General features: G+C 65.0%; 199 protein-coding genes, 1 tRNA gene and 1 riboswitch (2 of these 201 running past the window's edge). Of the genes, 105 read left to right on the forward strand and 95 right to left on the reverse strand.

Annotated features, from left to right (window positions below; genetic code table 11):
* The 3 genes from AC51GT_RS14345 to AC51GT_RS14355 all read left to right on the forward strand — a co-directional run.
* On the forward strand, positions 1–6,527 hold the 3' portion of the coding sequence (locus AC51GT_RS14345) for an amino acid adenylation domain-containing protein (RefSeq protein ID WP_496329200.1). It extends 5,353 nt beyond the left edge of the window; the window shows 6,527 of its 11,880 coding nt (coding positions 5,354–11,880); its start codon lies beyond the left edge, outside the window; the stop codon is at positions 6,525–6,527.
* Between the two features lie 29 nt (positions 6,528–6,556).
* Positions 6,557–15,529 (forward strand): amino acid adenylation domain-containing protein, encoded by an 8,973-nt coding sequence (locus tag AC51GT_RS14350; RefSeq protein ID WP_496329201.1) that lies wholly within the window; start codon positions 6,557–6,559, stop codon positions 15,527–15,529.
* A gap of 157 nt (positions 15,530–15,686) precedes the next feature.
* Entirely contained in the window at positions 15,687–16,586 is a 900-nt protein-coding gene (locus AC51GT_RS14355) for an AMP-binding protein (protein ID WP_496322682.1), read from the forward strand.
* Here AC51GT_RS14355 and AC51GT_RS14360 read toward each other — a convergent pair.
* On the reverse strand, positions 16,564–18,468 hold the full coding sequence (locus tag AC51GT_RS14360) for a sigma factor-like helix-turn-helix DNA-binding protein (protein WP_496329202.1): 1,905 nt from the start codon (positions 18,466–18,468) through the stop codon (positions 16,564–16,566). The genes AC51GT_RS14355 and AC51GT_RS14360 overlap by 23 nt on opposite strands.
* Before the next feature lie 67 nt (positions 18,469–18,535).
* The gene (locus AC51GT_RS14365) at positions 18,536–19,690 is read right to left on the reverse strand and encodes an isochorismate synthase (protein WP_496329203.1); all 1,155 of its coding nucleotides are present in this window, start codon (positions 19,688–19,690) and stop codon (positions 18,536–18,538) included.
* Positions 19,691–19,911: 221 nt separating this feature from the next.
* Between AC51GT_RS14365 and AC51GT_RS14370 the strand changes: the two genes are divergently transcribed.
* Together AC51GT_RS14370 and AC51GT_RS14375 are read left to right on the forward strand one after the other, a co-directional pair.
* Positions 19,912–20,556, forward strand: a complete 645-nt coding sequence (locus AC51GT_RS14370; RefSeq protein WP_496329204.1) for an MSMEG_1061 family FMN-dependent PPOX-type flavoprotein — start codon at positions 19,912–19,914, stop codon at positions 20,554–20,556.
* Between the two features lie 50 nt (positions 20,557–20,606).
* The gene (locus AC51GT_RS14375; RefSeq protein WP_496322685.1) at positions 20,607–21,383 is read left to right on the forward strand and encodes an SDR family oxidoreductase; all 777 of its coding nucleotides are present in this window, start codon (positions 20,607–20,609) and stop codon (positions 21,381–21,383) included.
* A 97-nt stretch (positions 21,384–21,480) separates the two neighbouring features.
* Here the strand turns inward: AC51GT_RS14375 and AC51GT_RS14380 are convergent, their stop codons facing one another.
* Entirely contained in the window at positions 21,481–23,313 is a 1,833-nt protein-coding gene (locus tag AC51GT_RS14380; RefSeq protein ID WP_496322686.1) for an acyl-CoA dehydrogenase, read from the reverse strand.
* Between the two features lie 223 nt (positions 23,314–23,536).
* Between AC51GT_RS14380 and AC51GT_RS14385 the strand changes: the two genes are divergently transcribed.
* Positions 23,537–24,202: a GTP pyrophosphokinase gene (locus AC51GT_RS14385; protein ID WP_496329205.1), complete on the forward strand. Its 666-nt coding sequence runs from the start codon at positions 23,537–23,539 to the stop codon at positions 24,200–24,202.
* 7 nt (positions 24,203–24,209) lie between these two features.
* Here the strand turns inward: AC51GT_RS14385 and AC51GT_RS14390 are convergent, their stop codons facing one another.
* Positions 24,210–24,983: a deoxyribonuclease IV gene (locus tag AC51GT_RS14390; protein WP_496322688.1), complete on the reverse strand. Its 774-nt coding sequence runs from the start codon at positions 24,981–24,983 to the stop codon at positions 24,210–24,212.
* A 129-nt stretch (positions 24,984–25,112) separates the two neighbouring features.
* Here AC51GT_RS14390 and AC51GT_RS14395 point away from each other — a divergent pair, with 129 nt between their 5' ends.
* Positions 25,113–26,510: a WS/DGAT/MGAT family O-acyltransferase gene (locus AC51GT_RS14395; protein WP_496322689.1), complete on the forward strand. Its 1,398-nt coding sequence runs from the start codon at positions 25,113–25,115 to the stop codon at positions 26,508–26,510.
* Here the strand turns inward: AC51GT_RS14395 and AC51GT_RS14400 are convergent.
* Positions 26,507–27,406 (reverse strand): alpha/beta fold hydrolase, encoded by a 900-nt coding sequence (locus tag AC51GT_RS14400; RefSeq protein WP_496329206.1) that lies wholly within the window; start codon positions 27,404–27,406, stop codon positions 26,507–26,509. The genes AC51GT_RS14395 and AC51GT_RS14400 overlap by 4 nt on opposite strands.
* Positions 27,407–27,512: 106 nt before the next feature.
* On the opposite strand from AC51GT_RS14400, the gene AC51GT_RS14405 reads away from it, so the two are divergent.
* Positions 27,513–27,797: a hypothetical protein gene (locus AC51GT_RS14405; RefSeq protein WP_496329207.1), complete on the forward strand. Its 285-nt coding sequence runs from the start codon at positions 27,513–27,515 to the stop codon at positions 27,795–27,797.
* Between the two features lies 1 nt (position 27,798).
* Here AC51GT_RS14405 and AC51GT_RS14410 read toward each other — a convergent pair whose 3' ends face one another.
* Both AC51GT_RS14410 and AC51GT_RS14415 read right to left on the reverse strand, forming a co-directional pair.
* On the reverse strand, positions 27,799–28,914 hold the full coding sequence (locus AC51GT_RS14410) for a DNA adenine methylase (RefSeq protein ID WP_496329208.1): 1,116 nt from the start codon (positions 28,912–28,914) through the stop codon (positions 27,799–27,801).
* Between the two features lie 52 nt (positions 28,915–28,966).
* A complete protein-coding gene (locus AC51GT_RS14415; RefSeq protein WP_482136089.1) occupies positions 28,967–29,182 on the reverse strand; it encodes a hypothetical protein in 216 nt (71 codons plus the stop codon).
* 167 nt (positions 29,183–29,349) lie between these two features.
* Between AC51GT_RS14415 and AC51GT_RS14420 the strand changes: the two genes are divergently transcribed.
* Complete coding sequence (locus AC51GT_RS14420) at positions 29,350–30,438, forward strand: phosphatase PAP2 family protein (RefSeq protein ID WP_496322693.1); 1,089 nt, start codon at positions 29,350–29,352, stop codon at positions 30,436–30,438.
* 1 nt (position 30,439) lies between these two features.
* On the opposite strand, the gene AC51GT_RS14425 is transcribed toward AC51GT_RS14420, so the two are convergent.
* Positions 30,440–31,456, reverse strand: a complete 1,017-nt coding sequence (locus AC51GT_RS14425; RefSeq protein WP_496322694.1) for a DMT family transporter — start codon at positions 31,454–31,456, stop codon at positions 30,440–30,442.
* A gap of 115 nt (positions 31,457–31,571) precedes the next feature.
* On the opposite strand from AC51GT_RS14425, the gene AC51GT_RS14430 reads away from it, so the two are divergent.
* A complete protein-coding gene (locus AC51GT_RS14430) occupies positions 31,572–32,738 on the forward strand; it encodes an ATP-grasp domain-containing protein (RefSeq protein WP_496329356.1) in 1,167 nt (388 codons plus the stop codon).
* A 35-nt stretch (positions 32,739–32,773) separates the two neighbouring features.
* Here AC51GT_RS14430 and AC51GT_RS14435 read toward each other — a convergent pair whose 3' ends face one another.
* The 6 genes from AC51GT_RS14435 to AC51GT_RS14460 all read right to left on the reverse strand — a co-directional run bounded on the left by AC51GT_RS14435 (position 32,774) and on the right by AC51GT_RS14460 (position 37,272).
* Positions 32,774–33,607: an alpha/beta fold hydrolase gene (locus AC51GT_RS14435; protein ID WP_496329209.1), complete on the reverse strand. Its 834-nt coding sequence runs from the start codon at positions 33,605–33,607 to the stop codon at positions 32,774–32,776.
* Between the two features lie 20 nt (positions 33,608–33,627).
* Positions 33,628–34,440 (reverse strand): acyl-CoA thioesterase domain-containing protein, encoded by an 813-nt coding sequence (locus tag AC51GT_RS14440; protein WP_496329210.1) that lies wholly within the window; start codon positions 34,438–34,440, stop codon positions 33,628–33,630.
* Positions 34,430–35,680, reverse strand: a complete 1,251-nt coding sequence (locus AC51GT_RS14445) for an MFS transporter (protein WP_496329211.1) — start codon at positions 35,678–35,680, stop codon at positions 34,430–34,432. The genes AC51GT_RS14440 and AC51GT_RS14445 overlap by 11 nt, the downstream gene beginning before the upstream one ends.
* Positions 35,677–36,336, reverse strand: coding sequence for a GntR family transcriptional regulator (locus tag AC51GT_RS14450; protein ID WP_496329212.1), 660 nt, complete (start codon positions 36,334–36,336; stop codon positions 35,677–35,679). Before AC51GT_RS14450 ends, AC51GT_RS14445 begins: the two co-directional genes overlap by 4 nt.
* 73 nt (positions 36,337–36,409) lie before the next feature.
* Entirely contained in the window at positions 36,410–36,865 is a 456-nt protein-coding gene (locus AC51GT_RS14455; RefSeq protein ID WP_496329213.1) for a hypothetical protein, read from the reverse strand.
* Between the two features lie 53 nt (positions 36,866–36,918).
* The gene (locus AC51GT_RS14460) at positions 36,919–37,272 is read right to left on the reverse strand and encodes a hypothetical protein (RefSeq protein WP_496322700.1); all 354 of its coding nucleotides are present in this window, start codon (positions 37,270–37,272) and stop codon (positions 36,919–36,921) included.
* A 101-nt stretch (positions 37,273–37,373) separates the two neighbouring features.
* On the opposite strand from AC51GT_RS14460, the gene AC51GT_RS14465 reads away from it, so the two are divergent.
* Complete coding sequence (locus AC51GT_RS14465; protein WP_496322701.1) at positions 37,374–38,774, forward strand: YibE/F family protein; 1,401 nt, start codon at positions 37,374–37,376, stop codon at positions 38,772–38,774.
* A gap of 23 nt (positions 38,775–38,797) precedes the next feature.
* Here the strand turns inward: AC51GT_RS14465 and AC51GT_RS14470 are convergent, their stop codons facing one another.
* A complete protein-coding gene (locus tag AC51GT_RS14470; protein ID WP_496322702.1) occupies positions 38,798–39,790 on the reverse strand; it encodes a fumarylacetoacetate hydrolase family protein in 993 nt (330 codons plus the stop codon).
* A complete protein-coding gene (locus AC51GT_RS14475) occupies positions 39,787–40,782 on the reverse strand; it encodes an MBL fold metallo-hydrolase (protein WP_496329214.1) in 996 nt (331 codons plus the stop codon). Before AC51GT_RS14475 ends, AC51GT_RS14470 begins: the two co-directional genes overlap by 4 nt.
* 173 nt (positions 40,783–40,955) lie before the next feature.
* Between AC51GT_RS14475 and AC51GT_RS14480 the strand changes: the two genes are divergently transcribed.
* The gene (locus AC51GT_RS14480; RefSeq protein ID WP_496329215.1) at positions 40,956–41,531 is read left to right on the forward strand and encodes an HdeD family acid-resistance protein; all 576 of its coding nucleotides are present in this window, start codon (positions 40,956–40,958) and stop codon (positions 41,529–41,531) included.
* On the opposite strand, the gene AC51GT_RS14485 is transcribed toward AC51GT_RS14480, so the two are convergent.
* Both AC51GT_RS14485 and AC51GT_RS14490 read right to left on the reverse strand, forming a co-directional pair.
* Positions 41,525–42,334 (reverse strand): lytic transglycosylase domain-containing protein, encoded by an 810-nt coding sequence (locus AC51GT_RS14485; protein ID WP_496329216.1) that lies wholly within the window; start codon positions 42,332–42,334, stop codon positions 41,525–41,527. The genes AC51GT_RS14480 and AC51GT_RS14485 overlap by 7 nt on opposite strands.
* A gap of 224 nt (positions 42,335–42,558) precedes the next feature.
* The gene (locus AC51GT_RS14490) at positions 42,559–43,233 is read right to left on the reverse strand and encodes an acyl-CoA-like ligand-binding transcription factor (protein WP_496322706.1); all 675 of its coding nucleotides are present in this window, start codon (positions 43,231–43,233) and stop codon (positions 42,559–42,561) included.
* Positions 43,234–43,354: 121 nt separating this feature from the next.
* Here AC51GT_RS14490 and AC51GT_RS14495 point away from each other — a divergent pair, with 121 nt between their 5' ends.
* Together AC51GT_RS14495 and AC51GT_RS14500 are read left to right on the forward strand one after the other, a co-directional pair.
* Positions 43,355–44,302: an AAA family ATPase gene (locus AC51GT_RS14495; protein ID WP_496329217.1), complete on the forward strand. Its 948-nt coding sequence runs from the start codon at positions 43,355–43,357 to the stop codon at positions 44,300–44,302.
* 69 nt (positions 44,303–44,371) lie between these two features.
* Positions 44,372–45,292 (forward strand): vWA domain-containing protein, encoded by a 921-nt coding sequence (locus tag AC51GT_RS14500; protein ID WP_496322708.1) that lies wholly within the window; start codon positions 44,372–44,374, stop codon positions 45,290–45,292.
* Position 45,293: 1 nt separating this feature from the next.
* Here the strand turns inward: AC51GT_RS14500 and AC51GT_RS14505 are convergent, their stop codons facing one another.
* On the reverse strand, positions 45,294–46,130 hold the full coding sequence (locus AC51GT_RS14505; protein WP_496329218.1) for a DUF1542 domain-containing protein: 837 nt from the start codon (positions 46,128–46,130) through the stop codon (positions 45,294–45,296).
* A gap of 127 nt (positions 46,131–46,257) precedes the next feature.
* Here AC51GT_RS14505 and AC51GT_RS14510 point away from each other — a divergent pair, with 127 nt between their 5' ends.
* Complete coding sequence (locus AC51GT_RS14510; RefSeq protein ID WP_496322710.1) at positions 46,258–46,824, forward strand: DUF4334 domain-containing protein; 567 nt, start codon at positions 46,258–46,260, stop codon at positions 46,822–46,824.
* 6 nt (positions 46,825–46,830) lie between these two features.
* Here the strand turns inward: AC51GT_RS14510 and AC51GT_RS14515 are convergent, their stop codons facing one another.
* Positions 46,831–48,015, reverse strand: a complete 1,185-nt coding sequence (locus tag AC51GT_RS14515) for a glycoside hydrolase family 183 protein (RefSeq protein WP_496329219.1) — start codon at positions 48,013–48,015, stop codon at positions 46,831–46,833.
* 199 nt (positions 48,016–48,214) lie between these two features.
* On the opposite strand from AC51GT_RS14515, the gene AC51GT_RS14520 reads away from it, so the two are divergent.
* The gene (locus AC51GT_RS14520) at positions 48,215–48,856 is read left to right on the forward strand and encodes a nucleoside/nucleotide kinase family protein (RefSeq protein WP_496329220.1); all 642 of its coding nucleotides are present in this window, start codon (positions 48,215–48,217) and stop codon (positions 48,854–48,856) included.
* Here AC51GT_RS14520 and AC51GT_RS14525 read toward each other — a convergent pair.
* Positions 48,853–49,356 carry a hypothetical protein gene (locus tag AC51GT_RS14525; RefSeq protein ID WP_496322713.1) on the reverse strand — a complete coding sequence of 168 codons (504 nt, stop codon included), beginning with the start codon at positions 49,354–49,356 and terminating at the stop codon, positions 48,853–48,855. The genes AC51GT_RS14520 and AC51GT_RS14525 overlap by 4 nt on opposite strands.
* A gap of 214 nt (positions 49,357–49,570) precedes the next feature.
* Entirely contained in the window at positions 49,571–49,816 is a 246-nt protein-coding gene (locus AC51GT_RS14530; RefSeq protein ID WP_496322714.1) for a hypothetical protein, read from the reverse strand.
* A 410-nt stretch (positions 49,817–50,226) separates the two neighbouring features.
* Here AC51GT_RS14530 and AC51GT_RS14535 point away from each other — a divergent pair, with 410 nt between their 5' ends.
* Positions 50,227–50,751: a CarD family transcriptional regulator gene (locus AC51GT_RS14535; RefSeq protein ID WP_496322715.1), complete on the forward strand. Its 525-nt coding sequence runs from the start codon at positions 50,227–50,229 to the stop codon at positions 50,749–50,751.
* A 42-nt stretch (positions 50,752–50,793) separates the two neighbouring features.
* Here AC51GT_RS14535 and AC51GT_RS14540 read toward each other — a convergent pair.
* A tRNA-Gly gene (locus AC51GT_RS14540) sits at positions 50,794–50,867 on the reverse strand.
* Positions 50,868–50,949: 82 nt separating this feature from the next.
* Between AC51GT_RS14540 and AC51GT_RS14545 the strand changes: the two genes are divergently transcribed.
* Both AC51GT_RS14545 and AC51GT_RS14550 read left to right on the forward strand, forming a co-directional pair.
* Positions 50,950–51,570 (forward strand): class I SAM-dependent methyltransferase, encoded by a 621-nt coding sequence (locus AC51GT_RS14545; protein ID WP_496329221.1) that lies wholly within the window; start codon positions 50,950–50,952, stop codon positions 51,568–51,570.
* A gap of 52 nt (positions 51,571–51,622) precedes the next feature.
* Entirely contained in the window at positions 51,623–53,308 is a 1,686-nt protein-coding gene (locus AC51GT_RS14550; protein WP_496329222.1) for an HNH endonuclease signature motif containing protein, read from the forward strand.
* Here the strand turns inward: AC51GT_RS14550 and AC51GT_RS14555 are convergent.
* A complete protein-coding gene (locus AC51GT_RS14555; protein ID WP_496329223.1) occupies positions 53,305–54,204 on the reverse strand; it encodes a sigma-70 family RNA polymerase sigma factor in 900 nt (299 codons plus the stop codon). The two genes, AC51GT_RS14550 and AC51GT_RS14555, sit on opposite strands and share 4 nt — an antisense overlap.
* Before the next feature lie 96 nt (positions 54,205–54,300).
* Here AC51GT_RS14555 and AC51GT_RS14560 point away from each other — a divergent pair, with 96 nt between their 5' ends.
* Positions 54,301–54,762 carry a carboxymuconolactone decarboxylase family protein gene (locus AC51GT_RS14560; protein WP_496322719.1) on the forward strand — a complete coding sequence of 154 codons (462 nt, stop codon included), beginning with the start codon at positions 54,301–54,303 and terminating at the stop codon, positions 54,760–54,762.
* A gap of 25 nt (positions 54,763–54,787) precedes the next feature.
* The gene (gene dcd, locus AC51GT_RS14565) at positions 54,788–55,357 is read left to right on the forward strand and encodes a dCTP deaminase (protein WP_496329224.1); all 570 of its coding nucleotides are present in this window, start codon (positions 54,788–54,790) and stop codon (positions 55,355–55,357) included.
* Here dcd and AC51GT_RS14570 read toward each other — a convergent pair.
* A complete protein-coding gene (locus tag AC51GT_RS14570; protein ID WP_496329357.1) occupies positions 55,344–56,081 on the reverse strand; it encodes a MerR family transcriptional regulator in 738 nt (245 codons plus the stop codon). The genes dcd and AC51GT_RS14570 overlap by 14 nt on opposite strands.
* Before the next feature lie 288 nt (positions 56,082–56,369).
* Here AC51GT_RS14570 and AC51GT_RS14575 point away from each other — a divergent pair, with 288 nt between their 5' ends.
* The gene (locus tag AC51GT_RS14575; RefSeq protein WP_496322721.1) at positions 56,370–57,632 is read left to right on the forward strand and encodes a hypothetical protein; all 1,263 of its coding nucleotides are present in this window, start codon (positions 56,370–56,372) and stop codon (positions 57,630–57,632) included.
* A gap of 18 nt (positions 57,633–57,650) precedes the next feature.
* Here AC51GT_RS14575 and AC51GT_RS14580 read toward each other — a convergent pair whose 3' ends face one another.
* On the reverse strand, positions 57,651–58,259 hold the full coding sequence (locus tag AC51GT_RS14580) for a TetR/AcrR family transcriptional regulator (RefSeq protein WP_496329225.1): 609 nt from the start codon (positions 58,257–58,259) through the stop codon (positions 57,651–57,653).
* A 120-nt stretch (positions 58,260–58,379) separates the two neighbouring features.
* On the opposite strand from AC51GT_RS14580, the gene AC51GT_RS14585 reads away from it, so the two are divergent.
* On the forward strand, positions 58,380–59,999 hold the full coding sequence (locus tag AC51GT_RS14585; protein ID WP_496322723.1) for a DHA2 family efflux MFS transporter permease subunit: 1,620 nt from the start codon (positions 58,380–58,382) through the stop codon (positions 59,997–59,999).
* Positions 60,000–60,001: 2 nt separating this feature from the next.
* On the opposite strand, the gene AC51GT_RS14590 is transcribed toward AC51GT_RS14585, so the two are convergent.
* From AC51GT_RS14590 to AC51GT_RS14615, 6 genes are all read right to left on the reverse strand, one after another.
* Positions 60,002–61,513, reverse strand: a complete 1,512-nt coding sequence (locus AC51GT_RS14590) for a flavin-containing monooxygenase (RefSeq protein WP_496329226.1) — start codon at positions 61,511–61,513, stop codon at positions 60,002–60,004.
* A gap of 34 nt (positions 61,514–61,547) precedes the next feature.
* Positions 61,548–62,666 carry a PDR/VanB family oxidoreductase gene (locus tag AC51GT_RS14595; RefSeq protein WP_496329227.1) on the reverse strand — a complete coding sequence of 373 codons (1,119 nt, stop codon included), beginning with the start codon at positions 62,664–62,666 and terminating at the stop codon, positions 61,548–61,550.
* The gene (locus tag AC51GT_RS14600) at positions 62,663–63,538 is read right to left on the reverse strand and encodes a metal-dependent hydrolase (RefSeq protein WP_496329228.1); all 876 of its coding nucleotides are present in this window, start codon (positions 63,536–63,538) and stop codon (positions 62,663–62,665) included. Before AC51GT_RS14600 ends, AC51GT_RS14595 begins: the two co-directional genes overlap by 4 nt.
* A gap of 24 nt (positions 63,539–63,562) precedes the next feature.
* Positions 63,563–65,356, reverse strand: a complete 1,794-nt coding sequence (locus AC51GT_RS14605; RefSeq protein ID WP_496322727.1) for an SDR family oxidoreductase — start codon at positions 65,354–65,356, stop codon at positions 63,563–63,565.
* Positions 65,357–65,508: 152 nt separating this feature from the next.
* Complete coding sequence (locus tag AC51GT_RS14610) at positions 65,509–66,762, reverse strand: pyridoxal phosphate-dependent aminotransferase (protein ID WP_496322728.1); 1,254 nt, start codon at positions 66,760–66,762, stop codon at positions 65,509–65,511.
* A 232-nt stretch (positions 66,763–66,994) separates the two neighbouring features.
* The gene (locus tag AC51GT_RS14615) at positions 66,995–70,264 is read right to left on the reverse strand and encodes a (Fe-S)-binding protein (protein ID WP_496329229.1); all 3,270 of its coding nucleotides are present in this window, start codon (positions 70,262–70,264) and stop codon (positions 66,995–66,997) included.
* Between the two features lie 195 nt (positions 70,265–70,459).
* On the opposite strand from AC51GT_RS14615, the gene AC51GT_RS14620 reads away from it, so the two are divergent.
* A complete protein-coding gene (locus tag AC51GT_RS14620) occupies positions 70,460–71,077 on the forward strand; it encodes a SanA/YdcF family protein (RefSeq protein WP_496322730.1) in 618 nt (205 codons plus the stop codon).
* Here the strand turns inward: AC51GT_RS14620 and AC51GT_RS14625 are convergent.
* Entirely contained in the window at positions 71,007–72,269 is a 1,263-nt protein-coding gene (locus tag AC51GT_RS14625) for an acyltransferase (protein WP_496329230.1), read from the reverse strand. The genes AC51GT_RS14620 and AC51GT_RS14625 overlap by 71 nt on opposite strands.
* A 107-nt stretch (positions 72,270–72,376) precedes the next feature.
* Here AC51GT_RS14625 and AC51GT_RS14630 point away from each other — a divergent pair, with 107 nt between their 5' ends.
* The 7 genes from AC51GT_RS14630 (at position 72,377) to AC51GT_RS14660 (ending at position 80,664) form a co-directional block, all read left to right on the forward strand.
* The gene (locus AC51GT_RS14630) at positions 72,377–73,150 is read left to right on the forward strand and encodes a TSUP family transporter (RefSeq protein WP_496322732.1); all 774 of its coding nucleotides are present in this window, start codon (positions 72,377–72,379) and stop codon (positions 73,148–73,150) included.
* 113 nt (positions 73,151–73,263) lie between these two features.
* Positions 73,264–74,685, forward strand: coding sequence for an amidase (locus tag AC51GT_RS14635; RefSeq protein WP_496322733.1), 1,422 nt, complete (start codon positions 73,264–73,266; stop codon positions 74,683–74,685).
* Positions 74,686–74,810: 125 nt separating this feature from the next.
* A complete protein-coding gene (locus tag AC51GT_RS14640) occupies positions 74,811–76,427 on the forward strand; it encodes an ABC transporter substrate-binding protein (protein ID WP_496329231.1) in 1,617 nt (538 codons plus the stop codon).
* Between the two features lie 122 nt (positions 76,428–76,549).
* A complete protein-coding gene (locus AC51GT_RS14645; protein ID WP_496329232.1) occupies positions 76,550–77,506 on the forward strand; it encodes an ABC transporter permease in 957 nt (318 codons plus the stop codon).
* Entirely contained in the window at positions 77,499–78,581 is a 1,083-nt protein-coding gene (locus tag AC51GT_RS14650) for an ABC transporter permease (protein WP_496329358.1), read from the forward strand. Before AC51GT_RS14645 ends, AC51GT_RS14650 begins: the two co-directional genes overlap by 8 nt.
* Positions 78,578–79,675, forward strand: coding sequence for an ABC transporter ATP-binding protein (locus AC51GT_RS14655; protein WP_496329233.1), 1,098 nt, complete (start codon positions 78,578–78,580; stop codon positions 79,673–79,675). Before AC51GT_RS14650 ends, AC51GT_RS14655 begins: the two co-directional genes overlap by 4 nt.
* Positions 79,675–80,664 carry an ABC transporter ATP-binding protein gene (locus tag AC51GT_RS14660; RefSeq protein WP_496329234.1) on the forward strand — a complete coding sequence of 330 codons (990 nt, stop codon included), beginning with the start codon at positions 79,675–79,677 and terminating at the stop codon, positions 80,662–80,664. The genes AC51GT_RS14655 and AC51GT_RS14660 overlap by 1 nt, the downstream gene beginning before the upstream one ends.
* Positions 80,665–80,713: 49 nt before the next feature.
* On the opposite strand, the gene AC51GT_RS14665 is transcribed toward AC51GT_RS14660, so the two are convergent.
* Together AC51GT_RS14665 and AC51GT_RS14670 are read right to left on the reverse strand one after the other, a co-directional pair.
* A complete protein-coding gene (locus AC51GT_RS14665) occupies positions 80,714–82,867 on the reverse strand; it encodes an acyltransferase family protein (protein ID WP_496329235.1) in 2,154 nt (717 codons plus the stop codon).
* Complete coding sequence (locus tag AC51GT_RS14670) at positions 82,861–85,041, reverse strand: acyltransferase family protein (RefSeq protein WP_496329236.1); 2,181 nt, start codon at positions 85,039–85,041, stop codon at positions 82,861–82,863. The genes AC51GT_RS14665 and AC51GT_RS14670 overlap by 7 nt, the downstream gene beginning before the upstream one ends.
* 176 nt (positions 85,042–85,217) lie before the next feature.
* Between AC51GT_RS14670 and map the strand changes: the two genes are divergently transcribed.
* Positions 85,218–85,985 (forward strand): type I methionyl aminopeptidase, encoded by a 768-nt coding sequence (map, locus tag AC51GT_RS14675; RefSeq protein WP_496329237.1) that lies wholly within the window; start codon positions 85,218–85,220, stop codon positions 85,983–85,985.
* A gap of 99 nt (positions 85,986–86,084) precedes the next feature.
* Here the strand turns inward: map and AC51GT_RS14680 are convergent, their stop codons facing one another.
* Positions 86,085–86,960 (reverse strand): universal stress protein, encoded by an 876-nt coding sequence (locus AC51GT_RS14680; RefSeq protein WP_496329238.1) that lies wholly within the window; start codon positions 86,958–86,960, stop codon positions 86,085–86,087.
* A gap of 111 nt (positions 86,961–87,071) precedes the next feature.
* The gene (locus AC51GT_RS14685) at positions 87,072–88,538 is read right to left on the reverse strand and encodes an MFS transporter (RefSeq protein WP_496329239.1); all 1,467 of its coding nucleotides are present in this window, start codon (positions 88,536–88,538) and stop codon (positions 87,072–87,074) included.
* Between the two features lie 402 nt (positions 88,539–88,940).
* Between AC51GT_RS14685 and dnaK the strand changes: the two genes are divergently transcribed.
* The 5 genes from dnaK (at position 88,941) to AC51GT_RS14710 (ending at position 94,482) form a co-directional block, all read left to right on the forward strand.
* Positions 88,941–90,788: a molecular chaperone DnaK gene (gene dnaK, locus AC51GT_RS14690; RefSeq protein ID WP_496322744.1), complete on the forward strand. Its 1,848-nt coding sequence runs from the start codon at positions 88,941–88,943 to the stop codon at positions 90,786–90,788.
* On the forward strand, positions 90,785–91,432 hold the full coding sequence (gene grpE / locus AC51GT_RS14695) for a nucleotide exchange factor GrpE (protein WP_496322745.1): 648 nt from the start codon (positions 90,785–90,787) through the stop codon (positions 91,430–91,432). The genes dnaK and grpE overlap by 4 nt, the downstream gene beginning before the upstream one ends.
* A gap of 108 nt (positions 91,433–91,540) precedes the next feature.
* A complete protein-coding gene (gene dnaJ, locus AC51GT_RS14700) occupies positions 91,541–92,737 on the forward strand; it encodes a molecular chaperone DnaJ (RefSeq protein ID WP_496322746.1) in 1,197 nt (398 codons plus the stop codon).
* A 65-nt stretch (positions 92,738–92,802) separates the two neighbouring features.
* Positions 92,803–93,165, forward strand: a complete 363-nt coding sequence (locus AC51GT_RS14705; RefSeq protein WP_496323334.1) for a heat shock protein transcriptional repressor HspR — start codon at positions 92,803–92,805, stop codon at positions 93,163–93,165.
* A 111-nt stretch (positions 93,166–93,276) separates the two neighbouring features.
* A complete protein-coding gene (locus AC51GT_RS14710; protein ID WP_496329240.1) occupies positions 93,277–94,482 on the forward strand; it encodes a DUF7159 family protein in 1,206 nt (401 codons plus the stop codon).
* 1 nt (position 94,483) lies between these two features.
* Here the strand turns inward: AC51GT_RS14710 and AC51GT_RS14715 are convergent, their stop codons facing one another.
* Complete coding sequence (locus tag AC51GT_RS14715; RefSeq protein WP_496322748.1) at positions 94,484–95,638, reverse strand: FAD-binding oxidoreductase; 1,155 nt, start codon at positions 95,636–95,638, stop codon at positions 94,484–94,486.
* A 180-nt stretch (positions 95,639–95,818) separates the two neighbouring features.
* Between AC51GT_RS14715 and AC51GT_RS14720 the strand changes: the two genes are divergently transcribed.
* Positions 95,819–97,015, forward strand: coding sequence for an amidohydrolase family protein (locus AC51GT_RS14720; protein WP_496322749.1), 1,197 nt, complete (start codon positions 95,819–95,821; stop codon positions 97,013–97,015).
* 1 nt (position 97,016) lies between these two features.
* Here AC51GT_RS14720 and AC51GT_RS14725 read toward each other — a convergent pair whose 3' ends face one another.
* Positions 97,017–98,738, reverse strand: coding sequence for an NAD(P)/FAD-dependent oxidoreductase (locus AC51GT_RS14725; protein WP_496322750.1), 1,722 nt, complete (start codon positions 98,736–98,738; stop codon positions 97,017–97,019).
* An 85-nt stretch (positions 98,739–98,823) separates the two neighbouring features.
* Here AC51GT_RS14725 and AC51GT_RS14730 point away from each other — a divergent pair, with 85 nt between their 5' ends.
* The 9 genes from AC51GT_RS14730 to AC51GT_RS14770 all read left to right on the forward strand — a co-directional run bounded on the left by AC51GT_RS14730 (position 98,824) and on the right by AC51GT_RS14770 (position 107,002).
* A complete protein-coding gene (locus tag AC51GT_RS14730) occupies positions 98,824–99,195 on the forward strand; it encodes a hypothetical protein (protein ID WP_496329241.1) in 372 nt (123 codons plus the stop codon).
* A 40-nt stretch (positions 99,196–99,235) separates the two neighbouring features.
* Complete coding sequence (locus tag AC51GT_RS14735) at positions 99,236–99,994, forward strand: SDR family oxidoreductase (RefSeq protein WP_496329242.1); 759 nt, start codon at positions 99,236–99,238, stop codon at positions 99,992–99,994.
* A 151-nt stretch (positions 99,995–100,145) separates the two neighbouring features.
* A complete protein-coding gene (locus AC51GT_RS14740; RefSeq protein WP_496322753.1) occupies positions 100,146–100,535 on the forward strand; it encodes an SHOCT domain-containing protein in 390 nt (129 codons plus the stop codon).
* Positions 100,536–100,748: 213 nt separating this feature from the next.
* Positions 100,749–101,840 (forward strand): NAD(P)H-binding protein, encoded by a 1,092-nt coding sequence (locus AC51GT_RS14745; RefSeq protein ID WP_496329243.1) that lies wholly within the window; start codon positions 100,749–100,751, stop codon positions 101,838–101,840.
* Positions 101,837–102,541, forward strand: a complete 705-nt coding sequence (locus AC51GT_RS14750; RefSeq protein WP_496329244.1) for a CPBP family intramembrane glutamic endopeptidase — start codon at positions 101,837–101,839, stop codon at positions 102,539–102,541. The genes AC51GT_RS14745 and AC51GT_RS14750 overlap by 4 nt, the downstream gene beginning before the upstream one ends.
* Positions 102,542–102,587: 46 nt before the next feature.
* Positions 102,588–103,019, forward strand: a complete 432-nt coding sequence (locus tag AC51GT_RS14755) for a type II toxin-antitoxin system Rv0910 family toxin (RefSeq protein WP_496322756.1) — start codon at positions 102,588–102,590, stop codon at positions 103,017–103,019.
* A 136-nt stretch (positions 103,020–103,155) separates the two neighbouring features.
* Positions 103,156–103,461 carry a GlsB/YeaQ/YmgE family stress response membrane protein gene (locus AC51GT_RS14760; protein WP_496322757.1) on the forward strand — a complete coding sequence of 102 codons (306 nt, stop codon included), beginning with the start codon at positions 103,156–103,158 and terminating at the stop codon, positions 103,459–103,461.
* A gap of 10 nt (positions 103,462–103,471) precedes the next feature.
* The gene (locus tag AC51GT_RS14765) at positions 103,472–105,430 is read left to right on the forward strand and encodes a gamma-glutamyltransferase family protein (protein ID WP_496329245.1); all 1,959 of its coding nucleotides are present in this window, start codon (positions 103,472–103,474) and stop codon (positions 105,428–105,430) included.
* Positions 105,431–105,715: 285 nt separating this feature from the next.
* Positions 105,716–107,002, forward strand: coding sequence for an HNH endonuclease signature motif containing protein (locus tag AC51GT_RS14770; RefSeq protein WP_496329246.1), 1,287 nt, complete (start codon positions 105,716–105,718; stop codon positions 107,000–107,002).
* A 91-nt stretch (positions 107,003–107,093) separates the two neighbouring features.
* On the opposite strand, the gene AC51GT_RS14775 is transcribed toward AC51GT_RS14770, so the two are convergent.
* Positions 107,094–107,897 (reverse strand): FadR/GntR family transcriptional regulator, encoded by an 804-nt coding sequence (locus AC51GT_RS14775; RefSeq protein ID WP_496322760.1) that lies wholly within the window; start codon positions 107,895–107,897, stop codon positions 107,094–107,096.
* 94 nt (positions 107,898–107,991) lie between these two features.
* Between AC51GT_RS14775 and AC51GT_RS14780 the strand changes: the two genes are divergently transcribed.
* Genes AC51GT_RS14780 through AC51GT_RS14800 form a run of 5 tightly spaced genes read left to right on the forward strand, consistent with a single transcriptional unit; the run spans position 107,992 to position 113,242 of the window.
* On the forward strand, positions 107,992–109,140 hold the full coding sequence (locus tag AC51GT_RS14780; protein ID WP_496329247.1) for an acyl-CoA dehydrogenase family protein: 1,149 nt from the start codon (positions 107,992–107,994) through the stop codon (positions 109,138–109,140).
* Positions 109,137–110,108: an acyl-CoA dehydrogenase family protein gene (locus AC51GT_RS14785; RefSeq protein ID WP_496329248.1), complete on the forward strand. Its 972-nt coding sequence runs from the start codon at positions 109,137–109,139 to the stop codon at positions 110,106–110,108. The genes AC51GT_RS14780 and AC51GT_RS14785 overlap by 4 nt, the downstream gene beginning before the upstream one ends.
* A 31-nt stretch (positions 110,109–110,139) precedes the next feature.
* Complete coding sequence (locus tag AC51GT_RS14790) at positions 110,140–110,919, forward strand: enoyl-CoA hydratase/isomerase family protein (protein ID WP_496329249.1); 780 nt, start codon at positions 110,140–110,142, stop codon at positions 110,917–110,919.
* Entirely contained in the window at positions 110,919–112,133 is a 1,215-nt protein-coding gene (locus AC51GT_RS14795; RefSeq protein WP_496329250.1) for an acyl-CoA dehydrogenase family protein, read from the forward strand. The genes AC51GT_RS14790 and AC51GT_RS14795 overlap by 1 nt, the downstream gene beginning before the upstream one ends.
* On the forward strand, positions 112,133–113,242 hold the full coding sequence (locus tag AC51GT_RS14800; protein ID WP_496329251.1) for an acyl-CoA dehydrogenase family protein: 1,110 nt from the start codon (positions 112,133–112,135) through the stop codon (positions 113,240–113,242). The genes AC51GT_RS14795 and AC51GT_RS14800 overlap by 1 nt, the downstream gene beginning before the upstream one ends.
* Positions 113,243–113,293: 51 nt before the next feature.
* Here AC51GT_RS14800 and AC51GT_RS14805 read toward each other — a convergent pair whose 3' ends face one another.
* From AC51GT_RS14805 to AC51GT_RS14825, 5 genes are all read right to left on the reverse strand, one after another.
* Positions 113,294–115,012: a class I adenylate-forming enzyme family protein gene (locus tag AC51GT_RS14805; protein WP_496322766.1), complete on the reverse strand. Its 1,719-nt coding sequence runs from the start codon at positions 115,010–115,012 to the stop codon at positions 113,294–113,296.
* A 37-nt stretch (positions 115,013–115,049) separates the two neighbouring features.
* Positions 115,050–116,240, reverse strand: coding sequence for a MaoC family dehydratase (locus tag AC51GT_RS14810; protein ID WP_496322767.1), 1,191 nt, complete (start codon positions 116,238–116,240; stop codon positions 115,050–115,052).
* A 15-nt stretch (positions 116,241–116,255) separates the two neighbouring features.
* On the reverse strand, positions 116,256–117,239 hold the full coding sequence (gene acuI / locus AC51GT_RS14815; protein ID WP_496322768.1) for an acrylyl-CoA reductase (NADPH): 984 nt from the start codon (positions 117,237–117,239) through the stop codon (positions 116,256–116,258).
* 95 nt (positions 117,240–117,334) lie between these two features.
* Complete coding sequence (locus tag AC51GT_RS14820) at positions 117,335–118,090, reverse strand: SDR family NAD(P)-dependent oxidoreductase (protein WP_496322769.1); 756 nt, start codon at positions 118,088–118,090, stop codon at positions 117,335–117,337.
* A complete protein-coding gene (locus AC51GT_RS14825) occupies positions 118,087–119,610 on the reverse strand; it encodes a class I adenylate-forming enzyme family protein (RefSeq protein WP_496329252.1) in 1,524 nt (507 codons plus the stop codon). Before AC51GT_RS14825 ends, AC51GT_RS14820 begins: the two co-directional genes overlap by 4 nt.
* Before the next feature lie 73 nt (positions 119,611–119,683).
* On the opposite strand from AC51GT_RS14825, the gene AC51GT_RS14830 reads away from it, so the two are divergent.
* The 6 genes from AC51GT_RS14830 to AC51GT_RS14855 all read left to right on the forward strand — a co-directional run bounded on the left by AC51GT_RS14830 (position 119,684) and on the right by AC51GT_RS14855 (position 125,857).
* Entirely contained in the window at positions 119,684–120,841 is a 1,158-nt protein-coding gene (locus tag AC51GT_RS14830) for a CaiB/BaiF CoA transferase family protein (protein WP_496322771.1), read from the forward strand.
* Positions 120,841–122,103: an acetyl-CoA hydrolase/transferase family protein gene (locus AC51GT_RS14835; protein ID WP_496322772.1), complete on the forward strand. Its 1,263-nt coding sequence runs from the start codon at positions 120,841–120,843 to the stop codon at positions 122,101–122,103. Before AC51GT_RS14830 ends, AC51GT_RS14835 begins: the two co-directional genes overlap by 1 nt.
* Entirely contained in the window at positions 122,103–122,867 is a 765-nt protein-coding gene (locus AC51GT_RS14840) for an enoyl-CoA hydratase/isomerase family protein (RefSeq protein WP_496322773.1), read from the forward strand. Before AC51GT_RS14835 ends, AC51GT_RS14840 begins: the two co-directional genes overlap by 1 nt.
* A gap of 78 nt (positions 122,868–122,945) precedes the next feature.
* Complete coding sequence (locus tag AC51GT_RS14845) at positions 122,946–123,332, forward strand: TA system antitoxin ParD family protein (protein WP_496322774.1); 387 nt, start codon at positions 122,946–122,948, stop codon at positions 123,330–123,332.
* Positions 123,329–123,901 (forward strand): ATPase, encoded by a 573-nt coding sequence (locus tag AC51GT_RS14850; protein WP_496322775.1) that lies wholly within the window; start codon positions 123,329–123,331, stop codon positions 123,899–123,901. The genes AC51GT_RS14845 and AC51GT_RS14850 overlap by 4 nt, the downstream gene beginning before the upstream one ends.
* Positions 123,902–124,003: 102 nt before the next feature.
* Positions 124,004–125,857 carry an HNH endonuclease signature motif containing protein gene (locus AC51GT_RS14855; RefSeq protein ID WP_496322776.1) on the forward strand — a complete coding sequence of 618 codons (1,854 nt, stop codon included), beginning with the start codon at positions 124,004–124,006 and terminating at the stop codon, positions 125,855–125,857.
* A gap of 22 nt (positions 125,858–125,879) precedes the next feature.
* On the opposite strand, the gene AC51GT_RS14860 is transcribed toward AC51GT_RS14855, so the two are convergent.
* The 15 genes from AC51GT_RS14860 to AC51GT_RS14930 all read right to left on the reverse strand — a co-directional run bounded on the left by AC51GT_RS14860 (position 125,880) and on the right by AC51GT_RS14930 (position 142,208).
* Entirely contained in the window at positions 125,880–126,713 is an 834-nt protein-coding gene (locus tag AC51GT_RS14860; protein ID WP_496322777.1) for a TauD/TfdA dioxygenase family protein, read from the reverse strand.
* Positions 126,714–126,716: 3 nt separating this feature from the next.
* Positions 126,717–127,313 (reverse strand): carboxymuconolactone decarboxylase family protein, encoded by a 597-nt coding sequence (locus AC51GT_RS14865; RefSeq protein WP_496329253.1) that lies wholly within the window; start codon positions 127,311–127,313, stop codon positions 126,717–126,719.
* Positions 127,313–128,056 carry an SDR family NAD(P)-dependent oxidoreductase gene (locus AC51GT_RS14870; protein ID WP_496329254.1) on the reverse strand — a complete coding sequence of 248 codons (744 nt, stop codon included), beginning with the start codon at positions 128,054–128,056 and terminating at the stop codon, positions 127,313–127,315. Before AC51GT_RS14870 ends, AC51GT_RS14865 begins: the two co-directional genes overlap by 1 nt.
* Positions 128,053–128,886, reverse strand: coding sequence for a TauD/TfdA dioxygenase family protein (locus AC51GT_RS14875; protein WP_496322780.1), 834 nt, complete (start codon positions 128,884–128,886; stop codon positions 128,053–128,055). The genes AC51GT_RS14870 and AC51GT_RS14875 overlap by 4 nt, the downstream gene beginning before the upstream one ends.
* 43 nt (positions 128,887–128,929) lie before the next feature.
* The gene (locus AC51GT_RS14880; RefSeq protein ID WP_496322781.1) at positions 128,930–129,490 is read right to left on the reverse strand and encodes a nuclear transport factor 2 family protein; all 561 of its coding nucleotides are present in this window, start codon (positions 129,488–129,490) and stop codon (positions 128,930–128,932) included.
* Positions 129,491–129,521: 31 nt separating this feature from the next.
* Positions 129,522–130,382 (reverse strand): SDR family NAD(P)-dependent oxidoreductase, encoded by an 861-nt coding sequence (locus AC51GT_RS14885; protein ID WP_496329255.1) that lies wholly within the window; start codon positions 130,380–130,382, stop codon positions 129,522–129,524.
* 9 nt (positions 130,383–130,391) lie between these two features.
* Positions 130,392–130,928, reverse strand: coding sequence for a nuclear transport factor 2 family protein (locus AC51GT_RS14890; protein WP_496322783.1), 537 nt, complete (start codon positions 130,926–130,928; stop codon positions 130,392–130,394).
* A 2-nt stretch (positions 130,929–130,930) separates the two neighbouring features.
* Positions 130,931–132,367 (reverse strand): aldehyde dehydrogenase family protein, encoded by a 1,437-nt coding sequence (locus AC51GT_RS14895; RefSeq protein WP_496322784.1) that lies wholly within the window; start codon positions 132,365–132,367, stop codon positions 130,931–130,933.
* Between the two features lie 51 nt (positions 132,368–132,418).
* The gene (locus AC51GT_RS14900; RefSeq protein ID WP_496323335.1) at positions 132,419–134,125 is read right to left on the reverse strand and encodes a thiamine pyrophosphate-binding protein; all 1,707 of its coding nucleotides are present in this window, start codon (positions 134,123–134,125) and stop codon (positions 132,419–132,421) included.
* A complete protein-coding gene (locus AC51GT_RS14905) occupies positions 134,115–135,044 on the reverse strand; it encodes an SDR family NAD(P)-dependent oxidoreductase (RefSeq protein ID WP_496329256.1) in 930 nt (309 codons plus the stop codon). Before AC51GT_RS14905 ends, AC51GT_RS14900 begins: the two co-directional genes overlap by 11 nt.
* Entirely contained in the window at positions 135,041–136,876 is a 1,836-nt protein-coding gene (locus tag AC51GT_RS14910) for a flavin-containing monooxygenase (protein WP_496329257.1), read from the reverse strand. The genes AC51GT_RS14905 and AC51GT_RS14910 overlap by 4 nt, the downstream gene beginning before the upstream one ends.
* Before the next feature lie 54 nt (positions 136,877–136,930).
* Entirely contained in the window at positions 136,931–138,316 is a 1,386-nt protein-coding gene (locus AC51GT_RS14915) for an aromatic ring-hydroxylating oxygenase subunit alpha (RefSeq protein ID WP_496322787.1), read from the reverse strand.
* Between the two features lie 59 nt (positions 138,317–138,375).
* Positions 138,376–139,239 carry an SDR family NAD(P)-dependent oxidoreductase gene (locus AC51GT_RS14920; protein WP_496329258.1) on the reverse strand — a complete coding sequence of 288 codons (864 nt, stop codon included), beginning with the start codon at positions 139,237–139,239 and terminating at the stop codon, positions 138,376–138,378.
* An 8-nt stretch (positions 139,240–139,247) separates the two neighbouring features.
* Entirely contained in the window at positions 139,248–140,840 is a 1,593-nt protein-coding gene (locus AC51GT_RS14925) for an SMP-30/gluconolactonase/LRE family protein (protein ID WP_496329259.1), read from the reverse strand.
* A 240-nt stretch (positions 140,841–141,080) separates the two neighbouring features.
* A complete protein-coding gene (locus AC51GT_RS14930) occupies positions 141,081–142,208 on the reverse strand; it encodes an NDMA-dependent alcohol dehydrogenase (protein WP_496322790.1) in 1,128 nt (375 codons plus the stop codon).
* Between the two features lie 149 nt (positions 142,209–142,357).
* Here AC51GT_RS14930 and AC51GT_RS14935 point away from each other — a divergent pair, with 149 nt between their 5' ends.
* Together AC51GT_RS14935 and AC51GT_RS14940 are read left to right on the forward strand one after the other, a co-directional pair.
* A complete protein-coding gene (locus AC51GT_RS14935) occupies positions 142,358–143,356 on the forward strand; it encodes a hypothetical protein (RefSeq protein WP_496322791.1) in 999 nt (332 codons plus the stop codon).
* Between the two features lie 79 nt (positions 143,357–143,435).
* Positions 143,436–145,889, forward strand: a complete 2,454-nt coding sequence (locus tag AC51GT_RS14940; RefSeq protein ID WP_496322792.1) for a transglycosylase domain-containing protein — start codon at positions 143,436–143,438, stop codon at positions 145,887–145,889.
* Between the two features lie 195 nt (positions 145,890–146,084).
* On the opposite strand, the gene AC51GT_RS14945 is transcribed toward AC51GT_RS14940, so the two are convergent.
* Both AC51GT_RS14945 and AC51GT_RS14950 read right to left on the reverse strand, forming a co-directional pair.
* Complete coding sequence (locus AC51GT_RS14945) at positions 146,085–146,246, reverse strand: hypothetical protein (protein ID WP_496322794.1); 162 nt, start codon at positions 146,244–146,246, stop codon at positions 146,085–146,087.
* Between the two features lie 84 nt (positions 146,247–146,330).
* Positions 146,331–147,752 carry an MFS transporter gene (locus tag AC51GT_RS14950; protein WP_496329260.1) on the reverse strand — a complete coding sequence of 474 codons (1,422 nt, stop codon included), beginning with the start codon at positions 147,750–147,752 and terminating at the stop codon, positions 146,331–146,333.
* A 125-nt stretch (positions 147,753–147,877) separates the two neighbouring features.
* Between AC51GT_RS14950 and AC51GT_RS14955 the strand changes: the two genes are divergently transcribed.
* Positions 147,878–148,993 (forward strand): alpha/beta hydrolase, encoded by a 1,116-nt coding sequence (locus AC51GT_RS14955; protein ID WP_496322796.1) that lies wholly within the window; start codon positions 147,878–147,880, stop codon positions 148,991–148,993.
* An 88-nt stretch (positions 148,994–149,081) separates the two neighbouring features.
* Here AC51GT_RS14955 and AC51GT_RS14960 read toward each other — a convergent pair whose 3' ends face one another.
* On the reverse strand, positions 149,082–149,486 hold the full coding sequence (locus tag AC51GT_RS14960) for a YchJ family protein (RefSeq protein WP_496329261.1): 405 nt from the start codon (positions 149,484–149,486) through the stop codon (positions 149,082–149,084).
* 141 nt (positions 149,487–149,627) lie between these two features.
* On the opposite strand from AC51GT_RS14960, the gene AC51GT_RS14965 reads away from it, so the two are divergent.
* Positions 149,628–150,245, forward strand: a complete 618-nt coding sequence (locus AC51GT_RS14965) for a hypothetical protein (RefSeq protein ID WP_496329262.1) — start codon at positions 149,628–149,630, stop codon at positions 150,243–150,245.
* Here AC51GT_RS14965 and AC51GT_RS14970 read toward each other — a convergent pair.
* The 4 genes from AC51GT_RS14970 to AC51GT_RS14985 all read right to left on the reverse strand — a co-directional run bounded on the left by AC51GT_RS14970 (position 150,184) and on the right by AC51GT_RS14985 (position 154,091).
* On the reverse strand, positions 150,184–151,032 hold the full coding sequence (locus AC51GT_RS14970) for an MBL fold metallo-hydrolase (RefSeq protein WP_496329263.1): 849 nt from the start codon (positions 151,030–151,032) through the stop codon (positions 150,184–150,186). The two genes, AC51GT_RS14965 and AC51GT_RS14970, sit on opposite strands and share 62 nt — an antisense overlap.
* Before the next feature lie 63 nt (positions 151,033–151,095).
* Positions 151,096–152,289 (reverse strand): hemerythrin domain-containing protein, encoded by a 1,194-nt coding sequence (locus AC51GT_RS14975; protein ID WP_496329264.1) that lies wholly within the window; start codon positions 152,287–152,289, stop codon positions 151,096–151,098.
* A gap of 30 nt (positions 152,290–152,319) precedes the next feature.
* Positions 152,320–152,979 (reverse strand): TetR/AcrR family transcriptional regulator, encoded by a 660-nt coding sequence (locus AC51GT_RS14980; RefSeq protein WP_496329265.1) that lies wholly within the window; start codon positions 152,977–152,979, stop codon positions 152,320–152,322.
* A gap of 38 nt (positions 152,980–153,017) precedes the next feature.
* Positions 153,018–154,091 (reverse strand): MsnO8 family LLM class oxidoreductase, encoded by a 1,074-nt coding sequence (locus AC51GT_RS14985; RefSeq protein ID WP_496322802.1) that lies wholly within the window; start codon positions 154,089–154,091, stop codon positions 153,018–153,020.
* Positions 154,092–154,225: 134 nt separating this feature from the next.
* On the opposite strand from AC51GT_RS14985, the gene AC51GT_RS14990 reads away from it, so the two are divergent.
* The gene (locus tag AC51GT_RS14990; RefSeq protein WP_496329266.1) at positions 154,226–154,747 is read left to right on the forward strand and encodes a hypothetical protein; all 522 of its coding nucleotides are present in this window, start codon (positions 154,226–154,228) and stop codon (positions 154,745–154,747) included.
* Here the strand turns inward: AC51GT_RS14990 and AC51GT_RS14995 are convergent.
* Both AC51GT_RS14995 and AC51GT_RS15000 read right to left on the reverse strand, forming a co-directional pair.
* Entirely contained in the window at positions 154,696–155,250 is a 555-nt protein-coding gene (locus AC51GT_RS14995) for a hypothetical protein (RefSeq protein WP_496329267.1), read from the reverse strand. The genes AC51GT_RS14990 and AC51GT_RS14995 overlap by 52 nt on opposite strands.
* A 57-nt stretch (positions 155,251–155,307) precedes the next feature.
* Complete coding sequence (locus AC51GT_RS15000) at positions 155,308–156,327, reverse strand: LLM class flavin-dependent oxidoreductase (protein ID WP_496329268.1); 1,020 nt, start codon at positions 156,325–156,327, stop codon at positions 155,308–155,310.
* Positions 156,328–156,490: 163 nt separating this feature from the next.
* Between AC51GT_RS15000 and AC51GT_RS15005 the strand changes: the two genes are divergently transcribed.
* The 6 genes from AC51GT_RS15005 to AC51GT_RS15030 all read left to right on the forward strand — a co-directional run bounded on the left by AC51GT_RS15005 (position 156,491) and on the right by AC51GT_RS15030 (position 163,689).
* Positions 156,491–157,060, forward strand: a complete 570-nt coding sequence (locus tag AC51GT_RS15005) for a TIGR03086 family metal-binding protein (RefSeq protein WP_496329269.1) — start codon at positions 156,491–156,493, stop codon at positions 157,058–157,060.
* Positions 157,061–157,212: 152 nt separating this feature from the next.
* Complete coding sequence (locus AC51GT_RS15010; protein ID WP_496329270.1) at positions 157,213–157,680, forward strand: hypothetical protein; 468 nt, start codon at positions 157,213–157,215, stop codon at positions 157,678–157,680.
* A gap of 245 nt (positions 157,681–157,925) precedes the next feature.
* Positions 157,926–159,053: a PQQ-dependent sugar dehydrogenase gene (locus tag AC51GT_RS15015; protein WP_496329271.1), complete on the forward strand. Its 1,128-nt coding sequence runs from the start codon at positions 157,926–157,928 to the stop codon at positions 159,051–159,053.
* A gap of 122 nt (positions 159,054–159,175) precedes the next feature.
* Positions 159,176–161,728: an ATP-dependent chaperone ClpB gene (clpB, locus tag AC51GT_RS15020; protein ID WP_496329272.1), complete on the forward strand. Its 2,553-nt coding sequence runs from the start codon at positions 159,176–159,178 to the stop codon at positions 161,726–161,728.
* Between the two features lie 181 nt (positions 161,729–161,909).
* Positions 161,910–162,740: a DUF222 domain-containing protein gene (locus AC51GT_RS15025; RefSeq protein WP_496329273.1), complete on the forward strand. Its 831-nt coding sequence runs from the start codon at positions 161,910–161,912 to the stop codon at positions 162,738–162,740.
* Positions 162,709–163,689 (forward strand): HNH endonuclease signature motif containing protein, encoded by a 981-nt coding sequence (locus AC51GT_RS15030; RefSeq protein WP_496329274.1) that lies wholly within the window; start codon positions 162,709–162,711, stop codon positions 163,687–163,689. The genes AC51GT_RS15025 and AC51GT_RS15030 overlap by 32 nt, the downstream gene beginning before the upstream one ends.
* Here the strand turns inward: AC51GT_RS15030 and AC51GT_RS15035 are convergent, their stop codons facing one another.
* Positions 163,690–164,505 (reverse strand): MerR family transcriptional regulator, encoded by an 816-nt coding sequence (locus AC51GT_RS15035; RefSeq protein WP_496322811.1) that lies wholly within the window; start codon positions 164,503–164,505, stop codon positions 163,690–163,692.
* A gap of 130 nt (positions 164,506–164,635) precedes the next feature.
* Positions 164,636–166,177, reverse strand: a complete 1,542-nt coding sequence (locus AC51GT_RS15040) for an MFS transporter (RefSeq protein ID WP_496322812.1) — start codon at positions 166,175–166,177, stop codon at positions 164,636–164,638.
* 157 nt (positions 166,178–166,334) lie between these two features.
* On the opposite strand from AC51GT_RS15040, the gene AC51GT_RS15045 reads away from it, so the two are divergent.
* Positions 166,335–166,982: a TetR/AcrR family transcriptional regulator gene (locus AC51GT_RS15045; RefSeq protein WP_496322813.1), complete on the forward strand. Its 648-nt coding sequence runs from the start codon at positions 166,335–166,337 to the stop codon at positions 166,980–166,982.
* 155 nt (positions 166,983–167,137) lie between these two features.
* Positions 167,138–167,527 (forward strand): PPOX class F420-dependent oxidoreductase, encoded by a 390-nt coding sequence (locus AC51GT_RS15050; RefSeq protein WP_496322814.1) that lies wholly within the window; start codon positions 167,138–167,140, stop codon positions 167,525–167,527.
* 24 nt (positions 167,528–167,551) lie between these two features.
* On the opposite strand, the gene AC51GT_RS15055 is transcribed toward AC51GT_RS15050, so the two are convergent.
* From AC51GT_RS15055 to AC51GT_RS15075, 5 genes are read right to left on the reverse strand one after another with little or no spacing between them, the layout of a single operon-like run.
* Complete coding sequence (locus tag AC51GT_RS15055; protein ID WP_496329275.1) at positions 167,552–168,397, reverse strand: HpcH/HpaI aldolase/citrate lyase family protein; 846 nt, start codon at positions 168,395–168,397, stop codon at positions 167,552–167,554.
* A complete protein-coding gene (locus AC51GT_RS15060) occupies positions 168,394–169,557 on the reverse strand; it encodes an acyl-CoA dehydrogenase family protein (RefSeq protein ID WP_496329276.1) in 1,164 nt (387 codons plus the stop codon). Before AC51GT_RS15060 ends, AC51GT_RS15055 begins: the two co-directional genes overlap by 4 nt.
* A 28-nt stretch (positions 169,558–169,585) precedes the next feature.
* Positions 169,586–170,959, reverse strand: a complete 1,374-nt coding sequence (locus AC51GT_RS15065) for an MmgE/PrpD family protein (RefSeq protein ID WP_496329277.1) — start codon at positions 170,957–170,959, stop codon at positions 169,586–169,588.
* Positions 170,956–172,173, reverse strand: a complete 1,218-nt coding sequence (locus AC51GT_RS15070; RefSeq protein ID WP_496322818.1) for a CaiB/BaiF CoA transferase family protein — start codon at positions 172,171–172,173, stop codon at positions 170,956–170,958. Before AC51GT_RS15070 ends, AC51GT_RS15065 begins: the two co-directional genes overlap by 4 nt.
* Positions 172,170–172,727: a MaoC family dehydratase gene (locus tag AC51GT_RS15075; protein WP_496322819.1), complete on the reverse strand. Its 558-nt coding sequence runs from the start codon at positions 172,725–172,727 to the stop codon at positions 172,170–172,172. Before AC51GT_RS15075 ends, AC51GT_RS15070 begins: the two co-directional genes overlap by 4 nt.
* A 276-nt stretch (positions 172,728–173,003) precedes the next feature.
* On the opposite strand from AC51GT_RS15075, the gene AC51GT_RS15080 reads away from it, so the two are divergent.
* The 3 genes from AC51GT_RS15080 (at position 173,004) to AC51GT_RS15090 (ending at position 178,175) form a co-directional block, all read left to right on the forward strand.
* On the forward strand, positions 173,004–175,082 hold the full coding sequence (locus tag AC51GT_RS15080) for a hydantoinase/oxoprolinase family protein (protein ID WP_496329278.1): 2,079 nt from the start codon (positions 173,004–173,006) through the stop codon (positions 175,080–175,082).
* A gap of 1 nt (position 175,083) precedes the next feature.
* Complete coding sequence (locus tag AC51GT_RS15085; protein ID WP_496322821.1) at positions 175,084–176,904, forward strand: hydantoinase B/oxoprolinase family protein; 1,821 nt, start codon at positions 175,084–175,086, stop codon at positions 176,902–176,904.
* A gap of 77 nt (positions 176,905–176,981) precedes the next feature.
* Positions 176,982–178,175: an amidase gene (locus AC51GT_RS15090; protein ID WP_496329279.1), complete on the forward strand. Its 1,194-nt coding sequence runs from the start codon at positions 176,982–176,984 to the stop codon at positions 178,173–178,175.
* Positions 178,176–178,185: 10 nt separating this feature from the next.
* On the opposite strand, the gene AC51GT_RS15095 is transcribed toward AC51GT_RS15090, so the two are convergent.
* Positions 178,186–178,932: a FadR/GntR family transcriptional regulator gene (locus AC51GT_RS15095; RefSeq protein ID WP_496322823.1), complete on the reverse strand. Its 747-nt coding sequence runs from the start codon at positions 178,930–178,932 to the stop codon at positions 178,186–178,188.
* A gap of 191 nt (positions 178,933–179,123) precedes the next feature.
* On the opposite strand from AC51GT_RS15095, the gene AC51GT_RS15100 reads away from it, so the two are divergent.
* The 3 genes from AC51GT_RS15100 (at position 179,124) to AC51GT_RS15110 (ending at position 182,922) form a co-directional block, all read left to right on the forward strand.
* Positions 179,124–179,906 carry a GntR family transcriptional regulator gene (locus AC51GT_RS15100; protein WP_496329280.1) on the forward strand — a complete coding sequence of 261 codons (783 nt, stop codon included), beginning with the start codon at positions 179,124–179,126 and terminating at the stop codon, positions 179,904–179,906.
* Positions 179,907–180,056: 150 nt separating this feature from the next.
* Positions 180,057–181,448, forward strand: coding sequence for an MFS transporter (locus tag AC51GT_RS15105; RefSeq protein ID WP_496322825.1), 1,392 nt, complete (start codon positions 180,057–180,059; stop codon positions 181,446–181,448).
* Positions 181,449–181,644: 196 nt separating this feature from the next.
* The gene (locus tag AC51GT_RS15110; protein WP_496329281.1) at positions 181,645–182,922 is read left to right on the forward strand and encodes a M23 family metallopeptidase; all 1,278 of its coding nucleotides are present in this window, start codon (positions 181,645–181,647) and stop codon (positions 182,920–182,922) included.
* A 166-nt stretch (positions 182,923–183,088) separates the two neighbouring features.
* On the opposite strand, the gene AC51GT_RS15115 is transcribed toward AC51GT_RS15110, so the two are convergent.
* The 6 genes from AC51GT_RS15115 to AC51GT_RS15140 all read right to left on the reverse strand — a co-directional run bounded on the left by AC51GT_RS15115 (position 183,089) and on the right by AC51GT_RS15140 (position 192,578).
* Positions 183,089–184,261 (reverse strand): M20 family metallopeptidase, encoded by a 1,173-nt coding sequence (locus tag AC51GT_RS15115; RefSeq protein WP_496329282.1) that lies wholly within the window; start codon positions 184,259–184,261, stop codon positions 183,089–183,091.
* Entirely contained in the window at positions 184,258–185,493 is a 1,236-nt protein-coding gene (locus tag AC51GT_RS15120) for an aminotransferase-like domain-containing protein (protein WP_496329283.1), read from the reverse strand. Before AC51GT_RS15120 ends, AC51GT_RS15115 begins: the two co-directional genes overlap by 4 nt.
* 22 nt (positions 185,494–185,515) lie before the next feature.
* Positions 185,516–186,715 carry a M24 family metallopeptidase gene (locus tag AC51GT_RS15125; RefSeq protein WP_496329284.1) on the reverse strand — a complete coding sequence of 400 codons (1,200 nt, stop codon included), beginning with the start codon at positions 186,713–186,715 and terminating at the stop codon, positions 185,516–185,518.
* Between the two features lie 63 nt (positions 186,716–186,778).
* Complete coding sequence (locus tag AC51GT_RS15130) at positions 186,779–188,272, reverse strand: NAD-dependent succinate-semialdehyde dehydrogenase (protein WP_496329285.1); 1,494 nt, start codon at positions 188,270–188,272, stop codon at positions 186,779–186,781.
* Positions 188,251–191,307 carry an FAD-binding and (Fe-S)-binding domain-containing protein gene (locus AC51GT_RS15135; protein ID WP_496329286.1) on the reverse strand — a complete coding sequence of 1,019 codons (3,057 nt, stop codon included), beginning with the start codon at positions 191,305–191,307 and terminating at the stop codon, positions 188,251–188,253. The genes AC51GT_RS15130 and AC51GT_RS15135 overlap by 22 nt, the downstream gene beginning before the upstream one ends.
* Before the next feature lie 8 nt (positions 191,308–191,315).
* Positions 191,316–192,578: an aspartate aminotransferase family protein gene (locus tag AC51GT_RS15140; protein ID WP_496329287.1), complete on the reverse strand. Its 1,263-nt coding sequence runs from the start codon at positions 192,576–192,578 to the stop codon at positions 191,316–191,318.
* Positions 192,579–192,665: 87 nt separating this feature from the next.
* Here AC51GT_RS15140 and AC51GT_RS15145 point away from each other — a divergent pair, with 87 nt between their 5' ends.
* The 6 genes from AC51GT_RS15145 to AC51GT_RS15170 all read left to right on the forward strand — a co-directional run bounded on the left by AC51GT_RS15145 (position 192,666) and on the right by AC51GT_RS15170 (position 198,777).
* Entirely contained in the window at positions 192,666–193,682 is a 1,017-nt protein-coding gene (locus tag AC51GT_RS15145; protein WP_496329288.1) for a D-2-hydroxyacid dehydrogenase, read from the forward strand.
* Between the two features lie 181 nt (positions 193,683–193,863).
* Positions 193,864–194,340, forward strand: a complete 477-nt coding sequence (locus AC51GT_RS15150) for a hypothetical protein (RefSeq protein ID WP_496329289.1) — start codon at positions 193,864–193,866, stop codon at positions 194,338–194,340.
* 94 nt (positions 194,341–194,434) lie between these two features.
* The gene (locus AC51GT_RS15155) at positions 194,435–195,358 is read left to right on the forward strand and encodes a TtfA family protein (protein ID WP_496329290.1); all 924 of its coding nucleotides are present in this window, start codon (positions 194,435–194,437) and stop codon (positions 195,356–195,358) included.
* Complete coding sequence (gene pyrE, locus AC51GT_RS15160; protein WP_496322836.1) at positions 195,351–195,917, forward strand: orotate phosphoribosyltransferase; 567 nt, start codon at positions 195,351–195,353, stop codon at positions 195,915–195,917. The genes AC51GT_RS15155 and pyrE overlap by 8 nt, the downstream gene beginning before the upstream one ends.
* Positions 195,918–196,577 (forward strand): TrmH family RNA methyltransferase, encoded by a 660-nt coding sequence (locus AC51GT_RS15165; RefSeq protein WP_496329291.1) that lies wholly within the window; start codon positions 195,918–195,920, stop codon positions 196,575–196,577. It begins immediately after the preceding gene.
* Positions 196,578–196,977: 400 nt separating this feature from the next.
* A complete protein-coding gene (locus tag AC51GT_RS15170; RefSeq protein ID WP_496329292.1) occupies positions 196,978–198,777 on the forward strand; it encodes an alpha/beta hydrolase in 1,800 nt (599 codons plus the stop codon).
* Between the two features lie 30 nt (positions 198,778–198,807).
* Here AC51GT_RS15170 and AC51GT_RS15175 read toward each other — a convergent pair whose 3' ends face one another.
* Complete coding sequence (locus AC51GT_RS15175) at positions 198,808–199,524, reverse strand: DedA family protein (protein ID WP_496322839.1); 717 nt, start codon at positions 199,522–199,524, stop codon at positions 198,808–198,810.
* Between the two features lie 122 nt (positions 199,525–199,646).
* Between AC51GT_RS15175 and fbaA the strand changes: the two genes are divergently transcribed.
* On the forward strand, positions 199,647–200,684 hold the full coding sequence (fbaA, locus tag AC51GT_RS15180; RefSeq protein WP_496329293.1) for a class II fructose-bisphosphate aldolase: 1,038 nt from the start codon (positions 199,647–199,649) through the stop codon (positions 200,682–200,684).
* Between the two features lie 7 nt (positions 200,685–200,691).
* On the opposite strand, the gene AC51GT_RS15185 is transcribed toward fbaA, so the two are convergent.
* Together AC51GT_RS15185 and AC51GT_RS15190 are read right to left on the reverse strand one after the other, a co-directional pair.
* On the reverse strand, positions 200,692–201,285 hold the full coding sequence (locus AC51GT_RS15185) for a hypothetical protein (RefSeq protein WP_496329294.1): 594 nt from the start codon (positions 201,283–201,285) through the stop codon (positions 200,692–200,694).
* A 52-nt stretch (positions 201,286–201,337) separates the two neighbouring features.
* Positions 201,338–203,092, reverse strand: coding sequence for an Rv0361 family membrane protein (locus AC51GT_RS15190; RefSeq protein WP_496329295.1), 1,755 nt, complete (start codon positions 203,090–203,092; stop codon positions 201,338–201,340).
* A gap of 196 nt (positions 203,093–203,288) precedes the next feature.
* Here AC51GT_RS15190 and AC51GT_RS15195 point away from each other — a divergent pair, with 196 nt between their 5' ends.
* The 3 genes from AC51GT_RS15195 (at position 203,289) to AC51GT_RS15205 (ending at position 205,841) form a co-directional block, all read left to right on the forward strand.
* On the forward strand, positions 203,289–203,705 hold the full coding sequence (locus AC51GT_RS15195) for a DUF3151 domain-containing protein (RefSeq protein ID WP_496322843.1): 417 nt from the start codon (positions 203,289–203,291) through the stop codon (positions 203,703–203,705).
* Positions 203,668–204,834: an FUSC family protein gene (locus tag AC51GT_RS15200; protein ID WP_496329296.1), complete on the forward strand. Its 1,167-nt coding sequence runs from the start codon at positions 203,668–203,670 to the stop codon at positions 204,832–204,834. The genes AC51GT_RS15195 and AC51GT_RS15200 overlap by 38 nt, the downstream gene beginning before the upstream one ends.
* An 86-nt stretch (positions 204,835–204,920) precedes the next feature.
* Positions 204,921–205,841: a cation diffusion facilitator family transporter gene (locus AC51GT_RS15205; protein ID WP_496329297.1), complete on the forward strand. Its 921-nt coding sequence runs from the start codon at positions 204,921–204,923 to the stop codon at positions 205,839–205,841.
* Positions 205,842–205,925: 84 nt separating this feature from the next.
* Here the strand turns inward: AC51GT_RS15205 and AC51GT_RS15210 are convergent, their stop codons facing one another.
* Both AC51GT_RS15210 and AC51GT_RS15215 read right to left on the reverse strand, forming a co-directional pair.
* Entirely contained in the window at positions 205,926–206,714 is a 789-nt protein-coding gene (locus tag AC51GT_RS15210; protein WP_496329298.1) for a site-2 protease family protein, read from the reverse strand.
* The gene (locus AC51GT_RS15215) at positions 206,711–207,424 is read right to left on the reverse strand and encodes a hypothetical protein (protein WP_496329299.1); all 714 of its coding nucleotides are present in this window, start codon (positions 207,422–207,424) and stop codon (positions 206,711–206,713) included. The genes AC51GT_RS15210 and AC51GT_RS15215 overlap by 4 nt, the downstream gene beginning before the upstream one ends.
* 188 nt (positions 207,425–207,612) lie before the next feature.
* On the opposite strand from AC51GT_RS15215, the gene AC51GT_RS15220 reads away from it, so the two are divergent.
* The 5 genes from AC51GT_RS15220 to AC51GT_RS15240 all read left to right on the forward strand — a co-directional run bounded on the left by AC51GT_RS15220 (position 207,613) and on the right by AC51GT_RS15240 (position 213,122).
* Positions 207,613–208,899, forward strand: a complete 1,287-nt coding sequence (locus AC51GT_RS15220; protein WP_496322848.1) for an adenylosuccinate synthase — start codon at positions 207,613–207,615, stop codon at positions 208,897–208,899.
* 165 nt (positions 208,900–209,064) lie between these two features.
* Positions 209,065–210,672 (forward strand): adenylate/guanylate cyclase domain-containing protein, encoded by a 1,608-nt coding sequence (locus AC51GT_RS15225; protein ID WP_496329300.1) that lies wholly within the window; start codon positions 209,065–209,067, stop codon positions 210,670–210,672.
* Positions 210,669–211,025, forward strand: coding sequence for a UBP-type zinc finger domain-containing protein (locus tag AC51GT_RS15230; protein ID WP_496329301.1), 357 nt, complete (start codon positions 210,669–210,671; stop codon positions 211,023–211,025). The genes AC51GT_RS15225 and AC51GT_RS15230 overlap by 4 nt, the downstream gene beginning before the upstream one ends.
* 84 nt (positions 211,026–211,109) lie before the next feature.
* Positions 211,110–212,630, forward strand: a complete 1,521-nt coding sequence (purT, locus tag AC51GT_RS15235; RefSeq protein ID WP_496329302.1) for a formate-dependent phosphoribosylglycinamide formyltransferase — start codon at positions 211,110–211,112, stop codon at positions 212,628–212,630.
* A gap of 12 nt (positions 212,631–212,642) precedes the next feature.
* On the forward strand, positions 212,643–213,122 hold the full coding sequence (locus tag AC51GT_RS15240) for a DUF456 domain-containing protein (protein WP_496322852.1): 480 nt from the start codon (positions 212,643–212,645) through the stop codon (positions 213,120–213,122).
* 30 nt (positions 213,123–213,152) lie between these two features.
* Here AC51GT_RS15240 and AC51GT_RS15245 read toward each other — a convergent pair whose 3' ends face one another.
* From AC51GT_RS15245 to AC51GT_RS15255, 3 genes are read right to left on the reverse strand one after another with little or no spacing between them, the layout of a single operon-like run.
* Positions 213,153–213,965 (reverse strand): ABC transporter ATP-binding protein, encoded by an 813-nt coding sequence (locus tag AC51GT_RS15245; protein WP_496329303.1) that lies wholly within the window; start codon positions 213,963–213,965, stop codon positions 213,153–213,155.
* Positions 213,962–215,089 (reverse strand): FecCD family ABC transporter permease, encoded by a 1,128-nt coding sequence (locus tag AC51GT_RS15250; RefSeq protein WP_496329304.1) that lies wholly within the window; start codon positions 215,087–215,089, stop codon positions 213,962–213,964. The genes AC51GT_RS15245 and AC51GT_RS15250 overlap by 4 nt, the downstream gene beginning before the upstream one ends.
* On the reverse strand, positions 215,086–216,072 hold the full coding sequence (locus AC51GT_RS15255) for a FecCD family ABC transporter permease (RefSeq protein WP_496329359.1): 987 nt from the start codon (positions 216,070–216,072) through the stop codon (positions 215,086–215,088). The genes AC51GT_RS15250 and AC51GT_RS15255 overlap by 4 nt, the downstream gene beginning before the upstream one ends.
* A gap of 260 nt (positions 216,073–216,332) precedes the next feature.
* On the opposite strand from AC51GT_RS15255, the gene AC51GT_RS15260 reads away from it, so the two are divergent.
* Both AC51GT_RS15260 and AC51GT_RS15265 read left to right on the forward strand, forming a co-directional pair.
* Positions 216,333–216,803, forward strand: coding sequence for a hypothetical protein (locus AC51GT_RS15260; RefSeq protein WP_496329305.1), 471 nt, complete (start codon positions 216,333–216,335; stop codon positions 216,801–216,803).
* 149 nt (positions 216,804–216,952) lie between these two features.
* Entirely contained in the window at positions 216,953–217,696 is a 744-nt protein-coding gene (locus AC51GT_RS15265; protein WP_496329306.1) for a MerR family transcriptional regulator, read from the forward strand.
* A gap of 84 nt (positions 217,697–217,780) precedes the next feature.
* On the opposite strand, the gene AC51GT_RS15270 is transcribed toward AC51GT_RS15265, so the two are convergent.
* Positions 217,781–219,205 carry an FAD-dependent oxidoreductase gene (locus AC51GT_RS15270; protein WP_496329307.1) on the reverse strand — a complete coding sequence of 475 codons (1,425 nt, stop codon included), beginning with the start codon at positions 219,203–219,205 and terminating at the stop codon, positions 217,781–217,783.
* Between the two features lie 214 nt (positions 219,206–219,419).
* Between AC51GT_RS15270 and AC51GT_RS15275 the strand changes: the two genes are divergently transcribed.
* The 6 genes from AC51GT_RS15275 to AC51GT_RS15300 all read left to right on the forward strand — a co-directional run bounded on the left by AC51GT_RS15275 (position 219,420) and on the right by AC51GT_RS15300 (position 223,810).
* A complete protein-coding gene (locus AC51GT_RS15275) occupies positions 219,420–219,923 on the forward strand; it encodes an Rv0361 family membrane protein (protein WP_496329308.1) in 504 nt (167 codons plus the stop codon).
* Positions 219,920–220,333, forward strand: coding sequence for a rhodanese-like domain-containing protein (locus AC51GT_RS15280; protein ID WP_496322859.1), 414 nt, complete (start codon positions 219,920–219,922; stop codon positions 220,331–220,333). Before AC51GT_RS15275 ends, AC51GT_RS15280 begins: the two co-directional genes overlap by 4 nt.
* A 37-nt stretch (positions 220,334–220,370) precedes the next feature.
* Positions 220,371–221,579: an O-succinylhomoserine sulfhydrylase gene (locus AC51GT_RS15285; RefSeq protein ID WP_496322860.1), complete on the forward strand. Its 1,209-nt coding sequence runs from the start codon at positions 220,371–220,373 to the stop codon at positions 221,577–221,579.
* Positions 221,580–221,626: 47 nt separating this feature from the next.
* Positions 221,627–222,268 carry a DedA family protein gene (locus AC51GT_RS15290; protein ID WP_496329309.1) on the forward strand — a complete coding sequence of 214 codons (642 nt, stop codon included), beginning with the start codon at positions 221,627–221,629 and terminating at the stop codon, positions 222,266–222,268.
* Positions 222,269–222,335: 67 nt separating this feature from the next.
* A riboswitch (SAM riboswitch) is annotated at positions 222,336–222,451 on the forward strand.
* 31 nt (positions 222,452–222,482) lie between these two features.
* Complete coding sequence (locus tag AC51GT_RS15295; protein WP_496329310.1) at positions 222,483–223,310, forward strand: aminotransferase class V-fold PLP-dependent enzyme; 828 nt, start codon at positions 222,483–222,485, stop codon at positions 223,308–223,310.
* Complete coding sequence (locus AC51GT_RS15300; RefSeq protein WP_496329311.1) at positions 223,307–223,810, forward strand: hypothetical protein; 504 nt, start codon at positions 223,307–223,309, stop codon at positions 223,808–223,810. The genes AC51GT_RS15295 and AC51GT_RS15300 overlap by 4 nt, the downstream gene beginning before the upstream one ends.
* 49 nt (positions 223,811–223,859) lie before the next feature.
* Here the strand turns inward: AC51GT_RS15300 and alc are convergent, their stop codons facing one another.
* Positions 223,860–224,885, reverse strand: a complete 1,026-nt coding sequence (gene alc, locus AC51GT_RS15305) for an allantoicase (RefSeq protein WP_496329312.1) — start codon at positions 224,883–224,885, stop codon at positions 223,860–223,862.
* A 145-nt stretch (positions 224,886–225,030) separates the two neighbouring features.
* Between alc and AC51GT_RS15310 the strand changes: the two genes are divergently transcribed.
* The gene (locus AC51GT_RS15310; RefSeq protein WP_496329313.1) at positions 225,031–225,525 is read left to right on the forward strand and encodes a MarR family winged helix-turn-helix transcriptional regulator; all 495 of its coding nucleotides are present in this window, start codon (positions 225,031–225,033) and stop codon (positions 225,523–225,525) included.
* 67 nt (positions 225,526–225,592) lie between these two features.
* On the opposite strand, the gene AC51GT_RS15315 is transcribed toward AC51GT_RS15310, so the two are convergent.
* A complete protein-coding gene (locus AC51GT_RS15315) occupies positions 225,593–226,105 on the reverse strand; it encodes an inorganic diphosphatase (protein ID WP_496322867.1) in 513 nt (170 codons plus the stop codon).
* A gap of 126 nt (positions 226,106–226,231) precedes the next feature.
* Between AC51GT_RS15315 and dacB the strand changes: the two genes are divergently transcribed.
* The 3 genes from dacB to tilS are packed head-to-tail and all read left to right on the forward strand — an operon-like array spanning position 226,232 to position 229,565.
* Positions 226,232–227,605 (forward strand): D-alanyl-D-alanine carboxypeptidase/D-alanyl-D-alanine endopeptidase, encoded by a 1,374-nt coding sequence (gene dacB, locus AC51GT_RS15320; RefSeq protein WP_496329314.1) that lies wholly within the window; start codon positions 226,232–226,234, stop codon positions 227,603–227,605.
* On the forward strand, positions 227,602–228,618 hold the full coding sequence (locus AC51GT_RS15325) for a zinc-dependent metalloprotease (protein ID WP_496322869.1): 1,017 nt from the start codon (positions 227,602–227,604) through the stop codon (positions 228,616–228,618). The genes dacB and AC51GT_RS15325 overlap by 4 nt, the downstream gene beginning before the upstream one ends.
* Entirely contained in the window at positions 228,615–229,565 is a 951-nt protein-coding gene (gene tilS, locus AC51GT_RS15330; RefSeq protein WP_496329315.1) for a tRNA lysidine(34) synthetase TilS, read from the forward strand. The genes AC51GT_RS15325 and tilS overlap by 4 nt, the downstream gene beginning before the upstream one ends.
* 13 nt (positions 229,566–229,578) lie before the next feature.
* Here tilS and AC51GT_RS15335 read toward each other — a convergent pair whose 3' ends face one another.
* On the reverse strand, positions 229,579–230,190 hold the full coding sequence (locus tag AC51GT_RS15335) for a DUF8020 domain-containing protein (protein WP_496329316.1): 612 nt from the start codon (positions 230,188–230,190) through the stop codon (positions 229,579–229,581).
* Positions 230,191–230,481: 291 nt separating this feature from the next.
* Here AC51GT_RS15335 and hpt point away from each other — a divergent pair, with 291 nt between their 5' ends.
* On the forward strand, positions 230,482–230,686 hold the 5' portion of the coding sequence (hpt, locus tag AC51GT_RS15340; RefSeq protein ID WP_496322872.1) for a hypoxanthine phosphoribosyltransferase. 374 nt of this gene lie beyond the right edge of the window; the window shows 205 of its 579 coding nt (coding positions 1–205); the start codon lies at positions 230,482–230,484; its stop codon lies off the right edge, out of view.

Raw genomic sequence — 230,686 nt, forward strand, 5'->3', positions numbered from 1 at the left:
CGGCTGTGGCGGTGACGATGAATGCCTTCGGTGCCGGCGACGACGTGGTGCTGGGATCGCCGGTGGGCGGCCGGGGCGACGAGGACCTCGACGATCTGGTCGGCTACTTCGTCAACACGTTGCCGATGCGTCATCGACTGGACGGCAACCCGGCCTTGGCCGAGGTACTCGATCGGGTACGTGAGGTCGTGCTCGGTGGCTTCGCGAATCAGGATGTGCCGTTCGACCAGATCGTGAAGTACTCCGGCGTGACGCGCAGCAGCGCACACAACCCCCTGTTCCAGACGTTGGTGACCTATCGCGCCGCGGGCGTGGTCGGATCGAGTGCGGATTCGCTGGCGGCAGCAGGATTCGGTCCTTATGCCGAGCGGGTCGAGATCGGCACGGTCAAGTGTGACCTCGACATCGACATCGCAGACGGGGCCGACGGACTGAGCGGTGTCATCGCCTGTGCGGCAGCGCTGTTCGACGAGTCGACCGGCAGGCGATTGGCCGACGGTCTGTCGCGAGTCCTGGCCGCATTCGCCGGAGACCTGACCCGTCGTCTCTCGGACGTCGCGGTATTGAGCCCATCGGACCTCGAACACATCGAACGCTGGTCGCAAGGTCAGGCTGTCCCCGCCGATCGTGAGTCGACGCTTGATGTGCTGGTGGCCGAGATGGTCCGAACCCAGCCCGACGTGATCGCGGTCCGCGGTGATGGAAGGCAGCTGTCCTACCGCGAGCTCGGTGCGGCCACAACGCGTCTGGCGCGGCGCCTGAACGCCGCTGGGATCACCCCCGAAGACCGGGTGGCGGTGTTCGTTCCACGATCGATCGAGATGGTGACGGGATTTGTCGGCGCACTGGTCGCCGGAGCGACCGTGGTGCCGGTGGATTCGTCGTATCCCACCGAACGTATCCGGATGATTCTGGACGACTGCCGTCCGGCGACGGTGTTGACCACATCCGCGGTGGCCGAGAGAATCTCGGCGATCGCCGGACGACTCGGCGCCGATGTGATCTGTCTGGATGAACTCGACCAGAGTTCGTCGGAGACCACCGGTCTGGACGACGGACCATCGGTGCTCGGCTCGTCCAACGCGGCGTACGTCATCTACACGTCCGGGTCCACCGGTCGGCCCAAGGGCGTCGTCGTCGACCATGCGGCGATCATCAACCTGATCCGGTGGCGGCAGTCGGAGTTCCCCCTCGCCGTGGGTGAGAGCGTGTTGCAGAAGACGTCGGTGGGATTCGATCCGGCCATCCCGGAGATCCTGTGGCCCTTGGTCGTCGGGGGCACTGTGGTCCTGGCCGACGATGGTGGGGACAAAGACCTGACCTATCTCGGGCGCGAACTGGACTCCGGCGACATCACCTTTGTCGAACTCGTCCCGTCGGTGATCGCCGCGATGATCGAACAGGGCATCGACCTGTCCGGATCCGGACTGAAATACCTGTCCGCCGGTGGTGAAGCGTTGTCTGGGGCCCTGCGTGAGCGCATCGCACAGGCCTGGGATGTACCGGTCTGGAACACCTATGGTCCGGCCGAGGCCGCGGTGGAGGTCACCAGCTTCGGCGGCGAGACCGACAGCCGGGGCGCGATCCCGATCGGCTCGCCCGTCTGGAACACCCATGTGCTGGTGCTCGACGACCTCCTGAGACCGGCGGCCCCAGGGGTGACGGGCGAACTCTACGTGGGTGGAACCCAATTGGCCCGCGGCTATCTGGATCGCCCCGACCTGACCGCCGGACGATTCATCGCCTCGCCGGTCGGTGCCGGCGGCGAGAGGCTCTATCGCACCGGTGATCTCGTGCGATGGAACGAAACCGGGGATCTGGTCTTTGTCGGCCGGGCCGACGATCAGGTGAAGATCAACGGGTCCCGGGTCGAACTCGGTGACGTCGAGGGCGCGCTCGGATCCATTGCCGGCGTCGCGAACTGCGCGGTGACCGTACTGGACTCGCCGATAGGTGTATCCCGCCTGATCGCATACGTGACCCCGGACGGGCCGCGAACGGTCGACGACCTCGACCCGTCGGCGATCCGGACCGCACTGTTCGATCAGATTCCGGCGCAGATGGTTCCGTCCGCGGTGATCGTGGTGCAGAGTTTGCCGCGCACCGCAAACGGCAAGCTCGATCACAGTGCGCTACCCGCACCGGAGGAGTCCGCGGGCACCGGGCGACCTCCCGAGACCCCCACCGAACAACTGATCGCCACCGCGTTCGCCGATGTGCTGGGTCTGGACCGGGTGTCGGCCGACGATGACTTCTTCGGCCTGGGCGGCCATTCGCTGTTGGCGATGCGGGTGGTGTCACGGATCAACGGCGCGCTCGGGTCGGCGTTGTCGCTGCGTGATGTGTTCGACCGCCCGTCGGTGGCAGGGCTTGCCGGCGTGGCAGATTCGGCTGCCATCGGCACGAGTCGGGTTCGGCTCGCCGATGTGGTCTGTGGCGAGGTCGTGCCGGCGTCCTTCGGTCAGGAAGCGCTGTGGCTGATCGGGCAGGTGACCGGTGCGGGCTCGGTGTACACGATCCCGGTGGTCCTTCGGGTTGGTGCTGATTTCGACGAGACCGCATGGTCGGCGGCACTGACCGATGTGCTGATCCGACAGGACGCGCTGCGAACCCTGCTCGTCGATTCCGGCGACGGTGTGTTGGTGCAGCGGGTTGTCCCCGCCGACGACCTCGGTTCATGGTTCGGCGTTGAACGGCCGGCTCTCTCGGCTGCTGCCGCCGGGGCCGCGAGGAGCGCGGTTCACTCGCGGGTCGAATCGTGGGTGCAGCACCCGGTCGACGTGGGCCGGGACTTCCCGGTGCGTGCGGCGGTGTTCACAGATGTCGGTGTGGGGGCCTCGGATGGTGCTCGCGCTGTGCTCGTCGCACTGGCGATCCACCATGTCGCGGTCGACGAGTGGTCGCTGCCGGTGTTGCTGGCAGACCTGGGTGTTGCCTACGCGGCCCGACGCGGCGGCCAGGCCCCGGTCTGGGATCGCCCGGTGGTGTCATACGGGCGGTACGCGGTCTGGCAGCGGGAGTTGTTGGGCGACTTCGAAAAGCCGGGCTCGATCGGTCATGGGCAGTTGGCACACTGGCGCGATCATCTCGCCGGTGCGCCGGAGGTATCGATGGTGGCGACCGACCGGCCGCGTCCGGTGGTCGCGGAGTTTGCTGGATTCGCGCTCGAATTCGATGTCGAAGACACTGTCACGCAGCGTCTTCGGGAGCTGTGCGCATCGTCGGACGTGTCGATGTACATGGTGGTCCAGGCCGCTGTCGCGGTGATGATGTTCAGATTCGGCGCCGGTGACGACGTGGTGCTGGGGTCGCCGGTGGGTGGTCGTGGTGACGAGGATCTGGACGAGTCGGTCGGCTATTTTGTCAACACTCTGCCGCTGCGTCACCGACTGGACGGGAACCCGACCCTGGCCGAGGTACTGGCCCGGGTCCGGGAGGTGGTCCTGAGTGGGTTCGCGAATCAGGATGTGCCGTTCGGACAGATCGTGCAAGACTCCGGCGTGCGGCGGAGCAGCGCCCACAACCCGCTGTTCCAGACCCTCGTGACATATCGGGTTGCCGGAGTACTCGACACGAGTGTGGAGTCACTGGTGGCAGCGGGCTTCTCGCCATTCGGAGAAAGGGTGGGGATCGGCGCGGTCAAGAGCGACCTCGAGGTCGACATCGGGGAGACCGGTGACAGCCTCGTCGGCACCATCTCATGCGCGTCCTCGTTGTTCGACGAGGTCACCGCACAACGGTTGGCCGATGGGATCCGTCAGGTGCTGGCGGCTTTTGCCGGCGATGTGGATCGGCGGCTGTCGGATGTGGCGGTGGTCGGTTCGGCAGAGCTGGCGCGCATCGACGGCTGGTCGTGCGGTGAGGTGGTACCCCTTGATCGCGATGTGACCGTGGACGTGCTGCTGGTCGAGGCCGCGCGGTCGCACGCCGCAGTACCTGCGATTCGCGGTGGTGGGAAGCAGTTGTCCTATGCGGAGTTCGATGGTGCGGTGAACCGGCTGGCCCGGTTCCTGCTGGCGTGGGGTGTGACACCCCAGGCCCGGGTGGCCGTACTGCTGCATCGCTCCGTGAAACTCCCCTCGGTGCTGAGCGGAATCGTGCGTGCCGGTGCGACATTCGTTCCGATCGACCCGTCGAATCCGGCGGACCGGATCGAATACGTCCTCACCCAGAGTGGTTCGACCATCGTGATCGTCGAATCCGCCACGCGCGCAGCGCTGGACGGGGTCGCGATCGGAGACGGCGTCACGGTCATCGACCTCGGCAATTCGGACGTGCAGGTGCAACTCGCACAGTTCGGTAGTACTGCGATCGAGGAGGGAGAGCGTCCTCGCCGGATCCTGGGATCCGATGCGGCCTACGTCATCTACACGTCGGGATCGACCGGCCGGCCCAAGGGCGTGGTGATCGAACACCACGGGTTTGTGAACTTCCTGCGGTGGAAGCAGCAGGTCACCGGTATCGAACCCGATGAACGGGTGCTGCAGAAGACACCCATCTCCTTCGACGCCTCACTCTGGGAGTTCTTCGTTCCGTTGATGATCGGCGCGACGGTGGTGATGGCGGATCCGGATGGACATCGGGACCCGGCCTACCTGGCGCGGATCATCGCCGAAGAACAACTGACGACCATCGAGTTCGTCCCGTCGATGCTCGACGCCCTCCTCGAATACGGCGTCGATGACGTCGACATGTCGAGTCTGCGGCGGATTTTCTGCGGTGGTGAGGCACTTTCGGTGGCCACCGCGTCGGCGGCATTGGCGAGGTTCGGTGACATCCTGTTCAACCTCTACGGCCCCACCGAGACCACGGTGGGGATCACCTCGCAGAAGGTCAGTTCGGCGTTGCTCGAATCCGGGGCCCGTTTCGGCGGTGGATTGCCGATCGGCGTGCCCGCCCACAATTCACAGGCGCTGGTGCTCGACCGGTACCTCTCGCCGGTCCCGGTCGGTGTGGTCGGCGAGTTGTACCTCGGCGGTCCGCAGCTGGCCCGTGGTTACCATGGCCGAGCGGACCTGACCGCCGACGCGTTTGTGGCGAGCCCGATACCCGGCGCCGCGGGGGAGCGGATCTACCGGACCGGGGACTTGGTGCGGTGGAACAAGTTCGGGTCCTTGGAGTACCTGGGACGGGTGGACGATCAGATCAAGATCCGCGGATTCCGGGTCGAGGTCGACGAGATCAGAACAGTCCTCGAACAGCATCGGGGTATACGGTCGGCGGCCGTGGTGGCGCGCGACCGGACCGGCGTCACCTCGTCGGACCGCTACCTGGCCGCCTATTACTGTGTCGAGGCGTCCGGCGGACCCGAGTTCGCCGCCGCTGATCCGGCGGCAATCGAACGCACACTGCGCGCACATCTGTCGGCCCGGCTGCCCGACTACATGGTGCCATCGGCATACGTCGCGCTGGAGGTCATCCCGGTCACCGTGAACGGCAAGCTCGATGTGAAAGCGCTGCCGGAGCCCGGCACTTCGAACGAAGTCGGCACGGCGCCGACCACGGACCTGGAAAGGGCTGTGGCACAGGTGGTGCAAGAGATCCTGGGTCTTGATCCGGACCAGACGCTCTGGCTCGAAGACGACTTCTTCCGGCTGGGTGGGCATTCGCTGCTGGCCGCGCGGCTGGTCACGCGGCTGAACCGGGATCTGGGGAGTTCGCTGACCATGCAGAGTGTGTTCTCCGCGCCGTCGGTCGGGGCGTTGGCGCAGGCGCTCGATCCTGATCGCGGCGCCGGATCGGACACCGATCCGGTGCTCCTGCGCCTGGCCGACACCGATACCGGGCAGCAACCGGTGATCGCCGTACATGCGAGCTCAGGTTTCGGGACCGTCTACTCGACGCTGACGCCGTACGTCGAATCCGGTAGAGGCCTTGTCGCGCTGCAGGATCCGTCCCACGCGGGTGATCAGCAGGATTTCGGGACCCTCGACGAGCTGGTCGACTTCTACACCGCATCGGTACTGGCGGCCGCACCCCATGGGCCGTACCACCTGGTCGGCTGGTCGTACGGAGGCCACATCGCATTCGGTATCGCGCGTGAGCTCGAGGCGATGGGCAAAGAGGTTGCAACCGTGACGATCCTGGACACACCGCCGGTGACCGGGGCCGGCGTGATCGTATGGGACGACGAGGAACGGGAACACGAGGTGCGGACCTCGTTCGCACGCTTCGCCGAACTGCCCGATGTCACCGGACTGTCCCGGGAACGGATCCAGGAACTCAACGCCGCAACCACCGGTCCGCTCTCGAACCTCGGTGACCGCGAAGCATTTGCATTCATGGACTCGTTCGAGCGGTGCCTGCGGCTGATGGAGGCCCGGCCGACCAGGGGCGCACTCGGGGCCCGCGGTCTGCTTGTCCTGGGCCGGGAGCACGCCGACTCGGTGGGTCGGACCACAGAGCAGTGGCGCCGGCACTTCCACAACGGCGTCGAGGTCCGCTGTGTGGATGTCGACCACGAGGACATGGTCTCTGCCGCAGGTGTCTGCGAATGGGCGCCGTGGTGGGCGCAGCACCTTCGCTGAACTCGTAATTCGATCTAGGAGATCTGAACATGTCAACGTCGACAGTCACCGGAATCGAACTGTTCCGAGCTCAGCAGGGTGTGTGGTTCGCCCAGCAATTGATGCCCGGCAGCGCGGTGTTCAACATCGGTCAGGCGATGTGGTTGCACGGAGAGCTCGATGCGCGGGCACTCGAGAGCGCATGGCGGCAAACATGGAGGGACGCAGAAGTGTTGCGTTCGCAGTTTGTCGCCGACGGTGACAGCGTGGTGGCGTGTCCCGACGATCGGGAAGCGCCGTGGACCGTCATCGACCTGTCGTCCGATGCACCCGGCACCGAGACCGTCGCCGCCCGGGCCCGTCGTGCGATGGAGACGGAACTGGCGGTCTCCCGCGACCTGCACGGTGATGATCTGGTGGGCTCGACATTGTTCGATCTCGGTGAGAACCGGTGGGTTTGGTTCCTGCGTATCCATCACATCCTCATCGACGCCTATGGTCTGTCGCTGGTGTCGAAGCGCGTGGCACAGGTGTACACCGCACTGGTTTCCGGCAAGCCTGTCGCGGAGTCGTCGTTTGCCACTCTGGCGGCGGTCGCGGAGGCCGCCGGACGATCGGCCGATGCGGTGGCCGCCGACCGGGAATTCTGGTCGACGACAGTGCGTGGGCGCGGTGTGAGCCGGTCACTGGCCGGTGAATCGGTGGCGCTGGCACCGGTCAACCCCAGGTTGCCGTTGCACGCCCGACGAGTGGTGGCAGACGAGGTCATCGCCGACATCGAAAATCTCTGCAAGGCCACGGGTTCGACATGGGCGGAAGTGGCGATCCTCGGCTGGGCTGCCTATACCCGGCATCTGCTGGCATCCGATGAGGTGATCGTCGGTATGCCGATGATGGGGCGACGTGGTCCGGCCGCGCTGCGCACGCCGATGCTGGCCGCCAACATCCTGCCGCTGCATCTCCACCTCTCCGGCGGGGCAACCATCGCCGAGTCGGTGAAAGCGGTGGTGGCAGGTCTCAAGACGCTACGGGCCCACCAGGAGTACCGGGTCGAGGACATCGCCCGCGACAACGGGCTCGTCGGCACCGACATGCAACCGGTCGGTTCGCTCATCAACATCAAGGCCTTCGACTACCGATATGAATTCGGCGACCTCGAAGTCGTCCCGGAGAGCATCGCCACCGGACCGGTCACCGATGTGGCGTTGTCGGTGTACAACGACCCGATCCACGGCTTCGTGTTCGACTGTGACGCCAACCCGGACCTCTACACACAGGAAACACTCGAAGCCCTGCTCGACCGGTTTGCGGACTACTTCAGCCGGATCGCGGCTGCAGGCCCGCAGGCCCGAACCGGCGAAGTCACCACGGTCACGGAGGCGGAAACCCGTTGCATCGCAGACTGGTCCGGATCCGGCCATCTGCCGATGACCGAGCACCCGGCAGTTGCCGACCAGTTCGCCTCGCGCGCCGGCGAGCGCTCCGGGCGCACGGCACTGATCACCTGGGCCGGGAAGGTGACGTACTCCGAGCTGGCCCGCGACGTGGCCCGGCTGGCCAGGATGCTGTCAGCCGAAGGGGTCGGCCCGGAAAGCCGGATTGCGTTGTTGCTGAACCGCGGAACCGACCACGTCACCGCGATGCTGGGTGCACTGACCGTCGGAGCGGCGATTGTCCCGATCGACCCGGACTATCCTCGGGCCCGGATCGGGTACGTGCTCGATGATGCGCTGCCCGATCTGATCGTCACCAGCGGGTCGGCTGCGGCGCAGTGGGCAGACCTGCTCGGCTCCGTCAGTACCCGTGTCCTTGTGCTCGACGAGCCCGAAACACGCTCGCGCATAACGGAGTTCCCCGGTAGCAGGATCGAGGTGGGTGAACTGGGGCGGGCGGTACAAGCCGCCGACATGGCCTACCTCATCTACACATCCGGTTCGACCGGGCAGCCCAAAGGTGTTGCCGGTACCCACAGCGCGCTGGCACACCGGATCGGATGGGCGGCCACGGCCTGGGGTCCGGGCGATCCCGGCCGCCGCGATGTCAGGATCGCCAAGAGTTCGGCCGGTTTCATCGACGGCACCACGGAATTGCTTGCCGCGCTGGTTGCCGGGGCCACGGTGGTGCTGGCCGACGACCAGATCGCATCCGACCCACGGGCCCTCGCCGAGGCAGTGGACACCCATCGGGTCACCCAGCTCACCGCGGTGCCCTCTCTGTTGCGCTCGATGATCGATGTGGCCGCCGACAAGCTCGCCGGTGTCGAGCGCTGGATTTCGAGCGGTGAGGACCTACCGGAATCGCTGACCGCGGATCTTCTTCGGGTGGCGCCGGATTCGGTGGTCATCAACTCCTACGGGTCGTCTGAGGTGGCCGGCGATGTGGCCTACGCCGAACTCGGCGCGCCCGGGTCGGTGACGATCGGCAGGCCGGTCCCGAACACCACCATAGAAATCCTCGACCGCTGGCTGGCACCGGTACCCCCGGGCGCGGTCGGAGAGGTCTACGTCGGCGGCACCCAGGTGGCGCGCGGGTACTGGGGCCGTGCCGGGCTCAGTGCGGAGCGGTTTGTTGCCGCGCGCCAGGGCGCCCCCGGCGCCCGGATGTATCGCACCGGTGATCTCGCGCGCTGGACCACCGACGGCGACATCGTCTATCTGGGACGCGCCGATCATCAGGTGAAGATCCGTGGATTCCGGATCGAGCTCGGTGAGATCGAGTCGGTGCTGGGCGGACTCGACGGGGTGGCGACCGCAGTGGTCGTCGCACATCCCCAGAGCGACGGTGGACGTGTTCTGGTCGGATACGTCACCCCTGCCGGCGCCGGATATCTCGATCCCGCTGCGATGGTCACCGACCTGTCATCGGCCCTGCCGGCCCATCTGGTCCCGGCAGCGGTGGTGGTACTCGACGAGTTGCCGGTCACCACATCGGGCAAACTGGACCGGGCCGCATTGACGCGCCGCGACTTCCGGCCCCGGCACGCCGAGACCACCGCACCGTCGACGCCGACGGAAACGCGGTTGTCGGAATACTTCTCAGATGCCCTCGGCGTCGCGGAACCGGGAACCACCGAGAACTTCTTCGCCCTGGGCGGTCATTCACTGTCGGCAACCCGGGTGCTGGCGCGGATCGCGGGACAGACAGGTGTTGCGCTGTCGCTGCGGGATGTCTTCGACAACCCGACCATCGTGTCCCTGGCCGTCGTGGTCGACCGCAAGCGCAGTGCCGGGGGATTCGACGCCGCACCGCCGATCCTGCCCCGAGGGCAGTCGGCTCCGGCGCCGTTGTCGGCATCGCAGGCGCGACTGTGGTTCCTCCATGAGCTCGAAGGCCCGAGCCCGGTCTACAACATCGTGATCCCGCTCCGGGTGCACGGTCGGCTCGATGCCGATGCACTCCGGGCGGCCCTGCGCGCGTTGCTGTCCCGGCACGAACCGCTCCGCACCGTCTTCGTGGACACCCCGACGGGCCCGGTTCAGGACGTGCTCACCGTCGATGAGGCGGATCCGGGGGTGGAGTTCATCGACGGCGATGACGAGCAGGGTTTCGTGGATCGTTGCCGTGGACATCGGTTCGACCTCGGATCACAGATCCCCATCAGGATGTCGGTGCTCGAACGCGCCGACGGCGAATCGGTGTTGTGCATCGTCGTGCACCACAGTGCTTTCGATCAGTGGTCGGTGCCGATCCTGTTCACCGACCTCGACGGTGCCTACCGGCGGTTCCGGGGAGAGGCTGTCGGAGAACCCGCACAACTACCGGTGCACTACGCGGACTATGCCCACTGGCAGCAGACGATGCTCGGTGGGGCAGCGGGCGGTGGGGAACCCGCTGAGGTGATCCGGCGGCAACTCGACCACTGGGCCGCGCGACTGTCGGATCTTCCGGACGAACTGCCGATCCTCACCGACCGGCCGCGGTCGGCAGCGGCCGGCCAGGAGGGCTTCACCGTCAGCCGGGTTCTGGACCCGGGCGTGGTGCGCGCCATCAAGTCGGCCTGCCGCCGGTACGAGATCACCGAATACATGTTTGCGCAGACCGCGGTCGCGTTGGTGCTCGGCCACTTCGGCGCGGGCACCGATGTTCCCATCGGTACACCGGTCTCCGGGCGCGGACAACCGGGTATCGAGCATCTGATCGGCTTCTTCGTCAACACGCTTGTCGTCCGCACCGAACTCGACGGGGATCCCACCGTGGCAGAACTGTTGCAGCGGACGAAAACGCTGGTTCTCGATGCGTTCGACAACCAGGACGTGCCATTCGAAAGGGTGGTGGATCAACTCAAACCAGAGCGGATCGCCTCGCGACACCCCCTCTTCCAGACGATGGTCGTCTACCGGAACGCGCGTGGACTGCCCGCCGACATCGGTGACGTGCCGATCGAGCTGATCCACACGCCTGCCACCACTGCGAAGTTCGACCTCGAATTCGAACTGGTGGAACTCGATTCGGGTGCGTTGACCGCTGACGTCGTCTTTGCCGCGGACCTCTTCGATCGCATCACCGGCGAGCGCTACGTCGACGCGCTGACGCGGGCGCTGGAGCAGCTTGCCGGCGCGGCCGCCGAGCGGATCAGCGACCTCGACATCGCCGACCATCGTGAGCGTGTGATGGTGCAGAACTGGTCGCGTGCACCGCAAGTGGAGGTGCGCGCGCACACCATCGACGGGTTGTTCGCCGAGCAGGCCGCCGCGGCCCCCGATGCGGTGGCGCTGTCACAGGGCCAGGCCCGGTGGACGTATCGGGAGTTGGCGGAGGCCGGTAACCGCCTGGCCCGCCTGCTGATCGCCCGCGGCGTCGGGTCCGGGGACCGGGTGGCCGTACTCGCGCCACGGCGACCGGAATTGGTGGTCATGGTGCTGGCGACGCTGACGGCCGGCGCCGCGTATGTGCCCGTCGACCCGGGCTATCCCGCAGCCCGGATCGATCACCTGCTCACCGACAGCGACCCGTCGGTACTGCTGGTCTACGGCGAGGACGAGCGCCGGATCGTTGTCGATCACGCGGCACCGTGCATCGTCCTGACCGATGGCGCAGTGGCAGGACAACTTCAGATGCTGTCGGCCGCACCGGTTGCCGACGCCGATCGCCGTCGCCGGCATGTGAACACCGATCCGGCCCACATGATCTACACCTCCGGTTCCACCGGCACGCCCAAAGGTGTGGTGGTCCCGCACCGCAACGTGATCGCACTGCTCGACGCGACCGGCGACATGGCTTTCGGCGGGCAGGATGTCTGGACGCTGTTCCACTCCTACTCCTTCGACTTCTCTGTGTGGGAGATCTGGGGTGCGCTGTGCACCGGTGGACATCTTGTGGTTGTCGACCAGGGCACGTCTCGGGACCCGGCGGCGTTCGGCGATCTGGTGCGCCGGGAACAGGTGACCGTACTCAATCAGACGCCGTCGGCCTTCTACGCGTTTGCCGATGCCGAGTGCGAACGCGCCGGTGATACCTCACTTGCATTGCACACCATCATCTTCGGTGGTGAGGCACTCGACTTCCGCAAGCTTCGGAGATGGCACGAATCGCACCCGGAGAGCGCGGCGAACCTGATCAACATGTTCGGGATCACCGAGACCACGGTGCACACCACCGTCCATCGGCTCAGCGGCGACTCCGAGCACGGGGCCAGTGTCATCGGCCGACCGCTCGACAATCTGAACACGTACGTGCTCGATCACCGCATGGCCCCGGTGCCCCCGGGTGTTGTCGGTGAACTGTATGTCGCCGGTGATCAGGTGGCGCAGGGCTATTGGAATCGTCGCGGCCTGACCGCAACCCGGTTCGTGGCCAATCCGTTTGATGCCGATGGCAGTCGCCTGTACCGCACCGGCGACCTGATGCGGTGGAACTCCGGCGGACTACTCGAATACGCCTCGCGTGCGGACGAACAGGTCAAGATCCGTGGATTCCGAATCGAACTCCATGAAATCGTGGCGGCGCTCGAAGCGCATCCGATGGTGAAGTCGGCGGTGGTTGTTGTCGGCGAACGTGAACGCGGCGGGTCCTCGGCGGATGACGCGCCGGAGAAATACCTGGCCGCGTACTGGGTGGGTGTGGATCCGGGCCGAGAGGATCCGGCCGTCGACGTCGACAAGATGCTGCGCGAACACCTGGAGGCCTCGCTTCCGGCGCACATGGTGCCCGCTCACGTGATCGGTCTGGATGCGTTGCCGCTCACCACCAATGGAAAGCTCGATCGGCGGGCGCTGCCCAACCCGCAGGATGTGCTCCGGGTCGGTGCCGATGCGCGCGGACCGGAGGGGCCGATGGAGGTCGCTGTGGCAAGGGCTTTCGAAACGGTCCTCGGGCTCGACGCCGTGGCCGTGGACACCGACTTCTTCCATCTCGGCGGTGACAGCATCTCGGCGCTCGCGATCGTCCGGCATGCCCGGACCCACGGCGCGGTCACCAGCCTGCGGATGGTGTTCGATCACCGGACGGTCGAGGACATCGCGGTCCATGCCGACCCCGTCGACGGTGCCGGTACGGCAACGGATCGGGTTCGCCTGACGCACCGCCCGACGTCGCTGATGCCCATCATGCACCGGCAACTGGACTCCGGTTCCGGTGGTGCCGGAGATGATCACTCGGGGGTGCGGCAAACACTTCTGCTCACCGCACCAACCGATGTCGATCTCGTGCGGCTGCGTGAGGCACTGTCCGCGACCATCGCGATCCACGGTGCACTTTCGCTCCGCGTCACCCGCGATGACGAGGGTCCGGCGGTGCACGCGGGGGATCCGTACCCGGAACTGTGGGATATCAGAACCGTTGATGCCCGCGGACTTTCGCGCGACGAGTTCACCGACCTGATCCGGGCGGAAGAGGAGAAGGCGGCGCAGGAACTCGATCTGGGAGACGGAGCTCTGACCGCCATGGTCCACTTCGACCGTGGCGCGGGCGAAGGTGTGTTGGCCTGGGTGGTCAACCATTTTGCGGTCGACTTCGTGTCCTGGGAGATCCTGGTCGCCGACCTGGCGCAGATGTACGAACGCCCGGTGCTCGCAGATGAGGTCGACCTGTCGTATTTCGAGTGGATGGAGTATCTCAACATCGAATCGACACTCGATCAGTTCCGTCCCCAGTTGCCCTACTGGATCGAGTGCATCGGGGCAGTGGGTTCGAATGATGTGGTGACAGAACCGGAACGGATCGACCGGGTCGCACATACCGGGACGTTCGGTGAGGCGGCCTGCGCCGCGGTCGCCGGTGGTGTGGCCGGGCGCGACGGGTTCGTCAATTCGGTGCTCCTTGCGGGATTGTCACTGGCACTGGGGATCCGGCGTCAACGCGCCGGGCAGGAACCCCGGACCGGTCTTCTGGTCGATGTCGAGGGACATGGCCGGGTGAGCCGACCGGACGCGCCGGCCTCGGAGGGTGCGGTGGGGTGGTTCACCACCGTCAAGCCGATCGCGCTGCGGGTTCCGGACGAGGTGTCCGGGCGGTTGTTCGAGTCGCCGATCGTGGGACTCGATGCGCTCGATGCCGTCGACCGGGCCCTCGATCAGGTTCCCGACGACGGAATCGGCTACGGCATCCTCCGGTACCTGGACGGCCAGAGCCGGGAGGTGTTCGCCCAATTACCCACCGCCGAAGTCCAATTCAACTACGGCGGGATGACCACCGCGGCGGCACAAACCCGGGTGTGGACGACACCGCCCGGTCTCCCGCGACTGATCGCCACCGACCCGGCACGCCCGGCGCATCCGCTGGTGGTCAACATCGTGGGCCGTCGGTCCGCCGGCGGTACCGAGTTCCACTACTCGCTGGAATCCGATCGGCCGGAATACGGGCCCGTGCTGGCCGAGATCGCCGGACTCTGGGAACAGGCTGTCGTGACGCTGATCTCCGTGACTGATCGGCAGCGCCCGGCGGCCAGGGATGAAGCCTCGGTGACGGTGGTGCCGACGGCAAATCAGCATCGGCTCCGCGCCGGCGAGGTGGATGTCGCCGGATTCGCACTCACCGAGGTGATCGACCTCGCGCAGACCCCCGACCGCGGCCGACTCGAAGTGGCGCTGCTGGAGCAGATGGACCGATACGATTCGCTGCGCCAACGGGTCCGGGCCCGGGGTCGGGTGTTGCTCGCCGAGGTGCTGCCGGTTTCGGCCGCTGCCGTTGCCGATGCCATCTCCTTTCACACCCTCGACATGCCCGCCGAGGCGGCCATCGCCCACGTCGCGGATCAGATGTGTGGCGAACTCGATGCCGCGCAGGGTGTGATGTGCAGGGTGGCGGTGGTTGCCTCGTCTGCCGGAGATCACCTGGTGGTTGCGGTGCACGGGACGGCCGCCGACAACCGGTCGTTGCACACGCTGGCGACCGCACTTGCCGCCGGGCCGCGGGTGCTCGAGCCCGGCGATGCCGGGGTCTCGGTGGTGGACGTGGCGGCCGCGTTGAACGATCTGTCGCAGTCACAGCGGGCCGCCGACGCGATCGATGACCTGGGCGACCCCGGATCCGGCGCTGTGGACCTTTCGTCAGTTGGTACCGGCGACTGGGCGCAGACAGTTGCCCGTCAGGTGCCGATCAGTGCTGACGCCGCATCGGTGGAGGCGGCATTCCTGCAGGCCGCAGGCCGTGGTGGGTTCGCTGCGGCGGTCGACCTCGATGCCGATCTGCGACTGCTCGCCGGTGCGGACGAGCGGGAGGTCCGGGACGCGTTCGGCTGGTGGACATCAACCGGACCGGCCGCGTGTGACGGGGCGTCGGCGGACCCGGCAGTGCGTGCCTGGAACCCGCTGGCCCGCTTCGGAACACGTGAGGGCCGCAAGAAGGCGAAGCGATATGCGGTTTCGCCGATATTGCTCACCAGAAAATACGGGGTGAGTGCGCGGCCGAATATGCGCGAAAGTAATGAACTCTTTTACCGAATCGTGTTCAGCTACCGCCTCCGAGGAGAATCGGTTGACCTCATGATTTGTGGAGCTCAGGAGGATTTCGGTGATCAATTCTTGGATTCGTGGGCATCCGCCATCATAAACCGTGCATCCAATGTGCCCGGCACTGATCTTTGAGTTCACAAAATGGAGATAAAGCATTGCGGCAATTCAAATAGGGAGGCTGGCGCCCCAGATAAGATAAGGCTACCCTCATGAAGTTGGTGAGTGGCCCGTGTCCGGTTGGCACGACGCCGAGTGCGCCGACGCCATACCGACGGGAGGAAATTGCCGCATGCTCGCTGTTGCGCCGAATGCGATGTTCGATCACGTTGTATGTGCCGATCCGCAGCTGGAGGCCATGGTCTGCGGTGACGACGTGGTGGACTTCGAGCGGCTCGACGAATCCGTCGACTGGCTCTGTGAGGATCTGTCCGCGTGCGGCATGCGGTCGGGCCATCGGGTCGGGCTCTGTATCCGCGAGGGACGGCAGTTCGTGCTCGCTTTGCACGCCTTGATGCGCATGGACGCCGTGATCGTCCCGCTGAATCCTCTTGACGACGAAGCCCTTGTCGGCGTCCGCGATCTCGACCTCCACTACGTCGTGTCCCACGTGCTGGAAAACGACCTCGTCGAGGAGGTGGCCGCGCTGGTCGGTGAACGCGATTGCGCCCCGATGTTCAGCGTCGCCGATGAATTCACGCTGATCGGTGTCGGGGACGGGCCCATCGACCGAGCCGGCGGATTTGTCCTCGGCGGGGCCGATCGGTCTACGTGGAGCTGGCTCCGTTGTGTCGAAGCGGTCGACGAGGTCCGCAAGGGGCTCGATCTGGATTCGAAGGCTCAGGTGATGCTCTGCGGGAGTTGCGAGAGTGCGGCGGCAGTCATGGTGATCCTCGCCTGTGCCAGCGCCGGATCGTGCCTGCAGATCGCGTCGCCTGCGGTGGATGCGAACAACTGGCCGGCGATCGGCACCGGTCACACGTCGGTCCTTTTTGCGCCGTCTGCATCGGTGTGCTCATTCATCGAGCAAGCACCACAACAGCTTTGGCGCAGCCTTCGGGTGGCCCTGGCGTTGCGCGACGCGGTGCCGGAGGTGGTCGAACGCCGGTATGGCCTGGTTCGCCAGTGCGTCGGTAACGTTGCGATCTACGAGGCGGAGAACTGCCCGATCAGGTTGAGGTCGGTTTCGTAGTATCCGTGCCCGGAGGGCCGGTCGCGAGTTCCACCAGTTCGGCCAGAGCATCTTCTCGGCGGTGCCGCAGTGTGTCGATCACCGCCGCGATATCGGTGTCCTCCGGCAACCACAGCGCAGAGACCAGGATCTCTCGCAGCTGTGCAACGTCCGCGGGGGGCCGGTCCGATCGGCCGAGCATCGCCACGATCTGTTGTGCCGGTTCGGCTCCGGCCGGGGGCCGGTATGGCCGGACATCGAACTGCTGTGGCGCGAACTCCAGGAAGATCTCATCACCCTCGGTCAGGCCGAGGTCGTCGATGAACCGCTTGATGGTGCCCAACCGGGCCTGTACCGATACCCAGATGATCGATTGCGGACCAAGTCTCGACGGAAGCTGCAGAGGTTTACCCGGGCCGACCCCCAGATGCCCGGCCAGAGCGGACGGGATGTTGAACGCGGACCCCTTGACGTGCGCCTTGGACACAACCGAACGCCAGCGGACGATGTCGCCGTCGCGGTACAGATTTCGGGTCTTTGCCGGTGATTTCCGGTTCACGTAACGCTTTTCGCGCCGGGTGACGACATCATCGCGGGTGATGAACTCACCGGCCCCGGCGTATGCGCGGATGGATGATTCGGTGACGTTGTACTTGGCCATGATCCGGCTGATCAGATCTTCGATACCGATCTGCCCGCCGACCTCGTCGAGGATCGCGCCGATCTGCCGGTGGACGGGCAGATAGCGTTCACCGCCCCAGCGGACCAGCCCGTACGTGGTGCGATCGGTCTTCACGATCCGGTCATCGGTGGTGATGGCGTTGCGGATGCTCGACCGCGACCGCGGGGTATCGGCCATGGAATCGACGATCTCGTCGAAGGTCAGCGGGGTGCCCGCGATGGACAACGCGGCCGCGACCAGATCGCCGGTCGCAGTCGAGGCGGTCACCACATGATCGCCGATCAAGGCAAAACCGTTGCGCCCCAGCCAGCGGGCGGTGGTCTCGACACTGAGCATCAACGCCCCGGCCACCGGGGCCAGCGGTACCACCGACTCTGGGCCGGCGTATTCGTCGAGGATCTCCCGTACTCGCGTATTCGCGTCTTGCACACTGCCTTTGATGATCCAGTTGTCGGCGATATGGAGTTCGCCGGACCCGGCGCCGAGGATGCGCCACAGCGGGATATCCAGGGTGGGGAACTGCCGTCCCAGCGCGGGGATGTCCGCGATCACGTCGGAGACGTCGGCGATCGGATTGGCCCGCGCAGTCATCTCCGACAACAGCGGGCGCAGCGAGGTCGAGGCCTCGACCATCTCGGTCAACTGCAGCCGCAGGCTCCGGTCGAGCTGGTTCACCCGCTCGCGGGACAGGCCCAGCTGTGAGGCCAGGTGGGCCTGCGTGCGCGGCTGCGAGGTGACGATACGTTCGGCGAGGATGAGACGGTCGCGGTCGTCGAGCCCGTCGATGAATTCCCTCACGCGCCGGTCTTCGGTCAGTGGGATCGGCAGTGCGTCATCGGCGGACGGCGAATCGTCGGCAACCGCTGTGGTCGCGATGAGGTTCCGGACGATCTCGGCCACGGCGCCGCGGTCGAGACCAGGGGATTCGAGCAGCTGATTCACGGTTCGATCGAGCCGATGGCCCGTATGTGCCGCATGCGGGAAGTCGGCGGCGAGCTGATGATCCGGCCGGTCGGCGATGTATCGGGCAGCGACAAGGGTGCAGAATGCGTCGAAGTTTTCGCTGGTCAGGCTCTCCGCAGGCGACGTCCCGATCCACGCATTCGGGATCAGTTCGTTCTCCGACAGGATCGATGGACCCGATCGATAGTCATCGAGCCACGGCAGAAGCTCAACCCACCGGCGGTGTGCCAGCGGGCGAACTGCATTCGCGGCGGGCATCAAGACGACCTTTCGGGTGCAGCGGGTATATCGAGCAGCGTGGACAACTCAGCCGCGACACCGCAGTTTAACCGACACCCAACGCGGTGAGGATGGTGCGGAATTTGGCCGAGGTCTCGGCCAGTTCCTGATCCGGGTCGGAATCGGCGACGATACCGCCGCCCGCCGAGGCTCGGATGGTGCGCCGGTCCGCGTCGAGTTCGGCGCATCGGATGCTGACCAGCCACTCTCCGTTGCCGGTGGCGTCGCACCAGCCGACCGCACCGGCGTAGAAGCGTCGGTCCTCCTCGTTGCGGAGGATGTGGTCGCGGGATTGGGCGGTGGGTGTACCGCAGATGGCGGGGGTCGGGTGCAGGATGCGGGCCAGGTCCAGCGCCGTGATGGCCGGATCGCGGAGCCGACCGGAGATCTCCGTCCCCAGATGCCACATGGCCGGCGTCTTGGTGAGTGAGGGGGCGGTCGGCACGATGACGTCGCCGCACAGTGGGCGCAGCCGTTCGGCCAACGCCTCGACGACAAAGGCGTGCTCGTGTTGGTCTTTGGCCGATGCGGTCAGTCGCGCAGCCTGCTCTCGATCGGCAACCGGGTCGGCAGACCGCGGTGCCGAGCCGGCGAGCGGATGGCAGGTCACCGTCGAACCCGTTCGGCGGACAAGCACTTCCGGGCTCGACCCGATCAGCAGATGGCCGTCGAAATCGGGGCCGGCAGGTGAGAGATCGGCGAGGAAACCGTTGTGGGCGTGGTCTGCGTCGACCAGTCGGCCGAGTAGCGCGACGGGGTCGATCGGAGCGCTCGCCCGCAACATCAGTGTCCGGGCCAGAACCACCTTGGAGAGTTCGGTGGCCGGATCGGTCAGGGCGCGAAGGGCCAGGCGAACGCGCCGGACGTGTTCTTCGGGTGCCGGGATCGTCGTGACGATCTCCACCGGCGGCAGTACCCCGCCCGGCGACTGCCATTGCTGTGCGGTGTGGGTCACCTCGGCCGGGGCCAAGAGGGCGGCGGGCCGCTCGGTGTCGAAGGGGAGTGCGCCCACGATGTAGTTGTGGCCACCGCTTTCGAGTGCCTCGCGTGCCACCGCGATGCTGTCGAAGTGGGCGCTGACACCGGTCGCCTGCAGGTGATACCCCGGGCGCGAGAGGGTGAACGTCGGAGTGGTTCCTATCGTGGCGCTGATGATCGTGGCCTCCGGCTTCGAGCGTGTACCGGCGGATGTGGTGGACATGGTCTGACTAACCTCTCAACGCTTGTCGGCTGTGAACAGCCTAGTGCTTCCGACCTACCCCAGTAGAAATAGCCTATCCGAATGATGTAGTTCTTGATAGGTGTCCTTCCCGGCTCCCCCCAGGCCGCCCATTCGACGTCGGCTACTACTTCACGACTTCCGGCAGGCAGGATGACGAACCCCGCCGGCCTGCGGCTCGGGGCCTGGTGTCTGATGGGAGTGTGACGACGACCAACCCGGCATCGAGCCCAGACGACACCCATGCGATCACCACGCAGGCGGACCTCGAGCGGGTGCTCGGAGTCGCCCATCCAGACGTCCTGAACAAGCACACGTCGTCGCTGACCCCGTCGATCGTCGAGTATCTCCGGCATGCCAGGTTTTTCGTCCTGGCCACGGCGGATGCCGACGGCAACTGTGATTGCTCGCCGCGCGGTGACGTCGATTCGGCGGTACTCGTCCCCGACCCGCACACCCTGGTGCTGCCCGATCGGATGGGCAATCGGCGGGTCGATTCGTACCGCAACATCCTGGCGAATCCCCACGTCGGGGTGTTGTTCATGGTTCCCGGAATCGATGAGGTGATCCGGGTCAACGGCCGGGCGAGGTTGCGTACCGACCCGGATCTGCTGGACGCCATGGCGATCAAGGGCAAGTCGGCGACGCTCGCCGTTGTCATCGACATCGACGAGGTCTACGTCCATTGCGCCCGGGCGATCCTGCGGTCGGATCTGTGGAATCCCGAGCGATTCGCCGATCCGGACGTCGTGCCGACCGTTCGCGACATCTTGGCCGAGCAACACGCGATGCCGGTGCCTGCCGACGAGCCGCGCCGACAGGAGCCGTACCGCTCGCATCTGTACTGATCGGTGATCGACCCTTGAACCGAACAAGCGCTCGGTCATAGGGTGCGAGAATGGAAATCAACGGAGCAAGCGCAATTGTGACGGGTGGGGCATCGGGTATCGGTGCCGCAGTGGCGCGGCAACTCGCCGCTTTGGGGGCCAAGGTCGTGGTTGCCGATGTGCAGGCCGACAAGGGGGAGGCCCTGGCCAAAGAGATCGGTGGGGCCTTCGTCAACGTCGATGTCACCAAGACCGAGCAGATCGAGGCAGCGGTCAACAAGGCCCTCGAGCTCGGACCGCTACGGGCGCTGGTCAACTCGGCAGGCGTCGGTTCGGCGCAGCGCACCATCGGCCGGGACGGTGAGTTCTCCTCCGCCCACGATATCGATACCTTCCGGCGGGTCATCAACATCAACCTGATCGGCAGCTTCGACGCGACCCGGCTGGCAGCCACCGCGATGAGCCGCGGTGAGCCGACCGAGTCGGGCGAGAAGGGTGCGATCGTGTCGCTGGCCAGCGTCGCCGCATTCGACGGCCAGATCGGTCAGGCCGCCTACTCCGCATCCAAGGGCGGCATCGTCAGTCTGACCCTGACCGTCGCCCGCGATCTGGCGGCCGCCGGCATCCGCAACAACACCGTCGCCCCCGGCCTGATCGAGACCCCCATCTACGGAACGGGTCCCGAATCCGAGGCGTTCAAGGCCAAACTCGGTGAGAGCGTGCTGTACCCACGCCGTCTCGGTACCCCCGACGAACTCGCGTCGATGGTCATCGAACTGATCACGAACTCCTACATGAACGGCGAGGTCGTCCGCGTCGACGGCGGCGTGCGGCTCCCGCCCAAGTAACCCAAAAATCCGCGCCACGTACCTCCGTTCGCGCCTGTTGCAACAGGCGCGAATGTGAGGACGTGGCGCGGATTTTGCTGGGGGACTTGCGAAATGACTAGAACGAGGCTTCGTCGAGCTCCATGATGTCGTTGTCGACCTTCTCCACGATGCCGCGGACGGCGGTGAGCTCGGGCAGCATGTTCTTCGCGAAGAACGTCGCGACGGCCACCTTGCCGTTGTAGAAGGCGGTATCGGCCTCACTGGCACCGGCATCGAGCGCGGCCTGCGCCACCTCGGCCTGGCGCAGCAGCAGCCAGCCGATCATCAGGTCACCGACACTCATCAGGAAGCGCACGCTGCCCAGGCCGACCTTGTACAGCTCGGTCGGCTGCTCCTGGGCGTTCATCAGGAAGCCGGTCAGCGTCGCGGCCATCGCCTGGACGTCTTCGAGGGCCGTCTTGAGCAGGGCCTTCTCCGCCTTGAGGCGACCATCGCCCGAGTCCGACTCGATGAAGGCACTGATCTGGCCGGCGACGTGAGCCAGGGCTTGGCCCTTGTCACGAATGATCTTGCGGAAGAAGAAGTCCTGCGCCTGGATGGCGGTGGTGCCCTCGTACAGCGAGTCGATCTTGGCGTCGCGGATGTACTGCTCGATCGGGTAGTCCTGCAGGAAGCCCGAACCGCCGAGCGTCTGCAGTGAACCGATGAGCTGTTCCGAGGCCCGCTCGGAGCCGACACCCTTGACGATCGGCAGCAGCAGGTCGTTGACGCGGTAGGCCATGTCCTTGTCGGCGCCGGAGACGATCTGCGCGGAGGAGAGATCCTGGTGCGAGGCGGTGTACAGGTACACCGCGCGCAGGCCTTCGGTGTATGCCTTCTGGGTCATCAGCGACCGGCGTACGTCCGGGTGATGGGTGATCGTGACACGCGGGGCGGCCTTGTCGGTCATCTGCGTCATGTCGGCGCCCTGCACGCGCTCCTTGGCGTATTCGAGCGCATTGAGGTAACCGGTCGACAGCGTGGCGATCGCCTTGGTGCCCACCATCATCCGGGCGTGCTCGATGACGTCGAACATCTGCGCGATGCCGTCGTGGACCTCGCCGACGAGCCAGCCCTTGGCGGGGACGCCGTGCTGGCCGAAGGTCAGCTCACACGTGGACGAGACCTTGAGACCCATCTTGTGCTCGACGTTGGTGACGAATACGCCGTTGCGCTCGCCGAGTTCGCCCGTCTCGTGGTCGAAGTGGAACTTCGGTACGAAGAACAACGACAGGCCCTTGGTGCCCGGCCGTGCGCCCTCGGGGCGGGCCAGCACCAGGTGGATGATGTTCTCGGTCATGTCCTGATCGGCCGAGGTGATGAAGCGCTTCACACCGTCGATGTGCCAGGTGCCGTCTTCCTGCTTGATCGCCTTGGTGCGGGCGGCGCCCACATCGGAACCGGCGTCGGGCTCGGTCAGCACCATGGTGGCGCCCCAGCCGCGCTCGGCACTGATGACGGCCCACTTCTTCTGCTCGTCGGTGCCGTTGTTGTAGAAGATGTTGGAGAAGCCGGCGCCTGCGGCGTACATGAACGCGCCCGGGTTCGCGCCGAGGAGCAGTTCGCCGATCGCCCAGTACAGCGACCGGGGAGCAGGCAGGCCGCCCAGCTCCTCATCGATGCCGAGCTTGTCCCAGCCTGCGTCGGTCAGAGCCTTGTACGACTTCTTGAACGACTCGGGGACGGTGACGCTGTGGGTCTCCGGATCGAAGACGGGCGGGTTGCGGTCGGCGTCCGCGAAGGACTCGGCCAGCGGGCCCTGGGCGAGGACGTTCACCTCACGCAGCATGTCGATGGCGGTCTCTTTGTCGAGATCGCCGAAATCTCCGCTGCCGAGGACCTCTTCGAGCTTGAACATCTCGAAGAGGTTGAACTGGAGGTCGCGGAGATTGCTCTTGTAATGCCCCATTGCAGAATCCTTTGCAATCGTCGAACGGCTATTGATTGTGGCGAGTACTCGGTTGGTGGACTGCACAGTAAGTTACTCACCAGTAACAACTGTGAATATACATCCGCTTACCACGTCGCACAAACGCTCTGTACATCAACGAATGTGATGCGCAACATATCGGGGGTGCAGGCCGGGATGGCTCACCGGCGGCGTGGTCGGCAGGTCGGGCACCATGGATGTCATGTCTGACGCGGTGAAGAGCAGTGAAGGTGTGGGGACCGAGCTCCTCGAGATCGGTGATCGCCTGCAGAAGTTCATGCTGCCGTTCCAGTTCGCGATCAAGGAGATCGTCACCAAGCTGGAAATCCTGCGCGACGAGTTCGCCTACCTCAACGACTACAACCCGATCGAACACATCAGTGCGCGGGTCAAGACCCCCGAGAGTCTGCTCGCCAAGGCCCGGCGACGCGGCATCCCGATGGACCCCGGCTCCCTGCAGGGTCGGATCGACGACATCGCCGGCGTCCGGGTGTCGTGCACGTTCATCGCCGACGCCTATCGGCTCACCGAGCTGCTGTGTGCGCAACCCGACGTGAAAACCCTGCACACCAAGGACTACATCGCGCATCCCAAACCGAACGGGTACCGCGGACTGCACACCATCGTCGAGACGCCGGTGAACCTGAGCACCGGCCAGTTGCCGGTGAAGGTCGAACTACAGATCCGAACCATCGCGATGGACTTCTGGGCCAGCCTCGAGCACAAGATCTATTACAAATACGATCGCACCGTGCCCGCCCATCTCCTCGACGAGCTCGCCGAGGCCGCCGATACCGCCAACATCCTCGATCAGAGGATGCAGGCGATCCGGCGGGAGATCCACGGCAGCGGAAATCACGAGCTCTGACGCTGTGTCAGGCCAATGCCTCACGCAGATAGGTCAGATCGTCGGCGAGACCGTCCTCGGGTGTCTCGAGGATCACCGGGGCACCGGCTGCCTTCACCACCGCGACCAGGACATCGGGGTCGATGTGGCCGTCGGTGAGGTTGGCGTGACGGTCGCGGCCTGAGTCGAACTCGTCGCGTGAATTGTTCAGGTGGATCAGGTCGATCCGCCCGGTGATGGCCTTGACCCGCTCGACGATGTCGACGAGATCTTCGCCGCCCGCCCATGCATGGCAGGTGTCGAGGCAGAAGCCGGCGCTCTCGTAATCGCCGACCGCATCCCACAGCCGTTCGATGTTCTCCAGGGTGCGGGCCATCGCATGATCGCCGCCCGCGGTGTTCTCGATCAGGATCGGGACGGGAAATCCGCCCTTGTCGTTCGCCCGCTCGAATAGCTTGCGCCAGTTCTCGTATCCGTCCTTCGCGTCTTCGTCGTCCCGTAGATGTCCGCCGTGCACCACCAACCCGAACGCACCGAGTTCGGCGGCGGCGATGGCCTGGTTGATCACTGCCTGACGTGACGGCATCCGGAGCCGGTTGTTGAGGCTCGCGACGTTGATCATGTACGAGCTGTGGACCACCACATCGATCGGGGAGTTGCGGATTTGTTCTGCCAGCGGATGGGGTTTCGGCTTTTCCCAGCCCTGTGGATCGGTCACAAACATCTGTAGCAATTCGGCGCCGAGCTCCTCGGCGCGGCCGATTGGATCGCTGTCTTGTCGTACGTGGGCACCTATGCGCATGAGCACAGCTTAGGAGGCTCCGCCTGCGAGAGTGTTTCTCATCGCCGATCCTCGGATATTTGGCGACGATTAGGGGCAGAGTGGAGATCCGTAACACCCTGTCGGACGAACTGTTGTGGGGGAGTAAACGTGGAACGTTTGAGCGGTCTGGACGCCTCATTTCTCTATCTCGAATCACGATCGCAGTTGATGCACATCGTCGGGCTGATCGAACTCGACCCGGATACCGTCGAGGGCGGATATTCGTTCGAGAAGATGCGCGATGTACTCGACCGCCGGATCGCCGGACTCCCGACATTCCGTCGGAAGCTTCGGGATTCGATCCTGAACATCGATCACCCGGTGTGGGTGGAGGACCGGAATTTCGACATCGAAAGCCACGTCCACCGGGTGGCCGTCCCACCACCGGGCGGACGCCACGAACTGGCAGATTTCTGTGCGCACATCGCCGGGGTGCCGCTGGACCGCAGCAAACCGCTGTGGGAGATGTGGGTCATCGAGGGGCTCGCCGACGGCAAGATCGCGGTGCTGCTCCGGATGCACCACGCCAGCGTCGACGGGGTGAGCGCCGCGGACCTGCTGGCCAAGCTGTGCACCATCACTCCTGAGGAACCCGAGCTGGACGAGGAGGCCATGGCCTCCTCGGCCGGGGACGCCTCGCTCGCTGGGCTCGCGGTCGACGGTGCGCTCCAGGTGGCGCGCAGGCCGCTGAGCTTCGCGCGGCTGCTGCCCAAGACTGCGCAGGTGCCGTTCGACTGGATCTCACGAGCCCGCCGCAACGAGGCGATGCCGCTACCGTTCCGGGCGCCGCGCACGCCGTTCAACAAATCGATCACGGGCCATCGGAGCCTGGCCTACACACAGGTGTCCCTGTCGGACGTCAAACGCATCAAGGACCACTTCGGCGTCAAGATCAACGATGTCGTCCTGAGCGTCTGCGCGGGGGCGCTGCGAAGCTACCTCGACGATCTCGGGGAACTTCCCGACCAGCCGCTGGTCGCGATGGTCCCGGTGTCGGTCCACGGCGACAACGACGACGACCTGGTGACACAGGGCACCAACAAGGTCACCGGCATGTTCACCAAACTCGCCACCGACATCGCCGACCCGATCGAGCGCATCACGACCGTCGGTGAGCAGGTCCGCAAATCCAAGGAGCATCACGGCTCGATGGACTCGAACCTGTTCCGGGGCTGGGCGCAATTCGTGCCGCCGGCGACCATCGGTATGGCGATGCGGCTGTACGCATCACAGGAACTGGCCGATCGGCATCCGGTGATCTACAACCTGGTGATCTCCAATGTGGCCGGGCCCGATTTCCCGATGTACTACCTCGGCGCGAAGATCGAGGGGATGTACCCGCTCGGGCCGGTGTTCCACGGTGCAGGCATGAACATCACGGTGTTCTCCCTCGACGGGCAACTCAACGTCGGCGTCATCGCCTGCAAAGAACTCGTCCCCGATCCCTGGCCGTTGATGCAGGCCTTCGAAGACGAGGTCAAAGCGCTCCTGGCCGCCTGCGCCTAGGCGTCGCTCGCGGCGGGGACGAGCGCGACTTCCCGGGCTGCCTCCATGAAGACCGGGACGAACTCGTCGGCCTCGAGTACGCAGCAGGCATGACCGCCGTGGACCTCGAAGGCCTTGATGCCGGGGATGTTGTCGGCAAGCAGGCGTTGCCGCGATGGCGGGATCACCCGGTCCTTCGTCGAGATCAGGACAGCGCTGGGCACGTCGATCTCGGCCAGCCAGGGGCGGGAATCGAAGACGGACATGCCGTCGCCGAGCGGTCCGAGACGGGACAGGGGCGTCGCCAGGAACTGCCGCATGGCCCACAACGAGTCCGGGACCGATCGATCGTCGAGCTTGGCGGCATTCGGCCGTACGTGCGGCGGATGGATGATCTTCATGATCCGGCCGATGTTCGACATGTTGGTCTGACGCTTCGGGTCGTGGCTGCCGAAGAACGGGCCGGTGGAACACAGGATCAGCCCGTCTACGCGGCCCGGATGCCGGTGCCAGGCCAGCTGGGCCACACCGCCGCCCATCGAGAATCCGGCGGCGGTGAAGGTCTCGATACCCAGGACGTCGGCGAGCGCGACCACGTCGTCGGCGCAGTCGTCGAGGTCGAACGGCTTGTCGCGGATGCCGCGACCATGCCACCGCAGGTCGAGTGTGATCACGCGGAACTCCTTGTTGAGTTCGGGGATCAGCGGATACCAGCACAGCAGCCCGTTGGTCATCACCGAATGCAGCAGGAAGATCGTCGGTTTGTCCTTCGGCCCGGAGTCCGTCACGTACGTCGAACCCCGCCCGGGCAGGTAAACCATGTGACCGTCGGGGAGATCGCGGACGGGGTACTGGTTGAAGACCCTTTCTCCCCGGCGCAAGATCGCATCGCGTGCCCTCACCAAAACACTTTCCATCTGCTCGACGGTACTGGGGTATGAGTGATGCCGCCGTTCTTGTCGGCAGCGTACGATGACTAAATAGTGATGTGCATCACGGTTGGGGCAGGAGATGGGAGCTGTCATGCATTCGGGAACCTCACTACATGTCCGCAGGCTCGCGGTCTGGCCGGCTGGTTGGCTGGCCTACTTTGCCGGTCTTGCAGGGGCGGCGGCCGCGGCTCTGACGCTTCTCGCGTTGGCGAGCGAACACTATGTGGAAAGTGCTGTTGCCGGCGGCTGCCTGCTGGCCCTGGTCGTGTTGGCGATCGTGTCGATGCGCGCGATCCCGCGGATCTCCGACCAGCACACCCACGACGTCGAGGCCCGGCGCGACCACGCGGTGTACCGGGCGCGCTATCCGCTGTAGATCAGGACCGCTCCACGAGGTAGAGGTGCTCGGTGACGTGGGCACTCCTGCCCCGGAGATTGCGGCTGCCGCGGAATGTGTTGTACCGCTGCGTGAATTCGGTGACCGCCCCGATGGGTTCGAGCATCTCACGCATCTGTTCCGGGGCGATGAACCCCTCGTCGTTGAACGAGATCAGCAGATACCTCGCGTCCAGTCCGTCGATCAGTGACCGCAACAGCCCGGCGGCAACCGAACGCACGTTGTAGCCCGAGCGGTTCCAGTCGCCGGGGATGCCCGAGACCGGGCTCATGGCGGTGGGCACGCGATTGTCGGCGATCAGGTTGAGCATGAAGTAGTTCGAGCCGTAGGGGTGCTGGTTGTACGGCGGGTCCAGGTAGGCCACGTCGACGCCGCCGACCAATGCGGGCAATGCCGCTGCGTCGGTCTGCAGGACCCGGCGCTCGCAATGGTGGCTGCTCAGGACCGGTGGACGCAGGGTGATGGTTCCGGTGATGCGTCCCAGGGCGTCGGCGCCGCTGCCGCCGAATCGTCCGATCCCGGTCTCCCGGTCTTTGTAGAAGCCCTTGAACACGCCAGAGGTGTTGGCGTGGACCGATGCTGCCGACAGCAGTGGTCCGAGCAACAGGGTGCGCAACGGTTCGTCGAGCCCGTGGATGAGGTGGATGTAGGCGTCCAGGCGTCGAGCATTCTCGCTCGTGTAGAAGACCCGTTCGCCCGGTGCGATCCGGTTGTCGTCTGCGGGTGCGTAATGCTCGGCGATGAAACCGCTTGTCCGGTAGCCGGATTCGACGATCTGATTGATCTCGTCGACGGTCGCGGTGAGCAGTGCCGGGTCGATCTCGCAGGCGTTGGTGAGGTAGCACTCGCTGATCACCCGGGCGTAGCTCTCCAGATCGTTCGCGATGACCGATTTCGACCGGGCCTTCGCCAGCCGCGAGACCACCCCGCTTCCGGAGAACGCGTCGAGTGTCACGAGCTTCCTGCCGACCTGTTCCTGTACCTGCGCCAGCGCCTCGTCGATCAGGACCAGCAGTTGGCGTTTGTTACCGATGTAGGTGATCAGCTGTGAGGTGCGGTAGGTGGCTTCGGTGTCTTCCGCTTCGGCCGTGTCCACAACTGCAGAGCGTATCGAGGGCTGTTCGCACATCGAACAGGCGTCCGTCGGCTCAGTCGTCCAGACAGATCTCGGTCTCGATGGTGATGGGCACACCGGTCGCGATGAGCAGTCGGCAGGGCGCCTCGGAGTCGCGGTACAGGCTGAGCCACTGGTGACCGCGACTGCCATCGGCGTAGACGGCTTCCAAGGTCCGGTTCAGGCGTGCTTCGGCTTCGTTGTTGATGATGTAGCGCCGATCGCCATATCGCAGATACTTGTTGGGCACGTTGCCTCCGGATCGAGTCGGTTGCGTGTCCAATCAGTGTGACTCACGCCACTTCTGGTGTTGGTATTTTCGGGCCGAGCCGCCCAGGCGATAAATGTCTGTTTCCTGGCGGGAACGTTTTCGCGAATTCTTGGCCAACAGCAGGCCTTCGATGACAACGTGGCTTCATGAGCACGCAGGAGGCCGATCGGTCCGACGCGGCGATCGCCGGTCGTCCGGTCTCCGACCGGTCGTGGCGCACCCGCCTGGGAGACCTGAGACTGTGGCGGGCCGTCGCGCTCACCGCGTGGCTGGCGGTGGTGATCTGGCACCTCGCTTACCTCGGACTGGCCTTCGACCGGACGCGCCTGTTGCTGCTTCTGTGTGCCGGACTGGCGGCGGCGAGCATCGGACGTCGGCGGGTCATCACGGTGGTCATCGACTGGCTGCCGTTCGCGTTGATCCTGCTGCTGTACGACTTCACCCGCAATATCGCCCAGTGGATGGACATGCCCACCCAGTGGTCGCCGGCCGTCGACTTCGATCAGTGGATGTTCGGGGTGAACCCGACGGCATTCCTGCAGACCCACCTCAAGGCGGCCGAACCGCCCTGGTGGGAGGTGATCACCAGCGTTGTCTACATGTCGTACTTCATCGTCCCGTACGCGGCCGCGGCGTTGCTCTGGCTCCGCGACCGGCACGCCTGGCGGCGGTATGCGATCGGATTCCTGCTGACGACGTTCCTGGCGCTGGTCGGGTACACCCTGGTGCCCGCTGCGCCGCCGTGGGCCGCCGCGCAGTGTTCGGCCGCCGAGGTGACCGACAATCCGCGGCATCCGGACTGCATGGACCGCGCTCCCTATGAGGGCGGCGGGATGCTGGGCGAGGTGGCGCCCCGGCACGAGGGTGCAGAGCCGTACGTGGAGCGGATCTCGGCCAGGGGTTGGGACGTCCTGGACATCCACGCGGCGTCCGGGCTGCTGCGGCTCGGTCAGGCGAAGGCGAACCTGGTGGCCGCGATCCCGTCGCTACACGCCGGTCTGACGATGTTCCTGGCGCTGTTCATGTGGCCCAGGGTGGGGGCGTTGGCGCGAACGTTGTTCGTGGGCTACGCATTCGCGATGGCCTTCACGCTCGTCTACACCGCCGAGCATTACGTGCTCGACATCCTGCTCGGCTGGGGACTGGCGGCATTCGCGGTGGTGGTGGTCGGTCGGGGCGACAAGCTCTTGGCCGCCCGCCGGATGAGCAAGGACCAGGAGTTTCTCGGCATCTGACTCAGCCTTGGTCGCGTAAGGCGTCGGTGTTGCCCGGATCCGCTGCCGAGGGCGTGTTGTCAGAGCCGGCGCCCTTGGATACTCCGCGCTTGGAACGTCGCAGACTCCATCCGCCCGGGTCCGGTTCGGCTTCGCCGAAGTGGTCGGCGTCCACGGAGCTGTAGAGCGCCACCAGCATGGCCCCGACCACGGCGCCGATGAATCCGAGGAACGCCAGCCAGGCGAGTCCGGGTTTGGCGCTGTCGCCCAGGAAGATCACGCCGATGATCCCGGGGCCCGCGGTCTCGCCCACGACCAAAAGGGCGGTGACCCCGTTGACCTGTCCGAGTTGCAGGGCGACGGTCTGGACGTAGAAGCCCACCGCGCCGGCGACCGCGATCGTCCAGGCGGCCGGATCGGTGAGCAGGGTGACGATGTCGAACGGATCGACGCCGCGCAGGATGCGGACCGAGATCGCGATGATGCCGAACAGGAGGCCGGCAGCGGCGCCACCGACGATGGCCCCGCGTTTACCGAGGCGGTAGACCGCAAGCAACGCCACGATCGCCAGGATGCAGGTGGCGCCGAACAGGCCCCAGTGGAAGCTGATCTCCTCGCCACCACCGCTCGTGTGTGAAGACGACATGCCCAGCGCGCACAGCGAGAAGACGACAACGCACATGGCAACCCAGTCACGGCCGTGCAGACCGATCCCGAGGATCGCGGTACCGAGCAGGGCCGTCACGATCAGGTTGGCCGACACGATCGTCTGTGACAGGAACAGCGGGAGGAAACGGGCGGCCACCGCTCCGGCGCCGAACCCGATCACCACCAGTGATGTCCCGATGATGAACTCGCGTGTCTTGAAGGTGTCGAGGGTGGAGGTGACCGAGGGGCCGCCCTCACTGGTGAGCTGATCTTGCTTGTCGGCGTCGCGGGCCGCGACCGCCGCCTTGCGGGCGCCGAAGGCCCGCAATACGGTCGAGACGCCGTACGCCACGGCGGCAGCGCTCGCGAAGAGGACGCCGATCAGGAACATCCGGACACCTTCTTCCTCGCGCGCATGGTGGCATACACCAGGCAACTGTTATGCAGCGAATTTTAAGCTACCATGCTGCGAGTGCAGCCATTTCCCGGTTTTCCTGCGAGGTGTGATGTCCGACCGTAGCGGCAAAAAGGTCCTCATAACGTTCGGCCGGTCGTTTCTCACACTCGATCTCGCGAGGTTGATGAATGCTGGTGGACACGATGTGTACATCGCTGATTCGGTCCCGTTTCCAGTCAGTCGATTCTCCAATTCCGTGCAAAAAGTATTTCGCGTACCGCGGCCCAAATATGAGCCGAAAGAGTACATCGCGGAAATAGCGCGACTGGTCCGATCCGAATCCATCGACATGGTCATACCCATCCACGAGGAGACCGACATCCTGGCGATGGCGCGCGATCAGTTTCCGCCGGAATGCCGGCTGCTGCTCTCGGATTTCGAGACCGAGTTCCGGCTGCACAACAAGTTTGAATATCAGGTTCTGCTCGACGCGCTCGGTGTCCCCACGCTGAAGTACGCGCAGGTGCGATCCGTCGAAGAGTTCGAGGCGCTGGATTTCGACAAGCCCTTCGCACTGAAGCAGGTCTACTCGCGCGGTTCGCAGCAGGTGTACAAAGTGACCCCGGGGCAGATGCCGGAGGGTATCCAATTCGACCCGGCCAATCCGTGGCTGGCGCAGGAGTGGCTCAAAGGCAACAAATACTGCACGTATTCGGTATGTCATGAGGGGCGTATTCATGCTCACGCGATATATCCGGTTCGTTACGCAATTGACGGTCACTCGTGTCTTACGTTTGAGTCTGTTGAGCACGCCGGGATCACCGAATGGGTGACCAAAAGGGTGATAGAAACAAACTTCACCGGGCAAATCGGATTCGATTTCATCGAGGATCCGGGCGGTGGTTTGTACACCATCGAATGCAACCCGCGCTCCACCAGCGGGATCCTGATGTTCGAGGCGCACAACCGCGTCGACCTCGCGTTCTTCGGCGAGAACGAGGACGTCATCACGCCTGATCCCGATGTCCGGAAGATGGTCGGCGCGGGGATGCTGCTCTATGGGTGGCGCAAATCGGCGCTGGAAGGGAACACGCTGCGCGGCTTTGCGCGGGATTTCCGGAACACGGACGAGATCATCACCCGACGGGACGACATCGGGCCATTCCTCGGTGTTCCACTTGCCGTGGGCAACATCCTGCAGAACTCGGTTCGATACCGGGTGGGCCTGGCCGAGGGATTCATGCACGACCATGAGTGGGACGGCCAGCCGCTGTGAGGTGATGAAAGGGTGCGCCCGGGCCCGGACTGCACTCAGCGGTGGCGGGCGCAGAACTCGGTGATCCGTTCGACGCTGTCACCCGGGCCGGTGAAAAGCCCCCCGTGGCCGGCACCGTCGATCTGGGCGAACTGTGATCCCGGGATCAGGCGCGCGGTTGCCTCGTTCGGTTCCGGGGGAAAGAACAGGTCGTGCTCGAAGGCGAGGACCAGGGTGGGGACGACGATCGCGGCCAGATGCTCCGGCAAGGGCTCTGCGGCCTTGATCCAGTTGTATGAGGCATTGAGTTGTCCGGCAAAACCTTCCGGACTCGACCACCCGCCGTCGGAATCGGTGAGTGCCTGTCGCCAGCCGGCCACCGTGCGCGGATCCTGCAGGAGTGTGGTGTGCAGCGTGGTCATGAGCTGCTCGAAAACCAGTACCGCCCGCGGTATCTCACCGATCTGCTCGATGAGGGCCAGTTCCATCTCGCCGACGAGGGCGCCGATCGGACTCGGTTGTAGGCCGGCGAAAAATACTGCTGCGCTGACCAATTCGGGTCGAGTGCGCAGCATCATCTGAGTTGTGTAACAGCCCATCGAGAACCCGACAACCAGCGCCTGCGGGACGTCGAAGTGATCGAGGAGACCGCAGGCGTCCTCGGCGAGGTCGGCGACCGAATACGGCGCGGGTGGCGCGGACGAGGGCGACAGTCCCCTGGCGTGATAGGAGATCACGCTGAATCCGGCATCGACCAGCGAATCGGTGAGTCCGCAGATCTCCCACACCATCGACGGCATCCCGAGCCCACCGTTCAGCAGGACGGCCGGACCTTCACCGAGGCGCTTGCAACCCAGCACAACTCCGGTTTCCAGGGTCGCCATCTCCATGGGGGTCGCGCCTTTCGGTCCTACAGCAGTCCCTTGCGCACCGAGAAGTCGATCTGCGCCGCAGCATTGCTGACTGCGGTGACCATACCGGTTCCGAATGGCCCTTTTCGGTCATACAGCGTTGCGGTTCCGACGGAGATCCCGTCCGCCGTGATGTGGTTGTCGGCCTCGATCCCGAGTTCGTGACCCTCGGGGATGCGGGACAACGCCATCGTGAGGTCGCAGTTGATGTAACCGATGCCCTCGGTACCGAGATTGGTGACCAGACTTGTCGACTCGGCGCACTGGACCGCGTGGACGAGGCGTGAACACGGCTTTCCGGGCAGCACACCCATGCCGGTGCTCCAGGCCCGCTTCCGTTCGACGTTCTGATGCCCGCCGATGCTCTGGCTCCACTCGTTGCCGTCGGTGTGCACGTAGGGGTGACGGGGCTTGTTGTCGAATGCGTTGTCCGGCGGCGTGAACGTCGACTCCGGACGCCACTCGTTTCCGGGAGGCGGGGCCGACCGACGCAGGAACACGATGGATGCCCGGGCGACCATCACCTCGCCCTGCATCACCTCGGCGTCGGCGACGACGATCCGATGGCCGGACCGGACCTTCCGGGTGTTCACCACCGTGGGCTCGTTGCGTGCCGACTTGAACAGATCGATCGTCAACCGGGAGGGGACGAACTCGGGATCTGCGTAGTCGCGTTCGAGAGCGTGCGCGGCGGCGGCGCAGACCGCGGGACCGTTCAACGAGTTCGGTCCCCATGCGCTGCGCGCCCACGTGGTCGGGATCAGCGTGACGCCATCGGCGTCGAGGGTGAAGTAGCTCGGGTCAGACACCATTCGATAGTTCCAGACCTGCGGTGATCTTGTTGCCCTGGGTGTCGGGCGCGGTGGACGGCAGGTTCTTGCGGGACTGGCGCGTGATCACCGCCAGGGTGAGTGTTGCCGCGACCGCACCGAACCCGAACATCTGCGGATAGGTGACCGCCGGGAGGTATTCGTGCAGGTAGGCCAGGGTTGCGGGGATGGCGAACCCGAGGTAGGTCAGGGCGTAGTAGACCGCGGTGAGACCGGCGAGGTCGCGGGGGCCGGCGATGCGCTGCACCTCGGACAGTCCGGCGACCAGTGCGATGCCGTAGCCCGCACCCAGGATCACCGCCGCGACCAGCACCGCCCAGATGGTCAGCAGGGCCGAGGCCAGTGCGGCCGCGCCCATCCCGACGATCATCAGGAGCAGCGCCACCTGACTGGCCCGGGCCGAATCGGCCCGGTCGATCCGGCGGCCGGCGGATTGAATGGTGAAGCCGCAGGTCAATGTGACCGCCGAGATCAGTGCCGCGAACGCCATCGGGGCGGCATCGACCTCGGGGGCGATCAGGGTCGGCAGGATCGCCTGGCATCCGATGGCGGTACCGAACACCCAAGGCGCCAATGGGACCACGACCAGCAGGAATCGCCGATCGCGAAGGGACGGGATCCGCAGGTCATGCAACAGTCGCGTCTTCTGGGTCGCAAGGCGTCGAGTTTCCGGAACCGACCACAGCCAGGCCGCGGCGATCAGGCAGATCGCCGCGTTCGCCACGTATGACGACGCGTGCGGCCACGGACCCCATTGCGCCATCGTTCCGGCGAAGGCGGCGCCGATGCCGAAGCCCGCGGTCAGGCTCATCGCGGCTCGGCGGGCGCCGTTACCGGTGCCGGCGGGGTCGAACGGAGGACCGGAGAGCTCCTTGAGCCAGCTGGTGCCGACCGCCATCGCCAGTCCGATGGCGATGCCACTGAGGATGCGGCCGACGGCGAGCAGTGGGACGGAGTCCGACGCCACCGCCAGGACCAATGATCCGGCGGCGGCGATGAACGCGGCGGGGCGCATCAGCGGTCGGCGGCCGAACCGGTCGGAGAGCGGTCCGCCGATCAGCAACGCGGGCACCATGCCGACCACGTAGGCGAACAGCAGGACATCGACGGTCGGTCCGGCCATCCCGTACTCATGCTTGTAGAACACCAGCAGCGGCGTGAATTCGTTTCCGCCCCAGGCAATCGCGAACATTGCCGCGGCAACACCGCGCCAGTCCCTCATGCCGGTGTCCCATCGGAGGGCAGCGGCGTGCGGAGATTGTGGACCGCGTTCAGATGCGCGGCCAGTGACGTCGTGAATCCATCGGCGTCACCGGCTTCGACGAGTTCGGCGAGTTCGGTGTGCTGGGAGATGATCCGCTGCATCTGGGCGCGATCCCGTTGCACGGAGGTGCTCGTCATGCGCAGCTGACGATCCCGGAGGGTGTCGTAGAACCCTTCGAGCAGCGGATTGCCCGCGGCCTCGACGAACATCCGGTGGAAGGCGGCGTCGGCGATGGTGAACTCGTCGACCTCATCGGCGTCGGCGTGCGCGGCCTGCTTGCCGAGCGCGGCGCGGAGATCCGTCATCAGCGACGTGCGGTCGCGGGAGGCGAGCATCCGCACGGCGGCGGTCTCGACCACGAACCGTGCGGTGATCACGTGCTCGGCCTCGTCGGCGGGGACCGGCACGATCAGTGCGCCCCGTTTCGGATAGAGCTTCATCCAGCCCTCGGCCTCGAGGCGCAGGAAGGCTTCGCGGACCGGCGTGCGCGAGGTGCCGAGCATCGTGGCGATCTCGCCTTCGCTGATCAGCTCGCCGCCGGCCAGCGTCCCGGCCAGGATCTGGCCCTTCACCTGTTGATATGCGCGCTCAGAGGCGGACAACTCCTTGGACACAACTTGTATCTAAGCATGGCCGCCCACCCCGGCCCCCGTCGAGCGTGCCGAACCGCGGGGTGAGCGGGGGGTGTCAGCGAACTGCGGGTTTTGTGGTTTCTGCCTGATAGCGGATCGCGGCGTCGCGGAAGGACAGCGCTTTGCGGTGTTGACCGCCTGCTGTCAGGACGTCGGCGGTGCGTTCGCACAATTCGGCGGCCTGGTCGGTGCGTCCGAGTGCGTCCAACGTCCTGGCCATGTGTTCGACGACGTCGAGGGTGTCGGGGTCGGTCGGTCCGTGCGTGAAGGTGTACTTCGCGAGCAGATCGCGGCATTGCGGCTCGCAATCGGCCCACAGTCCCAGGCGCACCTGACAGCGGATGACGTCATGCAGATTCGAGAGGCACTTCAGCGAGTAGGGGCCTTCCCGGCGACACCGGATCTCTTTGAGCACCGAGAACTCCGCAAGCGCGTGTTCGTATTCGCCGGCTTCGAAAAGCTCGGTGGCCTCACGCTGCATTTCGTCGAGCACATGTCCACTCTGGCGCATCCGGTGTCCCGTCGCGGCGGGTTCACCGATTTCGGCGCAGAGATGGTGTCAGGTCAGCAGCGTGTGTTGCTGCCCTGTTCGAGGTAGACGTGTGAGAGCCAGCCCTGTTTGTCGGCGTCGGAGAACTGGACGTGGGTGAACTTCTTACCTGCACTGTTGATGATGTAGCAGTCGAAATCCAGGGAGACGCCTCCCGGGACCCGGGCCACTTCGCGGCAGGTGTTGTCCGGGCCGCTCCGCAATATCGCGTTGTTCGATTTGGCGGTGCTCGACCCGGTGTCCTTGTCGGACCAGGCTTGCGTACAGATCTGTGTGGGGGCGGCTTGCGCCGGGGCGGCGACTCCTCCGATGAGCCCGACCGTCACCACGGGGATTGCTGCCGCTGCCGCGGAGAATGAGCGTTTCATGGTGACCTCCTGTCCTTTCTTCAGCAGTTGAATTGCGTGCATTCCCACGGTAAACCCGATCGGGCGGGTCGTGGCCGGGCGCGACCACTAATGTGACCGGGGTGAGCCGACCCTCTCGTCGCGACGAGTCGCCCCGACACCACCACCATCAGCTGGGGCCGGTGGACCTGCACCCGAACGTGGCGAAGGTGGTCGTCGGGCTGCTGATCGCGTCCGCGGTCGCCGTCGTTCTCGGTCTGGTTCTGCTCTGGCCCGGCGATCGGGACCACGACATCCCGGTGAACTTCCAGGCCGTCGGTGGTGGTTCCATCCAGGTCGAATCCGGGCAGGTGGTGGCACAGGCAACGTCCGACTGCCTCAATCAGCAGGCCGGGCAGGTCTTCGCCGGTGATCCCGTGGTGCGGTCCGTCAAAGACGGCCCGTGCATCCAGAACACCGTACGGCTGACCTCGGGACCGAACGAGGGCGCCAACACCCTGATCGAGGTCCCCACGAACCGGGTTCAGGCCGGGATCGAGCAGGATTCCGCCAGTGATGAGCTCACGCCGGAGCAACTCGGGCAGCCGCTGCCCGGTCAGCCCGACCTGGAGGTCGGCGACAACATCAAGCTGTCGCGTTCGGCGGGCGTCGCCGGTGACAGCTACTCGTTCTTCGACTACGGTCGCTCGACATCGATCATCGTGTGGGCGTTGGTGTTTGTGTTCGCGATCGTTCTCGTGGCCTCCTGGCGAGGGCTGCGGTCGGTGATCGGTCTCGTCTTCGCCTTCGCGGTGCTCTTCGGCTTCACATTGCCCGCGATGCTGGACGGGAAATCGCCGGTGGCAGTGGCGATCGTGTCGTCGGCGGCGATTCTGTTCGTGGTCATCTACCTCGCACACGGGCTGAGCCTGCGGACCAGTGCGGCGTTACTCGGGACGCTGGCCTCACTGCTGATGGCGGGCTTCTTGTCCTGGCTGGCCATCGAGACCATGCACATCTCCGGCATCTCGCAGGAGCAGTCGACCAACCTGCAGATTTATAACAACGCCATCTCGGTGAACGGAATCCTGTTGGCCGGGTTCATCATCGGCGCACTCGGCGTGCTGAACGACGTGACCATCACCCAGGCGTCGGCGGTGTTCGAGCTCTCCGCGGCCGACGGTGGCAATCGCTTGCAGACCTTTGCCGCTGCGATGCGGGTGGGCCGCGACCACATCGCCAGCACCGTGTACACCCTGGTGTTCGCGTACGCGGGCAGCACACTTCCGCTCTTGCTTCTGTTTTCGGTGTCCGGTCAGACTCTCGGGACGCTGATGACCACCGAATTGGTGGCGATCGAACTCGCCCGGAGCTTTGTCGGTGGTATCGCCATTGCGCTGTCGGTTCCGCTGACCACCGCGGTTGCCGTGATGCTGTCCACCAGGCCACCGGTGGCGGGCGTCACCCGCGGCGGTGACAACAAGACCGAACCGGCAACGGAGGAGACCGAACCGGAACACGGGCGACACTGGATGCCCGAGTAGACACCTGCCGGACCGATCCCGCCTCAGCCGGGATCGGCCACCGTGTTGGTCACCGAACCGATCCCGTCGATCGTCAGGGTCACCTCATCGCCCGGACGGATCCAGCGGTCGAGTTCGAGACCACATCCCGACGGCAGGGTGCCGGAGGTGATCAGCTCACCGGAGTGCAGGTTCTCTGACTGGCTGGCCCACGCGACGACTTCGCCCGGGCTGTAACGCAATCCGTGAGTACCGGTGGACGACCACAGCTGCCCGTTGACGTGGACCGAAGCGGTCAGTCGATCGATCTGGGGCAAGATCTCGTCGGCGGTGACCACCACCGAGCCGATGGAACTGCCAAAGGTCTTCGCTTTCACAACCGGCCCGAACACGCCACGACGCTGTTCGTCCCACTGCATGTCACGTGCACTGAAATCGTTGAACACCACGAAGCCCCCGATGGCCGCAGCCCCGGTTCTGGGGGTGGCATCGCGCACCGGATGGGCGATGATCATGCCGAACTCGAGTTCGAAGTCGAGTTCCTCGGTGTAGCTCGGCCAAGGCATCGGTTCGCCGTCGCCGATGACCGACAGGTGGTTGCCGGTGTAGTAGACGGGGTGATCATAAAAAGCAGGACCAGGGCGTAGCAGCGGAAAAACCCTGTGCGTCAAGCGTTCATAGGTCCGGATGATGGGGCGGCTGGCAGGCAGATTGCGTTGGATGAGGCCATGGGCGGCCTTGATCCAGTGCTCTTCCCATCCGAGGGAACAGCGCAGCGAACTCGGGTAGTAAGGGATGGCCGGGGGCGGATCGGCGGCGATCCCGATCCCCGCATTCGCAGCCTGATCGACGGCATTGACGATCTTGGCGCGCGAGTGCTCACCGGAAGCCAAGAGCGCCAAAAGATTCGAGTGCAGGTATGAGAGTTCTCCGAGTTCGGTACGGGCGCCGATTGCGTCGCGAAGGCTGATCCACCGGTTCGACGGTTCGTGCAGGATCGCCAACGATGGGGGCCCGGGTAGGCGGCGGATCTTCATGACAGCATGCCGTGCTGGAGTTTGCCGGCGTCGGCAAAGGCGCGGGCCCGCCGGACGATGGTGGGCGGCGCCGGCTGTGCGCCGTCGAACAGTCGGTAGAGGGTACTGAGGTTCAGCACGATTCGTTCGGGCGAACCCCATGCCGAGAAGGGCGTGAACTCCGGGGTACGGACCAACTCGCGGGCCGCTGCCAACGGTGCCCGCCCGGCGGCATGGTTGTCGCGCGCGGCCTGCGAGAGCCACAACCAGTAGTCCCGCAACAACTCGATCTCGGCACGACCGCAGATCGGGCCGTGCCCGGGGACGTAGGTGGCACCGTCGAGTTGGAGGAGATGGTCGATTGCGGTTATCCAATTAACCAGTGGCCCATGCCAAATCACGGGGGTGGTACCGATGAACAGGAGGTCGCCGGTGAAAACGACGCCGGTGTCGCGGAGGTGGACGATGAGGTCGCCGGGTGTGTGCGCCGGGCCGAAGTTGCGGAGATGAGCGACACGGTCACCGATCTCGATGTCCTCGGTGTCGGAAAAGGTGTGGTCGGGCAGTCGGGGTAGACGCTTGGGGAGGTCGGCGCCGCCGGTCACCTGATGCATGTAACCGCCGAGATGACCGGCCGGCCCGGGTATCGACCGGGCCAGCCCACCGATTCTGGCGAACGTCGCCACCGTTCCCGGTGGTGTGTCATCCTTCATCGCCGCCAGCGCGGCCACCGATGTCGTGATGCGGGTGCTTTCGGGAAGTGTGTTGTTGCCCCACCAGTGGTCACCGTCGGAGTGGGTGTTCACCGCTTCGGTGATCGGGACGTCGCTGACCGAGGCCCAGGCTTCGGCGTTTTCCTGTGCGCGTCCCTGGTCCCAGACCGTGTCGATCACCATCGCTGCGTCATCGCCGACCACCAAGCCGGTGTTGGTCTGCCCCCATCCGCCGGGCAGATGCATGAAAGCGTATGTTCTGGCGTCGATTTGGGTCAGCTGGTCGTGCCGAGTGGGCATCGGTGTTCCTTGATAGAGGCCTTTCGATTCACTCTACCGAGCGGGGACTCGCTTTTGTTGGCTCTGGGGAGACTACGGATCGGGGGATGCCCCTGATGAACGCGACGGTCGGACGGCACAAACTTGCCTTGATTTGGTGTGTCACCAGGGGTTTCGCGGGGTAAGTTCCAGCCATGACGAACATTGTTGTCACCCAGTCGTTTCCCGATCAGCTGCGCAACGCGGTGCGGGCCGGACTCATCGCCAGCGCGGTCATCGGGATCATCATCGGTATCGTGGCCCTGATCTGGCCCGAGCCCACACTTGTCGTGGTTGCGGTTCTCTTCGGGATCACCCTGATCTTCACCGGCATCTACCGCCTGACCATGGCTTTCTCGGCAAAGCTGCTGCCCGCCGGGCTGCGGGTCTTCCTCGGGCTGATGGGCGCGATCATCCTGATCGCGGGCATCGTGTGTCTGTTCAACCCGGCCGAGTCGCTGGTCTTGCTGGCCATCGTGATCGGCATCTCGTGGATCGTCCAGGGCATCCAGGAGATCGCCGCGGGACTCGGCGGTGCCCTGTACGCGCCCAAATGGTTCCTGATCGGGTCCGGCGTGATCTCACTGATCGCCGGCATCGTGGTGCTGTTCCTGCCCGGGGCCGCGATCACCACGTTCCTGATCGTGGGTGCGATCCTGCTGATCGTCGTCAGCGTTGTCACGCTCCTGACGCTGCCGCGGGAGACGGTCACCCCGGCCGCGCGTCAGTAGCCCTCGGCCCAGCCACGCACCTTGGACACGTAGTCCATCGAGTTGTTGTAGCGCAGGACTGCTTTGACGACCTGATCCGGGTCACGGAGGTCGAGGCCGCCGTCGCAGAGGTATCGGCCGGTGGTCAGGGCCGCGTCGAAGAGGTTCTGGGGATCGGCGACACCGTCGCCGTTTCCGTCCGCGGCGTAGTGATGCCAGGTTTCCGGAAGGAACTGCATCGGGCCGACCGCGCGGTCGTAGTAGGGGTTTCCGTCGAGCTCGCCGCCGTCGGTGTCATGGATGACGTTGTTGCCGGCCAGGGTGCCATCGAGCAGCGGGCCCAGGATCGGTGACTCCAGGACGCCTGAGGGATCGGCTTTCCCGTTGTTCGCATGGGTCGATTCGACGCGCCCGATCCCGGCGATCAACTGCCACGAGACCCCGCAGCCGGGAAGTTCTTTCGCCAGCTTCGAACCGGCGGCGTGATACGCCTGGTAATTGATGCGGGGGATCTGGCCGCTGGTCACACTGGCCGGGACGGCTTCGGGTGCAGGTGCGGGGGCCGGTTCGGCATCGGCGCTGAGCTGTTCTACGGCCGGGATGGCCACAGGTGCCACGTCCTCGGTGGCCGCCGCCGATCTCACCGCGGCCGATGCGGCGCTGTCGGCCACCTGCTTCGTGGGTTCACCGGTGATCTGCTGACCGGCGTGGGCCCCGGCCACTGCGGTGACCAGCCCGACGGGCACAAGCGCGGCCAGAGCGTACGGCGAGCGCCACTTCGTCATCAGCGTCGACGTCTTCTTTGGTGCCGAATGCTTACCCAAGGCGGTGACCTCCTGTAGATGGGCGTTCGCCCGTTGAGTCCGCGCCGACGCTACATCAGATAGCCCTGCTTCGTTATCATTCCGTGATCGAAAATCCGGGGACGGCGTTGCCGGATCGAGACCTCGTCGCAGGTCAAAACTTTAGCAATGCGAAGAATGTGATCCCGGTCACTCTGTTGGCGTGTCGGCTGTCCCTGCGGATCAGGGGAAAGCGGATCTGCCGGTCACCACCCGGAGTGAATCGCGGGCTCTCGGGACATCCCGATCGACGCCTCGGTGGCCGGAAGGCGCGATGCGATCCATTCCGTGCCGGGGTCTTCGGGAACCAGCAGTTGGATCGTCGAATGAAGGCATTCGGGGAGTGTTGTCTCCGGGTGCGTTATCCAATACTCATGCGCGGCCATGATGGCCGCGGTTGTCGCGTGCGCGAAAGTCAGGGCGGCCATCTCGTCCGCGAGCCAGATGCCGCGGCGCGCGAGGAATGCGATCACCGACTCGTGGATCCGGTGGTACATCCGGGCGGCCTGGGTGTGGACCGATGGAACGGTGAGGACGAGTTGGGCGCGGTACCTCGCCCATCGCTCGTCGGCAGGGCGAAACATCAGGGCTGCAACGATTGCGGATTCGAGCACCTGACGTGGCGGATAAATGCCTTCGTCGGCGGCGAGGTACGCATTGAGCCGGTCGATCTCGGCATCCGATTCGAGCCAGAGCACATCGGCTTTGGTGGGGAAGTAGCGGAAGAATGTCCGGCGGCTGACGCCCACCGCGGCGGCGATGTCCTCGACGCTGGTGCGCTCGAAACCCTGACTGATGAACAGTTCCCGTGCGGCCGTGGCCAGTTTGCTCGCACTGGTGGTTGCGGGTCTGCCGCCCTTGTCGATCGTCGCGTGTTCCATGACATTCCCCCGGTCTGTATGGCTGTGTGCCATGGTCTCACCAACGTGGCGCGAAAGCGATGGCCGCCGGCTGCGTACAGCGTCCCTTGTCGTAGGTGCTCGTCGACCTTAGATTGATGGCATGACAAGAGCTCTCGTAGATGTGTCCGCAACCGCCGCGATCCGGGCCAGGATCGCCGAGCGGGTGGTGGGACGCGAGCGCGAGGTCGATCTGTTGCTGGCGGCGGTATCGGCCGGACGGGACCTGATGCTCGAAGGTCCGCCCGGGACATCGAAGTCGACACTGCTCGGCACCATCACCGCGGAGTGGGACATCCCGCTGGTGTTCGTGGAGGGCAACGCCGACCTGACCCCGAGTCGGCTTGTGGGACATCACAATCCTGCGCGGGTCCTTCGCGAGGACTATTCGGCGGACAACTTCGTCGAGGGGCCGTTGATCGAGGCGATGCGGACGGGCGGGTTCCTCTACATCGAGGAGTTCAACCGGGCCCCCGAGGACACGCTCAACACATTGCTCACGGCGATGGCGGAACGGGTGATCACGATCCCTCGGGTGGGCAGTGTGAAGGCGCTTCCCACGTTCCGGGTGGTGGCATCGATGAACCCGTACGACAACATCGGCACCACCCGGTTGTCAACGTCCGTGCATGACCGGATGTGCCGACTGGTGGTGACCTATCAGGACGCGGCAGCCGAACGTGAAATCGTCAAGCGCCGAACCGGCGTCGATTCGGCTCGGGTGGTGGCCGATGCCGTTGCGGTCACCAGGGCCACCCGCGAACGCGACGACATCCGTCAGGGGAGCAGTGTGCGCGGCGCCATCGACGTTGCGTTGCTGGCCGCGGAACTGGCTCAGATGCGTGGGATCACGCTGCCTGCGGCGGACTCGATCGAACCGCCGCGCGGCCTGCCGGAGGACTACACCAACACGATGCTCGACGCGATGCTGGTGGCGTTGTCGGGGCGAATCCACCTCGACGACACCGCCTTCGAGACGCCCGAAGCGGTGTTGCGCGAGATCTGGCAGGACCAATTCATCCTGATTCCGGCGGCCGCCGAGCCGGGTTGAAGAGCAGTCGCGGCCGATGGTCCCCTGTCGCGCCGGTCGAAGAGCGGCCACGGCAAGGATCGCGCGCACATGAAGCCGCTGCGTCGTAAACCCAAGGTTCTCGACGAAGAGCCCGCGCTGCTCAAACCTTCGGCCGGGGGTGGCGGATTCACGTTGATCCCCAAGGGAACCGAGCGCGGCAAGCCGATGCAGTTGCCCGGTTCGTCGGCGCCCGGTGCCACCGAGGACGAGGGCGATCTGGTGGACTCGCGTACCGATGCGGTCGTCGACGAGATCGGTCGGCGGCGGGCCCAACAGATCGCTCGGCGGTTGGCGTTGGCACAGCCGATGAGGCAGCGTCGCGCCCGTCGGGCCAGTGCCGGCACGCTGACCACGATGCGCTGGCGCGGCGGCACCGATGAGATCGATCTGGATGCGACGTTGGTTGCGATCGCGGGTAACCCGTTGCCCACCGACGACGACATCCTGGTTCGCGAACGGGTCCGCAACCGGCGTTCGATTGTTCTGGTTGTCGACATCTCGGGGTCCACGAAAGGCGAGCAGGTACGGACCGCGGCAGCGACGGTCGGTGCGATGGTCGGTGAACTCGCGCGGGATGACGTTGCGGTGGTGGCCTTTTGGTCGGATGCCGCGATCCTGGTCCGGCTGGGGGAGCGGGTCGGTGCCCAGACCGTGCTGGACCAGTTGCTGACGTTGCCGACCCAGGGGCTGACCAACGTCGCGTTTGCCCTCGAGGTCGCGGCGCAGGAACTGGCCGGGGTGCCGCCGGCGGATGCGCGGGTGCTGCTGCTCAGCGACTGCGTCCACAACGCGGGCCCTGACCCGCGGGGCGTCGCGGCGCGACTGCCGCGCCTGGACGTGCTGCTCGACACCTCAGGTGAAGACGATGTCGACCTGGGCCGTGACCTGGCGACGATCGGCCGGGGCCGATGCCGCCTGATCCGCGATCATCACGACGTGGCGCCGGCGTTGACGTCGATCTTCGGCTGACTCAGAAGCCGCCGAAGTCGCCACCACCGAAGTCTCCGCCACCGAAGTCTCCGCCACCGAAGTCTCCGCCACCGAGGTCACCACCCTGGTCACCACCGAAGTCTCCGCCTTGATCACCGCCGATATCCCCGCCTTGATCACCACCGACGTCACCTTCCCCTGAGTCGAGACCCTCTTGGTAGCCCTCGCCAGCACCGCTTTCGAAGGCGTTGGCGTCGTAGTTGACCCCGGCCATACCGGAGAACATCGCGTTGAACAGGAGTACTGAACCCAGGCCCCAGGCGCCGGCCACCAGTGCCGGCTTCCACCACGGCTCGGAGTACCACCCGGCGGGCACCGGACGTCCCGCGACACGTCCGCCCGGGTAGTAATTCGGCGTCTTGTCGGAGGGCTTCGGTGAGGCCGCGATGTGCCGGCCCTCGAACTCGATGTCGCGGTCCTCGCTGACGGCGCCCGAGGACTTCTGGCCCTCGAGTGTCGGGATCTCGGGTCCGGGATCCATGTCCATGGCCAGCCTTGCGGCGCGAACGTAGTAGAGGCCCTCCAAGGCGGTTTGCTTCGCGAGGAGTGCCTGTTTGGGGGTGGTGGCCTGCTCGATCTGGGAGCCGGCCGCGTTGAACCGTTCCGAGGCATCGGCCAGGGCCGATTTGGCCGGTTCGTTGGAGCCGATGAGGCTGTAGACCTGGCCGCCGAGTCTTTCGATGGCCTGGCGGGCATCGGCTTTGGCATCGGCCAGAGACGACTCTTCGTTGCGGCGGCGTACGGAACCCTGGTTACGGGTCACGGCAACGAAGCCCACGATCACAGCGATGACGGCGATGACCAGGAAGAGTTCCATGATCGCCCCTTTCGGTTCTCCGAATCGGACAAAATCCAGCGTACCCGGCGCTCTCCCGGCCACGTGCAGACAGCGACAATCGGCCGGAGGGGTTGGCCGAAGCGCTGCGGCTGGCTAGATTGTCGGAATGTCGATCGCAGAGAACGTCGTTGCCGACCAGCAGGCCACCACCGAGCAGGCCCAGGCCGTCTTCGACGAGGCCGCGCCTGTGGAACCGGACTTCATGATCGGAACCTGGCGCGGCGCGGAGGTGCGAACGGGTCACTGGATGGACGGGATGCTCGCCGCCAGCGGTTGGTGGGGCAAACAGTTCGTCGACGCCGAAACGGTGCATCCGTTGCTGTTCCCGACCGCCGACGGGCAGGCGCTGTGGGCGCTCGACCCGCGCCGCCTTCCGTTCAACTTGCTCAAACATGCGCCGTTGCCGTCGTTGGAGGGACGATCGCTGTCCGGCCTGGTGATCGCCTCGCGTCCGGTGATGGGGACCAAGAAACCCAAGGCGCGGCTGCGGACCACCGTGTACGGCGGTGTCGGTTCGGCGACGATGGTCTACGACGCGCATCCCATCAACGACGTTTTTCGCAAGATCAGCGACGACGTGGTGATCGGACTGATGGACCAGCGCGGGGCGCCGCCCTACTTCTTCTCCCTGCGGCGCGACGAGTCTCTGCCCGTGTTGGCACAAGGCCGTTAGCGCCGGTCAGATCTGGTCGAGATCGGTGCGCAGCAGCATCACGTTGTAGTGCTTCCACACCGATGCGGTGTAGTAGAGGTACTTCCCCGACGACAAGGGGTGGATGTAAGGCGCGTAGATGCCGCCGAGTCCCTTTGCCGGAGCCAGGAGTCTCGGTCCACTCCAAGGTCCTTCGGGCTTCTCGGCCGTCCGCATGACGAGCCCGCCGGCGCGATCGCTGGTGTGCAGCATCACGTACCGCTGGAGATGATCGTTCCAGGCCACCGACAGTTCGCTGATCGGTTGTGGTGCAACGCTTTGCAGATTCCCGAACGCCCTCGACCAGCGCTGGGCGGCGTTGTCGGTGTAGTACTCGTACTTGTTCACATCGAGGATGTCCTGCGGCAGAAACCTTGCGAGATAAGCGGAGCCGAGCCGGCCGTTGGGTGTCCCGTACTGGTAGATGTAACCGTCGTTGCCCTTGGTGTAGGCGTTCATCTGGAACTTGCTGTTGTCTTGGCGGACTTGCCCGATCCCGGGGATGGTGACGTCGGCGTTGACGCGAATGGTGTTGCCGTCGACGGCCCAGGTCTGACCGTTGTTGTGCGAGACCGCGATCGCCGAGAAGTTGGTGGCCCATTGCCCGGGATCGCCCCACGCCCGTACCGACATGTAGTTGATGTATTGGGTGTTCCCGATGGAGATCGCGGCCGTGGGGATGGTGGTGATCTCGATATGGTTCGCGCCGAGCGAGGGGATCAGTTCGCCCGCAACGGCGCTCGAGACCGTGATCCCGTCCGAGAGGTCTCTGTCATCGGAGCGGAGCAGGACGTTGTGTCGCCACTGCTGCCCGGCGATCGAGCAGTTCCCGAATGTGTCACCGAACGCCATCAGGATCTGTCCGGATCCGTTGTCCCAGCTGATCCCGAGGTCGGTGCCGGAGATGGCGAAGCGGTCGTATGTGTTGTTCTTGCTGCGGGGGCCGGTGACCCATTCGACGGCAGTCGTGTTGGGGTCGGCGACGACCGGGAGTGCGCCCTGCGGTCCCTTTGGTGGTTGCCCACCACTGCTGCCGAAGATGCTGCTTCCGCTGCTCCCACTACCGGCATTTCCACACGGCTGCGCCATGGCGGGGGACGCGAGTGCGACGAGTCCGCCGGCAACGAGTGCGACCACGGATGTGCCGATCGTGACCGAGCGGAATGCATGCATGAGGGCTCCTCGCGCCGGACGCAGATACGGAAGTGGCCAGTGTGCGTGCCGATTCTGGAGTTCTCAGTGTTGCAGAGTTCTGCGTCTTCTATGGCGCTTCTGCGGTGATAGGTGCTGGTTTTCCGTTGATCACCCAGTGTGAACGTCGACCGAGCGAATGCCCGATAATCGGCTTCGGTAATCGACGAGAGGTAGCGACGTGATCACTGAGCCCGGTGAACTGGTCGAACGTCTGGAGGCGCTCCGGCGACGAGACGACCGCGTACTCGTCGGTGTGACCGGCGCCCCCGGCAGCGGGAAGAGCACGGTATCGGCCGCGGTGGCGGACCGGTTGGGCGGCGAGGCGGTGGTCGTCCCGATGGACGGATTTCATCTTTCGAACTCCGAACTCGTCCGACTGGGTTCGGACGACCGCAAGGGCTCGATCGACACCTTCGACGGGTTCGGCTACCTCCACCTGATCAAACGCCTGCGCGCCGCCGACGAGCCGGTGGTCTATGCCCCCGACTACGTCCGCGGAGTCGAGGAGTCGATTGCGGGGTCCATCGCGGTCCCCGCTGCGGTTCCGGTGGTCATCACCGAGGGCAATTACCTGCTCGACTCCGACCCGCCGTGGAGGCAGTTGCGTTCGCTCCTCGACGAGATCTGGTTCGTCGAAGCGCCACGCGAGATCCGCATGGAGCGTTTGGTGCAGCGACACGTGAGCTTCGGAATGGATGAGGCCGCGGCGCGCGCCTGGGCCGCCGGCCCGGACGAGACCAACGCGGTGCGGATCGAAGCCTTCCGGGATCAGGCCGATCTGATCATCGACGTGATGCGTTTTGCCGAAGCGTTGGACTAACGCTCGATGGTGAAACCGACTCGGCGGAAGTACTCTTCGAAACCCTCGACGTGGTCGCCGAGGTGGTGGATGAGTTTTGCCGTGTCGTGTTCGTGCTGGGTGGTGACCAGGCCGCGGATCTCCATGGCCCAGGGCAGTACCGCGCGACCACCATCGGCGACCACATAGTTGAACCGGTCGACGAGTGCGCCGCACCAGAAGAAGTCGGCGAAACAAAGATTGACCGTCTTGTCGGAGAAGATCTTTGACCACTCGAAGATGCGGGCGTGGCTCGCGTCTCCGGCGTGTTCGAAGTCCAGCCCCATGCCCCAGGCGATCGTGATGTTGATGTTGGGCTTGTACGAGGCGGTCGCGTAGTGGCTGTTGACCTCGATGCGGTAACCGTCCGGAGTCGCTGCACCGTCGAACCAGTTGTGGTAACTCGGTCCCTGATGCTTGATCACCTGCCAGTCATCTGGACCCGAGCTCTGGATGATCTGGCGGAACTCCTCGAGATTCAATGCGCTTCCCTTCGTCTGTCGAAGGATAACCCGCCGACCGATGTCCAGGTCCGTGGACCAGTTTGCCTGTTGTACCTGCCGATCCTGCCGAGACGTGTGCGGCGACCGCCGGTGACAGTCGCCAAGGGTTGCAACTCCATTCAGCGGTGAGGTGGTCGAGGGTCTCGGCTCGGTCCGAATTGGTTGGGCGACAACCTAACGGCCGCCGGAAAGGCTAACGACTACGAAATCCGGGGCTGTCCAGGCCGCGGACCAGATCGCACGGCCACGGTGCGGAAGGGTTGTGACGCCCGAGGCAGTGTGCCCCGTACACCCCACCTTCGGGTTGGTGGGCCTTCAGCTTCCGCTTTGCAGCCTTCTCGGCTCGTACTGCGTCGGCGGAGCGGCCGGCGCGGACGGTTTGGTTCTGCCACCACGCACTGATCGAACTGTTCTTCTGGGTAACGAGCTCATCTGCCATGGTCGAGACTCTAGCCTCGCCGAACTCTGCCCCCAAAGACTGCGGCCGGAAAGGTCCTTCGGTGCCGTTTGCTCGACATCCTCTGCGAGGCTTCGGCATTCGCGGAATGTGGAGGTGATCTCGACGCATTGCGCTGTAGCGCTGGATATCGATGCGCGGCGAGCGCGGGTGCAGGAGCGTGAGCAAACTCACCCCGTCATTCCGTGATTGCAGGAGGATAATGGGACTGTCGGCTCGCGGGCTCCGATGTGCCCATCGATATGAGCGCAGTGTCCCGTGGTCGCGTTGCTTGGCCGAGCACCCGTTGTTCCGGTCATGCGATGTGATGACCGTCAAGCAGAGGGTGTGTGCGCCCTGGGTGCTGCTTGCGGTTGAGCGCGACGCCAGCACGTCAGAAGGATCACATCAGTATGCAGTTCTCAACCGGTCAAGTTGTTGTCCACCCGCACCACGGCCCCGCCACGGTCTCCGAGATCTACAGTCGCCCAATCCGTATGGTGCCGACGGAGTATCTGCGGCTCACCATTCATCATTCCGACCTCACCATTGACCTGCCGGCGCTGCAGGCCGAAGAGCTCGGCGTCCGGCCGCTGTGTGACGCCGCCGGACTCTCGCGACTGCTCGAGGTGCTGCGCGCGCCCACCGGTGACGAGCAGGACTCGTGGACGCGGCGGTTCAAAGAGAATCAAGAGAAGCTCCGACGCGGTGACCTCTTTGTCGCCGCAGAGGTCGTCCGGGATCTGGCCCGTCGCGAGCGCAAGAGTCATCTTTCGGTAGGCGAGAAGGCAATGCTCCGCTCGGCGCGCGGCCCGGTGGTCACCGAGCTGTCGTTGGTCTTGTCGATTCCCGAGGCGGAAGCCGAAAGCCTCATCGACGCCAATATCTTCGAATCCGAAGCGGTTCCTGAGCACCGGGTGTTCGCTGAGGCGAGCTGAGTCGCTGAGCTGACCGGGTCTGACCTGGCCTGGGAGTTCTGATGGAGCCGATGACGGGAATCGAACCCGCGTATGCAGCTTGGGAAGCTGCCGTTCTACCATTGAACTACATCGGCGTGCGGTTTTGGCCGCGAGAGCGATATTAACAGGCGTCTCGGGCAGCGCACGTGGCGCGCTCGGTTTTGGAACAATCCGAGTGTGACCCAGCCTGGATACGACGCACTTGCCGACCTGTACGCGCAGACCTTCCCGGATCCGTATGTGACATCACTTGAACGTCACGTGGTCGCCGCGTTTGCCGACCTGGTGCACGAAGGCCGCGTCCAGGGGGCCGTGCTCGACGTGGGCTGCGGGTTGGGTCAGGTCGCCGCGGACCTCGCGAGCCGGGGGTTGGACGTGATCGGTGTCGATCCGAGCCGGGAGATGCTGACGATCGCTCGTCGTTATCACCCCGACCTTCAGTTCGTTCAAGATGATGCGCGACTTGCGTCCACGGAGCTGGGCGGTGTCAAGATCGCCGCAATCATGGCGCGGTTCAGTCTGATTCACGTACCGCCCGCTGAGGTGCCGGATGTGTTGGCCCGGTGGGCGGTGAGGATGGATCCCGGGGCACTGGTTGCGGTCGCCGGCCAGACGACCGACACGGTCGGTGCGATCACGGAGTTCGATCACGCCGTTGCGCCGGCATGGCGTTGGCATCCGGACCGGCTCTCCCAGGCGCTGTCGGACGCCGGATTCGAGGAACTGTGGCGGACGATCAACCGCCCGGACACCCACCATCGCTTCCCCGCAGTGCACCTGGTCGCCCGGCTCCGTTGACGAAATTTGCTTTCGCCGGAGTTTGTCGGAGGCCTTCTGTAGTGTCGAATACATGTTCGATAGGGCGGGTGATGCAGCAGATAGGGCCGTAGATATCGGCTCGGGGTTTCTGCTGCGTCCGAACGAGATCCTCCGCGGCGCCGAGGGCACCCGGGCGATCGAGGCGCGGGTGGCGTGGAAGCGATATGAGACCGCGGCGGTGTTGCACCGGTTGTTGGTCGAACCGACCGCGGGTACCGAGGCGGAGATGCGGGTCTTCGATCCGTTCGCGCAGTGCGCGGCGAGGTTGTCTGCGGCGGAGGGCATCACCCAGCATGCTGCTGAGTTGCAGATCAAGCGTGGGGTGGCGCTGCGGGACCGTCTGCCAAAGGTCAACGCTGTGTTGAAGGCGGGACGCGTTGCCGCGGAGTATATTCCGGACATAATTACTCGGACCGAGCTGATCGACGGGTCGGTACATCGGGCCGAGATCGATCAGGCGATCGCCGAGGCGCTGCGACGGCGGGGGTCGTGGTCGAAGAGCCGGTTGCGGGACATGGTCGATACCATCATCTTTCGGCGTGATCCGGATCTGGTTCGCAAGGTTCGTGAGGACGCGAAGAACAATCGCGGGGTGTGGGCGAACAACGCCGACCATGGGATGGCGGTGATGGATGTGCATTCCTCCGCCGAGGAATTGGCGATGATCATGGCACGGCTGGAGAAGCTGGCGATGTCGACGTGTAGGGCCGATCCGCGGAAAAAGTCTGACCGACTGGCCGACGCCTTGTTTGCCACGGTGATGGGCCGCGAGTTCCGCTGCGAATGCCCGAACGACCCAAAACACCCCTGCACTGCCGAGATCGTCACCGTCCCTGCCGGTCAGGTCATTTCTGGTGTGGACGTGAAGATCGTGATGCACGTGATCACCGATCAGGCCACCGTCGACGGTCGTGCCGAGAATCCCGGGTTCATGGACGGACACGGTGTCATCTCCGGCGATCACGTTCGTGACATTGCTGCCCGCCCGGAAACGGTCCAGCGGCCCATGGGCAACAAACCTGCACCCGCTCCCGTGCAACCCGAGCCTCAACCCGAACCAGTGCAACCGGAACCTGAGCAGCCCGAGGAGACACCAGAACCGAAGCGGCCGAAGGTGTACATGCGCCGACCGCAGAACCCACCAGCCGAGGGCGGCATCGTCACAGCGCCTTTCCCGCAGGTGATTCCACTGCCGGCCACCCAACCCGGCGATCAGTACCGGCCGTCGGTCGTCCTCGACAGTTATCTCCGGATCCGGGATGTGTACTGCATGTGGCCCGGCTGTGAGCACAAAGCGTGGGGGGCGGACCTGGACCACACCTGCGAGTACAACCACAAAGACCCCGACACCGGTGGCTGCACTCATCCGTCAGAGATGAAGACGCTGTGCCGTTTTCACCATTTGCTCAAGACCTACAGCGACTGGCTTGACGACCAGTACCCCGACCCCGCGACCGGACGGCCCCGGCTGATCTTCACCACCCCGGAAGGTCACCACTACCACGGCCCGGGCTGGACCGGCGACGATTTGTTCCCGACGCTCAGGCTCATCGTCTTCGACAGCCAGCGTGGTTCGCCCCGGTCATCACCATCGCTGTCACCAACGCGCCTGCAATCACGGACTGCAGCCAAACACGCACGCCGTCAACAAGAACGTCGACGCAACCGCAGACTTCGAGAAGAACCGGAGAGGAAGACGCCGCGGGCTCCGTTCTAGTGGGATCCGGAAGAGCGACAGACGATGCCCGAGAAATCCATCCGGGCGATCCGCTGCGGGTCGGAGACGATGTTCATCGCGCGTACGCGGCCGTTGGCGACGGTGAACGATGCGATCGCGGACACCTCGTCGCCGGCGAACGAAAGTACGCCGAAACCGCCGTTCACGCGCACCAGTTGGCCGCGTGCGTTCGCGGCCCGGTAGAGGATCGCTCCGCGGGCAACCTTCTCCACACCGACCAACTCCATCGGGGCCTTGTCGGCTGCATGGTCGTTACGCAGGACGATGTCCGGGTCGAGGACGGCCATGAGCGCATCGAGGTCACCGCCCCGGGACGCCGCGAGAAACGTCTCGACCACCCGCCGCTGTTCCGAATGTTCCGGCGACCGCGGCGTGGCGCCCTGCACGCGAGCCCGCGCGCGGCTGGCGAGCTTCCTGGCTGCGCTGGGCGTCTTGTCGACGATCGGCGCGACCTCCTCGAACGGCATCGCAAACAGGTCATGCAGAACAAACGCCAACCGCTCACTCGGCGTCAGTGTCTCCAAGACGACAAGAAGAGCGACACTCACCGAATCGGCCAGCACGGCCTGGGCCTCAGGGTCCCCGGTCGGATCGAGCGGAGCCACAATCGGATCGGGTACGCGCACGATGTCCAGCGATTCCTCGCGGCGAGTCCGCCTCGACCTCAACATGTTCAGGCACACCCGCGACGTGACGGTGGTGAACCAGCCGCCGATATTGGCGATGTCATCGGTGTCGGCCGCCGCGACCTTCAGCCAGGTCTCCTGCACCGCGTCCTCGGCCTCGGGCAGCGACCCAAGCATCCGATAGGCGACTGCGCGTAGGTGTCCGCGATTGGCCTCGAACTCGGTGAGCAGAAAATCGTTGGTGTCCATCGGTCACATTTCCCTTCCCTCGGGTGTCAGAGCCATGAACCGCCCGACACCGCCGATGTGACATGCGCACCGGCCGGGCCGATCCGAGGAGCCGAAATGTCTGCACGTATGACCAACCCAGCCACCATCCTGCCGCAGGCAGCCAAGGCTGTTCCGCATCTGCTCGGTGCGATCGACCAAGGTGGCGTCTCCGCCACGTTGCGCGAACTCATCATGCTTCGCGCCAGCCAGATCAACGGCTGTGCGGCCTGTGTTTATGGCCACGTCGCAGCACTGCGTAAAGAAGGAGAATCCGATGAGCGCATCGACACGGTCGCGGTCTGGCGGGAATCGCCCTTCTTCACCGACGCCGAGCGGGCCGCCCTGAACCTGACCGAGGCAGCGACCCGGCTCGCCGATTCGCCTGGTAAGGCGGTTTCGGACGAGATCTGGGATGAAGCCGCGGACATCTTCGACGAGAAGGCGATGGCCGGCATCGTGCTGACGATCGCGACCATCAACCTCTTCAATCGCATCAATGTCACGATCGGCGAACCCGCGGGCACAACATGGAGCTGACGCCAGGAGCGGCTAATCTCGTCCTGTGCTGCTCTCCGACCGCGATATCCGTGCCCAGATAGCCGACGGCCGGTTGGCCATCGAACCGTTCGACCCGACGCTGGTACAGCCGTCCAGCATCGACGTCCGGCTCGATGGTCTCTTCCGGGTCTTCAACAACACCCGGTACACCCACATCGACCCGGCGCAACGGCAGGACGACCTGACGACGCTGGTCGAGCGAACCGAGGGTGAGCCGTTTGTGCTGCATCCCGGCGAGTTCGTCCTCGGGTCGACGCTCGAGGTCTGCACCCTGCCCGACGACCTCGCCGGTCGCCTCGAAGGCAAGTCGTCACTGGGTCGACTGGGCCTGCTGACCCACTCCACCGCGGGTTTCATAGACCCCGGCTTCACCGGGCACATCACGCTGGAGCTATCGAATGTGGCGAACCTGCCGATCACGCTGTGGCCGGGCATGAAGATCGGTCAGCTGTGTGTGCTCAAGCTGTCCAGTCCGGCCGAATCTCCTTACGGCAGTGCCGCCGCCGGATCCAAGTACCAGGGACAACGCGGCCCGACGCCGTCGAAGGCGTACCTCAACTTCACCCAGCAGTAGATCCCCGACCCGCGAGGTAGTCGTCGAGCTGCTGGGCCAGGTCGCGGTCCAGTGCGCGGTCGAGCGCATTGTGGGCGGAAATCGTTCCGGCCTGGCGCATTTCGCGCAGCAGTTCGACGGCCCACTCCGATTCGGAATCAGTCTTCGGAATCCATCCGTCGCCGTGTTGTTCGGCCATGACGGTTCGTCCGGCGGAGATCAGGGTCGAGGCGACCTGGGCCATGTCCGCCTCCACACGGCCGTGCACCTCGAGCAGCATCGCCAGGGACAGCCCCAGTTTTGTGAGCCTGCCGAAAGCCCGCACCGTTTCGCGGTCCAGCAGGGTATAGCCGTCGTCGGTGCGCTCGATGAGCCCGTACTCGATCAGCTTGTCGTAGTGAGTTGGGTTGCCGGAGTTGAGCAATGCCCTGAGAGCTTCGGCGGAGATGGCCTCGGTGTGCGCCTTGGACCACGGTTCGGTGATCACCTCACGGAGGCCGAGGACATCGGCCAGGTCGTCGCCGCGTTGCATCCCGTGCAGGAAGTCACCGATGTGCCGGATGGTGAATCCGCGCTGCAGAAGGTCGTTGATCACCTTCAGCCGGGCGAGGTGATTGTCGGAGTAGATCGCGACCCGGCCACGCCGGTCGGGCCGGGGGAGCAGCCCACGATCCTGATAGCCGCGGACATTGCGGGTGGTGGTTCCCGCGGCTCGCGCCAGGTCGTCGATCCGGTATTCGGTCATCCCATCGCCTTCGATCGGCTGCATGCTGGATTCGTTCAGGACAAGGTCGAGGGCTGAGTTTAGCGGAGCGAAACGCGGGGTGTTCGGGGCAATCGCCGACCGATGGCGGCGTCCGGTGCAACAATGTTCCGTGGTTCGAATGACTCGAGTCACACGGCAGATGCCGTCAGCTGATCTGACCACATAGCGCACAGTGGCCGGTCCCGAAGGCGACAGTGACAGTGACTCGGGGCAGAATGGCGACCGACAACGTTCGCAAAGGTGTGTCGGTCACGGCGGGGGGCAGTGGTGGATCACGATCCGGGAGAGGCGCTGGCACCTGGCCGGGTGGTCTGGCTGGACGCGGCGGTCTTCGCGGATATCCGGGAGATGCTGACCTCCACCCTGGGCGTACTCGGGCCGGCATTTGTGCTGATCGACCTCGACGACGGCGGTCTGCGCGGCGCGGCCGTGGATGCCGAGACCGGCCAATGCCTCATCGAACTCAACGACAACACCCTGCACTCGGCATCCTTCGATCGTGCGATGGCCGACCACCTGGTGCGCACCGGCAAGACCGCGATCCCCACAACCACCGAATGGGCCCGTGAGCTGGTCGGATTGATGGCGCAGGCGAGGGCGCTGCTGGGCAACTCCGAGGCCGTCTTCGTGATGGGCGAGCAGGACGTCGGCCTGCTCCGGGTCAACCGGGCAGATGTGGAAGAGGCCCTGAATCCGTCGGCGGTCCGGGCGACCAGTGTGGCCCGGTCGGTGTCGTTGGCGTCGCCGATCCCGATCAGTGCAGTGGTTGTGATGTCCCAACACGTCGAATGGCCGGGTCTGCTTGCCGAGCTGTCACAGGCTTTCGATGGACAGGTGCCGGTACTGCCGATGCTCACGACGCCGGAACCGGCCCGCGAGGGCAAGCATTCACATTCGGCAGCGCAGCGCGACCTCACCCCGGTCGCGGTGCCGCCCACGACTGCGGTGCCGCCCACGACCGCGGTCACAGCCCCGTCCCCGGTTTATGTTCCGAAAACGCGGAGCGAGCCCACACCGATGCCCGTGCAGGCGACGGAACCCGTGACGACCTCCGATCCGCTCCCGGACCCGCTGCCCGAACCCTTTCCCGGACCGGTCACCGAGCCGGCCCCGGTGTTCGATGCGCGGGCAGCGGAGCGTCGACGCAAACAGAATCGACTGGTGATGGCGGGCGCGGCAACAATCGCTGCGGTGATCGTGGCCGGCGGGATCACCGCGGCCGTCGGTCCGTGGCGGGAGGACACCACCGGCCTGGAATCCCAGCGCTACCTGACGCCACCGGCCACGAGCGAGAGCGCCACAACCACCACCAAGGCGCCGGCAACCACCTCGACGAAGCCGTCCACCCCGCGGTCGGCGTCCGTGGTCCCGCCGATCGACACGGCGGCCGCGCTCGGCCCGATCGTCGTCTACACCGCGCCGCCACCACCGCCGCCGCCGCCGACCACGCGGCGTGCCACCCCACCACGCCCGAGGCAGAACACGATTCCCAATCCGATCCCTGGGCAGCCCCCGATCGTGCTGCCCTGACGATTCTGGCCATTACGGCTAGGGCGCGACGCCCCGGCCGATCAGGTCAAGGGTCTGTTCGTAGACGAGGGGCCAATGCGAGTTGGTGCCGGCAGGCCCGCCGCCGTCGAACTCACGACTGTCGAGCTCGAGGCTGACGGCGCCGTGCACGCAGGCCCAGATCTGCAACGTCAGGATCATCGGATCGCCGGCCCGGATGGTCCCCGCGGCCTGGCCGTGCCGAACGATCTCGGTCAGCGCATACAGCGCGGTGTCCGCGAGATCACCTTCCGGCTTGCATTGGCCGGAGAACATCAGCCGGTACAGCGTGGGCGACTGCAGGGCGAAGTCGCGGTACGCGATCCCGGAATTGCGGAGCCGGGCTCGCGGGTCGGAATCGGCTGTACCGCCGACCATTGCGCGTAGCCGCGTGAACCCTTCGGTGACCACTGCGGTCATCAGGCCGGCCTTGCCGTCGAAATGGTTGTAGACGCCCATGGGTGCAACGCCGGCCTCGGTCGCCACCGCCCGAACCGTCAACCCTTTTTCGCCGTGTTCATCGAGGACGCGCAACGCCGCGGCGAGGAGCAATTTGCGCACGTCACCGGCCGGAGTTCTTGTTGCCGGTCCCGATGGTCTGACAGCCACGACGTCGATCCTTTCACAGCGGTTCTGGAAAAACCCTTGACACCTTTGTAGCACAGTGTTCTTCTTGAGTAGAACAGTGTCCTACAACAATAGATCAACCTTCTACTCGAGGAGCTTCCGATGAGTGACCGAACCTTGGTTGAGCCGGCGACCTCGCCGGCAACCGACAAGCGTTGGTGGGCACTTGTTGCCCTCTGTGGCGCGGTGCTGTTGGTGATGATCGACAACACGATCGTCAACGTGGCACTGCCGACCCTGAGCCGTGACCTCTCCGCCGACAACTCCGGTCTGCAGTGGGTCGTCGACGCGTACACGTTGACCTTTGCGGGTCTGCTGCTGACCGCGGGCCACTTCGCCGACCGCTTCGGCCGCCGTCGACTGCTGGTGATCGGTGTGCTCGGGTTTGCCGCGGTGTCGGTCGTTGCTGCCACATCGGAGACCCTGGGCCAGCTCATCGCCACCCGGGCCGGTCTCGGACTGTTCGCCGCGATGGTGTTCCCGGCGACATTGTCGCTGCTGATCGGACTGTTCCCCGACCTCAAGGAACGCGCGATCGCGGTCGGGATCTGGGCCGGTACCTCCGGCATCGCGGTGGCGATCGGGCCCGTGCTCGGTGGCTGGCTGCTCGAGCATTACTCCTGGTCCTCGGTCTTCTGGGTCAATCTGCCGATCGCGGCGGCGGTGCTCATCGGTGTCGCGCTCGCGGTGCCGAGCGGCGGCAAGGCGCAGCCGGGCCCCTTCGACGCAGTCGGCGCATTCACGTCCATCGCCGGTGTGTCGCTGCTGGTGTACACCGTCATCGAAGGGCCGAACCACGGCTGGGGGTCAGTCACCACGATTGTCGGATTCATCGGCGCGGCAGTCATTCTCGCGCTGTTCGTGCTCCGGGAGCTGCGGGCGACGCACCCGATCCTCAATGTCCGGCTCTTCGCCAACAGGCACTTCTCGGTCGCTTCGGGTCTGATCGCGGTGGCGTTCTTCAGCCTGTTCGGATTCATCTTCCTGATCACCCAGTACTTCCAGGCGGTCAAGGGATACGGCCCCCTGTCGGCCGGCCTTCACACACTGCCCTTCGCGGTGGTGATGGCGGTCTTCTCGCCGCTGGCAATGATCTTGGCGCGGCGCCTCGGTCCCGGCCGGGTCGCGGCGCTGGGCTCGGCCACGATGGCAGGCGGGTTTGCGCTGGTCCTACTGGCCGGTCGGGACGCGTCGTACTGGGGCCTGATCATCTGGTCGATGAGCTTGATGGCAATGGGACTCGCGCTGGTTCAGGGCCCGGCGACCAACATCATCACGAACTCCTTGTCACCGGAGCAGACTGGCGCCGGATCGGCGGTCAACGACGTGACGCGGGAGATCGGCGGAACACTCGGTGTGGCAGTTCTCGGCTCGATCCTCGCCTCGATGTACACCACCGAGATCGGAACACAACTCGACAATGTGGGTCTGCCGCCGGAAGCCGTTGACGCAGCGCAGAACTCGGTGATGGCCGGCGTTCAGGTGGCGTCGGAGGTAGGCGGGGCGCCAGGCAGGCAGATCCTGCTCACCGTCCAGGATGCGTTTGTCGACGGGCTGCACACATCGGTCATCGCAGCGATCGCCGCCGCCGGGCTCGCGGCACCGATCGCCTGGTTCACGCTGCGCGGCAAGCAACTCGGCGACGCCGTGGTGGCCGACGTCGTCCCGGACGAGGACGCAGTGGACGGGGAGACGGTGGCCGAGGATGCGGCGACCCGCTGAACTCAGGCCGAGTATTCGTAGCCGTGCTTGAGGGCCTTGCGCAGTGAGAGTGCCGACTCGATTCGGGTGGTCGGCCGGAGGTAGGGCGAATCGCCCTGGGCGTTGATGTAGTACGTATTCGACCCGGCGCAGCGCGGACTTGCAAAGACCGTGCTGCGCACCTTCTTGCGCATCTTCTCTACGAAGTCGGCGGTCTGCGTGTCGGTGACGCTGACCCGCGACGAACCCGACGCAACGGCCTTGGCGACCACCTGCACCGCATGGGTGACGCACAGGTCGATGGTGTCGAACCACGAGAACCCGATGACGCCGTACGGTCCCGGAGCGAGGAACAGGTTGGGGAAGCCCGGAACGGTGATGCCCTCGTAGGCGTGCATCCGTTCCGATTCCCAGGTCGTCGCCAGATCTTGGCCGTCGATCCCGCTGATCTGGTAGGGCAGGTCGAAGATCTTGAAGCCGGTCGCCAGGATCAGGGTGTCGATCTCCAGGTTGCGACTATCGGCGAATTCGATTCCGGTGCTGGTGATCCGGCTGATCGGTGCGGTCTCCAGATCGACGTTGTCCCGGTTGAACGTGGGGAAGTAGTCGTTGGAGAACGACGGACGCTTGCACGCGTAGCCGTAGTGCGGGGTGAGCTGCTCGCGTAGGTGTTCGTCCTTCACCTGGCCGCGCAGATGTCGCAGACACAACTTCTCGACGCCACGGGTGATGGCCGGTAGTTGTTTGTTGTAGACGACGCCGACCGTTTCGGCGATCTCGAAGGTGGAGTCGATCAGGAAGCGGGGCAGCAGTTGAAGTTTGGGAATGCGGCGGTAGATGCCCCGCACCAGTCCGGGGACGGGCGCGTTGGGCTTGGGCAGGACCCAGATCGCGGTCCGTTGCAGGACCGTCAGGTGCTCCACCTGCGGTGCGATGGTGGGGATGATCTGGATCCCGGTGGCGCCGGTGCCGATGACAGCGACCTTCTTGCCGGTCAGGTCGTAGTCGTGGTCCCACGACGCCGACCGCAGGACTTTGCCCGAGAAGCTCTCCAGGCCCGGTAGATCCGGGGTGGCCGGGGTCGACAGTGCGCCGTGGCAGGAGATCAGGAACCGCGCGGTGACCGTGTCGCCCGAAGCGGTGGTGATGGTCCACAGATCGGTGGACTCATCGAAGTCGGCTGCGGTGACCGGGGTTTCGAACCGGATATGCCGGCGGATGCCGTAGCGCTCGGCGATGTCGCGGGCGTACTGCAGCAGCTCGGCACCGGGGGCGAAGACCTGCGACCAGTCGGGATTCAGTGCGAACTTGTACGAGTAGGTGACCGAGGGTATGTCGACCTCGACACCGGGATACTGATTGGCGAGCCACGTGCCACCGACATCATTGTTGCGGTCGAAGATGACGTAGTCGTCGATACCGCGTTCCTGCAACTTGATCCCGGCCGCGAGGCCACCGAAACCGGCGCCGATGATTGCCACGGTGTGATCAGGTGCGGCGGTGTGATCAGGCTGTCGCCGTTCGGCTGATGCCATGGGGGTCTCCTGGGCTGGGATCGGGTCTGGACTTTTAGAGGTCGAGCCGAAGGTGCTCGCCTGCGGCGCGCGATACGCAGGTGAGCATCACGCCGGCATCGCGTTCGGGTTCGGTGAGGATGTTGTCGCGGTGCTCGACGGTGCCTTCGAGTACCCGCACCTTGCAGGTTCCGCAGAAGCCCTGCTGACATGAATAGGGGACCGACGGTAGCTCCCGGCGGATCGCGGCCAGAGCGGACTCCGTTGCACTGACCGGTATCCGGTGATCGCTCGAACGGAGACTGACCGTGAACGGCCTCCCGTCCTCCACCGGGGGCGGACTGAACCGCTCGAAATGGAGCTCGACGTCGCTGCGTCCGAGCAATTCGGTGCGGATCGCGTTGAGCATCGGCGGCGGACCGCAGCAGTACACGGCGGTTCCGGGCTCCATCGTCCCCAACAGGTCTGTGGCACCGGGTAGTCCGTGCCGGTCGTCGGTGCGGATCGTGACCCTGTCGCCGTACTCGGCGAGTTCCGAGAGGAAAGGCAGCGAATCGGCACTGCGGCCGGTGTAGACCATCGACCAATCCAGGCCGAGACGCTGTGCCGCGCCGAGCATCGGCAGAATCGGAGTGATCCCGATACCGCCGGCGATGAATCGCAGGTTCTTTGCCGGAGAACCATGGCCGGGTGCGGCAAGCGGAAATGCGTTGCGCGGACCCTTGATCCGGACAGTGCTGCCCACGCGCAGGGTGTCATGGACCTCGATCGACCCGCCACCGCCGTCCGGGATCCGCCGGACGGCGATGCGGTACCGATGGCGGTCGGCAGGGTCTCCACACAGGGAGTACTCCCGCATTCGGCCCGACGGCAAGAGCAGGTCCAGATGTGCCCCGGCGTACCAGGGCATCAGTTCACCGCCATCAGGTGCGGCCATGGTCAGCGCGACCACGTTGTTGTCGTGGGCGACGACCTCGCGACCGACGACCTCCAGGGTGGTGACCCCACCGGTCTGATCGGGGATGTTCAGGCGGGTGAACCTGCCCCACAACGGAAACCAGACCTTGCCGATGACGTCGGCAATCCGCATCGCGGGATCATGCCGGTATCGGCCCCGCAGATGTGGCGGCGCGGCGGTCATGGTGGTGGTGTGCTCGAGGTGATGCTGATTCATTTGTGCGCGGCCCTTGCTGCCGGCGACGACGCGAGGTAGGCGACGGCCTGTGCCGTGGATCCGACCTGCGTGGGGCGGAACGACGGTTTGAAGTAGGTGAAGGTGGCCAAGATGATCGACCGCACGGTGGGTAGCAGACCTCGGCGCGCGCCCCGGAAATATCCGACCATCGTCTTGGCGTAGCCGATCTTGCCGGTCGGATCATTGACGGCCAGGAACCGGGTGCCCCGGTGGATCACGAACAGCAGAGCAGGCAGCACGGCCAGCATCGCCCGGCCGCGCTTGAGGTAGCTGTCACCGAAGTAGGTGGCCACGTCATGGGCCACTTCGCGGTGCTCGACCTCCTCGGCGCCGTGCCAACGGAAGAGATCCGTCATCGCCGGGTCGGCGTTGCACTCGGTCCAGGTGTTGTTGAGGGAGAAGTCGCCCAGGATGGCGGTGTAGTGCTCGATGGCCGCGATCAACCAGAGCCGCTCGATCAGATGTTTGTGCCGCACATCGGCATCCGGGTGTCGGGATGGTCCGAGTACCTTGCGGAACACCCACTCCATCTGCCTCTGGAAGGGGGTGGGATCGAAGCCGCGCGCCTCCATGAATTCCCACAGCACCCGGTCGTGGGTCTCGGCGTGCATCGCCTCCTGGCCGATGAACCCGCGCATCGCCGCGGCGAGTTCCTCGTCCCTCACCAGCGGCAAGGCCTCGTTGTACGTCTGGACAAACCAGCGTTCCCCTTCGGGGAGCAGCAGGTTGAGCATGCTGACCACGTTGGACGGAACCGGATGATCCGGAATCCAGTGCAGCGGTGTGTCTGTCCAATCGAACTCGACGTTGCGAGCGTGGAGTTCGACCGGCCCCGTATCGAAGTTGTACATCTCGTCCTCCCGAAGATGTCGGCGCTAGAAGATCTTGGCGCGGGCGAGCCGGCGTGACAGCCCGGGAACAAAGCGGTAGATGCGGTAGCCGACCTTTGCTTCGATGGTCACCGGAACCACGGCCTTGTTGTCGGTGATGGCCCCGAGGATCGCGGCCGCGACGCGGTCGGGGGTGTAGCCACGCCGCTTGTAGCGTCCGCTCATCTTGTCTTGCCACTGCTTTTCGATATCGGCTGCAGCACCTGCGAATTCGGTGGTCGCGACGATGTTGGTGTCGACGATGCCCGGGCAGATCGCCGACACGCCGATGCGGTGCTCGGCCAGTTCGGCGCGCAGCGATTCGGAGAACATCAGGACCCCGGCTTTGGTGGCGGCATAGCCGCCCATGCTGTGCTGCGGGGTGAAGGCCGCAGCTGAGGCCAGGTTCACGATGTGTCCGCCGAGGCCGCGTTCGACCATCTTGCGACCGAAGACCCGGCTGCCGGTGATCACACCCATCAGGTTGATGTCGACCAGACGTCGGATCTGTTCGTCGGTGGCGTCGAGAACGTGCCCGGCGAAGCCGATTCCGGCATTGTTGATCATCACGTCCGCGATGCCGTGGGTCTTCGTGATCCGCTCGCCGAACTCGGTGAAGGCGTCGGTGTCGGCGACGTCGAGAGCATAGGCATGTGCGATGCCGCCGGTGGCGGCGATGTTTGCGGCGGTCTTCTGGGCGGCGTCGAGGTCGATGTCGGCCAGGACCACCTCGGCGCCGTTCTCGGCGAGGAGATAGGCGGTTTCGCGTCCGATGCCGCTGCCGGCCCCGGTGATGACTGCGAGTTTGCCGTTCATCGATCGATGGTCGCCCTGTTGGCGGGCTCGCGCGATGGCGGGCGACATCTCTGCTCCCCGGATCGATTCGATGAATTGCGTTGCGACGTCGGCCAGATATCCCGGATTGGTGTAGGGCAGCCAGTGTCCGGTGGGAGTGTCTTTGCGCCACAGCTGTTCTGCGAACTTGTGGGTGTTCGCGAAGATGGCCTTGCGTAGCGCGATGTCCCGGGTGTTGACCACCTCGAACACCGGAACCCTGGTGCTGCGTGGGTCGGGATTGGCGATCCGGTCACGGATGTTGGCGCGGTAGTAGCGCAGACCGGAGATGGCGTCGGCGCGGAATGTGGGTGCCAGGGTCATGTTCGCGGGATCGGTGCCCTCGATGCCGGCCAGGAACCGATGCCAGACCGGGGCGTGCAAACCGATGCCGAACAGTACCTTTGGCACCACCGGTAGCTGGAAGACGACGGTATATGCCGACGACAGGGCTTGGGACATGCCCTGTGCCAATGACTTCGGAGTCGGATGACTCAGGCGTTCGTGCGCCCACAGGCCGAGGTGGTCGAGGTTGGGGCCGGACACCGAGACGAACGATGCGATCCGCTCCTCGGCATCGGGCGTGGTGACGGCCTCCCAGGTCTGCACCGAACCCCAGTCGTGGGCGACAACGTGAACCGGGCGGTCGGGGCTCACCGCATCGATGACCGAAAAGAGGTCCGCGGCGAGTTCGGGTAGCCGATACGGCGCATCACCATCCGGGCGGTCACTCTCGCCGTACCCGCGGGTGTCGTAGGCGACCACGTGATAGCGCGATGCCAGCTCTGGCGCGACCTGCGTCCAGAGGAGATGGGTGTCGGGCCAGCCGTGCACCAGAACGACGGTCGGCCGGTCGAACGCGGACTCGCCGAGCTCGAAAACCGCCAGCCGGACACCGTCGCGGACAACATCTTGCCGGCGCCATGAGATCGGCGACGCGGACGTCTCATCATCGATAGCGGTCATCAACTCCCCTTTGAGTTCGCCGTGATGCATTAGACGTTACCAGCAGTCACATATAAATCAAGAGCCCGTGACCTGCAGAAACCCACCAGAAATAGCCATACCCACCAGTTGTGGCTGGTGGGTATGGCTGAACCGGGTGGGGCCTTGGCGGGCTACTGCTTGTAACTGGCCAGGAAGTTGCCCAGGCGGTCGATCGCGTCGACCAGGTCGCGGGACCAGGGCAGGGTGACGACCCGGAAGTGGTCCGGACTCGGCCAGTTGAAGCCCGTTCCCTGGACCACCAGGATCTTCTCGCGCAGGAGCAGATCGGTGACGAACTTCTCGTCGTCATGGATCTCGTGCACTTCCGGGTCGATCTTCGGGAACGCGTAGAGCGCGCCCATCGGCTTCACGCAACTGATGCCGGGGATCTCGTTGAGCTTCTCCCAGGTGACATTGCGCTGTTCGAGTAGCCGTCCGCCGGGAAGGACCAGCGCGTCGATGCTCTGGTAGCCACCGAGCGCCACCTGGATTGCATGCTGGCCGGGCACGTTCGCGCACAATCGGGTCGAGGCGAGCATCTTCATGCCGTCGACGAAGCCCTTTGCGTGATCCTTGGGCCCGGTGATGGCGACCCAGCCGGCGCGGTAACCACAGACGCGGTATGCCTTGGACAGCCCGTTGAAGGTGAGGCAGAGCAGGTCCGGCGCGAGCGAGGCGATATTGATGTGCTTGGCCTCGTCGTAGAGGATCTTGTCGTAGATCTCGTCGGCCAGGATCAGCAATGAGTGCTTGCGCGCCAACTCGACGATCTCGGTGAGGACCTCGTGCGAGTAGACCGCGCCCGTCGGGTTGTTGGGATTGATCACCAGAAGGGCCTTGGTGCGCGGGGTGATCTTCGATTCGATGTCAGCGATGTCGGGGTTCCAGCCGTTGGCCTCGTCGCACGCGTAGTGGACGGCCTTACCGCCGGACAGCGCGGTCATCGCGGTCCACAGCGGATAGTCCGGAGACGGGATCAGGACCTCGTCGCCGTCATCGAGCAGCGCCTGCATCGTCATGGTGATGAGCTCGGAGACACCGTTGCCCAGGATCACGTCGTCGACGTCGAAGAAGGGGAAGTCGGGCAGCAGCTCGTATCGGGTCACCACCGCCCGGCGCGCCGACAGGACGCCCAGGGAATCGCTGTAGCCCTGCGAGTAGGGGAGAGCGTGAATCATGTCGCGCATGATGACGTCAGGGGCCTCGAAGCCGAACTGGGCAGGGTTGCCGATGTTCAGTTTGAGGATCCGATGGCCCTCTGACTCGAGGCGGGCCGCGTGGGCGGTGACGGGTCCGCGGATTTCGTAGGCGACGTTGCGAAGCTTTGCCGATTGTTCGAGGGGTTTCAGGTCGCGGTAAACATGCGAAACGTGTGGTCTGCTCACGTCTCTCATGGTGCCAGTACCGGGCAAGTGGGTTTCGGCCTGAGAGGGGTATTGCCTCGAACTCGTCGAATTTCTGTCCTCTGAGCCCCGGAAATTGCGGTTGGAACGGGCCCAGATGTCCGATTTTTCGTATCGAAAACGGTCGCGACCGCCGATTTGGCGTTGAACCTCGCCAAGACCGGCGGCCGCGACCGCGTTCAATGTGATGTTTCTTTAATTTTTACCCGGTCGGTCAGCTCTTGCCCGGGCGCTTCTTGCCGGCCGCGATGCCGAAACCTTTGGCCTTGGCCGGTCCGGTTTCGCTGAGTGTCCGCGCCTCACCGTTGGTCGACGGGGTATCCGCCGGCGCGGCATCCTGAGTGGACTCGGCCGGAGTTGCCTCGGGCTCTGTCGCCTCGGGTTCGGTCGCCTCGGGTTCAGTTGCCTCGGGTTCGGTCGCCTCGGGCTCGGCTGGTGCCGGCGCTGCCGCGGCGGGCTTCGGCGCTCCGGGACGTTTTGCTCCCGGACGCTTGGCCTTGCCTCCGATGGCCAGACCCTTCACCGGAACAGTGGGTTCCTTCGGGGCCTCGCTCACCGATTCGGTGGCAACTTCTTCCGGTGCGGCCTCGGCAGGAGCCGATGCCTCGGCAGGTTCTGCTGCAGGCGCCGCCGCGGGCTTGGCTGCCCCTGGCTTCTTGGCTGCGCCGCCGGGCTTGGGTGCTCCCGGACGCTTGGCGCCGCCACCGATGGCCAGACCCTTCACGGGTGCGGCTGCCGGCTTGGCCTCTTCGGGTGCGGCCTCGGCTGCCGGTGCCTGGGCAGGTTCTGCTGCAGGCGCCGCCGCGGGCTTGGCTGCCCCCGGCTTCTTGGCTGCGCCGCCGGGCTTGGGTGCTCCCGGACGCTTGGCGCCGCCACCGATGGCCAGACCCTTGGCCGCCGGTGCCGCGGTTTCGGTTGCAGCGGACTCGGCTGCCGGCGCCTCGGTTTCAGCCTGCGCCGGTGCTGCTGCTGCCGGCTTTGCCCCACCTGGTTTGGGAGCTCCGCCTCCGGGCTTCTTCGCGCCGCCGCCGATACCGAGTCCACCCGGCTTCTTGGCCGCGCCGCCGGGCTTGGGTGCGCCGCCGGGCTTCTTGGCCCCGCCGCCGATACCCAATCCGCCGCCGATCTTGGGCCTTTCGGCCGTGTCGGTCGAAGCGGTGGCCGCGGCAGGTGCAGCTGCCTTGACCGGCTCCGGTGCCTTCTTCTCTTCCGGCTCGATCGTCGGAGCCGAGAGACCGAGCGACGCGGCTCCGAGGAACCGTCCACCACGCTTGATCTCGGGAGCACCACGCTTGACGGACTCGAGGATCAGCTGGGCGACGTCGACGACCTCGACCTTGCCCTCGTTCTCGGTACCCGACGTCTGGGCGGTGACACCGTCGGTCAGCATCACCTTGCAGAACGGGCAACCGGTGGCAACCTTTTTGGGGTTGGTGCCCAGGGCCTCGTCGACCCGATCGATGTTGATGCGCTTGCCGATGCTCTCTTCCATCCACATGCGGGCGCCACCGGCGCCACAGCACATCGACCGCTCGCCGTGGCGAGGCATCTCCCGGAGAGTTGCGCCCGAGGCGGCCATCAGCTCACGGGGAGCGTCGTAGACCTTGTTGTGGCGTCCCAGGAAGCAGGGGTCGTGGTAGGTGATGTCCTCGTTGACCTCGGCGACCGGGATCAGGCGCTTGTCGCGAACCAGCCGGTTCAGCAGCTGGGTGTGGTGCACGACCTCGTACTTGCCACCCACCTGCGGGTACTCGTTGCCCAGGGCGTTGAAGCAATGCGCACAGGTGACGACGATCTTCTTCTTCTGCTGCGGAGCAGTGGCGAAGAGCTCTCCGAGCATCTCGATGTTCTGCTGCGCCAGCATCTGGAACAGGAACTCGTTGCCCGCGCGGCGAGCGGAGTCACCGGTACAGGTCTCACCCTCGCCCAGGACCAGGAAGTCGACAGCCGCGATGTCGAGCAACTCGGCGACGGCCTTGGTCGTCTTCTTGGCGCGGTCCTCATAGGCGCCGGCACAGCCGACCCAGAAGAGGTATTCGAAACCTTCGAAGCTCTCGACGTCCTTGCCGAAGACCGGGATCTCGATGTCCATCTCGTCGATCCACTTGGTGCGGTCCTTGGAGTTCTGGCCCCAGGGATTGCCCTTGTTCTCGAGGTTCTTGAACAGTCCGGCGAGTTCGGTCGGGAAGTCCGACTCGATCAGCACCTGGTAGCGGCGCATGTCGATGATGTGGTCGACGTGCTCGATGTCGACGGGGCACTGTTCCACACAGGCACCACACTGGGTGCAACTCCACAGCGTCTCGGTGTCGATGACAGCGCCGGTTGCGCCTTCACTCTCGCCGACGAGCTTGCGCTCGGCCTCGAGGCGGGCGGACTCGGGAATCGCGTCGAGCTTGTCCTGGAGGACGTTGCCGTCGGCGTCGACCAGGCCCACCTCGTCGCCGCCCAGGTCTTTCTTACCGCCGGCCAACAGGTATGGCGCCTTTGCGTTGCCGTGGTCACGCAGCGACATGATGAGCAGCTTGGGCGAGAGCGGCTTTCCGGTGTTCCACGCGGGGCACTGGCTCTGGCAACGACCACACTCGGTACACGTGGTGAAGTCGAGCCAGCCCTTCCAGGAGAAGTCCTCGATCTTGCCGGCACCGAAGGCGTCGACGTCGGGGTCCGCGGTCTCCATGTCGAGGACCTTGCCCCCGGAGATCATCGGCTTGGCGGCACCGAGTGCGACGCCGCCGTCGTCCTCACGCTTGAAGTAGATGTTGAAGAACGCCGCGAAGCGGTGCCAGGCGACGCCCCAGGTGATGTTGCGTCCGACGGCAGCGAGCCAGATCATGCCGCTCATCAGCTTGATCAGGGCGAAGACCGAGACCATCACCGCGCTCGCGGGCAGGAGCTTGGCGACCTGCATGGTGAAGAAGTCCGAGCCGGCGTTGGCGTGTCCGTAGGTGGCGATCTTGCCGGCCTTGACGAAGATCATGCCCAGGCCCTCGAGCAGGACGACGATCTCGACGAAGTACGCGGCACTGAAGTTGGAGCCGCCGAACCGGGACAGGCGCTCGGGTACGCGCGGGTGATTGAGCTGCCGGATGATGATCAGCACGATGATGCCGATCACGGTGCCCAGGCCGAGGATCTCGTCGAGGAGATGCCAGGCGAAGGTGTCACCGAACAGCGGCCAGTGGAACTTCGGATCGAACGTCTGTCCGTAGGCCTCGAACCACAGCAGTGATCCGAGCAGGAACCCGATCATCACCAGCCAATGCGCCCAACCGACGGTCCGGAACTTGTTCATCCGGGTGTGGGCGATGAACTCGACCATCATCGTCTTGAAGCGCGGGATGAAGGGGCGCCAGCGATCCGGGGCCGGCTGACCCTTCATGATCGTTCGGAAGATGCGGCTGACTCCGCGAAGGAATAGGGCCCAACACACGAGGCTCAGGAGCGCCCCGATGGTTCCCAGGGTGATCGTCGTGGCATTCACGGCGTCTCGACCTTTCTATAACCGAACTTCCCGACTTCCGGTGTATGTATCCCGAAACAGAAGGCGGGCGTTCAACGGGCTGGCAGTACACAGCGCAGAGCACACGCAGTGTTCTCCGATATGTACGTTAAGGCTTTGCTTCTCAGCACTATTGCGCAGGTAGACCTAAGTTACTAATCGGTAAGGTTCATTGTGATGTCTGCCATAAATCGCGTCAGAATCCTTGCGTCGGTCGGAGTGGCCGCGGTCTCTGTCCAGTTTGTCATCGCGGTGGCCGCCACATGGATTTATGTGATGGCGTTCGACCGGGAGTTCGCGGTCACCGACGCGCCGTCGGCGCCGGTTGCTCTGGTCCTGGGGTCGAAAGTAGATGAGCAGGGTCCGGGGTCGTATGTGCGGGGGCGCCTCGACACCGCCCTCGAGTTGTATCGATCGGGACGTGTGGAGCGCGTTCTCAACTCCGGGAACGGTCGCCCCGAGGCGGGGGACGAACCGGCCGTGATGCGAGCCTACCTCGAAGAACGTGGCGTTCCGGCCGCCGCGATCATCGACGACCCGGAGGGTTACGACACCGCTGCCGGCTGCCGTCGGGCCCGGGACGTCTACGGCTTCGACGACGTCCTCGTCGTGACGCAGGATTTCCACCTCGGGCGCGCGATCGCGCTGTGCCGGAACGTCGGGGTGGATGCCCGCGGTGTCTACGCGGACTGTGATTGCGCGGTGTGGACGGTGGCCCGAAACGTCATTCGCGAGACTTTTCTGGCGCGGCCGCGAGCGTTGCTGACGGGTCTGACGACGTCGTCGGCGCGGTGATGCCCTGACCGGGCATCGGAAGACGCGGGCGCCCGGTCAGGTACGACGAACCGGGCAGGCGGCGCAGGATCTCCACCAGCAACAATGAACCGGCGATCGTGCCGATGTACGTCAGGACCGGTGCCCAGGGCGAACCCAGGGTGTTGATCCAGGATTGTCCGTTTTTCTGCGGGTGCAGGATCGCGAAGATGAGGATGGCGTGGCACAGGAACACGCTGAACGACCGGTTCGATGCGTACTTGACCACGCTGTCGAAAGTGGGCGTCCGTTCCCGGTAGGTGTCGGTCCAGTGCTGGCCCAGCGCGTACAGGCAGGCGATGGCCGCAACCAGGAAGAGCAACAGTGTCGGCTGGAAGGCGGCACTGGCGTACAGCGGGATCTGATCCAGGCCCCACACCCGCCGCCAGAAGGTGACCAGCGCAAATGCCGCGGTCAGCAGGAGGGCGACGAACAGCCACGTGCCCTTGCCCCGGAGCCAGAGGCGGATCTGCTCGCGATGCACCGCGGCGACCGAGCCCAGGAAGATGAAGAACTGGTACGGGACGAATGTGGCGTAGTAGTGCCACCAGAGGCCGGCCCAGTCGGCAGGCGGTTGCCAGTACGTGATGATCGAGACGACCGCGACCTGGACCGCGAAACTGACCGCGAGGAGCGCAGCGTGATGGTTCCTGGTCGCGCGGACGATCCACAGAACAACCGGGAACAGCACGTACACCTGCAGCATCACGAACAGGAAGTACATGTGGAAGCCCGACAGGCCCCACTTGAGCAGATCCCAGAACTCGTCCAGGCTCCCCGGAATCTCGCCGAGACGGCCCTGGTCCCACATGTCCTCGATCACCCAGTAGATGAATGACCAGATCAGATACGGGATGATGACGAGCTTGATCCGGCGGCGCCAGAAGTGGACCGTCCGGAAATCGGTCCGGTCGAAGTTCTGATACATCAGCACGAACCCGGTCAGCGCGAAGAACATGTTCCGGGTGAAATGCAGCAGCAGGGTCGTCGAATTGACCGGCATGCTGTTGAACTCGTCGGTGGTCGCGGTGAGGCAGTGCACGAAGATGACCAGCGAAAACGTCGTCGCCCGAATCAGGTCGACATGGTGCAGATAGGCATGCCGAGTCCGCGGGCGAGCCGTCTGGGTGACAGTCGTGTTGGTCGCGGTGCTCGCGGAATTCGGGGAAAGCATCGCGTCAAGCATGCCGTATCCGGCCGTGGCAGTGGTGGATGGGAGGTCTGCATCACAAGTGAGGGGCGATCTACGGTGCAGGCATGACGTGTGACGGGTGGGGGTAGATGATTCCGGACTGGGATGTCCTGGCCTGGTTGCTGGTGGCTGCGGGAGTGGCGGGCTGGATCGATGCGGTCATCGGCGGCGGTGGACTGATCCTCATCCCGGCGATGCTGATCGCCTTCCCGGCTGCGGTGCCGGCGATGGCACTGGGAACGAACAAGCTGGCGGCGATCGCCGGGACGGGTGTGGCCGCATTCAACTATTCGCGTGCGGTCACCGTTCCCCGCAAGCTGGCGGTGGTGTCGGTGCCGATCGCGTTTGTCTCCTCGGCGGCCGGGGCGTTGTCGGCGGCAGCGATCTCGTCAGATGTCATCCGGCCACTGGTGATCGTGCTGATGCTGGCGGTCGGCATCTTCGTCGCGGTGCGGCCGTCGTTCGGCAGCAACAGCGGTGAGAGTCCGCCGCTGACCCGGACGCAGATGATCGGCGGATGCGTCGCGTTTGCCGTGATCGGTTACTACGACGGCATTTTCGGCCCGGGTACCGGGATGTTCCTGATCATCGCGCTCACCGCATTGTTGTCGCGCAACTTCATCGAGAGCGCGGCACTGGCCAAGATCGCCAACACCGCCACCAATCTCGGTGCGCTGGTGGTCTTTGCGATCGGCGGCAACATCTGGTGGGCATTGGGTTTGATGCTCGCCGTTGCCAATGTATGTGGGTCGATCCTCGGGTCGCGGACGGTGCTCAACCGCGGGACGGGTGTCATTCGTATCGCGCTGTTGTCCGTGGTGGTTGTGATGTCGACCAAACTCGCGTGGGATCAGTGGGCCTGACGCACCGGGCAGGCCTCCATCAACCGTCCCGGTAAGTGGGATTCTCACCCTCGGTTCGCGGCGTGGCGAGATGATGCACCGCAGTACCGTCGAGCAAGCGAGGTGGGATATCGATGCATGAGTTGTTTGATTCCAACGACATGACCGGTTTGGCAGAAGCGATCAAGACCGGCGACGCGTCTGCAGAGGAAGTCCTCGAGTTCAGCTTGAATCGACTCGACGAGCGTAACCCGGCGATCAATGCGGTCATCCGTGCGTGCGGTGACGAAGCACGTGAACAGGTGGCCGCCGGCCTGCCACAAGGTCCGCTGCGCGGTGTCCCGATCGTGATCAAGGACCTGAACATGGACGTTGCAGGGTTGCCGAGTACCAACGGATCTCGACTGTTCGAGGATGTTGTGCCCGCCGAGGATTCTGAACTGGTGAAACGTTACCGCCGTGCCGGGTTGGTGATCATCGGCAAGACGAACTCGCCGGAGTTCGGTATGAACGCGAGCACGGAGCCGGTGCTGTTCGGGCCGACTCGCAATCCCCATCGCCTCACCCACTCCGCCGGCGGCTCCTCGGGTGGTTCGGCCGCAGCAGTTGCCGCCGGGATTGTTCCTGCCGGACAGGCCAGTGACGGTGGCGGATCCATCCGCATCCCGGCGTCGGCGTGCGGGTTGGTGGGACTCAAACCCAGCCGCGGTCGCGTGCCTGCTCACCCGAAGACGCATTTGCTGGCGGGTCCGATGAGCGTCAATCATGCCGTTACTCGCAGCGTGCGTGACACGGCGTTGTTGCTCGACGTCAGTCAAGGAGCCGTAGCCGGCGATCCGTACGTCATCGCTGCGCCATCGAAACGGTACGTCGACGTGGTGCAGACCGATCCGGGACGTTTGCGCATCGGAATCGCGACGGTGCTGCCTTCCGGGGCGGCGGTGCATTCAGACTGTGTTGCAGCGACTCTCGACGTTGCGGGTGTGCTCTCCGATATCGGACACGAGGTGGTGGACAAAGCCCCCGACTTCCCCTTCGCCGAACTCATGAGCGGCCTGACGCACTTGATGGCAGTCCCGATGTCGGTGGCGGTGAATGCGCGTCTGGCGGAGCTCGGACGCGAACTGCGCAGCGACGATCTCGAACCGATGACCCGCATGATCTACGACCGCGCAATTGCGGAGAGCGCGGGGGACTATGTCCGGGCGCTCTCTGACCTCGAGAAGGCGGCAACCATGTTGGGCGGCTACTTCACCGACCACGATTTGTTGCTGACACCGACGCTGGGAACCGTGACTCCGCCGCTGGGACTGCTCGACACCACCAACCCGGCGTCGGTCTGGGAGCACGGAATGTCGTTCAGCGGCATGACAAGTCCGTTCAACGTAACGGGCCAACCGGCGATCTCGCTCCCGCTGGGCAAGGACGGATCCGGCATGCCGGTCGGTGTTCAGCTGGTCGCCGGGTTCGGACGCGAGGATCTGCTGCTGCAGGTGGCATCGCAGCTCGAGGCGGCGCGTCCGTGGAGTATTGCTCCGGTGTGGCCACCCCGGTGAGGTCGAGAGCAGAACTCGGCTGGTTTCACTGAGTGAGACTGCCCTAGGCAATGTGTGGCATCTGTCACACACTCTGTTGTGTTCACGACACATCACAGCGGACTTTGTCTATGGAAGGCACCAGAATGAGTCGCAGTTCCCGCAGCAGGAGTCGCAGGTTAGCCGCTATCACCCTCGCCGTCACCGCAAGCATGTTCCTGGCATCGTGTGCCGACGACGGATCGAGCGGCGGCGGTGAAACTGCCGAATCAGGTTCGGCGCTCACGATCGGCATGGTCAACGAGCAGGCCGATCCCGGTGCCCCCACCAAAGGTGGCACGGTGACGTTCAGCGGTTATTCCGCCGTGAAGACGCTCGATCCGGCGAAGAGCCAAGTCGCCGGTGCTTCCGAAGGCAGCGAGCTCGGTGCCATCTATGACGTATTGGTGCGCTACGACCCCATCGGGCAGGAATTCGTGCCGCAGCTGGCGAACTCGCTCGAGCCGAGTGCGGACAGCGCGACCTGGACGCTGAAACTTCGCGACGGCGTCACGTTCAGCGACGGGACACCGCTCGACTCCAAAGCCGTCACCGACAGCATCAACCGCTACGTTGCCAACAAGGGACCGGCGTCAAGCGTTTGGGCCACCAAGGTCGCCTCGATGGACACCCCGGACGCGACGACGGTTGTCTTCAACCTGAGTAGTCCCTGGACAGGTATTCAGTCGATGCTCGCCACCGGACCGGGCATGATCGTCTCGCCGACCGCGCAGAACGGTGACACGTTCACGCCCATCGGTGCAGGCGCGTTCACGCTCGAGAGATTTGCTCCCAACGAGGAACTATTGCTCGCAGCTCGCCCCGACTACTACGGCGGCGCACCCAACATCGACAAGCTCAAGCTGATCAGCATCGTCGGTGCACAGGCCACCGCCGACGCACTGAACACCAACGGAATCGATGTCGCGTACCTACGTTCGCTCACCCCGATCCTGGATCTGATCGAGAGCGGTAAACCCGGTTTCATCGACATCCCGGCGCTCGGGTACACCGCAAATGTGAATGTGGCCCCAGGCCGTCCCGGCGCAGACGTCCGTGTCCGTCAGGCGATGGCATTGGCCATCGACCCGGACACGCTCAACACCCGCGTCAACAATGGCGAGGGGCTGCCCGGTCAGGAAATCTTCCAGGACACTTCGCGGTGGCACAACGACGTCGCACCGATCGGCGTGGACCCGGCCAAGGCGAAGGAACTGCTCGCTTCGGCCAAGGCCGACGGCTATGACGGCAAGATCACGTTCCTTGCCGTGCAGGAACCGTCGGCGCAGGCGACTGCTCTCGCGGTCCAGGCAATGCTCAACGCGGTCGGTTTCGACACTCAGATCGAGTACGCCACCGGCGCAGGCGATTTGGTCAAGCGCATGTACGTCGACCACAACTATGACGTCAGTGCCGCAGCGGTGTCGCTGTCCGAGGCCGATCCGTACGAGCGTCTCTACGCCAACCTCAAGTCCGGTAGCGCCAACAACGCCACCGGCTACACGGACGCCCAGATGGACGCTCTGCTCGATCAACTCGGCGTTGCCACCACCGACGAGGACAAGACGGTAGCTCTCGCCCAGATCCAGGAGCGCGCCAACGAGACCGTGCCGTGGTTGGTCTGGGGTAACGTGCCGACGTTCGACGTGTGGAATCAGAACGTTCACGGACTGAAGCAAAACGTCGACGGCATCGTACTTTTCGACGAGGTCTGGAAGTCCTAGCTTTCGAACCGAGGTGTGTGTCCGGCTCCGCAGGGTCTTCGTGCGGGGCCGGACGCCACTGAAAGCCACCGAGATACGGAACTGCTGGTAATGCGAGCCGGCTGTCCGAAGGAGAAAACCAGATGGACATCGGCACAATCGGTAAGAAACTGGGCCAGCTTCTCGTCGTGCTCTTGATCGTCAGCTTCGGCACCTTTGTGCTGGCGTCCCTGATTCCAGGGGACCCCGCCGTCGCGGTGCTGGGTGCGGGCCGGTCCCCGGCCGAGTACGAGGACATGCGTCAGCAGTTGGGCCTCAATGACCCACTCCTGGTTCGCTATTGGAACTGGCTGACCGACGCCCTGCAGGGTGATCTCGGTATCTCGCTGATCCCGCCGCAGCAGGACGTCCTCACCGCGATCAGTTCTGCTCTACCCGTCAGCGTTCAACTCGCTGTGATGGGCCTGGCCTTCGCCCTGGTGATCGCAGTACCGATGGCACTGTGGTCGGCCCACCACGAGGGTGGTGTCATCGACCGCGTCATCAGCGCCGCGACGTTCGGCGTCCTGTCCGTTCCGAGCTTTTTGGCCGGCCTGCTGCTCATCATGGTGGCAGTCAACTGGCTCGGCTGGTTTCCCCGCTCGCAGTGGGTTCGTCTCGGTGAGAGCTTCACCGGGAACCTTTCTCATGCAATACTTCCCGCGATCACCATCAGCCTTCTCGAGATGGCGATGTTCACTCGCGTGCTCCGCAGCGATCTGGTCACGACCTTGCGTGAGGATTACATCCTCGCCTCGAAGGCCAAAGGGATGCCCACTCTGCGAGTCCTGTTCAGTGACGCACTGCGCCCATCCTCGTTCTCGCTCATCACCATGATGGGCCTGGCGCTCGGCGCCATGATCGGCAGCACCGTCATCGTCGAGACCCTGTTCTCGCTGCCGGGAATGGGCACCCTGATCGTTCGTGCTGCCCAAGAGGGTGATTCGCAGATGTTGCTGGGAGCCGTGGTCGTGATCGCGGTCATCTACGTGGCCGTCAACAGTGCGATCGACGTTCTGTACACCTATCTTGACCCGAGGAGTCGTCGTGTCCATGTCTGAAGTGACGCCCGCCGGAGCTGCCCGGCCCGGGGTGACGACACATCGGCAGCAGGCGGAACCGCCTACAACCGGCCCGGCAGAGGCGCAAGACAAGCCGACGAGGTTGGTGCTGATCGGCACGATCCTGACAGTTGTCGGGCTCGCGCTACTGGGGACCTCCCTGTTCGGCTCGGGCATCATGATGACGGTTCGAATCGTCATCGCTCTGGTTGCGTTCGTGTTTCTGTTCAAAGGTCTCGGCAAGATCGGCCTGGCCAGGTGGGGCAGTCGATTCGACCTATCGTACTGGTTGTCCGTCATCTGGCTGGCGGCGTTGGTGTCGGCCGCAATCCTTGCCCCCCTCCTACCGCTCGGTGAACACAAGGACACGGTCAAGACCCTGACCGAACCCGGATTCGCCTCCCCGAGCCTGTTCTCGGAGCACCCGTTGGGTACCAACAACTTGGGCCTCGATCTCCTCGCCCGGGTCTTGTACGGTGCCCGCGCCTCTCTGACGGTGGCGATCTGCGCCGTGCTGATCGGCGTGATCATCGGCGTCACCGTCGGCGTCATGGCCGGATATTTCCGTGGGAAGGTCGACGCCGTGGTCGGAATCCTCACCAACTCGCTCCTGGCAATTCCGTCACTGGTTCTGCTGATCGCGTTGGCTGCCGCACTGACGCCGAACCTGCTCAACATCACGCTGGCACTGTCGATCCTCTGTATTCCCAGCATGGTTCGGATAGCCCGAGCCAACACCATCGTGGTGGCACAGCGAGAGTTCGTTCTGGCGGCCCGTGCAATGGGTGCCACGAAGTGGCGCGTGATCTGGCGGGAACTCGTCCCCAACGTCCTGGTCCCGGTGGCCGCACTCGGCCTGGTGGCCGTGTCCGGGCTGATCGTCGCGGAAGCGTCGCTCAGTTTTCTCGGACTCGGTATCGCACAGCCTGATCCGACGTGGGGAAACATGATCGCAGAAGGTCAGGGTGGCATCGTGGAGAAGCATCCGTTCATCGTTCTGGTGCCCGGCGTCTTCCTCTTCCTGACCGTGTTCTCGTTCAACCTCATCGGTGAGAAGTATCGGAGCAAACTGTGACGACATCATTGAACGCCGGGGCGCCGCTGCTGCAGGCAGACAACGTTCGGACTGTATTCGCCACTCCCCGCGGGCAGTTGCGGGCCGTCGACGGTGTCTCGATTCACGTCGCCGAGGGTGAAACCCTCGGTATTGTTGGCGAATCGGGTTCCGGCAAATCGGTTTTCGGCCGCACCGTCATGGGTTTGCTGCAGAATGGTCCGGGTCTGAAGATCAGCGGCACCATGGCCTTTGCCGGTCACGATATGTCGACGATGAAGAAGTCTCAGATGAAACACTTCTGGGGTCCGGAAATCGCGATGGTCTTCCAGGATCCGATGACGTCGCTCAACCCGTTCAAGCGGATCGGCACGCACATCACCGAGTCGTTGAGGTTTCACCTCGGCCTGAAGCAGGCCGCCGCACGTGACCGCGCGGTGGAACTGTTGACGATGGTGGGTATCCCCGAGCCGAGGCGCCGCGTCGACCAGTTCCCTCACGAATTGTCCGGCGGCATGCGTCAGCGTGTGGTCATCGCCATGGCCTTGGCCTGTGAGCCGAAGCTGCTGATCGCCGACGAACCGACCACAGCACTCGACGTCACCGTGCAGAAGCAGATCCTCGATCTGCTCGCCTCGCTCAACGACAAGCTCAGCATGGCCGTGATCCTGATCAGTCATGATCTCGGCGTGGTGTCGGGACGATGCGATCGTGTCGCCGTGATGTACGCCGGTGTCGTGGTGGAAACCTCGGCGACCGAAGAACTGTTCACGCGCCCGCGCCACCCGTACACCGAAGCGTTGATCTCCGCGATTCCGCGTCTCGAATCGCCGACGCATACGGTGCTGCAAACCATTCCGGGTGGGTTGCCGGACATGACGAAGCCGGTCGAGGGTTGCCGCTTCGCAGCGCGCTGCAAGTACGCGCAAGATGACTGCTTGACCACCGATCCGGGCCTGGCGCCCGGCAGCCCCGACGACCGCACATCGAATGGCCATTTGTTTGCGTGCCACTACCCGGTGGATACACCGGAGGGCGCTGCGGCATTGGCCGCCAATGAAGAGGCCGGCAGGACCGCAGCGGGCTTGCCGCTCACGGTGAAGGAGATGATCTGATGGCCGTGGCAACGGATACCGAAAAGCCCGAGACGCGTGCGGTGGCTCTGACTGTCGAAGACCTGGTCGTCGAATTCGATGTCGGCAAAGGGCAGACCGTGCACGCCGTGTCCGGTATCACCTTCACCGTCAGTCCGGGGGAAACGCTGGGCGTGGTCGGTGAATCCGGCTGCGGCAAGTCCACTGCCGGCCGCGCGATCATGCAATTACCTTCGCCGACATCGGGTTCCATCCGCCTGGGCGACATGGAGATGACCGAGTTGGACGCGGAAGCACTGCGCCGCAGCCGCACTCAGCTGCAGATGATCTTCCAGGATCCGATCTCATCGCTGAACCCTCGTCGGAAGGTCAAAGCGCTGGTTACCGAGGGGCCGGCCATCTGGGGTGGAAAGGACAAGAAATCCATCGAGGCCCGGGCCCGCGAGGTTCTGGCCGAGGTCGGCCTCGATCCCGACGTGGTCTGGGATCGCACGCCCCGTGAGTTGTCGGGCGGTCAGTGCCAGCGGGTGTGTATCGCACGCGCGTTGATGCTCGATCCCAGGGTCCTGATCTGCGACGAGCCCGTCTCCAGTCTCGATGTCTCGGTGCAGGCCCAGATCTTGAATCTGCTAGAGGACGCGAAGAAGCGCCACGGACTCTCCATGCTGTTCATCGCGCACAACATGGCCGTCGTGAAGAACATCAGTGATCGCGTGATGATCATGTATTTGGGCCGTGTCTGCGAAATCGTTCCGGCAGAGGGTATGCAGAAGCGCTCACTGCATCCGTACACGCAGTTGCTGCTCGCGTCGATCCCGGATCCCGACGCCACAGTGACTGCCTCGCAGAACGTGGAGCAGAAAGCAGTCGAGCTTCCGTCGCCGCTGAATCCACCGAGCGGGTGCCGGTTCCGGACCCGATGCCCGCTGGTCACCGATCGCTGCGCTGAGGAAGTTCCCGACCTTCGTCTCGTCGGTGCGGGGCATCAGGTGGCGTGCCACAACGTGTGATCGCAGTCTGCGACACCAGGCGATCGAGATCTGCGCCCCCGGCGACCGGTCACCACCACCCGGGCAGTGCATCGCGGAGGCCGTCTCTCATCGCCGGGGTCAGGCTCGATACAAAGGCGGTGGTCAGGTGGTGATAGTCGTGCCATACCAGGATGTTTCCCACGATTGCCGGGCAGTTGGTGTCGTCGCACAGTGCGTCGGAGAAGTCGAGGAACGACATGTTGGGGAACTGGGATCGGATGGCGAGCGTCGGGTCCTCCGGAGACAGCGCCTGCTCACGGTCGACGCCGCAGTCGATCGCCGACCCGCCATCCGCCAGACACTCCGGTGGTGTCAGTTGGGGGCCGAGCGCCCAGGGGGTGTCACGGATTGCGATCACCTGCTGCCCGCGGTCGCGGAACTCGGTGAAGATGTCGAGGTAGTCGGACGGGATGTAGTCGCCGGACCCCTCACCGTCGGTGGGGCGGGTGCTGGTGGTGAACACGACGTCGGGTCGGTCGACGGCCAGCTGATCCATCACCATCCGCGACCACTCGTTGCATTGTGGGTATTCCTCACCGATCGGGGTGAGGATCGTCTCGGTGATCAACGGGCAGCCGACCTTCAGGTAGGTCGTCACCCGAAAGTTCTGCTCCCGGCCGATCGCGTCGAGGGCCGTGAGCCAATGCTCGGAGTGGGAACCACCGACCAGTGCGATCGTCCGTGCGGCACCGCGATCGCCGTACACGCCTACGCGCACCGAACCGTCGGTCCAGCCGGAGACGACTCCGTCGGCCGATGAGATCGGCCAATCATTTTCCACTGCAAGTGCATTCGGCTGCGGGCTGACTCGCGGAACCGCTGCGTCGGCCCAATATGCCCTGGCTCCCGGGTAGAGCTCGGGGTCCAGATTCTGGGCGTCGAGGGTCAGGCTCGCCGATCGGGACTGCCATTCATGGATCGCCAGGCCGGTGCCGGCGGTGAGTACCGCGAGCACACACGTGAGGGCGGCGGCGTAGCTCGGTACCGGGATGCGGCGCACGTCGATGCGCGCCGGCTTGACCTTCGTGCGGCCGGCCCGAAGCGGCACCTCGATGAATTTCGTTGTCAGATGAGCGAGTACCACTGACACCGCGATGATGCCTGCGCCTTCGAGGAACGAAACGTCGCTCTGGTAGCGCCACGCCAGATAGAAGATCAAGACCGGCCAGTGCCAGAGGTACAGCGAATAGGCGATGGAACCGAGCCAGACGATCCTCGGATGGGCCAGCCACGAACTGACCTGTGCTGCTTCGGGCGTGGCGAACGGACTGGCCGTTGGCGCGGTGTGCGCCGATCCGATCCAGACGAGGAGCGCGGTCGCCCCGACGGGCACGAGAGCCATCGTGGACGGGTACTCGTCGACGCCGGAGATCCACCATCCGCAGCTGACGATGAGGACCAGTGCCGCGACACCGAGTGCGTTGCGGATCCACTGCGCCAACGCAACACGCGGCATCCACAACGCCAACAGGCCACCCAATAGCGGCTCCCAGGCCCGGGCAAAGGTGTCGTAGTAGTTGAACGGCTGGTCGATCCCATGGCGATGCACCGCCCACGACAACGACGCCACGGCCGAGAGGGCGATGACGCCGGCCAGGGCGCCGCGGACGACCGCCGGTCGCCGGAAGGGCTCGGAGCCGATGCCGAGCAACCGGATCACGCCGCCGACCAGCAGCAGCGCCACCAATGTCGCGGCAAAGAACTGGCCCTGCACCGACATCGACCACAGATGCTGCATCGGACTGTTGGCCGAATCGGCTGCGGCGTAGTCCTGCGCCGCCAGTGCCAGGTGCCAATTCTGGAAGTACAGCGACGAGGCGATCACCTCATCGCCCAACGCTTCCCAGCGAGCCCTCGGCAGCACCGTCACGGCGAGTACGACAACGGCGATCAGGACCGTGATCAGCGCGGGTACCAGTCGCCGGGCCAGGCGCCACAACCGCCCGAACGGATTCAAGGGCGCGACCCAGGTCGAGCCGGATCCGGCAGAGATCGCCAGGATGTGTTTGAGCAGCGACGCCACAAAGAAATAGCCGGACAGGGTCAGGAAGACGTCCACGCCACCGGATACCCGATTGAACCAGATGTGGAAGACGACCACGAGCGTGATCGCCAGACCACGCAAACCGTCGAGATCCAGCCGATAGCCGTTTGCGGCCACAGCCTTCTGCGTTATCACCACCAGCCGGACAGCACCTTCTGCATGTCGGTCCCCAGCGCGGGGATCAGGCTACGCACGAATGTCGCGCTCAGGTGGTGGAAATCGTGCCACACCAGGATGTTCCCGACGACCGCCGGACAGTACGTGGCGTCGCACATCGCATCGGTGTAGTCGAGGAAGCTCATGTTGGGGAAGTCGGGTGCGATGGCCAGCGCCGGATCCGTCGGCGACATCACCAGCGACCGCTCGACGCCGCAGACCGACGGCTTCTTGCCCAGTGCCAGACACTCGGGCGGACTTTCTTTGCCGACGGTCCACGGATTGTCGCGCACCGCAATGACTTTCTGGCCGCGGTCGCGGAATTCGCTGAAGATGTCGATGTAGTCCTGCGGGACGAAGTCTCCGGTCACTTCACCTTCGACGGGGCGAGTGCTGTTGGTGAACACCACGTCCGGTTTGTCGACGGCAAGGCGGTCCATCACGTTGCGCGACCATTCGTTGCACTGGTAGTACTTCTGTCCGAACCAGGTGAAGACATGATCGGTGGTCAGTGGACATCCGACTTTCAGATACGTCGTGACCTTGAAACCCTGTTGTTTGCCGACCGCGTCGAGCGCGGTGATCCAGTACTCGGCGTGTGACCCGCCGACGAGGGCTACGGTCCGCTGGGCGGTGGGATCGCCGTAGACGCCGACCTTGATCGAGCCGTCTTTCCATCCGGAGATCACCGAGTCGTAAGACGTTACCGGCCAATCCTTGTCGGCCACATCCGGAGTGGGCTCGGCCTCGACCCGCGGAACCGGTACGCCGTCGAGATAGGCGCGGGCGCCCGGGTAGAGCCGGGGGTCGAGGTTCTCGGTGTCGATGGTCAGGTTCTGGACGTGGTTGTTCCAGGCGACGATGCCGACTCCGGTGATGGCGGTGAGGACGACGAGGGCGGAGGTCAGAACCGTTGCGGGAGTCAACCATCGACGACGGCGCGCAGGGGTTGCCGGCGCCGTATCCGATTCGCGCGGCGGCTTCTTGTCGGACTGGCGCAGGGGCTTTTCGATGTACGTGGTCGTCGCCCAGGCCAGTGCCAGGGAGGCCGCGATGATGCCGGCCCCTTCGACGACGTTGACGCTGTCCTTGTAACGCCAGGTCAGGTAGAAGATCAGCAGCGGCCAGTGCCAGAGATACAGGGCGTAGGCGATGGAACCGAGCCAGACGATCGAGGGATGGGCCAGCCAGGAGCTGACCGTGGCGGGTTCGGTGATGTCCGTGGGCGCGGTTTGCCGTGACCCGCTCCAGATCAGCAGCAGCGTGGCACCGACGGGCACCAGGGCCATCGTCGACGGGTACTGCTGAACTCCGACGATCCACCAGCCGCACGTGATGATCAGTCCCAGGGCGACGAGCCCGATGGCGTTGCGCAGCCATTGGGGCATCCGGACCCGGGGCATCGCCACCGCGAGCAAGCCGCCGGCGATGGGTTCCCAGGTACGCGCGATGGTGTCGTAGTAATTGAATGGTTGGTTGATGCCGTGGCGATGGTGCGCCCACGCAAACGACACCAGTGCGACTCCCAGCAGCGCCGTCCCGATGGCCGATCTGATCACCACGGGTTTGCCGAACGTGGCGAATCGCTTCGCCAGCAATTTCAGGATCCCGCCGAGCGCCAGCGCCGAGAGCAGGGTCAGCACGAAGAACTGCCCCTGCACCGACATCGACCACAGGTGCTGCATCGGGCTGTTCGCCGAGTCTGCGGCGGTGTAGTCCTGTGCGGCGAGCGCCAGATGCCAGTTCTGGTAGTAGAACGCCGAGGCGATCACTTCGCTGCTCAACGGGGCCCACCGGGTTCTGGGCATGAGCAGCAGGCACATCACCACGATGAACAGGAGCACCGTCAGCAGAGCGGGCAGCAGTCGGCGCGCCAGGCGCCACAGGCGAGGTCCCGGATTCACCGCCTGCGTCCAGCCGACGCCTGCCGGAGACGTCGCGAGGACGTGTTTGAGGAGCGAGGCGACAAAGAAGTAGCCCGACAGGGTCAGGAAGACATCCACTCCGCCGGAGACCCGGCCGAACCAGATGTGGAAGACCGCCACCAGGGTGATCGCGATACCGCGCAGGCCGTCGAGGTCGACCCGGTATTCGGTACCGGAGGCCGGGCCAGGGGAGCGCGATGCGACGGACAGGTCGGTCACGGTCGCACTCACGCGGCAGATTCTTCCAGATGGGACGCCATATCCTGGTGCCGACAACCCGGTTTTATGAGCCAGATCTCCCGATTTTCCACAACAGCACTGAATCTGAGGGCCTCACGGCCGATGGGCGAGTAAGACCCCGGCTCCCCTGTGGAGGATCATGGCGGGCGACGAAAGGGGGAGTGGCGATGGTGCAACTCAAGTCATTCGGCGAGATCGAGATGATGCGGGAGGCCGGTCGGGTGGTGGCGCGGGCGTTGTCCGCGGTGGAGGCGCACGCCGCAGTCGGTGTGACCCTCAAAGAACTCGATGACGTGGCGGCCGCCATCATCTGCGGGGCCGGAGCGAAGTCGGCGTTTCTCGGCTATCACCCGAAGTGGGCGCCGACGCCCTTCCCCGGAGTCATCTGTGCGAGCGTGAACAACGCGGTCGTTCACGGTGTCCCCGACGGGCGACAGTTGCGTGATGGTGACCTCGTGAGCGTCGACTGCGGGGCGTTCCTCGATGGTTGGTGCGGCGACGCCGCGGTCAGTTTCGTTGTGGGTGAAGCCGATCAGGCCGATGTTGATCTGATCGCGGCGACCCAGGCCGCGCTGTTGCGTGGTATCGAAGCTGCGCAACCCGATGGCCGGATGGGCGACATCGGGCATGCGATCGAAGGACCGGCTCGTGCGGCCGGGTACGGGATGCTGGAAAACCACGGCGGTCACGGGATCGGGCGGGCGATGCACGAGGACCCGCAGGTCCCGAATGAGGGCCGCGCGGGCCGCGGAATCAAACTCTCCGCCGGCCTGGTGATCGCGATCGAACCGATGCTGATCCGGGGTGGCGACGACCGATACGTCCATGCCCCCGACGGGTGGGAGCTCACAAGCGCATCCGGTGCTCGCGCCGCACATTTCGAACACACGGTCGCGATCACTGCGGAGGGACCACGAATCCTCACTGTCCTGTGATCGATCGCGCTGTGACCTGGTGATCCGGGCGTGCCCTTTGCAGAACTCGGCCCCGCGCACTCCGTAGAGCAGGCGGGGCCGAGTGCAGCCGGCGAAAGATCAGCTGGTGTGGGAGTTGATGATCAGGACCGGGCTCGGAGCATGGTGCAGCACCGTCTGGCTCACCGAGCCCAGCAGCAGGCCGGTGAAACCGCCGCGTCCACGACTGCCCAGGACCAGGAGCTGGGCTCCCTCAGCGGCGGCGGTCAGCAGCTGGTGTGCGGGTCCGTCCGCAGCGACGATGGTCGAGACCCGGACGTCGGGGAAGTCGGCTGAGTGGGCCGCGATTCGTTCGGCGACAAGCTTTTTGGCCTCGTCCCGGACCTCTTCGATCATTTCGTCGGTGATCCCGACTCCACCGAAGGTGTTGGTGGCCAGGTCCGTCCATGTGTGGACGACGGTGAGGCCGGTTCCGCGCAGTGCTGCCTGCTCGAAAGCTGCTGTGAGTGCACGATCGGCGATCGCGGAGCCGTCGATGCCGACCACCACCGGACCGGTGCCCGGGGCATGCGCGATGACGGCCACCGGGCTGGTGGCGTGCGCGGCCACGCCCGTGCTGACAGATCCGGCGATCAGTCCACGGACGGCGCCGAGGCCGCGGCTGCCGACGACAACCATTGCGGCGTCCGCGGATTCGCGGGTCAGAGACGAGGCAGGTGTGCCGGCGACGACCCGTCCGGAGACGTTCACCGACGGGGCGGTGGTCCGGGCCAGTTGCTCGGAAGCTGCGACCGTGTCTTCGGCAGCCTTTTTGAGAATGGCGACCAGGTCTCCGGTGTAGGCCATCGACGACGCCGCCAGGCCACCGAGCTGCGGTTCGTAGACGCCGACCACTACGAGGTCGGTGCCCATCAGCTGGGCGGTGTTCGCGGCCCACACCACGGCATGGTCTGAGCTCTCGGAACCGTCGACTCCGACGATCACAGGTTTCGGCATTTCGGGTTACTCCTCTTGCTTGTTCTCTTGATGATGTTCTCGACGACCCGGCCAAAGCCCGAAGGCGCCGCGGATGCAGCGCCTTCGGGTCGGGGTGTCACCTGGTCATGCTCACTTGGACGATGTCAGCGCAGCCTCGTGGTCGCCGGCAGCCGAGTCCGCGGTGGCCGGTGCCCGGAACTTGGGCAGGAACGCGGTGATGACCAATGCGATGATCGCCGAGCCGGCCGCCAGTGCCATGACAATCCGGAACCCGTCCTCGGAGGGCAGGGTGGCGGAGCCGAGCGACATCGTCATGTTGGCGATGATGACGCCGGCGATGGCGCTCGCGAACGAGGTTCCGAGTGAACGCATGAGGGTGTTGAAGCTGTTCGCCGCACCGGTCTCGGTGGGCGGAACCGCTGCCATGATGAGAGCCGGCATCGCACCGTAGGCCATACCCGTTCCGGCGCCGATGATCAGTGCGATCACGACGAGCTGCCAGATCGAGTGCATGGCAACGACGCCCATGCCGTACCCGAGTGCCACGATCACGGCACCGATCATCAGCGTGATCTTGGGGCCGACCGCGTTGGTGATCTTCGATCCGATGGGCGAGATCAGCATCATGATGATGCCGGACGGTGCCATCACCAGACCCGAGACGAGCATGGATCCGCCGAGTCCGAAGCCGGTGGCCTCAGGCAACTGAACGATCTGGGGGAACACCATCGTCTGGGCGAACATGGCGAACCCGAAGACGATCGACGCGGCGTTGGTGAGCAGAACCTGCCGGCGGGCGGACACCCGAAGGTCGACGAGCGGCTTGGCGGTGCGGAGCTCCCACCAGCCCCAGACGAGGAACGCGATGAGCGAAACAATCAGCAGGACAAGCGTCTTGCTGTTGGTCCAGCCCCAGTCGGAACCCTTCGAGATGGGCAGCAGCAGCGCAACGAGCGCAATGGCGAGGGTTATCGCACCGGCGAAGTCGAACTTGCCGCCCGTTCGCACCGGGGATTCCGGCACCACGCGGATGACCAGTACGGCTGCGACCAGGCCGAGAGCAGCGGAAACCCAGAAGAGCATGTGCCAGTCGGCGTACTCGGCGATGATCGCCGCGATCGGAAGACCCAATGCGCCACCGACGCCCAGCGAAGCACCCATCATGGCGACTGCACCGGCAAGCTTCGCAGGCGGCAGGATGTCGCGCATCACGCTGATACCGAGCGGGATCAGGCCGGCGGCCAGACCCTGTAGGCCTCGACCGACGATCATCGGGATGACGCTCGAGGACAGTGCGGCGACGACCGAACCCGCGACGAGCAGTCCGATGCTGATCAGCATCATGCGACGCTTGCCGAACATGTCACCGAGGCGGCCCATCGTCGGCACCGCGACGGCCGCGGCCAGCAGGGTGGCGGTCACGGCCCAGGCGGTGTCGGATGCCGGCGCGTCCAGGTACTCGGGCAGATGCGGGATGATCGGGATGACCAGTGTCTGCATCAGTGAGGCCACGATGCCGGCGAATGCCAGCACTGCCACGATCGGCCCGGTTGGCGGCGTCTTCGCCAGGGGCGGCGAATTGGTGGGTGTGGACATCAAGGGCTCTCCATCGACTTGCAAATAGTTCTGTGCATATTTAAGTCACACGATTTAGTTAGCGTAGGGCAACCATGTGTCATCTGCAAACACCGCCGCGCTATTCGTGACGGACCTCACCTGAATCCGATTCGGGTGATTGGGGCCACTGGATGTCCCGACCGACCTGGGCCGTACTTGAGCCGACGTCACTCAACTTTTTCGCGGGACCGGGAACACATTCGCAAGGTTCACCGTTACAAGACTCGTGAGACCTGAGCGACCCCGACTCAATCCGACTTGACTGCGATGTTTAGACTTCGGTAGAAGTTGAGTCGATCGCGCTGAGGTTTCAGTTACAACCACAAACGTGAACATCCGTGCTCCGCGCTGCTGCGGACGCACTGCTTATAGGAGGCAACAATGGCTCGTGCTGTAGGAATCGACCTGGGCACCACCAACTCGGTGGTGTCAGTGCTCGAAGGTGGAGAAGCCACCGTCGTCGCAAACGCCGAAGGCGCCCGCACCACCCCGTCGGTGGTCGCGTTCGCCCGTAACGGCGAGGTCCTGGTCGGACAGCCGGCCAAGAACCAGGCTGTGACCAACGTCGACCGCACCATTCGTTCCGTCAAGCGCCACATGGGCGAAGACTGGACCACCGCGATCGATGACAAGAAGTACACCCCGCAGGAGATCAGCGCCCGCACGCTGATGAAGCTCAAGCGTGACGCAGAGGCATACCTCGGCGACGAGGTCGTCGACGCCGTGATCACCGTGCCCGCATACTTCAACGACGCCCAGCGTCAGGCGACGAAGGAAGCCGGCCAGATCGCCGGCCTGAACGTCCTGCGCATCGTCAACGAGCCCACCGCGGCGGCGCTGGCCTACGGCCTCGACAAGGGCGAAAAAGAGCAGACCATCCTCGTGTTCGACCTCGGTGGCGGCACGTTCGACGTGTCCCTCCTGGAGATCGGCGACGGCGTCGTCGAGGTCCGTGCGACCTCCGGCGACAACCACCTCGGTGGCGACGACTGGGATCAGCGTGTCGTCGACTGGCTGGTCGACAAGTTCAAGGCGAGCAGCGGCATCGACCTGACCAAGGACAAGATGGCCCTGCAGCGTCTGCGTGAGGCTGCCGAGAAGGCGAAGATCGAACTGTCCTCGGGACAGAGCACCTCGATCAACCTGCCGTACATCACCGTCGACGCGGACAAGAACCCGCTCTTCCTCGACGAACAGCTCACCCGTAGCGAGTTCCAGAAGATCACCGGCGATCTGCTCGAGCGCACCCGTGCGCCGTTCCAGGCCGTGATCAAGGACGCCGGTGTCTCGGTTTCCGACATCGATCACGTGGTGCTCGTCGGTGGTTCGACCCGGATGCCGGCCGTGACCGACCTGGTCAAGGAACTCACCGGCGGACGCGAGCCCAACAAGGGCGTCAACCCCGATGAGGTCGTGGCCGTCGGTGCCGCACTGCAGGCCGGTGTGCTGCGCGGTGAGGTCAAGGACGTGCTGCTGCTCGACGTGACCCCGCTGAGCCTGGGCATCGAGACCAAGGGTGGCGTCATGCACAAGCTCATCGAGCGCAACACCACCATCCCGACCAAGCGGTCGGAGACCTACACGACGGCCGAAGACAACCAGCCTTCGGTGCAGATCCAGGTCTATCAGGGTGAGCGCGAGATCGCTGCGCACAACAAGCTGCTCGGATCGTTCGAACTCGCCGGTATCGCTCCTGCCCCGCAGGGTGTCCCGCAGATCGAGGTGACCTTCGACATCGACGCCAACGGCATCGTGCACGTCACCGCGAAGGACAAGGGCACCGGCAAAGAGAACACCATCCGCATCCAGGACGGCTCGGGCCTGAGCAAGGACGAGATCGACCGGATGATCAAGGATGCCGAAGCTCACGCAGACGAGGATCGTGCGCGTCGTGAAGAGGCCGAGACCCGCAACCAGGCCGAATCGCTGGTGAACCAGACCGAGAAGTTCCTCAAGGACTCCGACGACAAGGTTCCCGCCGATCTCAAGACCAAGGTCGAGGGCTCGATCGAAGGTGTGCGCGAAGCGCTCAAGGGCAGTGATCTCGGTGCCATCAAGTCGGCTGTCGAGAAGCTGACCACCGACTCGCAGGAGCTCGGCCAGGCCATCTACGCCAACGCCGCTGCCGAAGAGGGTGCACCGACACCCGGTGGCGCCGATGACGTCGTCGACGCAGAGGTTGTCGACGAGGGTGTCGACGGCTCTGAAAACGCCGGAGAGCAGAAGTGACCCGTCCCGAATCCGAACCGGTGACCGTGACCGACAAGCGACGGATCGATCCCGACACGGGTGAGGTGCGTCCCGAGGAGACCACGGACGCTCCGGAGACAGAAGGGGCGCAACCGGATTCGGTGGACACAGAATCGATGGACACAGAATCGATGGACACAGTGGATGCCGCAATCGATGAGGTCGCTGCCGACGCGGCGGGCTCGGACAAGGAGGCTGAATTGCTGGCCGACTTGCAGCGGGTTCATGCGGAGTACGCCAACTACCGCAAGCGCGCTGAACGCGAGAAGGTCTCGGCCCAGCAGTACGGCAAGGGTGACTTGATCAAGTCGCTGCTGCCGGTGCTGGACGACCTGGACCGGGCGCGGGCTCACGGTGACCTCGAGGCCGGGCCGCTACGCGCGGTCTCCGACAAGATCACCGAAACCCTCAGTGCCGCGGGCCTGGCGGCCTTCGGCGCCGAGGGCGACGAGTTCGACCCGGCGTTGCACGAGGCCGTGCAGAATGAGGGCGACGGTGCTCGTCCGGTGATCGGGACCGTGTATCGGCAGGGCTTCCGCCTTGGTGATCGCGTCCTGCGCACGGCGATGGTGGTCGTGGTCGACGGGCCGAAGCCCGCGGACACGACGCCGCCACAGGATTAGGAGCTGACCGGCCCAGGCACTTGCAGTGCCTGGGCCGGCATCTTCGGCACACAATGAATACAAAAAGAACCAAAAACAGCGAAGATCTACAAAAGGAGGTGACGCCTGGTGGCCCCACAACGTGAGTGGCTGGAACAGGACTTCTACAAAGCGCTGGGCGTCGCGCCCGGTGCGTCCGCCGACGAGATCAAAAAGGCCTATCGGAAGCTGGCCCGGGAATTGCATCCCGACGCCAATCCGAACGACGCCGCGGCAGAGGAGCGATTCAAGCTCGTCTCCGAAGCGCACAGCGTCTTGTCCGATCCGGCAAAGCGCAAAGAGTACGACGACACCCGTCGCATGTTCGCCGGAGCGCGCGGACGCGGCGCGCGAGGTGGTGGGGGCGGATTCCCCGGTGGCTTCGGAGGTCCGTCCGGCGGCCAGGAATTCAACATCAACGATCTTTTCGGGGACGGCCCGGCCGCAGCGGGGACCGAGACGAACCTCGGCGACCTCTTCGGCGGCCTGTTCAACCGCAGTGGTGGTGGCTCGCGAGGTACGCAGACGCGGAGCCGTCGCGGCAACGACCTGGAAACCGAGACCACCCTCAGCTTCAAAGAAGCTGCTCTGGGTACCTCCACGACCCTGACGATCACCAGTTCTGCGCCATGCACCAGCTGTCATGGCAGTGGTGCCAAGCCGGGCACGAGCCCACGGGTCTGCCCGACCTGTAACGGCGCCGGTGTGGTCAGCCGCAACCAGGGCGCATTCGGGTTCAGCGAGCCCTGCACCGACTGCCGTGGCACCGGTTCGCGGATCGACGATCCGTGCCCCGACTGCGACGGCAACGGCGCAACGGTCCGGACCCGTCCGATCACCGTGCGTATCCCGCCGGGCGTGTCGAACGGTGGGCGCATTCGATTGGCGGGCCAGGGTGAGGCCGGTCTGCGCGGCGCCCCGTCCGGTGACCTCTACGTCACCGTCAAGGTTTCACCCGACCGCACCTTCACCCGCAGCGGCGACGACATCAAGGTGACGTTGCCGGTCAGCTTCGCGGAGCTGGTACTGGGCACCACGGTGTCGGTGCCGACGCTCGAGGGCAGTGTCGGGCTGAAGATCCCGCCGAACACGGTGGACGGACGGACCCTTCGGGTGCGCGGCCGCGGTGTGGCCAAGCGGGCCGGCGGTGCCGGAGACCTGTTGGTCACCGTCAAGGTCGCCGTCCCACCGAAGTTGGACGACGCCGCGATCGAGGCGTTGAACAAGTACGCCGCCGCAGAGAAAGCCAGCGGGTTCGACCCGCGTGCAAACTGGGGTAGATCATGACCGACCCGCCACCGAATGATCGAGACCGGGAGACCCGAGATCGGGAAGCCACCGAGTCTGCACGGATGTTCGTGATCTCGGTGGCGGCCGAGCTCGCCGGGATGCACGCCCAGACGCTGCGGACCTATGACCGTCTCGGACTGGTCACCCCGCAGCGGGCGGCCGGCGGCGGTCGCCGCTACTCCAGCCGCGACGTCGAACTCTTGCGCGAGGTGCAGCGACTGTCGCAGGACGACGGCGTGAACCTCGCCGGCATCAAGCGGGTCATCGAGCTGACCAACCAGGTCGATGCGCTCCAGAGCCGCGTTCGCGAACTCGAAGCCGAACTTGCGCAACAACGTTCGCCGCGCCGGGGCGACTTGGTCCCGATCCCGCGCACCAACGCTCTCGTGGTCTGGAAACCACGCCGCGACCGCGGCAATCGTTGACAGTCCGGGGCGGTGGCCGAGTTCTGCCGCGCTTTGTGTCTGCAGGTGACAGGATCCGCACGTAACAGGGTCCGCAGGTAACAAGAACAGTCGATAGGGCGATACATCAGCATGAGCCAGGTACTCGGGATATCTGTCACAGACCTGGAGATCGCATCGGTCGTAGCCGACTCCGGCACCGGTGAGGTGCTGGCCCGTAACTTCGTCGAGTTGTCGAACTCGTCCCCCGACTACGTGTTCGATGCGATCTACCAGCTTGTGCAGTCCGCCCCGGTCCTGCCGGGGGCGATCACGATTGCCTGCGCAGACAGCGCCACCGTCGTTGCCATCGGCGACATCATCGATTCCGGGCGCCTTCCCGCGCATCTGCTGCCGCATCACAGGCCCGATCCCGCGACACCGGATGGTGCATCGTCGACGCCGGACTGGTTCTCCCGGACGACTGTGGTCGGATCTCCGGTGGCCTATGCCGAGATCGTGGCTGCGATCTTCGGCGCCCGGGGTCTGGTGCTCGTCGCCGACCTGGACCGCTCCGGTGCACTGTTCCCCGGACAATCCGTTGCCCTTGTCGACACCAGCACCCGCACGGTGGTCGGTGCCAGTGAGATCTCCGGTGTGGGGTTGCGCCCGCCGGTCACCGAACGGGACGGAGCCCAGCTCGTCGGCGATGCGGTCGGGGTCATCCCCAACGCGACCGGTGCATTTCAGGGCATCGCGGTACTCGGCCCCGGGGCAGTGATCCCAGGTGTCGCGCCATCCCTGGAATACGCCCTGCAGCTGCCGGTGCAGATCGCCGATGACGGCCAGTACGCAACGGCCTATGGCGCCGCGATGGTCGCCGCTGCCGCGATCGGCGTGAGCAACAACAATCGTTGGGTCCTGTTGTCGGCCGCGGCTGCGGCCGCACTGTTCGTGGCGATCGGTGTGATCACCGCCGTGATCATGACCAGCAACACCAGTGAGCCGAAGACCGCGGTCGACGAACAGCCGACCACATCGGAGTTCAGTTCTTCGACCACGACGACAACCACGACGAAGTCCACTCCGCGGACGACGACGTCCGCACCACCCCCGCCCCCGCCCGAGACCACGACAACCGAGGCTCCGCCGGTGGTCGAGGAACCGGAGACCGTCACCGTGGTCCCACCACCCACGACGATCACCCAGGTCCCGTCGCCACCGCCCGAGACGACGACCACGACGACGCCACCGCCTGAGACCACAACGACCACGACCGGTTCGGCGACGGCGACGCCGACAACCACCAATTCGGGACAAGCCGGCGACGGGGACGATGACGGCGCGGGCGTGGAATAACTCAGTACGGGTCGTTCTGGATGTGGCTGGCCGGGATGCCGGCGATCAGGAATCGTCGACGGGTGTTGACCAGCATCTCGGGTGATCCGGCCATCAGTACTTGATGTGAGGTCCAGTCCTTGCCGTACTCCAGAACCGCGTCCGACAGCTGTCCCCGGATACGTTCGAAGGTGATCCGCCCGGACTGCTCGCCCGAGTTGCTCCACCAGGGGTCCTCGGTGTCCTCGACCACCGTGGTGACCGTGAGCCAGGGGTTCATGGCGGCGATCTGCCACAGTCTCGACAGGTCATAGAGGTCGGCGGGGTATCGCGCACCGAAGAACAGGTGTACCGCCGGTGGCCGCACCAGGCGGGTCAGTTCGATGATGATCGCGCGCAACGGTGCCAGCCCGGTTCCGCCCGCGACCATCAGTACGTCGTTGCCGGTGGGGTCGACGTGAAGTGCGCCGTGGGCCTGCGCCAGATTCCAGACGTCACCGACCCGGGTCTCGGTGACGATGGAGCTGCTGACCGTTCCGCCCGGGATCGCCCGGACGTGGAATTCCAGCTCTCCGTCGGGATTCGGCGGGATCGACGGGGACAGGTGGCGCCAGATCCGTGGCCACTGGGGGATCTGCACCTCGAGGTATTGGCCGGCGGCAAATCGCAGCGGTTCGTCGGTGCGCAGCCGGACGACTGCGAGATCTCTTGACAGCCGATATTTTTCGGCGACGGTGGCCGGCCAGGTCGCCGGGCCCTGTGCGGAATGCGCGGCGCCGCGCATCACCCCGGTGGTCAGCATCAGCGCCTGGGAGACGACGCCCGCGGCTTCCTCGTCCCACTCGGAACCCATGACGGACGCGATCTCACGCATGAGCGCGACGAAGAACTCGTTGTAATTCTCCTCCGTGACACCGTATTTCCGGTGGTCGCGACCGAGCTGGCCGAGAAACTCCAGCAGCAGCGCATGATTTTCGCGGTCCGGGACAGCTTCAAAGACATAATCGATGACCCGGAACAGGGTTTCTCGTTGGCGTGCCATATTCGCCGGGAAGAGTTCCCGGAGCGCTGGATTTGTTGCGAATAATCGGTTGTAGAAGTTGGCGGTGAATCGTTCCGGATCCCGGGCCAGCACATCGCGCACCTGCAACAGCACGTGCCGCGTATGGGTACCCACGCTCAGTCCCGGCCTCTCCGTTGATTGCCAACAAATATCAGGTGAGAGGCCATTTCGATGGCCGCGCACCGCGAAGTTCATCGAGTGGATCAGGTTGGTCCCCGCACCCGTGCCACAGTTTATTGTGTTTTGCCGCCACTTACGATCAAGCGATGGCGGCTTGCTGGGTACAGTCTTCATATGGCAAAGGAGCGCGCCAATGATAATGTGCGCGACAGTGCGCTCGCCGGTCCTTCCGAATGGTCCGGGACACAGCCACGCGCGACCCCGGCCGGCGATTTCGGTCTCTTGCGCCGGGTCGTTCCCGGCATCATCGACACACACGTCCACCACTGGGATCCGCTGCATTCTCCCTGGGAGTCGACCCGACGCGCTCGACTCTATCGGGCGGCGCCGATTCTCGGTAAGGCCATCTTCCGGTACGCGGTGGCGCAGGGCGATCGTGAACTCGTCCTCGACCCCCGGATCGTGGCCCGGCCGTACCTGCCGAAGCACTATCACTCCGACTTTCGCGGTGCGGAGCCGACGGCCGGCGTCCCCGTCGAGTCTGTGGTCTACATGCAGACCGACTGGGTCCTCGAGGAACCGTTCGGCTCCACCGATGAGACACGTTGGGTGGCAAACCTTCCCTTCGGGCAGGACGGTGCCCCCGAACTCGCGGCGATCGTCGCCCGCGGTGATCCGCGCCAGCCGACGTTCGGGCAGCTGATCGAGCGGCACCTCGACATCAGCGACAAGGTTCGCGGTATCCGCTGTGTATCGGCTTGGCACCCCGATCCCAAGGTGCGCAGCTGGGTGGAAGGCGAGGGGGTCCTGGTGGACCCGGACTTCCTGGCCGGGTTCGCCGCGATCGCGGAAAACAAGTTGGTTTTCGAGGCCTGGGTGTATTCACACCAGCTCCGCGATGTCCGGGCCCTGGCGCGGGAGTATCCGGACACCACCATCGTGCTCAACCATCTCGGGACGCCGGTCGGATTGTTCGGGCCGATGGGGCAGACGACGGGCAGCACCGCGGCGCAGCGGCATGAACTGTTGCGGGCGTGGCGCGAGGACATCTCGGCACTGGCGAGTTGCCGCAACGTGGTCGCGAAACTGTCGGGTATCGCATTCCCCCTGCTGGGATACGGACATCAGCGTTCCGGGAACATCGGCACCCAGCAGACGCTGACCAACATGACCGGGCCGCTGATCGAACATGCGGTGGCGGCATTCGGCCCGGAACGGTTGATGTTCGGGTCCAACTACCCGGGGGACAAACCGAACGCGACGCTGCAGATGATCGTCGGCAGCCAGCTCGAAACCCTGGAACCCTACGGCGGCAATCTGCTCCGTAAGGTATTCCGCGAGAACGCCCGGCGCGTGTACAGGTTGGGCTGATCTAATGCGCCGGTGGCAGGTTCTCCAGGCGGAGTTGCTGTAGCCGGTCGTGGACCAGCGGCACCGCGGAGGCACCTTCGCCGCTCGCCGCCGCCACGCGCTTCATCGATCCGCTCCGGACGTCGCCGACGGCAAAGATCCCCGGCACCGTGGTCTCCAGGAATGCCGGTGGCAAGCCGTTGCGCCAGTACTCCTTCGGGATGGATCGTCCGGTCAGAAGAAAGCCGTGGTCGTCGCGCTTGACCTGCGGCGGGATCCAGTCGCAGGTCGGTGCCGCACCGAGGAGCAGGAACAGGCCCGACGCGGTGATGCGCTGCGAGGAGCCGGTCCGGTTGTCGCACAGCTCCAGCCATTCCAGATGGCCTTCACCACCACCGTCGACCACTTCGGTGTGACCGCGCACCGTGATGCAGGGGCTGGCCTCGATCTCCCGGATCAGATAGTCCGACATCGTTTCCGTCAGTGATTCGCGGCGGATCGCCATGGTCACCGACCGGGCGAACCGGGACAGGTGCATCGCCGCCTGACCGGCGGAGTTGCCGCCGCCGACCACCACGACGTCGCGTCCGGTCATCTCGCGGGCGGCGCTGGTCGCAGCGCCGTAGTAGACGCCCGAGCCGACGAGATCCTCGCAGCCGCGGACACCGAACCGCCGGTACGCGACACCGGTGGCGATGACGATCGTGCGCGCGCAGATGCGTGCCTCGTCGACCATCACGTGGTGATGGTCGTATCGCGCATCGATGTCCACCTCGGTGACACCGCGACCGCAGAAGAACTGCGCCCCGAACCGGCCGGCCTGGATCCTGGCCCGCTGTGCCAGCCGCATTCCCGAGATCCCGCGCGGGAAGCCGAGATAGTTGCGGATCATCGAACTGGTTCCGGCCTGCCCGCCGATGGCGCCGGTCTCGATGACCGTGGTGGACAGACCTTCGGAGGCCCCGTAGACGGCCGCGGCCAGGCCCGCCGGTCCGGCTCCGATCACGAGCAGGTCGGCGACGGTGCCCTCAGGGATGCTGTCGGGGGTGCCGTAGATGCTGGCGGCGACGTCGCTCACCGTCGGACGGGACAGCGGCGGTTTTCCGGGGTGATGCAGGATCGGCAGCTCGGAGTCGCCGGTCACCGATTGGAGGATCTCCCGGCCGGCCGGGGATTCGGGGTCGTGGATCTGTACGGGCATGCCCATCCGGTCGAGGAAGTCGCGGATCTCGGCCAGTTCCGGGGATGGCCCGTCGGCGACGATCTGCAGGAAGGCGACCTCGGGCGCGGCGACCGACCAGCCCCAGTCCGACAGGTACTCGACGATTGCGGTGTGGAACTCTTCGTCGCGCTGGCCGCGGGGGATGCCGAGGTAGGTGTCGTAGCGGCCCTCGGCGACACCCGCTCTCAGTTCGTCGTACGAGGTTCCGAACCGGATCGCCGGGATGAGGGCGACCCTCCTGGCGGTCGGGACGACGAACCGGAGCTTCTGAAGCAGATCGGAACCCTGCCATGAACCGAGTTGATCGAGTTCGACGAGAATCAGTGCCACTGGGACATTGTGTTCCACAAGACTTTTCACGACATCGAGACAGGCGTCGCCGCTGTCGGCGTATTTCACGGTGTAGTCGCGTCCGTACCGGCTGCGGATCTCATCGATGACGGTGTTGCGCGACGGTTCGGTGGTCGCCAGCACGATCGCCGGCGTCAGACGGTCATTCGGATCGTTCTCTGACGAGGTCACCTCGTCCAATCTAGCGCGGTGTTCGGCCCGGTGTGGGTGTAACTGTTCCTGGAGACCGGTGGCTTCGAGGGTCTCGTCATCGCCGATGTCCTCGGAACTGGCCCGCGGCCGGGTCGGCCGGAATGTGGTCACCGGTGATCTATCAGGCCGGGGCATCTCCACGGGGCATCTTCGCGGGGTGAAGTTCGCTGCCGAGAACGCCGAGGCCGTATTTGTCGGCGCACCCACCAGAGGGCTTCTGCGCGCGCTGGTTACGACATCTGTAAAGAGCTGGTCGCCGGCGGAAGGGGCGTGGAACGCGCGGATCCATCCGCTGCTGACCATCATCACCGGCGTCGACGGTTTCGACCTCGCATCCGCCGTGACGCCGGGTGCGTTGCGGCACAAGCTGTTCGGAAAAGGTGACTGTTGCCCGACCACCATCGCGGTGCGTGACGGGTTCGGGGTGCAGGTCTGATTCCCGCACTTTGTGCGGCCAGGCTTGGTATCAACGGAGCATGGCCTACGATCTGTTCGACGTCAGCGGAAAAACGGCCCTGGTCACCGGGGGTACCAGCGGGATCGGCGCGATGATCGCCCGCGGCCTCCATGAGCGCGGGGTCCGGGTCATCATCGCCGGCCGCAAAGCCGACGCGCTCGAGAAGGCGTCGGAGGCAGGGCTGACCGCGATCGAAGCAGACCTGTCGACGCCGCAAGGTTGCACCGACCTCGCGCAGAACGTCCTGGCTCAGACCGACTCACTCGACATCCTGGTGAACAACGCCGGTGCCACCTGGGGTGCGCCCATCGAGGAGTTCCCGTCGTCGGCATTCGACAAGGTCCTCGGACTCAATGTCCGGGCGCCGTTTCTGTTGACGCAAGCACTGCTACCGGCGCTGGAGAGGGCAGCGACCGCTGAGCAGCCGTCAAGGGTGATCATGATCGGCAGCATCGACGGGATCCGGGTGCCGCAGACGCCGTCGTATTCGTACTCGGCGGCCAAGGCCGGTGTCCACCAGCTGACCCGGCACCTGGCAGGACATCTGAGTTCGGCGAACATCACCGTAAATGCCATCGCGCCAGGGCCATTCGAGTCCCGCATGATGCGGGCGATGCTGGAAGAACGACGCGACGAGATCGAGTCGAGTACACCACTGGGCCGTATCGGCCGTCCCGACGACATGGTCGGCGCCGTTGTTTATCTGACGAGCCGGGCCGGTTCATATCTCACCGGCGCGGTGATTCCTGTCGATGGTGGCAGATCAACCACTCGATGACCGATTTTTTGAAATACCTTCACCAATGGTTCCGCGGATTTCGCACAAGGCACGAATTCCTTCCCAGGATTGCCCCGATTTGGGCACATGACGTGCAATGATCCAATGGTCGCCGATACCCGGCGATCTGCCGAGTAAGGAGCACGCGGCTATGTGGGATTCATTCTGGGACTTCATCTGGTACACGTTGGTGATCTTCGCTTTCATCGCGTATTTGATGATTCTTTTCAACGTTCTGATAGATCTTTTCCGTGACCACAAGACGTCCGGGTGGGTCAAGGCGGTCTGGATTTTCTTCCTGGTCCTGTTGCCCTACATAACCCTCTTCGTCTACCTCATCGCTCGCGGCCGCGGAATGGCCGAGCGTGCGCGTGAAGCCCAGCTCGACGCGCAGAAGCAGGCCGAGGCCTACATCAAGCAGACGGCCGGAACCGCCGGGCCCGCAGATCAGATCGCGGCCGCGAAGGCGCTGCTGGACAACGGCACGATCACCGAAGACGAGTTCCAACACCTCAAGGCAAAGGCACTCGCGGCGGCCTGACCCTTCGCGTACGCACCACCTTCATTCCAGGCACCGAACGCCCAGCGCGGTCGGTGCCTGGAACGTTTGCGGGTGCAGTGCGCCGCATCACTGCGCATCTGAGGCGACGGTGATATGCATGTCTGACGTACAGCGACAGCTGCTCCAGAACCGGGGCGGGTCGGCTGCGCTCACCGAAAGTGTGGACGCACGGATCCAACGGACGGCGATGACATGCGAATACTTGTACTCGGAGCGACGGGCTATATCGGCGCCCGACTGGTCACGGCGTTGCTCGCCGCCGGCCACGACGTGGTCACCGCATCACGGGACCACGGCTGGCTGAAGCAGTTCGGATGGTTCGATGAGGTCCGCGCGGTGGAACTGGACGCCATGGATCCGGAGTCGGTGCGTGCCGGACTGGCCGCGGCAGGTTCGATCGACGTCGTGTACTACCTGGTCCACGGCATCGGCCAGAAGAATTTCCGCCGGAACGATGAGGCCGCAGCGCAGAACGTGGCAGCGGCGGCACGGGACCACCAGGTCGGGCGCATCGTCTATCTGGGCGGGTTCGTACCCGAGGGCGACGACCTCTCGGAGCACCTGGAGAGCCGGGCCGAGGTCGGTCGCGCTCTGCACATCGACGGTGGTCCCGAAGTTGTCTGGCTACGTGCAGCAGTCGTGATCGGTGCCGGATCGACGTCGTTCGAGATGGTCCGGTACATGTCCGATCGTCTGGCGGTGATCCCCCTGCCGTCGTGGATCGACAACCCGATGGATCCGATCTCGGTGCGCGACACCATCTACTACCTCGTGGCGGCCTCATCGGACGAGCTGCCGCCGGGGCACTACGACATCGCCGGCCCAGAGTCCTCGTCGTATAGTTCGTTGCTGTTCACCTATCTCCGCGCGATCCGGATGCCACGGTTGGGAGTGGTGTTGCCGAGCGTCGATGTTCGGCTCGCCGGCTTCCTCAGCGGGTTCGTGGTCCCGGTGCCGAGCGGGCTCGCCTCGGACCTGGTGCGGTCGCTGGACCATCCGATGGTGGCGTCCGAGCGCACGATCAGAGATCACGTCCCCGACCCGCCAGGAGGCCTCGTGACCATTCGGGAAGCAGTGCGGTGTTCGGTCGAGAGCCCGATGCCCAGGCCGGTGAACGAGTTGGCCGATGTCCACCACCTCGCAGACACCGATCCTTCCTGGGCCGGCGGAGATCTGATGCGTGTGAAACGGGGCATTCGGGACCGGGTCGTGACGCCGGCGCGCTCGGTGGTGGGGGCGCTGGCCGCCACCACCGGCCTCCACAAGTTGTGGCGCACACAGTGATCGCGTTGCCCGAGAAGCTCGAGTTCCTGATCGGGACGATCCAGGACGATTCCGGAGAACCACCGGAATCGCGGTGGACGGTGCTGCGGCGACGCATCGTCGTCGGTGTGGTCCTGGTGGTGGGCAGCGTGTTCCTGGGTATCTCGCTGTCGATCGACTCGGTTGATTCGGCGTTCTATCCCATGACATTCGCGCTCGCCGCGGTGTGGGCGATCGGTGCGCTGCTGGCCGGGCCGTTGCCCTTGGGAGCATTCCCGCCACCACGAGGTGGTCCCGTGCGAGCAGCGGCGATCGGGGCCGCCGTGGGACTTGTCCTGGGCGCGATCTTCGTCATCGGCGGCTTTGTCGCGCGGGAGATCCCACCGCTGCGTGACTTCATCGCCGACGTGCTCGAACACGCCGACACCGGCGGTGTGGTGCTGGCTCTGTCAACGGCAATCGTCAACGGCATCGCCGAGGAGATGTTCTTCCGGGGCTCGGTCTACTCCGCGCTCAAAGGTCATGCGCCGGTGATCTTCTCGACGATCATCTATGTGGCGGCCACGCTGGCCAGCGGTAACCCGATGCTGGGTTTCGCGGCGATCCTGCTGGGCCTGGTGTGTGCATTCGAACGTCGGGCAACCGGGGGTGTGATGGCACCGATCTTCACGCACATCGCGTGGACCATCGTCATGGTTCTGGTGTTGCCGCAGCTCTTCTGATCCGGACTCCCGTGGGGGGGGCGAAAACTGATGGAAGGATATTTGCATGGCTGGTGTGGATGTATCGGTGCGGTCGGATCTGCCACCGGAGGACGCGTGGGTGATGGCGTCCGACCTGAGTCGTTTCGATGAATGGATGACGATTTTCGCAGGCTGGAAGAGCCCACTGCCGAACGAGGTCGAGTTGGGCACGAAGGTCTCGTCACTGATCAAGGTGAAGGGTTTTCGCAACACGATCCACTGGACGGTGACGCGGTACGAGAAGCCCCAACTCCTCGAACTGTCCGGGCGAGGGCGTGGTGGCATTCACATCGACATCGAACTGAAAGTGACTCCGGACGGCGACGGTTCGGTCTTCGACCTTGGCGCATCGATCAGTGGTGGGGTGTTGAACGGTCCGATCGGCAATCTTGTTGCCAGGGTCATCGATTCGGATGTCCGCAGGTCAGTGGACAATCTGGTGGCGATGCGCAGCTGACGACGGGCCATAACGGTTGGGCATCGGACGACAGAGGTTTGGGATGTACATGGACATGGGCATTCCCGGGGGACAAGACTGAGGTCGGCGGTTGCAGACGCCGGACAGTTTCCGACAACGACGTTAGGAAGATGCAGTGAGCACCACGTATCAAGCGGTAGAGATTCTTGCCGAGCGATCCACCACCACGACCTCGGTGGGAATCATCGGCTACATCATCATCGGCGGTCTCGCCGGCTGGATCGCCAGCAAGTTCATGGGCACCGACAAAGACATGGGCATCCTGCTGAACATCGTCGTCGGTGTCATCGGCGCCTTCCTCGGCGGCTTCCTGCTGAGTTTCGCCTTCGACACCGCAAGCGGCGGATGGTTCTTCACCTTCCTCACCGCACTCCTCGGCTCGGTGATCCTGTTGTGGATCGTGAAGAAGATCCGGCGATAGATCCGGCCACATGCAGATCCGTCGGGTTGGCGTCGTCACCGCAGGGACGCTCGCCGTTCTGCTGACCGTGTCCTGCTCGGCGCCGTCGAACGACGGCGCCGAGTTCGGCGGTGTCTGCGCCATCCCGGCGGAGTCGGCGGCGAATTCGACTGTGACTGCCGCTTCTCCAGCATCGGGCGTTACTGCGGCGCCGGACATCTCGACGAACCCGGAGGTCGCCACCGGCTACCGAACCGACATGTCTGTGGTGCAGACCAAGTCGTTCGCTGCGGCCACCGCGAATCCGTTGGCCACCGAGGCGGCATGTGAGGTCCTGGCCGATGGGGGCAGTGCGGCCGACGCGCTCGTTGCCGCCCAGATGATGCTCGGTCTGGTCGAGCCACAGAGCTCGGGCATCGGGGGTGGTGCGTTCGCTTTGTATTACGACGCCGACACCGCGTCGGTCCGGGCCTACGATGGCCGGGAGGTGGCGCCCGCCGCGGCAGACGAGAACTATCTGCGGTGGATCGACGACGTCAATCGAAGTGAACCCCTCCCCAGCACCCGTGAAAGTGGCCGGTCCATCGGAGTTCCCGGCGTGCTGCGACTCCTTGAAGACGTCCACGAAGACCAAGGGAATTCTGACTGGTCCAGCCTGTTCGGTTCCACAACTCGGCTGGCCGACAACGGTTTCGAGATCAGTCCCCGGATGGCCGCGGCCATCGCGGCGTCGACCACAGAACTCGCGGCCGACCCGGCTGCCCGCTCATACTTCCTGAATCCCGACGGCACCGCCAAAGCTGCCGGAACGGTACTGACCAATCCCGCATACGCCAAGACGTTGGGCGCAATCGCCTCCGACGGCGCCGATGCGTTCTACACCGGCCCCATCGCGGAATCGGTTGTTGCGAAGGCGCGCTCAACCGAAAACGGTATGACGCCGTCGCTGATGACGCTCGAGGACCTCGCGAACTACGAGTCGAAGGTTCGGGAGCCCCTGTGTGTCGATTACCGGGACAACCAGGTTTGTGGAATGCCGAATCCGTCCTCCGGCGGCCTGGCCGTGGCGTCCACACTCGGGATTCTCTCCAGCTTCCCCCTCGACCAATACGGTCCGACCGCAGTCGATGCGAACGGTGGCGTGCCTTCTGTGACAGCTGCACACCTGGTTGCCGAAGCAGAGCGGCTGGCATACGCCGATCGCGACAAGTACGTCGCCGATTCAGATTTCGTGCCGCTGCCGGGTGGTGGACCCGATGCACTACTTGATCCGGTGTACCTCAAAGAGCGTGCTGCGCTGATCGATCCGGCACGTTCGATGGGTACCGCCACTGCCGGGGTATTCGACACCGGCGGGCCCATGGGCTGGTATGCCGGAGTCGAACACGGCACCAGTCACATCTCCGTCGTGGACGAGAACGGCGACGCGGCGTCGATGACCACCACGGTGGAGTCGGCATTCGGGTCCTTCCACATGGTGGACGGTTTCATCCTGAACAATCAGCTCACCGACTTCTCGGCCGAACCGGCTGATGCGCAGGGGCTTCCGTTGGCCAATCGGGTGGAGCCGAACAAACGACCGCGCAGTTCGATGGCGCCGACGCTTGTCTTCGCTGCGCCGCAAGGCGATCAGCGCGGCGAGCTCGAGATGGTTCTCGGGTCGCCAGGCGGATCGGTGATCATCCAATTTGTCGTGAAAACCCTGGTCGGTCTGATCGATTGGGACATGGATCCGCAACAGGCGGTGTCCATGGTCAACTTCGGTGCCGCCAACACCCCGAAAACCAATGTCGGCGGCGAGCATCCAGGAATTGACACGGTAAATGGCGGCGCCGCAGACCCCCTGGTTCAAGGTCTGGGACGGCTGGGACATCAAGTGGACGTCGCCGATCAGTCGAGCGGTCTGAGCGCGTTGGTGCGGACAGATGGGGGTTGGTCCGGCGGAGCCGACCCGCGCCGTGAGGGTATCGTCCTCGGCGACCCTCCATGACCTGGAGATGAGATCACCCGGATCGGAGACTCTGACCTCGACGTGTTCCCGCTCAATTGCCGCAGACCCCAGAGCGCATCTCGGAACGGTTGTCGATCTGTGAAGTCAACGATCTGCTGAGGTGGTCAAGGGCTGACTGCGTCCCGCCGGCGGTCCGGAGTCTGTCAGACCCTCTCTGTATACTACTGGACTCCGAATGTCGGAATGGCGAAATATGTTGCGGCGCAACAATATCGGTTCATTCGAAAGCTTGTGCGAATCGGTTTTGGGCCGTAAACTCATCCCATGGACTTCGGGGGAATGTTCGCCAGGTTGTCGGATCTGGCCGGGGATGCGGCTGTGGTCGCCGGGGATGATGCTGAGATTTCAGCTCGCACGGTGGCGGTTATACGACTCAATCATGTTGTGGAACAGATACTTTTCCGACTGGTCGGGGAAATCGATCGGCGCGGGTTGGCTCAGAAGTCGGGTGAGCGTTCCACCGCCGGACTGCTCCAGAAGGAGGGGGTCGCGCCGGTGGCGGCCCATCGCTACGTACGGGTGAGCAAGATGCTCGGTGACATTCCATCAGTGGCGGCCTACGGTGTCGACGGAGCACTGTCGGGTGAGCATGTGGACTCAATCGTCAAAGGGCTCAACCACATTGAGCGTCGGAACCCGGATCTGTCCGGCGAGGACCGCGCTGACTGTGTGCGCGGTTTACTGACCGAGGCGTTGATGGCCAGTCCGGCGGCGGTGACGGCGCGGGCGCGGCAGATGGCGATCGTGTTGTCGCCGCCGGACAAAGAGATCCCCGACGCCGAGAACCACGAGCTCAACGAGTTCACCCTCGGGAATGGGGACGACGGGCGCAGCCACGGCACCTTGGACTTGGACAACCTGCTGGGCGAGAAACTTCGTGTCGCGCTCGATCCGTTGTCGAAGCCGGTACCCGAACCCGATGGTTCACCGGATCGTCGATCGAATGCCCAGATCCGTGCGGATGCTCTGGAACGCCTGCTGGATTCGTATCTCGATCAGGAAGATCGTCCGACGCGTGGCGGCGCCAAACCGCATGTGGTGGTCACGGTGACCCCGGAACACCTGCAGGCGCTGCAACTACGCGGCATCCCGGGCGCCAAGGCGCCCGCGTTGGCACCCGCATTTGAATGGACCGGACCCGCATCAGCATCAACCGCGCAGATGGTGGCCTGCGATTCGGTCATCACCAAGATCTTGCTCGACAACAATTCGGTACCCCTCGATGTCGGCCGCGATCAACGCACGGTGACGCCGGCCATCCGCAAAGCGCTGATCGCCCGCGACCGAGGCTGCGCGTTCCCCGGTTGTGACTGCCCTCCCGGCCGGACGGATGCCCACCACATCGACTTCTGGCGTAACGGTGGCGTCACCAGCCTGATCAACATGGTCCTGCTGTGCCGGCGACATCACCGCTACATCCACCACCGCGGGTGGGAGGTCTTCATCAACCGCGACGGACATCCGTGGTTCATCGCTCCGGACGACACCACCAGGACCCCGATCAGATCCAACGCCCGCCGCACCCTGACCACCGAACTCACCGCAGCCTGACCAAACCGCAAGTTTCCATCTGCAACACAGCTGAAGCTGTGTACTGCAAGCTCTTTGAAAACTTTACAGTGTGGGCCATCCGTGGGCAGGCTCAGATGCGGGACCGTCGACTGGACTGGATCGTCTGGCGCGACATGGCTGCCGACGCGTTGACGACCCGGTCGCCATAACGCTCGAGCACGAGCGCCTGCGTTGCCGCGAGGTGAGCGCGGGCATAGCGGGCGGCCTCTTCGACATGGCCGGCGGCGATCTCCTCGACGAGGCGGCGGTGGGCGTGCACTGCGCCTTCGGCTTCGAGTTGCGAGGGGTACTCGCCGTGCCTGGTGCGGGCCTCAGCCCAGGCTTCTTCCTGTGCCGACCAGAGTGCGACGTAACTGCCGACGGCGTAACGAATCGTGGCGTTGGGAGTGAAGGCGACCACCAGGTCGTGGAAGTCTCGCGCGGCGTTGGTGAACTCGACACCGTTGGTCAGGTGGTCGACAGATTCGTCGATGGCCTTGGTGAGCGCAGGGACGACGACCTCGAGGCGGTCCTCGCGTTTGGCGCATTCCGCGGCGCACATGGGCTCGAGCATCTGCAGTCCGTCGGCGAGGTCCTTGAGGGTGACGCGTCCGGCCTGGAGCGAGAGCCCCAGGTGGTAGGCGGCCGACGTCTCGTCCGGTCGGTGGACGTCGGCGCCGCCGACGTTGCCACGACGGACCGTGACCAGGCCTTCGGTCTCCAGGATGCGCAGGGCTTCGCGGATCGAGGGGTAGCTGACCCCGAAATCCTTGACCAGCTGTTCCTGCGTGGGGAGACGATAGTGGTCGTCGCCCAGGATGTTGTCCCGCAGCTCGTCGGCAACGGTTTCGGCAATCCGGCGCTGTGGAACACGGCGGCTCTGGGCAGATGTCACATTCGCCACCTTATATTCACCCCGTCAGCCTAATCCGTGGAGACTTACCATTCAAGTATTCCAATCCTTATGAGGATAGAGCTAACATGCAGTCATGGACTTCACGTTGGGTGAGGCAGCGAGCGCGCTTCGCGACGACCTTCGCTGGCTGATCAAGGAAAATGTTCCGGCAGAGTTTCGGGGTGCGTTCACCGACGACCCGGACGATCTCGAAACCGCGCAGGCCTTCTGTCGTTTCCTCGCCGATCGTGACCTGCTCTGTATGGCCTGGCCCGAGGAGTTCGGTGGCCGGGGCGCCTCGGTCTGGGAGCAGACGGTGGTCCGCGAGGAGATGTGGGCACATCACGAACCGCGCGGTGCCCAGTACATGGGCGTGAACTGGGTGGGGCCGACAATCATGCGGCACGGGACATCGGAGCAGCAGCAGTTACATCTGCCGCCGATCGCGCGCGGTGAGGTGATCTGGTGTCAGGGGTTCAGTGAGCCCGGATCCGGCTCCGACCTGGCGTCGTTGCGCACCGCGGCCCGACGTGAGGGCGACGGGTGGAGCATCTCAGGTCAGAAGATCTGGACGTCGTACGCCACGATGGCGCAATGGTGCTTCCTACTCGCCCGCACCTCGTCCGGTGAGCGGAAACAGCACGGCCTGACCGTCTTCCTTGTGCCGATGTCCGATCCGGCGATCGAAGTCCGGCCGATCCGCGCGATGCTGGGTCCCCATCACCTCAATGAGGTCTTCTTCAACGACCTCAAGGTCACGCAGGCTCAGGTCCTCGGAACCGTGGACGAAGGATGGAAGGTCGTCCAGGAGGTACTCGCATTCGAACGGGTCGGCATCGCCCGGTACGCCCGCTGCGAGCGACTGCTGCAGGAAGCGCCTGCGGTGATCGGAGATGCGTGGGACGACCTGCCCGCCGAACTCCACGCGCGCTGGGCCCGGATGTTGGTCCACTGTCGTCGGGCCAGGCTGCTCGCGTACCGGGTGGTCTCGATGCAGAACGACGGGCGGGTCCGGCCGGCGGACGCCGCGCTGTACCGGATCGCGGTGACCACACTCGATCAGTCCAGCGCCAACGTGCTGACCGAACTCGCCACCTACGCACCCCTGACCGGGGACGAGGCGGAACGATTCCGGCTGGACGTCCAGGCGCACTGGAGCTACTCGCAGGCTGCGACAGTCGCGTCGGGCAGCATCGAGATGCAGCGGATCCTGCTCGCTCGCAACCTTCTGGCGGCATCATGAACATCGATTTGAGCCCTGAAGCCATCGAATACGGTGCTGCGGCACTGCGGGCGTTCGAGGCGGCCGGTGGCGACCGGCTTCTCGAAGAGGCAGAGGTCGATCCGGCGGGCCGGGGACGAGCACTGGAATCGGTCTTCACGGGACTCGGTGCGTGGGAACTCGATCCGCGCGGCGACGCCGACGAACTCGAGGCGGCGGCTGCGCTGTGTCGCAGCGCAGGCTACTGGGGTATCCCGTATCCGGTGGCCGAGCGTCTCGCCAAGCCGACCGACCTCGATGTCGACGGGTTGGTGGTGGTCGCCGATCATGGTCCGGCCGCCGCCATCGCCGACATCGACCTGCGGTGGTCTGCGGTCGCAGTCAGTGGACTTCGCAGTTCCGTCACCGTTCTGCCGGCGACGGCACCGCCCCGCACATCGGCTTTTGTCGCACCCTTGGCGCTGACCCCGATCGACACCGATGGCGACAAGGATCTCGCTCTCGGACTGGTGCTGCCCTGCTGGACGCTGCTGGGCATGCTCGACCGGGCGCTCGAATTGACCCGCGCGCACGTGCTCATGCGGGAACAGTTCGGCAGACCGCTGGCCCAATTGCAAGGCGTGCAGTTCCAGCTCACTGATGCCGAGGTCGAGCGCAGCGGTGTGGAAGTGCTGGCCAAGTACGCGTTGTGGAGCATCGAGGCGGGCCTGGACGAGGCCGTCGACGATGCACTGGCACTGCGGTTGGCCGCGGTGGACGCCGCCGATGTCGTGTTCCGGATCGCTCATCAGCTGCACGGCGCGACCGGGTTCTGCGACGAGACCACACTCTCGTGGCTCTCGCGGTACAGCCTGCCGCTGCGGCGGTTGCCGCTGGGCCTGTCCGCCACCGGTGCGGCCCTGACCACCCGTGTGGGACGTAAAGGGCTGACCGGTCTGTTCAGCAACACCATTGCCCCGGCGCCCGAGCCGGTGGCGATTGTTCAATGAAAACCCGTTCAGTGAAACCATTGGGGGACTGGTGAAGTACGACCTGCCCGACGAGCTGACGGTGACGAGCGAAGGTTCGATCCGCACGGTGACCATCAACCGGCCCGATGACCTGGGTGCGGTGAACAAGAACCTGCACTGGGCCCTGGCCAACGTCTGGCGGCAGATCGCCGCCGACCGTGACGCCGCCGTCGTGATCCTGACCGGCGCCGGCCGGGCGTTCAGTGCCGGCGGGGATCTCACCTGGATCACCTCGTTTCTCGACGATCCGGTCGGTCGCGACGAGAGCATTCGTGAGGGCGCCGAGATCATCGACGAGATGCTGCGGTTCCCGTTGCCGATCATCGCTGCCGTGAACGGTCCCGCGGTGGGTCTGGGATGCAGCATCGCGGTGCTGTGCGACATGGTGCTGATCTCGGAGAAGGCGTATCTGGCCGACCCACACGTGGCAGTGGGGCTGGCCGCAGGTGATGGGGGAGCGGCCTTTTGGCCGTTGCTCACACCGATCCTGAGGTCGCGGGAGTACCTGTACACCGGTGATCGGATCCCGGCGGCCACCGCGGTCGAACTCGGTCTCGCCACCCGTGTCTGCGCCCCCGACGAACTCGCCGGTTCGGCCCGCGCACTGGCGGAGCGCCTGGCCGCGCAACCCCGAGAAGCGTTGCAGAGCACCAAACGGATCGTCAACATGCACTTGAGCCAGGCTCTGGCCGGGCCGCTGCAGGCCGGGTTCGCCGCTGAGGTCGTCACGATGCAGACAGAGGAGCACCGCAATCGCCTACTGGCACTGGTCGAACGGACGCGTACCTGATGACGGCAGAACGCGGCGGCTTCCAGGCCGAGAACTCTCAGATCGATGACTTTCGGGCGACGGTCCGGGATTGGTGTGTGGCGCACATTCCCGCGAACTGGCGGGCGGCACAGACCGGTGTGTCGGACGAGGCGTTCGTCCGCTTCCAGAAGGAGTGGTTCGCCGAGTTGAACGAGGCCGGCTACGCCGTGCCGCACTGGCCGGCGCAGTGGGGTGGTGGCATGTCCGTCGAGCAGCAGGTGGTGCTCTATCAGGAACTCGCCGCCCACGACGCACCACGATTGGTCTTGCCGTTCGTCTCCATTCACCATGCGGCCTCCACGTTGCTCGCCGCGGGTACCGAGAAACAGCGGCAGCGGCACCTACCGGCGATCCTCGATGGTGAGATCTGGTGTCAGGGATTCTCCGAACCCGGTGCGGGCTCGGATATGGCCGCGCTCAAGACATCTGCCCGCAAACAGGGTGAGGCGTACGTCGTCAACGGCCAGAAACTCTGGGCGAGTGGTGCGTTGCACTCCGACTGGTGCCTGCTGTTGGCGCGCACCGACCCGGACGCCCCGAAGCGCCGCGGCATCTCCTACTTCTTGCTGGACATGCAGACGCCCGGCGTCGAGGTCCGGCCCATCCGTCAGGCGACCGGGGAATCGCACTTCTGCGAGATCTTCCTCAACGATGTGGTGATCCCCGCCGAGAACCTCGTCGGGCCGGAGAACGCCGGCTGGCAGGTCGCGCAGGAAACGCTCGGTGCCGAACGCGGGATGACGATGTTGGAGTTGTCGGAACGGTTGGCACACGGCGGTTTCCGGTGGTTGGTCGAAGAGTGCTCCCGGCCTCGCCGCAATGGGTCCGTGCCACTGGATGATTCGCTCGTGGCGGATCGGCTGGCGATGCTGGAGACGAAGATCGAGGGATTGCGCCTGCTGTGTTCTGATTTCGCCACCAACGATGATCCCGGGCCCGCGGACGCCTCGATCGTGAAGCTGTTCTACAGCGAATTGCTGCAGGAACTGACCGACTTCGGTGCCGAGATCGCCGGGCTGTCCGCACAGACCCACCTGCGCAAACCGCTGTCGAGTGGTTGGGAATCGGGGTCCTGGGTCCTGGATTTCATCGGATCGTGGGAATGGACCATCCCGGGTGGGACCAGCGAGATACAACGAAACATCATCGGCGAGCGGGGCCTGGGCCTGCCGCGAGAACCGGCAGGAACCTGATGTCCACCGATAACCTCTCCGAACTGCACGATCTTTCCGACCTGCACCGGGAACTGCGGGCAGTGGCCCGCGATGTACTCGCCAAAGCCGAGGTCGGCACGCCGGTCGACTGGCAGTTGGTCACCGGTTCGGGATGGCTGGGGCTGGAGGCCGCCGACGAATTCGACGGGGCCGATGCGACGTTCGCGGAGGTCGCCGTCATACTCCGAGAAGCCGGCCGGGCGGTCGCCTCCGGCCCGTACCCGGCCGTCGCAACGCTGAGCCTGGGCCTGCTGGAGCTGTTGGCGCCGGCCCCCGGCCGAGATCAATTGCTGCGCGACACCGTCTCTGGCGGCGTGGTTCCGATCGTGGTGATCGAAGGCGAGTGTGATCTCGACGAGGTCGATCAACCATCATTCCGGGTCACCCGCACCGAGGCGGGTTGGCAACTAGGCGGTGAGGCCGACCTGGTTCTGGACGCGCCGGTGGCCGACCGGCTCCTGATTCCCGCAGTCGACCCGGACGAACCCGGTGTCATCGTCGTCGTGGCACTCGATCGCGACGTTGCCGGCCTGGCCATCGTCGAACAGCCGGTTGTCGACCTGACCCGCAGTTTCGGTCGCGTGACGGCGGCGGACGTCGTGGTGTCGCCGGAATCGTTGTGGCAGTTCAAATCCGGTGGCCCGGAGGCGTTGCGGAACCTACATGATCGGGCTGCGCTGGCAGTGGCCTGCGACAGCCTCGGGCTCAGTGAAGCGGCAATGGCGACCACCGTCGAATATGTCGGGGTACGAGAACAATTCGGGCGCAAGATCGGCTCGTTCCAGGCCGTGAAACATGCCTGTGCCGACATGCTGGTCCAGGTGACGGTCGCACAGAAGCTCGTCGACGCGGCCGTTCGTGCGCTGGCTGCCGATCGGCCGGACGCCGCGGTGGCCGTTGCGATGGCCAAGTCGTTCACCGGTGCGATGGCCGTCGAGGTGGCCGGTGACGCGATGCAACTCCACGGCGGAATGGGCTACACGTGGGAGAGCGGCATCCACGTCTATCTCAAGCGGGCCATCCTGAATCGATCATTGTTCGGTTCGCCCGCACAGCACCGCGAAGCACTCGCCGCCAGACTCCGATAGTGTGCGGTTCTGGCGACGAAACCCGCAGGTGGACGTCGCCAGAACCCCACATCATCGGGGTGCGGGGGCGAGCCTCTTCGCGGCTAGCTCACGGATGTCGCTGGTTTTGATCTTGGCGCTACCGGTCAGAGTGATCTCGTCATCTGTGAAGAACAGAACATGGCGCGGCACTTTGTAACTCGCGAGTTCGGTCTTGATGTACGCACGGATCTCGTCGGGCTTCAGGTCGGCGCCCGGATGCGGGACGATGCAGGCGACAACCACCTCGCCGAGCGTCTCATGTGGGACACCGACGGTACGGGTGACCTTGACGCCGGGATGGGCCACCAGGACCTCGTCGACCTCGAGCGGTGAGACGTTCGCGCCGCCGGTCTTGATGATGTCGGTGAGGCGTCCTTCCCAGAACAACCGGCCCTCGCCATCGACGTATCCACCGTCGCCGGTGGGGAAGAATCCCTCGTCGTCGACGGTCTCGCTCAGCGGGGTGCCGAGATAGCCGAGCATCAGTGTCGGTCCCTTGACGCAGATCTCGCCACGTTCACCCAATGGCAGGGTATCGCCGGTCAACGTGTCGACGATTTTGAACGTCACACCGGGGAGCGGCTCGCCGCTACTGCCACCGGCCTGTTCCTCGGTGGTGTTGGCCGGGTAAATGGCTGAGATGGTGAAGGTTTCGGTGTTGCCGTAGGCATAGCCGGGTTCGATCCATTGCGCGTCGACCGACGGGTGGCGCGCCACCGGGGTGCGGTAGTCGACGTAGCGCAGGCTGCTCAGATCGGCGGTGGCCCAGTTGGGTGCGGATTCGAATTGCGCCCACTGATGCGGCCAGGCGAACGGGAAGTTCACCTTTTCGGACTCGATGAGCTCCAACGCCTCGGTGGCATCGAAGGTGGTCTGCAGGACGAGTGAACCGCCGCTGGACAGCGTATTACCCAGTGCCATCGCGAAATTGCCCGACCAGAAGAATCCGTTTGCGCTCCAGCACCGGATGTTGTTCTCGGGGCCGAAGTGGTAGAGCCGGCGGAATCGCCACAGCTGGATCGCGACACCGCGATGCGCGCTGAAGATGCCCTTCGGTTTGCTGGTCGATCCCGAGGAGAAGAACAGCACTGCGGTATCGCTGGGTTTCGTCGTGGCCGCGGTCGCCTCGACCAACTCCCGCGGTGAGGACTGGCCCCGGGCGACGAAGTCGTCCCAGCTCTCGATCGCACCCGGTAGACCGGAACCGTCCCCAACCGCTGCAAGGTGCCGCAGGAACGGGTATTTCGACGAGTGGAGCTCGCCGGGGGCGGCATCGCTGATCGCGGGCTCGAGCTCGGTCAGCACCGACGCGTAGTCGGTCTTGAGAACCTTGCGGTCGAACAGCAACACCGAGACGGCGGAGACCTCGAGCAGGTAGTCCAGCTCGGCGGCTGTCGAGAACGTGCTGAGGGTGACGGCCACGCCGCCGGCGAGTGAGGTGCCGAACACCGCGGTGATCCACTCGGGGCGGTTGGTCATGAGCACGCCGACCCGACCGTCTTTGCCGATGCCGGCCGCCTGCAGCGCACGCGCCACGGCGACCGACCGCTCCCACAACTCGGTATACGACCAGCGGATGACACCGTCGGGGGTGTGCATCACCAATGCCTCACGGTCGCCGTACAACTCGGTGACCTCGCGCAAGAAGCCCGGCATCGTCAGAGTGCCGAGGCCGGGCTCTTCGCTCAGCGGTGGACCCGATACCACCGAAAGTGCGGCGGTCGATTCGGTGGTGATCTGAGTACTCATGGCTGACCTCGTTGTCGTCTTGGCGTGCTGGGTCTGGTCAGATCGGGAGTTCGACCTCGGCCGTGCAGGTCACCAGGGTGGTGCCGTCCTGGCTGGTGAGCTTGAGCTTGATCTGCACAAGCGGTACGCCCCACTCGGATTCGGTGATCTTGTCGACGACCTCGGCATCGAAGTACGTGACGTCGCCTTCGAAGGCGGGGCCGCGGAAGTCTGCCTTGGTGTGCCGGACCATGCCGTCGTGGCCGGCCCAGTTGGCGAGGTAATCGGTGCACCAGGCACCCATCGTCGCGCCGTAACCGTAGGCGCGGGCCATGCCGACCTCACCGGCCTTGTCGGCGTCGATGTGACCGCGTGACGGTCCGACGTACAGGCCGTCCCGTTTGCGCGGATCGATCTTGGCGCCCTCTTCGTCGTAGCCGAAACCCTCGACCCAACCCGGATCCTGGTACACCCACGGATCGTCGACACCTTCTGGTGCAACCCAACCGAACGTGCCCCAGATGTTGAAGACGAAGGCGCGGTATTCGGTGGTGAAGCTGGCGATGCTGTGCGGACCGATCACCCGGCGATGGAGTTTGTCGCCGATGTTGACCTCATCGAAGTGGGGTGAGATGCCGAGACGATTGGACATCAGCCAATCGTCACGGAGTTTTTCGACCTCGATCAGTTCGTCGTTGGTCCACTTCTTGAGCGAACCGATCTGGCTGTCGTACATGCCGCGTTTGGTGGCCTCGGCCGCGAGATAGCGGATGGCGGTTGAGCGTTCCCGGGCGACCAATGCCCCGTGCTGGTTCTTGTGGGCGGTGTCGCCGCGGGAGAACATGGTGGGTCCGGCGAACTTCGTCTCGGTCACCTTGTAGTCGTGAAACCACCTGTCCTGGAACAGTTTGTCGCCCGGGCGAACGGGTGTCCCGTAGAACCACCACTCCTCGCCGCCGAAGATCAGGTGACTTTCGGGAATGTATCCGACGCAGGCCGGTGCGGCCCCGTGTCCGTAGTCCAGGCCCACCGCGATCGACTGCGGTGCGATGATGCCACCGAACTTCGAGTTGCGCGCGAACTCCTCGTCCCAGTGCAAGGGGTTGGGGTTGTCCATCGCCATCACCCAGCGGCGGATGTCGGAGCCGCTGCACGGATCGTAGAGTTGGCCGCCGCCAACGGGTTTGCCGACGCGGTGGTCGACGTCGGTCAGGTCGAGCTGGACGGTTTCGGTCTCGCTTGTGGTCATGTGTGTGCTCCTGATTCAGCGATTGACGTCGACAACGATGCGGCCACGCACGGTGCCGTCCATCAGCTGGTCGGCTGCGTTGATTGATTCGGCAAGGGAGATCTCGGTGGCGATCGATTCCAGTGCGCTCGGATCGAGATCGCGGGACAGGCGTTCCCAGGCGGTGATCCGCCGCGCCTTCGGTGCCATCACGCTGTCGATGCCCAGGAGTGAGACCCCGCGCAGGATGAACGGGGCGACCGATGCCGGGAAGTCCATGCCCTGGGCCAGACCGCAGGCGGTGACGGTGCCGCCGTAGCGGGTCTGTGCGCAGGCGTTGGCCAGAGTGAAGCTGCCGACCGAGTCGACGACTCCGGCCCAGCGCTCCTTCTGCATCGGCTTGCCCTTTTCGGAGAGCTCGGCGCGGTCGACCACGGTCGAGGCTCCGAGTGCCTGCAGGTACGCGACCTCGGAGGTCTTGCCGGTGGAGGCGGCAACGGTGAACCCGGCTTTGGTCAACAGTGCGATCGCCACGCTGCCGACGCCACCGGTGGCTCCGGTCACGAGGATCTCGCCCTGGTCGGGGGTGACGCCGGCGTTGATCAGTGCCTCGACGCAGAGGCTGGCGGTGTACCCGGCGGTGCCGATCGCCATGGCCTGCTTGGCGGTGAACGCGGTGGGCAGCGGCACCAGCCAGTCGCCGTTGAGGCTGGCGCGTTGGGCGAAGCCGCCCCAGTGCGTTTCGCCGACACCCCAGCCGTTGAGGACCACGCGGTCACCGGTGGACCACTCTCCGTGTGAACTGGCCGTGACGGTGCCGGCGAGGTCGATGCCGGGCACCATCGGGAACTTGCGGACCACCGGGGATTTGCCGGTGATGGCAAGGGCGTCTTTGAAATTCAGTGAGGAGTAGTCCACGTCGATCTGGACGTTTCCCTCGGGAAGCTCGGATTCCTCGACGTTTTTGAGGGCAACGGATTGCCCTGCTTCGCCCTTTTCGATGACAACTGCCGAAAACATGAAGAGAAGTCCTTTCAACCGCCCCAAATCGGGGCTGACAATGTGGCCGACATTACGTTAATCCTAGTAAGGATTGCAATGCTTGCTGGCTCGGTTCAGCGTGCTGTCCATCCGCCGTCGACGACGATGGTCTGGCCGGTGACATAACTCCCGGCATCGGAGGCGAGCCAGAGCACGGCGCCGACGATGTCCTGGGCGGAACCTTCTTTCGGTAGTGGGGTGTTGCGGCGTAGGTACTCGGATGCGCGCTCGCTGGTGTAGAGCGGGTCGGTGATCTCGCTGCGGAAGAAGCCGGGGGCCACGGTGTTCACCCGGATCGAGTGCCTGGCCCACTGCACCGCGAGTTCGGCTGTCAGTCCGGACAGGCCGGCCTTGCTCGCCGCGTAGGAGGCCTGCGGGATCCCTGGGATGCCGACCTTGCCGCTGATCGAGGAGATGTTCACGATCGACCCCCCGCCGGCTTCGACCAGGTGGGGAAAAGCGCTCTGGGCCAACAGGAATGGGGCCATCAGATTCAGGCCGAGGGTCTGCCGGATGGCGTCCAGTGGTTCGGACTCCGCCTTCTCCTCGGTGAACATGCTGCCGGCGCCGTTGATGATGATGTCCGGTGGGCCGAGTTCGTCGACAACGGTGGGCACGATCGATCCGACCTGTTCGAGGTCGGACAGGTCGCACGCGACCGCGAGCCCGTTGATCCGCTCGGCGACGGCGCTCAGCTTGTCTTTGCGCCTGGCCACGACCGCCACCCGGGCACCTGCCTCGGCCAGGGTTTCGGCGACCGCGACCCCGAGCCCCGACGATGCGCCGGTCACGATCGCCACCTTGCCCTTGAGGTTGAACAGCTCGCTCACGCGGTGGTTCCCTTCGACGTCTTCGGCGCGCTGGAAACGCGTTGTTGCTCAACGAACTCGGCGAGTCCGGCTCGCTGCACCTTGCCCATGGCGTTCACCGGTAGGGCGCCGACCTGGGTCCAGGTCTCGGGCACTTTGTACCCCGAGACCTCCCGGCGGCAATGCTCCTTGAGCTCGTCGAAATCCAGGGCGGGAAGCGAACTCTCGACCACCGCGGCCACTCGCTGTCCGAGACGCTCGTCGGGGATCGGGTAGACAGCCACCCGCTCGACAGCGGGGTGTGTGCTGATCGCGCGTTCCACTTCGAGCGGATAGACGTTGGCGCCGCCTCGGATGATGACCAGCTTCTTACGGTCGATCACGGTCAGCCACCCGCCGGCGTCGACGGTGCCGATGTCGCCGGTCGGCAGCGGGCCCGGCTCGGTCGCCTCGAGCCCGTCCGGGCCCCAGTGGCCGAGCATGGGCCGCCACATGCCGGCCCAACGGCCGTGGGTGGACGGGGCCAGTCTCAGCTCGCCGGATTTGCCTGCCGGCAGTCGATTGTTGTTGCCGTCGTATGCGGCGACATCGAAATGCGGCAGCACCTGGCCGCTGGCCCGCACGCGCCACTGCCCGTCCGGTGGATCGATCGAGACGACGGTGGGCGCCTCGGTCAGTCCGTAGGTGACCCGGGGGATCAGTCCGTGGGCGTCGGCGAACTCCTGGCGCAGCGCGTCGGAGGTGTCACCGCCGCCGCTCCACACCTCGCGCAACGAGCTCAGGTCGGCGTCGGGACGGCGAGCGAGGTCGTAGAGCTGTGCGGGCGCACCGTTCCACACCGTCACGCGCCTGCTGCTGATCCACTCGATCAGCCCGTCGGCGTCGCGACGGTTCATCACCACCGCACATCCGCCGGCCTGTGCGGTGAGCAGCGTCGACAAGACCATGAGGTTGAGGATCGTCAGCGGGAAGCTGTCGCCCTTGCGCAGCTCGGGACCCCATCCGCGGGACTTGGTGAGGACGGCGCCGGGCAACAGCAGGTTTCGATGGCTGTGGACGACGGCCTTGGGGCGCCCGGAGGTGCCGCTGGTGAACGCGATCCCGGCCGGGGCGTCGATGTCGGGCTCGACATCCGGTGCCTCGAAGTCGCTGTTCAACAGCTCGGACCATCGCTGCGGGTCAACACATTCCGGACCGGTCACCTTGCCGTGCGTTCCCGACAGCACCACGGTGGGTCCGCACAGGTCGACGATGTCCTGTTGCTCGCCCGCCGACAGTGCTTCGCCCACCCCGGCCCAAATCGCGCCGATCCGCTGGGTGCCATGGAACGCGGCAACGATGTCGAGATCGTTGGGCAGACAGGCGGTGACGCGGTCGCCGGGGCGCACCCCCAGTGACCACAGTGCGCCGGCGGCCCGCCGGGCCTGGTCGTCCAGTTCGGAGTACGTCCAGATGCCGGATGCGGCCTCGACCGCGGGGGCATTCGGGCGGGCCGCGAGCGCGGCATCGAGGACTTCGCCGATCGGCTTGAAAATCTCCACCTGCTAGTCATACCACTATCCTTGTAAACATTGACCTGATAGCTTGAGTTCGTTGTCGAAGAGGCGGGTAGGGATGAAACACACAGGTCCGTTGGTCGGCGTAAGAGTGGTGGACCTGACGGCAATGGTCATGGGTCCTTACTGCACCCAGGTGATGGCCGACATGGGTGCTGACGTCATCAAGGTCGAGATCCCGGCAGGGGACAACACCCGATACATCTCGGTGGGTCCTGAACCGGGCATGGGTGGCGTGTTCGTGAACGTCAACCGTGGCAAGCGCAGCGTGGTCCTCGATCTGCGGACCGACGAGGACAAACAGGTGCTGCGTGACCTGATCAGCGACGCCGATGTGTTCATCCACTCGATGCGCGGGACGGCGATCGGCAAACTCGGTTTCGACTACGACGCGGTGGCGGCGATCAATCCGTCGATCATCTACACCAACTGTTACGGGTACGGACGCCGCGGCCCGGACGCGAACCTCACCGCCTATGACGACACCATCCAGGCCGAATGCGGCCTGCCGTTCGCGCAGGAGCAACTCACCGGCGAACCCGGCTACGTCGGCACGATCATCGCCGACAAGGTCGCCGGGATGACCGCGCTCTACGCCACCATGATGGCGCTGTTCCATCGTGAACGCACCGGTGAAGGCCAGGAGGTCGAGGTGGCGATGTTCGAGACCATGGCCGCTTTCATGCTGGTCGAGCATGCCGGTGGGGCGATGTTCACGCCGCCCCTCGGGCCGGCGGCCTACCACCGCGCGGTCTCGCCGAACCGGAAGCCATACCGCACCAAGGATGGACACATCTCGGCGCTGGTCTACAACGACAAGCAGTGGGATGCGTTTGTTGCCGCCGTCGCCCCCGAATGGGCGGGTGAGCATTTTGCCACCCTGAGCCAGCGTGCCGCCCGGATCAACGAGGTGTACTCGCTTCTGGGAGAGACCTTTTCCGAGCGGACCACCCAGGAGTGGCTCGACCTGCTGCGCTCGCTCGACATCCCGGCCGCACCGGTCCGGTCCCTCGATGAGCTGTTCGACAATCCGCATCTGGAGGCGGTGGACTTCTTCGAAGAAGTCGAATCCCCCTATGGCTCAGTTCGTTTCCCCGGACCGCCCACGTGGTTCTCCCGAACACCCGGCCGGATCGACAGTGCGGCCCCGAGGCTCGGTGAGAACACCGACGAGGTCAAGGCCCAGCTGCGTTCGGCCGGCGGGGCCTGGTCCTGATGGCGACCTCTGCGGCGGTCGACCTGAAACGGTTCCTGCTTCCGGGCGATCGGATCGTCATCGGTCAGGCCTGCGGGGAGCCCACCACCCTCGTCGAGGCCCTCATCGAGCAAGGGCACGAGGTCGGCGGACTCTCGGCGTTCATCTCGACCAGCTTCTCCGGGCTTTTCACGCCGGAAACGGCCAAGAGCTTTGCGCTGGCGAGTATGGGGGCCATGGGTTCGTTGCGGGTGATGAGCAAAGCCCATGCGCTGGATGTACTTCCGTGCCACGTCGGCCAGATAGCCCCGATGATCACCGCGGGGTACATGGGTTGCGACATCGCACTGATCCAGGTCAGTCCGGCTGACGCCGACGGCAACCACAGCCTTGGCCTCATCAGCGACTACGTCCAGGCCGCGGTCGCCAGGGCCCGCGTTGTCATCGCCGAGGTCAACGATCAGGTGCCATACACCTGCGGTGAGAAGATCCCCGCCTCCGCGATCGACCATGCGGTTCACGTCTCGCGTCCGCCGGTGCAGGTACCGTCGGCGCCGATCACCGACACCGATCTGGCGATGGCCGAACATGCCGCTGCGTTCATCGGCGACGGCTCGGTGATCCAGATGGGCATCGGTGCGGTCCCGGAGGTGATGTTGCGGCTGCTGCGCGACCGGCAAGACCTGGGCGTGCACTCCGGCATGGTCGGGGACGGGCTGGTCGATCTGATCGAGGCGGGAGCGGTCACCAACGCCCGCAAACGGATTGATTGCGGAGTGAGTATCGCCGGGGCCTTGATCGGCACCCGGCGGTTGTACGACTTCGCGCATCAGAACCCGGAACTCCGGATGTGCAACACGGCGTACACGCATGAGGCCGCGGTGATGGCGCAGTTGGACAACTTGGTCACGATCAATTCGGCGCTGGAAGTCGATCTGACCGGGCAGGTCAACGCCGAACAGAGCGGCGCCGCATATCTCGGCGGGACCGGCGGCCAGCTCGACTTCGTTCGCGGCGGCGCACGTTCTCCGGGTGGGCACGCGATCATCGCTCTCCCGGCGACCGCCAAGAAGGGGACGATCAGCCGGATCACCGCCGGGTTGTCGGGTCCGGTCACCACGCCGCGCAGCGATGTCGACGTGATCGTCACCGAGTTCGGTGCGGCGCAGCTACGGGGACAGACACTCGCCGAGCGGACCAAACGCCTTATCGCCATTGCGCATCCGGATTTTCAGGAAGACCTTGCCCGCGAGGCACACATCATTTCACAGAGGGGATTCTAGTGAGTGACGCCGTCCTGTTCGACGCCCGCGAGGACGGTATCGCGGTCATCACGATCAACCGTCCCGACACCCGCAACTGCCTTTCGCTGGAAGTCCGCGAAGGTCTGCGCGAGGGCTGGGAGCGTTTCGAGAACGACGCCGCGCTGCGGGTGGCGATCCTGACCGGCGCCGGCGAGAGCTTCTGCGCCGGAGGCGATCTCAAGGAGATGGTCGCAACGCAGATGGCGGTGCCGCCACGTGACATGTTCGCCCTTCCCTACGACACCGTCGAATTGTCGAAGCCGACCATCGCCGCGGTCAACGGCTACGCCTTCGCCGGTGGCTGGATGATCGCGCAGGCCTGCGACCTGTGTGTGGCCAGTACCAGCGCGAAGTTTGCCGTCACCGAGGTCAAGGTCGGCCGGAGTTCGCCGTGGGCGTCGCCGCTGATCCACATGATCCCGCAGCGGATCATGATGGAAATCTTGCTCACCGGAAAACCGATCACCGCGCAACGAGCCTACGAGATCGGCCTGGTCAACCGGATCGCCGAGCCGGAGAACCTGCTGAGCGAGGCGATCGCCCTTGCGACGGACATCCTCGCCGGCGCGCCGCTGTCCGTGAAAGCTGCACGCGACACGGTGATGATCGCAACCGAGATGGGCCGGTCGGAGGCGCTGGTTGCCGCCAGGGCCGCTTCCGAAGACTGCTACAACAGCGCCGATGCCCAGGAGGGACCCACTGCGTTTTCGCAGAAACGGGCGCCTGTGTGGACTGGAGCCTGATCGAATCCCAAACTCGCGCCAGGTGGCCGTAGCTGGCTGCTACACTCGGTAGCACACTGCTACAACGAGGGGTTTGCGATGTCAGGAGCTACAGACAAGGTCACGCGCGTGGACGCCGACCTGGTCGACAGCGCGATCGCCGAAGGTCGCCGTCAACAACGAACCGGTCGTCAGCAACTCGAACATTGGGCACTCGTCGGCCGTTCGGTCACCGCGCACGAGACCGCCTCGGCGCGCCGGATCCAGGCGGTGTTGAACGGGGATCGGCCGACGACGGACCTGAGCAACGTCGAGGGACGCATATTCAACGCCGAGGTTCGGGCACGCGTCACCGAAGACCTGGCCAAGGCCGACTATCGCAGCACACTGGCCACGCGCGGTGTCACTACCGTGGCCCTCGACGAAGACGGTCGGTTGGTCGAATACCGGCCCGACGGCACCACCAAGGTCCTTGACGACGAGTGAAACGCCTAGACCTTGTTGTCGGCCCGAATGGGGCGGGCAAGTCGACCTTCGTCGAGCTGACGCTGCAACCGCTCCTTCCCCGAAGCGTGTTTGTCAATGCGGACCTGATCGCCAAACAGCGATGGCCCGAGCAAGCTCAGGAGAAGTCCTATGAAGCGGCTCAGATCGCGGCGGCGACGCGAAACCAATTGGTAGAGCAAGGGCGCTCGTTCATCGCCGAAACCGTGTTTTCACACGAATCGAAACTCGACCTGATCGGCGAGGCACAACAGGCCGGATTCGCGGTGGTCCTGCATGTGCTGCTCGTCCCGGAATCACTTGCGGTTCGGCGCGTGGGGTACCGCACCGAGTCGGGTGGTCATGCGGTGCCCGAGGCCAAGATTCGAGAACGGTTTCGGCGGCTCTGGCCCTTGGTGGCGGTGGCCATCGCGCGCGCCGACGAAGCCACCATTTACAACTCTGCTGTAGGAGTAGCGCCTTCTGTGATCGCCGAATACACCGCGGGAACTCTCGTCGGCGTCGCACGATGGCCGTCCTGGACTCCGCGAGTTCTCACCGCACTGTCGTAGCCCGCCCGGTGGGCGCCGCAACCGTCACTCGATCGGGGCGTATGTCCCCGATGTCCTGTGACTTCAAATCGATTGTCGTACCCCTCATCTAGAATCAAATGTATGTTCGAGGGGGATATCGAAGATACAGGTGGGGACGATGAAATCGGTCCTGTCGAGTCGCTGGGTGTCAACGAGTTGCTGCGTAACACCGAGCTCGCGATGGTCCAGCAGTCGCGAATGGAGTGGGAACGCTATGCAGCTGCGGCGATGCTGCACCGACATCTCGTTGAGCCCACTGCCGGGTCTGAGGCGGAGATGCGGGCGCTTGATCCGTTCGCGCAGTGTGCGGCGAGATTGTCTGCCGCACAAGGTCTGACGCAGCGGACTGCGGAGTTGCAGATCAACCGTGGGGTGGCGTTGCGCGATCGGCTGCCTGCGGTCAATGCGCTGTTGAAGGCCGGCCGGATCGCTGCGCACCATATTCCTGACATCATCGCCCGGACCGAGTTGATCGAGGGCTCAGCCCATATGGCCGATATCGATCGGGGGATCGCCGAAGCCCTGGAGCGGCGGGGGACGTGGTCCAAGGGTCGGATACGAGACATGGTCGATGCGATCATCTTCCGCCGGGACCCGGATCTGGTTCGTAAGAACCGGGAGGATGCGAAAAACAATCGCGGGGTGTGGGCCAACAACACCGACCACGGCATGGCAGTACTGGATGCCCATTCCACCGCTGAGGAATTGACGTTGATCATGGCCAGGTTGGAAAAACTGGCCATGGCCACCTGTAACGCTGATCCGCGGAAGCGGTCCGATCGGATGGCCGATGCGTTGTTCGCCACCGTGATGGGCCGTGAGTTCATGTGTGAATGCCCGAATGACCCGAAACATCCCTGCACCGCCGAGATTGTCACTGTTCCTGCCGGGCAGGTGATCTCGGGTGTGGACGTGAAGATCGTCATGCATGTGATCGCCGATCAGGCCACCCTCGAGGGCGCCGCCGACAACCCGGGCTTCATGGACGGACACGGCGTCATCTCCGGCGATCACGTTCGCGACATCGCGGCTCGCCCGGAAACGGTCCAGCGGCCGATGGGCAACAAGACTGCGCCCGCAGAGCCGGTACGATCTGCGTCCGCACTATCCGAACCTGCACAGCCCGCGCCAGCGCAGTCCGAACCCGCACCACCGCACTCGGAGACCGACCCAGCGCAACAAGCACCCGAGCAGCCCGAACCTGTGCAACCGGAACCCGAACGGCCTGAGCAGGAGACACCAAAACCGAAGCGGCCGAACGTGTACATGCGCGGACCGCAGAACCCACCAGCGGAGAACATTTCCGGCGACGACAGCGCCACTGCCACCGCGCCTTTCCCGCAAGTTGTTCCGCTGCCGGCCACCCAACCCGGCGACAAGTACCGGCCCTCGGTTGTCTTGGACACTTATCTCCGGATCCGGGACCTCTACTGCATGTGGCCCGGCTGTGAACACAAAGCCTGGGGCGCCGATCTGGACCACACCTGCGAGTACAACCACAACGACCCCGACGCCGGTGGCTGCACCCATCCCTCAGAGATGAAGACCCTCTGCCGTTTTCATCATCTGCTCAAGACCTATAGTGACTGGCTCGATGATCAGTACCCCGACCCCGAGACCGGACGGCCCCGGCTTGTCTTCACCACCCCCGAACACCGGAACTATCACGGCCCGGGATGGACCGGCGATGACCTGTTCCCGACACTGAGGTTGATCATCTTCGACGACCAACGCGGCTCACCAAGCCGGCCACCCCGAGCATCATCGCCATCACGCCCGCAGCACACCGACCGACAACAGTCGCGCACCGCTGCGAAGCATGCACGCCGACAGCAAGAGCGACTCGCCAATCGTCGGCTGCGTGAAGCAGCAGCGCGGGTCGCCCGGGAGCGAGCCGAGGAACGAGGAAGGAACGAACCGCCGCCGACCTACTGATGTTCGATGGCTGTGCGGTCACTCATTTGATCGGTTCCCGTCCGGCGACCGTCGAGCGGTTCATCACGCGAGGCTTCGACCAGTCGAAGGCGCAGGCTCGGTGCAATAGACCGTGGTTGTCCCAGACGACCAGGTCGCCGACAGACCAGGTGTGCCGGTATACCAAATCGGGTGTGGTGGCACGCTTTTCCAGATCCTCCAACAGTGCTCGGCCCTCGTCGAAGTCCATACCCTCGATGTGTGAAGCGAATGCTCCGATGACCAGCGAGCAGCGACCCGAATCGTGCTTCCAGACCAGGGGGTGCTTGCGTGGGGTTCGAGATGCCCACTCGTCGAGTTGTGCCTGTGTCGGGTTCGGGTACGACCGGCGCTGGATGGCTTCGAAGGTGTAGATCGCCTTGAGGTCGGCGAAACGCTCCTTCTCTTCGTCGCTGAGGGCGTCGTAAGCTGCATAGGTGCTGGAGAATTCGGTTTCGCCACCTTCGCCGGGGATCACGCGGGCGCTCAACATCGTCGCCTTCGATGCGACCTCGTCGGTCAGACCGTCGATGTGCCAGAACACGTTGGCCGCGAGGTACTCCGCATTCCCGTTGGCGGGATCGAAGCTGACCTCCATGATTTCCTCCGTGGCGGGAGGAACCGTGGGGAACTTGCGCAATGTACCGAGCTTGCTGCCGAATTCGACCTGGGCCCGGTCATCGGCATGGAGGTTGCGGAACAGTAGGACGCCGTACGTCTCGAGTGCTTCCAGGCATGCGCCGGGCAGGTCTTCGTCATTGAGTAGACGGTCGACGTCGACGTCGAGGATTTCCGCTCCGACATTCTCGCTGAGCTTCTTCAGGGTGATTGTTTGCATCGGTCATTCCTCACTTGTGGTGATCCCGGCGGGTAGGAAGGGGCGCAGCCCCTCCTCGGGCTCGATGCCGAAGGACCGCAACGCCATTGCCAGCATCGAGTAGCAACCGACCGTGAAGATCACGTCCATCAGCTTCTGCTCGTCGAACTCGCCGGCGAGCACACCCCACGTCTGCTCGTTCACGGTGCCTTCGTTCAGCAATTCTTCTACCGATCGCAGAAGGGCCCGCTCGACCGGAATCCATTCCGGAGCATCAGGACCGGTGGCGACACGGGCGATCTCATCGGCGGTCACCCCGGCCCGGTCGGCCAGGATCACGTGTTGTGCCCACTCGTACTCGGCCTCGCGCAGGTGCGCGACCCGCAGGACCAGTAGCTCGCGTTCGCGGATCGACAACGAGGATCCGGACAGCAGATGCTTGTTGAAGGTCAGGAAAGCCATGGCCAACGACGGATAGCGGGCCAGCGTGCCGAGTAGGTTGTCACCCGCCTGCCGGCCCTCTTCCGGGCCGGCGCCCGCCACCGACGAGCGGAATCCGTCCACGAAATCTTGCATCTCGGTGGACCAGTCCACGCGTTTGGCCGGAGCGATCCGGGCCACTACGTGTTCCGCCCGCCGTTGACTCCGATGATCTGCCCGGTGATGTAGCCGGCTTCCTCGCTGACGAGGAATGCGCAGGTGGCGGCGATGTCTTCGGGCTGACCGATCCGGCCGACCGGGGTCTTGGCAATCTGTGCATCGACGTCGACCAACCCGGTGTCAACGGTCCGCCGGAGCATCGGGGTATCGATGAAGCCGGGCGGCACGGTGTTGACAGTGATTCCGCGCCTGCCGAATTCGAGTGCCAGCACCTTGGTCAAACCGATCACGCCGGATTTGGCGGTCACGTAGCTGCCGAGTCCGGGCGATCCGCTGTGGACGCTGGAGGATGAGATGTTGACGATCCGACCCCAGCCTTCTTCGAGCATCTCCGGGATCACCGCCTGAGAGCAGTGGAATGCGCTGGTCAGGTTGATTGCCAGCGCACGATTCCAGGTCTCGAGGGTGATGTCGAGGAACGGTTCGGCGACGGTCAGGCCGGCGTTGTTCACCAGGACCGTCGGACGTCCCAGCGTGGACTTGACCTCGGCGATGGCCGAGTCGATCCGGTCGCGGTCGGTGACGTCGACGGCGAGGCCGATGGCCTTGCCGCCGGCCTTTTCGATCTCGACGGCCGCGGCCTGGGCAGCGTCGCCGTTGATGTCGAAGATGGCCACCAGATTGCCGTCGGCGGCAAAGCGTTTGGCTATCGCGTTGCCGATGCCGGAGGCTCCGCCGGTGACAATCGCTGTGCGATCACTCATTTGATCTTCTCCTGGCCTGCGATGGTGAGTCGGTGCATGACTCGGGGTTTGGTGTGGTCGAAGTCGCAGACGCGGTGAACCAGTCCGGTGTTGTCCCAGAGCACGGTGTCGCCCTCGGACCAGGTGTGCCGGCACACCTGATCGGGTGCGGTGGCGCGGGCCTGGAGGTCGGCCAGCAATGCGCGGCCCTCATCGAAGTCCATTCCTTCGATATGTGACACGGTCGCGCCCAGGACGAGCGAGCGTCGGCCGGAATCGTGTTCCCACACCAGGGGATGGTTCTTGACGGCGCGAGAGGCCCACTCCGTCAGCTGCTCCGGGGTCGGATCGGGGTAGGTCAACCGCTGGATCGCCTCGAATGTGTGGATCACCCGGAGGTCGGCAAAACGCTCCTTCTCCTCCTCGGAGAGGGCGTCGTAGGCGGCGTAGGTGCTGGCGAACTCGGTCTCGCCGCCCACGGCGGAGGTGACCCGTGCCGTCAAGATCGAGGTCTTTGCCGCTGTCTCGTCGAGCAGTCCGTCGATATGCCAAAACGAGTTGCTGGCGAAGTATTCCGCGTTCGGGTTGCTGGGATCGAAACTGATCTCCATGACCTTTGCGGCAGCCGGTGGCACATGTGAGAAGTCGATCAGAGTGCCGAGATTCGCGCAGAACGCGGTTGTGTCCTCGTCGCTGGCGTGGAGTTCGGGCAACAGCAGAACGCTGTACTCCTCGAGAGCCTCTGAGACGGCGTCGGGTAGGTCGCGGTCGTTACGCAACCGATCGGCGTCGACATCCAACAGCTTCGCTCCGACGGAATCCGACAGTCGCTCGACGGCAAGTGCGGTCATGGTCCTTCTCCTAATTACTGGGTTCGGTGTAGTGGTTGCCGGATCAGCTGGGTATGTGGGCGGCCCGGATGTTAGTCAGCGGGCGCTGATACGAGGGATCGTCCGTGCTGCGCGACGGCGTGCCGTTGAGGAAGACGTCCGGAACGTCGGCGAACGGGATGTCCATGGTCGGGACCATGCCCGACCACTCGATCGCGTTGGTACGCAGAGCGATCTTCCACTGGCCGTCGCGGCGTTCGACCCGGTCGATGTAGCGGCCCCCGGCAATCCAGTTGCTGTCGTCGCGATTTCGGCCGACGAACAGGTAGTACGTCTCGGTGTGGGCGACGTCGCCGTCGATGTCGCAGGTGTGGTTGAGCAGGTTGTGGTGGGTGGCGATCTGGCCCTGCTCGTGCATGGGGGAGGCCCACTCGTACAGGTCGATCGGTCCACCGACGAACTCGCCGGCGGCGATGGTGGCATCGGTGTGGAATGCCGACAGGAACAGGTCTCGATCGAACCGGTCCATGCCCCGGGAGAATCGGGTGAGGGCATCCAGAATTTCCTGGCGGTCGAGCAGTTCCTCCAGCTTTGCCTGCCGCTCCGGCGTGGCCAACGTACTCACGATGTGCTCCAGTTCATGTGGGTGATGCGATTCAGACGGGCGACCAGATCGGGGCGCCCCGCGTGGCGCGCAGTGATGGAATCGCCCTGCCGTCAATGTCTTTGATGCCGTACTCGTCGCCGAGCTCGGCGGTGATGAAGGTTCCACCGGTGCGATCGAGGAGATCGGGGTCGGTGAGTAGTGCCGCGATCACCCGGCCCGGATACTCCGGGGAACAACCGTTTTCCGGGCGGGTGGCTGCCTGAGTGGACAGCCCGCCGATCGCGGCCAGATTACGTTCTGCGCGTTCTGTGAAGGTCAGGCCCTGCCATAGCGAGATCGACGTGACACCATGCGGTTTCAACTCGATTGCCATGTCCCGCGACATGCGGTCGGCGGCAGATTTGGCGGTACCGAACAGCACGCCGTAGGTGTAGGACACCCCGGTGTATCCGGAGATGGCCACCATCAGGCCCGACTTTTGTGGAGTCATGATCTGGGCGGCGTGCCAGGCGGCGACGAAGTTCGATCGCACTCCGACATCCATCATCTGCCAGTTGGACAGCGGCTTGCACCAGAAGGGATCCGGATCGGTCAGGTCGTCGGGTAACGCGAAGGCGTTGTTTACCAACAGGTCCAGGCGCCCCTGTTCCCGACGGACCTGTTCGAAGAGCGCGGCCACCTGGTCATCCCGGGAATGATCCACTGCGACGGCAATGCCTCTGCCGCCCAGCCGGTCACACTCGGCTGCGGTTTCACCGATGGTTCCGGGCAACGGGTCGATCCCGGCCGTCACCGTTCGGCCGGTGACGTACACCGTGGCGCCCTGCTGTGCCAGCGCCAGCGCGATACCTTTTCCGATACCGCGGCTGGCGCCGGTCACAACAGCGACCCGGCCTCCGAGGGAGTTCACCGGACTCCCTCAGAGCCGGTCGGCTGCAGCGAAGAAGTGCTCGCTGGGATCGCCGACCGATTTGGCGGTGTAGTGGTCACCGGAGAAGGGTGCACCCATCAGGCCCTGCGACCAGTCGGCCGACACCCCGTCGTTGCGGACCCAGTCATAGAGCATCGTGCGGTGGGCGATACGCCATTGCCCGTCCCGCTTCTCCATCCGATCGAGGTACCGGCCACCGATCGTGGCGTCGCTCTCCTCGGTGCCCATGTTGACCCGGTGATATGCCGAAGCGTGGGTTTCACACAGCGCCACATCGCCGTTCAACTCGGTCAGTGTCTGTCCGAGGGTGTGCTGGGTGACCGTGATCGCGGCCGATCCGGGCACCACCCACGCCAGGTATTCGTCGAAAGAGCCGGCGAAGATCCCGAAGTCGGTGGTGGCGTCCGGCCAGTAGGAGGCAGTGATCAGTTCCGCGTCTCGCCGGTCCTCGCCACGGGCGACCCGGGCCAGGCAGGTGCGAATCGCATGGTGGTCGAGCAATGCCTCCAGATCGTTGGCGCTCATCGCTATTCGCCGTCACCTTCCGGTGCATAGCCCAGGATGCCCTTGATCTCCAGATAATCGTGGAATCCGAACTCGCCCCACTCGCGTCCGTTGCCGCTCTTCTTGTATCCGCCGAACGGAGCGCAGAAATCGAAGGCGGCGTTGATCGCCACCGATCCGGTCCGAATCCTGCGGGCCACTGCGCGCGCGGCGTCGAGATCGGTGCCTGCGACAAATCCGGCCAGGCCGTATTCGGTGTCGTTGGCGATCTCGATGGCGTGGTCGATACTGTCATAGCCCAGGATCGTCAGCACCGGGCCGAAGATCTCCTCACGGGCAATGGTCATGTCGTTCTTGACATCTGCGAAGACGGTGGGCTGGACGAAGTAGCCCTTGGTGATCCCCTCCGGCAGGCCGGGACCACCGGCGACCAGGGTGGCACCTTCATCGATGCCCTGCTGGATCAGTTCCTGGATCTTGTCGAACTGTGACTTCGCGACCACCGGGCCGATGGTGAAATCACCGTTCGGATCGCCCACGGTGACCGTGGCGGCCGCGGCCTTGGCGATGCCGATCGCCTCTTCCATCCGCTCGTTGGGGACCAGCATGCGCGCGGGCGCGCTGCAGGTCTGTCCCGAGTTCAGCATCATGGTGACCACGCCGGCGCTGACGTTGTCGGCGAATGCCTCGTCGTCGAGGATGACGTTGGGGCCCTTGCCGCCGAGTTCCTGGGTGACCCGCTTGACGCCGGCCGCAGCATTTTTTGCAATCTCGATTCCGGCCCGGGTGGATCCGGTGAACGAGATCATGTCGACGTCGGGATGGCTCGACAGCGGAACACCCACACCCGGTCCGTCGCCCTGCACAAGGTTGAAGACACCGGCGGGGACACCGGCGGCCTCGAGGATCTCGGCAAAGATCTGACCGTCGAACGGCGAACGCTCCGACGGTTTGAGGACCACGGTGCAACCGGTGGCCAGAGCGGGGAACACCTTGACCGCGATCTGGTTGAGCGGCCAGTTCCACGGCGTGATCAGCCCGCAGACACCGATCGGTTCCTTCACGATCAGCGCATTGCCCTGCAGCTCCTCGAAGGTGAAGCCCTTGAGGACCTCGATGGCGGTGCTCAGGTGTCCGGCACCCAGATTCACCTGGAATCCGCCTGCCAGTGCCTTGGGTGCACCCATCTCTTCGGTCAGGGCAGCACCGATGTCGGGCATGCGCTTCTGGTACTCGACCGCGATGTTCTCCAGCACCGCGACCCGTTCGGCGACGGAGGTCGCCGACCACGAGGGGAAAGCCTTACGGGCAGCGGCAACCGCCCGGTCGACGTCACCGGCGCTGCCGGCGGCCACAGTGCCAGCGACCTCTTCGGTGGCCGGATTGATGACGTCGAAGGTGCCCGACTGTGCCGGCTCCACCCACTGGCCGTCGATGTAGAACTTCAGATACTCACGCATGATTTCCCCAATTCATCGATATTGCCCGATACCTCTGTTGCGCTGCATGACTCACTGCTGACCTTCGGCGTACCAGGTCCGGAACTCGTCGTAGCTGGGCATCTCTTCCGAGTTGGCCTTCGGGTCGACGGCCACGTGGATGACGGCGGTCTTACCGCTGGCGTATGCCCGCTTGATGGCGGGGGCGATGTCTTCGTCCTTCTCGACATACTCGCCATAGCAGCCGAAGCCCTCGGCGATCTTGTCGAAGCGGGTATCGGTGCTCCAGTGGACGCCGGTCTCTCGAGATCCGTGTCCGAAGGTGCGCTTGTAGACACCCACTTCCAGGCCCCACGCGTAGTCGACGGCCACGACACAGACCAACGGAAGCTTCAGTCGCGCTGCGGTTTCGAGTTCTGCGATATGGAACTGGAACGAGGAGTCGCCGGTGATGAGCATCATCGGACGTTTGCCACCGGCGGCGACGCCGGCGCCGACGGCGTAGGGGAGTCCGGTACCGAGGTGGCCGAAGTTCTGGTTCCACATGACGTCATGTGGTTTGGCCTGCGAGTAGGTCCAGCCGAAGATGGTGGTGGCGCCGCCGTCGCGGACCATGATCCCGTCCGCGGGGAAGTCCTTGGTGGCCTCGACGATCAGACGTGCCGGATGCACCGGTGTCTGACCCGATGGTGCCGTCTCGGCCAGCTCCGCGAGTTGTGCGGCATCATCTTTGATCCACTGTGCGAGCTCGGGAGTCGCCTTGCGGGGTGAATCCTTGAGTGCCTCGACGAGCTGGGGAACCACCGCGCGAAGGTCGCCGACCAGCGGGACGTCGATCGGGCGGTTCACGCCGATGGCCGACGGATCCTGCTCGATGAGGATCCAGCTGCGGTTGGCCTCATTCGGAACCCAGTGACGCCCGCGCCCGAAGTGAACCGGCTCGCCGAGTTCGGTGCCGACCGCCAGGCAGAGGTCGGATTTCACGACGGCGTCGACCGCGGACTTGGAGAAGCCGTACGGGAACGTACGGTCTTCGAGGCCCTCGATGAACGAGGTGCCGCCGGAGGTCTGGATGACCGGGCAGGCCATCAGATCGGCGAGTTCCTTGACCGCCGCGCCCGCGCGCGAGGTGTGAACGCCGTGTCCGACAAGCAGAACGGGCTGCTTGGCGGCGCCGATGAGTTCTTTGGCCTTGTCGATCCAGTTCTGGCCCGCGGTCTGACCCACGAGGCGGTACTTGGACGGGGGAAGGATCGGCCGGTCCTCGACCTCTTCGAGGATCACATTCTGCGGGTATTCGATGTACACCGGTCCCGGTACGCCCGACAGTGCCTTGCGCAGACCTTCACGAATGATCTCGTCGGTCTGGTCGGCGTATTCGATGCTCGCGTTGTATTTGACCGAGTTCTCGACCAGAGCGGTCTGCTGGACGAACTGGATGCGTCCGCGCCGCACTCGCTGTTCGGTGATCCGGGCCCGCTGGCCGCCGAGGAAGATGACCGGTGAGTTCTCGACCTTGGCGCACATGATGGCGCCGGCGAGGTTGGCCAGACCCGGGCCCAGGGTGCCGATGCACACGGCGGCCTTGCCGGTCATCCGGGAGACGGCTTCTGCCATGAACCCGGCAGACTCTTCATGGTGCGGGGCAACAACATTCCAGCCACGTTCTTCGGCGAGGTGGAACAGGTGGACGAAGTTCGGATCCGGGATACCGAAAAGCGTGTTGATTCCCTCTGCCTCGAAGAGGTCGAGAATTCGTTCGTAGACCTTAACTGACACGTGCACTGCCCTCCATGGCTGTCGTGAAGCTTTTCGTGATGTGCTCGATGTGTCCCGACGGGACCACCGGCAGAATCCAGGGGTCGCTGGTGTCGCGGATGGTGGCGATCTGTTCGCCGACCTCCTCGATCGTCCAAGCCGGTTGGTAGACACCCGGGGTCTCGGCGATGAACGCCCGCGCGATGCGGCCGGCGATCCCGATCAGCATCTCGCCGGTGATCGAACAGGATTCGTGCGCAAGCCATCCCACCGCGGGTGCGGTCAATTCCGGACCCATCGGCGGATACGCCGACGTGTCCAGGCCATCGGCGAGCCGGGTCAGGGCGGCGGGAAGGATGACGTTCGAGAGCACGCCGTGCTCGTGGCCTTCGACCGCCGCGACATTCGAGAGTCCGATGATCCCGGCCTTGGCGGACCCGTAGTTGGCGACATTCTTGTTGCCGTAGATCCCGCCGATCGACGAGGTCAGGACCAGACGTCCGTATCCGGCCTCGACCATCAGTGGAAATGCCGGTCGCACAACGTGGAACGCGCCCCGCAGATGCACATCGAGGACGGCGTCGAAATCCTCGTAGGACATCTCCGTCAACGGTGCGTAACGGTTGTTGCCTGCGTTGTGGATGAGGATGTCGATCTTGCCGTAGGTGTCGATCGCGGTGTCGATGATCGCCTGGCCGCCCTCGGCGGTGGCCACCGAGTCGGTGTTGGCGACGGCTTCACCGCCGGCGGCTTTGATCTCGGCGACCACGTTCTTTGCCGGACCGCTGTCGACGTCCTCACCGCTGATCGCGCTACCCGGGTCGTTCACCACCACTTTCGCGCCCTTGGAGGCCAGGAGCAGCGCGTACTCCCGGCCCAGGCCGCGACCGGCGCCGGTGATGACGGCCACCCGGTCGTCGAACCGTAGTTCGGTGCTCATTTGTCCAGCACCAGACCTTCCAGTTCGCCGGTGCTGCGCCACCCCTCCAGCAGTTCGGTGAGCTCGTAGAAGCCACCCCAGAAGGGATCACCGAGGAACGAGCGCCCGTTGGGTTCGCCCTCGCTGTTGTAGTAGCCGGGGGTGCATTCGCTGGTGAATGTGCTGTTGTCCACCGAGTACTGGCGGACCGTCTGCACCCAGCCGTCTTCGGCTTCGGGAGTTGGCTCCACATACGTGGCGCCACGGTCCTGCGCTTCCTTGATGATGTACGCGATGTGATCGGCCTGCTGTTCGAACATCAGCGTCGTGGCCGCGGTCACGCCGCCCTGGATGAATCCGGTGGCGAAGTGATTGGGGAATCCGTTGGCCATGATGCCGTGCAGGGTGCGGAAACCCTTGCCCCAGTGGTCATAGAGCGACGTGCCGTTCTTGCCGGCGAACGGCGCGATGTCGTACTGCCGGTCGAGCGCGGTGGTGATCTCGAAGCCGCTGGCGAACACGATGCAGTCGAACTCGTGCTCGACGCCGCCGACCATGATGCCCTTCTCCGTGATGCGCTCGACACCCCTGGTCTCGGACACGTCGATGAGCGTGACGTTGTCGCGGTTGAAGGTCGGCAGGTATTCGTCGTTGAAGACCGGACGCTTGCACATGTTGCGGTAGTACGGCTTCAGGGTCTCCGCGGTGACGGGATCTTCGACGATGGACTCGATGCGCTGGCGCAACCGCTCCATCGACCGGTAGTCCTCGTCCTCCTTGAGTTCCATGAACCGTGCCGGATCGGCCAGTTCGGCCCAGCCCTCGAAGTTGGGCGTCGCGTTCAGTTTCGCGGCCAGGTTCCGGGCCACCTCGGTCCAGCCGTCACAGATGAGGTCGGGTTCACCGGGGTTGTAGAACGCGAACGCCGCGTTGTGGAAGTTGCGCTGACGTGCGGCGCGCCAACCGGGTTCCAGGCTCGCGACCCATTCGGGATCGGTGGGGTAGTTGGCTCGCTCGAAGATGTACGACGGTGTCCGCTGGAAGACGGTCAGATGCTTCGCACCCTGCGCCAGGTGCGGAATCGCCTGGATGCCACTGGAGCCGGTGCCGATGATGGCGATCTTCTTGTCGCCGATCTTGTCCAGTCCGCCATGGAGATCGCCGCCGGTGTAGTCGAAATCCCAGCGGGCGGTGTGGAATGTGTGGCCCTTGAAGTCCTTGATGCCGGGGATACCCGGGAGTTTCGGACGGTTGTAGGGCCCCTGGCACATGATCACGAAACGGGCGCGGATCTCATCGCCACGGTTGGTCTTGATCTGCCAGCGGTTGATCGCCTCGTCCCACTGCAGCGACTGGATCAACGTGTGGAAGATCGCGTGATCGTAGAGGTTGAACTGCTTGCCGATCCGCTGCGCGTGTTCGAAGCACTCATCGCCCTTGGAGAACTTCTCCTTCGGCATGTAGCCGGTCTCTTCGAGAAGCGGCAGGTAGCAGTAGGCGTCGGAGTCGATCTGGATGCCCGGGTACCGGTTCCAATACCAGACACCGCCGAAGTCTCCACCGAGCTCGATGATCTTGAAGTTGGTGACGCCGGACTGCTGCAGCCGGTGCGCGGTGATGAGTCCGGACAGACCGCCGCCGAGAATCACCACCTCGATGTCGTCGGTGATCGGTTCACGGGGGATGACCGGCATGTGCGGATCGCCCTCGTAGAAGTCCGAGAACTCGCCCTCTGCCTCCAGATACTGCTGCTGACCTTCCGGCCGCAGGCGCTTGTCGCGTTCGAGGAGGTACTTTTCCCGTAGCGCCGCTTTGTCGACTTCCGGGGTCTGCGTAGGTGCGCAGTTCTGCATGGTGATTCCTAAGCTCGATGTTCGGGGGCTCGTGGTGGTGTGGGGTGGGAAGGGTCAGGCCAGATCGGTGGGCGCGCCGGTGCCCAGGTATTTGGCGAGGTTGTGGTGCAGGTTGACGATGCTGCGCTCGCGATACGGGTTGGGCTTGGGCCCGGAGAAGCCCCGCGACTTGACGCCCTTCTGCATCGCAGCCATGTTGACGAAGTCCTGGGGGAGAACAGTGCGCCAGCCCGGGTCGTCCGGCGGTGCGTACTCCCACTCCGTCTGCGGCTCTTCACCTTCCGGGAACAACTCGAAGACGGCAGCCTCGAAGTAGCATTTGTCGGGGTCGTCGCCGTAGGGCCGGGCGCTGTAGCAGAGCATGTTGTTGAGGGCGTGCCCGATCTGGAAGTTGGGGAAGATCTGCCAGGCGGTACCGCTCTGGGAGACGGTCGCCGGATCGACGGTCGGCCAGATCACGCCGCGATCGGCATCGTCTTTGCGGGCCGAGGCGAGCCAGTGTGCGAGTACCTCACCCGGCGGGGTGCCCTCGGGCAACTCGTCGATCAGCCGCTGAGCGGCATCGACGAGTGTGCGGGTGGTGTTGGTGTTGGCGTTCTCCCAGGTGAAGTTCTGCAGGTCGATCGTCGAGATGCGTGCGTCGGGACCGTCGGCCACCCGCAGCTTGGCCTGATTGTCTTCCATGCCCTTGGGGGCGTCGTACCCGATGTTGCTGTGTTTACCCTGTGCGCGTGACCATCCCAGGAATGTGCCGTAGGCCCGGAATTCGGGGTGGGTGTAGGGGACGTGGTAGGTCTCCATGAATGCTTCGAGTGCGATCTTCCAGTTGCAGTCGAACACAAGCCATTTGCGCCACCGGTATCGCATGTTCTGAAGCTGGAACGGGTCGAGCAGGCTTGCCGCCGGTTCCAGGTAATCCCGCAATGGTTCACAGTCCGGATCCATGTTGATCCAGATCCAACCGCCCCAGGTGTCCACCTGGATGTTCTTGAGCCGGGCCTTTTCATCGGTCAGTCCGGTCGGCCAGTCAGAACGCTCTGCGGCCCAGGTGTTCTGGCCCTCGAGATCGTAGGTCCACCCGTGGAAGCCACACACGAAGGTCCGGCAATTGCCTTTGGCCTCGTGCTTGCCGTCCGGGGTGTCGACGAGCCGACGGCCCCGATGCGAGCAGACGTTGTGATACGCGTTGATCTTGTCCGCGCTGGAACGGGCGATGATGAACGAGTCATCCATGATCTCGTAGGTCAGGAAGTCGCCGACGTTGGGAATCTCTTCGACTCGGCCGACCTGCTGCCACACCTTGTTCCACAGCTTGTCTTGCTCGGCGCGCAGATAGTCCTTCGAGGTATACGCCTCCACACCGATCTCCAGCGGGGTGACCGGGGGTTCGTCGTCGGTGGTGGTGACGATTCTCTGGATATTGTCGACTGTGTCGGTCATGACATCTCCTGAAATTTATTGTCGTGCTTGCTTACTCGGCGATTGGTCTGCGGCTCGTATCAGTGCGTCATGGCGGCGCGGAACGCCTCGTCCTTGAGGAAGAGGGAAGTGTGGTCGGCACCCATGTGTGTCCACTTGAGGTTCAAGCCACCGTCGACGAGCAGTGTCTGCCCGGTGATGTAGCTGGAGAGATCGGACAACAGGAACAGGATGGCGCCGGCCTGTTCCTCCGGACGGGCTCGGCGGCCCATGGCGATCGCGCGGCGGTCCCGTTCGGGGTCTTTGTCGACATACATCTCGGAGGCGGGCGTGGCGGTCACGCCCGGAGCGATGGTGTTCACCCGGATGTTGTCGGTGGCCAGCTCGACGGCCATGGTCCGGGTGGCCGCCACCAGAGCCGCCTTGGCTGTGCCGTACGCGATATGGAAAGGCGCGGTGTTCATTCCGCTGATCGACGAGATCGACACGATCGAGCCGGGTAGTTCCTGCGCCTTGAGTTCGGCGGCGACCGCCTGGCTCATGAAGAACATGGTCTCGAGGTTCGCGGTGAACAGGGCCCGCCAGTCGGCGCGCGTCACCCGGGTGGCCGGCATCCAGGTGGCCGGAGCGGCGCCACCGGCGACGTTGACCAATCCGTAGAGGCGGCCCTCGGTGCGGCGCGCGACGTCCATGACGGTGGCGATGCCCTCGTCGGTGGCGGCGTCGGCGGCGACCGGGATGACGGAGAGGCCCTCCCCGACAAGGGGATCGATGTGGGTCTTGAGGTTGTCCTTCGATCGGCTCATCGCGATGACCGTCGCGCCGGCCCGGGCGATCATGCTGGTCACCGAGGTGCCGATACCACCTCCGGCGGCACCTGAAACGATGACGATCCGGCCGGTCAGATCGGTGAAACCATTGCTGTCGGTTGGGGAGTTGACCATGACTGTGATCAGGCCCCCTTGCGTAGTGCCAGGACGCTGCCCTCGGCGTCACCGGAGATGTAGATGGTGCCGTCGTGGCCGGCGGCGATGCCGGTGAACGGTCCCTGCGGTCCGGAGAACGGCACGAGGCCGAGCAGTGGCTTCGGGGTGACCCCGGGAGGAGCGCCGACCGGGAGGTTGCTCGCGATCCTCTGGCGACTCTTGGTCTCGAGGTCGAAGGCGACGAGGGTCTTGGCCCCGACGTCGACGATGTACAGCGTCTGTCCCGAAACCAGGAGGCCATGGGGGCACTCGAGTCCGTCGACGACCGTGTCGGTGCCCGAACCGGTCACCGCAACGACCTGTCCCGCACCGGATTCGGAGACCAGCAGGGTTCCCGAGGCGGTGAAGGCGACGCCGGTCGGATGGTCGAGCCCACTGGCCAGGACCTCCGAGGTGCCGGATCCGACGGAGTGCACCTCGCCGGCACCGAAGTCGGCGACGGCGATGGCGCCGGTACCCGAGACGGCCACACCGTAGGTCTGGTCGAGACCGGTCACCAGGACCTCGCTCTCGGCGGTGGCGGCGTCGTACCGGGAGACGTCGCCGTTGCCGGCAACGATGAACTGGTCTTTGCCGATCGCCGTCATACCGCGGATGTAACCGGGGTAGCCGGGGCTGAAAAGCATGCCCAGCGTGCGCAATTCGCCATCGGCCTCGAGGGCGAGGAGAAATGTTCCGTCGGCGATGTACAGGGTGCCGTCCGGGCCCACGGTCAGATCGAGCGGCCAGGTCAGGCCGTCGTCGAGTGCGGTGCGGGTCTGGCCTTCGCCGAGGATCTCGGTGATCTGACCGGTGAAGCCGGACACGAAGAGCCGATCGCCGACGAAGGTGAGGTTGTCGAGCCCGGGGCCGATGTCGGCGTACACCTTCTTGTCGCCGCTGCGGGGGTCGATCCGCAGGACCTGACCGGAGCCGACCTGGGTGGTGATGATGAATCCGGCGGAGTCGAACTTGACCGCGGTGGGGCCACCGAGATCGGCGGCGACGCGCTGCGGTTCTCCGCCGTCGGGGCTGATCCGGTAGATCTCGTTGCTGGCGACCAGCGGGTAGTAGAGCATCCCGTCGGGGCCGACCTCCATGGCGTTGGGCATCGGGAGGTTGTCGGCGAGCACCTTGGGGGCACCGCCCGCGGGGTTGATCTCCATCAGCCGGCCGCCGATGCGGCACTCGTTGACGAACAATCTCTCCTGGTGGATGGTGATGCCGTTGGCGCCGGGCAGGTCGTCGCGCAGCAGCCGGGTACTGCCATCGGGGCTCCGGACGCTCACGCGGCCGTCGTAGTACTCGGTGATGTACATGTCGCCGCTCGCGTCGAACGCCATGTCGTCCGGCGCCACGATGTCGCTGCCCTGGGCGCTGATGGTCTCGAGGTCGCCGGTGTCGACGTCGAGTGCGCTGATCGTGCTCCCGGCCACCTGTGCGATGTAGACGCGTCCGTCGGGGCCGGATCGGATCCCGTTGGCTCCGAACAGCCGGCTCGGCTCGGTCACTCGGCTCAGATTCCATCCCTCGGCGAGATCGAATGAGCTTTGGCTTGTGTAGCGGGCCGCCTGTACCAAGGTGGGCCTCCTGTCGTGAGGAATGACGCCGGGGCTTACAAATACGCAAAGTGAGGTCGTGACGCAGACCACATTTCTGGAGGTAGTGTAAGCGTGAATGCATCAGCTTTACAAGTATTGCTATCCTTATGAGGATAGGGGTAAGTTGGGTCACTCAGGGGGTCCTGGCGGCGCAAATGCACACACCCACCGCATGTGGCGGTGGGTGCTGTCGCTGTGTGAGCTGTCCTGCGGGTTGCGTCAGTGGTCGTCTTCTCCGTAGATGACCACGCCTCGCAGATTCTTCCCGTCGGCCATGTCCTGGTAGCCCTGGTTGATGTCTTCGAGCCGGTAGGTGGTGGTGACGAGCTCGTCCAGCTTGAGGGCGCCCGAGCGGTAGAGGTTCAGCAAATTGGGGATCTGCGTCCGGGGTCCGACGCCACCGAAGATCGCTCCCTGTACCCGCTTCTGCAACAAGGTGAGCTCGAAGAGATTCAGGTCGGTGGCGATCTGGTCGTACGGACCCATCGCGGTGACGATCACCTGGCCGCCCTTGCCGGTCAGCGACAGTGCCTGCTGGATGTACTCGCCCTTGATCTCGCCCATCGTGAGGATGACGGTGTTCGCCATCGTGCCCCAGGTGAGATCGGCGAGCTGGGGCATCGCCTCCTCCATCGACGAGAAGGAGTGGGTGGCGCCGAAGTCGAGGGCGGTCTTCTGCTTGCTCTCGACCGGATCGATCGCGACCACGTGACGGGCTCCCGCGTAGGCGGCGCCCTGGACCGAATTGATGCCGACGCCGCCGATCCCGGCGACCACGACGGTGTCGCCGGGCCGGGTGTTGCCGATCTCGGTGGCCGAACCCCAGCCCGTCGAGACGCCGCACCCCAGGAGTGCGGCGGTCTTCAGGGGGATGTCTTTCTCGATCTTCACCACGGATGCCTGGTGCACGGTGACATAGGGGGCGAAAGTGCCCAGCAGGCACATCTGGACCACGGGCGCACCGTCTTTGGTGACTCGGAACGTGCCGTCGGAAATCGCCTGACCGGTCAGCAGGCTGGCGCCCTTGTCGCAAAGATTCTGTAGGCCGCGGGCGCACGAGGGGCAGGTCCCGCAGGCGGGGATGAAGGCGAGCACCACGTGGTCGCCTTCTTCGAGGTCCACCACACCGGGACCCACCTTGGTGACCACGCCGGCGCCCTCATGCCCACCGAGGATCGGGAAGGTCGGGATGGGGAGGGAGCCGGTGACGATGTGGGCGTCCGAGTGGCACAGACCTGAGGCCGCCAGTCGGATCTGGACCTCACCGGCGACGGGGTCGCCCAATTCGATCTCGTCGATCTTCCAATCGGTATTGGGTTCAGTCAGGATCGCGGCTTTCGTTTTCATGGTGGTTCCTTCTGCTCGCACCGTAATGTGATTTGCATCACTTTAGTGAGGCGGCGTGGACGGCGTGCGGGTTTGGGCTCGGTGTGCGAACGTTGAACAGCACTTTCCGCACGTCGAGCTTGGTTGACGGGAGAACTGAGGGAGGGGCGATGCGCGGACTTCCGATAGCTGTTCTTGGGTACGGGCCGGTCGCGCGCGCCTACATCAATCAGATCGGCGCCCACCGCGACGAGGTTCGCAAGCGGCACGACGTCGACCTGAGTGTGGTGGCGGTGCGCACGCGCCGATCGCAGGTGGTGTGCGACGACGACGCGGTCCCGCCCCAGTCGGAGTGGGCAGAGCTCACCGATCTGGCCGATTTCCTCGGTGAAGTTGAGGCAAAGGTGGTGGTGCAGGCAGTGCCGTCCACCGATCTGCAGGCATCGCAGGCGGTGTCGGACGCCATGATGGCGATCCGGTGTGGCGCGCATCTGGTGACCGCGACGACGTCGACGCCACTTTACGGGTGGAAGCAGCTCGAGCAGCTGGCAATTGATTTCGGCTGTGCGGTAAGGATTTCCGGCGCGGTCGGGGCGATGCTGCCGGCAGCGGACCTCGCGCGATCCCTCGGACAGGGGATCTCGGTGACCTCGGTGAGCGGATGCCTGAGCGCCACCGCCACGTACATTCTCGACCAGCTGAGTGAGGGGGTCACGCTCGACGTGGCGACCGCCACCGCCCGGCAGACCGGAGTCATGAACAGCGATGCCGGCGGAGAGCTCTCGGGAGAAGATGTGGCGACCCAGCTCCGGATCCTGACCGGACTGCTGTGGGCGCGCGATCCCGCCGATGCCGAAGTGCTCCTCGAACCGATCACCTCGGAGATCGAGCGTTCGGTGTACCGGGCCGGCCGGCGCGGGCTGCGGCTGCGCCAGGTCGCCGTAGCCGATCACGACATCCCCGATCTCGTCACGGTGTCGTTGCGGGTGGTTCCCGCCGACTCGCAACTGGGTCTGCTCCGGTGGCCGGACAAGGCAGCCATCTTCGACTGCGGCGACTTCGGATCGATCACGATGTTCGGTGGTGACAGCAGTCCAGCCGGCGTCGCCCAATCGATGATCAAGGACACTCTGTCCCTGGTTCACGACGCCACACCGGGCCTGCGGTAGCCGCTGATCCGGGTGAGCGCGGACCGCGGATTCACCTCTCGGAGTTTCCGTGACCCGAATTGTCCGTAATGTATCGATCGTGTCGAAATCTAGGTCGTTGTGGAGCTTGGTGGGCTGTTGTGTACTTGCGGGCGTTCTGGTCGCAGGTCTGTTGTTCCCGATAGCCGGTGGTCTGGGGCTCACGGCCGGGCGCGCTGCCGGCACCCTCGAGAACGTCGAGTCCGAATTGGTCGGTGGTCAGGTCCCCGAGGTGACCACCATGACCGACGCCAACGGCACGCCGATCGCCTACCTCTACGATCAGCGCCGCTTCCAGGTCGGCTACAACGACATCTCACCCGAGATGGTGCGCGCCATCATCTCGGTCGAAGACCGGCGATTCCTCGAGCACGACGGTGTCGACTGGAAGGGGACCATCCGCGCGTTCGTCACCAACCAGGCGTCCGGCGAGGTCCAGCAGGGTGCATCGACCCTCGACCAGCAGTATGTGAAGAACTACCAGCTGCTGGTCCTGGCCCGCACCGATGCCGAACGTCGCGCCGCAACGGAGACGACCGCCGCCCGTAAACTCCGGGAGATCCGGATGGCGCAGTCACTCGAGTCGAGTCTGACCGAGCAGGCCATGCGCGAGAAGAACCTCGACGCCGAGGCGGCCAAACAAGAGGCCAAGAAAGCGATCGTCACCCGCTATCTGAACCTGGTCCCGTTCGGTAACGGTGCCTACGGGATCCAGTCCGCCGCGGACACCTACTTCGGCAAGTCGGCCAAGGACCTCACCGTTCCGGAATCGGCGATGCTCGCCGGCATGGTCCAGTCGAGTTCGGCGCTTGATCCGTACACCAACCCCGAAGGTGTTCTCGAGCGCCGCAACATCGTGCTCGACACGCTGATTGCCAACTTCCCGGCCCGGGCCGACGAGTACCAGGCCGCGAAAGACCTTCCGCTCGGGGTGCTCCCGGCTCCGCGCACGATCGACCAGGGTTGCATCGCAGCCGGCGACGCCGGATTCTTCTGTGACTACGCTCTACAGTTCCTCGCCGACAACGGCATCAGTCGGGATGAGATCTCGCGCAGTGGATATCTCATCCGCACGACGCTCGATCCCGAGGTTCAGAAGGCAACGCACGATTCGGTCCGTACGTACGCATCGCCGGATCTCGAAGGCGTTGCCAACGTGATGAACGTGATCCGCCCGGGCACCGAGTCCCACGACGTGTTGGCCATGTCTTCGAGCCGCGACTACGGCCTGGACCGGGAGGCCGGACAGACCGTTCAGCCGCAGCCCTATTCGATGGTCGGCAATGGCGCCGGGTCGGTGTTCAAGGTCTTCACCGTCGCCGCCGCGATGGAACGCGGACTGGGTGCGGGCTCGTCCTTGCAGGTCCCGAAGACCGTGCAGGCAAAGGGCATGGGCAGCAGCGGTGGCGTCAACGGCTGCCCCGCGAATACCTATTGCGTGTCGAACGACGGAAACTACCCGGCGAAGATGACGGTCACCCAGGCGCTGGCCCAGTCTCCGAACACTGCATTCGTGAAACTGCTGCAGGACGTCGGAGTCGAGCCAACCGTCGACATGGCTGTCCGGTTGGGCCTGCGCTCGTACACCGATCCCGGCTCGTCGGGTTACGGCGACCAGAGCCTGGCCGACTACGTCAAAGAGAACAACCTGGGTTCGTTCACTCTCGGGCCCACGGCCGTCAACACCCTGGAGTTGTCCAACGTTGCCGCCACGCTGGCGTCCGGCGGCGTCTGGTGCCCGCCGAATCCGATCGCGTCGATCACCCAGCCCAAGCGCGATGCCAATGGCAACCAGATCCTCGACGCCGAGGGCAAGCCCGCGGTCCAGGAGGTCCCGTTCGAGCGTCCGGGGTGTGAGCGGGTGGTCGAGGAAGGGCTGGCCAACACCCTGGCCAACGCCATGAGTGAGGACGACCGTGGTTCCGGTACCGCGGCAGGCGCCGCGGGGTCGGTCGGTTGGAGCCTTCCGATGGCAGGCAAGACCGGCACCACCGAGGCCAACCGGTCATCGGCCTTCCTGGGTTTCACCAACAACCTGGCCGGCGCGACCTACGTCTACAACGATTCGCCCGTGATCTCCGACCTCTGCTCGAGCCCGTTGCGGCAGTGTGGCTACGGAAACCTCTACGGCGGTAACGAACCGGCCCGCACCTGGTTCTCGGCGATGCTGCCGGTCGAGAGCAAGTTCGGCAACACCGCGCTTCCGCCGAAGGACCCCAAGTACGTGGCCGGCGTCGGCGGTAAGCGGGTTCCGTCCGTGGTCGGGATGTCTGTCGACCTGGCGACCTCCACGCTCGAGGGCGAAGGTTTCAAGGTGACCACCGAGAATGTGGCCAGCGGGCAGCGGGCCGGAACGGTGGTGTCCGCGAATCCGGACGAGTCGGCGATCCCGGGCAGCACGATCGCACTGTCGGTCAGCACCGGCCGCGCGGAATCGACCAGTCGCCGCCCGATCGCGCCGACAACGATCACCGTCCCGGGAGTCGGGCCGATCGAGATACCGTTGCCGCGCTGAGTCTGATCGTCAGCTGAGTCGGATCAGCGAGCCGTCCGGGTGCGAGACGAAGTCGCGGCCGATCGCGTAGTTCCCGAAGTGCGCGGGATGTGATGCGGCAGTGCCCGCGACGACGGCCGCGTTTCGCGGGGTCTCGCGGCCAGCGTGAGACCTCTGCGGAGCGCGTTCGATGCGATGGGGTGCATACGGAGATGCTCAGTCCTCGTCGTACTTGTCAGCGGCCTGGTTGCGTTCCTTGGCCAATTCCAGTGCGTGGCGTGCGGCGTCCTCGGTGGGGTAGGGCCCCATCCGGTCGAAGCCCCGCGGCATTTTTTCTTTGACCTCGCCTGTGGAGAGGTTGTAATACCAATCGCTCATGTTCGTGGCCTCCTTGCTCCGGCAGTCCACCATTCGTACCCCGGTGTCGGTCCGAACCCCAAGAAGGCTCGCGGATTGCAGGGGTCAGCTGTGGCTCGGCCGGCTGTGTACGAACAGCGCGGCAGGTAGCGCCACGATTGCGAATACGATCGCGGCAACCACCGCGCAGACGTGAAAGGCGGATTCGAAGGCTTCGGCGGGCGGTCGTGTCCGCAGGGCGTCGGCCAGCTGCGCCGTCAGGATCGATCCGAGCACGCTGGTTCCGAGGACGCCGCCGAGTTGGCGGAACATGTTGACCGTGCCGCTGGCCATTCCGGCCCGGGCGGGGGCGACGCTGTTCATCGCGGCGGCGGTGGCGGGGGCAATGAGTGAGCCGAATCCGATACCGAGGACCACCAGCGCGATGGTGAGGTCGGTCCAGCCGTCATTCGCATGTACCCGCAACAGCAGCAGTGCCCCGACGGAGGTGATCAACAATCCGCCGGTGAGCATCACCTTGAAACCCAGGCGGGGCAACAATCGTGGCGCGATTCCGCTGACCACCACATATGTCGCCATGAGTGCCAGGAGGTGGAGCCCGGTGGTCCAGGTGCTCAGCGCGCCCACACGTTCGAGGAAGAGAACCGAGATGAGGGAGAGTCCGGTGAACCCGAACAGAACTGTCGCGCTCACCACCATGACGGTGGAGAACGATGGCGAACGGAAGAGCTTCAGGTCGAGCATCGGCGCGTCGACGGCACGCTCGTAGGTGATGAACAGGGCGAGGGCGCAGGCGAACACAACAATCGCGATGATTGCGCGCATCGAGCCGAATCCGTTGTGTGATCCGTCGATGACCCAGAACGTCAGGGAGGCGATGGCGGCGGTGGCGGTGACGAGTCCGGGCAGGTCGAGGCGTGCGCCGGCCACTTTGCTCTGCGGTACCACGAACGGTGCGACGAGGGTCACCACCAGAGCGGCGATGGAGTTCACCAAAAAGACTGTGTTCCAGGAGAACTCACCCAGCACCGCGCCGGCCGAGAGCGGCCCGATGGCCAGTCCGAGTCCGGAACAAGCGGCCCAGATGCTGATGGCCTCGGTGCGTTCCTTGGGCTGGGTGAAGCTGGCGCTGATGATGGACAGGCTGTTGGGGAGGACCAGCGCCGCACCAACGCCGGTGATGGCCTGGGCGGCCAGCACCCATCCACTCGAATGCGCCAGGAACGAACACAGGCTGCCTGCCGACATGATCGCCGAACCCGTCACGAACGCCGTCCGGCGACCGATGACGTCACCGAGGGTGCCCGCGGACAGCACCAGGCTGGCCACCACGAGCGCAAAGATGCTCGGGATCCAGACCATCGTGGCGCTGCCTGCCTGCAGATCCTCCTCGATCGCGGGAACGGACGAGACGGTTGCGGTGATGTTGAGGAACGTCAGCATCATCCCGAAACAGACTGCGGCGAGCGCGTACCAGCGGGCGTTTTCTGCGCGGGTGGGTGCCTGGACGGGCTGACCGATGACCATGGGTCGAGCCTAGGTCCTGGCTATTGGTTGCACAAGCCAGGGGTCCGGCGCTTGGGACGGGTTTCGGGTCTGCGGCATCGGCGAGAGAATCCTGATCGTTATCACCGGCCCATAGGATGGTCGGCATGGTGATGGCTGATCGTCCCGGGGTGAAGACAGCGTCCACGCCGGTGACTGCGCTGGCCGTGTTGGGTCTGGCGGAGAGCATGCTGAACGGGCTGGCCAAGGTGCCTTTCCGCCGGCCTTGGGAGGGGCCGGGCGGATTGCTCGACAACCTCGGCCAATCGGTCACCCGGCAGGCCATCCGCTCATTCATGGGTTATTCGATGGGCCTGCCCATCGAGGAATTCCGGTCGTTGGAGAAGGTCCTCGACGACATCTGCCGTGTCGTGATGCCCCCGTTCGTCGAATTCGCGGACTCCGTGGAGATCACCCGCGACACCATCGGTGGGGTCGAGGGCATCTGGTGCCGGGCGCAGGCGAGCTCCGATTCCTACGTCGACGAATCCGCCGCCAAACAGGAGATCGGCGCGACCATCCTCTACCTCCATGGCGGTGGATACATCGGCACCTCACCGATCATGTATTCCGCATTCGCCTCATCGCTGGTCCGGATCACCGGGGCCGAGGTCTTCATCGTCGATTACCGAATGGCACCGGAGTTCCCGTTCCCGGCCGGCGTGGAGGATGCCGCGGACGTCTACCAGGGACTCCTCGCCCGTGGTGTCGAGGCGGAGCACCTCGTCGTCGCCGGCGATTCCGGCGGCGGTGGTCTGGCGACATCTCTGATCACGCATCTACACGGGCATGACCTGCCTGCTCCGGCCGCGCTCGCATTGTTTTCTCCTGAGGTCGACCTCCTGTTCGAGCACCCGTCGATCATCGAGAATGCACAACTGGACATCCTGCCCTGGAACCTGCCTTCCGCGCCGTACCTGCAAGGCGTCTCGCCGGATGACGAGCGGGTCTCCGCGGTGTACGCCAACGCCGATCCGGCGTGGTTTCCGCCGACATTCGTGTGTTGGGGTGGCGATGAGATGTTCCGTGATGGGATCCGGGAGTTTGTCGCGAACCTCGAGGCTGCCGGCGTACCGGTGCGTGCCATGGAAGAACGCGGGATGTTCCACGTCTTCCCGATTCTCATGCCGTGGGCCGAATCGTCGCGGCGGGTGTTCCGGGCGCTGTACGAACTCTCCCGCCGCTTCGTCACACCCGATCCGGACGCAGAACAGACGCACTGATCGTGCTGCGGACCAGATCGTCCCGATCTGAGGTGCTCGAGGGAAATACGCCCTCCGCGGGCGTTCAGGGGGCCGAAGTTGCCGGGGTCTAGTCGGTGACGACGCCGTCGACGTACACCCAATTCCCATCGAGCCGCTCGAATCGGCTGTGCTCGTGCAGGGTTCCGGAGCCGTCGCCCTTGATCCGGTAATACGCGGTGAAGGTGACCTCGCCGGTGGTATCGAAAAGCGAACCCTTGCTTGTGGATTCGATGTCGAGGCGATACCAGCGCATCGACTCGTCGAGGTCCAGGGTCTGGGGCCGGGTCCGCGGGTGCCAGCTGCGCAACAGATGATCGCGGTCGCCGGTCGCGAAGGCGGAGAAGCGGGAGCGCATCAGCGCTTCGGCGGTGGGGGCCGGACGGTCACCGGCCAGGATGGGTCCGCAGCAGTCCTCCCACGTGAAACCACTGGTGCAAGGACAGCGTCGCGAGCCGGCAGGTGAAGGAGTCACGGCCCCCAGCGTAGGGGGCGCAGTTCTTCCACCGGTCACGCCTCCCATGAGGGTCGTCCCCCAAACAAACGACATCCGCTAACGCGAGCCGACCGAGGAGCTACAACCCGGGTAGGTCGGGCGTACACACCTGGAGCAGCCATGAGAAAACGCAGTATCGGTTCGGTCGTCGTCGGAGTCGGATTGTTCGTGGGGGTGTTGACCGCGTGCGGCGACGACGCCTCCTCGGCCGGTTCGGACAGCACGTCGTCGGCGACCCGCACGTCGGAACGGACGACTTCGGTGTCGCGTCCCCCGGCCGTATCGTCCTCGTCCACAACCGTTCCCGATCCGGTTGATGAGGTCGAAGGTCCCCAGGGGCCCGGCAACCCGGTGACCGACGGCAACCGGCCTCCCGTACCCGCCACGACCCACACGTCGACGCCACCCGGTGATGACGGACCGCATGACCTGCTCGGCAACATCGCTCTCTGGACGACCGCTGATGGCAATCCGCTCAACGGTACGGCGTTTGTCGTCGATTCCTGCGGCGACGGCGCGGATGTCGGGGCCGTCGACATGTCCGGACAGGCGAACATCGATGTACCGGTGAGCATCGGCTGCTGGGTGGTCGGCCTGACCCGGACACCGGTGGGTTACGCGCTGGCGGACGGACCGTCGCAGAAGACCGTCTACCTCGATGAGCGGACCAACGAGGTCATCCTGAACTTCCGGTTCGTTGCGACGGAGCAGGCCGCGCCGCTGGAACAGGAGAGCTGATGACGTCGCCGTCGGCGCCGGGCCGTGCTCCCACGGTGATGAGTTGGGACGCAACGTGTTCGATCGACCGATGGTGATGGCTCAGGTGCACCCCGACGACGTGCGTCAGGTCGTGGACGGCCTCGCAGGAGCGCAGGGTGCTGATCGTCTTCACCGCGTCGTCGAGTGCGTGATGGCCGGGGGAGTGCGGTGTGGCGCCGAACGTGGTGTCGAGGAACACCGCGTCGTAGCGCGCCCCGGCGACCCCGGAGAACCACTCGTCCGGGAGCGGACCGGTATCGGTGGCCCACAGCAGCCTCGAACCGTCCGGACCCGTGACGTCGTAGAGCACGGAATCACCGTCCCGGTAGACGTGGTGGTTCGCGACCAGGACGCGGATGTCGTAGCCGGAGAGCCTGATTCGCTCGCCCGCGGTGACCGGACGCAGGGTGACCGGATCGTTCGGTCCGATCCAATCCCTGGCCCGGTCGAGCAGGTCGCCGGGGCCCACCAGGTCGATCGGTCCGGCGTCGGTGATCCATGATCGGAACAACAACGCCTGCGGTCCGAAATGATCCGGGTGATCGTGCGTGATCAGGATGGTGCGGACGCCGGCAAGCGTGCGGCCGAGTCGGCTTGCGGCGGCCGGCGCCTCCGGTCCGCAGTCGATCAGCAGCGCGTTGTCGACCAGGGCCGCCGTCTGCCCCCGTATGTCGCCGCGACGCAAGGCCGTGGTACAGGAATCGCACCGGCAAAAAGGATTCGGCCATCCGTCGGCGGCACCGGATCCGAGCAGGACGGTTTCCATCAGCTGAGGCTCTCACCGGGTCCGACCATAGGAGGAACCCTACCGATACCGCAGGTTCGGGTGTCAGCGGTTGCGGGCGGCTGCGTGCATCTCGGTGCCGACGGTTTGTTCCCGCAGGGCTTCGAGGTTCTGCAGCATGTGTGGCCGCATATCGGTGTGGTGAGGAAAGAGCCGGGAGTAGAGCCAGATCAACGGGCGCGCGGGCAGGATGGTGATGCGGTAGGAGTGCGTGACCAGTGTCCCGTGCTCCTGCGGGGTGAACGTGTACGACCAGATGGTCGAGTCGTGCCGGGTCCGGTCGATGCGCTCGGGGATCGTGCGGAACGCGAACTCGACACCTCGATCGGCGGTGACGACTTCGCAGACCCGGGACCAGCGGGCGTACCGGAACCTGTTGTGTCCGCGGAACCGGGCACCCACCGCGCCCGCCTTTGAGCCGGGAAGCCATTCACTCGAGCGGCATTCGGGACTGCGGTCCCCGATCGTGGTGACGTCGGAGACGGTGTCATACAAAACACTCGGCGCGGCGTCGATGTGCAGACTCACTGATCCATCTGTCCGAAACCCGCGTTCGGAGCGCTGCAGTCGCGGCGTGACGTCGACAGTGGTTCCCCACCGGGCAGTGCAGGCGCGGCGGTAAGGACGAGCGAACCCCTGGAGCACGATGAAGCGCACCACTGGGGGTACCAGGTTGACGACGAGGTCGTACCGTTCCTGATCGAGGCTGTCGATGAGCCAGTGCCCCTCGATCCCCAGCTCGCGCTTGCTCTTTGGCGCGATGTTCGTCGTCTGATCCCATTCGTCGAATTCGGCGCGGGTGATGGAGTGCGAGACGATCGGCATCATCTCGTCCTCCTCGCGACGCAGGTGTGGGAGCAGTTCGCTCTCGAGCTCGTCGACGGCGGACGCCAGCTCCGGTCGTGCCGATTCGGTTGTTCGGTAGTGTTCGGCGGCCGCGGCGACGCGATCGATCGCCGGAGAGACCCGGCTGTGGTCGGCCTCCATCTGATCGAGCAGTGCGCCGGCATCAGGGTTGCGCTGCCGTATCAAGGGCCAAAGAGTGTCCTCGGCCGTGTGATGGCGGTGCAGGAACCCGGTCATCCAGAACAGATGGTCTGCAAGCGCAACCCGTTGGTCGGCGGGTGGCGGATGCGGCTGTTCCAGAACGGTTTTCGCTCGGTTGATGTCACGCCGCAGCGCGGCATGCACGATGGCGTTGATCCGGGTGTCGGCCGGTCCGTTCGGATCGGTTTTCATGGCTTGGGCCTTTCGGCGGTGCCCGACGTCTCACCTCGGGCGGGTCAACAATTCTTCGATGCGGTCGGTGAGCCAGTTCTCGTATTGTTCGCGGCTCCAGCCGGAGTCGCGCACGAGCAGGTCGTAGACCGCGATGCTCGTGAGCATCCAGACCTCGTCGATTTCGGTGGCGTGAAGTGGGCGGCGCGCGATCAACTGTCCACCGGCGATGGTTTGCTCTCGCCGGTTTCGGTCGATGGTGGCCAGGAGCTCGGCGAGGCCGTTTTCCGCGGCCGCGCCCTGACGTAATGCGGCGTCGAGCCGGTACGTGCGTTCGTTGATGGCGCCCATCAACTCGGCCGCCGCCCGAGCCCGGGTTCGGAGCGTGTCTCCGGTGCCGAGGGCGGCATATTCGGGTCGGTCAGCCAACGGCACGGGTTCGTCGTCGCCGGCAACCGCCACGTCCACAACCAGTTTCAGGACCGCGGCCTTGGAACCGATCGTCGAGTAGATGGTTTCGACGGATACGTCGGCGTTGCGAGCGATGAGCGGCATGCTCGTCCCCACCCAGCCGTTGTCGGCGAACAACTGTTGGGCGGCCTGCAGTACCGCGGTCCGGGTTTGAGCCGCCTGCATACGTCGCCGTGGGGATCGGTAGGTACGCGTTGGTGCCGTACCTGCTGCCTCGGCGTCTTCCTTGGCCGTTGACACCCCTCCAAGCTACAGCGGGTCTGTTTTCAATACAAGGACTATGTAGCGAATAGTTCGGACGCCGACTCATCCTCGGTTCGTCGCGGTGACAGGCCGAACGCGCGCGCGACGCGCGCGTGGGAACGGTGGCGGTCGGCGGGGTCGGCGATGAGGTCCTGGAGCATCAGTTCATCCGCGCCGCTCTCCTCGATCATTTGTTCCAGTGTCGCGCGCACGTCCTCGGGGCCGCCCGCCACAAACCGGGGCCATCGACCGTCCACGATGGTTGTGGGTTCGTTCTTCTCGGCGTCGGTCATCTCCCGGGCGGCTTCGTCGGCGGACGGAATGGTCACCGATCCCGCCGAGCGTCCGGCGCGGCTCAGGCGCGCATAGAAACCCTTCGCGGAGTTCGCGAGGTGTTCGCCGTCGGCTTTTGTCTCGCCCACGGTGACGTTGACCGCCAGGATTGCGCGCGGAGAGTCGAGTCCGAAGCCCTGGGCCCGAAACTCCTTGCGGTAGTGGCGCAGCGCGGAGGCTGCGTCGGTCGGGCGGATAAATCCGGCGAACGTGTAGCCGATACCGAGTCCGGCCGCCAGGTTCGAGCCGTTCGGACTCGATCCGAGCAGCCACGTCTGCGGGATCTCGGGCACGGACGGCATGAGCCGATGGCCGGCGAACGGATGCTCGTCGGGGAAGGCCTCATACAGCCACGACAGGGTTTCGAGTACCTGCTGGTGGTGGTCGACGTGCGATCGGTGCTCCCGGTTCGATTGCAGGGCCAGATCCAGGACCGGGCCCGCGGTGGCGCGGCCCATGCCCAGGTCGATGCGGCCGGGGGCCATCGCTTCGAGCTGTTTGAACATCTCGGCGACTTTGAACGGGCTGTAGTGATTCATCAGCACGGCACCGGAACCGAGGCGGATCGCGGAGGTCTGCATCGCCGCGGCCGCGATCAACAGTTCGGGGTGATGGGAGGCGCCCGACCGGCTCAGGTGGTGCTCGGCGAACCAGATGCGGTGGAACCCTGCGCTCTCGGCCCGACGGGCGGTCTCCAGGGAATCGGCCAACGCCTGCTTCTCCGTGGTTCCGGGGGCGACGGTCCCCAGGTCGACGATGGACAGCTTCACGGACACTTCTCCTCCTGCGTCGGCAGAACACCGATCCCCACACTATGCCCGGAATGCTCGTCAGGGCGCACCCGCCGCGTCGTGCAGGACCGAAGAGATTCTGGCCGAACCTGATTCGTGAACGCGTACCGTCGGACGGCATGGGCCGGCTGCGATTCGACGGTGAGATCTTCGGGATCGGCACCTCCGGCGGCACCCGCATCGTCGTCGGACATTGGCCTTCCTCGCACCTGGGGGATTTCGCGGACGCGATGGTCGAATTCCCGGACGGTGAACGGCTGTTGATCGCGCCGAGCGAGGAGGTTCGTGAATTCGTCTCGGCCACCTACAACTTCGACCGCACGATCGTCGCCGACATATCCTTCGCCTCCGACGGCTCGCGGGTCGTGGTGAGCGCAGGTGATCTGACGGTGTCCTTCGAAGTCGGTTCGCCGACGTTGCTGGGTCGCCTGCTCTCGCTCCTACCCGCCGCGGTGATCACGGCGCCGTGGTTCTGTGTGATCAGTGATCCCGTCGCCCGGGTGTTCTTGCGGGGCGTGCGGACGCGGGGAAACCGCTGGTGGGGACGGGCTCGGGCAGACGGACGGACAGTGATGCCGTCGGGCGCGGGTTACCCGTTCACGACGGGTGCATTGAGCCACGTTGCCACGGCCGGCGCATAGAGGAGAGCGCTGCTGATCACCGCCAAACCGGCCACCACCAGAGGTAGTACGGAAATCACCCCACCGACCACCTCGTGGGTGGGCTCGGATACCAGCCAGAACTGAATCCCGACGGCCACCGTGAGTGCGGCGTCGACGGCCAGCGTCGTGCGCCCGGAGTTGAGGCGGTTACGGACCCTTCGGATGCCCACGACCGCGACCGCCGCGATCAACACCGCCACGGCGGCATTGCCGATCAGGATGAAGTCCACCGTCTGGGCGATGTCGTCGGGGTCGATCGCAGGGTGATCTGCGACGAAGGACTCGGTCAGTGTCCGGCGTACTTCGACGTGCTTGAAGGCTGTGCCGATGACGGCGATCATCAATGCCGCCGCTGTGATCAGCCAAGCGATCACGGCGGCGTCGAGGAGGTCCGGTCGATCATCGGGGACAGGTGGCCCCGCGACCAGGATCTCGGGTCGGGCCCGGCGTGGGTCCGGCCATGGTGATCCCGGTTCGTCCATAGCGCGATCGTACGTCGGACCACCCGTGTGCAGGCCCGGCGTGATCGACCCGGTAGGTCAGCGCCAACCGAGCGCGGGGGCGACGTGTTCGAGGATCGATTCGATGACGTGGGCGTTGTAGTCGACACCGAGCTGATTGGGCACCGTGAGCAACAGGGTGTCGGCCGCGGCGATCGCCTCGTCCTCGCGGAGCTGCTCGATCAACCGGTCCGGTTCGTCGGCGTAACTGCGACCGAACCGGGCGATGCCCCCATCGATGACGCCGACTTGATCGGTGTTGTCGCCACCGCGACCGAAGTAGGCACGGTCGCGGTCGTCGACGAGGGCAAAGATGCTGCGGCTGACGGATACTCGTGGCTCCCGCTGGTGGCCGGCCACCTTCCAGGCGTCGCGGAAGCGTTCGATCTGCTCGGCCTGCAGCTGGTGGAAGGGGACGCCGGTGTCCTCGGTCAGCAACGTCGAACTCATCAGGTTCATGCCCTGCTGTGCGGTCCACTCGGCGGTCGCGCGGCTGCCCGCACCCCACCAGATCCGGTCGCGCAGACCCGGGGACTGCGGTTCGATGCCGAGTAGGCCGGGTGGATTGGGGAACATCGGCGACGGATTGGGCTGGGCGAACTTCGCACCATCGATGACCTTGAGGAAGACGTCGGTGTGCTGTCGGGCCATCTCGGCGTCGGTCGAGTCGTCGTCGGGTACGTATCCGAAGTAGTGGTAGCCGTTGATCACCTGTTCGGGGGATCCGCGGCTGATTCCCAGCTGCAGTCGACCTTCCGAGATGAGGTCGGCGGCGCCGGCATCCTCGGCCATGTACATCGGATTCTCGTAGCGCATGTCGATCACACCGGTGCCGATCTCGATCCGGTTTGTCTTCGCGCCCACCGCTGCGAGCAGCGGGAATGGCGAGCCCAGCTGTCGGGCGAAGTGGTGCACCCGGAAGTACGCGCCGTCGGCGCCGAGTTCCTCGGCCGCAACGGCCAGATCGATGGATTGCAGCAGGGTGTCGGCGGCCGACCGCGTCTGCGAGCCCGGCGAGTCCGACCAATGCCCGAACGAGAGGAATCCGATGTTCTTCATGACACGTTAAATAGAACTACGGTCCGTTTAATTCCCGTCGCCGGTTTCCGCGCCGCATCGAGCGGAGTCCCGGCGTTCGTCGTCGCCGATGACATCAGTCGTTCTGCCCGGTCTATATGGGGACAGCCGCCTATACGGGGCACAGTTCGACGGAAGGGCGCAGATGATCGACTTCACCGCGGCGGCGGAAGCCTTGGCGAATCTCATCGGGAAGGTGGGTGCCGACGATCTCCGGCGGCCGACACCGTGCGACGACTACACCGTGGCCGACCTGTTGATGCACATCGACGAGGGCGCCACCGGATTCACGGCGGTTGCCGACGGCGCGACCTCGAGCCCGGCCGTAAGCGACGTCGAGGACGTCGCCTCCCGGTTGCGGGTCGCCGATCACGTCCGCGATCTGGGGCGAGCCTGGTTGCTGCCGGGGGCGTGGGCGGGCGATTCGGCTCTGGCCGGTCTTGAATTGGCGAACGAGGTCTGGGGGAAGATCGCCCTGACCGAGGTGATCGTGCACGGCTGGGATCTGGCCGTGGCCACCGGCCACGGGTTTGCCGTACCTGAACAGTTGGTGCGTGCCTGCCGTGACCACGTGGAGGTGTTCGTACCGGCTGCACCGATCCCTCGACTGTGGGGCGAGTCGGTCGGGGGTGGCGAGACGATGCCGTTGCTGGACCGGACGGTGGCCATCACCGGTCGCGATCCGCGGGCGTGGCACCTTGCTGCGCAGTCATGAGCGCGCGGGATCTCGGGGGCCGAGGGGTACGGCTACCGTCCTTGGGTCTCGCAGTGCAAGACCCCTGAGGGTTCTGTGGATAAAGTCTTCGGTGATACACAGATGGCCTCGGCGCCGGTATCGGGCTCTTTCGGCGTGACAGCCTCGGGCACATGGGCATTCGATACTATGCATATCCGCTACAACCTCATGACGTCGTCGCTGCGCGCCACGACCCCTATCTGTTCCTCTCCGACGATCCGTTGATGGACGCCTGGGGAGCAGACGCAGACCGTCCACGGATGCTGTACCTGGACAAGGCGTGGCGTGAACTCCAGCATGTGTTCACGGTGCAGGACGGGTACTTGCGTCCACGCATCTCGCTGGAACTGGTGAAGGGCAACGTGACGCCGGTGGGTCCGTACGGTGGTCATGTCGGTTTCGTGCATGTCTTGCCACCGGAGGTGGTAGACGAGGTCGCCCGGGACATCGTGCTGTTCGAGCCCGTCGACGACGTATCGATCAAGGAACCGTTCCCATACTCAGACGCGGCCTACGTCAACCAGTACCTCCGCCTGGCCCAGACCTTCATGGCCGAATTGGCTTCCGATGGAATGGGTTTGGTCTACACGATTCGGTGAAGCGACACCGGACGTCAACGTGCTGTGTCCGATTGTTCGGCAGTGCGCACCGTGGGGGGCCCGGTCGACCAGACTTGGGACGATCTACTTATGGATAATCAGTACATATCTGCGTTACCCTTCGTTATGTACAAGTCCTACATATACCGAGGGGTCGGCTGATGACCACAACCGATAGATCAGTCGGATCGTCGCCGATCATGCTGCTAGCGTGCAGGATTCGTCCACGCGCAAGGGGTGGAGCTGTGGCGGCACTGTGTTGCAGCATCATCGTCACTCTCGTTCTCGCCGGCTGTGCCGAAGCGACTGATCAACAGTGGCGCCCGTCCGCAACCGCGCTTTCCGTGGGTGCCGGTGCCGGTGCCGGTGCTGGTGCCGCGACGCTGGGTGATCCCGTCGAGCTGGCAACCGGACTGGAAGCACCCTGGGGACTCACGTTCCTTCCCGACGGATCAGCCCTGGTCTCGGAGCGGATCAGCGGAACGATCGTGCGGGTTCCTGCCGAGGGGGGTGAACCTCGGACTGTGGGAGCCGTTCCTGAGATGGTCGTGAGCTCAGAGGGGGGCCTCCTCGGCATCGTTGCATCGCCCCGATTTGCCGAGGACCGCACTGTTTATGCCTCCGTCTCCGGGGCGCAGGAGAACCGCATCGTCGCGCTGACCATCTCCGAGGACTACGGTTCACTCACCGTCGACCGGGTGCTGCTCGACGGAATCCAAACGGCAGATCGGCATCACGGCGGCCGCCTCACCATCGGCCCGGACGGGTACCTCTGGATAGGCACTGGCGACGCCTTCGAGCCGGAGAACGCGGCGGACGACGACTCGCTCAACGGAAAGATACTGCGCATCGCCGTCGACGGTTCGGTGCCGCAGGACAATCCTGCGCAGACGCCGATCTTCTCCGGCGGTCATCGCAACGTGCAGGGCATTGCCTTCGCGCCGGACGGTACCGCCTACGCGTCGGAGCTGGGTCACCGGACTTGGGACGAGGTGAACGTCCTGCTCCCGGGACTCGATTACGGGTGGCCGGACACAGAGGGCACCGCAGGAGAGAGCGGCGAGCCGCCCATCGCGACCATCCACCCGGACGAAGCCAGCCCTTCCGGTATGGCCTACGCGGAGGGCTCACTCTGGATCGGCGCGCTCGGAGGCCAACGGCTCTGGCAGCTCCCAGTCGCCGGACCTCGCGCCACGGCGGATCCGATCGCCCATCTCGTCGGAGAGTATGGCCGGATCCGCACGGTCGAGGTCGCCCCCGACGGTGCGCTCTGGCTCATGACGTCGAATACCGATCGGGCGACCTGGGGTGGCACCGACCCGCGTCCGGGTGATGATCGGATCCTCCGGGTGGAGATCGCCCAATCGGAGTGACTGCTGGTCGCAGGAATCTTTAGTTGAGCGGAACAGACTCAACTCTTGGTGCGTTACACCTTCTGAACGGGCGCAACGGCGACCCGTAAGTTCTTGTATGGACCTTAGAAGGAAGGTGACTCGTGGACAGTTTCAACCCCACCACCAAGACACAGGCCGCGTTGCAGGCCGCGATCCAGGATGCAGCCGCGTCCGGGAACCCTGACGTACGACCTGCTCACATGCTCGTGGCGCTGCTGGATCAGTCAGATGGGATCTCCGCGCCGCTGCTCAAGGCGGTGGGCGTTGATCCTGGTCAGATCCGCGCCGCGGCACAACAGCTCGTCGACCGGATGCCCAAGGCCTCCGGCGCCAGCTCGACACCGCAGCTCAGCCGCGAGAGCATCGCGGCCATTTCGGCAGCTCAGCAACTCGCCGGTGAACTCGATGACGAGTACGTCTCGACCGAACACCTCGTTGTCGGGCTGGCGAAGGGTGACTCCGACGTCGCCAAGCTGCTGTCCGATGCGGGTGCGACCGCCCAGGCTCTCCAGGACGCGTTCGTCGCAGTCCGTGGCAGTGCCCGCGTGACCTCCGCCGACCCGGAGAGCACCTATCAGGCGTTGGAGAAGTACTCCACCGACCTGACCGCTGCCGCTCGTGAAGGCAAGCTCGACCCGGTCATCGGCCGCGACACAGAGATCCGTCGCGTCGTCCAGGTGCTGAGCCGCCGGACCAAGAACAACCCGGTCCTGATCGGTGAACCCGGTGTCGGTAAGACCGCGATCGTCGAAGGGCTCGCCCAGCGCATCATCGCCGGTGACGTCCCCGAAAGTCTGCGTGGAAAAACCGTTGTGTCCCTCGACATGGGTTCGATGGTCGCCGGTGCCAAGTACCGCGGCGAGTTCGAAGAGCGACTGAAGGCTGTCCTGGAAGAGATCAAAGGCTCTGCCGGACAGGTCATCACGTTCATTGACGAGCTGCACACCATCGTGGGTGCCGGAGCCACCGGCGACTCTGCGATGGACGCCGGCAACATGATCAAGCCGATGCTAGCCCGCGGTGAACTGCGGCTGGTGGGTGCCACCACACTCAGCGAATACCGTCAGTACATCGAGAAAGACGCCGCCCTGGAACGGCGTTTCCAGCAGGTCTACGTCGGCGAACCGTCGGTTGAAGACGCCATCGGCATCCTGCGTGGACTCAAGGAACGGTACGAGGTGCACCACGGCGTCCGGATCACGGACTCCGCACTGGTCGCGGCCGCAACACTGAGTGATCGTTACATCACGTCGCGGTTCCTGCCCGACAAGGCCATCGACCTGGTCGACGAGGCAGCATCTCGGCTCCGGATGGAAATCGATTCGCGCCCAGTCGAAATCGACGAGGTCGAGCGCATCGTGCGTCGGCTCGAAGTCGAAGAGGTCGCGTTGGAGAAGGAATCCGACGCCGCGTCGAAGATCCGCCTCGACAAGCTCCGTCAGGAGCTGGCCGACCAGCGAGAGAAGCTCAACGAGCTCTCCGCGCGCTGGCAGGGTGAGAAGAACGCGATCGACTCGGTCCGCGACCTCAAGGAACGCCTCGAAAACCTGCGCGGTGAATCCGAGCGGGCCGAGCGCGATGGGGATCTGGGCCGGGCAGCCGAACTGCGGTACGGCACCATCCCGACCCTGGAAAAGGAACTCGCTGCCGCCATGGAGAAGTCGGGTGCAGACCCGACCGGCGACGTGATGCTGCAGGAAGAGGTCGGCCCTGACGATGTGGCACAGGTGGTTTCCGCCTGGACGGGTATCCCGGCCGGCCGCATGCTCGAGGGTGAGACCGCGAAACTGCTGCGGATGGAAGACGAACTCGGATCTCGGGTCGTCGGCCAGAAGCTGGCCGTCGAGGCGGTGTCCGACGCGGTTCGTCGTGCTCGCGCCGGTGTCGCCGACCCGAACCGGCCGCTGGGCTCGTTCCTGTTCCTCGGACCGACCGGCGTCGGTAAAACCGAGTTGGCCAAGGCTCTTGCCGAGTTCTTGTTCGACGACGAACACGCCATGGTTCGCATCGACATGAGCGAGTACGGCGAAAAGCACAGTGTGGCAAGGCTCGTGGGTGCTCCTCCCGGCTACGTAGGCTACGAGTCCGGTGGCCAATTGACCGAGGCCGTTCGACGCCGCCCCTACACGGTGGTGCTGTTCGACGAGGTCGAGAAGGCACATCCGGATGTGTTCGACATCCTGCTGCAGGTGCTCGACGAGGGACGGCTGACCGATGGTCAGGGCCGCACGGTCGACTTCCGCAACACCATCTTGATCCTGACGTCCAACCTGGGAGCAGGTGGCGACAAGGACCAGGTGATGGCGGCCGTCCGGGCGGCGTTCAAGCCGGAGTTCATCAACCGACTCGACGACGTCGTGGTGTTCGACTCGCTGACCGCCGAACAACTGGTGTCGATCGTCGACATCCAGCTCGGCCAGCTGGGCAAGCGCCTGGCACAGCGTCGGTTGCAGCTGGAGGTCTCGGAGGACGCCAAGAAGTGGCTCGCCACCCGCGGATTCGATCCGCTCTACGGTGCCCGCCCGCTGCGCCGGTTGGTGCAGCAGGCGATCGGCGACCAGCTGGCCCGGGCATTGCTGGCCGGCAAGATCGCCGACGGCGACGTTGTCCCGGTGACCACCAGCGACGATGCCGAGACGTTGGTCGTCGGCTGACCTGGCCGACTGTTTGAACGAGAACCCCTGCACCGCAACGGTGTAGGGGTTCTCGCTTGTTGCGGGAACGAGGATTGACACTCTCGATCAGTTCGAACATACGTTTGATTACTCGGCATTTTGGGGCTACACTTCTCTTCAAGCGCTTTCGCGTTCGTTCACAGGGGCTGGGGGGTCCGGGGTGTCTGATCAGTTCGCAATCGACATGCCGACGCATGCTGCCCTGCTCGAGCTCGAGGCGGCTGTCGAGCGCATCGCCACAACGGATTTGACGCCGCTGTCTGATGAAGACTGCGTGCGGGTGCTGCAGCGGATCGAAACCTCGACGCGAAGACTGCAGGCCGCAGCTTTGCCGGTATTACGCGAAGTTACTGTGCGGCGGGCTTTTTCGAAGGTGGGTTTCGGGTCGCCGGTGGCGATGCTCAAACACCTGTTGCGGTTGCGGCCCGGGGCGGCCCGTAAACGGCTGGAGGCAATGGACGCTCTGACCGCATCGGTGATGCCCAGTGGTGAGATCGTCGCACCGCGGTATCCGGAGACAGCGGCGGCGTTGCGGGACGGAGCGATCGATCTCGAGCATGCGGCGATCGTGTTGGACGTGATGGCCAAGATCCCCGCGAAGGTCGATGCGGAAAAGCGGGAGAACACCGAGGCCGCGATGGCGGAGTTGTGCCAGCGGTACACCCCGCCAGAAGTGGAGCGGATCGGTGAGCGGATCGTCGAGTATCTCGATCCCGACGGTACGTTGACCGACGATGCGGACCGCGCCCGCCATCGCGGTCTGAGCCTGGGCAATCAGTCCACGAACTTGATGTCGAAGATCACCGGCCATCTGGACCCGGTGACGCGCGCCCTGCTGGACGTGATGTTGACCGTCTGGGCCGCGAAAGGGATGAACAATCCTGGTGACCCGCTGTCCCCGTCGGGCGCGGTGGACGACCCGGCCCTGGACAAAGACATCCTGCAGGCCGCTGCTGACAATGACATTCGCAGTCAGGCGCAGCGCAACTGATGCGTTGAAGGCCGCGCTGCTGTATTTGATCGAGTCCGGTCAGCTCGGCAGATCGCACCGTGGTCTGCCGGTGCAGGTGATCATCTCGATGACGAAAGATCAGCTCGACGAATCGCTGCGGTCCTCACCTGACGCCGCCGGTGTGGTCATCGACATCGATGAACGCGACGACGGTGTTGCCGATGCCGATGCCGATGCCGATGCCGATGCCGAGGTACCGGACGAGTCGCAGCCGGAGCCGGAGCCTGAATCGGAATCGGAATCGGTGGAGGTTCTCGAGCCGGAGGTGCTGGAGCCGAGCAGGACCCGATCGGGTGAACTTGTGCCACTTGAAAGCCGGAGTCCGGTGCGGCCGTACGGATCAGGTGTGGCGTATACGGCGACCGGAACGATTCTGCCCATCGGTGATGCTGTGGAACTCGCTGTGCGCAGCGACAAATCGTTGGCGATCTTCAAGAATCACTCGAACGAGATCCTGTACTACGGGCGGGCGCGTCGGCTGGCGAGCGAGTCGCAGCGGCTGGCGATGTTCGCTGCTCATCGCGGTTGCTCGACGCCAGGATGTTCAAATCCGGCAATGTGGGCCGAAGCCCATCACATTTTGGAATGGGTGCTCGGCGGATTCACCGATATCTTCAACGAGGCACCGGCGTGTCCGCAGCACCACAAGCTGATCGGTCCGGGGGTCAATCAATGGCAGACGGTGATGCTCACCGAAGGACCGGATGCGGGTCGGTGTGCCTGGATTCCACCGGCCTTCATCGATCCGGAAAGAAAGCCCATGGTCAACCGGGCGCACCACCCCGACGAGGCGCTTCGCGAGGCTCGGGAGGCAATGCGTATTCGTCGAATTGAGCAGCTGAAACAGCGTGAACTCGAGTGCGGCGTCCAGCCGCCGGATTCGCCGGGCACCCCCGACGAGGCTGGGCGGCCCGGCGAAAAGTGCTGATCAGCGGACGAAGTCGACCTGGACTTCGGTGACCCAGTGGGTTTGCTTGTCAGCCATTTCCAGGTAGATCTCTCGACCCTGCCCGGTCAGGGTGAATCCCTGATCGGTGACCCAGCGGTTGAGGGTTTGGTACGACGCGTCGATCGTGTCCATTTCCCCGTGATGGATCAGCGAGGCGACTTCTCCGCCCGGGATCTCGAAGGTGTCGAGGCCGGGTACCGAACCGGACAGGACGGGCATCGTGGCATGGATCCACACCGCATCCTCGGATTCCTCGGGTGCGGGGGAGTAGTAGGCCAGCGGCGGACCCACCGGAGTCTCGCGCGCGGCGCGGAGCGCTTCGCCGACGCGAGGGTACAACTCACGGATGGTCGGCCCGATGTCCTCGGTGGTGGTGCTGGCGGCCACCGCGCGCAATCCCACGTTCTTGGTCGGTGCAACGGTTTTGGTGGTGATGATGGATTCGGACACGCCTTCTTCTCCTTCGATGAGTCGGAGTCTGGCTTCCACTCGGGCGAGGCGATGCTGGTCGTGCCGGATCTGCGATTCGAGTTCCACCTGGCGCAGACGCAACATTGCCCGCAAGTCGGAACCGGTGAGGTCGTCGTCGACGATCTGACGTACCTCGTCGAGGCGCAGACCCAGATCCTTCAGCGCAACAACGCGGTTGAGTCGTTCGAGCTGGTTCACCTCGTAGAACCGGTAGCCGCTGTGCGGGTCGGTGCGTGACGGTGTGAGCAGCCTGATCGAGTCGTAGTGTCGCAGCATTCGGACCGATACCCGGCCGAGCTTGGCAAAATCTCCGATGGTGATCATGGCGGTCTCCACGCTGCAACCTGACACTGTGTGAGGGTCAAGGACCGAACCTACCGGGTGCGCACAGCCGACAAGAGAAAACCGGGCCGCGCCCGAAGGCGGCGACCCGGTTCTCCGCAGAAAAAGGTCCTCAGGCCGCGACGACCGCCGCGTTCTGTGGTTCGTCACCCAGTGAGTGACGGCCCATCCGAATCATGAAGGTCGAGACCAAGAACGCCAGGACCATGAATCCCGCGCCCCAGTAGAACGCCACGTCGTAGCTGTAGATGTTGGCCTCGGTGAATGCGGCCGGATCGACCGGGACCGGTGCTCCCGTGGCCGGGTCCTGCGTCATGGCCGAGCCGCTGTGTCCGGAGAAGGCCTGCGCCACAATCGTGCTCAAGAGTGCAACGCCGACCGACCCGCCCACCTGCTGGGAGGTGTTCAACAACGCGCTGGCCACGCCGGAGTCCGACTCCTTGATGCGATGAAGCGCCGTCGATTGCGACGACACGAACACCAGGCCCATGCCGAACGCGATCAGGATTTCGCTGGGCAGGACGTGCACCGCCCAGGTCGAGTCCGAGTCCAGCTGCGCCAGGTACAGGAAGCCTGCTGTGCCGAGGGCGGTGCCCAGCATCAGCAACGGTCGGGGACCGAAGCGCGGCAGCAGAGAACTGGCGAAGCCGGCCGAGATGATGACGGTGATCGGGAACGGCAGGAACAGGACGCCGGCCCACAACGGCGGGTGGCCGAGTGTGTTCTGGAAGTAGTAGCTCAGGAACAGGAACATGGCGAACATGGCCGTCGGGGTGATGAACGCGACGAGATAGGCACCGCCCCTGCTGATCTCGCCGGGAATGCGTAGCGGTAGCAGTGGATTGGGCGTGCGGACCTCGATGGTCACGAATGCGGCCAGCAAGACGGCGGCGGCGACGAACAGCAGAATGGTCGTCGTTGCGCCCCAGCCCGATTCGGCCGCCTTGGTGAATCCGTACACCAGGCTGATCAGGCCGAGGGTCACGGTGACCGCGCCGGGCAGGTCATATCCGCCGGTTCGCTTGGAGGGTCGGTCGCGGATCACCAGCAGCAACCCGCCGACGGCGGCGATGATGGCGATCGGGGTGTTGATCAGCAGGGTCCAGCGCCACGACAGGTATTCGGTCAGTGCGCCGCCGGCGATGAGACCGATGGCTGCTCCACCTCCGGAGACGGCTGCGTACACGGCGAAGGCGCGGGCGCGTTCCTTCTGTTCGATGAAGGTGACGGTGATCAGCGACAGGGCTGCCGGTGCGAGGATCGCCGCGAACACGCCTTGCAGGGCGCGTCCGGCGAAGAAGGACATCGCGTCCCAGGCGAACCCGGCCATGGCCGACGATGCGGCGAATCCGGCGAGGCCGATCAGGAACATTCGGCGGCGTCCCAGGTAATCGGCCATTCGTCCGCCGAGGAGGAGCAGGCCACCGAACATCAGCGTGTAGGCCGTCAGGGCCCACTGGCGGTTTGCGTCCGAAATGTCCAAATCGGCTTGGGCATAAGGTAATGCGATGGTCACGATGCTGGCATCGAGTACCACCATGAGCTGTGCAAGTGCGATGATCACCAGTGCCAACCAGCGGCGCGGGTCGGCGGTCGGGGTGGTTGTTGTGGGGTCGGGGAGTTCTTTGGAGATGGCGGTGTCGGATGAAGCCACGAGATCCTCAAATCTAGAGGGCTGACGAAAACGGCATGTAAATCAACGCTGGACCAATAGTGGCAGGCTCAGACAGAAGTCGTCAAGAGACAAAATTCGGACATGGTCAATTGGCAGGGTCTGCGAAAAGGTGCCTGCGCGGGGTTATCATGTGGACGTGACACTTGCGGAAGCCGGAACGGGCCAGGTCAAGGCCGGTCTTCGGGAACGAAAGAAGCTACAGACGCGCGATCGGCTGATCGCGGCGGCGCTCGAACTATGCGATCAGCAGGGCTTCGAGGCGACCACCGTTGATCAGATCTCGGATGCTGCCGACATCTCCCCACGTACATTCAACCGGTATTTCGCCACGAAAGAAGACGTGGTGCTCGCCCCGATCGAAGACATGATCGCCTCGATGGTGACGGCTTTCGACGCCCAGCCGGTCACCGGCAACGAGATCGAGGCGTTGGTCAACGCGCAGGTGCAGATCCTCGGGGGGCAGTGTCCGGTCGGCGCCGGTGACCTCACCCGGTTCGAGACGATGAATCGGATCATCCAGAACGCGCCGTCGGTGAATGCGCGGAGCATCGAGCTCGGCGACAAGAAGTTCCGCAGCATCACCGACATGGTCGCTCAGCGCATGAACACCGACGCCGACGATCCGCGGGTGCGGGTCATCGTGTCGGTGTTCATGTCGCTCATGCACATCTCGCTCGATACCTGGCGGTGCGGGCGCTCCGGTGAGGTCGCCGACTCGGCAGCGGCCGGTGAGACCCTCAAAGCCACCTACAAGACTTTCTGTGAGATAGCCCGAAACATCTGAACCGCAACAAATCCGGCCGACAGGTGCCTGGGCGACACTGCGAGATGTCGGCATCGTGGTTACGCGGCCGAGCCCCGCTCGGCAATCCCTCTTCGGACGGGTCGCCTGACACCGAACCCGTAGCATCAGTGGAACAGGGCTACCGAAGGATTCCGATGACCACACCGTTTGGGCAAGCAGGCAACGCAAAGTACGTGCAACTGACCACTTTTCGCAAAGACGGTACCCCGGTGGCCACGCCGCTGTGGGCCGCGCTCGATGGCGAGGCGCTATTGATGTGGACCGTCGCCGACTCCTGGAAGGTCAAACGTCTGCGCCGCAACCCGGCCGTGATCGTGCAGGCGTGCGATGCACGCGGCAAGAAGACCTACGGCGAACCGGTTCGCGGGACCGGCACCGTCCTGGATCAGGCCGGCACCGACCACGTCCGCGACGTCGTGATCAAGAAATACGGCATCCTCGGCTGGATCACCGTGAAGGCCAGCCTGCTGCGGCGCGGCAAAGGTGGGACCGTCGGGCTGTCGATCACCGCTGACCCCGCGTGACAAAGCCGGGGTAGATCCCGTCGGTCAGTTCGAGGCCCGTTCGAGAACTCTCCGGGCCGACCGTGCGACGGCCTCATCGATCAGATTCCCCTGGGCGTCGGTCGCGACTCCACTGTCGGCACTCTCCAGTGCCTGCACGATTGCCGTTGCCGCATCGACGTCCCGCTGTGACGGGGTGTTCAGGGTGTGAACGGCCGCGATCTGCGAGGGATGGATGCAGGCGCGGCCGAAGAAGCCGAGCCGGCGTAACCGACGGGTCTCGTCGGCAAACACGTCGGTATCGCGGATGTTCGCAGATGCCGCCCCGAGCGGTGACAGGATTTTCGCCGCCACCGACGCGATCACAACCCGCGATCGCGCCCACAGCAGTTCCTCGCCGGTGGGGCCGGGTTCCAGATCCAGATCAGCGGCCAGGTCGACTTCGCCGATCTGCAGGAACGCCACCCGCGGCGCGGCGGCGATGGCCGCGGCGTTGAGAATGCCCTGTGCCGTCTCCAATAGGGGCGACACCGCCAGAGGTGTGCGCTGGTATTCGTTCTCCAACCGGACCAGGTCATAGTCCAGCAGGACAAGCGCCTGCACGTCATCGCATTTCGGCACGAAGAGACCGTCTGCACCCGCCCGGACAGCCATTGCGACTTCGTCGGCCTGCTGATCCCCGGCATTCACGCGGATCCAGATCGGGCAGGGGTGGGACTCGATACCGGACAGCCAGCGTTCGACGTCGACGAACGCCCTCTGTTTGTCGGCCGGTGCAACTGCATCCTCGAGATCGAGGACGATCGCGTCGGCACCGGACCCCAGGGCTTTGTCGAACCGGTCGGGCCGGTTGCCCGGCACATAGAGGTACGACCGGGCGCTCGTGGTCATCCGATGGACCCGTGGCCGGCGACGAGTGCCTTGGCGATGACGGTGCGCATGATGTCGTTGGTGCCTTCGCCGATCGACATCAGTGGTGCGTCACGGTAGAAGCGCTCGACGTTGAACTCGGTGGAGTAGCCGTAGCCGCCGTGTACGCGCATCGCCTCGAGGCTGGCGGTGATGGCGGTTTCGGAGGCGAAGTACTTCGCCATGCCGGCCTCCATGTCGATCCGGGCACCCGAATCAGCTTTGGATGCCGCCCAATAGGTCATCAGGCGCGCGGCCTGCAGTTGGGTGGCGATGTCGGCGAGTTTGAGCTGGATCGCCTGGAAGTCGGCGATCGGCTTGCCGAACGCGGTGCGCTCGCGCGCGTAGGTGAGCGCGGCGTCGTAGGAGGCCTGCGCGATACCCACGCTGCGGCCGGCGATGTTCAGGCGGCCGATCTCCAGCCCGGACAGCGCCTGCTGCAGACCGTGGCCCTCGATCCCGCCGAGCAGTGCATCTTCCGGGACGCGGACGTCATCGAGCAGGATCTCGCAGGACTCAGTGCCCTTGTAGCCCAGTTTGCCCATATCCCGTTGGACGTCAAAGCCGTTGGACGTGGTGTCGATCAGCAGCAGACTCATGCCCTTGTGGGCGGGGGTGGTGGTCGGATCGGTCTTGACCAGGACCGGCAACACATCGGCGTGGCGGGCGTTGGTGATCCAGGTCTTCATGCCACGCACCACGTAGTGGTCACCGTCTTTGGTGGCGGTGGTGGTGATGCCCTGTAGGTCGGTGCCGGCGCCGGGCTCGGTCAGGCCGATGCCGGTGCGGCATTCACCGCTGGCGAGTCTGGGTAGCCACTGCTGCTTCTGGGCCTCGGTGCCGTGCTTGGCGATCATCCAGCACGAGAGGTTGTGGCTGCCGAGGATGCCGGCGATACCCATCCAGCCGCGGGCGATCTCCTCGTAGACCAGGGTGAACGAGACCATGTCGAGCGCCAGGCCGCCGTATTCCTCGGGAGTCGTGATGCCGAAAAGGCCCATCGCCTTGAGGTGTTCGACGATTTCGGTGGGATAGCGACCCGAGCGCTCCCACTCGTTGGCGACCGGGATGATCTGCTTGTCGACAAGCTGGCGCAATGCGGCCCGGAAATCGTTCTGTTCCTGGGTGAAGGTGAAGTCCATGGTGCTCCTGGTCTGAAAGAAGTGGTGGTCAGCGAAGATCGACGACGATGTCGGCGGCCGACGTGGTCAGGGGGTGCAACGACGGCGCGTCGTCGAGGTGGAGCAGGAACTCGGCCAATTCTTGTGCGGCAGGGTGATTGCCACAGTTCTGGGCGAATTTCGCGATGAGGTCGGCGTCGGAGATCGGGACTGCAGTGGTGCCGCGACTGCCCGCGACGTCACCGATCAGCGTGCTGCCGTCGGCGAGGCGGATCTCTGCGTGGCCCGGTGCATCCGCGGCCGGCCCTGTCGTCTCGGTGATCTGGACAACCACCTTGGCTGCGGTCTGCAGTACGTCGGCGCGGGCGATGGCGGTATCAGAGTACGTCCCGAGGGTGACGCTGCCATCATGGATCAGGGAGGCGGCGCTCCATGGCAGGTCGAACTTCGCATCGTAAATCGTTCGGGGTAAGCGCTTTCCGGCCTCGGGCGGGCAGACGATGGGAGCGCTGTCGGGATGGACATGCAGCACGATCGATTCGACGGCCCCCGGATCGACCGACCGGTCGACGAGTGCGGCGGCAACCGCGTCGAGGGAGACGTGCATCAGCTGGCAACTGGGGTACGGCTTGATCCCGATGTTGCCGGCCTGCCAGGTGGTCCCGAGGTCGCCGATGAGGGCGTCGGTATCCGGTGCCCTACCGGCCAGGGCCGCGAAGAGTCCGCGGGGTCCTTCGAGTACTGATGCCGGTCCGGTGACACCCTGAGCGGCCAGCCGCACCGCCAGGATTCCGTTCAGGTTGGCCGAGCCCGGGTGCACGATCTTTGTGTTGTCGCCGGTTTCCAGGAACTCCAACAGCCCGCTGGACGACGATCCGGCGATCCCGAGGGCATGTGCTGTGCGAGCTCCGGAGAACAGGTGCAGCCGAGCGGCGGTGATGGCCGAGGCGAGCGGTCCGACCATGCCGGTGGCATGAAGTCCTCGGGCGTGGAACGCATGTGGTGCAGCGGCGCCGATCCGGCAGGCGACCTCGAGGCCCACGGTGACTGCGCTGAGCACCTCGGTGCCCGACGACGCGAGTTGTTCTCCCACGGCCAGGGCGGTCGGGGCGACCACCACGGTGGGGTGCACCAACGCGCCGGCGTGGGTGTCGTCGAAGTCCAGTGCGTGCATCAGGACTCCGCCGGCAAACGCGGCCGCGGGCGCGGAGATCGCGGTCCGGTCTCCGAGCGGATGCGCCTGTGGTGGTCCGCCGAGCTCACGGGCGACGGTCAGCCCGGCGTCACCGTCGCCGAATTGCCTTGCAGCGATGCCATTTCCGATCCCATCCATCAGGTGCCGTGCAGCCTCGTGACGAACTTCATCGGGGATGTCGGAGTGACGGAGGCCGGCTGCCCAGTCGGCCAGTTGTTGGCCGATCATCGCGATGCGATCTCGGTGTCCGGGCCGAAAGCCCCCGCCTTGGCCAGTTCGGCGATGCGCTCGGCGGAGTAACCGGGGAGTGCGGCGAGGACGTCGGCGGAATGCTCACCCCGCAGCGGGGCCCGGCGATGCGTGATCTCCTCGGTACCGAACCGAACCGGCGAGACGACCTGCTCGATCTCACCCCAGACCGGATGCTCGGTCTTTGCGATGAGTCCACGTGCGATGGTGTGCGGTTCCCGCAGGGCCTGCGCCACGTCGTTGATCGGTCCGCTGGGCACGCCGGCGGGGGTGAGCAGCGCCAGCCAGTGGTCCACGGTGTTCTCGGCAAATCGCTTCTCGAGGATGGGCAGCAGGTCGTCCTTGTATTCGCCTCGGGTGGTGAAGGATTCGAATCGCGGGTCGTTGCCCAGTTCGGGTAGGCCGATGGCCTCGATGAGCCGGTTCCAGAACTTTTCCTTGGCGCAGCCGACGACCAGCCAGCCGTCGGAGGCCTCGAATGCCTGGAACGGCACCAGCGACGGATGAGCGGAGTTCTTGGTTCGGACGGGCTCGTAACCGGCGTTCAGATGCCAGGTGGCGGGATAGGTGAGCATCGAGATCGCGGTGTCGTAGAGCGAGAGGTCACAGTCCCCACCGACGCCGTCGCGGCGGGCCGCATGCAATCCGACCATCAGGCTCAGCGCGGCGATGTACCCGCCGCAGAAATCGACAAGGGAGAGTCCGGATTTGGTGGGTGGGCCCTCGGGGTCGCCGGTCAGGCTCATCCAGCCGGCCAGGCCTTGCAGGATGTAGTCATAGCCGGGTTCGTTCGCGCGGGGACCGGTCATCCCGAAGCCGGTCAGGCTGCAGCAGACGATGGCCGGGTTGAGGTGCTTGAGGTCCTCGTATCGGATCCGCAGCTTTGCCGGTACGTCACCGCGCAGGTTCGAGTAGACCGCGTCGCTGGTCCGGACCAGATCTTCGAAGACCGCCCGACCCGCATCGGTTGTCAGATCGAGCGAGATGCTCCGTTTGTTGCGGTTGAAGGTCTCGAAGAACAGCGAATCCTCACCCTTGTTGTAGGGCGGGACATAACGGCCCACGTCGCCGCCGACGCTCGGGTCCTCGATCTTGACGATGTCCGCACCCATATCGGCGAGATGGACACTGCCGAACGGTCCCGCACCGTACTGCTCGAGCGAGATGATGCGGACGTCTTCGAGTGGCTTCACTGCGTTCCCTCGTTCTTCATCGCCTCGGCGAGTGAGGCCAACGATTCTCCCTCGACCTCAGGAAAGTAGCCCTGACCGATTCCGCTCTCGCGGGTTGCGACCATCACCGAACGCTTCCACGAGATGATGACCTTGCCGTCCTGGTTCACACCCCGGGTGATCATCGAGACGACGCCGGCATAGGGGCGACTCTTCGATTTGTGCAGCCCGGTGCAGACACTCTCCGCATACAGGGTGTCACCGACGTAGACCGGATGACTGAGCTTGACGTCGGTGAACTCCATGTTCGCAACGGCGTTCTGACTCATGTCGATGACCGACAACCCGAGTACCACGGCGATGGTCAGTCCGGAGTTGACGATGATCTGCCCGTCGGTGATCGGATTCTGTGCGGCCAGGTGGCTGTTGAAGTGATTCTGATTCGTGTTCATCGAGAGGCAGGTGATCCAGGCGTTGTCTGTTTCGGTGATCGTTCGCCCGAGTGGGTGCTGGTAGGTGTCCCCGATCTCGTAGTCCTCGAAGAACCGACCCAGGGTTGCGGGATGGACCGTCACATTGCCTCCTTGTTTGCGGGCACGGGACCGAGCGCGGCCCGCCCTCTCGAGCTAAACATCAGATGTATGTAGCCGTCAAGGTGCGAAACCTGGCGGTTTGCTGCGAATTATCGTTTGAGACTAGCGAAAAGTTCCGAGGTATTGCAGGATGTGGACCAGAGGCCGGCATGGCCGAGGTCACAGTGACTTCGTTTTTGGACTCTGGTTCGCATGCAGAGACGAGACCGAATCCAGCCCTGGCGTGGTCGGTGAGCGCAGTTGAGAGAATGGATTTCCATGAAACGTATTGGAGTGGATGTCGGTGGCACGTTCACCGACCTCGTGCTGTGGGACGACGACGGAAACGTCACCGTGCACAAAACGCCGTCGACCAACCACGACCCCTCGATCGGGACGATGGACGGTATCGAGGTACTCGCCAAGCGTGCGGGGCTCGTCCCGTCCGATATCGAGATGTTCTTTCACGGCACCACCGTGGCGACCAATATCGTTCTCGAACACAACGGCAGTGACGTCGGCATGATCACCACCGACGGCTTCCGCGACATCTTGCACATCGCCCGCAAGAAGCGGCCCCTGAATTACTCGAATTACCAGGATCTGCCCTGGCAGAAGTGGCAGCTGGTGCCGCGTCGCAACCGCCGCACCGTCGCCGAGCGGATCGACGCCGCAGGCAACATCCTGACGCCCCTCGACGAGGACGCCGTCCGGCGGGAGACCCGGCTCCTGCGCGAACGCGGTGTCGAGGCGATCGCGGTCGCCTTCCTGCATGCCTACCGCAACCCGGTACACGAGCAGCGCGTCAAGGAGATCATCACCGAGGAGTACCCCGGTGTGTTCATCTCGCTCTCCAGCGAGGTCGCCTCGCAGTACCGCGAGTACGAGCGGTTCTCCACCACCGCACTCAATGCGTTCGTCGGTCCCAAGACCTCGACGTACATCGCGAACCTCGCTGCCAAGGCCAAGGCCGCACAGGTCGGCGAAGACGTGCACCTGATGACGTCGGCCGGAGGCCTGGTCACCTCGCGCAGCGCCAGTGACATTCCGGTGTCGCTGCTGACCAGCGGCGTTATTGCGGGTCTTCTCGGCGGTTGCGCGATCGGCAAGGCGTCGGGTTATCCCAGCGTCATCACCCTCGACGTCGGCGGCACGTCCGCGGACATCGGTGTGGCACCCGACGGCAAGCTGCGCATGAAGCACCTGCTCGACACCCAGGTCGGCGATTACCACGCGATGGTCCCGATGGCCGAGGTCGACACCATCGGCGCCGGTGGCGGGTCGATCGCCACCATCGACGAGGGCGGCATGTTCCGGGTCGGTCCCCGCAGCGCCGGCGCCGTGCCCGGACCGGCCTGCTACAACCGCGGCGGTACCGAACCCACATCGACCGACGCCATGGTCGTGATGGGCTGGTTGCGGGAAGACAGCTTCCTGTCCGGGACCATGGCGATCAAGCCGGAGCTGGCCACCGAAGCGGTCAAGACCCACATCGCCGACAAGCTCGGCTCGGACGTCGAACACGCCGCGATGGGCATCTTCAAGATCCTCGCCCACTCGATGACCGAGGCCATCAGCCTGCACTCGGTGCGCAAAGGGTATGACCCACGCGACTTCTCGTTGATCGCCGAGGGTGGTGCCGGACCGCTGTACGCATGGCAGATCGCCGACCAGCTCGGCATCCCACGCGTGATCATCCCCGGTCACCCCGGCATCACCTCTGCGGTGGGACTGCTGACCACCGACATCCGGTACGAGGTGCCGACCACGGTCTGGACATCCTCGGCCGAGCCTGATCTCGAGCTGCTCCGCACCCAGATGGACCGCCTGGCGACGGACGCGGTGGCCCAGTTGAAGGCTGACGGCATCAGTGACGACGACATCTCGCTGGAGCGAAGTGTCGACTGCCGTTATGTGGGACAGGGTTACGAACTCCGCGTCATCGCGCCGGACGGCGACATCGACGAGGCGTGGGTGAAAGCAACGGCCGAGGCGTTCCACGAAGCGCACGGACGCACGTACTCGCAGCGGTTCGACGACAAAGCGGTGCAGCTGGTCAACATTCGCGTGACCGGTGTCGGTGCGGTCGAGCACGTACGTATCGCCGAGATCGAAAAGGGTGACGCCGACGCCAGCGCCGCGATCGCCACCACCACCCGGGCGCTGTTCTGGAAGTCGGAGAACGCCGACCCCGAATGGGTGCAGACACCGATCTATGAACGCGCACTGCTGAAGGCGGGCAACGTGTTCGAGGGTCCGGCGATCGTGCAACAGTTCGACTCGACGACCATTGTCGGCATCGGCCAGCGGGCCACGGTCGACGCCGTCGGGCACATCATCATCGAGAGGAACTCCTGACATGGCCAAGACCCTGATGCCCAAAACCGGTGTCTCGCTGGCAGCTGAGGGCCACCGCACCTGGAACGATGTCGAGGTCGACCCGATCACCCTGCGCGTGATCGGCGGTGCCCTGAACTCGATGGCCAAGGAAATGGCCCAGGTGCTCTACCGGATGGCGTACTCCAGCCTGATCCGGGAATCCGAGGACCTCGGTGCCGGCATCTTCGATGTCAACGGACGTGAACTGTGCGAATCGGATTCGACCCCGATGCACTGCGGTTCGATCCCGGCCTACATCCGCGGCATCAACCGCAAGCTGGCCGGCACGTACAACCCGGGTGATGTTGTCCTGCACAACCATCCGTACCACGGTGCGGCGCACTCGCCGGACTACGGTGTGGTCATCCCGATCTTCTGGGAGGGTCAGCACATCGGTTTCGCCGGTTGCACCGGGCACGTCTCGGATATCGGCGGCAACTTCCCGGGCCTGTGCATGGATGTCGTCGACGTCTGGGCCGAGGGCAAGCTCATGGACTCGATGAAGATCTATGACGCCGGCGTCCGCAACGAGATGCTGATCCAGCACATCCTGGACAACGTCCGCACCCCCGAACAGAACCGCGGCGATCTCGAAGCGTTGATCGCCTGCTCGCGCATCGGTGAGAAGCGTTTTGTCGAGCTGCTGGAGAAGTACGGCCTCGACGTGGTGATGAGTGCTGCCGAGCGGTGGATGGACTACTCGGAGTCCATGCTGCGCGCCAAGATCCGCGAGATCCCCGACGGCAGCTACGAGGCTCCCGTCGGCTACCTCGACGATGACGGCAAGAATCGCGGCGAGCCGGTGGCAGTTGCGGTCCGGGTGCAGGTCGATGGCGACAACGTCCTGATCGACCTGACCGGGTCCAACCCGCAGGTCCCCACGGCCTTCAACGTCCCGTTCGAGGGTTCGGTGCTGCCGGTGGCGGTCAGCGCAATCCGGACCATCCTGCTCGACGAGGAGCTGACCGAGGAGTTCGTCCCGCAGAACGACGGCTGCTTCCGGCCGGTGAAGGCATACGCGCCCGAGGGCACGATCTTCAACCCGGACTTCCCGGCATCGTGTTTTGCGCGGTTCTCTCAGGTCAACCGGATCTTCGACTCGATCAACCTCGCACTGGCGCCGGTACTTCCGGACCGGGCGATCGCCGGTTCGTCGGCTGCGCTGTGTGCCATCGCCTATTCGGGTGTGGCCGCCGACGGTGAGTCGTACTGGGTCTACATCGAGATCAACGAGGGCTCCTACGGTGCGCGCAACGGCAAGGACGGGATGGACGCCGTCGACACGCTGATGGCGAACACCCGGAACAACCCGATCGAGGAACTCGAGCTCAACCACGCGATGCGTGCCGAGCGCTATGAACTCCGCGACGAGGCCCCGGCGCCGGGCAAGTGGCGCGGTGGCATCGGCAGCGTGCGTACGTGGCTGATGGAGACCGACACGTTCCTCGGCTCGGAAGCCGACAACCGCAACGACCCACCCGCCGGAGCCCTCGGTGGCTTCAACGGAACGTCCGGATCGTTCACCCGCAACCCGGGGACCGATCGGGAAGAGGTGTTGTACTCCAAGGTCACCCAGGAAGTCATCCGGGCGGGGGAGACCCTCGAGATCAAGATGCCCTCCGGCGGCGGATTCGGTGATCCGTTCGAACGGGACGCCTTCGCGGTGTTGTCGGACGTCTGGGACGAGTACCTCACGGCCGAAGAAGCCCGTCGCGACTACGGCGTTGTCGTCGACACCGAGAAGTGGGTTGTCGACGACGCGGCGACCGCCACACTGCGCGATGCCAAGGTGGCGAGCTGAATCTCTCGCAGGGCGGTGCCGGCGACGAAGCCGGCACCGCCCGCGAGGCCCCTTCGATCACCGACACCGTCAATTCGGTGATCACCTGGATTGATCCGACACCCGATGTCGACGGCCCGCTCGCGGGTATGCGTATCGGGGTGAAGGACAATATCGAGGTCGCGGGCGTCCGATCTACCTGCGCGTCAGTATTTTTCGCAGATCGAGTGGCGACCGCGGATGCGGCGGTGGTGGCGCGGTTGCGTGCTGCCGGTGCGCAGATCACCGCAACCCTGAACATGGCCGAATTTGCGGTCGGGGTGACATCACAGAACTCGGCAGCCGGCGGCCCTCGCAATCCGTGGGACCCCGCGCGGGTACCTGCTGGTTCCAGTGGTGGCTCGGGAGCTGCCGTGGCCGCCGGCCTCGTCGATGTGGCGCTCGGGACCGACACCGGCGGATCGATCCGGTTGCCGGCCTCCGCATGCGGGGTCGTCGGGTTGCGACCGTCGCTCGGGCTCATCGATACCACCGGAATCTATCCGGTCAGTGCGTCTTTCGACACCGTCGGACCACTGGCCCGGTCGGTGGAGCAGGTCAAGGCGGTCTTCGACGTGTTGGTGCCGACCGCCGATGTCCCCCTGCCGGACAGATGGCGGATCGCGATGCCCGTCCCGTTCATCACCGACGACATCGATCCCGCGATACTGGCGGCGGTCGCGGCCAGCGGACGGATACTCCAAGACTTGGGACACAACGTTGTTCGTGACCAGCTGGTAGGTATGGAAGATGCGCAAGACATCGTCTACACGATCGTCTACGCCGATCTCGCCGACCTGCATCGGGCGCGGCTGCGGGATGATCCAGAGAAGTTCCAGCAGGCAACGCGCGAACGTATCGAACAGGGGCTGGTGATCTCGGCGACGGCGAAAGAGCACGCTCTTGCCCGTCGGATTGATTTCCACGGTGCGATGCGTGAGTACTTCGCCGAAGTCGATGTTGTTCTGACACCAACACTTCCGGTCGACGTCCCGCACATCGTCGGTGGCGACGATGTGATCGCACAGTCGCGACGACTGGGTCAACTGAGCTATCCGTGGTCGTTGCACGACGGACCGACGCTGAGTATTCCGGTCGGTGTTCATCCGGCCTCGGGTATGCCGATCGGCGCGCAGCTCACTGCCGCCCGGGGTGGCGAACAGGTGCTGTTCGCAGTGGCGCAGTCTCTTCAGGATCAGATCGGATGGCAGCGAAAAGTGCCGCCGCTCAATGTGATGAGGATGAACGAGTAGACGATCAGCCTCAACGCGTAGGCCGATCGGGATCGGTGAGCAGCAGATCCATCTGCTTGTAGGCGTCGCCGAGGTGGTCGAGATGCCGGCGCATGAGGTTCATCGTGCTGATCGAATCGCGTCGTTCGAAGGCGTCGAGCAGCGCTCCGTGGTCGTCGGCGACACACGTGAAGAAACCTTCGGGGGCCGATTCCCGGCCGAATCTGCTTCCCAGGACCCGGAACACGGGGGCGGTGACCAGTTCGAGCAACGGGTTGTTGGCCGCGCGCAGGATCACCAGGTGAAAGCCCTGGTTTTTCGTGAACGTCTCCGGGCCGATGGTCCCGGTCGGATCGAAGATGGTGGCGCGTAGTTCTTCCAGCTGTGCTTCGGTGTGCCGGTAGGCCGCAACGCCGGCGGCGGGGACCTCGATGAGCGCTCGCACCTCCATCAGTTGGTCGACGGTGACGGCCGATGCGGCGGTCATGAGTGTGACGCCGGTTTCGATGTGAGCGCTGATGTGGTCGATGGTGGGAACAGATACGAAGGTACCGCCGGTGACGCCCCGAGTGGTGTGGACGAGGTTCTGGCTGGCCAGCGACCGAATTGCCTCGCGAACGGTGCTCTGGCCGACACCGTACTCGCTGCGCAGTTCGGCTTCTGTCGGCAGGCGTGCTCCCGGCTGCAGTTCACCCGAGATGATGCGCTTGCGGATCGCGTTCGCCAGGACTGCGTACGCCGGGTCTGGGGAGCGTTGAAGATCCTCTGGCACAATCATTTCCGATCATCGCTCAAGCCTTGAGTTAGATGATCAGCTTAGCTCAGTGCTGCGCTCGGAGGCCTGCGACGGTCGTGGTCGGAACAACCTGCCGGTGCCGGTCTGGGTCGCGCCCCATCTGATCTGATACCGTTGATTGTTGACAATCTACCAAAGCGGTGGGTGGTGCGTGTGAGGTGGGGTGATCAAGGGTGGATTCAGTGAATCCGGCTGACCGGGTGCGCAAACGCACAATCCGCTCCCGGATCCTCGAACCGCTGGTCCAGGAGTCGACCCCGGCCATCATCGCACGTCAGCTGCGCAGCGCCATTGCAAACGGTGACTTTCCACCTGGCTTCCAGCTGACCGAATCCGGGCTCGCCGCCGACCTCGGGGTGAGCCGTGGACCGCTTCGGGAAGCCATGCAGCGGCTCACACAGGAGGGTCTACTGGTCAGCCACCGAAATCGCGGGTTGTTCGTGATCACCATGGACGACGACGACATCCGTGACATGTACGTCGCGAGGACCGCAGTGGAGCGGGCCGCCCTCGAGCAAGTGATCCTGCGAACCCCCGATGAGGCGGCAGGGGTTCTCGCCGGTTGCGTCGCCGACATGGCGCGATATGTCGACGATCCGAACGGTCCGCAGATCGCGGATGCGGACATGGCTTTTCACCATGCACTGGTCGAACTTTCCGGCAGTTCGCGTCTGTCGCGACTGCACGAGACGATCCTGGTGGAGACCCGCATGTGCCTGGGGGCGATGCGCGGAACCTATGTGTCGGCGCAGGAACGGATCGCCGAACATGGCCGAATCGTCGAGGCGATCGAGGCCCGTGACATGAAGCTTGCCGATGAAGTGATGATCGATCACATGCGCGACGGGTTGAACCGGATCATTTCCGAACCGGGTGCGGAGTCGCATTTTCCCGGTGCCGCCCTCGATCCGAGTCCCAATGTGCCCGTGAATCCGCTACCGGGTTCGCATACCTGATCCAGCGACTGGCGCTGATCAACCCCTTTAGGAGGATGTCACAGAAGACAAGAACGTTCTTTTGCTTTCAAGCACATGGAAGCAGATTTCTCTTGTGGGCATCGAAGACATCGAGATCGATTGGATGTCTTCAGATTTGAGGAGTTATCAATGAGCCCAAATGTTAAAATGGCATCGTCCGAAGTACCGCCGGGGTTTCCGGATCCGGAATCACCGGAAGGCAAGAAGCTTCTACGCAAGTCAATCGGGGCATCCGCCATCGGTAATGCGACCGAATGGTACGACTACGGCGTCTATGCCACCACGACCACCTATCTGACCCAGGCCTTCTTTCCTGGCGATATCGGCACAATCGGCACGATGCTCGGTTTTGCCATCTCGTTCGTGCTCCGTCCGCTCGGTGGCATGATCTGGGGACCGATCGGGGATCGGATCGGCCGAAAAGCAGTGTTGGCCATGACCATCCTGCTCATCTCGGGCGCCACTGCCATGATCGGCCTGCTGCCGACCCATGCGGTGGCCGGCGTGTGGGCTCCCGTCCTGCTGATCGCGTTGCGGGTGGTCCAGGGCTTCTCGACCGGTGGTGAATACGGCGGCGCCGCAACGTTCATGGCTGAGTATGCGCCCGATAAGAAGCGAGGAAAGTACGGCAGCTTCCTCGAGGTCGGCACCCTTGGCGGGTATGTGGTGGGTACCACGTTCGTGCTGGTCCTGGACTTGTTCCTCAGCGACGATCAGATGTACGAGTGGGGGTGGCGGGTACCCTTCCTGTTCGCCCTGCCGTTGGGGCTGATCGGCCTGTATCTGCGAAATCAGATGAACGACACCCCGGTGTTCATCGAGATGGAGAACAAGAACCAGATCGAGGGCTCGGCGTGGCAGGCATTCAAGGACCTGCTGACGAACTACTGGCAGCCGATTCTGGTGATGTTCGGTCTGGTGATCGCGCTCAACGTGGCCAACTACACGTTGCTCGCCTATCAGCCGACCTACCTGAAGACCACCCTCGGGATGTCCGAGACGGCCGGCACGATCGTCATCTTGGTCGGCCAGCTCGCGATGATGGCCTTTATTCCGTTCTTTGGGGCCTGGTCGGACAAGATCGGCCGAAAACCCATGTGGTGGGGTTCGCTGATCGGCCTGTTCGTGTTCGCAGTCCCGATGTACTGGCTGATGGCGCAGGGTTTGGCGTGGGCCATCATCGGTTTCCTGGTGCTGGGGCTTTTGTACGTCCCGCAGTTGGCGACCATTTCGGCGACCTTCCCGGCAATGTTCCCCACGCAGGTTCGGTACGCGGGATTCGCCATCTCGTACAACGTGGCCACAGCCGCGTTCGGTGGTACCGCGCCGCTGGTGAACGATGCCGTGACGGCCAACGACGGCTGGGAACTGTTCCCGGCCGGCTACATGATGCTGGCCTGTGTCGTCGGCATGATCGCGCTGCCGTTCCTGCGGGAAACCGCGGGATATTCGATCCGTGGAACCGAGGTTCCCGGAGGCGAAACGGCCGCCGAGCGAAAGCTAACCTCCGATTCGGTTTGAGCGACTGAAGGTTTCGCTACGGGGCTCGATCGCCGGTCGGTGATCGAGCCCCGTTTTCTGTGTATGGGATCAGCATCATCGGGGTCCCTGGGTGACTTTCGTTCAGCGAGAACGCCAACTGGTATGTTTCGGCCAACTTCTAGAAATCGGAGTCAGTCGTGAGAGTCACCCGTGTCCCCACTGTCATTGCTCGCTCGTGGTCTCGATCGCGTTGGTCGCCTCCGGTTGCTCATCGGACTCCGGCAGTGATTCGACCGGTGCGTCGGCGCCGCCCCCGGCCGGTTCCGTACCCGGTGTGGCCGTGCCGGACGCGTTCACCGCAATCACTTTGACCACCATCGGGAACTCGCCGCTTCCGTTCCGCGGAACGGACGGCAAGTATCACGTCGCCTACGATCTGCAGCTCACCAATGCCACCGCGGTGCCGGCCACCCTCGACAAGTTCGATGTCGTGGACGGCTCCGATCCGACCAAGGTGATCGCAAGCTTTTCCGGAACTGCGCTGGTCGACCCGAACTGCGACTACGGGGACTGCAATCGACTGCGGGACCTGCCGGCCGGTACCGTCGACGACACCGCGATCCCGCCGCAGGAGAGTCGCGTCCTGTTCATCGATTTTGTGCTGGACTCGCTCGATGATGCCCCGAAGGCGCTGTTGCACCACCTGTACGGGACGGGCGCGGCCTCACCGGCTTTCGGGCAACCGGGGCCCATCGACTACCTGACAACACCCGTTGCGCTGTCCACACAGACAGTCCCGGCCATCTCTCCACCATTGCGAGGGACCAATTGGATTGCCCTCAACGGTTGCTGCGAGCCGGGCTTCCCGCACCGCAGTTCGCTGTCGTCGTTCAACGGGAAACTGAACAACAGTCAGCGTTTCGCGATCGACTGGAAGCGGGTCAACGACGAGGGCGAGTTCTACACGGGCGACAAGACGAGCAACGAGAGCTACGTCGACTACGGCACCGATATCCTCGCCGTCGCCGACGCCACCGTGGTGTCAATCCTCGACGGTATGGAGGCGAACGCTCCGGGTGTGTTGCCTGCGAGCGACCCGACGCTGGCGGCAAAGCTGACCGCAGAGAACGTCGACGGGAATCACGTGATCCTCGATCTCGGTGGAGGCGTCTACGCGATGTACGCCCACATGATCTCGGGATCGGTGACGGTGAAGGCCGGCGACAAGGTGACCGAAGGCCAGGTCATCGGAAAGCTGGGTAACACCGGCAACGCCAACGCATCGCATCTGCACTTTCAGCTCATGGACGGACCGAGCCTTCTCGGATCGGATTCGCTGCCGTACAACTTCAAGAGCCTCGACTATGACGGGCAGGTGGCGCCGCAACAGATCGCCGACGCCGACGATTATCTGACCGGAACGTTCTTGCAGGGCAAGCCGGCCGCACCCGAATCCCGCACCGGCGAACTCCCGCTCAACCTCGCAATCGTGAACTTCCCCGAAGTGCCCTGAGCAACGACGACATTTAAGGCACGGTCGACGGTGATTTCGGCCCGCTCGACGGTGATTTCGGCCCGCTCGACGGTGGTTTCGGCCCGCTCGACGGTGGTTTCGGCCCGCTCGGTGTGGATCCGTCGAGCGTGCCGAAAACGCCGTTCAGCGTGCCGAAATAGTCTCGTCAGAGCATCCGTAAGGCCAGCAGCGCATAGGCTTTCGCGGCGATCACCAGTTCGGCGATCGAGACCGACTCGTCGGGGCGGTGGGCCTGGTCGTTGAGTCCTCCGGGCCCGAGCACGATGGTGGGGATATCGAGATCGCGGTGGATGAAGCCACCGTCGCAGGCGGCGGTCCACCCGGTGATCGCGGTGTGGCCGCCGGCATCGGTGACGGCGCCGGCGGCCTGGCTCGCGAGGGGATGGTCGCGTTCGGTACGGAATCCCGGCATCGCCATCGTCACCTTCACATCAACCGTGATGCCGTCGCGGTCGATTCCGGCGTCGCTGATCGCTCCGCGCAACCACTTCGCGATGTCGTAGGCGTCTTCACCGGGCATCAGCCTGCGGTCGAAACTCACCGTGGCGCTCGGTGCCACCACCGAGATGCCCTGCCCGCCTTCGATGAGCCCGGTGTTCCAGGTGCCCGACCCCAGCAGCGGGTCGGGGTTGGCCAGTAGCCGCCGCTGATCGGTCCGAACCAGGTCGATGACCGCCGCGGCCGCGTCGATGGCGTTGCGGCCATCGGCCGGGCGGCCGGAGTGGGCTGCGCGGCCGCTGATCCGGACCTCGAGGTAGGACGCCCCGCGGCAGGCGATGACGGTCTCGAGGTCGGTGGGCTCGGCGACCACGCAGCCGGCGAACCGGTACCGGGAACCCTGAGATACGAAGTCGCGGATCCCGATCCCGAGATCTTCCTCGTCGACGGTGCAGGCCAGTTGGACCGGACCGGGCAGGTGCATCCCGGACCGGGTGAGTGCGGCCATCGCGATCACCGCAGCCGCGAGTCCGCCCTTCATGTCGGTGGCACCCCGACCGTAGATGCGCCCGTCCTCGACACCGGCGCCGAACGGACGCCGGGTCCATCCGTCGCCGGCGGGTACGACATCCGAGTGGCCCAGCAACATCAACCCCGGCCGATCCCCGAAGTGCGGAACCGTGGCAGTCAGATTCGGACGACCCGGCGCCACCTCCCGGGTCTCGACGGTGAATCCTCGTTCCTGGCAGGCGCGGCCGAGGACCGCGACGGTTTGGGCCTCGGTCCCTCCGGGGTTCTCACCACCGGCATCGATCAGCGACCGGGTGAGAGCAACGAGTTCCGACTCGTCGATCAGCTCGAGTACGGCCGCCTCGTTCACGAAGCGGACACTGCCAGGTCAAGCGCGCTCTTCAGGCGCCGGATCCCCACGTCGATGCGCTCGGGGGTGCTGGAGGCGAAACACAACCGCAGGGCGTTGCGGAAATGGCCGCCGGGGGACAGAGCCGGCCCGGGGATGAAGGCCACGCCCTGCGCCAGGGCGATCTCGAAGAGTTCGCGGGTGTCGACCTCGGCGTATCGGCCTGCCAGGGTGACCCAGAGGAAGAAGCCGCCGTCCGGGTTGGTCGTCGAGAAGTCTTCTCCCAGATGTTGGTTGAGAGAAGAGATCATGGCGTCGCGACGAATCCGGTAGAGGCCGCGCAGGGAGACCAGGTGGGCATCGAGACCACCGCGCGAAATGTACTCCGCGACGATGTGCTGGTTCGGGACATTGGTGCAGGTGTCCATCGCCTGCTTGCCGTTGATCAGCAACTGCCGCAGGGCCGGGTCCGCGTCGATCCAGCCCACGCGCCACCCGGGAGCCAGGATCTTCGAGAACGTCCGCACCGAGAACAACAACGGGTCGTCCGGGCTCAGGGTCCGGAAGGTGGGGATGTCCTGGCCGGAAAAGCGGAGCAGCGCATAGGGATCGTCGTCGATGATGACCGCGCCCCACTTGTGGGCCAATTCGAGCAGTGCCTTACGACGCTCGAGGGACAACGTCACGCCGGAGGGATTCTGGAAGTTGGGGATCGTGTAGATGGCCTTGGGGGTGCGCCCGGTGCGGGCGACGAGATCGGGGAGCTGATCGACCAGCATGCCCTCGTCGTCGACCGGGACCTCCAGCAGTTCGGCACCGTACGACAACGCGGTGGCACTGCCGTTGGTGTACGTCGGTGATTCGGTGATCACCAGATCGCCCGGATCGACGAACAGCTTGCAGGCCAGGTCGAGTCCCTGCATTCCGCCGGTGGTGATGACCAATCGATCCTGACTCGCCGGATCAGGTGTGCCGGCAAGATATTTCACCAGCAGGTCGAGCAACCGCGGCTCGCCTTCGGACGCCCCATACGTGAACGACGTGTGATCGAGGATGCTGCCGGCGATCTCGCGGAACTCGTCGGCCGGTACTGCTTCGTCCGCCGGCGAGCCCATGGCGAATCGCACGATGTCGTGCTTCTGGGCGGCGAGCAGGGACGTCGACGAGTCGATCATCGACCCGACCAGATCTTTGGCCCGGCCGGCGAGTGGAAATGTGCGTGCCCCGGCGAGGGGGAGTCCTGTTGCGGTCATGCGTTTTCCTCTCACTTTCCGATCAGCCCGCTTTCCTGATCAGTTCTCTGGGGAAGCTGGTGAATGTCTCCACGCCGGTGGCGCTGACACGTACCGATTCGGACAGTTCGAATCCGTAGCCGTCCATCCACATGCCGCAGACAATGTGGAAGGTCATGTTCTCGTCGAGGATCGTTTCGTCTTCGGTGCGAATGCTGATGGTCCGCTCACCCCAATCCGGGGGATATCCGATACCGATGGAATAACCGAGCCGGGAATGCTTTTCGAGGCCGTACTTGGCCAGGGTCCAGTTCCAGGTCGACGCCAGTTCGCGGGTGGCAACACCCGGCGCGATGGCGTCGAGGACATTGTTCAGCCCCTCGGCGGTGGCGCCCGCGACGTAGTCCACGTCTTTGTTGACCGGACCCAACGAGACCGTGCGGGCCAGTGGACAGTGGTAGCGGTTGTGGGCACCGGTCAGTTCCACCACCACCGCCTCACCGCTGATGAATGTCCCCTGATTCCAGGTCAGGTGTGGGGTGTCGGCGGCGGCGCCGGTGGGCATCATCGGGACGATCGCCGGATAGTCACCACCGAACTGATCGGTGCCGGTGATCTGGGCCTGCGAGATCGCCGCTGCGGCATCACATTGGCGTACCCCGATGTCGATGGTGTCGATGGCGGCGCGCATCGCCTCCGAGCAGACCATCCCGGCCTGGCGCATCAACTGGATCTCCGCATCGGACTTGACCGAGCGCACCCAGTTGACGAGTTCGAAGCAGTCGACGAGCTTCCACTCGGGGATGGCATTGACCAGCGCGCGATAGGCCTTGGGGGAGAAGAAGTGTGAATCCATCTCCAGTCCCACCGAGCCGCCCCGCGATGCCGGGGCGATGAGATGCCGTTGGCGCAGCGCAAACGCGACCCAGTCGAACGGGTGCACGTGCGGCCGGTGGACATAGCTTTCCGGGTATCCGACGATCTGATCGGGCGGCAACCAGGTGGTGCGGTGGGCGCCGTGGGCGTCCATCTCTCGTGCGAAGTACACCATGTCGCCGTCCATCGGGACGAACAGCATCTGTGGTGTGTAGAACGACCAGGCGTTGTATCCGATGAGATAGAAGATGTTCGCCGGGTCGGTCACGATGATCGCCGACAGACCCTGCCGGTCCATCAGGGTGCGCACCCCGGCGAGCCGGGTCTGGTATTCGGCGTCGCTGAACAACTGGGATCCGAGGTACATCTGGTCACACCTCCTTCTGCTGTCGAATCATCCTGCAGGCGGGGGATTTCCGCCAACGGGCCGTCAGGTTCGTGGTATGGCGAGGTATTTGATCTCGAGGAACTCCTCGATACCGACCCGCCCACCCTCGCGACCGAGTCCCGATTGTTTGACGCCGCCGAACGGTGCCGCCGGGTTGGACACCAGGCCGGTGTTGAGGCCCACCATCCCGACCTCCAGACCCGCGGACATCCGCAGTCCGCGGTCGATGTCCTGGGTGAAGAGATATCCGACCAGACCCCACGGGGTGTCGTTGGCCAGCTCGATGACCTCGTCTTCGGTGTCGTAGGGGATCACCGGCGCCACCGGGCCGAAGATCTCGGTCCCCATCAGGGCCGAGCGCCGGTCGACACCCGAGAGCACCGTCGGCAGGTAGAAGTAGCCGGCATCCGTGGATGCCTCTCCGCCGCAGAGCACCTCGGCACCGCGGCTGACGGCGTCGGCGACGAGCTCGCGGACCTTGTCGATGGCCTTCTGCTCGACCAACGGACCGACGTCGGTGCCGTCCTCGGCGCCGTCGCCGACCTGCAGCGCGCCCATCTTCGCGGCCAGTCGCGCGGTGAACTCACCGGCGACGCTGCGGTGCACGAACATCCGGTTGGCAGCGGTGCAGGCCTCACCCATGTTCCGCATCTTCGCCATCATCGCCCCGTCGACGGCCTTCTCGAGGTCGGCGTCTTCGCAGACGATGAACGGCGCGTTCCCGCCGAGTTCCATCGAGGTGCGCATCACCGTGCGGGAGGCCTGCTCCAGCAGGAGTTTGCCGACCTGGGTGGATCCGGTGAAGCTGACCTTGCGGGCCAGTCCGCTGTCCATCCAGGTTTCGACGACGGGGCCGGGCGCATCGGTGGTCACCACATTCAAGACACCGGCGGGGAGCCCGGCGAGGGTGAGGATCTCGGTGAGGGCCAACGCCGTCAGCGGTGTCAGTTCGGCGGGTTTGAAGACCATGGTGCAGCCGGCGGCGATCGCCGGACCGATCTTGCGGGTACCCATCGCCAGCGGGAAGTTCCACGGCGTGACCAGGATGCAGGGTCCCACGGGCTCTTTGGTGACGATGATCCGATTCTTGCCGTCACCGGTGGTGGTGTGGCCGCCGTCGATCCGGACGGCCTCCTCGGAGAACCAGCGGAAGAACTCGGCGGCGTAGGCCACCTCACCTCTGGCCTCGGCGAGCGGCTTGCCCATCTCGGTGGTCATGATCAGCGCCAGCTCGTCCGTGCGGTCCAGGATCAGGTCGTGGGCGCGGCGCAGGATCTCACTGCGTTCGCGGGGGGCAGTGGCGGCCCAGGTCTTCTGATGCCGGGCGGCGGAATTGATCGCTGCCGTCGCATCGGCCGCACCACCGTTGGCCACGTGCGCAATCACCTGACCGGTGGCCGGATCCTCGACCTCGAAGGTCTCGCCGGATGCTGCCGACGTCCACTGTCCGTCGATGAACAGTCCGGAAGGCAGTGATCCGATCAGGCCGGCCGCGAGGGCCTTTCGATCCGTGCTCAGTACCGGTGACGTCGCCATGGTTTACCTCCTCGTGGTTGTTGTTGGGTGCCGCCGTTCGGCCGTGCCGGTGCGGGGTGCAGCAGCTCGGCCAGATGTACCGACTGCACATCGGGCACGGTCGCGTCGGTGGCCGCGAGATGCTGGACCGCCATGGCGCAACTGAATCCGTCGGTCAGCACCGGGGTGTGATCGGCGTGGTTGCGCAGGGCCGGTGCCAGCGCCTGCTCGGCGACACCCATGCTCACCTCGTAGTGGCCCTTCTCGAATCCGAAGTTGCCTGCCACGCCGCAACATCCGTCGGCCTGGTGGATGGTGGTGGCCCCGAGGCGGCGTAGCACCGACTGCTGGGTGTTGGGCCCGAAGGTCGCGTACTCGTGGCAGTGCGTCTGCACGGTCACCTCGGCCGGCAGCGGCGCGGTCGGCTGCCATCCCCCGTCGAGGAGGTGCCCGACCTCGGTGGCGAAGCTGCGGACGCGGCCGGCGACCCGCTTGGCGGCGTCGGTGTGGACGAGTTCGGGCAGGTCCTTGCGCAGGGCGGCAGCGCAACTGGGGTCGGGTACGACGATCGGCCGGTCGGTGCCGTCGTCGAGGGCATCGGCGGTGCGCGCCAAGACCTTACGGGCCCGCCTGAGCTGACCGGTGGAGATCCAGGTCAACCCGCAGCAGTTGTCGGCCTCGCAACTGACCGTCCGCCCGGCGCTGCCGAGCACCCCCGCGGTGGCCGCGGCGACCTGCGGCCGAAACGCCTTGGTGAACGAATCGACGAACAGGACGGAGTCGGCTGCCGGGTCGGGGCGCAGCCCGGACATGCCGTCCCGCACGGTGTTTCGCCGGGCGAACGCGGGCATGGTGCGCCGGGGATCGACACCGCCGGCGCGGGCGGCGAGATCGGCCAGGGGGCCGGACAGCGCCCGGTTGATCAGTGGTGCCAGCGGGGCGGCGGCCCCCAGCCAGGCCGGCATCCACCCCAGTGAGTAGTGCGACAGGGGACGTAGCCGACCGCGGTAGTAGTTGGAGAAGAACTCCGACTTGTACGTCGCCATGTCGACGCCGACGGGACAGTCTGTGGAACAGGCCTTGCAGGACAGGCACAGGTCGAGAGCCTCCCGGGAATCCTCGTCGCGCCACCCCGACTTGATGTCGGGGGCGGTGCGGACCATTTCCTGCAGCACCCTGGCCCGGCCCCGGGTGGAGTCCTTTTCGTCCCCGGTGGCACGGTAGCTCGGGCACATCACGCCACCGGACGTCGTGCGGCATCGCCCGACGCCGATACATCCCTGGACGGCGTGCACGAACGGGTCGAGGCCGGGTTTGCCGCCGTCAGAGAGTTCGGGTGTCCCGAGATCGAACGTGGTCTTCCAGTGCCGGTCCGGGACATCGGCCAGGGCCAGGTTGTCGTCGATCCGGTCGGGGTCGACGATGCTGCCGGGGTTGAGGATCCCGGCCGGATCCCAGATCTGCTTGAAATCGGAAAACGCCGAGATGAGCTCGGGGGAGTACATGATCGGCAGGAACTCCGAACGTGACCGACCGTCGCCGTGCTCACCGGAGAGCGAACCACCATGCGCGACAACAAGTTCTGCGGCCTCGGTGCAGAATCTGCGCATCGTGGCGCGGCCCGCGGCGCTGCGGAGGTCGAACGTGATCCGCACATGCATGCAGCCGGCGCCGAAATGCCCGTACATCACACCGGTCAGTCCGTGCCGGTCGAGGAGTTGCTCGAACCCCTCGAGATACTCGGCCAGGTTCTCCGGCGCCACCGCGGAATCCTCCCAGCCGGGCCAGGATTCGTAGGCGCCGCCGTGCCCACCTTCTTCGGGGGCGACGTCTTCGGGGTCGACCAGCCGCGACGACAGGCCGGCGCCGTCCTCGCGTATCCGCCAGAGCGAGACCCGCTGCGTCGGATCGGGCACGGTGCGTCCGTCGACGAGACGTCCGTTGGCGCGGAGTTTGTCGAACAACGCCAGAGCTGCTTCCTGCGGGCCCTCGGAGCCGAAGCCGGAGGCGGAGGCGGAGCTCGACCATTTCAACGCACTCTCCTCATCGAGATCGACGTAGAGCCAGGCGTTTCCGCTGGGCAGTCCCGCGACTGCGTCGTCGCCGCGCCGGGCCCGCATGGTCGCGACGATGCGTTCGTCGATGCCTTCGATGGCCGACGGGGCGAACTCGAGGAGCGTGGGGACGTCGCGGGCGGCGTCGACCACGTTGCGATAGCCCAGTGCAAGCAACAGCGGGCGGGTGGCCGACGGGACCAGCCGGACGGTCGCCGACACCACGATCGCGCAGGTTCCCTCGGTTCCGACCAGGGCCCGGGCGACGTCGAAACCGTTCTCCGGCAACAGCTTGCCGAGGTGGTAGCCCGAGACCTGACGCGGGATGCGTTCCATCTCGGTGCGGATCGCGCCCAGATTCGACGAGGTCAACTCGCGCAGCCGTGTCGAGAGTTCGGCGGCGCGGTCGGCGGCGACGGCGTCGGCCGGGTCGGTCGCGATCAGGCCGGTGCGGGTGGCGGTCAGCTGCAGTCCGTCCGCGGTGACCAGGTCGAGGGATTCGACGTGGTCGGTGGTGCGGCCGTGGCGGACCGAATGATTGCCGCAGGCATCGTTGGCGATGGCACCGCCCAGTGTGGCCCGGGACTGGCTCGACGGGTCGGGGGCGAACGTCAGTGATCCGCCGGTGGCGCCGCGCACCTCGCTCTGCAGCGTGGTCAGGACGATGCCGGCCTGGGCGACCGCTGTTCGGTTCTCGGCATCGACGGCCAGTGTTCGGTTCAGATGGCGGGAGAAGTCGAGGATGACGCCGGCGCCGATCGCGTTCCCGCCCATGCCCGTCCCACCACCACGTGCGGTCAGCGTGAGCCCGTTTCGGTGGCAGTACACAGCCACCGCCGCGACATCGGCAGCGCTGCGGGGGAACACCACGACCAGTGGACGCAGCCGATAGTTCGACGCGTCGTACGCATATTCGGTCCGCCGCCGCGAGGAGGCGTCGGCGCTCAGGCCGAGAGCGATGAGATCAGCGCAGATGTGGTCGGGGGATGGGGCCGGATCCATGACCACCACTATCCAAGGGTCGCGGTCAGCGCGGCTTCGAACCTGTTCAACCCGGTGGCCATCTCGTCTTCGGTGACCACGAGCGCCGGGATCAGGCGGACCACGTTGCCCATCGGACCGCAGGTCAGCGTCAGTAGTCGCTCCGGGATGCAGGCCTGCTGGACGGCCGCGGCGGTCACGGCGTCCGGGGCGCCGTCGGCGTCGACGAACTCGATACCCGCCATCAGGCCGAGGCCGCGGACGTTCCCGATCTCGCTGAACTTCGGTGCGAGTTCGGCCAGCCCCTGCAGCATCTGGTCGCCGCGTATCCGGGCGTTGTCCACCAGGTTTTCCTCGGCGATGACCTCGAGCGTGGCCACACCGGCCGCCGCCGCGACCGCGTTGCCGCCGTAGGTGCCGCCCTGCGACCCGGGCCAGGCCTTGGCCATCAGCGCCTCGGGGGCGGCGATGGCCGAGATCGGGAATCCGGATGCGATGCCCTTGGCGGTGATCAGGATGTCGGGGGTCAGACCGTCGGTGTGCTGGTGGCCCCAGAACTTTCCGGTCCGGCCCACACCCGCCTGGACCTCGTCGAGGATGAGGACGATGCCGTACCGGTCGGCACGTTCGCGCAGGCCGGCGAGGAAGGCCGGGGGTGTGGGCAGGTAACCGCCATCGCCGAGTACCGGCTCGATCAGGAATGCCGCGGTGTCGTCGGGGGCGACCCGGGAGGCGAAGAGGTAGTCGAGCTCGCGCAGCGCGAACTCGACCGCGGTCACCTCGTCCCAGCCGTAGCGGTAGGCATAGGGGAACGGGGCCATGTGTACCCCGCCCATCAGTGGTGAGAAGCCGGCGGAGAAACGGGTCCCGGCGGTGGTCAGGGTGGCCGCGGCGACGGTGCGTCCGTGGAAACCGCCCTGGAAGACGACGATGTTGGGCCGGGCGGTGGCCATTCGGGCCAGGCGTACGGCGGCTTCGACGGCCTCGGAGCCGGAGTTTGCGTAGAACACCGAATCCAGGCCGGTGGGCAGATGCTCGCCGAGCTTCTCGGTGAGCTCGAGCAACGGCTTGTGCATCACGGTGGTGTACTGCGCGTGGATGATCTTGCCGCACTGTTCCTGCGCTGCGGCAACCACTTTCGGGTGGCAATGGCCCGTGCTGGTGACACCGATGCCGGTGGTGAAGTCGAGGTAGTCGACTCCGTCGGTGCCATGAATCCAGGACCCCTGAGCGTGGTCGACGACCACCGGTGTCGCCTGTTTCAGAGCGGGGCTCAGCTGGGTGGGGCTCATTCGTACACCGTGACGGCAGATTGCAGGATTGTCAACAATTAGACAGTTGCGGTCGTAGATGTTGGTTCACTGCCTTAACGTGGCCTCATGGGAGTTGGGCAGAACAGAAGTCGCCACGAGAAGTCGGAAAAGCCGGTCGTTGCGATCCTGGGCCGCGAGGGCCTCGGAGAACCTGCCAATCTGGCGCAGATCCGCGAGGTCGCCGAGGTGCGCATGTGTACCACCACCAGCCTCGGGGCCGCACTGGCCGACGGGCAAGGCGCCGATGTGCTGCTGCTCTGGGACTTCTTCTCCGCCGCGCTGCGGGACAACTGGTCGCACGCGAAGGCCCTGCGATGGGTGCACGTGTGCGCCGCCGGCGTCGACGCGATGCTGTTCGACGAGTTGCGGTCGTCGAAGGTCACCGTCACCAATGCGCACGGCGTTTTCGACGGGCCGATCGCCGAGTTCGTGCTGGGATCGATCATCGCCCAGGACAAACAGTTCCACCGGTCCAAACGGCTGCAGCACGAGAAGCGCTGGGAGCGCCGCGACACCATCCGGACCGCCGGTCGCAGTGTCCTGGTGATCGGTACCGGGGGTATCGGGCGGGCGGTTGCCCGGCTGCTCCGGGCCGCCGGACTGAAGGTGACCGGCGCCGGCCGCACCGAACGTACCGACGACCCCGACTTCGGGACGGTCCTGACCACCGACGACCTCGCCGGGTACGTCGGCCGGTTCGACAACGTGATCACCATCGCCCCGCTGACGGAGAAGACCAGGGGGCTGATCAGCGCCGAGGTGCTGGCCGCCATGAAACCGACCGCGCATCTGATCAACGTCGGCCGGGGGCAGCTCATCGACGAACGTGCCCTCATCGCTGCGCTGCGGTCCGGGACCATCGCGGCGGCGTCGCTCGACGTGTTCGAGGTGGAACCCCTGCCGGAGGTGAACCCGCTCTGGGAGATGGAGAACGTCAATGTCTCGGCCCACATGAGCGGGGACGTCGTGGGTTGGCGCGATGAACTGGCAGACCTGTTCCTCGACAACCTGCGCGAGTATGCGGCGGGCCGGGCGCCGGCCAACGAGGTCGACAAGACGGTCGGATACGTGCGGGCCGGCTGAGAGGTCGACGTCCACCCGGTCGGGCAGGGGATCGGTCGGATACGTGCGGGCCGGCTGAGAGGTCGACGTCCACCCGGTCGGGCAGGGGATCGGTCGGGTACGTGCGGGTCAGTTGAGATGTTTCGCCCAACCTGTGCCTATTCACAGATGGATCTCAGGCTGGGCTTCTATGTTCGGACACGTGCCTGAAACCCGACCGCGCTCGACGATTGTCGTGACGTTGTTGTGTGTCGCCGGGCTGGCCGTTGCCGGTGTGGCGTTGGCCTACTGCGTCCACCTGGGCGCGCAGCGCAACGACTCGGGGCAATCGTCGGCCGAGTTCACCTATGTCCCGCCGAACCAGGCCGGAATGAACTCGACCGCCGACACCGCCGAATCCGATGCGTTGCCCGAGAAGCTCGAGACCGAGCGATCGAAGATCATGCTCTGCACGATCGACGGCATCAGCGACGAGATCTTGTCCGTGCACACCCCGGACGGCCGCAAACATCAACTGACCCTGAGTCCGGACACCCACGTCGAATCCGCGAAGGGCGACGAGGTGACCGACCTCGCCAAAGGCGACCTGGTGGTGGTCCGAATTGTCAAAAGCGAGGACGCCACCACCGTCGACCTCATCGTCGACGGGCGGGTGTCGGCGTCGATACCCGACAACTGATCACGACGCGCCGCGGCACCGACCGCCGGACACCCCCGAGGGTTGGTGATCCGTTCGCAGGTCAATCGCGGGTGCCACGGTAAGCTGAGCCGTGATGACTGTCGTCTACTTCTTGATCGCCGCAGTGGCGCTGGCCGGTGCCGGTGCGCTGTTGTGGCTTGATCGTAAGCGCGTCACCGGCGTACGTCAGGAACGTGCGATCTGGGGCGACCAGCACGGGTTCGCATACCGCGCAACCGATCCCGGCCTCAAGCGGGACTTCGTCCGGGCCGGCATGAATGTGCCCGACCACATCGAGGTTCAGGATGTCGCCGAGGGAACGTACTACGGCGAGCAGACGCTTGTCTTCGATCTCGCGGAGACCGCCACCATCGTCGCGATCCGGCGCACCACCGCGTCCAGTGTGATCATCGATCTGCGGCACGAGAAGACCCTGGCCCCGGCCGAGCCCGATGTCGAACTGCTCGGTGCGATGGGTAAACGGGTGATGTTCTCGAGCAACCTCGATGTGGCCCGGCGGGTCTGTGACCGCCGCATGGTGACCCTGGCCACCAACGCACCGGATTACATCGAGATCTTGTGGAACGAGGGCGCCTGGTCGCTGGGGTCGATGCCGATCACCAACGATCCCGAGCGTCTCGACACCGCTCTGGAGACCGTGCGACGTTTCACCGATCTGTTGCGGGTCCTGCCCCCGATCGTCGATCCGCAGGGTGCACCGGACCCCCGTGACCCGTCCAGCCCCACCGGGCGGTCACGCCGTGGACTCGCCGATCCGCGTACCGAGAACATCCGTCGCGAAGATCTTCCGCCCCGGCCGCCAGTCCGGTCGTCCGGGCCCGATGACCGATCTTCAACCCGCGACGCCGAGCCGATCCGCCGGCCGTCGACACCCCCGCGCAACAGCGATCCCGCCGGTCGCAGTCCGCTCCCGCCGATCCGTCAGTCGGGCCCGATCCCACGCCAACCGGGTTCGTCCGGCACCATCCCACGCCGACCTGGAGGACCCGTTGACTGACCCAGTAGCCCCCGAGATCGTTCCCGCCGGGGGACTCCTCCGGTTGGCCGAACTGGTCTCAGAACTCGCGGTGGTCCACGGCAAGGTGACGTTGTCGTCGGGTGCGGAAGCGGACTACTACGTCGATCTGCGCCGCGCCACCCTGCACCACGAGGCGTCCGCGCTCATCGGCGCTCTGCTGCGTGAGCTGACCGCCGACTGGGACTACGTCGCCGCCGGTGGACTGACCCTGGGCGCAGATCCGGTGGCCACCGCGATCATGCATGCCCCCGGGCGCCCCATCAACTCGTTCGTGGTCCGCAAGGCGGCCAAAGCCCATGGCATGCAACGCCAGATCGAAGGCCCCGACATCGTCGGGAAGCGGGTATTGGTGGTCGAGGACACCACCACCACCGGCAACTCGCCGCTGACCGCGGTGCGGGCACTGCGCGATGCCGGCGCGATCGTGGTGGGTGTGGCGACCGTCGTCGACCGCAACACCGGCGCCGACGCGGTCATCGCCGCCGAGGGCGTGGAATACCGGTCGCTGCTCGGCTTGAGCGACATCGGCCTGGCCTGAGTGGAACAGGAAGCCGGCCCGACCGAATGGGGTGAACCGGCCGTCGGAGTCGGTCCCTGGGTCGACGAACACGGAACCGAACCACCCACCGACCCACGCTACGATCCCGAGCTGCTCGCAGCCGGCGATCGACGCAATGTGGTTGATGCATACCGCTATTGGACGCGGGAGGCAATCGTCGCCGACCTCGACACCCGACGTCATCCGTTCCATGTGGCGATCGAGAACTTCGGCCACGACGGCAACATCGGCACCGTGGTCCGCACCGCCAACGCCTTCATGGCCAGTGCCGTTCACATCGTCGGACGGCGCCGGTGGAACCGGCGTGGTGCGATGGTGACCGACCGTTATCAGCATGTGTTGCACCACGAATCGGTCCACGACCTGATGGTCTGGGCTCGCGAGAACCAGCTGGCCGTGGTCGCGGTCGACAACACGCCGGGTTCGGTTCCGCTGGAAACCGCGGATCTTCCGCGCGAATGTGTGCTGTTGTTCGGCCAGGAAGGTCCGGGTGTGAGCCCCGATGCGCAGGAGCAGGCCGACCTGACCGTGTCGATAGCGCAGTTCGGGTCCACCCGCTCCATCAACGCCGGCGTTGCGGCCGGTATCGCAATGCATGCGTGGATCAGCAGGCACGCCGATCTGGACCAGGCCTGGTGATCGCCGGCCGACACCGCGAGTTGCCCCCGAAAACTGTCACCTGCAATGGCTCCGAGGGAAGATTGCCCTCGGTGCCCGGCTATATGACAGTTTTCAGGGTGGCTCGATGAGGTTGTCCCGAAGGGACTGAAGTGTCGCTCGGCTCATCGGCAATGGGAGATGTCGAAACCGCGGAAACGTGCGGCCCTTCTATCAATACATCCGCATTGTCTGGCAGACGGTTTCGTTGCGCCACCGGCCGGTGATCTGCGATTGTTGGGAGCGTATTTATCGGCTCGCACGTACCCGGTCCCCCGCTGATCCTTTGAGTCCGAAATGAAACATTTCGAATCGACGCCGCCCTGATGGGTCGGACAGGGATTCGACCCACACGCAGGATGTCCCCCCGAGAAGGGTCGAGATGAGCCAGATCCCCGATCAGTTGTCCACCGGGCCGTCGCCCGACGATCCGGTGCCGAACGAGCCACCAGGTGAGCGCACGGCCGGTGAGGGGCCGGTCGATGCACCGGTCGCCGATGAACCGCACAAGCCCGGGTTTCACCGAATTCGACAGTGGCTCAGCAGATTCGAACCCGTGGGGTTGGTGTTCGGTCTCTTCTTCTACGCGTGGTCGATGTCGCCCTCGCTGTTGCCACGGACGTGGGCTCTGCAGGCGGTGGCCACCGGCATCAGCGTTGCGATCGGTTACGGCATCGGTGTCCTGGTTGTCTGGATCTTCCGCAAATGCGGGCTGACCCGGGAATGGCCGCCGACCTGGCAACGCATCGGGTGGTACGCGATCGGGCTGGCCGCGCTGATCGTTCTGCCGCTGTTCTTGGTCCTGGGTTCGTGGTGGCAGGACATCACACGTGAACTGGTCGGGATCGAACCGGGGAGCAACTGGGACTACATCGGGGTCTTCGTCCTCGGTGTGGTGGTGTTTTTCGTCTGCCTCTACCTCGGGCGTGGTATCGCCGGGCTGGTGCGACTGTTCTACCGGTTGGCCGACCGTTTCCTGCCCGACCCGGTGGCGATCGGCGTCAGTGTCCTGGTGGTCGCGGTGGTGTTCTTGCTGGCCGTGGACGGCCTGGTGACCGCCGGGGTGGCCCGGGTCGCGAACGGTTCGGCAATGGCCGCGGACCAAGGCACGGCCGACGGCGTGGTCCAGCCGACCGAGACGGAGCGTTCGGGTTCTCCGGGATCCGTGGAGAGCTGGGATTCGCTGGGGCGCGAGGGGCGAACATTTGTGGCCGGTGGCCCGCGCCGGCAGCAGATCGCCGAGCTGACCGGCCGTCCCGCGCTGGAACCGATCCGGGTCTACGCCGGACGGGCCTCCGTCGACGAGTCCGGTTTGGACGAGGGCGCCCCGACGGCGAACGCGCTGGCCGAGGGTGTCGTGGCAGAACTCGACCGCACCGATGCCTTCAGCCGCGAATACCTGGCGGTGGTCACCACCACCGGCCGGGGCTGGGTCAACCAGCACGTCGCGGCATCGCTGGAATACCTTTCGGGCGGAGACTCCGCGATTGCCGCCATGCAGTATTCGTTCCTCCCGAGTCCGCTGGCATTTCTCGCGGACCGGGAAACACCCCGGTTGGCCGGACGGGCACTGTTCGAAGCGGTCTATGACCGGTGGAGTTCATTTCCGGAAGACGGTCGTCCCAAACTGCTGGTATTCGGGGAATCGCTCGGCTCGTACGGGTCGCAGGACGCATTTTCCGGCGCGCAGGACATGATTGCCCGAACCGACGGCGCCTTGTTTGTGGGCACGCCCAACTTCACCTCACAATGGCGCCGGATCACCGATTCGCGCGATCCCGGCAGCCGAGAAATCCTGCCGGTGATCTACGGCGGCGAGAACGTCCGGTTTGCGTCGGCGCCGGATGATCTCTACGCGCCGGGTATGGGGCAGTGGGAGACCCCGCGGATCGTCTACTGGCAGCATCCGAGCGACCCGATCGTCTGGTGGTCGTCGAATCTTCTTCGGAGCAAACCTGATTGGCTCGATGAACCGCGCGGCGACGACATCGACAAGGGAATGACCTGGATACCGTTCGTCTCGTTCTGGCAGGTGACCCTGGACATGGTCTTCGCTGCAGAGGTGCCGTACGGCCACGGTCACTCGTATGGTCCCGAAGCGGTGTTCTTCTGGAATCAGATCCTCGACCTGAACGATCAGGAACTCTCCGATCGCATCTACGCGACGTTGAGCGCGGACTGAACAGCGTTGCAGGTTTTCCGCCCCCTGGCGCTAGCTGGGGCTGTCGGAGGGCTCGATCGCGGGGTCAGCGATCGGGTCCACGTCGTCACGCCTGCGCCAGCGCTTGTACAGCTCGCTGATGATCGGCAGGACCGAGACGAAGACGATGAACAAGAAGATGTAGTCGATGTTCTCCTGGATGAAGCTGATCTGCCCGAGCCAGAAACCGAGCAGGGTCACACCGGCACCCCAGACGATGGCACCGATGACGTTGTAGACGAGGAACGTCGGGTAACGCATCTTTGCGGCACCGGCCACCAGTGGTGCGAAGGTACGCACGATCGGGACGAAGCGGGCCAGGAAGATCGTGATCGGGCCGTGCTTCTCGAAGAACACGTGGGCCTCTTCGATGTACTTGGTCTTGAGGACCCGGGCGTCGGGTTTGAAGAGCGAATAACCGAACCGGTTGCCGAGGAAGTAACCCACCTGATCGCCGAGGAATGCGGCGATCGGGATGGTCAGCAACAGCACCCAGAGCGGGGCGAATGGCTCGATCTCATCGGATTTCGCGGCCACGATCAGACCGGCGGTGAACAGCAGCGAGTCGCCGGGCAGCAGCGGGAAAAGTAGCCCCGACTCGATGAACACGACGAGGAGCAAGCCGCCCAACATCCATGTTCCGAACGAGTTGAGGAGGTTGATCGGGTCCAGGAACCCAGGCAACAAGGCCACTTCGGTGGTGGTCTGGGCAAGAAGAGTCTCGATCACAGAAGCCAAGGGTACCGGGTGATCGTCTCCAGAACTCAATCTGCCGGTCCGGGAGGGGCGGTGTCGAGGGGCACTTGCCATACTTGACCAGAGACAACAACGAAACTGCAGCTGGAGGACATATGCCCATCGCAACCCCCGAACAATATGCACAGATGCTCGATGCGGCGAAGGAAGGCGGGTTTGCCTTCCCGGCAATCAACTGCACCTCTTCGAACAGCATCAACGCCGCGATCAAGGGATTCGCCGACGCAGGCAGCGACGGCATCATCCAGTTCTCGACCGGTGGTGCCGAGTTCGGGTCGGGCCTGGGCGTCAAGGACATGGTCACCGGTGCGGTGGCCCTCGCCGAGTTCGCACACGTTGTTGCCGAGAAGTACAACGTGCTGGTCGCGCTGCACACCGACCACTGCCCCAAGGACAAGCTCGACACCTATGTCCGCCCGCTGATCGAGATCTCGCAGGCCCGCGTCGACGCCGGTCAGAACCCGTTGTTCCAGTCGCACATGTGGGACGGCAGCGCGGTCCCGCTCGACGAGAACCTCGAGATCGCCAAGGAACTGCTGGCCAAGGCCGCAGCCGCGAAGATCGTCCTCGAGATCGAGATCGGCGTGGTCGGTGGCGAAGAAGACGGTGTCGAGAACGAGATCAACGACAAGCTGTTCACCACCGCCGAAGACTTCGAGGCAACCATCGAGGCGCTCGGGGCGGGCGACACCGGCAGCCGCTACCTGCTGGCCGCGACGTTCGGCAACGTCCACGGCGTCTACAAACCGGGCAACGTCAAGCTGCGTCCCGAGGTCCTCAAGACCGGCCAGGAAGTGGCCGTCAAGAAGCTGGGTCTGGCCGAGGGTTCCAAGCCCTTCGACTTCGTCTTCCACGGCGGATCGGGCTCACTCAAGAGTGAGATCGAAGAGTCGCTGAGCTACGGCGTCATCAAGATGAACGTCGACACCGACACCCAGTACGCGTTCACCCGGCCCATCGCCGGACACATGTTCCAGAACTACGACGGCGTCCTGAAGGTCGACGGCGAGGTCGGCAACAAGAAGGTCTACGACCCGCGCAACTACCTGAAGAAGGCGGAAGCGTCGATGAGCGAGCGTGTCGTCGAGGCCTGCAACGACCTCAAGTCGACGGGCAAGTCGATCCTGGGCTGACAACAGCTCAGAGCATCAGTCCGACCAGGACTGCCAGCGCCAGCAAGATCAACGCAGCGGCTGCACATAAGACCGAGGTATCAACCCGGCGGTGTGGCCGCTGCGTTGTTGTGGTCATCCGAATCGAGCCGGGATCGACCTCCACCGGACGGTAGGTCGATTGTGGACTCTGGGGCAACGGACCCCGATGGTCCCCCGGGTACGGCTGGGGCGGCCGGATCCCGTGACCGGACCCGGGCGACGGATGGGGCCGGCCCGCAGGAGCCTGCGAATACGTGGCCGCGGGCCGGGAATGGGCAGTGGGGTAGGGCGTCGCCGAGTAGGCGGCAGGCGGTGAATAGACGCCGGGCCGCGGCGGCACCACCGCTTGCTCGAACTGCGCAGTGGGCGCGGGGTTCGGGGTCGGTTGTGCCTGCCTGCGTCGCTCCGGGCTCGGCGGCGCATGATGTCGCGCAGCCGCCACCGGGGCGGTGGTGGCGTGGGAGTTGTCCACCGTGGGCAGACCGGACTGCAGGACCGGTTGGGCCACAGTGGCCGGGGCGTTCACCGCGCGGTCGGCGGGGGACGGATTCACAGATGACCGATCTTGCGATGAGGGCACCCCAGGAGCGTAGCGTTCCCGGGCGGTGAAAATGCGGTCGTTTGTTGCGTCCTCAGGCCTTGCAGACCTTCCATTCGCCGTCGACCTTGCTCAGCGTCAGTGCGACATCGAGCTTTTCGTCGGGCGTTGCGGTCTTGTAGGCGATCACTTCGACCACCGCGGCGTCCCCGTCGTCGATGATCTTCGACGCCTTGACGCCGTCGACCCCGACGAGTTCGTTGTTGTCCTTCTGGATCTGGTGGTCTTCGGCGAACTCCTGATCGGACATCGTCGTAAAACGTTCCAGGGCCTCACCGCACGTGATGGCGCGCAGGACAACGATGTTGCCGTCCTGCAGAGCGGTCACGTATTCGAGAGCGCGGTCGGCTGCGACGTCGGCGGGGGCCACCGATTCGTCACTGCCGCCGGCGACGAGGGCGACCACCACGACAGCAGCGGCGATGATCGCGACGAGAGCGACGAGGGATGTCCACAGACCCTTGCGGGATTTCTTGGGTTTGTTCTCCGGTGGCCGCTGCCGCGGATTGCCGCCGCCGGCTGGAATGTACTGCGGGGTGGCAGGTTCTGCTTTCCAGTTCCCGACCGATGACCCCTGCGCGGCGGGCCGGGTGGCGCTCTTCGGTGACGCCTGCGCGGCGGGCCGGGTGGCGCTCTTCGGTGACGCGGCCTTACCGATGTTGATCCGTTCGGTGGTCGCTTCGGAGCCGGTGTTGATCCGTTCGGTCTCGTTGTCGTCGGCGGGTGACCCGGGCGGCGCGACCGGCGCGACCGGTGTCGGGGGCACCGCTGCGAAGCGGGTGGTCTCGGCTTCGCTGAATGCGAGATGGGTCGGCGGGGTCGATTCCGTTGCAACGGTGTGGGATTCGGATTCTTCGGTGGCTACCGGGGTGTCGGCCACCGGTTCCGGGCTCTTCGGTTCGGGTACATCGATGGCAGGCGTCTCGACAGCAGATGCGGCGGCAGGGGTGGTTTCAACCGCAGGGGTTTCAATGGCTGCAGGTTCAACGGCCGCGGGTTCAACGGCCGCAGGTTCCACGGCGGCGGGTTCGACGGCGGCGGGTTCGACGTCTGTGGAGTCGGCGTCTGTGGATTCGACAGTGGGGGAGTCGGGGGCCTCGGGCTCGGGGGAGTCGGGCTCGGGTGCTTCGACCTCGGATACCTCGACCGCGGACGCCTCGACCTCGGTTGCTCCAGGTTCGAGTACCTCGGCCCCGGTCAACTCTGCGTCGGTCACCTCTGCCCCGGTCACCTCTGCGTCGGTCACCTCGGGTGTGGTGGACACCGGTTCGGCAGTGTCCTCGACTGCCGCGTCTTCCGCCGCAACGTCATCGGGCCAGGCGCCCTCCGGCACGCCGACCTCGGTGGCGTCGAGTTCGGGTGTCTCTGGCTCGAGTGTCTCCGGCTCGGGTGCCTCCGGCTTGGGTGTCTCCGCCTCGGGTGCCTCGATGTCGTCTGCCGGGGGTGTCGCTTCGGCTTCGGGCTCGAGTTCGACATCCGGCGTTCCGGGAACCTCGGTTTCGGGAGGGCTGGTCTGCGGGGTGGCAGAGGCGGTGATCGGCAGCCCGCCGTTGTCGGCTGCGGTGTTGTCGGCGGCGATGTGGTCGGTCCCGGTGCCGTTCGGGCGACCGTCGGTCGAGGCGACGGGCTGCTCGTCGGGTGCGCGATCCGGCGCCGTCTGATCTGACGCGGCGGGTTCTGCACGCTCCGGCCTGCGATCGAGGCGGTTCTGCGGAGCAGGGGGCGTCTGAGCTGCCGGCCCGTACTTCTGTTCGCGACGCTTACGAAACGTCGAAAACGTCCGGTTCACCAACGAATTACCCTCATCGTCAGGATGTGACATCCACCCAGCCCTGTCCCTAGACCGACAACTGATTTCAGCGCAGAAGCGGGCGAAGAACTCGATACCGAGATACCCCCCGCGCAGCGTTCGGCTCACCCTATCTAACGGAGGGGCAGGGTGTACGGGTCGACCGGTTCTCGGGCCGAGCTGCGACAATGGGGCCATGACGTCCTTCGGAGATCTACTCGGCCCCCAGCCCACCCTGCTGACCGGAGATGACGAGGCGGAATCGGACCTGTTGAACGGGGCCGATCCAGCCGCCGTCGCCGCAGCTCATCCCACCGCTTCGATTGCCTGGGCCTACCTGGCGGAAGCAGCCATGAACGAGGGCGCGACCATCACCGCGTACGCCTACGCCCGCACCGGTTACCACCGCGGACTCGATCAGCTCCGCCGCCACGGGTGGAAGGGATTCGGCCCGGTTCCGTGGAGCCACGAGCCCAACCAGGGCTTCTTGCGTTGTGTCGGGGTCCTCGCCCGGGCGGCGCAGACCATCGGTGAGGAAGACGAATACCTCCGCTGCCTCGACCTGCTCAATGAAAGTGACCCCGCAGCCGCCGGCGAGCTCGGGCTCGCCTGACGCGTCCGGCCGGTCGGGACGCCGCCTGAGCGACCGCATCCCGATCGATCGGGAGCGGATCCCGGCCCGGCTTCGCGCGCCCCTGCAACGCTTGCGGGTCGCGATCGTGCCGGTTCTGCAGTGTGCGCTGGGCGCCGGTCTGGCGTGGCTGATCGCCACTGAGGTCTTCGGACACAAACAACCGTTTTTCGCGCCGATCGCCGCGGTCATCTCGCTGGGTCTCTCGGTGGGCAGGCGCTGGCGCCGCGCCATGGAGGTTGCCTTCGGTGTCACGGTCGGCGTGGCGGTCGGCGACCTCATCATCTCGGTGATCGGATCGGGCACCTGGCAGATCATGGTCGTCGTGGTGATCGCGATGTCGTCGGCGATCCTCCTCGATAAGGGCCCGCTGGTTCCCATGCAGGCGGCGAGTTCGGCGGTGCTGGTCGCAACACTGTTGCCGCCCGGCGGGATGGAAGGCTTCAACCGCATGATCGACGCCTTCACCGGCGGAGTGGTGGCCCTCGTGGTCATCGCGCTGGTCCCGATCCACCCGGTGCTGCGTGCTCGGCGTGATGCCGCCAATGTCATGTCCACGATCGCCGACGTCCTCGTCGATGTGGCGGGCAGTCTCAAGCGGATGGATTCCGAGCGGGTTCGCGCCGCACTGGACCGGGCACGAGGCACGCAGTCGGGTATCGACGCCATGCGTGCCGACATCTCCGGCGGCAAGGAGATCAGCCGGATCTCGCCGCTGCACTGGGCGAACCACTCGCGGTTCGATCGGGTCGCGGCGGTGGCCGACCCTCTCGACAATGCGGTCCGCAACGTCCGGGTGCTGGCGCGCCGCGCGGTCGGGGCCGTCGAGAACTCCGAACAGATCCAGCCCGAGATCATCGACCTGGTCTCGCAGCTCGGACACGCCTTCTATGTGCTCAACGACATGATGCTGGCCGATCCGGGGCACCAGCCCGACCAGGCTGAAGCCGCACGGGTACTGCGCAGTATCGCGCGGCGGTCGGGCAAGAGCCTCGTCAAGGACAGCGGACTCACCGAGACCGTGATCCTGGCGCAGGTCAGGTCGACGCTGGTCGATCTGCTGATGGTCTGTGGGTTGTCCCGGGTATCGGCGATCGCCACCTTGCGGTGATTGCACCTCTTGCAACACATGCAAGAACGTGCATATATTGGTGTCCGGCTGATTCCGGCCGCATCCGTCTACCCGAGGGGGCGTTGGTGGGTCACTCGCACAGCCATGCCGGACACAGTCACTCGCCCGTGCTGACGGGGGAGCATCGCAGGCTGTGGCCCATGGTGGTCGGCGCCGTCATCATCTCGGTGTTCTTCGTCGTGGAGATCACCGTCGGCGTCATGGTGAACTCGCTGGCTCTGATCGCAGATGCCGGCCACATGCTCACCGACGTCGTCGCGATGCTGATGGGGCTCGGCGCGCTGTTGCTCGCCCGCCACAGCGCCACCGACGACGTCAAGACGTTCGGCTGGCATCGCGCCGAGGTGTTCACCGCCATCGCCAACGCGATCCTGCTGATGGGTGTCGCGGTCTACGTCCTCTACGAGGCGATCGAACGGATCGGTACCGACCCCGACGTCCCCGGGCTCACCCTGGTGGTCGTCGCGCTGATCGGGTTGGCCGCCAACATCGTGGTGATGCTGCTCCTGCGCAGCGACTCCAAGGGGAGCATTGCGGTGCGCGGGGCATACATGGAAGTGCTCGCCGACGCCGTCGGATCAGTCGGTGTCCTGATCGCCGGTGTGGTCACCATGACCACGAATTGGCCCTATGCCGACCTCGTCGTCGCCGTCCTGATCGCCTTGTGGGTCGCGCCGCGAGCCATTCGACTGGCCCTGGATGCCATTCGGATCCTGGCGCAGCAGGCCCCGCAACACGTCGACGTCGACAAGATCCGGTGCGAACTCGTGGGCATCGACGGAGTCACCGATGTGCATGACCTGCACGTGTGGACCCTGACCACCGGCATGGATGTGGCGACGGTGCACGTGACCACGACCTCCGACAACGCGGCTGTTCTACTCGCGGCCCGGGAAGTGCTCGAGGCCCACGGACTCGATCACGCCACCATCCAGGTCGACCCGGCCGGCATGCAGGAGAACTGCCACAAAAAGATCACCTGGTAACCTCACCGCCCTCCGATGATGTGCCCTTTTGGCGGGCCCCACCTGGGGTTTTGTTCGCCAAAAGGGCACATCATCGGGTTCGGGCTAGCGCCAGAAAACGAAGAGTTGCCAGCCCCACGACGCCAGCGCCCGGTCGGCGCCGCCCAACTCGAAGATCCCGTAGACGATGTCGAAGAACAGGTTGTTCAGCGTGGGGATGAACAGCAGGACGAAGATCAGCAGAAAGCCATACGGCGCAATCGGCTCCACCGAACGCCGCGTCTGATCCGAGAGATAGGGCTCGATGATCCCGTAGCCGTCGAGACCGGGGATCGGGAGCAGATTCAGCAACGCCGCGGTGATCTGGAGGACCGCCAGCATCGACAGCGCCGACCAGAAATTGAGCTCGGGCAGCACCGCGTACAGATCTTGTCTGCCGATCAGCACCAGCAAGACCCCGCCCAACGCGATGTTCGTCAGCGGCCCCGCGGCCGAGACAAGGCTCCGTTGGGCTTTCGTGAAACCGGCCTGGTTGATGTACACCGCACCACCGGGAAATCCGATACCGCCCAGGACGATGAACAGCAACGGCAGGACCAGCGACAGCCCCGGATGTGCATACTTGAGCGGGTTGAGAGTCAGGTAACCGCGGAGCGCGGCGCCGTGGTCCCCGAACCGGAATCCGGTTACGGCGTGGGCGAACTCGTGCAGGCACAGTGAGATGACCCAACCGCCGATCACCATCAGCAGCGCGCCGAAGATGGCCGTCGGAGTTCGTTCGCCACCGGCATTCCACAGGATCACCCCGCCGAGCACCGTGGCCGCGACAACGGCCAGGAACACCGGTCCGGGACGGACGGCGCGGACGAGCACCCCGATGGTGCCGGACGTCACGGTCGCACCAGGTGCCAATTCTGTTGGTGCCGGTAGAAGGTCGAGCGTTTGGTCGGGCGTTGCGCGGAGACGCCGTCGCGTTCGACGATCAGCGCCGGCGCGCCGGTCTGTGCGGCCCGGCCGACATGCCAACGCGCGCGGAAGCGTTTGTCCAGCCGGGCGCGTACCCCGGGCATCTCGGGGATGGGTTCGACCACGACCGCCTTGGCCTTGCCTCGGACCAGCAGTGTGCTGTCGACGTAGCTCTCGCCGTCGAACTCGCCGTCGACGCCGCGCTGGCGGGCGGTGCCGAGCAACACGATCGCCATGTCGTCGCGGATCAGCGGTACCTCCACCGCCGTCCCCTCGACGGCCAGCGTCGCGGCCCGCTGCCCGCTGGGCAGGCCGTAGACGCGAGTGGCGGGCGTCGAGAAGGGGAGAACCAGTGCGACCTCGACATCGAGTCGTTCGAGGAGCATCAGGCGGCCGACCACCGCGGCACAGAAAGCGTCCGGCAGTTCGGGCCCGGCGACGACGATCAAACGCTTGACCGCCGGATCCGACAAGGCCTCGGTCAGGGCGGAGATGATCGGCGCCCGCTCGCGGGTGGTGCGGACCGCTTCGAGCCCGGCCGGGATCAGTTCGGCCGCCGCGGACTCCTCGGCGATGACCCGCACGGACTCGTCGGCCATCACCCGTACATCTGTTGGTCGCACTCGGTCCTCGCTCATATCCGGTGGACCCACCTGTCCCACACCTTCGCCTATCGGCGATCCTACTGATCGCCGATAGGCGCCGATTTTGTGAGCCACCACCGCGTGCCGGGAGGTCCGGTCACGGATATCCGTTTGTGACCAAGTAGGGTTGACCCACGGTTCGGTGTCGCATCTGGCGTATACCGGCCGGAAGGAGCGCGTACATGCCTGCGATCGTGCTGATCGGCGCCCAATGGGGCGATGAAGGTAAAGGTAAAGCCACTGATCTCTTGGGTGGACGTCTGCAGTGGGTGGTGCGGTACCAGGGCGGAAACAACGCCGGGCACACCGTCGTCTTACCCAACGGTGAAACCTTCGCCCTGCATCTGATCCCCTCCGGGATCCTGACCCCCGGCGTCAAGAACGTCATCGGTAACGGCGTCGTCGTCGACCCCGGTGTGTTGCTGACCGAACTCGGGGGACTCGAAGACCGCGACGTCGACACCTCGGGTCTGCTGATCTCGGCCGATGCCCACCTGCTGATGCCGTACCACGTGGCCATCGACAAGGTCACCGAACGGTTCCTGGGCAACAAGAAGATCGGTACCACCGGACGTGGTATCGGTCCCTGCTACCAGGACAAGATCGCCCGCGTCGGGGTTCGTGTCGCCGACGTGCTGGACGAGAGCATCCTGACCCAGAAGGTCGAGGCCGCACTCGAGATCAAGAACCAGATCCTCACCAAGATCTACAACCGTCGTGCCCTCGATCCGGCGAAGGTGGTCGAAGAGGTCCTCGGTCAGGCCGAAGGATTCAAGCATCGGATCGCCGACACGCGACTGCTGCTGAACCAGGCGCTCGAATCCGGTGAGACCGTGCTGCTGGAAGGCTCGCAGGGCACCTTGCTCGACGTCGACCACGGCACCTACCCCTTCGTCACCTCGTCGAACCCGACGGCCGGTGGCGCATCGGTCGGTTCGGGTATCGGCCCGACCCGCATCACCACGGTGCTCGGAATCCTGAAGGCGTACACCACCCGGGTCGGCTCGGGACCGTTCCCCACCGAACTGTTCGACGAGTGGGGCGCCTACCTGGCCAAGACCGGCGGCGAGGTCGGTGTCACCACCGGACGCGCCCGTCGTTGCGGCTGGTTCGACGCGGTGATCGCCCGATACGCCACCCGCGTCAACGGGATCACCGACTACTTCCTGACCAAGCTCGACGTCCTCTCCAGCCTCGACACCATCCCGATCTGTGTCGCCTACGAGGTCGACGGGCAGCGGGTGGACGAGATGCCGATGACCCAGACCGGTTTTCATCACGCCAAGCCGATTTATGAGGAGATGCCCGGCTGGTGGGAGGACATCTCGGCCTGCCGCACCTTCGAGGAGCTGCCGAAGAACGCACAGGATTACGTCCTGCGTCTCGAAGAGCTCTCCGGCGCCTATTTCTCCTGCATCGGCGTCGGCCCCGGTCGCGACCAGACCATCGTTCGTCGCGAGATCATCTGATCCGGATTTCGAACACACCGGCCGCCGGTCAGCATTGCGCTGATCGGCGGCTTTTGTTTGAGCGCCCCCGACCATCCCGTCGCGGGACCGGGTGCCGCATGATGAGCTGCTGCACCTCGCAGCCGGTAGATTGCGGATGTTGATGAATCGGCAGAGGGTGAAGGCGTGAGATTTCCCGGACAGGAATCGGACTTCGGTTCGGTGTTGCTCGGCTCTGCGACCGAGACCCCCCGCCGCCAGCGCATCCGGATCCAGTTGCTGATCACGGTGTCGGTGCTGACCGCCAACGCGATCGGTGCCGCGATCGCGATGCTGCTGGTGGTGATCGGGATCCCCGAACCGAGCGTGCTCGAAACGAAGTTCTGGTGGGTCAACTTCATCGCCGCCCCGGTATATGTCGCCGTCGCTTTCTGTTTCGGCTGGGCGTTCGGCACGGCCAGGGTCCTACGGCACCTGCGATGGGCGCTGCGCGACGAGCAGCCCACACCGCAGCAGGCGCGATGGGCGCTGCGGGCACCGTGGGTGCTCACCCAGATGCAGCTACTGCTGTGGTTCATCGCCGGGGTCCTGTTCACCCTCTGCTACGGCATCCTGAACCCCGAACTCATCCCGAAGATCGCCCTGGTGGTCGGACTGTCCGGCGCGGTGGTCTCGGCCATCTCGTACCTACTGGTCGAGTTCGCGCTACGGCCGGTGGCGGCCCAGGCCCTCGAAGCCGGCTATCCCGGCATCAAACGACGTAGCCGACTACGTACCCGGGTCATGCTGAGTTGGGTTCTCGGGTCGGGCATCCCGATCGTCGGGACGATGCTGGTCGCCTTCTTCTCCGTCTTTCGGGACAGCACCAGCAAAACCGATGTCTTCGTGGCGGTCATGGTGCTCGGAGCCATCGGCCTGTTCACCGGTTTTCTGCTCAACTACCTCAGCATCAGTGCGATCAAGGCGCCGGTCGGCTCGGTCCAGCAGGCGATGACCAAGGTCAGCGCGGGCGACAACGACGTCCGGGTGGTCGTCTACGACGGCACCGAATTGGGCGATCTGCAACGGGGTTTCAACCTGATGGTCGAAGGGCTCTCCGAACGCGAGCGGATGCGTGATCTGTTCGGCCGGCACGTCGGCCGGGACGTCGCCGAGGCTGCGCTGGCCCAGAATCCCGAACTCGGCGGCACCGAGCGGTATGTGGCCGTCGTTTTCGTCGACGTCATCGGGTCCACGGCGCTGGCCGCATCGCTACCCCCGGATGAGGTCGTCGCGCTGTTGAACAAGTTCTTCGCGGTGGTTGTCTCGGCGGTCGAATCGCATTCCGGCCTGGTCAACAAGTTCCAGGGTGATGCGGTGCTCGCGGCGTTCGGTGCGCCACTGGAACTGGACGACCCGGCGTCCGCGGCGTTGTCGACCGCCAGGGAGATCTCCGAACGTCTGTCCGGGGAGATCCCCGAACTCGCCGCCGGGATCGGCGTCGCGTACGGACCGGTCGTCGCGGGAAATGTCGGTGCGATAGAGAGATTCGAGTACACCGTGATCGGTGACGCCGTGAACGAGGCGGCCCGGCTCAGCGAGTTCGCAAAACGGGATCCGACCGCTCCGGTGGCGTCCGGCCGGGTGATCGGGTCGGCGACCGAGAGTGAGGCCGCGTACTGGAGACGATCCGAATCGACCCTGCTGCGGGGTCGTTCGGAAGAAACCGAGGTCTACGTCGCCACGTCCGGCATCGATCTCTATGCCGCTCAAGCGACCGGAGAGGCCGGGCACGATCAGCGGAGCCGGGGATGAAACCGATCCGCAGATCGGCGATGCACCGGCTCATCAAACCCGCCGACGTGATGGAACCGGCCGAGGAGTTGTGCCCGGAACTTGCGGCGGCACCCACTGATCCGGCGCAGGATCCGGTATCCGAGACCGCGCCCGACGGGGAAAGGGCCGTCTGCCTCGACTGCGCCGCCGACGGCGTGAACGATCCGGAGCCGCTGCGTAGATGCCTGACCTGCGGGCACATCGCCTGCGGCGACTCGAGCCCACGCCGGCATGCGACCAGACATTTCGAGGTCACCGGCCATCCTGTGATCCGTTCGCTGCAGCCCGGGGAGAGGTGGCGTTGGTGCTATCTACATGCGCGGATGGGCTGATTCGGCCCAACCGGCCAGATTTGATCGCCTTCGACAGGGTCTACCTGTGCAATTGCCGGGCCCACAGGGGTTAGCCTTGGACGCGTGACTATCAGCAACTCGGAATCCGGCGTCGTGATCAATTCGGTGCCGCAGCGGATCGGTACGCCGTTGTCGCCCGGCGCCACCAAGGTGATGTTGCTGGGCGCAGGCGAACTCGGCAAAGAACTTGTGATCGCCTTTCAGCGCCTGGGTGTCGAGGTTGTTGCGGTCGACCGTTACCCCGATGCGCCCGGGCACCAGGTTGCGCATCGTTCGCACGTCGTCAACATGACCGATCCGGTGGCCCTGCGCGCGGTGATCGAGGCCGAGCGCCCGGACTTCGTGGTGCCCGAGATCGAGGCGATCGCGACGGAGGTCCTCGTCGAGATCCACGAAGAAGGATTCACCGAGGTCATCCCGACGGCGCGGGCCACCGCGCTGACGATGAATCGTGAGGGGATCCGCCGTCTCGCCGACGAGCGTCTGGGCCTGCCCACCTCGCCGTATGCCTTCGCGAACTCTGCCGACGAGATCCGGGCGGCGACCGCCCGCGTCGGCTTCCCCTGTGTGGTGAAGCCGGTGATGTCGTCGTCGGGCAAGGGCCAGAGTGTGGTTCGCGGTCCGGACGAGATCGACCGGGCCTGGGACCACGCAGTCGCCGGCGGCCGGGTGAAGGGTGGCCGCGTCATCGTTGAGGGTTTTGTCGACTTCGACTACGAGATCACGCTGCTCACCGTCCGTGCGGTCGATCCGGCCACGGGCAAATTGGGCACCTACTTCTGTGCTCCCATCGGGCACCGCCAGCAGCACGGCGACTACGTCGAATCCTGGCAGCCCCAACCGATGAGCGAGACCGCGCTCGGTGGCGCCACCTCGGTGGCCGCCCGGATCGCGGCTGCGCTCGGCGACGGCCATCTCGGGGGCCGCGGCATCTTCGGGGTGGAGATGTTCGTCAAGGACGACGACGTCTACTTCTCTGAGGTCAGTCCCCGTCCGCACGACACCGGGTTGGTCACCCTTGGAACACAGCGACTCTCGGAGTTCGAGATGCATGCCCGGGCCATCCTGGGGCTGCCGGTCGACGTCACCTTGGCCTCCCCGGGAGCCTCCGCGGTGATCTACGGCGGACTTGATGAACCGGCCATCGCATTCGAGAATGTTGCTGCCGCCCTTGCTGTTCCGGAAACCGATATCCGGCTGTTCGGCAAACCGGAGAGCTTCGCCCGACGCCGGATGGGCGTGGTGATCGCGACCGCCGATGACGTCGCGACCGCTCGCCAACGCGCCACCGCGGCCGCGCGAATGGTGCGGCCGGTCAGTACTGCGTCCCTCGCACCGTCGCCCAAGCCGCCGCTGCAGGGGCCGCCGGAACCGGAACGCGCGCCTTCGGCCGACGCCAACCAGACCCGGATCGCCCGCCGCCCACCGGCAGCGGTCCGTCCGCAAACGTCGCCGCCCCCACCGCAATCCCCACCCCAGGCTCCCTCGCGGCAGGCCCCGCCCCCGCAGTCCTTGCCTCCTGCGGGGCAGCGTCCGCAGGTAGGACTGAACAAGCAGTCCTCCGCCGTCGACAACAACCGGTAGCGGGGATTCTCGGTGCCATTTGCAGGTGAGCTGGTTGTTGCTGCGGTCATCTTTCTCGGACTCTGCGGTGTGGTGGTGCCGGTACTGCCCGGACTGACCCTGATCCTGGCCGCAATCGCGGTGTGGGCGTTCGTGGTCGGCGGTTGGGCCTGGCTGGTGCTCGCGATCGCAGCCGGGTTCCTCGGCGGTGCCGCCGCCGTCAAATACCTGGTCGCCAACAAGTCGATGAAGAACTCGGGCGTGCCGGGGCGGACCGTGATCACCGGTGGGCTGCTCGGGATCGTCGGGTTCTTCGTCGTTCCGGTGGTCGGACTGATCATCGGGTTCGTGCTCGGCGCATTCCTGGCCGAATGGTGGCGTTGCAAGAATGTTCGGGGCGGCTGGAACGGTGCGGTGGCGGCCACGAAGGCGGCCGGGGTGGCGATGATCATCGAACTCGCCGGAGCGCTGATCGCGGCATCGCTGTGGCTGGGTGCCGCATTCGTGTTCTAGCCCTGCGGCTTTCGCGCTCGACGAGGGCGACTACGTCTTGCGGCCGATCGGAACGATCATCGGCCCGCCCGACACCGGGTCCGTCAGGACCTGGGATCGCAACCCGAAGGCCGCTTCCAGGAGTTCGGTGGTGATCACCTCGGTCGGTGTGCCTTCGGTGATGACTTCGCCGTCGCGCATCACGATCAGCCAATCGCTGTAGCGGACAGCGAGATTCAGGTCGTGGAGCACCATGATGACGGTCTTGCCGTGTTCGTGGCACAGGTCGTCGACCAGGTCGAGGACGTCGATCGAATGTGACAGGTCGAGGTAGGTGGTCGGCTCGTCCAGCATCACGATGTCCGTCTGCTGGGCCAGGGTCAGGGCAATCCACACGCGTTGACGCTGGCCGCCGGAGAGTTCGTCGATGGTTCGGTCGGCGAGGTCGGTGCAGTTGGTCTGTTCCAGCGCCTGTGTCACCGCGATCTCGTCCTCCGGCGACCACTGGCGGTACCACGACTGGTGCGGGTGACGGCCACGTGAGACCAGATCGGAGACCGTCAAACCCTCTGGTGCGACGGGGTTCTGGGGTAGCAGACCGATGATGCGCGCGACGTCCTTGGTGCGCATCGACGAGATGTCGGTGCCGTCGAGCAGTACGGTCCCGGCGGTGGGCTTGAGCAGACGTACCAGTGAGCGCAGCAGCGTCGACTTGCCGCAGCCGTTGGGTCCGACGATGGTGGTGACCTTGCCGTCGGGGATGTTGATGTCGAGGTCGTCGATGACCGTGCGATCGCCGTATCCGACCTGCAGGCCGGTGGCCCCGATCCGCGCTGAATTCGGTTGCGAGATGGCGGCGCTCATACCGAGGCCTTTCGGTTGATCTGGATCATCAGGTAGATCAGGGCCGGACCGCCGATGCCGGCGGTGACCACGCCGACCGGGATGCCGGCGGGCATCACGGTGCGGCAGAGCAGGTCACTGCCGAGCACCAGGGCGGCACCGGTCAGTCCGGAGGTGATCGGGCCGGGTACCTCGGCGCGGGTCAGCCGCATCGCGATCTGGGGCGCCAGCAGCGCGACGAACGCGATCGGGCCCGCAGACGAGACACACACCGCGGCAACGATCACCGCCACGATCAGGATCAGGGCCGAGACCGGACCGGCGCGAACACCGAGGCCGCGGCAGACGTCGTCGCCCAGGCTGATCAGGCTCAGATTCCGGTTGTGGATGCAGACGATGGCGATCGCCGGGATGAGCACGATCAGCGGTGGCCACACCGCCGACCATCCGGCACCGGACACCGACCCGACAATCCACAGCTGGGCCCGTTGCACCTGATCGATGTCGGCGCGGGTGAGCAGGTAGGCGATCAGGGCCTGCAATCCCCACGTGATGGCAACGCCCACCAGGACCAGCCGGATCGGGTCGATTCCCTTGCGCCAGGTGAGGACGTACATCACCGCGGCGGTGGCCAGGCCGCCGAGCAGTGCTGCCGTGGCCAGTCCGAGGTCGGCCAGCCAGGATGCCCAGGTCGATCCGAAGGCGATCACGGCGACGGCGGCGGCGCTGGCACCGGAGGTGATCCCGAGCATGTCCGGGGTGGCCAGCGGGTTACGCGCGATCACCTGGGTCAGGGCGCCGGACATACCCAATCCGAACCCGACCAGCAGACTGACCAGCCCGATCGGCAACTGGGTGTCGAAGACGACGACATTCTCGGCGCGGGTTCCGCCGCCGAGCAGGATCCGGCCGACGTCGACGGTGCTCATCGGGAAATCGCTGATGCTGATGCTGAACGCGAACAGGAACAATGCCAACGCGGCCAGGAGCAGCCCGACACCGGTTGCCCAGGGGCGCACCACAAATGTGCCGCCGGCGAAACGCACCACCGTCCGCCGCAGGTGGTTGGTCGGCAGCGGTGGGGCGGTCGTGGCCGAGGACTTCTCCGGGGGGACCCCCGACGCGTCCTTGGTGGGAGCACTCATACGGCCACCAGCTTCTTGGCGCGGACCAGGGCGATGAAGAACGGGGCGCCGACCGCGGCGAGCACAATGCTGGCCTGCACCTCGCCCGGGCGGGCGATCATCCGGCCGATCACATCGCAGGCGATGAGGGACACCGCGCCGATGAGGGCGGAGTAGGGCACGATCCAGCGGTAGTCGGGGCCGGTGAAGAACCGGGCCACGTGGGGCGCCACCAGTCCGAGGAACACGATCGGTCCGCAGGCGGCGGTGGCTGCGCCGACCAGCAGGGTGATCGACAGGATGCCGACGATCCGGACCTGCAGAACCCGTGAACCCAGCGCCTTGGTCATGTCGTCGCCCAGCGACAAGATGTTGAGGAAGAACCCGCTTGCCAGCGCGAGGAGCAGGCCGGGGATGACGAAGGGCAGGGTGGCCCAGATGACGTCGGTATCGCGCCCGGCGATCGAGCCGACCTGCCAGAACCGCCACGCCTCCAGGGACTTGGAGTCGACGAGCACGATTGCCGAGGTGATCGCCGTCAGCATTGCGGTCAAGCCGGTTCCGGCGAGGATGAGGGTCAGCGGGCTCGCGCCTTTGCCCACCGAGGCCAGGAAGAAGACCAGGCTGGCGGCGATCAGCGCGCCGATCAGGCCGAAGCCCATGTACTGGATCGGCGTGGTGATCCCGAGGATGTAGACACCGGTGACCACCGCACATGCCGCGCCGGCGTTGACGCCGAGAATTCCCGGGTCCGACAGTGGGTTGCGGGTGTGGCCCTGGGTGAGGGCGCCGGCGGCGCCGATGGACAAGCCCACGATCAACCCGAGGACGGTGCGGGGGAGCCTGAGGTCCTGGACGATCCCGACCGCGTCAGGCGCACCCGGGGCGTTGTCGGCCCACAGGGCGTCCCAGACGTCGCCGATCGGGATCACCCGTGAACCGATCGCGATGGACGCCACGCAGACCACGACCAGCAGGGTCAGCAAGAGTGCCAGACCCCACATGCGGCGCGTTTTCTTGGTCAACGGAGGTGCCTCTTGTCCGTGGGTAACCGCGGATTGTGCCGCGCATGAGCAGTTCTGGCGAGGGTAACCTAACCTGCCTCCGGTCCGGCAGTTGAGTCAAGGACCCGTCAAACTCCGGTAACGAAACGGTAACGATGGCCGGATAACTTGCCTCTCAGCGATTTCTTGGCTAACGCTCAGGCGTCAGCGTCCGATTGATCCCCATATGCCACCGTCGTGGTGCCACCAGAGGAGTGAAGATGAAGCAGAAGTTGATTCGCGCCGCCGTCGCCGCAGCTGCAGCAGTCGGTATCGCCACCGGAAGTGTTGTCGCCACCGGGGCTGCGCAGGCCGCCCCCGCCGGGCCGGTCGACCTCGAGCTGACCGGCGGCGTGTTCTGCTCGTTCGGCAAGCCGGGTGACCCCTGGGTCAACTCCTGGTACATGGTCCGCTGGATGGAGGTCACCGCACACGGCCGCGATTGGCCCAACGTGAACCTCCAGGAGTTCAACGGGGCCCAGAAGTTCACCCCGAAGCTCAAGAAGGGTGACAAGCTCCGCATCGAGACCAAGTGGTTCGGCTGCTTCCCGAGTTCGATCTCCGGTTACACCATCTCCAGCGACATCGACCCGTTGCAGAACAACATCGGCTTCTGGGCCAACATCCAGCGTCGTGACAACACGCCGGACGACGATGTCGCGCCGACCACCTCGGCGAAGCCGACCCCTTAGCCCGCCACAAGGTAATTCGCGCCACTTATTTGCGTTCGCGCCGGTTGCAACCGGCGCAGACGTGCGTAAGTGGCGCGAATTTTAGGTTTGGGGCTTGCGGTTGACGTTGCGTCAACCGGCAGTGTGGTCTTCGACCAAAGGAGGTCGACATGGACCACCCGATCGGCGTCATCGCCCGTAGTTCCGGTGTCACATCACGCACGCTGCGGCACTACGAACAGATCGGTTTGTTGAGCCCGTCACGAATCGGGCCCGGCGGACTGCGGTTCTACGACTCCGCTGCGATCGTTCGACTGCAGCGGATTCTGCTGTTGCGCGAGCTCGGACTTCCGCTCACCCGGATCCGCGAGGTGCTCGGTGGCGATCAGTCGGTGCTCGAAGCGCTGATCGAGCATCAGGCCGCATTGCGTATGCGGCGCGATCAGATCGATCAGCAGATCTCCTCGGTCGGCCACACCATCAGCCAACTCGAGAAGGGACTCGACATCATGCCGACAGACGCCTTTGCCGGATTCGATCACACAGTGCATCGCGAGGAGGTCGAAAAGCGTTGGGGCACGGACGCTTACCGGCGATCGGACCGTTGGTACCGTTCACTGGGCGACAACGAGCGCCAAGACTTCGCTGCCGAACACGACGCCATCGCCGCCCGTTGGATCGCACTCGTCGAGGCCGGCGCCGACCCGTCCGATGAACCCGCTCAGGCCAACGCCCGCCGGCATATCGCCTGGTTGCGGACGAGTGGTGCGCCCGTATCCGCCGAGTACATCCGTGGACTCGGCCAGATGTACGTCGATGATGCGCGATTCGGTGCCCACTACGCGCCCCCGGGCGCCGACCATCGCCGGTACGCCGAGTTCGTCAGGGATGCCCTCATATCGGCTTCCAAATAAAAAACTCGCGCCACTTACCTGCGTTCGCGCCGGTTGCAACCGGCGCAGACGTGAGTAAGTGGCGCGAATTTTGTATTTCGGGCGTCAGCCCTTGTTGATCTTGTGGGGTTCGGAGGCGGCGAACATCTCGTCGCGTTCGACGACCTTGACGCGTTCGCGGCCTTCGGCGGCACCCAAGGCGCGTTCGTGCTCGTCGAGGCGGTACCAGCCGTCCCAGGTGGTGAAGGCGACGTTTTTGTTGTCGAGGTACTTGATGATGGCGTCTTCGCCGGGCTCGGCCGGATGCAGGAGTTTGCCCTCGGCCATGTCATCGAGCAGGCAGTCGACGGTCTCGTTGGCGTCGCCCTTGGTGTGCCCGATCAGGCCGACGGGGCCGCGTTTGATCCAGCCGGTGGTGTACATGCCGGTCATGTGCTCACCCTGATCGAAGATCCGGCCGGCCTCGTTGGGGATGACCCCGGCCTGCTCGTCGAACGGCAGCTGGGGCAGGTTGTCCGACAGATATCCGACGGCCCGGTAGACCGCGCCGAGTTCCCAGTCGGTGTACTTGCCGGTGCCGCGGACGTTGCCGGTGCCGTCGAGTTCGGTGCGTTCGGTGCGCAGCCCGACGACTTTGCCGTCTTCGCCCAGGATCTCGGTGGGGGATTCGAAAAAGTGCAGGAACAGCCTGTGCGGGCGGCCTTTGGGGTCGCGGATCGCGTACTGCTCGATGATGGTGGCGACCTGGTCGGTGATCTTGCTCGATCGGCGGGCCATGGTCGAGCCCTCGTCGTAGTCGATGTCTTCGGGGTTGACGATCACATCGATGGTCGGGGAATGATCGAGTTCTTTGAGCTCGAGCGGGGTGAACTTGGCCTGGGCTGGGCCGCGGCGACCGAAGACGTGGACCTCGACGGCCTTGTTGGCCTTGAGACCTTCGTAGACGTTGGCCGGGATCTCGGTGGGCAGCAACTCATCGCCGGTCTTGGCCAGTACCCGCGCCACGTCCAGTGCCACGTTGCCCACACCGATGACCGCGACCTTTTCGGCCTCGAGCGGCCAGGTGCGGGGGAAGTCTGGGTGTCCGTCGTACCAGGCGACGAACTGCGCGGCGCCGTAGGAGCCGTCCAGGTCGATGCCCGGGATCTGCATCGCGCGGTCGTCGGTGGCGCCGGTGGAGAAGATCACCGCGTCGTACATGGTCTGCAGGTCTTCGAGCGCGATGTCACTGCCGAAGTTGACGTTGCCGATCAACCGGATCTGCGGCTTGTCGAGGACCTTGTGCAGGGCGGTGATGATTCCCTTGATCCGGGGATGGTCCGGGGCCACGCCGTACCGGATCAACCCGAACGGGGCCGGCATCCGCTCGAACAGATCGATCGAGACACCTGACAATCGGCCCGCTCCCTCTGGTCCCGGCGCCGGGTGGTCTTTTGCGAAGTCCGACTTCATCAATGCGTCGGCGGCATAGATACCGGCGGGGCCGGCACCGATGATGGCCACGCGAAGCGGGCGGTTCTGATCGCTCATGAGTCGCAGTTGCTTTCTCGTGCGGAGAGTTCAGGCGGCCGTCACCGACGCGGACCTGGGGTGGCTACTTCCCTCCCACGGTAGGCGCTGGACCTGGCCGGAACCAAAAACGTCGGTTTCAGGGTCAGTCAAGTAAGGGTTGGCTGACCAAAATCTTGTTAACCGTCTCACGCTGGTGGCAGGTCGGGCAAATACGAGCGATAAGCTCGCGGCCATGGCAGGAAGCGACTCCGCACCCAACCGCAAGCGGTCAGGTGGGGGCAAAGAGACAGAACCAGAAGTTTTCGACGACGAGCGACGGACCATCTGGCCGTTCCTGGTTGCGGTCGTGATCATGGTGGTGGTCCTCGGTGCGATCGTCCTCATGCAGGTACTTCGTCCGGCGGAGGACCGGCTGACGGACCAGGCGAAGGTGACCCACGCCATCAACGATTACTACACGGCGCAGAACGCGATCAACTACACGAGCTACCGTGCCGTTTTCTGCACCGCAGAACTCGACTCGGCGGACTTCCCGACCCAGGACGAGTTCAGGGCCGAATACCAAAAAGCGCGGGACGCCGACGGCAAGATCGAGGTCGAGAACATCTCGGAGACCGTCGTCAACGGCGACCGGGCAACGGCGAATGTGCACTGGTTCCGGGAAGAGAAGAGCGAAACCACGATCACACCTATTGTTCTGGTCAAAGAGGCCGGTAACTGGAAGGTGTGCTCATGAGCTACGCAGGTGATCTGACCCCGCAAGAAGCCTGGAACCTCCTGCGCGAGGATCCGACCTCGGTGCTCGTGGACTGTCGGACCCAGGCCGAGTGGAGCTACGTGGGCGTGCCGGACCTGACCGATGTCTCCAAGAGGGCGATCTTCATCGAATGGGTCAGCTTTCCCGACGGTGCCCGCAACGCCGATTTCGTGACGCAGCTGCGCCAGGCCGGTATTGCGGACGATCAGCAGGTCGTGTTCCTCTGCCGGTCCGGACAGCGTTCGATCGGTGCAGCCGAGGCCGCGACCGCCGACGGCGTGGCCAAGGCGTACAACATTCTCGACGGTTTCGAGGGTGCGACCGATCAGGACGGACATCGCGGTGCGGTCGGGTGGAAGGCAACCGGCCTCCCGTGGCGGCAGTCGTGATTCCGGCCGCCGGCTACCAGACAATGCATTGCGCACGATGGAGGACGAGTTGAACGCCAATCTGCCCGAGGGACTTTCGCCCGAGACCCTCGCTGTGCGCGGAGGCCTCATGCGGTCCGGCTTCGAGGAGACCTCCGAGGCCATGTACCTGACCTCGGGCTATGTCTACTCGTCCGCGGCCGCGGCCGAGCGGGCTTTCACCGGCGAGGACGAGCGCTTCGTGTACTCCCGTTACGGCAACCCGACCGTGGCGATGTTCCAGGAGCGACTCCGTCAGCTCGAGGGCGCCGAGGCGTGTTTCGCCACCGCCAGCGGCATGGCCGCGGTGTTCGTGGCACTCGGTGCGCTGCTCAAGGCCGGTGACCGGCTGGTCGCCGCACGCAGCCTGTTCGGTTCGTGCTTTGTCGTCTGCAACGAGATCCTGCCCCGCTGGGGCGTCGAAACCGTCTTTGTCGACGGCGAAGACCTCGAGCAGTGGGAACAGGCGCTCTCCGAGCCGACCGACGCGGTGTTCTTCGAGACCCCGTCCAACCCGATGCAGACCCTGGTCGACGTCGAGCGGGTCTGCGAGCTCGCCCACGCCGCCGGTGCACAGGTCGTGCTGGACAACGTTTTTGCGACCCCGCTCCTGCAGAGTGGCCTGGAACTCGGCGCCGACGTCATCGTGTATTCGGGTACCAAACACATCGACGGTCAGGGCCGTGTGATGGGTGGTGCCGTACTCGGGTCCAAGGAATACATCGACGGTCCGGTGCAGACCCTGATGCGGCACACCGGTCCGGCGCTGAGCCCGTTCAACGCCTGGACGTTACTCAAGGGACTCGAGACAATGCGGCTGCGGGTGGATCACTCGACCGCCGCGGCGCTGCGCATCGCCGAGTTCCTCGAAGCCGATTCGCGGGTTGCGCGGGTGCGATATCCGTTCCTGCAATCACATCCGCAGCATGATTTGGCGAAGAAGCAGATGTCGGGCGGTGGCACCGTGGTGACCTTCGAACTCGCCGACACCGGTTCGGTATCCGGGAAGGCGCGGGCGTTCGAACTGCTCGACGGTCTGCAGATCGTGGACATCTCGAACAACCTCGGGGACTCGAAGTCGCTGATCACGCATCCGGCGACCACCACCCACCGCGCGATGGGACCCGAGGGTCGGGCTGCGATCGGGTTGTCCGATTCGCTGGTTCGGCTGTCGGTCGGTCTTGAGGGTGTGGACGATCTGCTGAAGGATCTCGACCAGGCTCTGTAACGCAGAATTGGGCGACGCCGCCTGCGGCCGTCACCGGGGATCGGAGGGTGGGCATTTTTCACTCGCTGGCCGACTGGGTCATCTCGATCATCCAGTCGACGCCGCCGTGGGCGGTGTATCTCTTGGTGTTCGTCGTCATCTACGGAGAAGCGGCGGCTCTGCTCGGTCTGGTCCTGCCCGGTGAGACGGTCCTGCTCGCCGGTGGGGTCGCGGCCGCCCTCGGCGAGACCAACATCGTCTGGCTGATCGTCGGTGCCTGCGTTGCCGCGGTGCTCGGCGATTGGACCGGCTATTCCATCGGCCGCAGATCCGGAGGCCGCATCACCGAAACCCGCTTCGGCGGATGGGTCGGACGAGAACGCTGGCAGAAGGCCGAGGAACTCATCCGCCATGGTGGGGTGGCCACGGTGATCGGAGCCCGCTGGATCGGCTACGTGCGCACCGTGACCCCGTTTGTGGCGGGGATGAGCAAGATGCCGACGCGTCAGTATGTGCTGGCAAACGTCGCCGGTGGTGTCGTCTGGGTGACCGTGGTGTGCATCATCGGCTACGCGGTCGGTGAAACCGTCGGGGCGACGGTGATGTTCTACCTGGCTTTCGGTGCCGGGGCGCTCATGCTTCTCTATTTCGCCGCTCGCTGGTGGCAGCATCGGCGCAGGTCACAAAAGGCCGCGGCCAGCGCGGAATAACATTCACGCCGCGTTAAAGAGGTTCGATATTTGACAGGGAAATCAACGGCGCTGCAATGTGGTCATCGGTGACGAGTGTCAGCGACAAGCCCCGGCTTGCTGGCCGGCAACCCTCCATTCGCGGCGGGGTGCTCCGGGTGACAACCTGGCCGCTGTCTGTTCGGACGGTGGCAAGCGCGGACTCCGGCCGAGTCCGGATCTGAAGGGACTGTGGGTGACGAACTCCTCCACGAACGATTTGAAGGACGAGATCGCCCGGTTTGTGAAGGCCCGCCCGACCGATCGGGTCCTGTTCGCCTCCGAACTCGCCGAAGCCGTTGCGCTGGTCGCCGGTGTCGCGCCCGGCGGCGTCGTCACACTTGATCTGACCGCCGCCCTCACGAACCCCACCCCCGATGGTGACCACCGGGTGGTGCCGGCGCAGATCGATCTGGTGACCACCCTGGCCGCGGTGGACAGCGAGCTCGGACGCCGTCGCGCCGCACTCCTGATCGTTCCGGCCGTCGCCGAGGCCACCGGCGAAGTGGTGCCGCTGCCCGCGCTGGCGGCGATCGCACACCGACGCGGCGCGCGACTGCTGGTCGATGGCAGTGAGCTCGTGTCCCGGCGGGCGGTGAACCTGACCAGCCACGGGATCGACTACCTCGTGTTGTCCGGCCGGTCCGTCGCCGGTCCGGCGGTGGTTGTGGGCCGCGGCGACTGGCTCGCCGACTGTGCCGACGCCGATATCGACACCGTCGCCGGCAACGTCGGCACTGACCGGTCCCCGGCCCGGGCGCTGGCCGACCTCGGTTACGAGAGCGCCGGTCTCCACGAGCAGGCACTGTCCGAGTGGCTCGACGCCGAAGCCGCCCGGCATCCCGGGATCCGCCGACTGCAGCTGTGGCCCGATGCCGGTGACCGCGTGGGAATCGCCTCACTGACCGTGGCCGGACACCCTGAGCCCGCCGTCATCCGATGGGACGCCCACACCGGCATCGATGAGCTTGCCCGGCAACTGAACTCACTCGTGGACAGCACTCTTGAGCAGGAGAAATCATGACCGAAGCAGATCGCGTCACCACCGTACGCACCCGCCCCGAACTGCTGGTCGCCATCGAGGGCGACAACCACCAGCTCGCCTGGAGCAGGCCTGGCCCGTCCGAGGCCCGGGATTCGGCGGTCCGCCGGATCCGCCAGCCGGAATTGCGGGGCGGCATCAAGGAGCGAGCCGCACTGCGTGCCGGCTGGCAGGAACTGGGCGAGGATCCCGCGGACCTGGTGGTGGCGTTGGAGATCGACGTGGTGATCGCCGAGGACGCGGCCACCGCGCGGGCAGAGCTTCTGCGGCTGGGGGAGTCGAGGTTCGGCGACACCGTCCGCTATGTCGGCACCGCCAACGGATTGCTGACGCTGATCGTCGACATCTATACCGCCGAGGTCGCCGATGCGGTCATCCTGCGGCCTCTCGACCTGGGGCGGACGGGTGATCGGCCCGGTTCGGCCCAGCTCATCGCCGACCGCGTGCTGCCCGGACTGCTCGAACGGGCCACCGCGGCCTGACGCCCCACACCACGCCTGATCGCAGGCGTGATGCGGACCGATCCGCCGATCAGCTCTCGCCGTTTTCCCAGCGATCGATGATCCGTGCGCGAGCGTCGTCGGTCAGCGAGCCGTACAACCGCAGTCGTGCCATGCCGCCGTCCGGGAAGATGTCGAGGCGGGCCTCGGTCATCGGCCGGTCTGCCTCGATCAGGAACCGGTGTCGGGTGTCGGGTTGCAGGGCGGATCGGCCCAGAACCTCGAACCACTCACCGTTTTCGCCGTCGCGGCCACGAATCATCGCCGAGCCCGGTGCATTTCCCAAGAAGTAGCTGGTGTCGAGTTCGGCCAGGCCGATCGTCGACTCACCGGCCAATTTGACCTGGACCCAGTCGTTTCCGTCGTCGCGCCGCCGTGAGGTCTCCCAGCCTTCTCCCATCGTGCGGGCCCGGCCGGGCATCAGGAGGTTGTTCGGGGAACCGTAGAACATGTTGGAGCAGGCGGTGATCATGCCGCCGTTCTCGAGGGCGGCGAGGTCGAAGTGTCCGTAGGACAAGAACTTCGGGTCGGGGACGCCACGGCCGTGCACCCGGAATCGGGCCACGCCACCGTCCGGATGGATTGTGAGCCGCACATGGGTGAACCGCTCCTTGGAGTCCACCCGGAACGGATTCTGTGTATCGCCGTTGACCTCGACGCGATCGACGATCGTCTGCCACTTGGTGTTCTCGAGCAGCTCCGAAATGGTCGGAATGCCTTCGACCGCAGCAGCTTCCACTGAAATGTAAGGGGGGTAGTTGCCGACGAACCAGGATGTGTCGACCACGACGCCGTAGATGATGCCGGGGACACCGAGTCGCACGATGGCCTGGTCCACACCCGCTTCGCGCCGGCGCCGGGTTTCCCAGCCGTCATAGACCTGACCCTTGTGCCCGAAGGTCGCCGGTTGATATTCGGCGGCAGAGGTCTTGATGAGATTCTCGGCCTCGGCGAAGAGGGCGTCGTTGGTCCAGAGGACCGCGCCGCCGAGAGCGCGTAGAGCCAGATCTGGCATCGAGGTGAAGTGGGGGCGCGAGTTCGGCGGGGATGGAGTCACGACTCATCAGGCTAGTGGCACCGCCCAGCGGGTGCGACTTGTCGCGTCGGCGACGCCGGGTTCTTGCGAAAGCTCCGTGACGCGGGCCATACTTTCTGCCAACAACTAGTTGCAAGTCGAAACTCGTTGAACCATGAGAAGGACCATGTCGAAGGAGACAGCGTCGCGCGACGCTCAGATTGCGGATCTCATGGAGGTCCTCGCGAGGCACCTGCGGGTGCGTGACCGGTTGTCGGCGACGCGGTGGCGAACCGCGGACGATGCTGTCGAGTCAGCGGCCTATCACTGCCTTTTTCGGCTGAATCGGGCGCCGGCACGCTCGGGTGAGTTGGCCGAGGCGCTGTTCAGCGACCCGTCGACCATCAGCAGGCACGTCGCTCAACTGGTCAAGCTGGGCTATGTCCGGCGTGAGGCCGATCCGCGCGACGGCCGGGCCACGATCCTCGTGGTCACCGAGTCCGGTGCGCAGCGGGTCGCCGATTTCCGCAACCGCCGGGCCGAAGAACTCGAGACGATGCTGGCCGATTGGGATGACGGTGACGTGGAGACCTTGACCGAGTTGCTCGGCCGCTACGTCAGCTCCGCAGAACGCAGCCTCATCGAGGCCAACGAGACACCCGCGGACCGCGCCCGGTCCTGACCCCCCCCACCGAGAAGGGCCCGACATCGCTGCTGCGAGGCGGGCCCTTGTTCGTGTTCGGGGTCGATCAGCCGCGAGAGGGCTCGTTCGCCTCGTCCGGGTGCTTGGCCAGACGATCGATCGCCTCTTGTGCGACCTTCTCGGCGTCGGCCTTACCGGTCCATCCGCCGGCCTGGACGTCTTTGCCGGGCTCGAGGTCCTTGTAGTGCTCGAAGAAGTGCGCGATCGCCTGGAGCTCGAAGTCGTCGACGTCGCCGATGTCCTGGACGTGGTCCCAGCGGACATCTCCGGCGGGCACTGCCAGCAGCTTGTCGTCGCCACCGGCCTCATCGGTCATGCGGAACATGCCGACGATGCGGGCGCGGACGATCACGCCGGGGTAGACGGACTCGGGGAGCAACACCATGGCGTCCAACGGATCGCCGTCTTCGCCGAGGGTGTTGTCGATGTATCCGTAGTCGGCGGGATAACCCATCGACGTGTACAGGTACCGGTCGAGATAGATCTTTCCCGACTCGTGGTCCACTTCGTACTTGTTGCGTTGTCCCTTGGGGATCTCAATCGTGACGTCGAAGTCCACGTTGTACTCCTCGTAAGTTCTGCCTACCCAAAGTGTTCTCCGGTAGCCGGTCAGCAAATCGACTCAACGATACTGTGGAGACCTGTGCCCGCCGCGCGCGGCAAGAACTTCGACCGGAGGTAATTCGTGCCAGGCAGTTCGCCCCGCCGCAAGGGACTCCTGTGGACGCTACTTCCGGTGATCGTGCTGATCATCGTTGCGGCGATCGTGCTCGTCATCGCGCTGCGGGTGGACGAGGACCACAACAGTCTGCCCGCGGGTGCCTCCGCGCAACCTTCACCGGTGACGCTGAGTCCACAGATCAGTCCCGTGGCCCCCGACGCACCGTTGCCCACCGCGTCCGGAATCGCCACCGCGCTGACGGAGGCGCTGGCGAACCCGGGCCTGGGCGAGTTGTCGGGCGAGGTCTCCGATGCGATCACCGGACAGACGCTCTGGTCGCAGACCCCGAACCGTCCCATGGTTCCGGCATCGACGATCAAGATCCTCACCGCCGCGGCCGCTCTGCTGGCGTTGCCGCATGATCAGCGGATCTCCACCACGGTGGTCGCCGGACCCGACGGACAGGTGATCCTGGTGGGCGCGGGCGATCCGACACTGTCCGTGCAACCGGACGGGCAGGAGACGTTCTTCACCGACGCCCCGCGGATCGCCTCGCTCGCCGACCAGATCGAGAAGGCCGGCATCGATGTCACCTCGGTGGCGGTCGACACCGGTGCCTTCTCCGGCCCGACGATGGCGTCGAGCTGGGACCCGGTGGACATCGCCGACGGCAACATCACCCCGATCGAATCGCTCATCGCCGATTCCGGACGAATCGATCCGCTGGAGATCGACTCGCCGCGGACACCGACCCCGGCTCTGGCCGCGGGGTCGGCTCTGGCCGCAGCGCTCGGTGTGGACACCCCGGTCGTCCAGGCGACCGCCCCGGCCGCCGGCAGCGTGGTCGCCACCGTGACGTCGGCGCCGCTGGTCACCCGGCTGGGCGACATGATGCGCGCCAGCGACAACGTACTCGCCGAAACCATGTCCATCGAGATCTCCAAGGCCATCGGCGGTCGGCCGACGTTGGCCGGCGGGATCGAAGCCGTTCGAAAGGTTCTCGGCGACAACGGTTTCAACATGAACGGCACCGAGTTCGGTGACGTCAGCGGGCTGTCCGAGGACAATCGGATCTCGGCCGGGTTGCTCGACAAGGTGACCGGCGCCGGCGCCGGAACTGCGCAGCCGAAACTGCGGCCACTGCTCGACATGCTGCCGGTGGCCGGTGCCACCGGCACCTTGACGGAGCGATTTGTTCTCGAGAATGCCGACGGCGCCGGATGGATTCGCGCGAAGACCGGAACACTTACCGTCGCCAGTGCGTTGGCCGGAGTAGTGCAGACGAAAGAAGGTCGCGTGCTCAGTTTTGCTCTGATGTCCAATGGCACCGGGCCCGCCGAGGCGCGGCCCGCGCTCGACGCGGTCGCCGGCGCCCTGCGGGATTGTGGTTGCCGATGAGTATCGATTGGAAGCTCGCCGCGACGGTGGGCAAGAAGATCGCGCGGCCCGGTCCTCTGACCACCGCATACACGGCCGAAGCGGCCCGCGGTGAGCTGGCGTCTTCGGCCGTCGCGTCCGAAGCGCCGGTTCGTGAGGTCACCGGGTTGGCCGACGGACTTCCGGTGCCCGCGGCGCGGGTCCTCGATCGCGGCGAATGGATCGAGGCGGCGGCGCTCTCGATGTCGGCGATGCTCGATCCCGCCGAACCCGACGACAAACCGGGGATGACGGGACGGATCGCGGGCATGCAGGCCGGTGGACTGCTGGCCGTGATGTCGAGCGCCATCCTCGGTCAGTACGACCCGTTCACCCCGGACCCGGTCAGCGGACACGATGGTGTGCTGATGTTGGTGACCCCGAACATCATCGCGGTCGAACGTGGGTTGCGCGTCGTACCCGCCGACTTCCGACTCTGGGTCTGCCTGCATGAGGTAACCCACCGCGTGCAGTTCTCGGCGAACCCCTGGCTGCGCGACTACATGCAGTCGAACGTCGAGGCACTCACCGCCGAGGACACCGAGTCCGCCGGTGAGATGGTCTCGCGGATCAGTTCTGCGCTCCGCAGCGAGCTGCCGAGGGAAAAGGGAATCGTCGGGGCGATGCAACTCCTGCAGTCCCCCGAACAGTACGAAGCGTTCAGCCGGATGATGATGCTCGGCACGCTCCTCGAAGGCCACGCCGACCACGTGATGGACGCGGTCGGACCGGCCAGGGTGCCGACCGTCGACCGTATTCGCAGCGCCTTCGACAAGCGTCGGGCCAGGCCGCAGAACCCGGTCCAGCGGCTGCTGCGCGCGCTGATGGGCATGGACGCGAAGATCGCCCAGTACACGCGTGGCAAGGCATTCGTGGACGAAGTGGTCGAGACGGTCGGCATGACCCGTTTCAACGCGATCTGGACCGGGCCGGAGACGATGCCGTTGCCCGCCGAGATCGACACTCCTCGGGCGTGGATCGATCGCGTCTTGTGAGCTCCCCGGCGGTCTCCGAGATCACCAGGGCGGTAAAGGCTTTCGCCGACGAGTATCTGACGGATCCGCAGGTGTGTGTGGGGTTGTCGGGAGGTCCTGATTCGACCGCGCTGACCGCGGCCGCGGTGTTGGCGGGGCTCGATGTGCGGGCACTGATCGTCGACCACCGGTTGCAGGCCGGTTCCGGCGAAGTCGCCGGCGAGGCGGCGGCGACGGCCCGGGCGCTGGGTGCGCAGCCGGTCGTTGTCGGGGTGGACGTCGCCGGTGCCGGTGGTCCGGAAGCTGCCGCCCGGCGCGCGCGGTACGCCGCGTTCGAGGCACACCGCGGCGTTCGGCCGGTCCTGCTCGGCCATACACTCGACGACCAGGCCGAAACGGTGTTACTCGGGTTCGCGCGCGGATCGGGGGCCCGGTCGGTGGCCGGGATGCGGCCGTGGGCGCCGCCGTTCGGGCGCCCGCTTCTGGGCGTACGACGTGCGGCCACCGTGGATGCCTGCGCCGAACTCGATGTGGCCCCGTACCGGGACCCGCACAACCGGGATGCCCGTTTCACCCGCGTCCGGGTGCGGCAGGAGGTGATGCCCTTGCTCGAAGAGGTGCTGCAGGGCGGCGTCGCCGAAGCGTTGGCGCGGACCGCGCAGCAGTTGCAACTCGACATCGACGTGGTCGAAGGTCTGGTCGACGACCACGCCGCAGTCGTCGACGGGGATGAGGTGGATTGTGCCGACCTCGCGGTGCTGCCCGGGGCCATCCGGCTTCGCCTGCTCCGACGCTGGCTGCTGGCCAACGGTGCCACCGAACCCACCGACACCGTCGTGCAGGCCGTCGACGCGCTGGTGATGCGCTGGCGAGGTCAGGGTGCGGTGGCCATCGGGGGCAGGCCACTGTTCCGGACCCAGGTGAGCAGACGCGGCGCCCGACTTGTGGTCGAGCGCCGCGAACGCTGAGGACTTCAGATGGCTACGCCGGGGGCGGCCAGGGTGCGGTGACGGTCGTGAAGTATTCGACGGCAGCGCCGATCAGGGTGGGGCCGCCGACAGCGATGGTGCCGAGGACCCCGCCGATGCCGGCGCCGGTGACGGCACCGGCGATGCAACCGGCCGGAATTGTGGCCACACAACCGATCCCGGCGCCGATGATGGTGCCGACCAGTCCGCCGATCGCCACGGAGACCGACACGTAGGTGCCCAGTTTCTCCAACGCCTGAATGTCGCGTTCTTCCCTGGTGGCGGGCGCGGCGGCCGGCGTGGCGGCGCCCCGGTCGACAACCGGGATGAGGGTGGCTGTGCGTCCGTCCACGTTCGCCGCGATCGGGAACTGCCGGCTGTCGAGGTTGAAGAAGAGCGGAACGGTGGCGGCCACGTTCCCGCTGGGGTCGACGATCTCGAGTTGTCCGTCACTGGTTCGCAGTGACCCGATGTCGGTCGAGAGGACGATCTTCTCGCCCCCGACGACATCGGCCTGGTAGTTGATGGCGGTGGCCGGTGCGGCGTTTGCCGGTATTGCGGTCAGGAAGCCGGCGGCGGTGACGGCTGCTGCGATCAGTGCGATGAATCCGTTTCTGCGTTTCATGGGGGTTACGTCCTGGGTTTGGGCGGGTGTGAAGCGTCACCCGAAAGTGTTTGATTTCGCCACGTGCCCAGTTTCGATTCAACCGAAAGGTGTCCGACTTTCGCCGATCGCTCTCCCGTAACCGTATTTCGAAACGGCTCGTGGATCTTGGTGTTCGGTTCTCGCGCGCAACCAGTAAAACAAAGCCGGGATTGGGAAAAACTCGCGATGACGGAAATCATCCGTTCGGTGTACTTCGTGATGCTTTGGGGAGTTGTTGCCCCCTGCAATTGTCGTCACGACGTTTGAGGCATGATGTTCCTTGTGACGGCGCAGCGTGATCCATACGGCAATGACATCGAAGCGGTAGTGGTCACGGAGGAGCAGATCCGGCAGCGGACCATCGAACTGGCCGAAAGTGTCGCCTCGCGATACCGCGACGCTCCCGACGACCTGGTTCTGATCGGCGTCCTCAAGGGTGCGGTCATGTTCATGACCGACTTCGCCCGGGCGCTGC

This window comes from Williamsia sp. z34, assembly GCF_059553395.1.

Coding starts and splice junctions, on each gene's coding strand:
- AC51GT_RS14350 (WP_496329201.1), top strand. CDS start 6,557: ATGTCAACGTCGACAGTCACCGGAATCGAACTGTTCCGAGCTCAGCAG.
- AC51GT_RS14355 (WP_496322682.1), top strand. CDS start 15,687: ATGCTCGCTGTTGCGCCGAATGCGATGTTCGATCACGTTGTATGTGCC.
- AC51GT_RS14360 (WP_496329202.1), bottom strand. CDS start 18,468: ATGCCCGCCGCGAATGCAGTTCGCCCGCTGGCACACCGCCGGTGGGTT.
- AC51GT_RS14365 (WP_496329203.1), bottom strand. CDS start 19,690: ATGTCCACCACATCCGCCGGTACACGCTCGAAGCCGGAGGCCACGATC.
- AC51GT_RS14375 (WP_496322685.1), top strand. CDS start 20,607: ATGGAAATCAACGGAGCAAGCGCAATTGTGACGGGTGGGGCATCGGGT.
- AC51GT_RS14380 (WP_496322686.1), bottom strand. CDS start 23,313: ATGGGGCATTACAAGAGCAATCTCCGCGACCTCCAGTTCAACCTCTTC.
- AC51GT_RS14385 (WP_496329205.1), top strand. CDS start 23,537: ATGTCTGACGCGGTGAAGAGCAGTGAAGGTGTGGGGACCGAGCTCCTC.
- AC51GT_RS14390 (WP_496322688.1), bottom strand. CDS start 24,983: ATGCGCATAGGTGCCCACGTACGACAAGACAGCGATCCAATCGGCCGC.
- AC51GT_RS14400 (WP_496329206.1), bottom strand. CDS start 27,406: ATGGAAAGTGTTTTGGTGAGGGCACGCGATGCGATCTTGCGCCGGGGA.
- AC51GT_RS14405 (WP_496329207.1), top strand. CDS start 27,513: ATGCATTCGGGAACCTCACTACATGTCCGCAGGCTCGCGGTCTGGCCG.
- AC51GT_RS14420 (WP_496322693.1), top strand. CDS start 29,350: ATGAGCACGCAGGAGGCCGATCGGTCCGACGCGGCGATCGCCGGTCGT.
- AC51GT_RS14425 (WP_496322694.1), bottom strand. CDS start 31,456: ATGTTCCTGATCGGCGTCCTCTTCGCGAGCGCTGCCGCCGTGGCGTAC.
- AC51GT_RS14430 (WP_496329356.1), top strand. CDS start 31,572: ATGTCCGACCGTAGCGGCAAAAAGGTCCTCATAACGTTCGGCCGGTCG.
- AC51GT_RS14435 (WP_496329209.1), bottom strand. CDS start 33,607: ATGGAGATGGCGACCCTGGAAACCGGAGTTGTGCTGGGTTGCAAGCGC.
- AC51GT_RS14440 (WP_496329210.1), bottom strand. CDS start 34,440: ATGGTGTCTGACCCGAGCTACTTCACCCTCGACGCCGATGGCGTCACG.
- AC51GT_RS14445 (WP_496329211.1), bottom strand. CDS start 35,680: ATGAGGGACTGGCGCGGTGTTGCCGCGGCAATGTTCGCGATTGCCTGG.
- AC51GT_RS14455 (WP_496329213.1), bottom strand. CDS start 36,865: ATGCGCCAGAGTGGACATGTGCTCGACGAAATGCAGCGTGAGGCCACC.
- AC51GT_RS14460 (WP_496322700.1), bottom strand. CDS start 37,272: ATGAAACGCTCATTCTCCGCGGCAGCGGCAGCAATCCCCGTGGTGACG.
- AC51GT_RS14470 (WP_496322702.1), bottom strand. CDS start 39,790: ATGAAGATCCGCCGCCTACCCGGGCCCCCATCGTTGGCGATCCTGCAC.
- AC51GT_RS14475 (WP_496329214.1), bottom strand. CDS start 40,782: ATGCCCACTCGGCACGACCAGCTGACCCAAATCGACGCCAGAACATAC.
- AC51GT_RS14480 (WP_496329215.1), top strand. CDS start 40,956: ATGACGAACATTGTTGTCACCCAGTCGTTTCCCGATCAGCTGCGCAAC.
- AC51GT_RS14490 (WP_496322706.1), bottom strand. CDS start 43,233: ATGGAACACGCGACGATCGACAAGGGCGGCAGACCCGCAACCACCAGT.
- AC51GT_RS14495 (WP_496329217.1), top strand. CDS start 43,355: ATGACAAGAGCTCTCGTAGATGTGTCCGCAACCGCCGCGATCCGGGCC.
- AC51GT_RS14500 (WP_496322708.1), top strand. CDS start 44,372: ATGAAGCCGCTGCGTCGTAAACCCAAGGTTCTCGACGAAGAGCCCGCG.
- AC51GT_RS14505 (WP_496329218.1), bottom strand. CDS start 46,130: ATGGAACTCTTCCTGGTCATCGCCGTCATCGCTGTGATCGTGGGCTTC.
- AC51GT_RS14510 (WP_496322710.1), top strand. CDS start 46,258: ATGTCGATCGCAGAGAACGTCGTTGCCGACCAGCAGGCCACCACCGAG.
- AC51GT_RS14515 (WP_496329219.1), bottom strand. CDS start 48,015: ATGCATGCATTCCGCTCGGTCACGATCGGCACATCCGTGGTCGCACTC.
- AC51GT_RS14530 (WP_496322714.1), bottom strand. CDS start 49,816: ATGGCAGATGAGCTCGTTACCCAGAAGAACAGTTCGATCAGTGCGTGG.
- AC51GT_RS14535 (WP_496322715.1), top strand. CDS start 50,227: ATGCAGTTCTCAACCGGTCAAGTTGTTGTCCACCCGCACCACGGCCCC.
- AC51GT_RS14550 (WP_496329222.1), top strand. CDS start 51,623: ATGTTCGATAGGGCGGGTGATGCAGCAGATAGGGCCGTAGATATCGGC.
- AC51GT_RS14555 (WP_496329223.1), bottom strand. CDS start 54,204: ATGGACACCAACGATTTTCTGCTCACCGAGTTCGAGGCCAATCGCGGA.
- AC51GT_RS14560 (WP_496322719.1), top strand. CDS start 54,301: ATGTCTGCACGTATGACCAACCCAGCCACCATCCTGCCGCAGGCAGCC.
- AC51GT_RS14570 (WP_496329357.1), bottom strand. CDS start 56,081: ATGACCGAATACCGGATCGACGACCTGGCGCGAGCCGCGGGAACCACC.
- AC51GT_RS14585 (WP_496322723.1), top strand. CDS start 58,380: ATGAGTGACCGAACCTTGGTTGAGCCGGCGACCTCGCCGGCAACCGAC.
- AC51GT_RS14590 (WP_496329226.1), bottom strand. CDS start 61,513: ATGGCATCAGCCGAACGGCGACAGCCTGATCACACCGCCGCACCTGAT.
- AC51GT_RS14595 (WP_496329227.1), bottom strand. CDS start 62,666: ATGAATCAGCATCACCTCGAGCACACCACCACCATGACCGCCGCGCCG.
- AC51GT_RS14600 (WP_496329228.1), bottom strand. CDS start 63,538: ATGTACAACTTCGATACGGGGCCGGTCGAACTCCACGCTCGCAACGTC.
- AC51GT_RS14605 (WP_496322727.1), bottom strand. CDS start 65,356: ATGACCGCTATCGATGATGAGACGTCCGCGTCGCCGATCTCATGGCGC.
- AC51GT_RS14620 (WP_496322730.1), top strand. CDS start 70,460: ATGTCTGCCATAAATCGCGTCAGAATCCTTGCGTCGGTCGGAGTGGCC.
- AC51GT_RS14625 (WP_496329230.1), bottom strand. CDS start 72,269: ATGCTTTCCCCGAATTCCGCGAGCACCGCGACCAACACGACTGTCACC.
- AC51GT_RS14630 (WP_496322732.1), top strand. CDS start 72,377: ATGATTCCGGACTGGGATGTCCTGGCCTGGTTGCTGGTGGCTGCGGGA.
- AC51GT_RS14635 (WP_496322733.1), top strand. CDS start 73,264: ATGCATGAGTTGTTTGATTCCAACGACATGACCGGTTTGGCAGAAGCG.
- AC51GT_RS14640 (WP_496329231.1), top strand. CDS start 74,811: ATGAGTCGCAGTTCCCGCAGCAGGAGTCGCAGGTTAGCCGCTATCACC.
- AC51GT_RS14645 (WP_496329232.1), top strand. CDS start 76,550: ATGGACATCGGCACAATCGGTAAGAAACTGGGCCAGCTTCTCGTCGTG.
- AC51GT_RS14650 (WP_496329358.1), top strand. CDS start 77,499: ATGTCTGAAGTGACGCCCGCCGGAGCTGCCCGGCCCGGGGTGACGACA.
- AC51GT_RS14660 (WP_496329234.1), top strand. CDS start 79,675: ATGGCCGTGGCAACGGATACCGAAAAGCCCGAGACGCGTGCGGTGGCT.
- map (WP_496329237.1), top strand. CDS start 85,218: ATGGTGCAACTCAAGTCATTCGGCGAGATCGAGATGATGCGGGAGGCC.
- AC51GT_RS14680 (WP_496329238.1), bottom strand. CDS start 86,960: ATGCCGAAACCTGTGATCGTCGGAGTCGACGGTTCCGAGAGCTCAGAC.
- AC51GT_RS14685 (WP_496329239.1), bottom strand. CDS start 88,538: ATGTCCACACCCACCAATTCGCCGCCCCTGGCGAAGACGCCGCCAACC.
- dnaK (WP_496322744.1), top strand. CDS start 88,941: ATGGCTCGTGCTGTAGGAATCGACCTGGGCACCACCAACTCGGTGGTG.
- AC51GT_RS14705 (WP_496323334.1), top strand. CDS start 92,803: ATGTTCGTGATCTCGGTGGCGGCCGAGCTCGCCGGGATGCACGCCCAG.
- AC51GT_RS14710 (WP_496329240.1), top strand. CDS start 93,277: ATGAGCCAGGTACTCGGGATATCTGTCACAGACCTGGAGATCGCATCG.
- AC51GT_RS14720 (WP_496322749.1), top strand. CDS start 95,819: ATGGCAAAGGAGCGCGCCAATGATAATGTGCGCGACAGTGCGCTCGCC.
- AC51GT_RS14730 (WP_496329241.1), top strand. CDS start 98,824: ATGTCCTCGGAACTGGCCCGCGGCCGGGTCGGCCGGAATGTGGTCACC.
- AC51GT_RS14735 (WP_496329242.1), top strand. CDS start 99,236: ATGGCCTACGATCTGTTCGACGTCAGCGGAAAAACGGCCCTGGTCACC.
- AC51GT_RS14740 (WP_496322753.1), top strand. CDS start 100,146: ATGTGGGATTCATTCTGGGACTTCATCTGGTACACGTTGGTGATCTTC.
- AC51GT_RS14745 (WP_496329243.1), top strand. CDS start 100,749: ATGCGAATACTTGTACTCGGAGCGACGGGCTATATCGGCGCCCGACTG.
- AC51GT_RS14755 (WP_496322756.1), top strand. CDS start 102,588: ATGGCTGGTGTGGATGTATCGGTGCGGTCGGATCTGCCACCGGAGGAC.
- AC51GT_RS14765 (WP_496329245.1), top strand. CDS start 103,472: ATGCAGATCCGTCGGGTTGGCGTCGTCACCGCAGGGACGCTCGCCGTT.
- AC51GT_RS14770 (WP_496329246.1), top strand. CDS start 105,716: ATGGACTTCGGGGGAATGTTCGCCAGGTTGTCGGATCTGGCCGGGGAT.
- AC51GT_RS14780 (WP_496329247.1), top strand. CDS start 107,992: ATGGACTTCACGTTGGGTGAGGCAGCGAGCGCGCTTCGCGACGACCTT.
- AC51GT_RS14785 (WP_496329248.1), top strand. CDS start 109,137: ATGAACATCGATTTGAGCCCTGAAGCCATCGAATACGGTGCTGCGGCA.
- AC51GT_RS14795 (WP_496329250.1), top strand. CDS start 110,919: ATGACGGCAGAACGCGGCGGCTTCCAGGCCGAGAACTCTCAGATCGAT.
- AC51GT_RS14800 (WP_496329251.1), top strand. CDS start 112,133: ATGTCCACCGATAACCTCTCCGAACTGCACGATCTTTCCGACCTGCAC.
- AC51GT_RS14805 (WP_496322766.1), bottom strand. CDS start 115,012: ATGAGTACTCAGATCACCACCGAATCGACCGCCGCACTTTCGGTGGTA.
- AC51GT_RS14810 (WP_496322767.1), bottom strand. CDS start 116,240: ATGACCACAAGCGAGACCGAAACCGTCCAGCTCGACCTGACCGACGTC.
- acuI (WP_496322768.1), bottom strand. CDS start 117,239: ATGTTTTCGGCAGTTGTCATCGAAAAGGGCGAAGCAGGGCAATCCGTT.
- AC51GT_RS14830 (WP_496322771.1), top strand. CDS start 119,684: ATGAAACACACAGGTCCGTTGGTCGGCGTAAGAGTGGTGGACCTGACG.
- AC51GT_RS14835 (WP_496322772.1), top strand. CDS start 120,841: ATGGCGACCTCTGCGGCGGTCGACCTGAAACGGTTCCTGCTTCCGGGC.
- AC51GT_RS14845 (WP_496322774.1), top strand. CDS start 122,946: ATGTCAGGAGCTACAGACAAGGTCACGCGCGTGGACGCCGACCTGGTC.
- AC51GT_RS14855 (WP_496322776.1), top strand. CDS start 124,004: ATGTTCGAGGGGGATATCGAAGATACAGGTGGGGACGATGAAATCGGT.
- AC51GT_RS14860 (WP_496322777.1), bottom strand. CDS start 126,713: ATGCAAACAATCACCCTGAAGAAGCTCAGCGAGAATGTCGGAGCGGAA.
- AC51GT_RS14870 (WP_496329254.1), bottom strand. CDS start 128,056: ATGAGTGATCGCACAGCGATTGTCACCGGCGGAGCCTCCGGCATCGGC.
- AC51GT_RS14875 (WP_496322780.1), bottom strand. CDS start 128,886: ATGACCGCACTTGCCGTCGAGCGACTGTCGGATTCCGTCGGAGCGAAG.
- AC51GT_RS14890 (WP_496322783.1), bottom strand. CDS start 130,928: ATGAGCGCCAACGATCTGGAGGCATTGCTCGACCACCATGCGATTCGC.
- AC51GT_RS14895 (WP_496322784.1), bottom strand. CDS start 132,367: ATGCGTGAGTATCTGAAGTTCTACATCGACGGCCAGTGGGTGGAGCCG.
- AC51GT_RS14905 (WP_496329256.1), bottom strand. CDS start 135,044: ATGAGCACCGAACTACGGTTCGACGACCGGGTGGCCGTCATCACCGGC.
- AC51GT_RS14910 (WP_496329257.1), bottom strand. CDS start 136,876: ATGCAGAACTGCGCACCTACGCAGACCCCGGAAGTCGACAAAGCGGCG.
- AC51GT_RS14915 (WP_496322787.1), bottom strand. CDS start 138,316: ATGACCGACACAGTCGACAATATCCAGAGAATCGTCACCACCACCGAC.
- AC51GT_RS14920 (WP_496329258.1), bottom strand. CDS start 139,239: ATGGTCAACTCCCCAACCGACAGCAATGGTTTCACCGATCTGACCGGC.
- AC51GT_RS14930 (WP_496322790.1), bottom strand. CDS start 142,208: ATGAAAACGAAAGCCGCGATCCTGACTGAACCCAATACCGATTGGAAG.
- AC51GT_RS14935 (WP_496322791.1), top strand. CDS start 142,358: ATGCGCGGACTTCCGATAGCTGTTCTTGGGTACGGGCCGGTCGCGCGC.
- AC51GT_RS14945 (WP_496322794.1), bottom strand. CDS start 146,246: ATGAGCGATTGGTATTACAACCTCTCCACAGGCGAGGTCAAAGAAAAA.
- AC51GT_RS14950 (WP_496329260.1), bottom strand. CDS start 147,752: ATGGTCATCGGTCAGCCCGTCCAGGCACCCACCCGCGCAGAAAACGCC.
- AC51GT_RS14955 (WP_496322796.1), top strand. CDS start 147,878: ATGGTGATGGCTGATCGTCCCGGGGTGAAGACAGCGTCCACGCCGGTG.
- AC51GT_RS14965 (WP_496329262.1), top strand. CDS start 149,628: ATGAGAAAACGCAGTATCGGTTCGGTCGTCGTCGGAGTCGGATTGTTC.
- AC51GT_RS14970 (WP_496329263.1), bottom strand. CDS start 151,032: ATGGAAACCGTCCTGCTCGGATCCGGTGCCGCCGACGGATGGCCGAAT.
- AC51GT_RS14975 (WP_496329264.1), bottom strand. CDS start 152,289: ATGAAAACCGATCCGAACGGACCGGCCGACACCCGGATCAACGCCATC.
- AC51GT_RS14990 (WP_496329266.1), top strand. CDS start 154,226: ATGGGCCGGCTGCGATTCGACGGTGAGATCTTCGGGATCGGCACCTCC.
- AC51GT_RS14995 (WP_496329267.1), bottom strand. CDS start 155,250: ATGGACGAACCGGGATCACCATGGCCGGACCCACGCCGGGCCCGACCC.
- AC51GT_RS15000 (WP_496329268.1), bottom strand. CDS start 156,327: ATGAAGAACATCGGATTCCTCTCGTTCGGGCATTGGTCGGACTCGCCG.
- AC51GT_RS15005 (WP_496329269.1), top strand. CDS start 156,491: ATGATCGACTTCACCGCGGCGGCGGAAGCCTTGGCGAATCTCATCGGG.
- AC51GT_RS15010 (WP_496329270.1), top strand. CDS start 157,213: ATGGGCATTCGATACTATGCATATCCGCTACAACCTCATGACGTCGTC.
- AC51GT_RS15030 (WP_496329274.1), top strand. CDS start 162,709: ATGACATTCGCAGTCAGGCGCAGCGCAACTGATGCGTTGAAGGCCGCG.
- AC51GT_RS15035 (WP_496322811.1), bottom strand. CDS start 164,505: ATGATCACCATCGGAGATTTTGCCAAGCTCGGCCGGGTATCGGTCCGA.
- AC51GT_RS15050 (WP_496322814.1), top strand. CDS start 167,138: ATGACCACACCGTTTGGGCAAGCAGGCAACGCAAAGTACGTGCAACTG.
- AC51GT_RS15055 (WP_496329275.1), bottom strand. CDS start 168,397: ATGACCACGAGCGCCCGGTCGTACCTCTATGTGCCGGGCAACCGGCCC.
- AC51GT_RS15060 (WP_496329276.1), bottom strand. CDS start 169,557: ATGGACTTCACCTTCACCCAGGAACAGAACGATTTCCGGGCCGCATTG.
- AC51GT_RS15065 (WP_496329277.1), bottom strand. CDS start 170,959: ATGATCGGCCAACAACTGGCCGACTGGGCAGCCGGCCTCCGTCACTCC.
- AC51GT_RS15080 (WP_496329278.1), top strand. CDS start 173,004: ATGAAACGTATTGGAGTGGATGTCGGTGGCACGTTCACCGACCTCGTG.
- AC51GT_RS15085 (WP_496322821.1), top strand. CDS start 175,084: ATGGCCAAGACCCTGATGCCCAAAACCGGTGTCTCGCTGGCAGCTGAG.
- AC51GT_RS15095 (WP_496322823.1), bottom strand. CDS start 178,932: ATGATTGTGCCAGAGGATCTTCAACGCTCCCCAGACCCGGCGTACGCA.
- AC51GT_RS15105 (WP_496322825.1), top strand. CDS start 180,057: ATGAGCCCAAATGTTAAAATGGCATCGTCCGAAGTACCGCCGGGGTTT.
- AC51GT_RS15120 (WP_496329283.1), bottom strand. CDS start 185,493: ATGACCGCAACAGGACTCCCCCTCGCCGGGGCACGCACATTTCCACTC.
- AC51GT_RS15125 (WP_496329284.1), bottom strand. CDS start 186,715: ATGTACCTCGGATCCCAGTTGTTCAGCGACGCCGAATACCAGACCCGG.
- AC51GT_RS15130 (WP_496329285.1), bottom strand. CDS start 188,272: ATGGCGACGTCACCGGTACTGAGCACGGATCGAAAGGCCCTCGCGGCC.
- AC51GT_RS15135 (WP_496329286.1), bottom strand. CDS start 191,307: ATGGATCCGGCCCCATCCCCCGACCACATCTGCGCTGATCTCATCGCT.
- AC51GT_RS15140 (WP_496329287.1), bottom strand. CDS start 192,578: ATGAGCCCCACCCAGCTGAGCCCCGCTCTGAAACAGGCGACACCGGTG.
- AC51GT_RS15145 (WP_496329288.1), top strand. CDS start 192,666: ATGGGAGTTGGGCAGAACAGAAGTCGCCACGAGAAGTCGGAAAAGCCG.
- AC51GT_RS15155 (WP_496329290.1), top strand. CDS start 194,435: ATGACTGTCGTCTACTTCTTGATCGCCGCAGTGGCGCTGGCCGGTGCC.
- AC51GT_RS15170 (WP_496329292.1), top strand. CDS start 196,978: ATGAGCCAGATCCCCGATCAGTTGTCCACCGGGCCGTCGCCCGACGAT.
- fbaA (WP_496329293.1), top strand. CDS start 199,647: ATGCCCATCGCAACCCCCGAACAATATGCACAGATGCTCGATGCGGCG.
- AC51GT_RS15195 (WP_496322843.1), top strand. CDS start 203,289: ATGACGTCCTTCGGAGATCTACTCGGCCCCCAGCCCACCCTGCTGACC.
- AC51GT_RS15215 (WP_496329299.1), bottom strand. CDS start 207,424: ATGAGCGAGGACCGAGTGCGACCAACAGATGTACGGGTGATGGCCGAC.
- AC51GT_RS15220 (WP_496322848.1), top strand. CDS start 207,613: ATGCCTGCGATCGTGCTGATCGGCGCCCAATGGGGCGATGAAGGTAAA.
- AC51GT_RS15230 (WP_496329301.1), top strand. CDS start 210,669: ATGAAACCGATCCGCAGATCGGCGATGCACCGGCTCATCAAACCCGCC.
- AC51GT_RS15245 (WP_496329303.1), bottom strand. CDS start 213,965: ATGAGCGCCGCCATCTCGCAACCGAATTCAGCGCGGATCGGGGCCACC.
- AC51GT_RS15250 (WP_496329304.1), bottom strand. CDS start 215,089: ATGAGTGCTCCCACCAAGGACGCGTCGGGGGTCCCCCCGGAGAAGTCC.
- AC51GT_RS15255 (WP_496329359.1), bottom strand. CDS start 216,072: ATGTGGGGTCTGGCACTCTTGCTGACCCTGCTGGTCGTGGTCTGCGTG.
- AC51GT_RS15260 (WP_496329305.1), top strand. CDS start 216,333: ATGAAGCAGAAGTTGATTCGCGCCGCCGTCGCCGCAGCTGCAGCAGTC.
- AC51GT_RS15265 (WP_496329306.1), top strand. CDS start 216,953: ATGGACCACCCGATCGGCGTCATCGCCCGTAGTTCCGGTGTCACATCA.
- AC51GT_RS15270 (WP_496329307.1), bottom strand. CDS start 219,205: ATGAGCGATCAGAACCGCCCGCTTCGCGTGGCCATCATCGGTGCCGGC.
- AC51GT_RS15275 (WP_496329308.1), top strand. CDS start 219,420: ATGGCAGGAAGCGACTCCGCACCCAACCGCAAGCGGTCAGGTGGGGGC.
- AC51GT_RS15280 (WP_496322859.1), top strand. CDS start 219,920: ATGAGCTACGCAGGTGATCTGACCCCGCAAGAAGCCTGGAACCTCCTG.
- AC51GT_RS15285 (WP_496322860.1), top strand. CDS start 220,371: ATGGAGGACGAGTTGAACGCCAATCTGCCCGAGGGACTTTCGCCCGAG.
- AC51GT_RS15300 (WP_496329311.1), top strand. CDS start 223,307: ATGACCGAAGCAGATCGCGTCACCACCGTACGCACCCGCCCCGAACTG.
- AC51GT_RS15310 (WP_496329313.1), top strand. CDS start 225,031: ATGTCGAAGGAGACAGCGTCGCGCGACGCTCAGATTGCGGATCTCATG.
- AC51GT_RS15325 (WP_496322869.1), top strand. CDS start 227,602: ATGAGTATCGATTGGAAGCTCGCCGCGACGGTGGGCAAGAAGATCGCG.
- AC51GT_RS15335 (WP_496329316.1), bottom strand. CDS start 230,190: ATGAAACGCAGAAACGGATTCATCGCACTGATCGCAGCAGCCGTCACC.